The sequence below is a fragment of the Bacillus sp. SIMBA_031 genome (assembly GCF_046535225.1).
Lineage (GTDB): Bacteria > Bacillota > Bacilli > Bacillales > Bacillaceae > Bacillus > Bacillus velezensis.
The window spans coordinates 57,672-228,906 of the sequence record NZ_JAWRXC010000005.1; the positions used below are offsets into that span (position 1 = coordinate 57,672).

At 48.7% G+C, this 171,235-nt stretch carries 146 protein-coding genes and 1 pseudogene (1 of these 147 running past the window's edge); 104 read left to right on the top strand and 43 right to left on the bottom strand.

The window, feature by feature from the left end; translation table 11 throughout:
• Both lmr(B) and lmrA read right to left on the bottom strand, forming a co-directional pair.
• On the bottom strand, window positions 1-195 hold the 5' portion of the coding sequence (gene lmr(B) / locus SB724_RS14310) for a lincomycin efflux MFS transporter Lmr(B) (protein ID WP_410571644.1). The gene continues 1,245 nt to the left of window position 1, outside the view; only the first 195 of its 1,440 coding nucleotides appear in the window; its start codon is at window positions 193-195; the stop codon falls past the left edge of the window.
• A 36-nt stretch (window positions 196-231) separates the two neighbouring features.
• Window positions 232-798, bottom strand: a complete 567-nt coding sequence (gene lmrA / locus SB724_RS14315; protein ID WP_410571646.1) for a transcriptional regulator LmrA — start codon at window positions 796-798, stop codon at window positions 232-234.
• A 177-nt stretch (window positions 799-975) separates the two neighbouring features.
• On the opposite strand from lmrA, the gene SB724_RS14320 reads away from it, so the two are divergent.
• The 4 genes from SB724_RS14320 to SB724_RS14335 all read left to right on the top strand — a co-directional run bounded on the left by SB724_RS14320 (window position 976) and on the right by SB724_RS14335 (window position 5,200).
• Complete coding sequence (locus SB724_RS14320) at window positions 976-2,091, top strand: type II asparaginase (protein WP_410571648.1); 1,116 nt, start codon at window positions 976-978, stop codon at window positions 2,089-2,091.
• A gap of 195 nt (window positions 2,092-2,286) precedes the next feature.
• Complete coding sequence (gene estA, locus SB724_RS14325; protein WP_032872735.1) at window positions 2,287-2,931, top strand: lipase EstA; 645 nt, start codon at window positions 2,287-2,289, stop codon at window positions 2,929-2,931.
• 136 nt (window positions 2,932-3,067) lie between these two features.
• Complete coding sequence (locus SB724_RS14330) at window positions 3,068-4,138, top strand: helix-turn-helix domain-containing protein (protein WP_265973283.1); 1,071 nt, start codon at window positions 3,068-3,070, stop codon at window positions 4,136-4,138.
• 129 nt (window positions 4,139-4,267) lie between these two features.
• The gene (locus SB724_RS14335; RefSeq protein ID WP_007609226.1) at window positions 4,268-5,200 is read left to right on the top strand and encodes an aldo/keto reductase; all 933 of its coding nucleotides are present in this window, start codon (window positions 4,268-4,270) and stop codon (window positions 5,198-5,200) included.
• 43 nt (window positions 5,201-5,243) lie between these two features.
• On the opposite strand, the gene SB724_RS14340 is transcribed toward SB724_RS14335, so the two are convergent.
• Window positions 5,244-6,239, bottom strand: coding sequence for a DUF5105 domain-containing protein (locus SB724_RS14340; protein WP_410571651.1), 996 nt, complete (start codon window positions 6,237-6,239; stop codon window positions 5,244-5,246).
• A gap of 125 nt (window positions 6,240-6,364) precedes the next feature.
• Between SB724_RS14340 and SB724_RS14345 the strand changes: the two genes are divergently transcribed.
• Window positions 6,365-7,765 (top strand): YcdB/YcdC domain-containing protein, encoded by a 1,401-nt coding sequence (locus tag SB724_RS14345; RefSeq protein WP_410571653.1) that lies wholly within the window; start codon window positions 6,365-6,367, stop codon window positions 7,763-7,765.
• A 200-nt stretch (window positions 7,766-7,965) separates the two neighbouring features.
• Window positions 7,966-9,324: a YcdB/YcdC domain-containing protein gene (locus tag SB724_RS14350; protein ID WP_410571655.1), complete on the top strand. Its 1,359-nt coding sequence runs from the start codon at window positions 7,966-7,968 to the stop codon at window positions 9,322-9,324.
• Here SB724_RS14350 and cwlK read toward each other — a convergent pair.
• Window positions 9,321-9,824, bottom strand: coding sequence for a peptidoglycan L-alanyl-D-glutamate endopeptidase CwlK (cwlK, locus tag SB724_RS14355; RefSeq protein ID WP_032872745.1), 504 nt, complete (start codon window positions 9,822-9,824; stop codon window positions 9,321-9,323). The two genes, SB724_RS14350 and cwlK, sit on opposite strands and share 4 nt — an antisense overlap.
• A gap of 109 nt (window positions 9,825-9,933) precedes the next feature.
• On the opposite strand from cwlK, the gene SB724_RS14360 reads away from it, so the two are divergent.
• The 6 genes from SB724_RS14360 (at window position 9,934) to SB724_RS14385 (ending at window position 16,405) form a co-directional block, all read left to right on the top strand.
• Window positions 9,934-11,055 carry a response regulator aspartate phosphatase gene (locus tag SB724_RS14360; RefSeq protein ID WP_410571657.1) on the top strand — a complete coding sequence of 374 codons (1,122 nt, stop codon included), beginning with the start codon at window positions 9,934-9,936 and terminating at the stop codon, window positions 11,053-11,055.
• A 115-nt stretch (window positions 11,056-11,170) separates the two neighbouring features.
• A complete protein-coding gene (locus SB724_RS14365) occupies window positions 11,171-11,950 on the top strand; it encodes a glucose 1-dehydrogenase (protein ID WP_410571659.1) in 780 nt (259 codons plus the stop codon).
• Between the two features lie 83 nt (window positions 11,951-12,033).
• A complete protein-coding gene (locus SB724_RS14370) occupies window positions 12,034-13,713 on the top strand; it encodes a glycoside hydrolase family 13 protein (RefSeq protein ID WP_410571661.1) in 1,680 nt (559 codons plus the stop codon).
• Window positions 13,714-13,898: 185 nt separating this feature from the next.
• Complete coding sequence (locus SB724_RS14375) at window positions 13,899-14,858, top strand: metal ABC transporter substrate-binding protein (protein WP_410571663.1); 960 nt, start codon at window positions 13,899-13,901, stop codon at window positions 14,856-14,858.
• Between the two features lie 54 nt (window positions 14,859-14,912).
• Window positions 14,913-15,608: a metal ABC transporter ATP-binding protein gene (locus SB724_RS14380; protein WP_003156655.1), complete on the top strand. Its 696-nt coding sequence runs from the start codon at window positions 14,913-14,915 to the stop codon at window positions 15,606-15,608.
• On the top strand, window positions 15,566-16,405 hold the full coding sequence (locus tag SB724_RS14385) for a metal ABC transporter permease (protein ID WP_007409044.1): 840 nt from the start codon (window positions 15,566-15,568) through the stop codon (window positions 16,403-16,405). Before SB724_RS14380 ends, SB724_RS14385 begins: the two co-directional genes overlap by 43 nt.
• A gap of 45 nt (window positions 16,406-16,450) precedes the next feature.
• On the opposite strand, the gene SB724_RS14390 is transcribed toward SB724_RS14385, so the two are convergent.
• Window positions 16,451-17,446, bottom strand: a complete 996-nt coding sequence (locus SB724_RS14390) for an LLM class flavin-dependent oxidoreductase (protein ID WP_410571665.1) — start codon at window positions 17,444-17,446, stop codon at window positions 16,451-16,453.
• Window positions 17,447-17,721: 275 nt separating this feature from the next.
• On the opposite strand from SB724_RS14390, the gene SB724_RS14395 reads away from it, so the two are divergent.
• The 10 genes from SB724_RS14395 to SB724_RS14440 all read left to right on the top strand — a co-directional run bounded on the left by SB724_RS14395 (window position 17,722) and on the right by SB724_RS14440 (window position 27,822).
• Window positions 17,722-18,318, top strand: coding sequence for a TerD family protein (locus tag SB724_RS14395; RefSeq protein WP_003156649.1), 597 nt, complete (start codon window positions 17,722-17,724; stop codon window positions 18,316-18,318).
• Between the two features lie 23 nt (window positions 18,319-18,341).
• The gene (locus tag SB724_RS14400) at window positions 18,342-18,923 is read left to right on the top strand and encodes a TerD family protein (RefSeq protein WP_003156648.1); all 582 of its coding nucleotides are present in this window, start codon (window positions 18,342-18,344) and stop codon (window positions 18,921-18,923) included.
• Window positions 18,924-18,955: 32 nt separating this feature from the next.
• Window positions 18,956-19,534 (top strand): TerD family protein, encoded by a 579-nt coding sequence (locus SB724_RS14405; RefSeq protein WP_003156645.1) that lies wholly within the window; start codon window positions 18,956-18,958, stop codon window positions 19,532-19,534.
• A gap of 38 nt (window positions 19,535-19,572) precedes the next feature.
• The gene (locus SB724_RS14410; RefSeq protein ID WP_003156644.1) at window positions 19,573-20,346 is read left to right on the top strand and encodes a TerC family protein; all 774 of its coding nucleotides are present in this window, start codon (window positions 19,573-19,575) and stop codon (window positions 20,344-20,346) included.
• Window positions 20,347-20,418: 72 nt separating this feature from the next.
• Window positions 20,419-22,041, top strand: coding sequence for a YceG family protein (locus SB724_RS14415; RefSeq protein ID WP_410571667.1), 1,623 nt, complete (start codon window positions 20,419-20,421; stop codon window positions 22,039-22,041).
• Window positions 22,042-22,047: 6 nt separating this feature from the next.
• Window positions 22,048-23,136: a toxic anion resistance protein gene (locus SB724_RS14420; RefSeq protein ID WP_007609246.1), complete on the top strand. Its 1,089-nt coding sequence runs from the start codon at window positions 22,048-22,050 to the stop codon at window positions 23,134-23,136.
• Window positions 23,137-23,251: 115 nt separating this feature from the next.
• Window positions 23,252-24,454 carry an MFS transporter gene (locus SB724_RS14425; RefSeq protein ID WP_265973298.1) on the top strand — a complete coding sequence of 401 codons (1,203 nt, stop codon included), beginning with the start codon at window positions 23,252-23,254 and terminating at the stop codon, window positions 24,452-24,454.
• A gap of 381 nt (window positions 24,455-24,835) precedes the next feature.
• The gene (gene opuAA / locus SB724_RS14430; RefSeq protein ID WP_015416756.1) at window positions 24,836-26,092 is read left to right on the top strand and encodes a glycine/proline betaine ABC transporter ATP-binding protein OpuAA; all 1,257 of its coding nucleotides are present in this window, start codon (window positions 24,836-24,838) and stop codon (window positions 26,090-26,092) included.
• The gene (opuAB, locus tag SB724_RS14435; RefSeq protein WP_003156639.1) at window positions 26,093-26,941 is read left to right on the top strand and encodes a glycine/proline betaine ABC transporter permease subunit OpuAB; all 849 of its coding nucleotides are present in this window, start codon (window positions 26,093-26,095) and stop codon (window positions 26,939-26,941) included.
• The gene (locus SB724_RS14440; protein ID WP_007409051.1) at window positions 26,941-27,822 is read left to right on the top strand and encodes a glycine betaine ABC transporter substrate-binding protein; all 882 of its coding nucleotides are present in this window, start codon (window positions 26,941-26,943) and stop codon (window positions 27,820-27,822) included. The genes opuAB and SB724_RS14440 overlap by 1 nt, the downstream gene beginning before the upstream one ends.
• Before the next feature lie 35 nt (window positions 27,823-27,857).
• Here SB724_RS14440 and SB724_RS14445 read toward each other — a convergent pair whose 3' ends face one another.
• Window positions 27,858-28,979 (bottom strand): M20 peptidase aminoacylase family protein, encoded by a 1,122-nt coding sequence (locus tag SB724_RS14445; protein ID WP_410571670.1) that lies wholly within the window; start codon window positions 28,977-28,979, stop codon window positions 27,858-27,860.
• 133 nt (window positions 28,980-29,112) lie between these two features.
• Here SB724_RS14445 and SB724_RS14450 point away from each other — a divergent pair, with 133 nt between their 5' ends.
• From SB724_RS14450 to SB724_RS14465, 4 genes are all read left to right on the top strand, one after another.
• Entirely contained in the window at window positions 29,113-30,546 is a 1,434-nt protein-coding gene (locus SB724_RS14450) for a YfcC family protein (RefSeq protein WP_174737841.1), read from the top strand.
• A 91-nt stretch (window positions 30,547-30,637) separates the two neighbouring features.
• Window positions 30,638-31,126 carry a hypothetical protein gene (locus tag SB724_RS14455; RefSeq protein ID WP_410571672.1) on the top strand — a complete coding sequence of 163 codons (489 nt, stop codon included), beginning with the start codon at window positions 30,638-30,640 and terminating at the stop codon, window positions 31,124-31,126.
• Between the two features lie 233 nt (window positions 31,127-31,359).
• Complete coding sequence (gene amyE / locus SB724_RS14460) at window positions 31,360-33,339, top strand: alpha-amylase (protein ID WP_410571674.1); 1,980 nt, start codon at window positions 31,360-31,362, stop codon at window positions 33,337-33,339.
• Window positions 33,340-33,609: 270 nt separating this feature from the next.
• Window positions 33,610-34,563, top strand: a complete 954-nt coding sequence (locus SB724_RS14465; protein WP_007609256.1) for an L-lactate dehydrogenase — start codon at window positions 33,610-33,612, stop codon at window positions 34,561-34,563.
• A 41-nt stretch (window positions 34,564-34,604) separates the two neighbouring features.
• Here SB724_RS14465 and SB724_RS14470 read toward each other — a convergent pair whose 3' ends face one another.
• Entirely contained in the window at window positions 34,605-36,137 is a 1,533-nt protein-coding gene (locus SB724_RS14470) for an MDR family MFS transporter (RefSeq protein ID WP_044802729.1), read from the bottom strand.
• A 113-nt stretch (window positions 36,138-36,250) separates the two neighbouring features.
• Between SB724_RS14470 and SB724_RS14475 the strand changes: the two genes are divergently transcribed.
• On the top strand, window positions 36,251-36,712 hold the full coding sequence (locus SB724_RS14475) for a MarR family transcriptional regulator (protein WP_032872770.1): 462 nt from the start codon (window positions 36,251-36,253) through the stop codon (window positions 36,710-36,712).
• Window positions 36,713-36,769: 57 nt separating this feature from the next.
• Here SB724_RS14475 and SB724_RS14480 read toward each other — a convergent pair whose 3' ends face one another.
• Complete coding sequence (locus SB724_RS14480) at window positions 36,770-37,555, bottom strand: MerR family transcriptional regulator (RefSeq protein ID WP_410571677.1); 786 nt, start codon at window positions 37,553-37,555, stop codon at window positions 36,770-36,772.
• A 182-nt stretch (window positions 37,556-37,737) separates the two neighbouring features.
• Between SB724_RS14480 and SB724_RS14485 the strand changes: the two genes are divergently transcribed.
• Window positions 37,738-38,367 (top strand): LysE family translocator, encoded by a 630-nt coding sequence (locus SB724_RS14485; RefSeq protein WP_003156625.1) that lies wholly within the window; start codon window positions 37,738-37,740, stop codon window positions 38,365-38,367.
• A gap of 64 nt (window positions 38,368-38,431) precedes the next feature.
• On the top strand, window positions 38,432-39,193 hold the full coding sequence (locus SB724_RS14490) for a YqcI/YcgG family protein (protein ID WP_410571679.1): 762 nt from the start codon (window positions 38,432-38,434) through the stop codon (window positions 39,191-39,193).
• A gap of 1 nt (window position 39,194) precedes the next feature.
• Here SB724_RS14490 and SB724_RS14495 read toward each other — a convergent pair whose 3' ends face one another.
• Complete coding sequence (locus SB724_RS14495; protein ID WP_007609261.1) at window positions 39,195-40,523, bottom strand: amino acid permease; 1,329 nt, start codon at window positions 40,521-40,523, stop codon at window positions 39,195-39,197.
• Between the two features lie 124 nt (window positions 40,524-40,647).
• Here SB724_RS14495 and SB724_RS14500 point away from each other — a divergent pair, with 124 nt between their 5' ends.
• Window positions 40,648-41,244 carry a DUF1989 domain-containing protein gene (locus SB724_RS14500; RefSeq protein WP_011996295.1) on the top strand — a complete coding sequence of 199 codons (597 nt, stop codon included), beginning with the start codon at window positions 40,648-40,650 and terminating at the stop codon, window positions 41,242-41,244.
• Window positions 41,245-41,378: 134 nt separating this feature from the next.
• Window positions 41,379-42,197: an ammonia-dependent NAD(+) synthetase gene (nadE, locus tag SB724_RS14505; RefSeq protein ID WP_094032907.1), complete on the top strand. Its 819-nt coding sequence runs from the start codon at window positions 41,379-41,381 to the stop codon at window positions 42,195-42,197.
• Between the two features lie 49 nt (window positions 42,198-42,246).
• Here the strand turns inward: nadE and SB724_RS14510 are convergent, their stop codons facing one another.
• The 3 genes from SB724_RS14510 to SB724_RS14520 all read right to left on the bottom strand — a co-directional run bounded on the left by SB724_RS14510 (window position 42,247) and on the right by SB724_RS14520 (window position 44,141).
• The gene (locus tag SB724_RS14510; RefSeq protein WP_044802733.1) at window positions 42,247-42,525 is read right to left on the bottom strand and encodes an antimicrobial peptide LCI; all 279 of its coding nucleotides are present in this window, start codon (window positions 42,523-42,525) and stop codon (window positions 42,247-42,249) included.
• Window positions 42,526-42,704: 179 nt separating this feature from the next.
• Window positions 42,705-43,298 carry a tunicamycin resistance ATP-binding TmrB gene (tmrB, locus tag SB724_RS14515; protein ID WP_410571756.1) on the bottom strand — a complete coding sequence of 198 codons (594 nt, stop codon included), beginning with the start codon at window positions 43,296-43,298 and terminating at the stop codon, window positions 42,705-42,707.
• Between the two features lie 54 nt (window positions 43,299-43,352).
• Window positions 43,353-44,141 (bottom strand): sugar phosphate isomerase/epimerase family protein, encoded by a 789-nt coding sequence (locus tag SB724_RS14520; protein WP_410571681.1) that lies wholly within the window; start codon window positions 44,139-44,141, stop codon window positions 43,353-43,355.
• 218 nt (window positions 44,142-44,359) lie between these two features.
• Between SB724_RS14520 and SB724_RS14525 the strand changes: the two genes are divergently transcribed.
• The 9 genes from SB724_RS14525 (at window position 44,360) to SB724_RS14565 (ending at window position 55,104) form a co-directional block, all read left to right on the top strand.
• On the top strand, window positions 44,360-45,670 hold the full coding sequence (locus SB724_RS14525; protein WP_007609271.1) for an MFS transporter: 1,311 nt from the start codon (window positions 44,360-44,362) through the stop codon (window positions 45,668-45,670).
• A gap of 126 nt (window positions 45,671-45,796) precedes the next feature.
• A complete protein-coding gene (locus SB724_RS14530) occupies window positions 45,797-46,357 on the top strand; it encodes a shikimate kinase (RefSeq protein WP_032872779.1) in 561 nt (186 codons plus the stop codon).
• A 140-nt stretch (window positions 46,358-46,497) separates the two neighbouring features.
• A complete protein-coding gene (cah, locus tag SB724_RS14535; protein ID WP_007409374.1) occupies window positions 46,498-47,454 on the top strand; it encodes a cephalosporin C deacetylase in 957 nt (318 codons plus the stop codon).
• A gap of 65 nt (window positions 47,455-47,519) precedes the next feature.
• Window positions 47,520-48,290, top strand: coding sequence for a nucleotidyltransferase domain-containing protein (locus SB724_RS14540; protein ID WP_061581744.1), 771 nt, complete (start codon window positions 47,520-47,522; stop codon window positions 48,288-48,290).
• Window positions 48,291-48,491: 201 nt separating this feature from the next.
• A complete protein-coding gene (locus tag SB724_RS14545) occupies window positions 48,492-49,403 on the top strand; it encodes a proline dehydrogenase family protein (RefSeq protein ID WP_087920787.1) in 912 nt (303 codons plus the stop codon).
• A gap of 17 nt (window positions 49,404-49,420) precedes the next feature.
• A complete protein-coding gene (gene pruA / locus SB724_RS14550; RefSeq protein WP_011996302.1) occupies window positions 49,421-50,968 on the top strand; it encodes an L-glutamate gamma-semialdehyde dehydrogenase in 1,548 nt (515 codons plus the stop codon).
• A 91-nt stretch (window positions 50,969-51,059) separates the two neighbouring features.
• Window positions 51,060-52,514: a sodium/proline symporter PutP gene (gene putP / locus SB724_RS14555; RefSeq protein WP_265973313.1), complete on the top strand. Its 1,455-nt coding sequence runs from the start codon at window positions 51,060-51,062 to the stop codon at window positions 52,512-52,514.
• Window positions 52,515-52,671: 157 nt separating this feature from the next.
• Complete coding sequence (gene putR / locus SB724_RS14560; protein ID WP_003156600.1) at window positions 52,672-53,907, top strand: proline utilization transcriptional regulator PutR; 1,236 nt, start codon at window positions 52,672-52,674, stop codon at window positions 53,905-53,907.
• A 186-nt stretch (window positions 53,908-54,093) separates the two neighbouring features.
• Window positions 54,094-55,104, top strand: a complete 1,011-nt coding sequence (locus SB724_RS14565) for an NAD(P)/FAD-dependent oxidoreductase (RefSeq protein ID WP_265973314.1) — start codon at window positions 54,094-54,096, stop codon at window positions 55,102-55,104.
• A 54-nt stretch (window positions 55,105-55,158) separates the two neighbouring features.
• Here SB724_RS14565 and cobA read toward each other — a convergent pair whose 3' ends face one another.
• From cobA to nirB, 5 genes are all read right to left on the bottom strand, one after another.
• The gene (gene cobA / locus SB724_RS14570; protein WP_410571685.1) at window positions 55,159-56,598 is read right to left on the bottom strand and encodes a uroporphyrinogen-III C-methyltransferase; all 1,440 of its coding nucleotides are present in this window, start codon (window positions 56,596-56,598) and stop codon (window positions 55,159-55,161) included.
• A gap of 66 nt (window positions 56,599-56,664) precedes the next feature.
• Window positions 56,665-56,985, bottom strand: coding sequence for a nitrite reductase small subunit NirD (nirD, locus tag SB724_RS14575; RefSeq protein WP_410571687.1), 321 nt, complete (start codon window positions 56,983-56,985; stop codon window positions 56,665-56,667).
• A 20-nt stretch (window positions 56,986-57,005) separates the two neighbouring features.
• Window positions 57,006-59,423, bottom strand: a complete 2,418-nt coding sequence (gene nasD, locus SB724_RS14580; RefSeq protein ID WP_108725175.1) for an NADPH-nitrite reductase — start codon at window positions 59,421-59,423, stop codon at window positions 57,006-57,008.
• 119 nt (window positions 59,424-59,542) lie between these two features.
• Entirely contained in the window at window positions 59,543-61,675 is a 2,133-nt protein-coding gene (gene nasC / locus SB724_RS14585) for an assimilatory nitrate reductase catalytic subunit NasC (RefSeq protein WP_410571689.1), read from the bottom strand.
• Window positions 61,668-63,995, bottom strand: a complete 2,328-nt coding sequence (gene nirB / locus SB724_RS14590) for a nitrite reductase large subunit NirB (protein ID WP_410571691.1) — start codon at window positions 63,993-63,995, stop codon at window positions 61,668-61,670. Before nirB ends, nasC begins: the two co-directional genes overlap by 8 nt.
• 182 nt (window positions 63,996-64,177) lie before the next feature.
• Between nirB and SB724_RS14595 the strand changes: the two genes are divergently transcribed.
• The 7 genes and pseudogenes from SB724_RS14595 to SB724_RS14625 form a co-directional block, all read left to right on the top strand.
• Window positions 64,178-65,383, top strand: coding sequence for an MFS transporter (locus SB724_RS14595; protein ID WP_032872798.1), 1,206 nt, complete (start codon window positions 64,178-64,180; stop codon window positions 65,381-65,383).
• 188 nt (window positions 65,384-65,571) lie between these two features.
• Window positions 65,572-66,774 (top strand): GTP-binding protein, encoded by a 1,203-nt coding sequence (locus SB724_RS14600; RefSeq protein WP_410571694.1) that lies wholly within the window; start codon window positions 65,572-65,574, stop codon window positions 66,772-66,774.
• A 64-nt stretch (window positions 66,775-66,838) separates the two neighbouring features.
• A complete protein-coding gene (locus SB724_RS14605; protein WP_410571696.1) occupies window positions 66,839-67,975 on the top strand; it encodes a zinc-dependent alcohol dehydrogenase in 1,137 nt (378 codons plus the stop codon).
• Between the two features lie 14 nt (window positions 67,976-67,989).
• Window positions 67,990-68,424, top strand: coding sequence for an RDD family protein (locus SB724_RS14610; RefSeq protein ID WP_014416871.1), 435 nt, complete (start codon window positions 67,990-67,992; stop codon window positions 68,422-68,424).
• Window positions 68,425-68,541: 117 nt separating this feature from the next.
• On the top strand, window positions 68,542-68,820 hold the full coding sequence (locus SB724_RS14615) for a YckD family protein (protein ID WP_263612330.1): 279 nt from the start codon (window positions 68,542-68,544) through the stop codon (window positions 68,818-68,820).
• A 100-nt stretch (window positions 68,821-68,920) separates the two neighbouring features.
• Complete coding sequence (locus SB724_RS14620; RefSeq protein ID WP_410571698.1) at window positions 68,921-69,115, top strand: family 1 glycosylhydrolase; 195 nt, start codon at window positions 68,921-68,923, stop codon at window positions 69,113-69,115.
• Window positions 69,037-69,258 (top strand): annotated as a pseudogene (locus tag SB724_RS14625) (family 1 glycosylhydrolase); the annotation flags it as partial. The gene SB724_RS14620 and the pseudogene SB724_RS14625, both read left to right, overlap by 79 nt.
• A 40-nt stretch (window positions 69,259-69,298) precedes the next feature.
• Here the strand turns inward: SB724_RS14625 and comJ are convergent.
• The 4 genes from comJ to hxlA form a co-directional block, all read right to left on the bottom strand.
• On the bottom strand, window positions 69,299-69,697 hold the full coding sequence (gene comJ / locus SB724_RS14630; protein WP_007609299.1) for a competence protein ComJ: 399 nt from the start codon (window positions 69,695-69,697) through the stop codon (window positions 69,299-69,301).
• 21 nt (window positions 69,698-69,718) lie between these two features.
• Window positions 69,719-70,156: a NucA/NucB deoxyribonuclease domain-containing protein gene (locus SB724_RS14635; RefSeq protein ID WP_003156588.1), complete on the bottom strand. Its 438-nt coding sequence runs from the start codon at window positions 70,154-70,156 to the stop codon at window positions 69,719-69,721.
• A 358-nt stretch (window positions 70,157-70,514) separates the two neighbouring features.
• Window positions 70,515-71,072 carry a 6-phospho-3-hexuloisomerase gene (hxlB, locus tag SB724_RS14640; protein ID WP_410571700.1) on the bottom strand — a complete coding sequence of 186 codons (558 nt, stop codon included), beginning with the start codon at window positions 71,070-71,072 and terminating at the stop codon, window positions 70,515-70,517.
• Window positions 71,069-71,704, bottom strand: a complete 636-nt coding sequence (gene hxlA / locus SB724_RS14645; protein ID WP_014416875.1) for a 3-hexulose-6-phosphate synthase — start codon at window positions 71,702-71,704, stop codon at window positions 71,069-71,071. The genes hxlB and hxlA overlap by 4 nt, the downstream gene beginning before the upstream one ends.
• A 231-nt stretch (window positions 71,705-71,935) precedes the next feature.
• On the opposite strand from hxlA, the gene hxlR reads away from it, so the two are divergent.
• The 6 genes from hxlR (at window position 71,936) to SB724_RS14675 (ending at window position 100,480) form a co-directional block, all read left to right on the top strand.
• On the top strand, window positions 71,936-72,298 hold the full coding sequence (gene hxlR / locus SB724_RS14650) for a transcriptional activator HxlR (protein WP_007409352.1): 363 nt from the start codon (window positions 71,936-71,938) through the stop codon (window positions 72,296-72,298).
• A gap of 591 nt (window positions 72,299-72,889) precedes the next feature.
• Window positions 72,890-83,644, top strand: coding sequence for a surfactin non-ribosomal peptide synthetase SrfAA (gene srfAA, locus SB724_RS14655; protein ID WP_410571703.1), 10,755 nt, complete (start codon window positions 72,890-72,892; stop codon window positions 83,642-83,644).
• A gap of 21 nt (window positions 83,645-83,665) precedes the next feature.
• Window positions 83,666-94,426 carry a surfactin non-ribosomal peptide synthetase SrfAB gene (gene srfAB / locus SB724_RS14660; protein ID WP_410571705.1) on the top strand — a complete coding sequence of 3,587 codons (10,761 nt, stop codon included), beginning with the start codon at window positions 83,666-83,668 and terminating at the stop codon, window positions 94,424-94,426.
• Window positions 94,427-94,460: 34 nt separating this feature from the next.
• The gene (gene srfAC / locus SB724_RS14665) at window positions 94,461-98,297 is read left to right on the top strand and encodes a surfactin non-ribosomal peptide synthetase SrfAC (RefSeq protein ID WP_410571707.1); all 3,837 of its coding nucleotides are present in this window, start codon (window positions 94,461-94,463) and stop codon (window positions 98,295-98,297) included.
• Between the two features lie 19 nt (window positions 98,298-98,316).
• A complete protein-coding gene (srfAD, locus tag SB724_RS14670; RefSeq protein ID WP_007609310.1) occupies window positions 98,317-99,048 on the top strand; it encodes a surfactin biosynthesis thioesterase SrfAD in 732 nt (243 codons plus the stop codon).
• Between the two features lie 121 nt (window positions 99,049-99,169).
• Window positions 99,170-100,480 (top strand): aminotransferase class I/II-fold pyridoxal phosphate-dependent enzyme, encoded by a 1,311-nt coding sequence (locus SB724_RS14675; RefSeq protein ID WP_410571709.1) that lies wholly within the window; start codon window positions 99,170-99,172, stop codon window positions 100,478-100,480.
• Window positions 100,481-100,515: 35 nt separating this feature from the next.
• Here the strand turns inward: SB724_RS14675 and SB724_RS14680 are convergent, their stop codons facing one another.
• From SB724_RS14680 to bsdA, 6 genes are all read right to left on the bottom strand, one after another.
• Window positions 100,516-101,190 carry a 4'-phosphopantetheinyl transferase family protein gene (locus SB724_RS14680; RefSeq protein ID WP_410571711.1) on the bottom strand — a complete coding sequence of 225 codons (675 nt, stop codon included), beginning with the start codon at window positions 101,188-101,190 and terminating at the stop codon, window positions 100,516-100,518.
• A 98-nt stretch (window positions 101,191-101,288) separates the two neighbouring features.
• Complete coding sequence (locus SB724_RS14685; protein WP_023356699.1) at window positions 101,289-101,900, bottom strand: YczE/YyaS/YitT family protein; 612 nt, start codon at window positions 101,898-101,900, stop codon at window positions 101,289-101,291.
• Between the two features lie 117 nt (window positions 101,901-102,017).
• Window positions 102,018-102,761, bottom strand: coding sequence for a cystine ABC transporter ATP-binding protein TcyC (gene tcyC / locus SB724_RS14690; RefSeq protein WP_007609342.1), 744 nt, complete (start codon window positions 102,759-102,761; stop codon window positions 102,018-102,020).
• A gap of 12 nt (window positions 102,762-102,773) precedes the next feature.
• Window positions 102,774-103,478: an amino acid ABC transporter permease gene (locus tag SB724_RS14695; RefSeq protein ID WP_032872846.1), complete on the bottom strand. Its 705-nt coding sequence runs from the start codon at window positions 103,476-103,478 to the stop codon at window positions 102,774-102,776.
• A complete protein-coding gene (gene tcyA, locus SB724_RS14700) occupies window positions 103,465-104,262 on the bottom strand; it encodes a cystine ABC transporter substrate-binding lipoprotein TcyA (protein WP_003156373.1) in 798 nt (265 codons plus the stop codon). The genes SB724_RS14695 and tcyA overlap by 14 nt, the downstream gene beginning before the upstream one ends.
• Before the next feature lie 129 nt (window positions 104,263-104,391).
• On the bottom strand, window positions 104,392-105,264 hold the full coding sequence (gene bsdA / locus SB724_RS14705; protein WP_129091997.1) for a transcriptional regulator BsdA: 873 nt from the start codon (window positions 105,262-105,264) through the stop codon (window positions 104,392-104,394).
• Between the two features lie 93 nt (window positions 105,265-105,357).
• On the opposite strand from bsdA, the gene SB724_RS14710 reads away from it, so the two are divergent.
• Genes SB724_RS14710 through SB724_RS14725 form a run of 4 tightly spaced genes read left to right on the top strand, consistent with a single transcriptional unit; the run spans window position 105,358 to window position 108,102 of the window.
• On the top strand, window positions 105,358-105,972 hold the full coding sequence (locus SB724_RS14710) for a non-oxidative hydroxyarylic acid decarboxylases subunit B (protein WP_087920750.1): 615 nt from the start codon (window positions 105,358-105,360) through the stop codon (window positions 105,970-105,972).
• 2 nt (window positions 105,973-105,974) lie between these two features.
• Window positions 105,975-107,396: a phenolic acid decarboxylase BsdC gene (gene bsdC / locus SB724_RS14715; RefSeq protein ID WP_007609358.1), complete on the top strand. Its 1,422-nt coding sequence runs from the start codon at window positions 105,975-105,977 to the stop codon at window positions 107,394-107,396.
• Window positions 107,397-107,413: 17 nt separating this feature from the next.
• A complete protein-coding gene (locus SB724_RS14720) occupies window positions 107,414-107,641 on the top strand; it encodes a non-oxidative hydroxyarylic acid decarboxylases subunit D (protein ID WP_007410250.1) in 228 nt (75 codons plus the stop codon).
• A complete protein-coding gene (locus SB724_RS14725) occupies window positions 107,641-108,102 on the top strand; it encodes a pyridoxamine 5'-phosphate oxidase family protein (protein WP_151295773.1) in 462 nt (153 codons plus the stop codon). Before SB724_RS14720 ends, SB724_RS14725 begins: the two co-directional genes overlap by 1 nt.
• 41 nt (window positions 108,103-108,143) lie before the next feature.
• On the opposite strand, the gene SB724_RS14730 is transcribed toward SB724_RS14725, so the two are convergent.
• On the bottom strand, window positions 108,144-109,622 hold the full coding sequence (locus SB724_RS14730; RefSeq protein WP_007410252.1) for a peptide MFS transporter: 1,479 nt from the start codon (window positions 109,620-109,622) through the stop codon (window positions 108,144-108,146).
• A gap of 278 nt (window positions 109,623-109,900) precedes the next feature.
• Here SB724_RS14730 and SB724_RS14735 point away from each other — a divergent pair, with 278 nt between their 5' ends.
• Window positions 109,901-111,646: a right-handed parallel beta-helix repeat-containing protein gene (locus SB724_RS14735; protein WP_410571715.1), complete on the top strand. Its 1,746-nt coding sequence runs from the start codon at window positions 109,901-109,903 to the stop codon at window positions 111,644-111,646.
• A 92-nt stretch (window positions 111,647-111,738) separates the two neighbouring features.
• Here SB724_RS14735 and SB724_RS14740 read toward each other — a convergent pair whose 3' ends face one another.
• On the bottom strand, window positions 111,739-111,960 hold the full coding sequence (locus tag SB724_RS14740) for a YczF family membrane protein (protein ID WP_308826422.1): 222 nt from the start codon (window positions 111,958-111,960) through the stop codon (window positions 111,739-111,741).
• A gap of 121 nt (window positions 111,961-112,081) precedes the next feature.
• On the opposite strand from SB724_RS14740, the gene gerKA reads away from it, so the two are divergent.
• The 10 genes from gerKA (at window position 112,082) to SB724_RS14790 (ending at window position 122,869) form a co-directional block, all read left to right on the top strand.
• On the top strand, window positions 112,082-113,722 hold the full coding sequence (gene gerKA, locus SB724_RS14745) for a spore germination protein GerKA (RefSeq protein ID WP_410571717.1): 1,641 nt from the start codon (window positions 112,082-112,084) through the stop codon (window positions 113,720-113,722).
• Window positions 113,709-114,935, top strand: a complete 1,227-nt coding sequence (locus SB724_RS14750) for a Ger(x)C family spore germination protein (RefSeq protein ID WP_082998966.1) — start codon at window positions 113,709-113,711, stop codon at window positions 114,933-114,935. The genes gerKA and SB724_RS14750 overlap by 14 nt, the downstream gene beginning before the upstream one ends.
• Before the next feature lie 24 nt (window positions 114,936-114,959).
• On the top strand, window positions 114,960-116,078 hold the full coding sequence (gene gerKB / locus SB724_RS14755) for an endospore germination permease GerKB (protein ID WP_044802607.1): 1,119 nt from the start codon (window positions 114,960-114,962) through the stop codon (window positions 116,076-116,078).
• A gap of 168 nt (window positions 116,079-116,246) precedes the next feature.
• Window positions 116,247-117,572, top strand: a complete 1,326-nt coding sequence (locus tag SB724_RS14760) for an LLM class flavin-dependent oxidoreductase (RefSeq protein WP_410571759.1) — start codon at window positions 116,247-116,249, stop codon at window positions 117,570-117,572.
• 13 nt (window positions 117,573-117,585) lie between these two features.
• A complete protein-coding gene (locus SB724_RS14765) occupies window positions 117,586-118,077 on the top strand; it encodes a GNAT family N-acetyltransferase (protein ID WP_410571720.1) in 492 nt (163 codons plus the stop codon).
• Between the two features lie 28 nt (window positions 118,078-118,105).
• Window positions 118,106-118,897, top strand: coding sequence for an amino acid ABC transporter substrate-binding protein (locus tag SB724_RS14770; protein ID WP_265973352.1), 792 nt, complete (start codon window positions 118,106-118,108; stop codon window positions 118,895-118,897).
• A 22-nt stretch (window positions 118,898-118,919) separates the two neighbouring features.
• Window positions 118,920-119,594 (top strand): amino acid ABC transporter permease, encoded by a 675-nt coding sequence (locus SB724_RS14775; protein ID WP_007410261.1) that lies wholly within the window; start codon window positions 118,920-118,922, stop codon window positions 119,592-119,594.
• Window positions 119,595-119,607: 13 nt separating this feature from the next.
• Entirely contained in the window at window positions 119,608-120,357 is a 750-nt protein-coding gene (locus SB724_RS14780) for an amino acid ABC transporter ATP-binding protein (RefSeq protein ID WP_014416896.1), read from the top strand.
• Between the two features lie 17 nt (window positions 120,358-120,374).
• Window positions 120,375-121,526: a M20 peptidase aminoacylase family protein gene (locus SB724_RS14785; protein WP_410571722.1), complete on the top strand. Its 1,152-nt coding sequence runs from the start codon at window positions 120,375-120,377 to the stop codon at window positions 121,524-121,526.
• Window positions 121,523-122,869 carry an MmgE/PrpD family protein gene (locus SB724_RS14790; protein WP_410571724.1) on the top strand — a complete coding sequence of 449 codons (1,347 nt, stop codon included), beginning with the start codon at window positions 121,523-121,525 and terminating at the stop codon, window positions 122,867-122,869. Before SB724_RS14785 ends, SB724_RS14790 begins: the two co-directional genes overlap by 4 nt.
• A 103-nt stretch (window positions 122,870-122,972) precedes the next feature.
• Here the strand turns inward: SB724_RS14790 and SB724_RS14795 are convergent, their stop codons facing one another.
• Window positions 122,973-123,656: an ABC transporter ATP-binding protein gene (locus tag SB724_RS14795; RefSeq protein ID WP_088461437.1), complete on the bottom strand. Its 684-nt coding sequence runs from the start codon at window positions 123,654-123,656 to the stop codon at window positions 122,973-122,975.
• 14 nt (window positions 123,657-123,670) lie between these two features.
• Window positions 123,671-125,098: an ABC transporter permease gene (locus SB724_RS14800; RefSeq protein WP_410571726.1), complete on the bottom strand. Its 1,428-nt coding sequence runs from the start codon at window positions 125,096-125,098 to the stop codon at window positions 123,671-123,673.
• Window positions 125,099-125,310: 212 nt separating this feature from the next.
• On the opposite strand from SB724_RS14800, the gene yclJ reads away from it, so the two are divergent.
• The 4 genes from yclJ (at window position 125,311) to phrC (ending at window position 128,818) form a co-directional block, all read left to right on the top strand.
• Entirely contained in the window at window positions 125,311-125,994 is a 684-nt protein-coding gene (gene yclJ / locus SB724_RS14805) for a two-component system response regulator YclJ (protein ID WP_014416901.1), read from the top strand.
• Window positions 125,981-127,414 carry a two-component system sensor histidine kinase YclK gene (gene yclK / locus SB724_RS14810; RefSeq protein ID WP_265973357.1) on the top strand — a complete coding sequence of 478 codons (1,434 nt, stop codon included), beginning with the start codon at window positions 125,981-125,983 and terminating at the stop codon, window positions 127,412-127,414. Before yclJ ends, yclK begins: the two co-directional genes overlap by 14 nt.
• A gap of 152 nt (window positions 127,415-127,566) precedes the next feature.
• Window positions 127,567-128,715: a Rap family tetratricopeptide repeat protein gene (locus SB724_RS14815; protein WP_029326229.1), complete on the top strand. Its 1,149-nt coding sequence runs from the start codon at window positions 127,567-127,569 to the stop codon at window positions 128,713-128,715.
• Window positions 128,699-128,818, top strand: a complete 120-nt coding sequence (gene phrC, locus SB724_RS14820) for a phosphatase RapC inhibitor PhrC (RefSeq protein WP_003156334.1) — start codon at window positions 128,699-128,701, stop codon at window positions 128,816-128,818. Before SB724_RS14815 ends, phrC begins: the two co-directional genes overlap by 17 nt.
• Window positions 128,819-128,966: 148 nt before the next feature.
• Here phrC and SB724_RS14825 read toward each other — a convergent pair whose 3' ends face one another.
• Entirely contained in the window at window positions 128,967-129,077 is a 111-nt protein-coding gene (locus tag SB724_RS14825; protein ID WP_369719092.1) for a YjcZ family sporulation protein, read from the bottom strand.
• Between the two features lie 79 nt (window positions 129,078-129,156).
• Window positions 129,157-130,521 (bottom strand): aspartate kinase, encoded by a 1,365-nt coding sequence (locus SB724_RS14830; protein ID WP_007609394.1) that lies wholly within the window; start codon window positions 130,519-130,521, stop codon window positions 129,157-129,159.
• A gap of 413 nt (window positions 130,522-130,934) precedes the next feature.
• Between SB724_RS14830 and SB724_RS14835 the strand changes: the two genes are divergently transcribed.
• Genes SB724_RS14835 through SB724_RS14850 form a run of 4 tightly spaced genes read left to right on the top strand, consistent with a single transcriptional unit; the run spans window position 130,935 to window position 134,543 of the window.
• Window positions 130,935-131,888: an ABC transporter permease gene (locus SB724_RS14835; RefSeq protein ID WP_032872883.1), complete on the top strand. Its 954-nt coding sequence runs from the start codon at window positions 130,935-130,937 to the stop codon at window positions 131,886-131,888.
• On the top strand, window positions 131,878-132,825 hold the full coding sequence (locus SB724_RS14840) for an iron chelate uptake ABC transporter family permease subunit (protein ID WP_014416905.1): 948 nt from the start codon (window positions 131,878-131,880) through the stop codon (window positions 132,823-132,825). Before SB724_RS14835 ends, SB724_RS14840 begins: the two co-directional genes overlap by 11 nt.
• On the top strand, window positions 132,819-133,577 hold the full coding sequence (locus SB724_RS14845) for an iron ABC transporter ATP-binding protein (protein ID WP_265973359.1): 759 nt from the start codon (window positions 132,819-132,821) through the stop codon (window positions 133,575-133,577). Before SB724_RS14840 ends, SB724_RS14845 begins: the two co-directional genes overlap by 7 nt.
• A 21-nt stretch (window positions 133,578-133,598) precedes the next feature.
• Entirely contained in the window at window positions 133,599-134,543 is a 945-nt protein-coding gene (locus tag SB724_RS14850; protein WP_007609406.1) for a siderophore ABC transporter substrate-binding protein, read from the top strand.
• Window positions 134,544-134,584: 41 nt separating this feature from the next.
• Here the strand turns inward: SB724_RS14850 and SB724_RS14855 are convergent, their stop codons facing one another.
• From SB724_RS14855 to SB724_RS14870, 4 genes are all read right to left on the bottom strand, one after another.
• Complete coding sequence (locus SB724_RS14855) at window positions 134,585-136,009, bottom strand: MDR family MFS transporter (RefSeq protein WP_410564632.1); 1,425 nt, start codon at window positions 136,007-136,009, stop codon at window positions 134,585-134,587.
• Window positions 136,010-136,026: 17 nt separating this feature from the next.
• Window positions 136,027-136,902, bottom strand: a complete 876-nt coding sequence (locus SB724_RS14860) for a TetR/AcrR family transcriptional regulator (protein WP_032872887.1) — start codon at window positions 136,900-136,902, stop codon at window positions 136,027-136,029.
• A gap of 160 nt (window positions 136,903-137,062) precedes the next feature.
• On the bottom strand, window positions 137,063-137,809 hold the full coding sequence (nfsA, locus tag SB724_RS14865) for an oxygen-insensitive NADPH nitroreductase (protein WP_265973360.1): 747 nt from the start codon (window positions 137,807-137,809) through the stop codon (window positions 137,063-137,065).
• Between the two features lie 16 nt (window positions 137,810-137,825).
• Window positions 137,826-138,113: a putative quinol monooxygenase gene (locus tag SB724_RS14870; protein WP_012116809.1), complete on the bottom strand. Its 288-nt coding sequence runs from the start codon at window positions 138,111-138,113 to the stop codon at window positions 137,826-137,828.
• A 141-nt stretch (window positions 138,114-138,254) separates the two neighbouring features.
• On the opposite strand from SB724_RS14870, the gene SB724_RS14875 reads away from it, so the two are divergent.
• Entirely contained in the window at window positions 138,255-138,569 is a 315-nt protein-coding gene (locus SB724_RS14875) for an ArsR/SmtB family transcription factor (protein ID WP_224224032.1), read from the top strand.
• 27 nt (window positions 138,570-138,596) lie between these two features.
• Here SB724_RS14875 and gabR read toward each other — a convergent pair whose 3' ends face one another.
• Window positions 138,597-140,006 carry a MocR-like transcriptional regulator GabR gene (gene gabR, locus SB724_RS14880; protein ID WP_410571730.1) on the bottom strand — a complete coding sequence of 470 codons (1,410 nt, stop codon included), beginning with the start codon at window positions 140,004-140,006 and terminating at the stop codon, window positions 138,597-138,599.
• Window positions 140,007-140,113: 107 nt separating this feature from the next.
• Between gabR and gabT the strand changes: the two genes are divergently transcribed.
• The 4 genes from gabT to gdh all read left to right on the top strand — a co-directional run bounded on the left by gabT (window position 140,114) and on the right by gdh (window position 144,739).
• Window positions 140,114-141,421 (top strand): 4-aminobutyrate--2-oxoglutarate transaminase, encoded by a 1,308-nt coding sequence (gabT, locus tag SB724_RS14885; RefSeq protein WP_410564637.1) that lies wholly within the window; start codon window positions 140,114-140,116, stop codon window positions 141,419-141,421.
• A gap of 105 nt (window positions 141,422-141,526) precedes the next feature.
• Window positions 141,527-142,915 carry a succinate-semialdehyde dehydrogenase gene (gene gabD, locus SB724_RS14890; protein WP_265973363.1) on the top strand — a complete coding sequence of 463 codons (1,389 nt, stop codon included), beginning with the start codon at window positions 141,527-141,529 and terminating at the stop codon, window positions 142,913-142,915.
• Window positions 142,916-143,069: 154 nt separating this feature from the next.
• Window positions 143,070-143,933 carry a RhaT/GlcU family sugar-proton symporter gene (locus tag SB724_RS14895; RefSeq protein ID WP_003156317.1) on the top strand — a complete coding sequence of 288 codons (864 nt, stop codon included), beginning with the start codon at window positions 143,070-143,072 and terminating at the stop codon, window positions 143,931-143,933.
• Window positions 143,934-143,953: 20 nt separating this feature from the next.
• A complete protein-coding gene (gene gdh, locus SB724_RS14900) occupies window positions 143,954-144,739 on the top strand; it encodes a glucose 1-dehydrogenase (RefSeq protein ID WP_007609424.1) in 786 nt (261 codons plus the stop codon).
• A gap of 45 nt (window positions 144,740-144,784) precedes the next feature.
• Here gdh and SB724_RS14905 read toward each other — a convergent pair whose 3' ends face one another.
• Genes SB724_RS14905 through SB724_RS14915 form a run of 3 tightly spaced genes read right to left on the bottom strand, consistent with a single transcriptional unit; the run spans window position 144,785 to window position 147,642 of the window.
• Window positions 144,785-145,396 (bottom strand): YcnI family copper-binding membrane protein, encoded by a 612-nt coding sequence (locus SB724_RS14905; protein WP_410571733.1) that lies wholly within the window; start codon window positions 145,394-145,396, stop codon window positions 144,785-144,787.
• A gap of 12 nt (window positions 145,397-145,408) precedes the next feature.
• Entirely contained in the window at window positions 145,409-147,037 is a 1,629-nt protein-coding gene (locus SB724_RS14910) for a copper resistance CopC/CopD family protein (protein WP_410571735.1), read from the bottom strand.
• 32 nt (window positions 147,038-147,069) lie between these two features.
• Window positions 147,070-147,642 (bottom strand): DeoR family transcriptional regulator, encoded by a 573-nt coding sequence (locus SB724_RS14915; RefSeq protein WP_410571737.1) that lies wholly within the window; start codon window positions 147,640-147,642, stop codon window positions 147,070-147,072.
• A gap of 176 nt (window positions 147,643-147,818) precedes the next feature.
• On the opposite strand from SB724_RS14915, the gene SB724_RS14920 reads away from it, so the two are divergent.
• The 5 genes from SB724_RS14920 to SB724_RS14940 all read left to right on the top strand — a co-directional run bounded on the left by SB724_RS14920 (window position 147,819) and on the right by SB724_RS14940 (window position 151,820).
• Window positions 147,819-148,160: a hypothetical protein gene (locus SB724_RS14920; RefSeq protein ID WP_003156306.1), complete on the top strand. Its 342-nt coding sequence runs from the start codon at window positions 147,819-147,821 to the stop codon at window positions 148,158-148,160.
• Window positions 148,161-148,336: 176 nt separating this feature from the next.
• On the top strand, window positions 148,337-149,776 hold the full coding sequence (locus tag SB724_RS14925) for a PTS mannitol transporter subunit IIBC (protein ID WP_410571739.1): 1,440 nt from the start codon (window positions 148,337-148,339) through the stop codon (window positions 149,774-149,776).
• Window positions 149,777-149,801: 25 nt separating this feature from the next.
• Window positions 149,802-150,233 (top strand): PTS mannitol transporter subunit IIA, encoded by a 432-nt coding sequence (locus tag SB724_RS14930; protein WP_012116817.1) that lies wholly within the window; start codon window positions 149,802-149,804, stop codon window positions 150,231-150,233.
• 1 nt (window position 150,234) lies between these two features.
• Entirely contained in the window at window positions 150,235-151,356 is a 1,122-nt protein-coding gene (locus SB724_RS14935) for a mannitol-1-phosphate 5-dehydrogenase (protein WP_410571741.1), read from the top strand.
• A 68-nt stretch (window positions 151,357-151,424) separates the two neighbouring features.
• On the top strand, window positions 151,425-151,820 hold the full coding sequence (locus SB724_RS14940) for a 3-hydroxyacyl-ACP dehydratase FabZ family protein (RefSeq protein ID WP_410571743.1): 396 nt from the start codon (window positions 151,425-151,427) through the stop codon (window positions 151,818-151,820).
• Window positions 151,821-151,858: 38 nt separating this feature from the next.
• On the opposite strand, the gene SB724_RS14945 is transcribed toward SB724_RS14940, so the two are convergent.
• On the bottom strand, window positions 151,859-152,023 hold the full coding sequence (locus tag SB724_RS14945) for a hypothetical protein (protein ID WP_003156294.1): 165 nt from the start codon (window positions 152,021-152,023) through the stop codon (window positions 151,859-151,861).
• Window positions 152,024-152,150: 127 nt separating this feature from the next.
• Between SB724_RS14945 and SB724_RS14950 the strand changes: the two genes are divergently transcribed.
• From SB724_RS14950 to SB724_RS14990, 9 genes are all read left to right on the top strand, one after another.
• Window positions 152,151-152,900 (top strand): Cof-type HAD-IIB family hydrolase, encoded by a 750-nt coding sequence (locus tag SB724_RS14950; RefSeq protein ID WP_003156292.1) that lies wholly within the window; start codon window positions 152,151-152,153, stop codon window positions 152,898-152,900.
• Between the two features lie 207 nt (window positions 152,901-153,107).
• Window positions 153,108-153,872, top strand: a complete 765-nt coding sequence (locus tag SB724_RS14955) for a 5-oxoprolinase subunit PxpA (protein WP_007609444.1) — start codon at window positions 153,108-153,110, stop codon at window positions 153,870-153,872.
• Between the two features lie 22 nt (window positions 153,873-153,894).
• Window positions 153,895-155,109 carry an NRAMP family divalent metal transporter gene (locus SB724_RS14960; protein ID WP_029326223.1) on the top strand — a complete coding sequence of 405 codons (1,215 nt, stop codon included), beginning with the start codon at window positions 153,895-153,897 and terminating at the stop codon, window positions 155,107-155,109.
• A gap of 4 nt (window positions 155,110-155,113) precedes the next feature.
• Entirely contained in the window at window positions 155,114-155,908 is a 795-nt protein-coding gene (locus tag SB724_RS14965) for a putative hydro-lyase (RefSeq protein ID WP_410571745.1), read from the top strand.
• A 29-nt stretch (window positions 155,909-155,937) separates the two neighbouring features.
• On the top strand, window positions 155,938-156,669 hold the full coding sequence (pxpB, locus tag SB724_RS14970; protein ID WP_410571747.1) for a 5-oxoprolinase subunit PxpB: 732 nt from the start codon (window positions 155,938-155,940) through the stop codon (window positions 156,667-156,669).
• A gap of 2 nt (window positions 156,670-156,671) precedes the next feature.
• Window positions 156,672-157,679 (top strand): 5-oxoprolinase subunit C family protein, encoded by a 1,008-nt coding sequence (locus SB724_RS14975; protein WP_410571761.1) that lies wholly within the window; start codon window positions 156,672-156,674, stop codon window positions 157,677-157,679.
• A gap of 17 nt (window positions 157,680-157,696) precedes the next feature.
• Window positions 157,697-158,446, top strand: a complete 750-nt coding sequence (locus SB724_RS14980; RefSeq protein ID WP_410571749.1) for an IclR family transcriptional regulator — start codon at window positions 157,697-157,699, stop codon at window positions 158,444-158,446.
• Window positions 158,447-158,510: 64 nt separating this feature from the next.
• Complete coding sequence (gene lipC / locus SB724_RS14985; RefSeq protein WP_007609458.1) at window positions 158,511-159,152, top strand: spore germination lipase LipC; 642 nt, start codon at window positions 158,511-158,513, stop codon at window positions 159,150-159,152.
• Window positions 159,153-159,347: 195 nt separating this feature from the next.
• Window positions 159,348-159,563 (top strand): YczI family protein, encoded by a 216-nt coding sequence (locus tag SB724_RS14990; protein ID WP_369719110.1) that lies wholly within the window; start codon window positions 159,348-159,350, stop codon window positions 159,561-159,563.
• On the opposite strand, the gene SB724_RS14995 is transcribed toward SB724_RS14990, so the two are convergent.
• Window positions 159,534-159,854 carry an antibiotic biosynthesis monooxygenase family protein gene (locus tag SB724_RS14995; RefSeq protein ID WP_003156282.1) on the bottom strand — a complete coding sequence of 107 codons (321 nt, stop codon included), beginning with the start codon at window positions 159,852-159,854 and terminating at the stop codon, window positions 159,534-159,536. The genes SB724_RS14990 and SB724_RS14995 overlap by 30 nt on opposite strands.
• Before the next feature lie 156 nt (window positions 159,855-160,010).
• Between SB724_RS14995 and SB724_RS15000 the strand changes: the two genes are divergently transcribed.
• From SB724_RS15000 to amj, 9 genes are all read left to right on the top strand, one after another.
• Window positions 160,011-162,014, top strand: a complete 2,004-nt coding sequence (locus tag SB724_RS15000) for a penicillin-binding transpeptidase domain-containing protein (RefSeq protein WP_045206795.1) — start codon at window positions 160,011-160,013, stop codon at window positions 162,012-162,014.
• A gap of 113 nt (window positions 162,015-162,127) precedes the next feature.
• Window positions 162,128-163,030 carry an aldo/keto reductase gene (locus SB724_RS15005; RefSeq protein ID WP_014416927.1) on the top strand — a complete coding sequence of 301 codons (903 nt, stop codon included), beginning with the start codon at window positions 162,128-162,130 and terminating at the stop codon, window positions 163,028-163,030.
• 299 nt (window positions 163,031-163,329) lie between these two features.
• A complete protein-coding gene (locus SB724_RS15010; protein WP_410571752.1) occupies window positions 163,330-165,414 on the top strand; it encodes a BglG family transcription antiterminator in 2,085 nt (694 codons plus the stop codon).
• Between the two features lie 222 nt (window positions 165,415-165,636).
• Complete coding sequence (locus SB724_RS15015; protein WP_410571754.1) at window positions 165,637-167,148, top strand: class I adenylate-forming enzyme family protein; 1,512 nt, start codon at window positions 165,637-165,639, stop codon at window positions 167,146-167,148.
• Window positions 167,149-167,310: 162 nt separating this feature from the next.
• A complete protein-coding gene (locus tag SB724_RS15020; protein WP_023356711.1) occupies window positions 167,311-168,171 on the top strand; it encodes an SDR family oxidoreductase in 861 nt (286 codons plus the stop codon).
• Window positions 168,172-168,183: 12 nt separating this feature from the next.
• Window positions 168,184-168,687 (top strand): D-lyxose/D-mannose family sugar isomerase, encoded by a 504-nt coding sequence (locus SB724_RS15025; RefSeq protein WP_410564664.1) that lies wholly within the window; start codon window positions 168,184-168,186, stop codon window positions 168,685-168,687.
• 87 nt (window positions 168,688-168,774) lie between these two features.
• Complete coding sequence (locus SB724_RS15030) at window positions 168,775-169,398, top strand: GNAT family N-acetyltransferase (protein ID WP_410564666.1); 624 nt, start codon at window positions 168,775-168,777, stop codon at window positions 169,396-169,398.
• Between the two features lie 6 nt (window positions 169,399-169,404).
• The gene (locus SB724_RS15035) at window positions 169,405-169,827 is read left to right on the top strand and encodes a pyridoxamine 5'-phosphate oxidase family protein (RefSeq protein ID WP_003156270.1); all 423 of its coding nucleotides are present in this window, start codon (window positions 169,405-169,407) and stop codon (window positions 169,825-169,827) included.
• 496 nt (window positions 169,828-170,323) lie between these two features.
• Window positions 170,324-171,133: a lipid II flippase Amj gene (gene amj, locus SB724_RS15040; RefSeq protein ID WP_007609475.1), complete on the top strand. Its 810-nt coding sequence runs from the start codon at window positions 170,324-170,326 to the stop codon at window positions 171,131-171,133.
• Window positions 171,134-171,235 lie beyond the last annotated feature (102 nt).

A 171,235-nucleotide genomic window follows, 5' to 3' on the forward strand; every position in this document is an offset into this window, starting at 1 on the left:
ACCGAGAACGAGCAGATAGCCCGTCGTCAGCCACTGGACGGTCGCAGGAGTGATATGTAACTCCTTCATCAGGTCAGTCAGGGCGATATTCAGCGCCGTTTCACTGAACATGCCGATAAACCCTGCCGTCAGTAAAGAAATCATGATCGGCATGACTTTATATTGTTTGGAAGGCTGAGCGTTTTCCAAAATCATTCTCCTCTCTTTCTATACGTACATGTCTCTCGTATTTTATGTCTTCAGCAGGTTCGGGATTTGTTTAGAAATATGGAGGATCGGCATTTTGTCTTTTTTGGCTAAGGACACAATGATGCCGCCTTCTATCATGGCATTTAAAACAGTGCTGATTTCCGCCGCTCTCTCATCAGAAAAACCGGCTGAACTCAATTTGCCCGCGAACAGATTCTCCCATTCCTGATAAGCGCTTTGACAGGCCTGCTGGAGCTTTTCGCTCTTTAAAGCCGTCTCGGCAGCCAGTAAACCGACAGGAAACCCTTCAAAGTTCTCCGGACATGTGAATTGGCTTGATAAGTCCTGTAAAAACGCTTGAATGCTTTCCGCAGGATCAGGATGGGCATCAAGGCTTTCTTTTATTTTCATACGGATATAATGGCTCATTTCATTGACAGCCTCAATGGCGAGCTGCTCTTTGCCGTCCGGAAAATGATAGTAAAGAGAACCTTTCGGCGCACCGCTTTCTTTAATAATCTGATTCAGCCCCGTGCCGTAATACCCCTGAAGCTGAAACAGCCTGGTTGCCGCGGCGAGGATTTTTTCACGAGAATCTCCATAGCTCATAATGTTCCCACCTTACTGATTTTTGACAAATTTAAAATATAGTGACTGGTCTATTATCTTGATTTCACATGACGGTGTCAAGGTTTTTTAACGGTTATTTTCTTCGGAAGGTTGCCTGACAAGCGCGTTGACCGGTGGGAGGAAAATCTTCATAAATAAAGAAAAGGAGAGAATAGAATGAAAAAACAATTCATGCCCTTCATTACATTTATCACGGCTCTGCTCTTCATTGCGGCCGGCTGCTCCCAATCTCCTCAAGCGAAAGAAACACCGCCCCGGATGGCAGCCGCAGCCTCAGCGAAAAAAGACGGACTTCCGAATGTTAAAATTCTTGCCACCGGCGGCACAATTGCAGGCGCTGCTCCTTCAAAGACGTCCGCTACGGAGTACACGGCGGGGGCAATTGGAGTTGATGCCCTGATTCAGGCCGTTCCGGAGATAAAAGAGATCGCGCATGTGAGCGGAGAACAGGTTGTGAATATCGGCAGCCAGAATATGAATAACGAGACACTGCTGAAACTTGCAAAACGGGTAAACAAGCTGCTCAAGTCTGATGATACAGACGGCATTGTCATTACACATGGAACAGACACACTTGAGGAAACCGCCTACTTTCTCAATCTGACGGTCAAAAGTGACAAGCCCGTTGTTGTCGCCGGGTCAATGAGGCCGTCCACGGCGATCGGAGCGGACGGGCCGTCCAACTTATATAGCGCTGTAAAAACAGCGGCTGCGCCTGATGCGAAAGGCAAGGGGGCGCTTGTCGTATTAAATGACAGAATCGCTTCGGCGCGTTATGTGACAAAAACCAATACAACCGCGACCGACACTTTTAAATCGGAAGAAATGGGTTATATCGGAACAATTGCTGATGACGTCTATTTTAATAACGTCATCACCCGAAAGCATACGAAGGATACAGATTTCCAGATAGATAAACTTGATAAATTGCCGCAGGTCGATATTATATACGGCTATCAAAATGACGGAAGCTATCTCTTTGAAGCCGCCGTAAAATCAGGAGCGCAAGGCATTATTTTTGCAGGCTCGGGAAACGGCTCAATGTCTGATGAGGCGCAAAAAGGCGCCGTAAAGTCGGTCAAAAGCGGGCTGGCGGTCGTCCGCTCCACAAGGACGGGAAACGGAACGGTAACACCTAATCGAGATTATGAAAAAGACCATTTGACAGCTTCTAACTCTCTCAACCCTCAAAAAGCGCGGATTCTTCTGATGCTTGCGCTGACAAAAACGCATGACCCTAAGCGGATTCAAACCTATTTCAATGAGTACTAGGAGAAGAGAACCGGGTGTTCTCTCCTTTTTTGGTAAGCCGTATTAAAGCATAAGCGTGCTTTCGGGATAGGGGCGTCTTTCTCATTTTTCCGCTCTTTTTAAATTGTTTAAAACAGTAAAAAATACACTATTTTTTCCTTTTCTCCTCTAATAGAATGAAAACTGCAAAAATATTACATAGCAGGAGGAAAGTTCATGAAACAAATAAAAAACAAAATTCTAGTCATCCTTACAGTTTGTATGCTGTCCGTCATTTCCGTATTTGCCTTCCAGCCAACCGTATCGAAAGCCTCCTCAGGGCATAACCCTGTTGTCATGGTCCACGGAATCGGCGGGGCATCCTTTAACTTCGCGGGAATCAAAACATACTTGGCATCCCAAGGCTGGTCAAGAAAAGAGATGTACGCCATTGATTTCTTAGACAAAACCGGAAACAACAGACACAATGCGCCGAGACTATCCAATTACGTGAAAAAAGTGCTCAGCGAAACAGGTGCGAAAAAAGTCGATATCGTCGCGCACAGCATGGGCGGAGCCAACACGCTCTATTACATTAAAAATCTTGACGGCGGAGACAAAATCGCAAACGTCGTCACACTCGGCGGAGCGAACGGCCTTGTGACCAACCGGGCGCTTCCGGGGACTGATCCGAACCAAAAGATTTTATATACATCGATTTACAGCTCAGCGGACTTAATCGTCCTGAACCCGCTGTCACGACTGATCGGCGGGAAAAACGTGCAGATTCACGGTGTCGGACACATCGGACTTTTGATGAACAGCCAAGTAAACGGGCTGATTAAAGAAGGTCTGAACGGCGGCGGACAAAATACAAATTAACAGTTTCAAAGCCCCGGAGAATGAGAATATCCCGGGGTCTTTTTTTCTTCCATATTCTTTTTTCGCCGTAAACCAAGCCCTCTGAAGTTATTTTTGTTAAAATAATAAAGTTATATCAGAATTCGGAGGGTTTATTGTGGGAAAAGTGAAAAGAAATGCCCCTTGCCCATGCGGCAGCGGGAAGAAATATAAAAAATGCTGCGGAAGCAAAGAAGCTGCCATTCCGGCAGACATCGCGGCAAAAGAAGCGAAACAGATTCAGGAAAGCCTAATGGAGTACGCCTTTACAGCACATAGAGACGGCATATCATCATTTATTAACCAGCACGCATTCATTACGGAGCTGGACAGACAGACAAAAGACATCGGAGTCTTCAACCTCGGCATCTGGGGAATTTTCTTCCGTCCGCTGGCAGGCGGCAAGACGATTTTTGAAGAATATCTTCAGAAAAAAGCCGGCGGGATCAACCGCCCGAAAACACGGGAAATCGTTGAATCATGGAAAAGCATGACACCTGCCGTTATGGTTCTTGAAGATGTGAAAGAAGGAATGATTCACTTTGAAGATGTGATGACCAAGAAACAATTCAAAGTGGAAATGGACGTCAGCCAGCAGGATCTTCCGCCGGCGGGAAGCCTGATCCTCGGCTATCCGATCCACGAAGCGGAAAAAGCGGAGTTCTTCATGCAGTTTACGATCTTCCCTGTGAAGCGGACCGAAGCTTTGATCAGCAAAGTGAAAAAGGCGGCTGCCCCGGCCCTTGCGGAAGGAAAATCGCCTGAGCGCTTTATGCAGGAAAACTTCGACACTGTGCTGGCCGCTCTTTTAGGAACGGAGGAAGAGCCTGAGCAGGCTGCTGAAGAAAAACAGACAGAGTGGGCGAACGACATGGAGAAGGAAACGGCGGACGCCATTGAAAAAGGCCTGAGCGGGGATGAATACCCGGCTGAGCTGGTTCCGGCCGTAATTGATCTGTGGAAAACGTTCTGTGTCAAAAAAACCCCGACGATCAGAAAGCCTGAAGCTTTCGCAGCGGCGGTCGAATATTACGTGAACAGCATTTCTCTGAACGGCGCGTCCGTTTCTCAAGCGAAGCTGGCGAAGAAGTACGGCGTCAGCGCCTCAACGATTTCCAGCCGCTATAAGGAAATCGAGGGTGCTCTCACGGATGAAGCCGAACGCTTCGCCGCAGCTCTGACATCTTAATACACAGCAAAAAAACCTTGAAGGGCAAACGCTTTTCAAGGTTTTTTCTATAGATAGGCTCTCAGGCAGGATAATTCTTACCGGTTATCTAATACTAAACAGAGCGATAAAAGGAAGGGAGCCTGAGCCATGGATGAGACACGTACGCTGGGCAGGACGGATTTACGGGTAAAGCGTATCGGCTTTGGCGCTAATGCGGTCGGAGGACATAATCTGTTTCCGAATCTTAATGATGAAACGGGAAAAGAACTCATCCGCACAGCGTTGGACGGCGGCGTCAATTTTATTGATACGGCGTTTATATACGGTTTGGGGCGTTCCGAAGAGTTAATCGGTGAAGTTGTCGCAGAGCGCGGCGTGCGGGACAGCCTCGTGATTGCGTCAAAAGGCGCGCACAAAGAGGTCAACGGACAGATCGAGCTGGACAACAGCCGTGAATTTCTCCGGAGTGAGGCGGAAAACAGCCTGAAGCGGCTGAAAACAGACGTGATTGATTTGTATTACGTCCACTTCCCTGACGGCAAAACACCGCTCTCCGAAGTGGCGGGCACGTTAAAAGAACTGAAGGACGAAGGGAAAATCAGAGCAATCGGCGCGTCCAATCTCAGTTTCCGGCAATTGCAGGAGTTTAACGCGGACGGCTATTTAGAGGTTTTTCAATCGGAATATTCACTGATTCAGCGTGAGGCGGAGCATGATCTGCTGCCTTATTGTGAAAAGAACGGCATTTCCTTTATTCCTTATTTTCCGCTTGCTTCCGGCTTGCTGACGGGAAAGTTTACAAAAGACACAGTCTTTGAGGACAGCCGAAAGAACAGGCCGCCGTTTCAGGGAGAAGCTTTTCGCCAAAACCTGGAGCGAGTGGATAAGCTTCGGGCCGTTGCGGAGGAAAAAGGGGCGCAGACAGCGCATATCGCACTCGCATGGCTTCTGTCGCAGCCGGCGGTGGATGCGATCATTCCCGGAGCCAAACGCCCCGACCAGCTGAAACACAATCTGGACGCGCTTCATGTGCAGTTAACCGAGGATGAGGTTCAATATATCAGTGACATCTTTAAGTGAAAATAAAAAAAGGAAATAGCCTGAGCTATTTCCTTTCTTGTTGTCAGGACGTTTTCAAAAACGCTTCTGTCAATCCTTCCAGATCGGCGTCTGTATCCAGATACCACTGGCCGCGGGCGTTTTTCTTCATCTCGATTTCTCTTGTAACGGAAGAAGAAGCCGGTTTCAGGCGCATAAACTCTTCCGGATAGACAGAAAGCAGGTGGCTGACAATTTCGTTTTCATCAGCATCAGGGTGCTTTCCGGCATAGTCTTGCACGCGGTCTTGCAGCTGGCCCGCAAGCGGAGACATATCAAGCGGCGTCACTTTTGCTTCAAGGACGGCTTTTTTGCCTGACATGGATTTGGTATGCACCTTGAGCTCTGTGTTATCCCGCAGCGCTGATGACATGGCGTCAATAATAGCGGAAATGGCTTTTGGATCCGCCTGTTCTTGTGAAATGCCTGCAGAGGTGATAAAGCTGGCTTTCGCCGATTCCTGATATGCGGCGGCCGTCATTTTTTCATTTACCCCGGTCAGGCGGGTGAAATCTTTATTGTGTTTGCCGTACAGCATCACATCAATGTAGGCGGATAATGCGTCCGCCGGGTCAGGTACTGCTTTTGAGGCTGTGCCTTTGACTTTCAGTTTATAAGATAAAGGCTTCGCGTCTTTTGCCTGCGGCTGATATACCAATTCATATGATTTGCCTTCGTCAGCCGTGAAGTACAGATTGCCCGTCACTGTCTTATCCGCATGAAGCGTGCCGCTCTGCATCAAGTCTTCCTTATCGGCTTTAGCTGTTTTCGCGTCATCCTGATAAAGCGAGAAGTCGCTGCTTTTGACGGTAAGCGGGTCTTTGCCCGTATTTTTGACGGTGACCGTTACTTTCAGCGCGGCCGGATGTTGAGTATCGTCTGAAGCGGCCCATGCTGTCTCTTTTATTTTCACTTTCGCCGTGCTGCTTTCCTGGCCGCCGCTCGTTTCGCTGCTGCATGCGGCGGTAAATGCCGTGAGAAGCAGAATGAAAAACACGGCGCTCATTTTTTTGATGGACATCTGGTTTACCCCCTGTTGTTAATGGTTAATTCGATAGTCATGAAGATGGACAGGTTAATTATACTAGTTTTGTATAAAAGAGTCTTGGTAATCTCAATCTTTTTGGAAGAAAAGGAAGTGTTATGATGAAAAAAGAAGAGTTGAAACAGCTGGCTCTCCGAATCGGAAACGTACCTGCCCGCTATGAGAGTAATGTGGAAGAATACCAGGAAGATGAGGTTCTGTTTTGGTGGGAAGATAAGAATGACCCGGAAGCCGGCATCATGGTCGAATTAGACCGGGACGGAAAACTGAAATACTTATCCCGTCCGGCTTTCCAGACTGATCTGCCGGCTCTTTCGGAATCGGACATAGAAAAACGGATGCGGGCGTTTTTAGAAACCCATCGTCCTGGGGCATTGGCTGAGTTCGAATTGGAAAACTGCGGCTCCGCCAATGATGGTGATGTGAGATATTCCTATGTTCAGATGGCTGACGGTCTGCCGCTTCCGCTGACCGGGTTTTACGTCGACCTGTCTTTGGCAGGGGAAGTAACCGGTTTTTCTTACCATGGGAAGGCCGATGATCTTGTAAGGCCCGGGACAATTGCGGACAAGCGGGAAGCATTGGCTCACTTTGTCAAACATATAGAAGCAGAGCTGTTGTTCACCGTCCTGCATCAGTCCGTCTATATGCAGGGGGATGACAAGCCCCATCTCGTCTATGAAATCGTGTCTCCGAGGCGATCGATATCGGCCGACCTGAAGGAAGAGAATGCAGAATTAGACGAATATGAGGAGCTGGAAGACGACACGCGGCCGTATGTCCCGATTTCACGCCCTGCACCTGAAGCGGAAAAGATGAGCATCAATGACATGATCGGGCTGCACGACGGTTTTTATAAAGAGAGGGAAAGCGATCTTGGAGAGGGCTGTATCGGCATTGCCTGGCGTCATGAAAAAACAAAATCCGTACGGGAAGATAAAAGCTTTGAAAGTTTGTTTAAAGAACGGAATGAACACGTATTGAAAACAAGGTATGATAAAGAATCGGGCCGGCTCACCGGGGTGATGTCATTTACACATAGTGAAGGCGAACCGGTGTTTTCCGAGGAAGAATGCCATCACATGGCCATCCGCTTTTTGTTCGCCATGTTTCCGGAAGCGGATCAGTATTTCCGGGTTCAATATGATGAACCGGATGATGAAGGAGAAAACGCAGGGCTTACATATAAGGCTTGTTCGGGCGGCGTTGATTTGCGATTTGGAGAGGGGAGAATCTGTGTCAGCAAAATTACGGGTCTTGTCACTGTATATATGCCGCCGGAAATTGATCCGAAAGAGCTCGAGGAAATCGATCCCGTTCCTTCATTGACAATGGGAGAGGCGAAGGACGCGATCCGCCGGGCCATCAAAGCAGAGCTCGCTTGGGATCGTTGTTACGATGACGACAGCTCCGGAAAAGTGTACAGGCTCGTATACAAGCCGGTTTTCCCGCGGTTTATTGAGGCTCATACGGGAGAAGCGATCACGAGTTTAATAGGCTGAAGGTCATGGGCGTTCGTCCCGGGGCTTTCACGGGGAGTGTGACATTTGTATGAAAAAGAGCCGCTCTGAATACGGCTCTTTTCCCTCTTTGCTAAAAATAGACACATAAAAGGCACTTTCTTCCCTTTAAAAGGATAAGGGCGTTTTTATATAATAAAAAACAGTTCTTTTTTATACACTCTTCTGAAAGGATGACCCCATTGCTGAAAGAACATCTGAGAAAAAAAGCGCTGGAAATCGGGAACATACCGCCGCACTATGAGCTTGAAATAGAAGATTATGATGAAAAACAAAAAACGAAAGCCTATTATATTTGGAAAAATCGTAACCAGCCGGATAAAACGGTCACGATTGAGCTGGGCGACGACGGATCTTTGCTTACTTATTCACGCAACGACTGTCCGAGTTCAGACATACAGCTGTCAGAAGCCGAATTAAAGCTGACGGCTCTTCGGTTTGCGGCGAGACACCGCCCGCTTACTTTTATGAATTTCACCTTTCAGGCGAGGGAAGAACGCAATGAGTGCATCCGATTTATCTATACAAAAAAAGTGCTCGGCCGGCCGCTTCCCGATTCAGGTTTTTTCGTTGACGTAACCAGGAGCGGCTTCGTCGTGCAGTTTATCTATTACGGGGATAAGGGTGAAGCGCCCGTTCCGGAAACATTCGTCGATCGGGAAAAAGTCGTCTCGCATTATATGAGTGTGCTGACATTCAGTCTTGTCTATGATGTGGTCAATTTTGAGAAAATACCGCGTCTCGTCTATGAACCGATTCTGCCGGCTTACAGCTATCCGGCCGGTGAAGATGATATCGTGCCGGATCAGCAGCTTTGCGAAGACAGGAATGAGCCGGCAAAACCGCTTCCCGCGTTTGAACATAAACGGGAAATCAGCCTGGATGAATTAATGGGGTTTACCGCGGATATGGTTCAGACGCGCCGGCGCGATCTCGGGGATGAGATCGGAACGACATGGCGGAAAGGGTCGGTTCCGGAACGGAAAGATTTGAGTATCGAAAGCTATTTTGAAAGCAGCAACAAAAATACAATGAAGATGAAAACGGACAAAAAGACAGGGAAAATGACAGCCTTTAAATCTTTTATTGAGCATCAGGGCCCGGCCTTTTATTCTGCGGAAGAGTGTGAGGCCGTCGCGCTTCAATTTTTATACAAGCTTTATCCGAGAGCGGACGAGTTTTTTAAAATGAACCCGCTGAAAACGGACGGAAGGGGCAGGTTCCGCTTCCATTTTTCCATATGGCATCAGGATATTCCGCTGCGGTTCGGCGCTGCGAGAATTCTTGTCAGTCCCGTAACGGGGCTTGTGGAAGCTTACATGGCGCCTGACATTGACCCGGAGCAGCTGGAGAAGATCAATCCGGTGCCGGCCGTTACTCCCGAAGAAGCAAAGGCCGCTTTTTTATCCGATTTCCATCTGCGGCTGGAGTGGCAGCGCGATTTTACGCCGTCCGGCAATGAAGGATATAAGCTTGTGTACAGGCCTGTCTATCCTCCGTACATTGATGCGCAAAAGCGAAAAAAGAAAAGGTTTTATTAGCCAGGGATCATTTGTAAATGAGGATAATCTTTAAAGCCTCTCCAATCGCCTCCCCAATCAAAACCGAGCGTTTTGGCAATCGATACGACCTCAAGCCAATCGGGCGTGCCGTTTCGGTTTCCGTCGTACGTCATATCCCAAATCAGGCTTCCATCCTTTTTTTGCAGGGCGAAGTCGATCGCAAGGCCGTAATTGTGGTAAGATTCCCCTCCTTTTGCGTAGGTGACGATATTTCCTTTTTTTGAACGTCCTTGACGGTACAATTCGTTTTGTTCCTCAATTGATCTGAAACCCTCTGTGATAACGACGGTGATGCCTTTTTTCAGAGCGGCCGTCTGCAATAGCTCCGCATTCTGCCTCACGAGCGGATGAAGAGCGCTTGGAATGGCTCTATCTTGTAATGCCGTCTGCGGCCTCAATTCTTTCTGCACATAGGAAAAACATAGGTCTGCGGAAAAGAAGAGGATCAAAAGCAGCGCAATTCTGACTGGTCGTTTCATGGTGAATTCTCTCTTTCTTTAATTGATTAAAATCTTTGTTTGCTCACTGCCATAAATTTGCTATGATAAAATATAACATAATTAGTAGCCGGAGGAAGGAGGCAAATCTATGAAATCCAAGATTCCATCTGAAGAAGTGGCCGTAAAGATGAATGAATGGTATAAGCTGATCCGCGCGTTTGAAGCCGATAAAGCTGAAGCGCTGAAACGGGAGATTCAATTTGAACTCGAAGATATGGAAGAGAACCAGGATTTATTGTTGTATTTTTCATTGATGGAATTTCGGCACCGCATCATGCTGGATAAATTAAAACCCATGAAAGACGGCGACTGCCAGCCTCCGTTCTCTGAAATGCTCACTGAGATTGAGATGAACCAGCAAAAGCTGACCGGCTTACTGGAATATTATTTTTACTATTTCAGGGGAATGTATGAATTTAAGCAGAAAAACTTCATCTCAGCGATTTCTCATTATAAGCGGGCTGAGGAAAAGCTTGAATATGTGGAAGATGACATAGAGAAAGCCGAGTTTTTGTATAAAATTTCTGAGGTGTACTATCATATCAAGCAGACTTTCTTTTCGATGAATTACGCGGGACAGGCGCTTGATATTTACAAGAAATATGAATTATACGGAATGAGAAGGGTGCAGTGCAAATTTATCATTGCCGGAAATCTGATGGACGCCCAGCAGCATAAAAAAGCGCTGGAATACCTCGAATGCGCCTTGGAGCACGCGGAGCGGCTTGATGATCAATATATGATTGCTGCGGCCTATTATAATATCGGGCACTGTATGTACAGTCTGGGTGACTTTTGCAAGGCGGCGGAGGATTTTGAACGGGCGGCTGCCGGATTTGAAGCACACAGCTTCCGGCAGGTCATCCAGGCTGTTTTTTCACTCACGCATATCTACTTTAAAACGGAAAAATACAGTGAAGCCGCGGCCAGCTGCGCGCGGGGCATGAGAAGCGCGGCGGAGTGGGAAGATGAGATCTATATGACGAAATTCCGTCTGATTAAAGAGCTTTATCAGGGGGAAGGCGGACAGGATTCGCTCAAAGAGTATTTTGACATTCTGGAATCAAAAGAGCTGTTGGCTGACACAGAGGAACTGCTTCAGGACGCGGCTCATTTCTTTCATCAACGGGAGAACTACAAAGCGGCATCTTATTTTTTCAGCAGGCTTGTCGGCGTGCAAAAAAGGCTGCAAATGAACAACTACGCATAATGAAAAAAAGAACGAGGGAGCTCCGGTTTCATCGTTCTTTTTATGATCTCTTTTGTTTTCAGCTGATTAAAACCGGGTACATGCTCTGTATTAACATCAGGGAGGAAAAGAGACAATGTATCAGGATTTACAGGGGAAAACAGCAATCGTAACAGGTTCTTCGAAAGGAATCGGAAAGGCCATTGCCGAACGCTTCGGCAAGGAGCGGATGAATGTGGTTGTGAATTACCTCGGTGATTCCGCCGGAGCGGAAGAAGCGGCGGACATCATTGAGAAAGCGGGAGGCAGAGCCGTCACCGTAAAAGCCGATGTATCCTCAGAAGAAGGGATTCAGGCGCTGTTTCATGCCGCCCAGGAGCATTTCGGGGGCGTGGACGTGATGGTCAACAATTCCGGCTTTAACGGAGCCGAAGCGATGCCCCATGAAATGAGCCTGGAGGATTGGCGAAGGGTCATCGACGTCAACGTGACCGGCACCTTTTTGGGGGCGAAAGCGGCACTGAAACATATGCTCGAGCGCGGCAAAAAAGGAACGGTCTTAAACATATCGAGCGTTCATCAGCAAATACCCCGCCCTGAAAACGTGCAGTACTCGGCATCCAAAGGCGGGATCAAAATGATGACGGAAACGATGGCGCTCAATTATGCAGACAAAGGCATCCGGGTGAATGCCATCGCTCCCGGCACGATCGCCACGGAGTCCAATAAGGATCTGGAAGATGAAACACATAAACAGGCCCAGCTGAAAAAAATTCCGATGAACGCCTTCGGCAAACCGGAAGAAGTCGCCGCGGCCGCCGCATGGATGGTGTCGGAAGAAGCGAGTTACGTAACCGGAACGACACTTTTCGTCGACGGGGGCATGACGCTTTATCCGTCTCAGCTGGATAGATAAAAGAGGAGGGGAAACCTTCTCTTTTTTGTTTAGAGCAGGGTCATAAAGGAAATGGTTTTCTAAAAAAACAGGGGGATCGCAAGATGGCGAATGACTGGTGGAAAGACGCCGTTGTCTATCAAATCTACCCGCGAAGCTTTCAAGATACGAACGGCGACGGCATAGGCGACCTGCGGGGGATTATCGCGCGTCTCGATTATATAAAAGAACTTGGCGCTGATGTGATATGGATCTGCCCGATTTACCCGTCGCCAAACGTCGATAACGGCTACGATGTGACGGATCATCAAGCAATTATGGAATCTTACGGAACGATGGAGGACTTTCACGATCTGCTTACAGAATGCCGCAGCCGCGGATTAAAGCTTGTGATGGATTTCGTCTTAAATCATACCTCCACGGAGCATCCTTGGTTCAAAGAGGCGGAAATGAATCCGGACAGCAAATACCGCGATTATTATATTTGGCGGCCGGGCACCGGGGACGGCCCGCCGACCGATTGGGTGTCGGATTACGGACAATCCGTCTGGCAGTACGAAGAACATACGGGCGAATATTACCTGCATATGAACGCCGTCAAACAAGCCGATCTGAATTGGGAAAATCCCGAGGTTCGGCAATCAGTGTACGAGATGATGAGATTTTGGCTCGATAAAGGCGTGGACGGATTGCGTATAGACCAGCTCCATCTCCTGTCAAAAAAAGAATATTTGCCGCCATATGAAGATTACATCGCCCGCCGGGCCGATCCGAAGCCTTTCCGGCCAAACGGGGCACGGATACATGATTACTTAAAAGAAATGACGAAAGAGGTATTTTCCAAATATGACGTGATGTCGGTCGGCGAGGCCGGATCAGTGACGCCTGAGGAAGGGCTGGTCTACACGGGAACCGATGAGCATGAACTGAATATGATTTTTCATTTTCAGCATATGGAGCTTGATCAAAAGCCGGGCCAAGAGCATTGGGATGTAAAACCGCTTGAGCTGTCCGATTTGAAAAAAGTGCTCACAGACTGGCAGGAAAAACTGGAACATCGAGGCTGGAATACGCTGTATTGGTGCAATCATGACCAGCCCCGGATCGTATCCCGTTTCGGAGATGAAGGCACATATCGCAAAGCATCCGCCAAAATGCTTGCCGCCCTGCTTTATTTCATGAAAGGCACGCCGTACATTTACCAGGGGGAAGAAATCGGCATGACAAACGCTCCGTTTGACAGAATAGAGGATTATCAAGATATTCAGACCGTCAATATGTATCATAAAAGGGTATTTGAAATGGGCCGCACCAGGGAAGAAGTCATGGCTTCCATTATGGCGAAAAGCCGGGACCATGCCCGTACACCGATGCAGTGGGACGGCAGCAAGAATGCCGGATTTACGGAGGGCGAACCGTGGCTCACGGTCAATCCCAATTACAAAACCGTCAATGCGGCCGAGGCTCAGGATGATCCCGATTCTATATTGAACTTTTATAAAAAACTGATCCGCCTGCGAAAACAGTATGCTGATATCATAAAAGGCAGCTACACGCTGCTGCTTCCTGATGACCCGCAGCTGTTTGTGTATGAAAGACAGGCAAACGGACAAAAACTCATGTCCATCAGCAACGTATCGAAAGAAGAAGCCGCTTTTTATTGGCCGGACGGCTCCGAACCTGAAAGCGCCGAGCTGCTTCTCAGCAACTATGAAAATGACGGCGGCACGGAATCCCGCATCACATTCCGCCCTTACGAAACAAGAGTTTATCTGCTTGCCTGATATGTGATATGAAGCCCTCGTCCATACATGGCGGGGGTTTTTTAGGTAAATCGGATATCAATTTAGAAAAAAATATCTTGCAAAACGTAATTACTTCGTTTTATTATGGTATAGGTAACAAATGAACGAGAAAGTACGCTTTGGAAATCGTCATCATTCTGATTTACAGAACAGGGGGAAACGGCTTGTTTAAAAAATGGAGCGGAATCATTGTCATTGCGGCATGCTTTTTAATCGCGGCGGGCTGCGGCAATTCATCTTCAAAAGGTTCGTCAGGTTCTTCAAAAAGCGGCAAACTGCACGTCGTGACGACCTTTTATCCTATGTACGAATTCACGAAACAAATTGTCAAAGACAAAGGCGATGTAGACATTCTCATCCCGTCTTCGGTCGAACCCCATGATTGGGAGCCGACGCCGAAGGATATTGCCGGCATTCAAAACGCCGATCTTTTCGTATACAACAGCGAATATATGGAGACATGGGTTCCTTCAGCGGAAAAAAGCATGGGCTCTGATCATGCGAAGTTTGTAAAGGCGTCAAAAGGAATTGACTTACTCGAAGGTTCGGATGAAGAGGAAGAGGAACATGGACACGGCGGTCATGACCACAGCCGCAGCATGGACCCTCACGTGTGGCTCAGCCCGGTTCTTGCGCAAAAAGAGGTCAAAACCATTACGGCACAGATCGTAAAACAGGACCCGAAGAATAAAGCATACTATGAGAAAAATAGTAAAGAATATATTGCAAAACTGCAGGATCTTGATAAACTATACCGTACAACATTAAATAAAGCGGCGAAAAAAGAACTGATCACACAGCACGCGGCATTCACCTATCTCGCCAAAGAATACGGCTTAAAACAAGTCGCGATTGCAGGCCTTTCTCCTGAAGAAGAGCCGAGTGCGGCCAAACTGGCGGATCTCAAAACATTTGCCAAAAAGCATGATGTGAAGATCATCTACTTTGAAGAAGTTGCATCGCCTAAAGTTGCAGATACACTTGCCGGTGAAATCGGCGCGAAAACGGAAGTGCTCAATACACTGGAAGGTTTAAGCCAAAAAGAACGGGATAAAGGCATCGGTTATATCGACATTATGGAGAAAAACCTTGATGCACTGAAAGATTCGCTATTGGTTAAATAACATAGTGTGCGCCGCGGGGTGCACACTATTTCTATGCGGGAAAGGAAGGTCAGCATGAACCTCGTTACATTACAGGATATCGTTTTTGGTTATTCGCATACACCCGTGCTTGACGGCGTGTCGCTGGAAATCAAAAGCGGCGAATTCGTCGGTATTACAGGGCCGAACGGCGCGTCAAAATCGACGCTCATGAAAGTCATGCTCGGCATGCTCAGACCTTGGGAAGGAACGGCCGAGATCAGTAAAAAAAACGCAGCCGGAAAACGCCTGACAATCGGCTATGTTCCGCAGCAGATTTCTTCATTTAACGCAGGATTCCCAAGCACGGTTCTGGAGCTTGTGCAATCAGGCCGTTATACGAAAGGAAAATGGTTTAAACGATTGAACGAAACGGATCACCACGAGGTGGAAAACGCGCTGAAGATGGTGGAAATGTGGGATTTCCGCCACCGGAAAATCGGCGATTTATCCGGCGGACAGAAGCAGAAAATCTGCATTGCGAGAATGCTTGCGAGCAATCCGGATCTGCTGATGCTTGATGAGCCGACAACCGCGGTTGATTATGAAAGCAGACAGGGTTTCTACGAATTTATGCATCATCAGGTGAAAAATCACAACCGCACCGTCGTCATGGTGACACACGAACAAAACGAAGTACAGCAGTATCTGGATAAAGTCATACGGCTTGAGAGGGGGGAAAAAGGCGGATGGAAATGTTTGACTTGGAATTCATGCGACGAGCTTTTCTAGCGGGAAGCATGATCGGAATTATGGCGCCGATATTAGGCGTATATCTCGTGCTGAGAAGACAGGCGCTGATGGCGGATACGCTGTCTCATATTTCATTGTCGGGCGTGGCCATCGGTTTTTTTCTCAGTACCAATATTACGGCGGCGAGCATCGTTGTCGTCACGATCGGAGCGATCGGCATTGAATACATGAGGCGGGCGTACCGTACATATTCAGAGGTATCTATCGCAATTTTAATGGCGGCCGGGCTGTCGTTTGCGATGTTTCTGATCAGCCTGTCAAAAGGCGGCGCGTCGATGAGCATCGATCAATATTTATTTGGATCGCTTGTCACGGTCAGCCAGCAGCAGGTCTATATTATCGGAGGCATTACCCTGCTGATTCTGCTTTATTTCATTATATTGAACAGACCGCTCTATCTTCTTACCTTTGACGAGGCGACGGCGAAGACATCAGGCATTAACACAAACCTGCTGTCAATGTCATTCAGCATCGTGACGGGGCTGGCGATTTCGGTCATTATTCCGATTATCGGCGTGCTGCTCGTTTCCGCGCTCCTCGTACTGCCCGCGGCTTTTGCAATCCGTATCGCCAAAGGGTTTAAATGGGTGTTTGCGGCAGCCATTATTATTTCTCTTTTCAGTGTGTTCATGGGGCTGACGTCTTCGTACCAGCTCGGAACGCCTCCGGGGCCGTCAATCACTTTACTGTTAATCATTCTGCTTCTGCTCGGGTTTACGCTGCAGGGGATTTGGAATGCGTTTAAAAAAGGAAAAGAACGAAAAAATCGCCGTTAAGCGGTGCAGCAGTCTCATCTGCTGCTCCGTTTGACGGCTTTTTTTTTACAGAAATATATCAGCAAGACGCTCATATGACTCTTTTTTTGCTTCGAAATCAAAGACGTTGCACAGCACCATCATCTCTTTTGTCTGATACCGCTCGGAAAGTTCAAGCAGACGGCGTTTCACTGCGGCAGGAGAGCCGATCACCATCCGCTTCCTGTTTTCTTCTATCTGTTTACGGTCCTCCGGCGAATACGGATAAGCCTTCGCTTCTTCCACACTCGGCACGCGGCTGTCGGCGCCTTTTCCGACACGAAGAAGCCATAAATCCTGGCTTAAGGCGAGTTCTTCCGCTTTCTCATCCGTAGCCGCGCATATGACGAAAATGGCACAGAGCGAGGCGGGAGCGGAAAAGTGGGCGGAGGCCCGGAAATGGTCCCGATAGATCTGAAAGGCTTTTTCCCCGCGTTCCGGATTAATGAAATGGCCGAAGACATAGCCCGCACCTTGAAGAGCGGCGCGTCTGGCGCTGTTTTCCCCGAGGCCGAGCACCCAAAGCTGCGGGGCTGTTTCAATCAAAGGCGCTGTTTTTATTCCGGCATAAGCATGGTCCGAGGGAACCGAATCTGTCAGAAAGGATGATAAATCCTGAAGCTGCCTGTTAAACTCGGTCAAGCTTTTCTTTACCCCGTCTGTGAGGGCGAGCCGGATTTTCGTCGTGCCGCCCGGTGAGCGTCCGACCCCGAGGTCAATCCGGTTCGGGTGCAGCGCCTCAAGCTGACGGAAAGTTTCCGCGACTTTATAGGGGCTGTACTGCGGCAGCAGCACGCCGCCTGATCCGACACGGATGGATGTTGTGGCTGCGGCGGTATGAGCGATCATAATTTCCGGCGAAACGCTTGCGAGCCCTCTTGTGCCGTGATGCTCGGCAAACCAGTACCGCTTATAGCCCCATCCTTCACTGAGGCGGGCGAGCTCCGCTGAACGGCGGAGCGTCTCGTGCGGCCCGTTTCCTTTGGATACGGGCGCCTGATCAAGTATGCTTAAATCAATCACTCGTCTGCCCCTTTCCTGACATGTATTGATACAAGGATAGGAAAAATGTTCAGTCCCCGTCAATTTCTTTGTTTTCTCTATTCTCTCCGGAACGAAGGAGAATATAGGAAGTGATTTTTCGCCGTTTTTCGCCAAAAATTCTTATGTTTTATGAAACTTTGATATAATAAAAGACGTATATCTTAATAAACACCGGGATTCTTGTCCCGGAATTTAGTAAAAATGCACACTTGCGGCGTGCTTAGCGGCACCCTTACAGAATAGGAGTGAATCATATGGCGATCTCTTTACAAAAAGGACAGCGGATTGATTTAACAAAAGGAAAAGCCGGCCTGTCAAAACTGCTGGTCGGACTCGGCTGGGACCCTGTATCATCCGGGGGCTTTTTCGGAAAGCTGTTCGGCGGAGGCGGTGCCAATATCGACTGTGACGCTTCCGTACTGATGCTTGAAAATGATAAAATGACAGACAGCAAAAACGTCATCTATTTCGGCAATCTGAAAAGCCGGTGCGGCGGTGTCGTACATACGGGTGACAACCTGACGGGTGAAGGCGACGGCGATGATGAACAAATTCTCATCGATTTGGCGAAAGTGCCCGCTCAGATTAATAAACTTGTGTTTGTCGTCAATATTTACGACTGCGTCAGACGAAAACAGGACTTCGGCATGATTCAAAACGCGTTCATCCGCGTTGTTGATCAGGCTAATCGCGAAGAACTGGTGACTTACAATTTAAGAGATAACTATTCAGGCAGGACGAGCCTGATCGCGGCTGAAATCTACCGCGAGGACGGCGAGTGGAAATTCGCCGCAGTAGGAGAAGGCACAAACGATACAAAAATCGGCGATATCGTTAACCGATACGCCTAAACGATAAAAAGGAGAGTGCTCACATGGCAATTTCATTGGCAAAAGGACAAAAAGTAGATTTGACTAAAACAAATCCGGGTCTTTCTAAAGTCGTTGTCGGCCTTGGCTGGGATACAAACAAATACGACGGCGGACATGATTTTGATTTAGATTCCAGCGTCTTTCTACTAAATGAAGCAGGAAGATGCGCGTCGCCCGATGATTTCATTTTCTATAATCAGCTTGAAGGCGGAAACGGCTCTGTCGCACATTCAGGCGACAACCTGACAGGCCAGGGCGAGGGCGATGACGAAAGCGTAAGAGTCAACCTGAGCGCGGTGCCTGCGGCTATTGACAAAATTTCATTCGTCATCACGATTCATGAAGCGGAAGCGCGCGGCCAAAACTTCGGACAAGTTTCCAACGCGTTCGTGCGCATTGTCAATGAAGAGACAAATGAAGAGCTGATCCGCTACGATCTGGCTGAAGATTTCTCAATTGAAACAGCCATTATCGCAGGGGAGCTTTACAGACATAACGGCGAATGGAAGTTTTCCGCGATCGGTTCAGGCTACCAAGGCGGACTGGCCCGTATTGCGACAGATTACGGCCTGCAAATCGGCTGAACCATATCAAACACAGAAGGGAGAGACGGCACATGGCTATTCAATTGGCGAAAGGACAGCGTGTTGATCTGACAAAAACGAACCCCGGTCTTACAAAAGCGGTGATCGGCTTAGGCTGGGATACGAACAAGTACTCCGGAGGGCATGACTTTGACCTTGACGCGTCGGCTTTTCTTGTCGATGCCCATGACAACTGTGTAAATGATCTTGATTTTGTTTTCTACAATAACCTGGAACACCCAAGCGGGGGCGTCATCCATACGGGAGACAACCGGACGGGCGAGGGCGAGGGAGACGATGAACAAATTATCGTCGACTTCTCAAAAATACCCGCAAATATTGAAAAGATCGGCATCACCGTCACGATTCATGATGCGGAAGCGCGCGGCCAAAATTTCGGACAAGTGTCTAACGCGTTCGTGCGCGTCGTCGATGAAAACAGCCAGAATGAACTGCTTCGTTTCGATTTAGGGGAAGACTTCTCGATTGAAACGGCGGTTGTCGTTTGTGAGCTTTACCGCCATGGGGCTGAGTGGAAGTTTAACGCCATCGGCAGCGGGTTTTCCGGCGGTCTGGCATCACTTTGCCGGAATTACGGCTTGCAGGTGTAAGCAGGAAATTACCGTTTTACTAAATAGGAGGAAAAAACTTGGATTTTCTACATCATATTATGTCGACCTACGCTTCCTTTTTTGATTGGAAAATGTGGGGTGAGGTGCTGACTGACCCTGTATCATGGGGGCTGATCGGTTCCTTGGTTCTGCTGGAAGGGCTGCTGTCGGCCGACAATGCGTTAGTGCTTGCGGTTATGGTAAGGCATCTGCCTGAAAAACAGCGGAAGAAAGCATTAACATACGGATTGTTCGGGGCATATATTTTCCGTTTTATCTTTATCGGGATCGGAATGCTGCTCATTAAGTTCTGGTGGATCAAAGTGCTTGGCGCGCTGTACCTGGCTTGGCTCGTCATTAAGCATTTCTGGATCGGAGAAGGTGATGACGATACGGAAGGCATGAAGAAAAATTCATGGATGGTCCGTACGTTCGGAATTTTCTGGGCCACTGTCGTTTCAGTTGAGTTAATGGATCTGGCCTTCTCTGTTGACAGCATTTTGGCCGCGTTTGCGGTATCGGAAAAAGTGTGGGTGCTCTTGATCGGCGGTATGCTTGGCATTCTCATGATGCGTACAGTCGCAAAAGTATTCCTTGTTTTAATTGATAAAATCCCTGAGCTTGAAAACACGGCTTTCGTGCTGATCGGGATTATCGCCGTGAAAATGGCGGCGAGCGCCTTTGATTATGAAATGCCGCACGTTGTGTTCTTCGGAATCATCATCGCTGCGTTTGTGGTAACGTTTATTATCCACTATTTCAACAAACAAAAGCAGGTTCAGGAGCAAACGGCTGCATCTAAAGAAGAATAAAACAAAAAAGGAGGGAGAGTTCATTTCCTTCCTTTTTTGTACCGATAATCATGAAGAGAAAGGAGGAAGATGATGAGGCAGGAAGAATTGGTGATCCGAAAGGCCGAGCCGGAAAACGATGACTGGGAAACGTTTCTGATGCGGCCGCTGCCGGAACGTCCCGGTTACGAGCGGGAAAACGGGCTGGCGTTTACCCGGCTTGCCGTCCGGATTTTGGGCACTCCTTATGATGAGACGGAGTATTACAATAAGCTTTTCGAGCTGTCTTCTCATGAAAACATCCATGTGTTAAGCGAGACGCTGGATAAGACCATCGCGCCTGAAACGTTTCAGGCGCTCCAGCACATCCATTCGGTCAATCAAAAAGAGAAAGGGCTTTCGGTTTCCAGATTTGTCGCGTTTCTCGATGGGGGCAGGCTGCTTGCCAAACATGCTGAACCGCTTATGCACCGCCGGCTGAGAACCGCGTTTATGACGCTTTTGGAAACCTTTGCGGACCGGCATGAAAACGGGCTGAATCATCCCGATTTCCGGCGTGTGCTCTTGGATGTGTCAAAGTTTTCGCTGAACCACCTGAATCCATGGCTCGAACAAGCCGATATAGAGCGTGAGATGCCGAAGGTGGTGTGGTATGGAGACGCTGCCAAAAGCCAGCTCTATTTTCTCTATTATCTCATGCTGATCGGCTGTGACGTCCTATTGTTTCATCCGGCTGCGGAAGATCCGTTCAGCTTGATTGATCCGGATGAGGAACTCAGCTTTGTGATAAAGCTCCCCGCAACAGGCGGCCTTGAGCCATTCCCGAAAGAAAAGCCGGACAGAACGTCCACGACGGCCTACCGGTCAACGAAAGAAATTGAGCATGTGCTGAACCATGAGGAATCTATGATGTATAAGCCTTGGCAGTTCAGGGATCATACCCCGCAGTCCGTGACTTTAAAAACGACGTATGATGAGTTATTTCTCATTGCGAAGGAGCGGGCGTTTATCCGGCCGCAATTTAAAGCGGACAGGGAGCGGGTGGCCGTTCCGAACCTTTTTGCGAAAGTGATGGGGGTTTCCAAAGATACGAAAGAATATTGGAACAGACTCCATACCGCCGCGGACTATCAGGAGACACACATGATCCGCAGTTTTCCGTTTACGGAAGAGCTGAAAGCCAACTACCAGTATCACTACACTCAGGTTTTGAACGAAGAAGGAGCGATTGACGCGGACAGGCTGAAAAGAAGCAACATCTGGCAGTACAAGCATCTGCCTTCAGGTGTGCAGAACGCCATCGCCAATGTGATTTCTGACATGTGCAGAAACCCAGGGCTGAAGGCTTTGCCCGGGGAGCAGGCAAGGGATGCCGCAATCTATTTGTTCCGCCAGGCGACGAACCTGCCCGCTTCGCTGCTGCAATTGATTCAGACGTTTGATTACGCCCAAACCGTTCCGAAACTCGTTTTATATCATACGGAACAAAATGGCGAACTCACACGTTCGGACGCCGCCGCTCTTTTGTTTTTAAATAAATTCGGCGTCGATATCATCTTGTATAATCCGCCGGGGCATCAAGATATTGAGCACTATATAGAAGAAAGCCAATTTGATGTCCATTGGCTGGAGGACATGGTGTTTCAGCAGGAATATAAGGAGCCGTCACTCGTAAGAAAGCTGTTTAGAACCATTACGCAAAAGCAGGGAGAGTAAATAAACATGACAGAAAATCAAAATCCGCTTGTTCTTGATAAAAATGAAGAGATTTCTGAACAAAAAGCAGATGACATCAGGGTGCAGCTGCGCCAAGACCCTGAGGTGCAGCGCATTTCGCAGCAGATTGATGTGAAAAACCAAATGGAGCTGCTGGAGTACGGAAAAGAACCGGCAGTTGAAATCTCGAAGTTCTCTGACCGCATCTTAAATATGATGAAAACAACAAGTGTCACGGATTCAGGCACAATGCTGACGCAGCTCGGAAAAATCATGGACCGTTTTGACAAAAATGATTTCGATGAACCAAAAGGATTTCTCGCTAAAATGTTCAAACGCGGCAACAGCATGATTGAAAAGATTTTTCAAAAGTACCGCACCCTGGGCGGAGAAATTGAAAAAATCCACGTCGAAATTTCAAAATACAAAGATGAAATGGCAAAGACGAACCATACGCTTGAAGAGATGTATGAAAACAACATTAACTACTACATGGAGCTTGAAAAGTATGTCGTTGCCGGGCAGATGAAGCTTGAGGAAATGCAGGCGCTCATTCCTTCTTATGAAGAAAAAGCGGCCGGCGGAAACCAGCTTGCGCAAATGCAGCTTGATACGCTGCGTGACGGGCTTCAGGCGCTTGAGGAACGTGTCTATGATTTAGATATGGCGCGGATGGTGGCGCTGCAAACGGCGCCGCAGATCCGCCTCCTTCAGCGCGGAAATACGAAGCTCATCGGGAAAATCAATTCCGCTTTCGTCATTACGATTCCGATTTTCAAAAACGGCATCATTCAGGCTGTCACAGTCAAACGGCAAAAGCTTGTGGCTGATTCAATGAGCGAGCTTGACCGCCGCACGAATGAAATGCTGAAGCGCAATGCTGAAAATATTTCAAACCAAAGCGTGGAGATTGCCCGTATGGCAGGCCGTCCGAGCATTGACATTGAGACGATTGAAACGTCTTGGAATACGATTGTCAGCGGTATGCAGGAAACGAAACAGATCGAGGAAGAGAACAGACGTATCAGAGAAGACGGCGCGAAACGGATTCAACAGCTTCAGGATAATATTAAAAACGCAGTCTTAAAGAATTAACACACACCCCGCTTGCTTACGGCAAGCGGGATTTTTTTGCGAAAAAAGATAATGACAATGTGTAAAGACAGGTGTAAAATTATACGGTAATCATTTTCGATTTGAGGTGCTGCTTATGAACAAACAACCTGCCGTCACTCCGCGAAAACTTCTGGCGATTGCCGGAATGGGCTGGCTGTTTGATGCGATGGATGTCGGAATTTTGTCGTTTATTATCGCCGCGCTTCACACTGATTGGAATTTAACGCCCGATCAAATGAAATGGATCGGAAGCGTCAATTCCATCGGTATGGCAGCGGGCGCCTTTGTATTCGGAATGCTGGCCGACAGGATCGGCCGGAAAAAAGTGTTTATGATCACGCTGTTATTCTTTTCTGTCGGAAGCGGCATATCCGCTTTCGCAACGGGATTGACGGTTTTTCTCATATTGCGTTTTCTGATCGGAATGGGGCTTGGCGGGGAACTGCCTGTCGCCTCAACGCTCGTGTCAGAAGCGTCCCCTCCTGAAAAGCGGGGACGGATCATCGTGCTGCTTGAGAGCTTTTGGGCCGCGGGCTGGCTTCTTGCGGCGGTGATTTCCTACTTTGTCATACCGTCATTCGGCTGGCAGGCCGCGCTGCTCTTAACGGCGCTGGCCGCGTTTTATGCGCTGTACTTGCGGAAAAGCCTTCCGGAATCACCGGCGCATCAGGCATTGCCGCAGAAAAAAAGCATACGCGGGCAGGCGGGAAGTGTCTGGACGAAACCGTATATTCGGCCGACGGTGCTGCTGTCTGTCGTTTGGTTCTGCGTCGTCTTTTCATATTACGGCATGTTTTTATGGCTGCCGAGCGTGATGCTGATGAAAGGCTACAGCATGATTGAGAGCTTCGAATACGTCCTTCTGATGACACTTGCCCAGCTTCCCGGATATTTCTCTGCGGCGTGGCTGATCGAAAAAGCGGGGCGGAAGACCATCTTAGTCATCTATTTGCTCGGAACGGCGGGGAGCGCTTATTTCTTCGGTGCCGCGGATTCATTGGCCATGCTGCTCACAGCCGGCATGCTTCTGTCCTTCTTCAATCTCGGCGCATGGGGCGTGCTTTACGCCTATACACCGGAGCAGTATCCTGCGAAGATCCGTGCGACCGGTTCCGGCACAACGGCGGCCGTCGGCAGAATCGGCGGCATTTTCGGTCCGCTTCTCGTCGGATCGCTTGCAGCCCGGAACGTTTCGTTTACAGTGATTTTCGCCGTCTTTTGTGCGGCCATCCTGATTGCCGTCATCACCATTCTTATTCTCGGAAAAGAAACGAAACAGACAGAGCTTGCGCAATGAGCACCCTTTTGGGGTGCTTTTTTAGTGAGCTGTCTGTTGACAGACCTATATTTTTCCTTAATATTCCTTATTTTCAGGAGGCGAAAACTTCTTTTTCCGGGACAATGTCGCAAAAAAATTCTTGTATTTGTAAAAAAAGGATAGGAAATCAGTTTGCAGCACATTCGATGGAAACGTTCTCAAGCCTGATAAAAGCCCGATTTCCTTTATAATTTATCCTCAATAAGGAGGATTAGAGAGTATTTAGAAGCATACCAGAGGAAAATAAGACACAGGGATGTTTTTAAAGTGATGATACAAAATAAAAAGGGATTATGATGTTTGTTTGACTTATTACAAACGTGTTACGGTATTAAAGATTGCTTATTATGGAGGGAAAATATGAATTTGGATGAGAAACCAATTAAGATAAAAGTCGAAAATGTATCTAAGGTTTTCGGAAAACAGACAAAAAAAGCCATTCAGATGCTGTCCAGCGGAAAAAACAAAAAAGAGATCCTGAAAGCGACCGGATCAACCGTTGGTGTCAATCAAGCAAACTTTGATGTATATGATGGGGAGATATTTGTCATCATGGGTCTATCGGGGAGCGGTAAATCAACTTTAGTTCGGCTGTTAAACCGGCTTATTGAACCGACTGCCGGAAATATTTACATTGATGGTGACATGATAACAAATATGTCAAAAGACCAGCTCCGGGAAGTGCGCCGGAAAAAAATCAGCATGGTCTTTCAGAAATTTGCGCTGTTTCCGCACAGAACGATTCTTGAAAATACGGAATACGGTTTAGAGCTCCAAGGCGTCGACAAAAAAGAGCGTGAGCAAAAAGCGCTTGATTCGCTTAAACTTGTCGGTCTTGAAGGCTTTGAACACCAATTCCCAGATCAGCTCAGCGGAGGAATGCAGCAGCGTGTCGGACTTGCGCGCGCATTGACGAATGATCCTGACATTCTTCTGATGGATGAAGCTTTCAGTGCGCTTGATCCGCTGATCCGCAAAGATATGCAGGATGAACTTTTAGACCTGCATGACTCTGTCGGCAAGACGATTATCTTCATCACGCATGATCTTGATGAAGCATTGCGCATCGGCGACAGAATCGTGCTGATGAAAGACGGTAACATCGTTCAGATCGGGACGCCTGAAGAAATTCTGATGAGCCCGTCCAATGAATACGTTGAGAAATTCGTTGAGGACGTTGATTTATCCAAAGTTCTGACAGCGGGCCACATCATGAAGCGCGCTGAAACCGTGCGGATTGACAAAGGGCCTCGTGTAGCGCTGCAGCTCATGAAGAATCTCGGTATTTCTTCTATTTACGCCGTTGATAAACAGAAACAGCTTCTCGGCGTCATTCACGCGGCGGATGCGAAAAAAGCGGTGGAATCCGACTTATCGCTTCAGGATATTCTAAATACTGAATTTACGACTGTAAACGAAAGCACGTACTTGACGGAAATTTTCGATGTCGTGTCTGATGCGAATATTCCGATCGCCGTCACGGACGATAAGGACCGCATGAAAGGCATTGTCGTAAAAGGCGCATTAATCGGCGCGCTTTCAGGAAATAACGATTATATAAATGTTGAAGATTCTGCTGAACAAGCTCAGGATTCTTCTGTTCAGGGGGTGAAGTAAATGGACAGATTGCCTAGAATTCCGTTAGCAGATATCGTTGACCGGTTTGTTGACTGGCTTACCATGACGTTCGGAGGTTTCTTTGACGGAATCTCAAACGGTTTGGCCGCTTTCGTAAACGCGATTGTGAGCGGTTTGGGTTTCATCCCGTCTATTTTATTGACTGTTATTTTTGCAGCTCTCGCTTGGTGGATCAGTACGAGAGGAATTGCACTCTTTACGTTAATCGGATTCCTTGTTATTGATTATTTAGGTTATTGGTCGCCGATGCTGCAAACGTTGGCGCTTGTCGTCACATCTGTTTTGATTTCCATTATTATCGGGGTTCCGATCGGCATTTGGGCGTCTCAGAAAGAAACGGTCCGCCGCATTGTTACACCGATTCTGGATTTAATGCAGACCATGCCGGCTTTCGTATATCTGCTGCCTGCAATTTTCTTCTTTAATATCGGGGTTGTGCCAGGCGTCGTGGCATCTGTTATTTTCGCGATGCCTCCGACGATCCGCATGACGGTTCTCGGTATTAAACAGGTTCCGGCTGATCTGATTGAAGCGACGGAAGCATTCGGTTCAACGACGTCTCAGCGTCTGTTCAAGGTTCAGCTTCCGCTTGCCACAAAAACAATTCTTGCCGGTATTAACCAAAGCATCATGCTTGCTTTATCAATGGTCGTTATCGCGGCCATGGTCGGTGCACCGGGCCTCGGTTCTGAAGTATACAGCGCCGTGACACAGTTGAAAACCGGTGTCGGAGTGGAAGCGGGTATCGCGATCGTTATCGTAGCGATTACACTCGACCGTATCACGCAAAACATTAAAGTGAAGAAGAAGAGCAGGGGGAATGCCTGATGCTTAAGAAAATCATCGGTGTCGGCGTTACCGCTGCGCTGGCTCTTTCTTTGGCTGCCTGCGGTTCGCAGACTGATGGTAAGGCAACGGCTGCGGACCAGGTGAACAAAACCATTATCGGTATTGATCCGGGATCGGGGATCATGGCCCTGACGGATGAGGCCGTGAAGGATTACGGATTGAAAGACTGGAATGTCGTCACGGCGTCAAGTGCTGCCATGACGGCGACATTGAAGAAATCATATGACCGGAAAAAGCCGATCATTGTAACGGGCTGGACGCCGCACTGGATGTTCTCCAGATACAAGCTGAAGTTCCTTGATGATCCGAAAAAAACGTACGGAACTGCCGAGCAGATTCATACGATTACTAGAACCGGCTTCAGTAAGGAACAGCCTAACGCGGCCAAAGTTCTCAGCCAGTTTAAATGGACGCAGGACGATATGGGAGAAGTCATGATTGCCGTTGAGGAAGGCGAAAAGCCGGCCAAAGCCGCAGCTGAATATGTGAAAAAACACAAAGACCAAGTGGCTCAATGGACAAAAGGCGCCCATAAAGTTAAAGGTGATAAAATCAACCTGGCTTATGTGGCATGGGACAGTGAAATCGCAAGTACGAATGTAATCGGAAAAGTATTTCAAGACCTCGGCTATGACGTGAAGCTGACGCAAGTGGAGGCAGGACCGATGTGGACTGCGATTGCGACAGGCAGCGCGGATGCGTCATTGTCTGCTTGGCTTCCGAATACCCATAAGGCATATGCGTCTAAATATAAAGGCAAATATGAAGATGTAGGAACGAGTCTGACAGGCGTCAAGATGGGTCTGGTCGTTCCTCAGTACATGAAAAATGTCAATTCAATTGAAGATTTGAAGAAGTAATGAGGAAAAGCAGCTCTGTAACGGGCTGCTTTTTTTTATGCTTCAAACGATTTGAGGACGGCGGCCGTTAATATCTCAACGCCAGTAAAGATGGCGCTTCGGTCAAATGTCATTTGGGGATGGTGAAGTCCCGGCTCCAGACCGCATCCTAGGCCGAGCATCGTCGTTTTCAAGTTCGGCACCTTTACCCCGTAAAAATGAAAATCCTCTCCTCCGGTTGTCACAAGAGGTTCATCCACATGTCCTTCTCCGAGAATGCTGCTGATCGCAGATGCCATGATGGCTTCCGCCTCCTTGTTTCGCTCGGCTGCCGGGAGGCTGTGTTCTTTTTGCAGTTCGATCTTTGCGCCGAATGCGGCAGCCGCCGCCTCACAGGCTCTTTCGGTTTCGGCGGTTAATTTCTCCATGGCGGCATTGGTTTGTGCGCGGAGATCAAGGCTGAACGATGCTTTTCCCGGAATAATATTGGAACTCTCGCCGCCAGCCTGAAGCTTTGTCATCTTCACGGAATGCGGGATGCCGGGATCAAGATGAATGAAGCTGAGTTTTTGGACGAGAAGAGCGGCGATTTCGATACTGTTAAGGCCGAGATGCGGTCTCGCGCCGTGGGCTTCTTCTCCGATAATCAGGCCTTCTATATGCTGGCTTGAGCCATGCAGAATGGACGGTGCGCATCGGCCGTTTGCCGTTTCCTGTACGGGGCGCACGTGCACGCCGTATAAGAAGTCAACATCATCCATTACGCCTTTTTCAATCATTTTCAGCGCTCCGCCGCCCTTTTCTTCAGCCGGCTGAAAAATAAAGCGGATGGTGCCCTTCGGAAGTTTCGGCTGCCTCTTTAAAAGCATCATCGTGCCGAGCGCCATCGTCATATGTGAATCATGTCCGCATGAATGGTTCGCCTGAAAGACACCGTCCACTTCCTGCCACAGTGCGTCAATATCCGCCCGGACAGCCACAACGGGCGAGCCTTCTCCGGTTTCGCCGACAACCCCGGTACAATCATCAAACGTGCGGGTCCGGCAGCCGGCCTCTTTCAGTTTTTCAGTCAGATATTCAGTTGTTTGATATTCTTTCCAGCTTACTTCGGGATTGGCGTGCAGGTGGTCAAAAATATCCATAATGACTTGCTTTTCATGCGCTGTGAGTCTGTTCATGCCGTAAGTCCTCCTTCAAAAGCTGTCTGTTTTTTATTTTTGATATTGAAAACAGGCAATCGGTCTGTATATAATATAGCACATATCTGTATTTTCTGAATAGTTTATAAATTTAAAGCGGGATGGTGATGGTATGGCTGTGCCGAAGGCCGAACCTGTATTGAAAAAGAAGAAATTGTTTGTGATGCCTGATGCTTATGTGCTGCTGTTCATTGTCGCTTTACTATGCGCGATAGCGTCGTACATCGTTCCCGCGGGGGAATTTGACAGGGTGACGAAGGGCAGTGTGACGTCCGCCGTCCCGGGAAGCTATCATTCTTTAGACCAGTCTCCTGTCAGCCCGATCGCTTTTTTTACCGCGATTCAGGAAGGGATGACAAGTTCCGCGCCGATCATTTTTTTAATCCTGTTTACGGGCGGCACTATTGCGATTTTGGAGAAAACGGGCGCCATCAATGGATTGATCAGTAATGTCATCAGTACGTTCCGCACAAAACAGCTGCTGTTTATTGCGATTGTCGGATCTCTATTTTCGATCCTCGGCACAACCGGCATCGTCGTTAATTCCGTGATCGGTTTTATTCCGATCGGCCTGATCGTCGCCCGCTCGCTGAAATGGGACGCCGTGGCCGGAGCGGCCGTCATTTATATCGGCTGTTATGCCGGGTTTAACGCGACGATTTTATCACCTTCACCGCTCGGGTTATCACAAAGCATCGCGGAGCTGCCGCTGTTTTCCGGTATCGGCCTGCGGATTGCCGTCTACATTTGTTTTCTGTTATCATCTATTTTATATATTTATCGGTATACGAGAAAACTCAGAAAAGCAAAGGACGCCAGTCTGCTGGGGAACGATTGGTTTCCGGCGGCAGGTTCACTCCCGCAGGTTTCTGAGCCGGAGGACAAGCATGTCCCGTTTACCGTCCGCCATAAATTGATTCTGGCTGTCGCGGCTTTGTCGCTTGCAGGCTTTTTATACGGCGCGCTTACTCTTGATTGGTCTGATTCAGAGATGGCCGCCGTGTTCATTTTTATCTCAATCGTGTCCGGCCTGATTGCGGGAATGGCGGCAAATGATATTGCAAAAACGTTTATTACAGGCTGTCAGGGGCTCGTTTACGGCGCGCTGATCGTCGGAATGGCGAGAAGCATTTCCGTTATCCTGGAACATGGAAAGCTGCTTGATACGGTAGTCAATGGACTTGCGTCACTGCTGCACGGTTTCAGCCCGATGGCAGGCGCCATCGGAATGTATATTTCCAGCGCCCTGCTTCATTTTCTGATTTCATCAGGCTCAGGAGAGGCGGTCGTATTTATTCCGATCTTGGCGCCGCTTGCCGATCTGATGGGTATCACGAGACAGGTCGCGGTTGAAGCGGTCATGCTTGGGGAAGGCGTCGTAAACTGTGTCAATCCGACTTCCGGCGTGCTGATGGCCGTACTGGCTGCCAGCGGCATTCCGTACGTAAAGTGGCTTCGCTTCATGATTCCGCTGGCGCTGATTTGGTTTGTCATCGGCCTTGTGTTTATCTGCATAGGCGTCCTGATCAATTGGGGTCCTTATTAACATTTTTGTCAATGATATTTCGGTTTATCATTATGAATCGGCAAGATATAATGGGAGTTGTAAGCCATTCTTAATAGTACGGGAGGAAGTCATGAATCAGCGTCGGAACAGACTTTCAAACGTGAATGGAAAGAGTGAGAGTGTGAAAGAGAAAGAACGAATGATTTGGTCAGAAGTCGGAATGCTTGTGGGCACACTGTCTTTGCTTGACATCATCGTACGCGGACTTGTTCTGAACTGTCCGTTTAGGGAATGGGCCGGTAGCTTGGCGGTTTTCTTCATTATAATTGTTTATTATTGTATCAGGGCGGGAGCGTCGGGAATGCTCATGCCGAGAATAGACACCAAAGAAGAACTGCAAAAGCGGGTGAAGCAGCAGCGGATAGATTCAATTGCGGTCACTTTTGCGGCAGCGGCGCTTACGATGTACGACAGGGGGTTTCCCCATACATTCTTTGCTTGGCTGAAAATGATCTTTCTTTTTATCGTCTGCGGAGGCATTCTGTTTCTGCTTCGGTATGTCATTGTGAAGCTGTCTTACAGAAGAGCGATAAAAGAAATAAAAAAGAAATCATCTTGACAGGTGGTTTCTTTTTTTGTTTGAAAGCGGGAAGTCTTTTTAATTGATAGGAATATAGATTTGAATTCACTCTGTCACGTTGCTTTGATAGAGAGAGTGTGATAAGTTGAAATGTAAGCGTTAACAATATTATCCAGTCATCACAACAGTTGAAAGGAGGAAGCTGAAGAAAGAGTAAGAGGAATTTTTGACTCCGCAGTCAGTCTTCAAAAATGAAATAAGGAGTGTCAAAAATGTTTGAAAAACGATTCAAAACCTCTTTACTGCCGTTATTCGCCGGATTTTTATTGCTGTTTCATTTGGTTTTGTCAGGCCCGGCGGCTGCAAACGCTGAAACTGCAAACAAATCGAATGAGATGGCCGCGTCATCGGTCAAAAACGGGACCATCCTTCATGCTTGGAATTGGTCGTTCAATACGTTAACACAAAATATGAAAGAGATTCGTGATGCGGGCTATGCAGCCATTCAGACGTCTCCGATTAACCAAGTAAAGGAAGGGAACCAAGGAGATAAAAGCATGAGGAACTGGTACTGGCTGTATCAGCCGACATCGTACCAAATCGGCAACCGTTACTTAGGCACTGAACAAGAATTTAAGGACATGTGTGCAGCCGCGGAAAAATATGGCGTAAAAGTCATTGTTGATGCGGTTATCAATCATACCACCAGCGATTATGCCGCGATTTCTGACGAGATTAAGCGTATTCCAAACTGGACCCACGGAAACACACAAATTAAAAATTGGTCGGATCGATGGGACGTCACTCAAAATTCCTTGCTTGGACTGTATGATTGGAATACACAGAACACTGAGGTGCAAACCTATCTGAAACGTTTCTTGGAAAGAGCATTGAATGACGGAGCGGACGGGTTCCGCTATGATGCCGCCAAGCATATAGAGCTTCCGGATGATGGGAATTACGGCAGCCAATTTTGGCCGAATATCACAAATACATCAGCGGAGTTCCAATACGGAGAAATCCTGCAAGACAGCGCGTCCAGAGATACTGCTTATGCGAATTATATGAATGTGACGGCTTCTAACTATGGGCATTCCATCAGATCCGCTTTAAAGAACCGTAATCTGAGTGTGTCGAATATCTCCCGTTATGCATCTGACGTGTCTGCGGACAAGTTAGTCACATGGGTGGAATCACATGATACGTATGCCAATGATGATGAAGAGTCCACATGGATGAGTGATGACGATATTCGTTTAGGCTGGGCAGTGATTGGTTCCCGCTCAGGAAGCACGCCTCTTTTCTTTTCCAGACCTGAGGGCGGAGGAAATGGTGTAAGATTTCCCGGAAAAAGTCAAATAGGAGATCGCGGGAGCGCCTTATTTAAAGATCAGGCGATCACTGCGGTCAATCAATTTCACAATGAAATGGCCGGGCAGCCCGAGGAACTCTCGAATCCGAATGGGAACAATCAAATATTTATGAATCAGCGCGGCTCAAAAGGCGTTGTGCTGGCAAATGCAGGATCGTCTTCTGTCACCATCAATACTTCAACGAAATTACCTGACGGCAGGTATGATAATAGGGCCGGCGCCGGTTCATTTCAAGTAGCAAACGGCAAACTGACAGGTACGATCAATGCCAGATCCGCGGCTGTTCTTTATCCTGACGACATTGGAAATGCGCCTCATGTCTTCCTTGAGAATTACCAAACGGGGGCAGTCCATTCTTTCAATGATCAGCTGACGGTCACCCTGCGTACAAATGCGAAAACAACAAAAGCCGTTTACCAAATCAATAATGGGCAGCAGACAGCATTTAAGGATGGAGACCGATTAACGATCGGGAAAGAAGATCCAATCGGCACGACATACAACATCAAATTAACCGGAACGAACGGCGAGGGTGCAGCGAGAACCCAAGAATACACGTTTGTCAAAAAAGACCCGTCCCAAACCAACATCATTGGCTATCAAAATCCGGATCATTGGGGCCAGGTAAATGCTTATATCTATAAACATGATGGAGGCAGGGCCATAGAATTAACCGGATCGTGGCCGGGGAAAGCCATGACCAAGAATGCAGATGGAATGTACACGCTGACGCTGCCTGAGAATGCGGATACGGCCAACGCCAAAGTGATTTTTAACAATGGCAGCGCCCAAGTGCCCGGCCAGAACCAGCCCGGCTTTGATTATGTGCAGAATGGTTTGTATAACAACTCCGGTTTGAATGGTTATCTTCCGCATTAATGGATAGGGCCATCATCACATCAGCGTGCCGGCAAACCCCCGCTTCTGGGAAAGGGACAGCGCGTCTTCAATCACGCTGAAAAGATGACAACATCCTAAAACGGTTCCGTTTTAGGATGTTGTCAACAATCTGGAAACCATCACCGATATTTTTTTGTCCAAAAATCAAACTTTTCTCTTGCAAAAGTTTGTGAAGTATTGCACAATATAAATGTGAAATACTTCACAAGATAAAAACAGACACCACGAAACACTGGAGGATGAGCATACATGATGAACGAACGAGTGAACAAGGTAGCATTAATCGGAGCAGGTTTTGTTGGAAGCAGTTATGCATTTGCGTTAATTAACCAAGGGATCACAGATGAGCTTGTGATCATTGATGTAAATAGAGAAAAAGCCATGGGAGATGTCATGGATTTAAATCACGGAAAGGCATTTGCGCCTCATCCGGTCAAAACGTCTTACGGCACATATGAGGATTGCAAGGATGCCGATATCGTGTGCATCTGTGCAGGGGCCAATCAAAAACCGGGCGAAACGAGACTTGAGCTGGTCGAAAAAAATCTCGCCATTTTTAAAAGCATTGTCGGTGAAGTAATGGCAAGCGGATTTGACGGCATCTTCCTCGTTGCTACAAACCCGGTCGACATTCTCACTTATGCGACTTGGACATTCAGCGGCCTGCCGAAAGAACGCGTCATCGGCAGCGGCACGACACTGGATTCTGCGCGATTCCGTTATATGCTGAGCGAATACTTCGGAGCCGCTCCGCAAAACGTACACGCCCACATTATCGGCGAGCACGGCGATACCGAGCTTCCTGTATGGAGTCACGCCAATATCGGCGGAGTGCCGGTGCAGCAATTGCTGGAGAAAAATGCAGCTTACAAACAGGACGAGCTGGATCAGATCGTTGACGATGTGAAAAACGCGGCCTACCATATTATCGAGAAAAAAGGCGCGACATATTACGGAGTGGCGATGAGCCTCGCCCGCATCACAAAAGCGATTTTGCGTAATGAAAACAGCATTTTAACCGTCAGCACATATCTGGACGGCCAATACGGTGTAAACGACGTCTTTATCGGCGTTCCGGCCGTCGTCAATCGGAACGGCATCGCAGGTGTGACGGAACTTGAGCTGAATGAAACAGAACAGGCTCAATTCAGCCGCAGCGCAAACGTGCTGAAAGATATTCTCGCTCCGCATTTCGCTGGGTAAATAAAAAAGCAGTACATGACAAACGCCATGTACTGCTTTTTTTAATTCGCTTTTTTCGCCATTTCCTGAGAGGTTTTTACTCTCGCTTTTCCCATAAACAAAATGGTAACGGCCGCAATGACGATCGGCGCCAGCGCAAGCGTAAATACATATGTGATGCTTTGCGACATGGCGTCAATAATGCGATCCAGAATGTGCGGCGGAATATGAGCGCGCGTGCCGGCCTGGAAAATGTCCTGCGGATTTCCGATGTTCTGCATCGCGCCGCCCGCTCCTTTCATGCCGCTGAATGAATCTGTGAGCTTATTGGTAAACACATTCGTCTGGATGGTGCCGAAAATCGTCACACCGAGCGTCATACCGAATGATCTCAAAAACGAGTTTGTTGAGTTGGCGCTTCCACGATAACGCGGCTCCAGATCGTTCATGGACGCGGCCGGCAGCAGTGAGAAGTTGAAGCCGACGCCGAATCCTGAGATCAGCATGAATACCGTCAGCATCGTACGCGCCGTATCCGGTGTCATATTGGAAAGCAGCAGCATTCCGATAAAGAAAGCGACCACGGAAATCAGCATTAAATTGCGGAACCGCACTTTCGTCTGGAAAATTCCGCCGATCATACTTCCGATAACAGAACCGATCATCATCGGCGTCAAAATAAAGCCCGCGCTTGTCGCAGTGCTTCCGTACACAGCCTGAACGAAGATCGGGATAAACACCGCTAGGATGACGAACGTGGCTCCGTAAAGGAACGCCAGAATCTGTGCCGTGGCAAATAAACGGTTTTTAAACATCCAAAATGAGATAATCGGTTCTTCCGCTTTTCTTTCCACAATAAAAAAGGCGATAAAGAACACGGCGAACACAGCGAACAGACCGATGATCTGCACGGAGTTCCAATCATACGTTTTTCCGCCGAGCTCAAGAGCGAACATCAGACCGACAATGGAAACCACCAGCGTAATTGCGCCAGCCCAGTCGATTTTCTGCTTCCTGTGTTCAAGGGATTCTTTATAATAACGAAGAATGAAAAACAATGATAAAATACCGATCGGCACGTTGATGTAAAACACCCAGTGCCAGCTGATGGAGTCGGTAATGAGCGCGCCTAAAAGCGGCCCGAGAACGCTGGACAGGCCGAAAACGGCACCGAACATGCCCGACATTTTTCCGCGTTTTTCCGGCGGAAATAAATCAAAAATGATCGTGAAGGCGATCGGCATCAGCGCGCCTCCGCCGATTCCCTGAATGACGCGGTAAATAATGAGCTGATCCATTGTTTGGGCGATTCCGCATAATGCAGATCCGATTAAGAAAAGAATAAGACCGAATAAAAAGAAACGTTTGCGTCCGTACATATCGGACAGTTTTCCGTAAATCGGCATACCGGCCATAACGGCTACCATGTATGATGCCGTCACCCACGCGAACTTATCGAAACTTCCGAGGTCCGCCACGATATTTCCCATCGCAGTGGCAACGATTGTATTATCCATAGCTGACATTAAAATGCCCAGCAAAAGACCGATGACGACAAACTTCGTCGAGGCGTCCTTCGCGGCTGTTTGTTCCATGCTTTTTCCTCCCATACTTACTTTTGATCATTAAATTTGCTATGATCATATTAGATTTGCCGAAAATTATCTTGATCGTCAAGATAAATTGATTTTATAGGGAGGCCTGTCAGTTGTCAACAAGAAATACCAGAAGCGAGACGGAGGAAACCGCGATACAGTTATTCCGGAAGATGGCCACAAGGACGATCCTGTTTCATCAGGCGGCCGCTCAATCTCTCGGTCTGTTTCCGACCGATTTGAAATCAGCTGATATCTTAAATGAAGCAGGCCCGATGACCGCAGGCGAGCTTGGGAAAAAAACCGGCCTCAGCACAGGTTCGGTAACGGCGCTCATTGACCGGCTCGAAAAAGCGGGATATGTCATGAGGAAAAAAGACCCGGAAGACAAACGGCGGGTGATCATCGTGCCGCTGACAGCCGGAAAAGCGAATGTGAAGCAATTGTTCAGCTCCTTATCCCAGTCCACGATCAGCCTTTGCCGGCAATATAAAGAAGAAGAACTGCAGCTGATATTCGATTTTTTAGGAAAAGCGACGGACATGATGGAAGACGAGCTTGAGAAATTAAAATAAGAAAAGATACATTAGGAGACAACATCGTTATACAGTGTATCCTAGTGTATCTTTCGATTAGAGTAATATTTTTTTAAAAAAGCTTCTAAGGGCATTATATTCCTCTAGACTATTAAATTTATAATTAAAACCAGTCTCTTTATCTTTTAAAGATACAATATCGAGTTGTAGATCATGAAGAACAGTGCAATCATTTTTAATATTTTGGTGAATGTGGTTATTTTGATGAACATCATTTATCTTTAATCGTTTGCTAGAGCTTTTTAGTTCGGAAAACTTTGTAAGCTGCTCTCTCGAAAATAATAAATGTCCAGCTTTGTTTTTATGAGGGATAATATTGTATACTTTTGCCCACTTCCTAATATTCCATGGCTGCACATTGAGTTTTTTGCTAATTTCTTGAGTCGTGAAAAGGTCTTCAGAATTATCGGCATTTAAAGAATAGGGTTCCCGGTTTATAGAAGGAATTTCTTTCGCTAACTTTTTGAGTTTTTGTTGTGTTTCTAGTGTATTTAGTTCTTTCAGAGTACAGACATAAAGGTTGCATTGTCTATAATCGTATACATCATCTGAAATGAAGGTTACTTGCTGAGAAGTACCATCTGTTGAATTATGAAGGTTTTTTAGAAATCTTTTTAAGCATATTGGTTTACCGTCTAAGTACATAACTACTCTATAAAAACCTCTCCTTTTATCGTGTATCAGGCTCCAAGTTCCAGAGAGACTAGATACCCTAGGGAAATCATTTGTGTCTATAGAAATTTCTTTGATTATACCTGATCTTTTATTTAGGCAATAGATTATAGTTTCGCCATTTTTTGTATGGGAAAATTCATTTATCATATATCAGTTCATCCCTTTTATGGTTTTATTTAGGCATTTTCATTTTATGGTATTCGACTAAGTTTGACAATACTTTGTATGAAGTTACTCTGAAGATCGGTTAAAGTTTAACGGCATTAGGCGGCATAGTAGCCTTAATCCCTGAATAACTTGTACAAGTGACATTTATGAGGGGGAAGCCAATGAACATCTTTTTAAGCTACATCGTTCTCGGGCTGTCATTGTCAGCACCTGTCGGCCCGGTCAATGCGGCGCAAATTGACAAAGGCATCAAAAACGGCTTTTGGCATGCATGGATTTTCGGTCTTGGCGCCATGGCCGCGGACGGGCTGTATATGATTCTGATCTATTTCGGGCTGTCTCAATTTTTGACCGCTCCTTTTGTAAAAACGTTTTTGTGGCTCTTCGGTTTTTTCGTGCTGACCTATACGGGGGTCGAAACGTTAAAAAATATAAGGGAAGCCATGAATGTCAGAAGCGGAAAAGGAAAACCGGCTTTTTACAAAACATTCGGCGCGGGATTTTTTATTTCTCTTTCCAATCCGCTGAGCATTTTATTCTGGCTCGGCATATACGGGAGCATTCTCGCCAAAACCGCTGAATCCTTCGATGCAAATCAGCTTTTGATTTACAGCTCCGGCATTCTTCTCGGCATTTTGATCTGGGATTTCTGCATGGCGGTCGCTGCGAGCACTTTCAGAAATCTCCTTCATGAAACAGCGCTTCGCTGGCTCACGGGAGCGGCGGGTGTGTCTTTAATCGTTTTCGGGTTTTATTTCGGATGGCAGGGGATTCAAATGCTCATCTCATAAATAGAAGAGTCACCCATCGCCTATCTCCGTCATAACGTATCATGACGATACTGGAGGTGGGCCGATGGCGAGCGGGCTGTACACAAAAAGTTGCCTTGAGGAAAAGTTATTGGATCTGCCAAATTGGCAGAGAATCGCTTTTGAGCTTCTATCAGAAAAAATAGGCGATAAAGCGGATACGTTTCCGTGCATTCCCGGACGTCAGGGATTTTTGACAGATCAGCTCCGGATATCCTTTGCGGGTGATCCCCGCGAAGACGGAACCCCGGAGGAAGTGGGGATGCTGCTGTCCGAGTACGGAAAGATCTCAAGGGATACCGGAAGATACGCGTCGCTGCTTGTGATTTTTGATACGCCTGAGGATTTAGCTGAGCATTATTCCATTGAGGCGTATGAAGAGCTGTTCTGGTCTTTTTTAAACCGGCTGAGCGGCTGCGACCCGAATGACTGGCCGGAAGACATGCCGGAAGACCCTGAACATTATAAATGGGAGTTCTGCTTTGACGGCGAGCCGTATTTTATTCTGTGCGCGACGCCTGCGCATGAAGCGAGACAAAGCAGAAGCTTCCCGTTTTTTATGCTGGCGTTTCAGCCGAGATGGGTTTTCGAAGGATTAAATGATTCAACCGCGTTCGGACGAAACATGAGCCGGCTGATCAGAAAACGCTTAGAGGCGTATGATGAAGCCCCTCTTCATCCCCGATTGGGGTGGTACGGAGGAAAAGACAATTTAGAATGGAAGCAATATTTCCTCCGTGATGATGAGACGCAAGTGTCAAAGTGTCCCTTTTCTTATTTGAAAAGACTGTTTAAACCGACGAAATAAGCTATGATCCGGCAGGGCTGTGTCCCTGCTTTTTTTGTACGATCCATGTCACGATCGCAATGACGGCGAGAAAACAAAGGCTGACCAGAAAACCGGGCCGGCTCGATTTCTCAAACAGCGTCCCGGAGACGGCCGCGACAATCAGCACAAGGGCGATAAAAATCTGTGCGGTTCCCATCTTTGTCGTTTCGAGCAGTTTCTTGCCCGAGAACAAAATGAACAGCCACGTATAAAGAAGCATCAGACCCGCCGCGGTTGTCATGTGTTCATATATATTTTTCGGCAGCACCAATGACAGGATGATGGAGACGATGAGTCCGGCAAACGTCAATCCGAGCGCAGGCCAGCAGATTTTTTTGTTTTCCTTTAATCTGAAGCATTTCGGCGCATCCCCGTCATCGGCCATTGTACAAAGCAATGTCGTCACGGCAAACAGCGAGGCGACGAGCGTGGAAAATCCCGCAATAATAAAAATCCCGTTAAAAATATCAAGAATGATATCTAAATGAAAACCCTTCAGCGATGTAATAAACGGGCTGTCCTGCTCGGTGAATTTGCCCAGCGGCACTAACAGCAGCGCCAGGCCGAGAGAAATGACGTAAATCACCGCAAGTACGGCAAGCATCAGCCGGCCTGATTTTGAGGCTTCCTCCGGTTTTTTCAAGTGTACGGTCATCAGCCCCAAGACTTCAATTCCTCCGAAGGCGTAAAACGCATAAATCAGTCCCGTCCATAACCCCATCGCGCCGTGCGGGAACAAATCCTTTGATTCGTTCGGCACCTGCACATCCGGTTTATGAGAAAATATACCGCACAGCGCCAATATGGCGATCACGATAAACATAAAAATCGCCGCCGTCTTGACAACAGCGAGCACATTTTCCGTTTTTTGAAAAACGGACAGCCCCGTAAATATAATCAAAAGACCGAGCACCGCATAGATGGAGGCGAAAATCCACAGCGGAACATTCGGAAACCAATGCTTCGTAAACAGCGAGATCGCTGTCAGCTGGCTTCCCGTGATCAGCATCTCGGACGACCAGTACACCCATCCGTTGCTGAAACCGGCCCAAGTGCCGAAAGCCTTTCTCGCATAAGCGCAAAAAGACCCCTTTTCGGGCTGTTTAGCCGAAAGCTTCGCGAGCTGCTCAAAGACAAAATAGGTGCCAAGCCCGGCAATAAGAAATGAGATCAGCGCGGAATATCCGCTTTTGACAATAGCGATGCTGGACCCGAGAAAAAATCCCGTCCCGATTGTGCAGCCGACGCCGATTAAGGAGAGCTGCCACCAAGCGAGATTCCCTTTAGGCTGGTCCTGTGATTTACCCATGAAGTTCAACCCCTTTATCAAAGCTTAGATTGCGGCCGTCAGAAGGGGAATATACATCCAATAAATTGCTTTACATGAAACAAACGGCCGGAGTTCATAATAGAAGAAAAAAAGGAGCAGTCTGATGACACAGCAATTTATCGTACCGCCGAAAAAAGGGCTTGGTCTGAAGGTTCACAAAGGGCAGATTATAAAAGTTGTCGATGTGGAAGGACAGCAGGTGGCTGATTTTACGGCGTATCATGCCAAGGACTTTTATGAACATCTTGATCAGGGCGCGACGATCGATGCCAACCAGTCCATTCATGTAAAAACGGGTGATCATATTTATTCGAATTTATACAAGCCGATGCTGACGCTGATTGAGGATACAGTCGGCAAGCATGACCTGCTGCTTCCCGCCTGCCGTCCGGATATGAACAGGCTTTTATACGGAAAGCATAAAGACGAGCTCCAGGATACGTGCTATGACAATATGAGCGGAGCGCTTGAACCATTCGGGGTGCCGCGGCCGCATATGCATTACCCATTCGCCATTTTTATGAACACGGTGCTCGATGAGAAAGGGAACTTATCAGTCGAAACGCCTCTTTCTGACGCGGGTGATTATGTACGGCTCCGTGCGGAAATGGATCTCGTCGTGGCGTTTTCATCCTGTCCGATCGAAAAAGGAAAATGCAACGGCGACAGCATCACGGCGCTGCGGGTGGAAATCAGCTGATCCCGGTGTATTTGATTCACTTAAAATCTGCACCTGTGCTATATTTAACAGAGAGTCGTACATAGTGGTATGATTCATTTTCACCATGAACGGGAAATGGATCATAAAGAAACAATGCAGGAGGAGTGATTGGGATGAGCATCCAGAAACAAATTATGAATGATCTCCATGTAAAGCCCTCAATTGATCCGAAACAAGAAATTGAGGACAGAGTGAACTTTCTGAAACAATATTTGAAAAAAACAGGTGCCAAAGGCTTTGTGCTCGGCATCAGCGGGGGGCAGGATTCCACGCTTGCGGGACGCCTCGCCCAATTGGCGGCGGAGAGCATCAGAGAAGAAGGCGGAAATGCGGAATTTATCGCCGTCCGGCTTCCGCACGGCACACAGCAGGATGAGGATGACGCCCAATTGGCGCTCAAATTCATTAAACCTGATAAATCATGGACATTTGATATTAAGTCCGCTGTCAGCGCGTTCGCTGATCAGTACAAAAAAGACACGGGCGATCAGCTGTCTGACTTTAACAAAGGAAATGTAAAGGCCAGAATGAGAATGATCGCTCAATATGCCATCGGCGGACAAGAGGGGCTGCTTGTCATCGGAACCGACCATGCGGCCGAGGCAGTGACCGGTTTCTTCACGAAATACGGTGACGGCGGAGCTGATCTGCTGCCGCTGACCGGATTAACGAAACGCCAGGGCAGACGTTTATTAGAAGAGCTCGGTGCGCCGGAGCGCCTGTATTTGAAATTACCGACGGCCGATCTGCTTGATGAAAAACCGCAGCAGACTGATGAGACCGAACTCGGCATCACATACAATGACATTGATGATTATTTAGAAGGCAAGGACGTTTCTTCCAAAGTGATTGAGGCGCTGGAAAAACGCTACCTCAGTACGGAGCACAAGCGCCAGGTGCCGGCATCAATGTTTGATGATTGGTGGAAATAGAATGAAAAAAACCTCCCTTTTGAAAGGGAGGTTTTTGTTTATCTCATTTTTATTTATCTACACTTTCATAAATCCCTACCCAATAGCCTTTGCTGCTGTCATAGTATTTGCTTTTGAAAATCCACGTTGTTCCATCTAAAACGAAAGAAGCAGCGAAGTTGCCGTTAGGGCTTTGAACGAGCTTGATGGCATTAATGCCGGCATCTGCTTTCGTTGAGATTGGGCTATTTTCCACGGATGCTGTTGGTGATGCGGCAAAGGCAGGAGCGGCAGACATCAGTAAGGCAAGAGACAGCGCAGAACCGGTTAACACTTTTTTGAATTTCATTTCGAGCACTCCCTTTTCAAATGAAATGTATTACAGTGTTAATAATTAGATTATTATCCATAAAATCCCTTCTATGTTTCTAAAATTTTTTTCTTAATTTGAAAAAACATCCCTTCAGAGGGGCTTTTTATTTATTGATCCATTTGCATGGATCAGGGACATGTTTTCAAAACGTTTTTTTATTTGATACGGATATGATTCAGCTTCACCATCAATCTGTCGGTGAATCTTCGAAGGCTGCCTCTCGAATCAGGCTCAAAAGGCAGATTTGCTTGGGCAGCGATCGTTTCTGCGACCTGCTGAATAGACATTTGGTCTGTATGGAGATGTTCTGTGAAGAGGCTATCAGACAGGCTGTTGATGCAGCGGTCGATTTGTTTTGCGGCCCAGGAGTTTTTTCCTTCCGCTCTGGTGCGCAGGCGTTTCAGCAATGTTTCCTTTGAAGCCAGCAGGGTAAAGTGGTGAATGGTCCGGCCATCCTGTCTCAGCCTGCTGATAATGTCATGGAAGTATTGATCGTTCGTAATGGTCATGGGCACAATGATGATGCCCTGATATGTATCTGACAAATAGGAAAGCATGCTGTAATTGAATTCCCGCCACAGAGGGTAGCTTTGAAAGTCATCTTCAGCGATATCCGGCGGTATCATCGAACGCATCGCAAACCCCATCTTTTCAGGATCATATACGTAAGACGATTTCAGCCTTCTGTGCAGTTCAAACGCTGTTTGTGTTTTTCCGGAACCGAAAGCCCCATTTATCCAAATGATCATCATGATATCCCCCTTTTTGTTTATGATACAAAAAAAGACCCTTCGATCGAAGAGTCAGCGGGAAAAAACGGACGTATATTCGCGGAGCGATTCCTTTATATGCGTAAAGGCATGTTCTCCAAAATACTCAAGAGAAACATAACCGTCATATTGTCTGTTCATCAGCTCTTTTAAAAATGCTTTTTGATCGAGATCTCCTTGAAAAATCGGAGTTGGCTTGCTGAGATACCAGTTGTCAAAATTCCAGTGATAGTTTTTCAGATGAATGTGGCTGACGGTATGATACAGTTTTTCTAAAGCGGACATTTGGTCAACGTGATTGACGTGTAGGTTGGAGCCGTCAAAAATGGTGCGGACCCGCGGATGTCCGACATCCTCCAAAAATGCCAGCGCCGCCTCCGGTGTATCCGCGTACGTATCGTAATGAATCTCAAGCCCGATATCGACTTCATAGTCATCTGCGAGCCGTGCCGCCTGCTGAAATTGATCAACCGCACGCTGCCACTTTTCCGGTGATGTCCGATGCGAAGGAAGATTGCCGGCAAAGACTCTGATCAAGGGACTGCGCAGCTGTCGTGCCGCGCTTAATGCCCTTTGAACATCCTTTAACGCCTGCCTTTCATCCTGAGTGGCGAAGTCAGTGTACAAACTGACGGCAGGCACCCCGATTCCTTCCTCCTGAAGCTGCTGATCAAGCCTGTCGAGCGGGCCGATTTCCTCTATATATTGTTTAGCGTGTCCGTACCACAGTTCGATTCCCTCAAAGGAGTGCTCCTTCGCGAAAGAAATGACGTCGAAAATATGCTTTTTTTTAAATCCTGTCGTGCAAAAACTCAGTTTCATCGGTAATCCTCCCGTAACTGTCTATCATATGTGTACTTTTTCCCCGGGTGCGATACGGATAAACAGATGAAAAGGGCAGACACTTTTTTATAAGCGGGGTGTGTCTGCATCAGGTCAGTGCGACACACAAATTGTTTAGCGCTTTTTTGCGTCAAAGTATTAAATAATTGACCGAAGTGTTGTACAATTAATTTCATTCGAGTAAGGGGGAGAAGCCATTGAAAAATGAAACGGAGCTGACGGACTTCAGTCCCGTCCGCAATAAACCGACTCGCGCTCGTTATGTGATACTGATTCTTTTGTTTTTTATCACTGCGATTAATTATATAGACCGTGCCAGTGTATCCATCGCCGCCCCGTCCATTCAGACATCGCTGAACATAAGCCCCGCGCTTTTGGGCGTCGTCTTTTCCGCATTCAGCTGGACCTATACGGGAATGCAGATTCCCGGCGGGCTCATTTTGGACAAATTCGGGTCAAAACGAACGTACGGCGTTTCTTTATTGATCTGGTCTGTTTTCACCGGAGTGCAGGCTTTTGCGGCCAGTTTCGGATTTTTATTCGGCTGCCGCCTGATTATCGGGCTGGCTGAATCGCCTGCGTTTCCGGCAAACAACCGGATTGTCACGACATGGTTTCCAAGGCGGGAACGCGCCTTTGCGACGGGTGCTTATACGGCGGGGGAATATGTGGGGCTGGCGTTCGCCACACCGGTTTTATTCTGGGTGTTAACGGCATTTGACTGGCGCGCCGTCTTTATTTCCTCAGGGGTGCTCGGGCTTGTTTTCTCCATTTTCTGGTTCAAAATGTATCACGAGCCGAATCGGTGCCGGAAAGTGAACCGGGAGGAGCTTGATTATATTAGAGAAGGCGGCGGACTGACAGAGGTGTCAGAATCAGCCGGCAGGATCACGTGGCCGGATTTCGTCCAGCTTCTTAAATACCGCAAGCTTGTCGGCTTGTATATCGGCCAATTCGCCGTAGCCTCCACGCTGTTCTTCTTTTTGACATGGTTTCCGACTTATCTGGCGGAGGCAAAGCACATGGCTTTCTTAAAAGTCGGCTTCGCCGCATCAATTCCGTATATCGCCGCCTTTTTCGGCGTATTGTTCGGCGGATATTGGTCTGACGGAATGATGAAACGGGGCGTGTCGGTGAACGTTGCCCGGAAAACGCCCGTCATCCTCGGTCTTCTGCTGACAGGCTCCATCGTGCTCGCGAATGTTACGGATTCTGCTCCTGCGGTTTTGACGATCTTATCCATTGCTTCTTTTGCGCAGGGCATGTCCAATATATCCTGGACGATGCTGAGTGAGGTGGCGCCAAGCGAGACAATCGGATTGGCTGGAGGCGTGTTTAACTTTTTCGCCAATATGGCCGGTATTATCACCCCGCTTATCATCGGGTTTATCGTTTCTGCGACCGGTTCATATAACGGAGCGATTCTGTTTGTCGGCGCTGTCGCATTTATCGGGGCATTTTCTTATATTTTCATTGTCGGAAAGGTGGAACGCATTACGCTCCGATAGAAAGAAAAACTCATCTCTTCTTAATAAAGGATGGGTTTTCTTTCATTGCATTATCTCTATATTTCAATATTGAGTTATCATATAATAAACATAACTTTTTCATTTCTTAGGAGGATTTCGCCGAAGATGAACGCAAAACGTGCCATTCCCGTAAGAGAAAGAAATATCGTACTGATCGGATTCATGGGTGTCGGAAAGACAACAATCGGCCAGCTGGTCGCTAAGAAATTATACAGAGACTTCATTGATATTGACCTGCAGATTGAGAAAGATTTCAAGATGTCCATCCCGGAAATGTTTGAGAAAAAAGGTGAAGCCTTTTTCCGTCAGACTGAAAAGGACTATATATTAGATATCTGCCGCAATACAAAATTCAAGATCGTGTCACTTGGGGGCGGTTCGTTTAAACAAGAGGAAATCAGACAGTGCTGCCTTGAAAACTGTCTCGTGCTCCATCTTGATCTATCATGGGAGAATTGGAAGCAGCGGGCTGATCTGCTGATTGAAAGCCGTCCCGTTCTGCATAACCGTTCCATGGATGAAATGCAGCAGCTCTTTAACGAGCGCCAAAGCATCTATGATAAACATAATTCAAAAGTGGCGACGGATAATCTGGAACCAGAAGAAATAGCCGATTATATCGTAGAAACGTTAAAAATCGGCTGGGACCTGTATCAGCCGATGTAAAAAGAGCCGTGACGCTGTGAGCGCACGGCTTTTTTGTTTTTAAACAAACGTTTATTAAAATGTTTAGAAAATGAGTGCAAAATCGTGTTAAGATAGAGTCAGAAAATTAAATCTTATAAAACAAAGGAGAATAATCGGATATGCAATTATACGACTTGCCGCTCGACCAACTGCAAACCTATAAACCAAATAAAACCGCTCCTCATGACTTTTCGGATTTTTGGGCATCATCATTACATGAGCTTGCAAAGGAAGAGGCAAAGCCTGAATTGAAGGCTGAAAGCTACCCGGCTGACGGTGTGAAAGTATTCCGGCTGACATACCGAAGCTTCGGCAAGGCGGAAATTGAGGGATGGTACGCCGTTCCCGACCGGCAAGGACCGCATCCGGCCATCGTGAAATATCACGGCTATAACGCGAGCTATGACGGGGATATACATGACATCGTAAATTGGGCGCTTCACGGATATGCCGCGTTCGGCATGCTTGTCCGCGGTCAGCACAGCAGCACAGATACAAGCGTCTCACCGCACGGACACGTTCCCGGCTGGATGACGAAAGGGATTTTAGATAAAGATACATATTATTACCGAGGCGTGTACTTAGACGCCGTCCGGGCTTTGGAAGTCATCAGCGGCTTTGATGAAGTGGACGAAACGAGGATCGCCGTCATCGGCGGGAGCCAGGGAGGCGGACTTTCAATCGCCGCGGCGGCACTATCTGACATTCCGAGAGCGGTTGCGGCCGATTATCCTTATTTAAGCAATTTTGAGCGGGCCATTGATGTCGCTCTTGATGAGCCGTATCTTGAGATTAACTCCTTTTTCAGAAAGAACGGCAGCCCTGAAACGGAAAAGGCCGCGATGAATACACTGGCCTATTTTGATATCATGAATCTGGCGGACCGCGTAAAAGTTCCGGTGCTCATGTCCATCGGGCTGATTGACCGTGTGACTCCGCCGTCGACGGTGTTTGCCGCTTACAATCATCTGGAAACGGAAAAAGAATTGAAGGTTTACCGGTATTTCGGACATGAATACATACCTTCTTTCCATACGGAAAAGCTGGCCTTTCTGAAAGCGCATCTGAAAGGCTGACGACAGCGAAAAGCCCAAGTACTTGGGCTTTTTTCAGGAATGATCACGGAAAAGGACGGATACAGATGGAACAAAAGATCATCGAAGAATTAAAACGAATTGAAGCACAGCACGGCGTCAAGGTGCTTTATGCCGTAGAATCAGGGAGCCGCGCATGGGGATTTCCGTCAAGCGACAGCGACTACGATGTGCGGTTTCTCTATGTGCCGAAAAAAGAATGGTACTTTTCGATCGAACCGCATAGGGATGTCATAGAAGAGCCGATTCATGACATGCTTGACATCAGCGGCTGGGAACTGAGAAAAGCGCTTAGGCTTTTTAAAAAATCAAATCCGCCTCTTTTGGAATGGCTCTCTTCTGAGATGATCTATTATGAAGCTTTCTCAGCGGCTGAAAAGCTTCGAAAACTGAAAAACCGCGCCTTTTCGCCTGAAGCCGGCATCTATCATTATCTCAATATGGCAAAACGGAATGAAAAAACGGAATTGCGAGGCAGGGAAGTGAAGATTAAAAAGTATTTTTATGTACTGCGTCCTCTCCTTGCCTGCAGATGGATTGAAACGTTCGGCTCCGTACCGCCGATGTCATTTCCCGTACTGGCCGATGCCTTATTGACGGATGAAGCGCTCATTTCTGAAATCAATACACTGCTTACAAGGAAAAAAAGCGGTCAGGAGCTGGCTCCGGAACCGAGAAATACGATGATTCATGCGTTTATAGAAGAAGAAATAGAACGAATCGGGCACTATGTCAAAACGATCAAAACGCCGAAACCTGACATAACGGAGGAACTGAATCAGCTATTGATTCAGACCGTCGAAGAGGCGTGGGGGTAAAAAGGCGGAAATTGACGATTGCCGTCATTTCCGTCCGCCATTTTTCGGCATAATCGCCTGCTATCTAAGAAGCTGATTGTGGTAAAACCACAAAAATTTATCAGAATCTTTGTATTTTTAGAATATTGTGAGAGGATGTTTTGTCCATTTACAATAGACTCATACAAATACTTCTTAGATTGCGGGGTGTTAAGGTTGGAAGTGATTACAAGAGATTTTTTCTTATTTTTATCCAAGAGCAGCTTTCTCAATAAGATGGCGCGAAGCTGGGGAAGCCGTGTGGCAGCCGGCAAAATCATCGGAGGAATGGATTTCCGCAGTTCTATCCCGACAATCCGACATTTGAACAGCCAAGGGCTGTCAGTTACTGTCGATCATTTGGGGGAATTTGTCAACAGCGGTGATGTCGCGAAAGAACGCACCGAGGAGTGCATGCAGACCATCGCCTTAATCGCTGATGAACAGCTGAATTCCCAAGTGTCATTAAAAATGACGTCTTTAGGTCTTGATATAGATCTCGATCTTGTCTATGAAAATATGACGAAAATCCTCCAGACGGCTGAAAAACATAAAGTCATGGTGACGATTGACATGGAAGATGAAACGAGATGCCAGAAGACGCTGGATATCTTTAAAGACTTCCGGAGCCGGTATGAATATGTAAGCACCGTGGTGCAGGCTTATCTGTACAGAACGGAGAAGGATCTTGATGACCTCAGCCCGCTGAATCCGTTTCTGCGGCTTGTCAAAGGGGCCTATAAAGAATCGGAAAAGGTGGCCTATCCTGAAAAAAGCGATGTCGATGAAAATTATAAAAGACTCATCCGCAAACAGCTTTTAAAAGGACATTATACGGCAGTTGCCACGCATGATGACAAAATGATCGAGTTTACAAAACAGCTTGCCAAAGAGCACGGCATTCCAAACGACCGTTTTGAGTTTCAGATGCTGTACGGCATGCGCTCGCAAACCCAGCTCAGCCTGGTGGAAGAAGGTTACCGCATGAGAGTCTACCTGCCCTACGGGGATGACTGGTACGGCTATTTCATGAGACGGCTCGCCGAACGCCCCTCAAACATCGCATTCGCCTTTAAAGGGATGACTAAGAAGTAAAAAAGGGAGAGATGACAATGACTACACCTTATAAACACGAACCATTCACGAATTTCCAAGATCAATCGAACGTTGAAGAATTTAAGAAAGCGCTTGCGACGGTAAATGAATATCTGGGAAAAGATTATCCGCTCGTCATCAACGGTGAAAAGGTAGAGACGGAAGCGAAAATCGTTTCAATCAATCCGGCTGATAAAGAAGAAGTCGTCGGAAAAGTGTCAAAGGCGTCTCAGGAGCACGCGGAGCAGGCGATTGAAGCAGCTGCGAAAGCGTTCGAAGAGTGGAGATACACATCCCCTGAAGAAAGAGCGGCCGTTTTGTTCCGCGCAGCTGCCAAAGTCCGCCGCAGAAAGCACGAATTCTCCGCCCTGCTTGTCAAGGAAGCGGGAAAACCTTGGAACGAAGCTGATGCAGATACGGCTGAAGCGATTGACTTCATGGAGTATTATGCACGCCAAATGATCGAACTGGCAAAAGGCAAACCGGTCAACAGCCGTGAAGGCGAGAAAAACCAATATGTATACACGCCGACTGGAGTGACAGTTGTTATTCCGCCGTGGAACTTCTTGTTTGCGATCATGGCAGGAACAACAGTGGCGCCGATCGTTACTGGAAACACAGTGGTTCTAAAACCTGCGAGTGCTACACCTGTTATTGCAGCAAAATTTGTTGAAGTGCTTGAAGAGTCCGGATTGCCAAAAGGCGTAGTCAACTTTGTGCCGGGAAGCGGAGCAGAAGTAGGCGATTATCTTGTTGACCATCCGAAAACAAGCCTTATCACATTTACAGGATCACGTGAAGTCGGTACGAGAATTTTTGAACGCGCGGCAAAAGTGCAGCCGGGCCAGCAGCACTTAAAGCGTGTCATTGCTGAAATGGGCGGTAAAGATACGGTTGTTGTCGACGAGGACGCGGACATTGAATTAGCGGCTCAATCCATCTTTACATCAGCATTCGGCTTTGCCGGACAAAAATGTTCTGCAGGTTCACGTGCAGTTGTTCATGAAAAAGTGTATGATCAAGTATTAGAGCGTGTCATTGAAATTACGGAATCAAAAGTAACTGCTAAACCTGACAGTGCAGATGTTTATATGGGGCCTGTCATCGACCAAGGTTCTTACGACAAGATCATGAGCTACATTGAAATCGGAAAAGAAGAAGGCCGTTTAGTAAGCGGCGGCACCGGAGATGATTCAAAAGGCTACTTTATTAAGCCGACGATCTTCGCTGACCTTGATCCGAAAGCCAGACTCATGCAGGAAGAAATTTTCGGGCCTGTCGTGGCGTTTTCTAAAGTATCAAACTTTGATGAAGCTTTAGAAGTGGCCAACAATACTGAATATGGTTTGACAGGCGCGGTCATTACAAATAACCGCAAACATATTGAACGGGCGAAACAGGAATTCCATGTCGGCAACCTGTACTTCAACCGCAATTGTACGGGAGCGATTGTCGGCTACCATCCGTTCGGAGGCTTCAAAATGTCCGGCACTGATTCAAAAGCGGGCGGCCCGGATTACCTGGCTCTCCACATGCAGGCGAAAACAATCAGTGAAATGTTTTAAGAGGGACTGAATGGGCATCCTCCTCGCGGGGGGTGTCCATTTCACCATAAACATATAAAGCGGAGGAGGAAATGCCATAGCAAACATTCAGTTGATTATTTCCATTTGTATTTATATGTCGGGCATGCTGTTTATCGGCTATTACGCCTACAGACGGACGTCAAATCTGACGGATTACATGCTCGGGGGGCGTTCTTTAGGCCCTGCCGTCACAGCGCTCAGCGCGGGAGCGGCGGATATGAGCGGATGGCTCTTGATGGGGCTTCCGGGCGCCATGTTCTCGACGGGGTTAAGCGGCGCTTGGATTGTGTTCGGACTTGTTCTCGGAGCGTGGGCGAACTGGCTTTTCGTGGCGCCGAGGCTGAGAACGTATACCGAAAAAGCGGGGAATTCCATCACCATTCCGGGTTTCCTTGAAAATCGTTTCGGTGATCATACGAAGCTTCTCAGACTGTTTTCAGGTCTTGTTATTCTTATCTTTTTCACTTTTTACGTATCATCCGGCATGGTGTCCGGAGGCGTCTTATTCAACAGCATTTTAGGGTTGAAGTACCACACGGGGCTGTGGGTCGTCACAGGCGTCGTTGTCGCCTACACCTTGTTCGGGGGCTTTTTGGCGGTAAGCTGGACGGACTTTGTCCAAGGGATCATTATGTTTGCGGCGCTTATTCTCGTGCCGATTGTGACGATTTTTCATACGGGCGGACCGGGGGAAACCGTTGCCGATATCCGTTCCGTCAACCCGGAACTGTTTAATATGTTCAAAGGGACCACCGTCCTTGGCATTATTTCTTTATTTGCGTGGGGGCTCGGCTATTTCGGGCAGCCGCATATTATTGTGCGCTTTATGGCGATCACATCTGTGAAAGAAATCAAACGCGCCAGACGGATCGGAATGGGATGGATGATTTTGTCTGCACTAGGCGCGCTGTTTACGGGTCTTGCGGGAATCGCGTATTACCACCAGCACGGACTGAAGCTGGCTGATCCGGAAACCATTTTTATTCAGCTCGGCAACATTCTGTTCCACCCGATTATTACGGGATTTCTCATTTCTGCGATTTTAGCGGCCATTATGAGTACGATTTCGTCTCAGCTGCTCGTTACGTCCAGTTCTTTAGTAGAGGATTTGTATAAGTCCATGTTCAGGCGTTCGGCTTCTGATAAGGAACTCGTATTTCTGGGGAGAATGGCAGTGCTTGCGGTGTCAATCATCGCTTTGGTGCTCGCTTGGGAGAAAAACAACACGATACTTGGTCTTGTCAGCTATGCATGGGCGGGATTCGGCGCGTCATTCGGGCCGGTCGTACTGCTCAGTTTATTTTGGAAACGGATGACGAAATGGGGGGCACTCGCCGGCATGATTGCGGGAGCAATTACCGTAATCATTTGGGCGAATGCCGGTCTTTCAGACTTTTTGTACGAAATCATTCCGGGCTTTGCTGTAAGCCTTGCCGCTGTATTTGTCGTCAGCTTATTGACACAGGCTCCGTCAAAAGATGTCACAGATCAGTTTCATGATTACCGTGATACACTTTCTCAATAAAAGCAAGGAACGAGAGGAAGAAGGGACCGCCCTTTTTCCTCTTTTCACGATACAGGCTTTCGGATCATGCCGTTTTGGGAATATGTGAATTTTTTTCTATACAAAAAGTCACCCCGCAGAGTATGATAAAGATAAAAAGAGCATAGGAGAAATAGGTATGGAAGAGCTTTTAGAGAGAGTTTTTTCATTTACGGACATTGATAAATTAATTGATTTCATCAGTTATGAATTGCAGAAGCCCGTTATTCTGGAAAGCGCGGATTTCTTTTTGCTTGCCTATAATTCTTATTACATTAATCACTTCGACTCCGCCAACCAGCAGACGATATTTTCAAAAAAATGCCCCGTGCAGATTTTTGAAAGGTTTCTGAAGGACGGGGTGATCGAAAAGCTGAAAACCGTTCCTGAACCGTTCCGTGTCGAAAAAATAGACAGTATCGGACTGAATCAGAGAGTGGTTGTAAGCGCAAAACATAAAGGGGAAGTGATGGGTTACATCTGGATTCAGGAGCTCGACCGAAACTTGACGGACGAGGAGCTCGACTTTTTATATGAAACTTCATTCCATGTCGGAAAAATCATCTATAAAACGAACCGACTGAAACAGGAAAAAGAAGAAAGAGCGGAAGACCTGGTGAAACGGGCGATCTTTCAGCAATTCTCCTCTGAAAAGGAGTTCAGGCGGGAAGCGGAAAAGATGAACGCCGTGCTGCCGTCGGTTTTTTCAGTAGTCGTCCTGCACGCCGCAAATGGGGATGGGGAGGCAGTCGAAGATGTGAAGGAAAATATCAAATCGTACTTGAATTTGCGGGATAAAGTCAGTCACGTCTTAACCATTGATTCCAATATTGTCATCGTCGTCGCAAGCTTCTCGCAAAAAAGCTCCGGCACTTCGGCAGCATCTGAATTTATCCACAAACTGCTGACTCATTTTCACTTTCAGAAGATCCCTACTCCCATCTATATCGGAATCGGCAATGAATACAGCAGCATCCTGAAGCTTGGCAAAAGTTATATAGAGGCCCTTGAAGTCATAAAGGCCGCCGAAATTACCGGAAACCAGGAAAATATCCCGTACGAATACAGTAAGCTCGGGATTTACCGCTATCTTGAAAGCATCGAAGAAAAAAACGCCTCACTGGAATATGTAAACGATGATTTAGCGTTATTAAAAGCCAAAGACAGAGAAAGCAGTACCGAACTGCTGAAAACGTTAGAAATCTATCTCCTCAATAACTGCAAAACAAAACCAGCCGCAGAACAGCTTTTTATTCATCAAAACACATTGAACTACCGTATCAAACAGATTCTTGACATGACATCAATTAATTTAAACGACTTCAGGACAAGGTGCCAGCTGTATCTCGATATCATGCTGATGAAAAAGAGATAAAAAAGAAACCAGTCGTTGTACTGGTTTCAGTTTTAATACCTTCCCGCTTAACCTCACTTCTGAATCACTCCTTTTCCGCAAGATGAGAAATGAATAAACACTGCTCCACAATATGTGTTATACTTTCATTGATATTGATTCTCAATTAAAAATGTTGAAGTATAGATATAAACGGGAGGCAGAACGATGGCGGAAAATCATGAGGTGTATGACGTCACGATTATAGGCGGTGGCCCGATCGGCCTGTTTGCGGCTTTTTATTGCGGGATGCGTGAGCTGAAAACGAAAGTGATCGAGTTTTTGCCGCGGCTCGGAGGGAAAGTGTCTATGTTTTTCCCTGAAAAAATCATCCGTGATATCGGCGGAATACCTGGGATTGTCGGAGAACAGCTGATTAAGCAGCTGAAGGAACAGGCTGCGACATTTAAGCCGGATATCGTGTTGAATCAGCGGGTGACCGGATTTGAACGGCTGGAAGACGGAACCATTGTGCTGGAAAGTTCCAAAGGGGAAAAGCACTATACACGCACGGTGATTTTGGCCGTCGGCATGGGAACGCTTGAGGTCAATGAACTTGACAGCGCGGATGCGAGCCGTTATTCGGGAAAGAACCTTCATTATAAGGTGGAGAAGCTTGATTCGTTTCGAGATAAGCATGTCGTGATTTCCGGAGGAGGAGATACCGCGGTTGACTGGGCGAATGAGCTGGAACCGATTGCGGCGTCTGTTACCGTCTTGCACCGCAGGGAGGAGTTCGGCGGTTTGGAAAGCAGCGTGGCGAAAATGAAGCGGTCTTCCGTGCGGGTGCTTGCGCCGTATCGACTGAAGCATCTCAACGGCACCGGAGAACGGATCGAGAGCGTCACCATTTGCCGAACTGAGTCCGGACTTTCTGAAGTCATCAAGCTTGATGAGCTCATTATCAACCACGGGTTTAAAATTGATCTCGGTCCGATGAAGGACTGGGGGCTTGAGATAGAAGAAGGCAGAATTAAAGCTGACAGACATATGCGGACGAATCTTCCGGGCGTGTTTGTCGCCGGTGACGCCGCCCATTATGAAAGTAAGCTCAGATTGATTGCCGGCGGTTTCACGGAGGGGCCGACCGCCGTGAACAGCGCCAAAGCCTATTTGGACCCGCAGGCGGATCAGATGGCGATGTATTCGACTCACCATAAAAAATTGGTGACACAATAAAAAAGGGCTGACCCCCGATGTTGAGCCTGGGGGTCAGAAAAGCATTCCGGCGTATCAGCTGTGAACCAGCATGTCTTTCATTTCATTTCGTATAAACGCAAATAACTGTTCCTGATTTTTCACGGCGGTAAACCCGCAGCCGGCGGGGACGTCTTCGCCCATGCAGATGACGGGAGGGCGGTTTGCTGACGGATCCGGTGATATGCCGATTTGTTTTCCGGCGCTGATCAAATGCTGAGCGGATTCTTTGCCCGTACAGATAATCATTTGCAGAGGAGACTCACTGATCGTGCGTTCGATCATGGAAGTGAACCGCTCATCCGCGATATGTTCATGGGTGATATAAAAAGAGCATGATTTTGAGTCTGACAAGTTTTCTGCTGCTTGACGGCTTCCTACAATGAGTGAATGCGGAGAATCAATTTGACATTCGGATAGGAGAAAGCCCCGTTTTGTCAGTTCCGTCTTTGCGGCCTCAGTCGCCGCATTCAGGGTTGCGGTCACCCGGCGGATGTCGATCTGCTTGAAAGCCAGTGTGTCAAAGAATTCGCATACCGCAAGGCGCGATGTGAAAGATATATGTTCAAAGGTGCTGATCTGTTTCAGGATGTTTTCGTTTGCGGGCATTTTTTTAACGATCCGCTTCGGCCATTCAATAACATCGGCGCCATACTCGCGCAGCTTGTCTGTCAATGTATGTTCTTCATCGCCATGAGTGACAACCATGATATGCCGCCCGATGAACGGTTTGCTTTCAAACCAGCTGTGTGTTTGAAAATTGACAATATCACCGATGACGATAATGGCAGGGTTGGTGATGTTTTGGCTTTGAACTTTTTCATGGATATCCTGAAGCGTTCCTTTAACGCTTCGCTGCCGCCCCCACGTCCCCCATTGAATGACGAGTACGGGAACGGAAGGGGATTTTCCGTACTCCATAAGCTGCCGGCATATAAACGACAGATTTTTAACGCCCATGTAAAACACAAGCGTTTGAACGCTTCGGGCAAGCCCTTCCCAGTCGAGATTCGGCCTGCCTTGCAATGATGTATCATGAGCGGTGATCATCGCGAAGGACGAAGCGAAATCACGATGGGTGACGGGGACTCCCGCATACAGCGGCGCTGCGATTCCCGAGGTGATGCCGGGCACCATTTCGTAGCGGATGCCGTGCTGATGAAGCGCCTCCGCTTCTTCGCCGACTCTGCCGAACACACTTGGGTCTCCGCCTTTCAAGCGGACGACGGTGCAGCCCTCCGCCGCTTTTTCAATCAGCAGGGCATTTATCTCAGACTGTTTCATAAAATGACGGTCGGGCAGCTTTCCGCAATAAATGAACCGGCAGTCCGGTGAGGCATATTCAAGAAACTTTGGGTTTGCGAGCCGGTCATACAAAATGATATCCGCTTTCTCCAGAGCCTGTTTTCCTTTTACGGTGATCAGCCCCGGGTCTCCTGGTCCCGCACCGACAAAATATACGATTCCGTTTTTCATGATGGCGTCATCCCTTCAGCAATTTAAAAAATGAAGGACCACTTGAAAAAGTGATCCGGTCTTTGCTCAATACAGGAGGTATACATTCTCTCCTTCAATCAGTGTTTCGTATGTTTTGACACAGCCATGATCCGGCTCTTGGACTTTTCCGTCTTCTAAGGAGATTTTCCAGTCATGCATCGGGCAGAAGACGTATTCTCCGCTGACGATGCCTTCAGCCAGGACGCCCCCTTTATGGGGACAGCGGTTTTCGATGGCGCGGACGCTCCCGTCAGAAAGCTTAAATACGGCAAGCTCTTTATCTTCTATATATACGGTTTTTCCTAACTCTTCGGGTAATTCGTTTACTTTGCCTATGCAAACCTTTGTCATATCTTTATTAACCATGTCCGTTCCCCCTTACTGTTTTATGAAGTCGTGACGACATTTTCGAATAGATCTTTAGAAGCTTTTTTATCTTTAAGGAAGTATTGCCACGGATCTTTGTGGACAGAGAGTGTCTCATTCATTCTGTCGTTGAGCTCCTGCCGTTTTTCCGGATCGTTTAATACGGATTGGACATGAGATAAACCGACGCGCTCAAGCCATGCGGATGTCCGCTCCAGATAGTTTGCCGTTTCTCTGTAGTACTGAAGGTAAGCCCCCGCATATTCTAAGACTTCTTCATTCGTTTTTACTTTCATCAGCAAATCACCGGCGCGCAAATGGGTTCCGCCGTTTCCGCCGACATAAAGCTCCCAGCCTCCGTCGATGCCGACAACGCCAAGGTCCTTAATACCTGATTCCGCACAGTTCCGAGGGCAGGCGGACACGGCCATTTTGACCTTGTGAGGCGTATTGAGCCCTTCGAATTTTTTCTCAAGCGCAATGCCCAGTGCCATGGAGTCTTGCGTGCCGAAGCGGCAGAATTGTTCGCCCACGCACGTTTTTACCGTGCGGAGTGTTTTTCCGTACGCGTAGCCTGACGGCATATCAAGCTCGGCCCATACTTTCGGCAGGTCTTCTTTTTTGACGCCGATGAGATCAATCCGCTGGCCGCCGGTCATTTTAACGAGCGGGATCTCATATTTGTCGACGACATCGGCGATCTTGCGGAGATCCTGAGAGTTGGTCACGCCGCCGTACATCCGCGGCACGACTGAGTATGTTCCGTCTTTTTGAATATTGGCGTGCATCCGTTCGTTCACAAAACGGGATGTTCTGTCATCCTCGTATGTAGCCGGATTAATCATGCCTAAGTAGTAGTTGAGGGCAGGACGGCATTTGGAGCAGCCCTCCGGCGTTTTCCAGCCGAGCACGTTCATGATTTCTCTTGTATGCGACAGCCCTTTGGCTTTGATTTCTTCTACGACTTCATCTCTCGATAGTGATGTGCATCCGCAAATCGCTTCTTTTTGCGCGGACGCGTCAAATTCTGAGCCCAGTGTATATTGAAGAATGTCTTCCACGAGCGGTTTACAGCCTCCGCAGGAACGGGATGCCCCGGTGCATGCTTTGATTTCGTCCGTTGATGTGCAGCCTTTTTCCTGAATGGCTTGAATAATCGCACCTTTTGAAACGCCGTTGCAGCCGCAGATGATTTCATCGTCGCTCATCGCCGCGGTCATGCTTGCGCCTGCTTCCTGATCAAGAGGCTGTAAGATTGATATTTTGGAAGTTTCGGAGATATCGGCTTCTTTTTGAATCATAGAAAACAGGCGGCCGCCCTCGCTGCTGTCGCCGAACAAAACAGCACCGACAATTTGATTGCCCCTCAGGACGATTTTTTTATAAATGCCGTCCTGTTCATCGAACACTTTAATCGCTTTTTTGTCCTCTGATTCGTTAAAGTCACCGGCAGAGAAGACTTCGACGCCTGATACCTTTAATTGAGTGGAGAGAACGGAGCCTTCATACGGTTTTGTTTCAATGCCGCAAATATGTTTGGCCAGCACTTTCGCCTGTTCATAGAGCGGCGCCACAAGACCGTATGCGATTCCGCGGTGCTCGGCACATTCACCGACCGCGTAAATGTGCGGAATGTCAGTCTGCATATAATCATTGACAATGATTCCGCGGTTTACCGGAATGCCGCTTTCTGTGCCAAGCTGTGTATTCGGGCGGATGCCGACCGCCATGACGACCAGGTCAGCTTCGATGCTTGTGCCGTCTTTGAAGCGTACGCCTTCGACACGGTCAGTACCGAGAATTTCTTCGGTTTGCTTTTCAAGGAAAAAGGTCATGCCTTGTTTTTCTAATTCGTTTTGCAGCAGGCGTCCCGCCGCTGCGTCAAGCTGGCGCTCCATCAGGAATGGGGCGAGGTGGATGACAGACACGTCCATTCCGAGATTCAGCAGTCCGCGTGCGGCTTCCAAACCCAGCAGTCCTCCGCCGATGACGGCTGCTTTTTTATATTGTTTTGACGCGGCGAGCATCGTGTCTGTATCTTTTATGTCCCGGAATGCCGTGACGCCTTGTTTGTCTGCGCCCGGAATCGGAAGGATAAAAGGGACAGAGCCCGTCGCCAGGATGAGTTCATCGTAAGGCTGGATTCTGTCTGCATCGGTGATGACGGTTTTGTTTTCCGTGTCGACTTTGATGACTGTTTCACCGGTATACAGCTGGATGTTGTTTTCTTTGTACCAGTTCCAATCGTTTAACGTAATGTCTTGAATGTCGGTATCGCCTTGCAGCACTTTTGACAGAAGGATTCGGTTATAGTTGGGATGAGGTTCGGCCCCGAATATTGTAATCTCGAATTCGTCTTTTGAAACACGCAGTATTTCTTCAATCGCTCTTACCCCGGCCATTCCATTTCCAACAAGGACTAGCTGTTTTTTTCCCATCAGATGATCCGCTCCTTATCTATGTTTTCTTTAGCGTAGCACAGCAAAAACAAATATTTAAGGTGCATGTTATGAAATGTAACAAAAAATACTAAAAAATCTAAAAATTTTATGAAAAATTATATAGGGCTGATTCGTACCGCGCACATCTTAAAACCGGGCATTTTACAGTCCGGATCCAAGGCTTCACCAATTAAATCGTTGACGTTTTGCGTGTCAGACCAATGGATGGGGACAAACAACGTGTCTTTTCGTACGTTCTCCGACCATCTGCTCCGGACGGTGATGCTGCCCCGGGGGGATTCTACTTTCACGAGAACACGGTCTTCGATATGATAGGCGGCTGCCGTTTTTGGGTGGATTTCCACAAAGGATTCGAAATGTCTTGCAGCCAGGGCGGAGCTTTTTCTCGTTTGGACACCCGTTAAGTAGTGAGACATCACCCTTCCCGTGGTTAAATAAAGCGGATAGCCGGCGCTCGGCTTCTCTTTCGGGACGGCCGGTTCATTTGGAATCACGCTTAATTCAGCTCTGTGATCGGGATGGGCAAATGAGTGCTCAAACAATCGCCCGGTTCCGGGGTGATCCGCTTCAGGACATGGCCACTGAATGCCGCCTTCCCTCCTGAGCCTGTCATAGGTGATGCCAGCGTAATCAGCAATTCCGCCGCGGCTCGCTTCTCTCAGTTCGTTAAAGATTTCCTCCGCTGACGTATAGGGAAAATAATGCCCTTTACCAAGAGCCGAGGCAATGTCACAGATAATCTGCCAATCATGTTTCGCTTCTCCGGGGCAGGTGCGGCTCGCTTCTCTTAATGTCACGCGGCCTTCTACATTTGTCATCGTGCCTTCGTCTTCCAAATAAGAGGAGGCGGGTAAAATCACATCTGCGAATGCCGCGGTCTCAGAAATAAATAAATCAACTGCGACAAAGAATCTCAGTTTCTTGATTGCTTGTTTGACGAAATTCGCATTTGGGCCGGAAACAGCCGGATTGGAACACATGAGAAACAGTCCTTTGATGTCGCCGCTATCTATTTTTTCTATCATTTCATAGGCTGAGACGCCTTTTCGCGGCAGCTCATCCTGATGAATCCCCCACACCTTCGCAATATACGCCCGGTGTTCTTCAATTTCGATAGAACGGTAGCCCGGAAGCTGATCCGCTTTTTGGCCGTGTTCTCTCGCGCCTTGTCCGTTGCCTTGACCGGTAATCGCCCCGTAACCTGAGAAGGGCTTGCCGATTTTTCCAGTGATCAGCACCATATTTAAGAAAGCTTTCACCGCCGCGGTACCGTCAGTCTGCTGTTCGATCCCCCGCGCTGTAAACAGCATGCCGGATGTTTCCTTGGCAAACTTCACGGCGGCCTTTCGCATATGCTCCAAAGGAACACTTGTCTGCTCGGAGATCTCTTCCAGATCCAAAGCGTCGGTATGCCGTTTGAGCTTATCGAATCCGTTTGTGCGTGTGCGGATAAAGTCTTTGTCTGTAAGCTGTTCGTCAATGCAGATTTTGACGAGTCCGTTTGCCAGGGCGGCGTCTGTGCCGGGCTTGATTTTCAGGTGAAGATCGGCTATTTTGGTCGTCGCCGTTTCCCGGGGGTCAATAGCGATAATGTAAGCCCCGTTTTCTTTCGCTTTATCAAAATACGGCATGATCGTCGGCTGGCATTCGGCGATATTTGTGCCTGCCAGGATGATGACACGTGTATGCGGAATGGCCGATAATGGATTCGTCAGGCCCCTGTCCGCGCCGAATGTCTGGCCGGCCGCTGTTGCTGCGGCAGACATACAGAGCCGCCCGTTGTAATCGATGTATTTCGTCTGTAAGCCGACCCGTGCGAACTTTCCAAGCAGATAGGCTTCTTCATTTGTAATGGAGGCGCTCCCGTAGACGGCCATCGCATCATTGCCGTGTTCGGTTTGGATCAGATTGATTTGTTCCTTTATGCGATTCAGCGCTTCAGCCCAAGAGACAGGCACAAATTCACCGTTTTTTTTAAGCAGGGGGCGTGTAATGCGGGATGAGTGCACGGCATGCTGATGGGCATTCATGCCTTTTGTACATAAACGGCCATGTGTCGTCGGATTATCAATGCCGATTGCAGTGTATTTCTTTCGTGCCGCGAAGGTTTGTTCCGTAAGCTGCATTTTGCATTGCATGCTGCAGAACGGGCATTGCGTCTCATATGTTTTTTCCGATTGGATATCTTGCAGTTTGTCACGGAAATAACGGAGCATCGGTTCAGTCAAAAAGCTTCATCCTTTCGTATGGCGTTTTCCCGGCAGGCAGGTTTTGCAGCAGGGATATGTCTGAACTGAGATTTTTCAGAAGCTGTGTCCGCATATCTTCTTCAAACAGCATTTCTCTGATATGGACGAGGCCGAGTCTGTCAACCCATTGATAAATCGCTTCGTTGTAGTGAGCCGTTTCGCGATAATACTGAATAAGGCCTTTCATCATAGCGGCGGTACTGTCTTCGTTATTCGTCACACAAAAAAGGCTGCCGGCGCGGGCTTGTTTTCCGCGGACGCCCCCGATATAAATCTCCCAGCAAGTTTGTGTCTGAAGCGCGCCGATATCCTGAATGTAAGCATCGGTGCAATTGTTTTCACATGACAAACTGACGGATACATAAGCGGGGACGGCAAGCATGTCGGTATCTCGTTCAATCCTGCTTGCCAGTTCTTGAAAGGAGCGATGCTGTCCGCACGTACATGCTTTGATTTGAATCGTCCAGCGGTGCCGGGGGGAGAAAACCGGCATGTTCAGTGCTTTTCTGATGCTTGCAAGGTCATTTGGCCTGATTCCGGAAAGCCTCAGCCGGTGACTGTCAGTCATCGAAACGCCGGGGATGCCGTATTCTTCGATGACGTCTGCGATGTTTTTGAGCTCTGCCGCACTTGTCAGTCCGCCGTACATTTGCGGAATCAGGGTGCATGTCTCTTCTGCCGATATTTCATTGAACTGCATAAAATCAGGCCGCGTCCTTTCCAGGTAATAGTGAAGCGCCGGAATACAAATGCGGCAGCCGTTTTCTGTTTTCCAGCCGATCTCTTTCATTACCTCGGCGGCATCAGTGAACGGACGGCGCCGAAGTTCCACGATGACTTCTTCTTCCGTCAAATCGGTGCAGCCGCAAAACGAAGGCTGGCGGGAGGGTTTTGTGTAATCATCGCTCGCCATATACTTCAGCAAGTCTTCAACGAGCGGCCTGCATCCTCCGCAAGACCCGGACGCTTTTGTCATGTGCTTCACTTCCTCCGCGGTTTTTAAGCCATATTTGTTTACCGCTTCTTCAATGGAGCCCTTGGTCACTGAGCTGCATTGGCAAATGGTTTCATGGGGAGGCATGGATTCAAAGGATATACCGCCTTGATCCGGTTCCATGAGCTGTTTTTTCACGATGGAAATATCTCTTTGCTTCACAAGACTGTCGAGAAGCCGCTGTTTACCGCGCGTGTCCCCGAATAAAATAAAGCCGGCCGGTTTATCGTCCTCAAAGAGCGCTTTTTTGTAGATGCCTGCATGCTCATCATGGAACAATATGCCGGCTGTGTGCTCATCCTCGTGCACCTTTCCTGCCGACCATACATCAATACCAGCTATTTTTAAGGCTGCAGATTGTGCAAAGCCTTGAAACCCTTCGCACGGGACGCCGCATAGATGTTGCGCGAGCACTTTTCCCTGTTCATAAAGCGGCGCCGCCAATCCGTATACAATCCCGTCATGCTCCGCGCATTCACCGACGGCATACACATTCGGTTTGTTCGTCTCCATGAATTGATTGACGATGATTCCTCGGTTCACTGAAAGTCCGGCAGATGTAGCCAATCGGATATTGGGCCTCACACCGGCGGCCATGACAATCAGGTCTGCTTCTATGGAAGAACCGTCTTTGAAACGGATGCCTTCCGCCCGTGAGTTTCCTGTAATGGATGCCGTGTCTTTCTCTAAAAGAAAGACTAAGCCTTTTCGCTCCAGTTCTTTCTGCAGCAGATGGGATGCCGTTTGATCAAGCTGTTTTTGCATAATGGCGGAAGAGTGGTGAATGACGCTGACGTCCATGCCGAGCTGCCGTAAGCCGACGGCCGCTTCAAGACCTAATAAACCGGCGCCGATGACCGCCGCCTTTTGATACCGGCCGGCCGCATTGATAAGGGATTGGCAGTCCTCTATTGTCCGAAAGCCGTACACACCTTCCTTATCTGCTCCGGGTATGGGGAGAATATAAGGAGAGGAGCCAGTTGCCGTGATGAAATGATCGTAAGTCATGCTGCGCTTTCGATCCGTTGTGACAACCTGCCGTTCTGTATCAATGTCTACAACCGTTTCTCCCGTGTAAAGCGTAATTCCGTTTTTTTCGTACCATTCGCGGCTATTCAGCGTAATGTCATCAAGCGAAACCTCACCTTGTAAAACGGAGGATAAGAGAATGCGATTGTAATTGGGATGAGGTTCGCTTCCGAAAATGACAATCTCAAACATGTCACGGTTCATCTTTAAAATGTGTTCAATACAGCGGATTCCGGCCATTCCGTTCCCTGCTGCAATTAATCGTTGTTTCTTCATTCGCCAAACCTCCTTTGCAGCAGCCTGTAAGTTTTGCTTCTCCTATGAGAAATTATGGCACATTGCCTGATTAACGCATTAAATGTGTCGCATTATCTTACACATGTCTTTTCCGGTGAATGCCGGTCATATATTCTTGATTCAGCAATTTGAAATGATAGAAGACCGGAAAGGAGAATGTTATGAAGCTGTCGGAATTAAAAACAAGCGGCCATCCGCTCACTCTGCTCTGTTCCTTCTTATATTTTGATGTGAGTTTTATGATTTGGGTCATGCTGGGGGCGCTCGGCGTTTATATTTCTCAGGATTTCGGGTTATCTTCTTTTGAAAAAGGATTTGTCGTGGCTCTGCCGATCTTATCAGGATCTGTGTTTCGGATCATTTTAGGTGTGTTAACGGACAGGATCGGGCCGAAGAAAACAGCCGTGATCGGGATGCTGATCACGATGATCCCGCTGCTTTGGGGGGCATTCGGCGGCCGTTCTTTGACTGAGCTGTATGCGATCGGCATTCTGCTGGGCGTTGCGGGCGCAAGTTTTGCTGTTGCGCTTCCGATGGCGAGCCGGTGGTATCCGCCTCACTTGCAGGGGCTTGCGATGGGGATAGCAGGTGCCGGCAACAGCGGCACTTTGTTTGCGACATTGTTCGGTCCCCGCCTTGCAGAACAGTTTGGGTGGCACAGTGTAATGGGAATTGCGCTTCTTCCGTTGATGATCGTTTTTATTCTGTTTATCGTCATGGCGAAGGACTCTCCTGCACAGCCTGCACCCCAGCCGCTTAAAAACTACCTTCACGTTTTCAGGCAGAAGGAGACATGGTGTTTCTGTCTTTTGTACGGCGTCACTTTCGGAGGTTTTGTGGGATTATCAAGTTTTTTGGCGATTTTTTTCGTTGATCAATATCAATTGTCAAAAATCCATGCCGGTGATTTCGTCACAATATGTGTCGCAGCGGGCAGTTTTTTTCGCCCTGCAGGAGGCTGGATTTCAGACCGTGCGGGAGGTGCGAAAGTTCTCGCTGTACTGTTTGTCATCGCGGCTCTGTGTATGGCGGGAGTCAGCAGCCTGCCTCCGCTTTCAACGGTTGTCGTTCTGCTGTTTATCGGAATGATGGCGCTCGGTATGGGCAACGGAGCGGTATTTCAGCTTGTCCCTCAGCACTTTGCAAAAGAAATCGGAATGGTGACGGGGATCGTCGGAGCGGCCGGCGGCATAGGAGGTTTTTTCCTTCCGAATATTTTGGGATCATTGAAGCAGATGACGGGAACTTATGCGATCGGTTTTATCTCTTTTTCATGTATCGCATTGCTCGCATTTGTGCTTGTTCTGGCCGCAGGCTATTTTTGGAGAAAAAGCTATGGCACTGAAAACAGTCCTGCGGATGTTTAAGTTTGGGCGGAAGACACGTATGACAGCGTGTCTTTTTTATGATTTATCATTTTCACTTGATTTTAAACGGAGAATATATCAGAATAAATAGTAACGATTGCGATTTATAACCATGTACATCATGATGAAAATAAGGCAGGTGCAGTATGTAAATCGTAATCATTCTATTTTGATAGGGGGCTATTTATATGAAAAAAATTCCGGTTACAGTATTGAGCGGCTATCTTGGTTCCGGAAAGACGACCGTTTTGAATCATATTTTACAAAACCGCAACGGTTTAAAAATTGCCGTCATCGTCAATGACATGAGCGAAGTAAATATAGACGCGGGCTTGGTGAAGCAGGGAGGCGGCTTGTCAAGGACGGATGAGAAACTCGTAGAATTATCCAATGGCTGTATCTGCTGCACGCTGCGTGAAGATTTATTAGTCGAAGTTGAGAAACTCGCGAAAGACGGCAGATTTGATTATATAGTGATTGAATCAACAGGGATCAGCGAACCGATTCCCGTTGCCCAGACATTTTCTTATATAGATGAAGAGATGGGTATTGATCTGACAACATTCTGCAGGCTGGACACAATGGTGACCGTGGTGGATGCAAACCGCTTCTGGCATGATTTCCAGTCCGGTGACAGCCTACTTGACCGGAAGGAAGCGGCGGGAGAAGAGGATGAACGGGTGATTGCCGATTTATTAATTGACCAAATCGAGTTTTGTGATGTGCTCATTTTAAATAAATGCGACATGGTGGGCGAAAAAGAGCTTGAACAGCTGGAAACAGTCCTTCGCGCATTACAGCCCCGTGCCAGACTGATCCGGTCCGTCCGCGGAGAAGTGCCCGCCGAATACATATTGAATACCGGTTTATTTGAGTTTGAGGAAGCGAGTTCATCAGCAGGATGGATAAAGGAACTGACGGCAGGTCATGAAGCGCACACTCCCGAAACGGAAGAGTACGGCATCACTTCGTTTGTGTACTCGCGGCGTCTGCCGTTTCATACCGTTCGTTTTGACAGCTGGCTGCATCAATCAATGCCTGACAACATTGTGCGCGCAAAAGGAATTGCTTGGTGCGCAACCCGCAACAGCCTTGCGCTGCTGATGTCTCAGGCGGGTCCGGCGGTTTCGATTGAGCCTGTTTCTTATTGGGTGGCGGCAATGCCGAAACTTGAGCAGGAGCAGATCAAACAGCAGGAACCGGAGATTCTGGAAGATTGGGACGGCCAATTCGGAGATCGTCATACGAACCTGGTGTTTATCGGAACAGATTTAGATGAAGCAGCCATTACAAAGGAATTGGATCAGTGCCTGCTCACGCCGTCTGAGTTCGATTCCGACTGGTCGCAGCTTGAAGATCCTTTTCAATGGGATATTCAGCGGGCCGAATAACATACCGGCCAAGTTTAGAAGCAGGTGAAAAGGGAAGGAGTGATGAAAAAGGAGCTGACCAAGTGTGAAAGCACTGACATACCAAGGAAAAGAACATATGGAAGTGAAAGAAGTCCCGGCACCCGCCATTCAAGAAGAGAGAGATGTCATCGTTCGAATCACCGCAACCGGGATATGCGGTTCAGACCTTCATTTATATAAAAACGGGATACCCGCCGATCCGGGTTATATCGTCGGGCATGAGCCGATGGGAATCGTTGAAGAAACGGGCAGTCAAGTCAAAAAGCTGAAAAAAGGCGACCGGGTCGTGATTCCTTTTAATATCGGATGCGGAGAATGTCATTATTGCAAGCACCAGATGGAAAGCCAGTGTGATGAATCTAATCCAAATCCTCATACAGATGCCGGCGGCTTATTCGGTTTTTCGGAGTTTAACGGTAATTATCCCGGCGGGCAGGCTGAATATTTACGTGTTCCTTATGCTGATTTCTCTTCTTTTCTGGTTCCGGCAGACAGTGAGCTTGAAGATGAGCAGGTGCTGCTTCTGTCAGATGTCATGCCGACCGCCTTTTGGAGCGTCCAGCACAGCGGAGTGAAAAAAGGGGATACAGTCGTGATTCTGGGATCAGGTCCGATCGGCTTAATGGCGCAAAAATTCGCGTGGAAAAAAGGAGCAAAGCGGGTTATCGCAGTCGATCAAGTCCCGCATCGCCTTGAACATGCGAGACGCATAAACGGAGCAGAGACCTTCAATTTTTCAGAACATGATGAGATCGGGAAACTGCTGCATGAACAAACGTCAGGGGGCGCGGATGTAGTGATTGATTGTGTCGGAATGGACGGCACGCCGCTTTCAAAAGAAAAAACAGAGCAAAAACCGAATCAGTTCGGAACGATCAGTCCGATTCTTACAGCATCAGAAGCCGTTAAGAAGTTCGGAACCGTGCAGCTCACGGGCGCATACATTTCTGAAGCGGACGGCTTTCCGCTCGGTGATTTTTTCACACGCAACGTTTCTTTAAAAATGGGCCAGGCACCCGTTATTCATCTGATGCCGATGCTGTATCAAATGATCGAACAAAATGAAATTGATCCGACGGATATCATTACACACAAAATGAGTCTTGCGGAAGCTCCTGCTGCATATGATATATTTGACAAAAAAGAAGATGGCAACATTAAAGTGATTTTAAAGCCATAGCGAGGAGAAACACGATGAATATTTACAGACCGGCGGGATTTTGGATCAGATTGGGAGCTGTGGTACTCGACTATTTAATTACTTCAGTGCCTTTGGCGATTATTTTTATGCTGGCAACAGGAAAAGATCCGAATGAGAGCGCAATGATCAGCATTATTTTGACTCTTTACGGTATTTTGCTCCCTGTATACTGGAACGGTTATGTTATCGGCAAAAAGATCTGCGGTATCCGTATCGTCAAAAAAGACGGAACTCAGGTAGGCTTTCTCACTATGATTTTGAGAGTGCTTGTGGGCGGCCTGATATATGGCGTGACGTTTGGAATCGGTGTGATCGTGAGCGCATTCATGGTCGGAATGAGAGAAGACAGACGGTCAATCCACGATTTTGTAGCGGGAACGTATGTCACGTACGCGCTGCCGGACGAATCGATTGAAAAGAGCGAATAATTTCGCTCTTTTTTTTGCATAAAAAATGGATGAGGGAGAAACATATAACAAACGTTAAAGGAGGAAAGAATCATGAAAAAAGCTGCATTGTCTTTAGCTGCGTTTTTCATTACAGCAATGGTTTTCACAATGCCGGCACATGCAGCCGGAACAAAAATGCCTTCAACAATGTCACTCACGGAACAGCAGAAAAAAGAAATTGAATCACTTGAAAAAGAAGTGCTCGAAAAACGAAAACATGTCATATCCAAATATGTTGAGTACGGGGTCCTGCCGAAAGAAAAAGCAGAACATATTAAACAGCATATGGACAGGCGCTTTAACATGATGAAACAAAATGGATTTGTCCCGAAGCCTCCGCCTCATAAATTGGAAAAGCGGCATCATCATTCTTAAGCATCCGGCAAGCCGGATGCTTTTTTGTTTTTATCGGGATTGCTCTGAAACGCGTTTCATAACGTATATCAATATCATAGGCATCAGGAGGATGAAACACATGATACATAAAAAACAGGGCCTGTTCCCTGATACATTTCTATGGGGGGCAGCCTCGTCTGCCTATCAGGCTGAAGGAGCCTGGGATAAAGACGGTAAAGGACCTTCAGTATGGGTGAACAGTGCAGAGTGGCTATTAGTGACGGAGGAGTTCATCTCATCGGCTACTGCAGCTGGTCATTCACGGATCTGTTAAGCTGGCTGAACGGCTATCAAAAACGCTACGGTTTTGTGTATATCAATCGAGATGAAGAAGATGAAAGGGATTTGAAACGGATCAGGAAAAAAAGTTTTTATTGGTACCGGAATGTAATTGAAACAAACGGTAAAAGTTTATAAAAGTTCCCTGAGAGAAATATGATTCTCTCAGGGGTTTCTTTTACATTGCGGCTGCATCAATAATATACGTATCCGCATGAAGATCGGATATTTCGGCAGGCACTGAATAACAGGTAAGGCTGTATCGGCCTTTCGGAATATGAAAGAAAAGCCGCTTTGACATCACGCTTTCAATCTCAATTCCATCTTTTACAGCCTCAAAGGGAACAGTCGCTTTTTTCTCATAGGATGGTACCGGTTCACTTGTGTTAAGCCTGAGAACGATAAATGCCCTCGTATTTCTCCTTGCCTCAAATGAAACAGCTCCGTCAGCTTCCGCATATCCTTTTTCAATGGCTTCATCGGTCCAATCGATAACAGGCGGTTCTGAATCTTTTTGGAAGATTGTAAATTGATGATAAGAAATGGCCAGTTCTTGCGGTTTCCATGATTTAATCAATGCGCTGTTCCTCCTGTTTTTTTACTTGATTTTAAATAATACTCTCGTTCCGTCGGGATCATTGGTAAGCTGGTGTCCGACCCATGAGCCGGCTCCGCGGTTGTCTGCCGGAGAAATATATTCTACGGAGGCGTTGTTTCCGCCCTGTTTACAAACAGCCATCGGCCATTCATCCCTATCGTATCCCGTTTTTACAGGTACATGTTTAAGAGATTGCTCACGACGCTTATGTACTCCGTCTCTGTCAATGGTGCATATGCTGGAATGCCCTTCTTTTATCGCGTCCTTAATATGCTTTGCTGTTTCCGGATATCGATCGGACGGAAATAGGATTACCTTGTCGTAATCACTCTTCTGAACGGTTTGCTCGTTATCTGAGAAAAGATCACCCTTGATCAGGGCCGCGACTGCTCCGGCAATGATGATAAGAACAAGCAGCAGTGCTTTTAATGTTTTCAAGAGTATCAATCACCTCCAGTTATAAATTGCTGTTAAGCTGGTCCAAGAATAATGCAGAATCGGCCGGCTGTAAAGCTGTTAAAATATATTTCTCAGCCGCAATTCAGCTGAATATCTGTAAAACCATCCGCACAAATCAACTTTATTCATTAAAAATTCGATCAGAAAGTGTTTTTTGCCGTTTCCCTATTCAGAAATGAACGGTTGCGGCCGCATCGTCAATTGACTTATTATAGCGATAAGCTCACCGGCAGGATATCTTCGTCTGCGAGTGTCCAACCCGAAAACCTTAGCCTGCATGACCGTGCGCAACAAGACGATAAAAAGACGGCCATCTGATAAGAAGGCCGTCAGCAAATCATTCCAGATTCGCATGCTTTGTAAACATGTCTGCTGAATTCAATTCTTTTTTCTCCATGATTTTTAAAATAACCGCATCGTAAAACAGCAGAAGAGTTTGTTCGAATAAAGAACCCATCGGCTGAATCGTCTTTCTGTCTCCGCCGGTCTCTTCCTTAGGAGAGCCGGGAATCGTTATTGTAAGATCCGCAAGTTTGCCGAGACTTGAGCCGGGGTTAATCGTTAATGCAGTGACGATACCGTTAAGACTTTTGGCTTTTCCAGCTGTATGAAGCAGACTTTTTGTTTCGCCTGAGCCTGAGCCGATGATGACGAGACCGCCTTCTTGGAGGGGAGGGGTAAGCGTCTCACCGACGATGTAAGCGTTCAGGCCGATGTGCATCATCCTCATGGCGAACGCTTTAGCCATAAAGCCGGAACGCCCCGCTCCGGACGTGAAGATTTGATCTGCCGATAAAATCTGATCCGCAAGCTTGTCAGCTTCACTGTCGGATATTAATGCTGCGGTGCGGGATATATCATTTAGTATTTCATGTAAGTATTCAGTCGTTTTCATGATCCTTGTGTGATCAGCTGTTTCATTTTAGCAGCAGCATCCGCTTTATTGTCAGCTCCCGTAATGCCTCCGCCGACAATGATTAAATCTGGGTTTTGTTTGATGGCTTCAGGAAGCGTATCAAGTTTAATGCCTCCGGCAATTGCGGTTTTAGCGCTCTTGACCGCTTTTTTAATCGCCGTCAGCTCCTCAAATGAATTTTTTCCTTCTGCTTGAAGATCATAACCCGTGTGAACACAAATATAATCAACACCGAGTTGGTCAATTTCTTTTGCCCGTGTTTCAAGGTTTTTTACGTTAATCATGTCGACGAGGATTTTTTTCTGCTGTTTTTTTGCTTCGGCAACCGCCCCTTTGATTGTTGAGTCGTCTGTCGCTCCTAAAACGGTGATGATGTCGGCTCCCGCTTCTGCCGCTTTCATAATCTCGTAACCGCCTGCATCCATGATTTTAAGATCGGCAAGCACTTTCAAGTGAGGAAAGGCTGTTTTCATTTCCTGCACGGCTTTCAGTCCTTCATTAATGACAACGGGAGTGCCGATTTCTACAACATCTATATATTGTTCGACCTCTTTCACAAGTTCAATTGCTTCCGGGATATTTACTAAGTCTAATGCCAGCTGTAATTCCACTTTATATTCACTCCTCTTTTTCATGTATTTCCATTCTATAGAGTGCCCCGCATGTTGAGAAGTACGCACTTTGAAGTCTAATAGTTACTTTGAGGATACTGTCCCCGCAGGCAATGCGCTTTGTTTCAGCAAAACTGCGTGGTAGTATAAACTGATGAAAGTTGTGTGAAAAAGTAAGCGTGTATGAATAGATGATGACCGTACAAAAAGTAAGAGGAAGGAGAATTGTCCGTGAGCCGAATGGATGAGAAAACGTTTAATTGCGAAAAGGAATTGACGCTTGCCGTGATAGGCGGGAAGTGGAAAATGCTGATTATGTGGCACTTGGGAAAAGAAGGGACGAAGCGGTTTAATGAGCTGAAAGCTTTAATTCCGGATATTACGCACAAAATTCTTGTGAATCAGCTCAGGGAGCTGGAGCAGGATCTGATCGTTCACAGGGAAGTTTACCCTGTCGTCCCTCCGAAAGTGGAGTATTCTTTAACGGCGCAAGGAGAAAGCCTTATGCCGATTCTGGACGCCATGTATAAGTGGGGAAAAGATTATATGGAATTAATCAACATTGATAAAACTGCAATAAAGGAATCTTTTTGAAGTGCTCTATATAAAATAGAGTGCTTTTTTTGCGGTTTAATGAAATCATATTGAGAACATTCGGACTGTCTGTTTCGGTTCTTGCGCTGTTTTTTCCGGGTCAGCTTACGTACGTAAATTTTTTTCATTCTGCCATAACTGGATATTCGACAGGTTTTCATTATAGTTTAAAGATTTTTAATTTTACGTAAATAATATTTTTGAAAATAAATTGCGGGATGCCGCAAAATACCCTCTGGATTTGTCGGATTTTTTTTCGGTGTGCCGCATGAAACTTTTCACCCATTTTTCGGTGATAAAAACAATATTTTCATATAAAGTGAACGTAAGTAGATATATAGAAATACATGCAGAAATAGGTAAACCTTTCGTGCTTACAATCAATGGCTTTTTGTCTTGATTTCTCATAAATTTGATGCCGCATTTCGGACTGCGCGGGTGAACGGATGACGGATTTCGGCGGTGATTGAATCGGGATCGTTTTTGGAGGTAAGTGGTTCTTTTGGCTTGAGAATGAGTTAGGGACATAGAGGGAGGCTGTTTCTAAGGGAGAATTGACAACTTTATCTTAAAAAGGGGAGGCGCACACATATGGAAATAACTTTTTATCCGTTAACAAATGCTCAAAAACGTATCTGGTATACAGAAAAATTCTATCCGAAGACAAGTATTTCAAATCTAGCCGGGTTCGGGAAACTCATTTCTGAAGACGGCGTACAGGCTCATTACGTTGAGAAAGCGATACAGGAATTCGTCCGGCGGTATGAGTCGATGAGAATCCGTCTGCGGCTTGATGATGAGGGGGAGCCCGTTCAATATGTGAGCGAATACCGTCCGCTCTCTATCGGGCACACGGATATCAGGCAAGCCGGCTGCTCTGCGGACGAGCTGTCAAAATGGGGGCGTGAAGAAGCTGGCAAGCCTCTGGCGTTATATGATCAGGATTTATTCCGTTTTTCCGTGCACACGATCAGTGAAAATGAGGTCTGGTTTTACGCTAATGTGCATCACATTATTTCAGACGGGATTTCCATGACGATTCTGGGCAATGCGATTACTGATATTTATTTGGAGCTTTCAGGCGGGACAAGTGGGGAACAGACGGAGATTCCTTCTTTTATCGAGCACGTGCTGACAGAGCAGGAATATGTGCAGTCGAAGCGGTTTAAGAAGGATCGGGACTTTTGGAACGGGCAGTTTGAGACCGTGCCGGAGCTTGTGTCCCTGAAACGGAGCCGGGCAGATGCGGGTCTTGATGCGAAACGGTTTTCTCAAGAAATTCCTCACGACTTATATTGCCGCATTCATTCATTCTGCGAGGAGCATAAAGTCAGCGTACTGTCTCTGTTCCAGTCAGCTCTGATCACTTATCTCTACAAAGTGACCGGCCGGGATGACGTTGTCACGGGTACGTTTATGGGAAACCGGACGAATGCGAAAGAAAAGCAGATGCTCGGGATGTTCGTATCTACGGTGCCTGTGCGGACAAGCGTTGACGGAGGACAGTCATTCTTGGAATTCGTTAAAGGCCGGATGAAGGATCTGATGAAAATTCTCCGCCACCAAAAGTATCCGTATAACCTGCTTGTCAATGATTTGCGCGCTTCGAAAAGTTCGCTGAGCAGATTGTTTACGGTGGCTCTGGAGTACCAGGTGATGCAGTGGCAGAAAAAAGAGAATCTGTCCTTCCTGACAGACCCTATTTTCAGCGGAAGCGGTACAAATGATATTTCGATTCATGTGAAGGAACGATGGGACACCGGGAAATTGACGATTGATTTTGACTATCGCAGCGACATTTTCAAGGGGGAAGAGATTGAATCTGTTTCTGAACGTTTGATCACGCTGATTGAAGATGCGATTTCATCTCCTGATCGCATAATTGATGAACTTACTCTTCTTTCTGAATCCGAGAAAGAGCGGCTGCTGAAACGAGCCTCCGGCAATCCGGTGAATTACCGCAAGGAGATGACGATACCGGGGCTGTTTGAAGAGAAAGTGAAGTCACTGTCTGACAAACCCGCGGTTGTGTATGAAGGCCGAACATTGTCCTATCGCACATTGCATGAACAATCAGGCCGTATTGCCGGACGCCTTCTTCAAGCCGGGATATCAGCCGATTCTCCTGTCGCGGTGGTGCTTGGCCGTTCTGAGCGTATCATTGCGGCAATATTGGGAATTTTGAAAGCGGGCGGCGCCTATGTGCCGATAGATCCTGATTTTCCGGCGGATCGGATTCAGTACATTTTGGAGGACAGCGGAGCGAAGGCTGTTCTGACGGAGGCCGGAATACAGGCGCCTGCAACGGATGCCGAACGGATTGATTTTGACGAGGCTGTTCAGTATGAGACGGCTGCGGACGGTGTCAGCACACAATCAGACCGGCTGGCTTACATCATCTACACGTCAGGTACAACGGGGCGTCCGAAAGGCGTGATGATTGAGCACCGGCAAGTTCATCATTTGGTGCAATCACTGCAGCAGGAGATTTATCAATGCGGTGAGCAGACGTTAAGAATGGCGCTTTTGGCTCCGTTTCATTTTGATGCGTCCGTCAAACAGATTTTTGCCTCGCTTCTTTTGGGACAGACGCTTTATATCGTGCCGAAAACGACTGTGACGAATGGCTCGGCACTGCTGGACTATTATCGTCAAAACCGGATTGAAGCCACTGACGGAACGCCTGCGCATCTGCAGATGATGGTTGCGGCGGGAGATGTCAGCGGAATTGAATTGCGCCACATGCTCATTGGGGGAGAGGGCCTGTCCGCGGCTGTTGCCGAGCAGCTGATGACGCTCTTTCATCAATCGGGCAGGGCGCCGCGTCTGACGAATGTCTACGGGCCGACAGAAACGTGCGTAGATGCGTCCGTGCATCAGGTGTCAGCCGATAACGGAATGAATCAACAGGCGGCATACGTTCCGATCGGAAAACCGCTCGGCAACGCCCGTCTGTATATATTGGATAAGCACCAGCGGCTTCAGCCCGACGGCACGGCCGGTGAGCTGTATATCGCGGGTGACGGTGTAGGCCGCGGCTATTTAAATCTGCCGGATTTGACCGCAGAGAAGTTTTTGCAGGATCCGTTTAACGGAAGCGGCCGCATGTACCGCACGGGTGATATGGCGCGCTGGCTGCCGGACGGGACGATCGAATATATCGGCCGTGAAGATGATCAGGTGAAAGTCCGCGGCTACCGCATTGAGCTGGGAGAAATTGAAACGGTGCTCAGAAAAGCTCCGGGCGCGGCGCAGGCCGTCGTGCTGGCACGGCCGGATCAGCAGGGCAGCTTAGATGTCTGCGCATATATCGTTCAGGAAAAAGGAACCGAGTTTCACCCTGCCGAGTACAGAGAGTATGTGTCAAAGCACCTTCCTGATTACATGGTGCCCGCTTACTTTACAAAAACGGACGAAATCCCGCTCACGCCGAGCGGGAAGGCGGACCGCAAAAAGCTGTTTGCGCTTGATGTGCAGGCTGTCAGCTCGTCCGAATATGCCGCGCCGAGAAATGAAACGGAGGAAATGCTCACCGTCATCTGGCAGGAAGTCCTCGGAATGGACAAGGCGGGCATTTATGATCATTTCTTCGAGTCAGGCGGTCATTCATTAAAGGCCATGACGCTTCTGACGAAAATTCATAAGCAAATGGGCGTTGAAATTCCGCTGCAATACTTGTTTGAGCATCCGACGATTGCAGCGCTTGCCGATTATGCGGAAAACCGAAACGAAGGACCGGCATTCAGTGCGATTGAGCCGGCTGAGAAGCAGGCGAGCTATCCGCTTTCGCTCGCTCAGCAGCGGACTTATATCGCGAGCCAATTTGAAGACGCGGGAGTCGGATATAACATGCCGGCTGCGGCCATGATTGAGGGCGCTTTAGACCGTGAAAAGCTTGAGCGTGCATTTTCTGCCTTAATCAGCAGGCATGAAGCGCTCAGAACATCGTTTCAATCAGAGGACGGCACGCCGAGACAGGTGATTCACGAACATGTTCCGTTTCATATTGAAATGATCGAAGCGCGCGGAAGAACGAATGAACAGGTCATGAAGGACTTTGTGCGCCGTTTTGATTTATCTGAGGCGCCGCTGTTCAGAATCGGCCTGCAAACGCTCGGTCACAATTGCCATATGCTGCTGTTTGATATGCATCACCTGATTTCTGACGGAGTGTCTATTTCCATCATGCTGAAGGAACTGGCTGACATCTACGGCGGAAATCAGCTGCCTGAATTGCGCATTCAATATAAAGATTATGCCGTATGGCAGGCGGAACGGGCGAAAGAAGGCTACAAGAAGGAGCGGGCGTACTGGAAAGAAGTCTTCAGCGGCGAACTGCCGGTGCTTCAGCTGCTCCCTGATTATCCGCGGCCGCAGGTGCAAAGCTTTGAAGGTGACCGCGTGTCCGCCAAGCTGCCGAAAATGCTGCGGGAACGGCTGCAGAAGCTTGCCGAGAAAAACGGAGCCACCCTTTACATGGTGCTGTTATCAGCATACTACACGCTGCTTTCTAATTATTCGGGACAGGAAGACATCATCGTGGGAACACCGTCAGCGGGAAGAAATCACTCTGATACCGAGGGGCTTATCGGGATGTTTGTCAACACGCTCGCGCTGCGAAGCTCCGTAAAGCAGGATCAGACATTTGCCGGCTTGTTAGGTCATGTGCGCAAGCAGGTGCTGGATGCGTTTTCTCATCAGGATTATCCGTTTGAGTGGCTGACCGAGGAGCTGAACGTGCCCCGGGATATGAGCAGGCATCCGATATTTGACACGATGTTCAGTCTGCAAAATGCTTCGGACGGTATTCCGGAGATCGGTAATCTGACGCTGTCTCTTCATGAAACAAACTTCAATATCGCCAAATTCGACCTGACCATGCAGGCTCGGGAAACAGCGGAAGGCCTTGCGCTTGATTTGGATTATTGCACGAAGCTGTTTAAGCGCTCAACTGCGGATCGCATGCTTGCGCACTATGTCCGTCTGCTGGAGAGCGCGGCAGCTCAGCCGGATGTGAAAATCAGCGAATATGATCTGCTTTCTGAACGGGAGGCTTTGACTCAATTACAGCAGTTCAACCCGGAACGCACGGTATACCCGAAAGAGCAAACGATCGTGCAGATCTTTGAAGAACAGGCCCGAAAGAACCCTGACCGGACGGCTCTTCAGTTCGAAGGGGAAACCCTGTCGTATCAGCAGCTGAATGAACGCGCCAACAGGCTTGCGCGGCATATTCTTTCAGTCGGAGGCGGCGGGAAAACCGCGGCTGTTCTGTGTGAACGGTCAATGGATATGATTGTTTCCATTATGGCTGTGTTAAAAGCGGGGGCCGCCTATGTGCCGATTGATCCTGAGCATCCGGTTCAGCGGATTCAGCATTTCTTCCGCGACAGCGGGGCGAATGTGCTCCTGACTCAGCAAAGCCTCAAGCTGCTTGCGGAAAAGGCCGGTTTTCAAGGCGTCATTGTGCTTGCTGATGATGAGGCGAACTATGAAAAGGACTCTTGCAATCCAGCATTGCCGTTTGATTCCAAAACGATTGCCAATCTCACTTATACATCGGGCACGACGGGAACGCCGAAAGGAAACATCGTCACACATGCCAACATTTTGCGGACGGTAAAAAACACGAACTATTTGACCGTTTCTGAAGAGGACACAGTGCTCGGTCTGTCAAACTACGTCTTTGACGCTTTTATGTTTGATATGTTCGGTTCGCTGTTAAACGGTGCAAAGCTTGTAATCGTCCCGAAAGATACGGTGCTGGATATGTCACGTCTGTCCCGTGTGATCAAACGGGAGAACGTCAGCATTCTGATGATTACGACGGCCCTGTTCCACCTGCTTGTTGATATGGAGCCGTCCTGTCTGACGACGCTTCGGAAAATCATGTTCGGGGGCGAAAGAGCGTCTGTAGAACATGTCAAAAAGGCGCTTGCGGCAGTCGGAAAAGGAAGACTGCTTCATATGTACGGCCCGTCGGAAAGCACGGTGTTTGCGACATACCATCCGGTGGATGTCATTGAAGAGGATACGCTCTCCGTTCCGATCGGGAAACCGGTCAGCAATACGGAAGTCTTTATCATGAACTCAGCCGGACGCATTCAGCCGGCGGGTATCGCGGGAGAGCTGTGCGTCAGCGGGGAAGGTCTCGTAGAAGGCTACTACAACCGCCCTGAACTGACGGAAGAAAAATTTGTAAAGCATCCGTTTAAGGAAGGTGAACGGATGTATAAAACGGGCGACTTGGCCAGATGGCTTCCGAATGGCGATATCGAGTTTATCGGACGTATCGACCATCAGGTGAAAATTCGCGGTCAGCGGATTGAGCTTGGCGAAATTGAGCATCAGCTTCAAAGTCATGACCAGATTCAGGAATGCATTGTGCTCGCTGTGGATCAGGGCGCGGGTGACAAACTTCTTTGCGCGTATGTTGTCGGCCTCAGGGAAATCTCTTCCCGGGAGCTGAGGGAGCATACGGAGAAGGATCTTCCGGCTTATATGATTCCGTCCGTCTTTATTCAATTGGATGAACTGCCTCTTACAGGGAACGGAAAAATCGACAGGCGGGCGCTGCCGATGCCGGATGTGACCGCAGCGAATGACGTGTCATATACGGCGCCGCGCAATGAAACAGAACAAAAACTGGCGGATATTTGGGCTGAGGTGCTGCAAATGGAGCGGGTCGGCGTCCATGATCAGTTCTTTGAGATCGGGGGCCACTCGTTAGCAGGGATGAAACTGCTGGCCCTTATCCAGAAGACATTCGGCGTGCAGCTTACCTTAAAGGATCTGTTCACTTCTCCGACGGCTGCGGGGCTGGCGCAGCTGATTGAAGGGGCTGAGCGGAAAACGGCAGAGAGCATCGCACCGGCTGCCGAGCGGGAAACGTATCCGGTTTCTTCACCGCAGAAGCGGATGTTTGTGCTTCAGCAGCTGGAAGGCGCTGAAACAAGCTATAACATGCCGTCTGTGCTCCGCTTAAAAGGAAAGCTTGATGCAGAAAAGCTGAAATCCGTCATGAAACAGCTGACAGAACGTCATGAAGCCTTCAGAACGACATTTGACATAAAGGATGGAGAAACGGTTCAGCGCATATGGGCGGAAGCTGATATCGACATGGAATATTATGAAGCCTCTGAAGAAGATGCTGAACGGATTATTCAGAGCTTTATCCGGCCGTTCCGCCTGGATCAGCTTCCTCTCGTCAGAACGGGACTGGTCAAGCTGGCTGAACATGACCACCTGCTGCTGTTTGATATGCACCATATCATTTCGGACGGCGCTTCAGTCGGCGTGCTGATAGATGAACTGTCCCGCTTGTATGGCGGCGAAACGCTTGAGCCGCTCCGGATTCATTATAAAGACTATGCGGTATGGCAGCAGAAATTTATTCAATCAGAGCAGTACCGCAAGCAGGAGGAGCATTGGCTTCGGGAGCTTGACGGCGAGCTTCCGGTATTGACGCTGCCGGCTGATTACAGCCGTCCGGCCGTGCAAACCTTTGAAGGAGACAAGCTGGTCTTTTCTCTGACTGGGGAACAGACGTCGGCTCTTCGCAGTCTTGCGAAACAAACGGATTCTACCATGTACATGGTGCTGCTGGCGTCATACAGCGCTTTTCTCTCAAAATTGAGCGGACAGCATGACATTATTGTCGGCTCTCCGGTTGCGGGACGGTCACATGCGGATCTCGCTAACGTCATCGGTGTGTTTGTGAATACACTCGCGCTTCGGTCGTATCCGGAAGCGGACAAAACGTTCACAGATTATCTTGAAGAAGTAAAACAAACCGCTTTACGTGCATTTGATGCGCAGGATTATCCGCTTGAGGACCTTCTGCAAAAGATTGAGGTGCAGCGTGATACGAGCCGAAATCCGCTGTTCGATGCGGTATTCTCAATGCAAAACGCAAATGCTGAAGATCTGGTCATGGAAGGAATTGAGCTGAAGCACCATCCGTTTGACAGAAAAACAGCCAAGTTTGACCTGACAATGACGGCTGAGGACACAGACGAAGGCTTAACGTTTGTGCTTGAATATAACACCGGGCTGTTTAAACCGGAAACGGCAGAGACATGGAAGCATTACTGGCTTCAACTGTTAGAAGCCGCAGCGGAAAATCCGGCTGCGAAGCTTTCTGAGCTTTCATTGGTGAATAAAACAGAAAAACAAGCTCTCCTCAACGCATGGAAAGGAAAAACAATTTCTGTGCCGAGGGACAAAACGGTTCACCGTCTCTTTGAAGAAACGGCCGCCCGCCACGCGAACCGGCCGGCCGCGGCATACAACGGCGCGAAATGGACGTACGGCGAGCTGAACGCAAGGGCGAACCGCATCGCGCGTATCCTCATGGACTGCGGCGTCACGGCTGACGAACGTGTCGGCATTTTGACGAAACCGTCCTTGGAAATGACCGCGGGCGTACTCGGCGTCCTGAAAGCGGGCGCGGCATTTGTGCCGATTGATCCCGAATACCCGGAAGAGCGGATCAGCTACATTCTGCAGGACAGCGGCGCCAAGCTTCTTCTCACACAGGAAGCGCTGGACGTGCCGGAAAGCTACAAAGGAGAAACGATCCTGCTTGACGGCGGCCGCTCCATTCTGAGCCTGCCGCTTGATGAAAACGATGAAGCGAACCCGCAGACGGAAACAACGGCGGATCATCTCGCTTATATGATTTACACGTCAGGAACGACCGGACAGCCGAAGGGTGTCATGGTCGAACACCATGCGCTGGTGAACCTGTGCTTCTGGCATCACGACGCATTCGCCATGACGGCGGATGATAAAAGCGCCAAATACGCGGGCTTCGGTTTTGACGCCTCCATCTGGGAAATGTTCCCGACATGGACCATCGGCGCGGAGCTTCACGTCATTGACGAAGCGATCCGGCTGGATATCACCCGCTTAAATCACTATTTCGAGGAGAACGGCGTGACCATCACCTTCCTGCCGACGCAGCTGGCCGAACAATTTATGGAGCTGGAAAATACCTCTCTCCGCATGCTTCTCGTCGGCGGCGACAAGCTGAAGCGGGCGGTGAAACAGCCGTACACGATCGTCAACAACTACGGCCCGACGGAAAACACCGTCGTCGCGACCAGCGGCGTCATCAATCCGGAGGAAGGATCGCTTTCGATCGGACGGGCGATTGCCAATACGAGAGTTTATATTCTCGGCGACGGCGATCAGGTACAGCCGGAAGGCATTGCCGGTGAATTGTGTGTGGCCGGCCGCGGTCTTGCGCGCGGATACCTGAACCGTGAAGAAGAAACGGCGAAGCGGTTTACCGCAGATCCGTTCGTGCCCGGCGAGCGCATGTACCGGACCGGCGACCTCGTCAAATGGAACGCGCAGTGCGGCATCGAATACATCGGCCGTATCGACCAGCAGGTCAAAGTGCGGGGCTACCGGATCGAACTTTCAGAAATCGAAGTCCGCCTCGCCCAGCTTGCGGACGTTCATGACGCAGCGGTGACGGCGGTGGAAGACAAAGCGGGCAATACCGCGCTTTGCGCCTATGTCGCGCCTCGGCAGGACGATATTGAAGCGCTCAAAGCCGCGCTGAAAGACACGCTGCCTGACTACATGGTGCCGGCGTTCTGGGTGGAGATGGACGAGCTTCCGGTCACCGCAAACGGAAAGATTGACAAAAAAGCCCTGCCGGCGCCTGACATTGAAGCGGGAAGCGCCGTATATAAAGCGCCGGAAACGGAGATGGAGACGCTGCTTTCAGACATTTGGCAGGAAGTGCTCGGTCTTGACCAGATCGGCGTAAGCGATAATTTCTTCACGCTCGGCGGCGACTCGATCAAAGGCATCCAAATGGCGAGCCGTCTGAACCAGCACGGCTACAAGCTGGAGATGAAGGATCTCTTCCAGCATCCGACCATCGAAGAGCTTGTCTCTTATGTGGAGCGGACGGAAGGCAAGCAGGCCGACCAGGGCCCTGTCGAAGGCGAAGCGGAGTTAACGCCGATCCAGCGCTGGTTCTTTGAACGAAACTTCACGGACAAACACCACTGGAACCAATCCGTCATGCTTCACGCGAAAGACGGCTTTGATCCGGAGATAACAGAAAAAACATTACATGTCCTGACGGTGCACCATGATGCGCTCCGGATGATTTATCGTGAACAAAAACCGTATTACAGAGGGCTTGAGGATGCGTCTGCTGAACTGAACGTCTTTGAGCTGAACGGACCTGCTGAAGACCATGAGGACCGTATCGAAAGGGAAGCAGACCGTCTTCAAAGCAGTATTTCACTGGAAACAGGACATCTCTTGAAGGCCGGGCTCTTCCGGGCTGAAGATGGAGACCACCTTCTTCTCGCAATCCATCACTTAGTCGTGGATGGTGTATCTTGGCGGATTTTACTGGAGGATTTCACGTCCGTTTATACGCAGCTGAAGCAAGGCAATGAACCGGCGCTGCCGCCGAAAACACATTCATTCGCCGAATTTGCTGAGAGAATCAAAGAATACGCAAATACGAAGGCGTTTCTGAAAGAAGCGGATTACTGGAGAGAGCTTGAGGAAAAAGAGGTATGCACTCAGCTTCCGAAAGACAGGCAGTCTGGTGATCAGCGCATGAGACATACGAGAACAGTCAGCTTCTCTCTGACGCCTGAACAAACTGAACAGCTGACGACAAACGTACATGAAGCCTATCACACCGAAATGAACGACATCCTGCTCACGGCGCTCGGACTGGCGCTGAAAGAGTGGACGGGGGAAGACACGATCGGCGTTCATTTGGAAGGCCACGGGCGCGAAGACATTCTTGACGGCTTGAATATCACCCGGACGGTCGGATGGTTTACGAGCATGTATCCGATGATCCTTGAGATGAAGCACGCCGACGATCTTTCATATCAGCTGAAACAAATGAAAGAAGACATCAGACACATCCCGAACAAAGGAGTCGGCTACGGCATTCTGCGTTATGTAACGGCGCCTGAGCATAAAGAGAATCTTTCATTTGAGATTGATCCGGATATCAGCTTTAACTACTTAGGCCAGTTTAATGAGATGTCGGATTCCGGTTTATTTACAAGATCCGGGATGCCGTCAGGGCAATCGCTGAGCCCTGACACAGAGAAGCCGAATGCGCTTGATATTGTCGGATTTATAGAAAATGGGCAGATGACGATGACGTTTGCCTATCATTCTCTCGAATTTCATGAAAAAACCATTCAATCGTTCAGTGACAGCTTTAAAGGGTACCTCCTGAAAATCATAGATCACTGCTTGGCCCAAGACGGATCTGAGCTTACGCCTAGTGATCTTGGCGATGATGATCTGACGCTTGATGAACTTGATAAATTAATGGAAATTCTCTAACAGAAAAGACAGAGGTGACATATGAGCAAAAAATCAATTCAAAAGGTGTATGCACTCACACCGATGCAGGAGGGAATGCTGTATCATGCGCTGCTTGATCCGCATTCTTCCTCCTACTTCACACAATTAGAGCTTAGGATTCACGGAAGCTTTCAGCTTGAGCTGTTTGAAAAAAGCGTCAATGAGCTGATCCGGACATATGACATCCTGCGTACGGTATTCGTGCACCAGCAGCTTCAAAAACCGCGCCAAGTCGTATTAGCGGAGCGGAAGACGAAGGTGCACTATGAAGATATCAGTCAATTAGATGAAGCGCGCCAAACTGAGTATATCGAACGCTATAAACGCGGCGTGCAGCAGCAGGGCTTTCATCTGGCGAAGGATATTCTTTTTAAAGCGGCGGTGTTCAGACTCAGTGAGAAGGAGCTGTATCTCGTCTGGAGCAATCATCATATCGTCATGGACGGCTGGAGTATGGGCGTTTTGATGAAAAGCCTGTTTCAAAACTATGAAGCGCTTCGTGCCGGCCGGCCCGCCGGGGGAAGCCAGGGCAAACCTTACTCTGACTATATCAAATGGCTCGGAGGCCGGGATTATGAGGAGGCGGAACAATATTGGAGCAGCCGCCTGGCGGATTTCGAACAGCCGAGCCTGCTCCCGGGCCGTCTGGCAGCAGAAAAGAAAGACTACCAAAATGAAGAATATTCTTTTGTCTGGGATGAGGAGCTGGTCGCGCAGATTCAGCAGACCGCCAACCGGCATCAAGTCACGGGGCCTAACCTGTTTCAGGCCGTTTGGGGTGCGGTGCTCAGCAAATACAACTATACAGACGATGTGGTGTTCGGCACCGTCGTATCAGGCCGTCCTTCAGAAATCAACGGAATAGAAACGATGGCGGGGCTGTTCATCAATACAATTCCCGTCAGAATCAAGATTGACAAAGATGCAGCCTTTTCGGACGTGATGGCGGCAGTTCAGAAAAACGCCGTGGAAGCCGAGCGCTATGATTATGTGCCGCTCTATGACATTCAAAAGCGCTCCGCCCTGGACGGCAGCCTCTTAAATCATTTGGTCGCGTTTGAAAACTATCCGCTGGACAAAGAGCTGGAAAACGGGGGCATGGAGGAAAGACTCGGCTTTTCCATTAAAGTTGAACATGCTTTTGAGCAGACGAGCTTTGATTTCAATCTCATCGTGTATCCGGGAAAAACGTGGACTGTCAAAATCAAATACAACGGAGCGGCTTTCGCTCATGATGCCATCGAACGAACGGCGCACCATCTGACCCGCATGATGAAAGCCGCGGTCGGAACGCCTGACGCGCCCGTGCGGGAACTCGGCCTTGTTTCAGGCGAAGAAGAGCGGCAGATTGTTGAGGTATTCAATGATACGAAAACGGCGCTTCCGGAAGAGGAGGCCGTTCACCGTTTGTTTGAAGCACAGGCAAACCGGACGCCTGCAAGCATCGCGATAAAAGAAGCGGGACGCGAATGGACCTACCGTGAAGTGAACGAAGCGGCCAACCGCCTGGCGAGACACCTTGTGAAGAGCGGGCTGGAAAAAGGCCGGACCGCCGCTATTATGAACGACCGGTCTGCGGAAACCGTTGTCGGAATGCTTGCCGTCCTAAAAGCAGGCGGCGCATATGTGCCGATTGATCCGGCTTTTCCGGAGGACCGTCTCCGCTTTATGGCGGAAGACAGCTCAATTCGGCTCGTGCTGACAGTTCAGGACTATCAAGAACAAGCGGGCGCATTGCAAGTCCCGGTCGTCATGCTGGATGAAAGCGCGGATGAAACGGTAAGCGGAACAGACTTGAATCTTCCGGCCGGCGGCAACGACTTGGCGTATATCATGTATACATCCGGATCGACCGGCAAACCGAAAGGCGTCATGATTGAACACAGAAATATCATCAGGCTCGTCAAACATTCGAATTACGTGCCGGTTCATGAAGAAGACCGGATGGCGCAAACGGGAGCCGTCAGCTTCGATGCCGGAACCTTCGAAGTCTTCGGCGCATTGCTGAACGGAGCGTCATTGCACCCGGTGAAAAAAGAGACGCTGCTTGACGCCGGACAATTTGCCCAATTTCTGAAAGAGCAGCGGATCACGACCATGTGGCTGACGTCTCCGCTGTTTAATCAGCTTGCCCAAAAGGATGCCGGCATGTTTAACACGCTCCGGCACCTCATCATCGGCGGTGATGCGCTTGTGCCGCATATCGTCAGCAAAGTGAGGAAGGCATCACCGGAGCTGTCGCTTTGGAACGGCTACGGGCCGACGGAGAATACGACGTTTTCGACGAGTTTTCTCATTGATCAGGACTACGACGGCTCGATCCCGATCGGGAAGCCGATCGGAAATTCCACTGCGTACATTATGGATGAAAACCGCAACCTCCAGCCGATCGGCGCGCCCGGTGAGCTGTGCGTCGGCGGAAGCGGAGTGGCAAGGGGCTATGTGAATCTGCCTGAATTAACGGAGAAGCAGTTTGTCCGCGATCCGTTCAGACCGGATGAAATGATATACCGGACGGGGGACTTGGCGAAGTGGCTTCCGGACGGCACGATCGAGTTTCTCGGCAGAATTGACAACCAAGTAAAGGTCCGCGGTTTCAGAATCGAGCTCGGCGAAATCGAGGCGAAAATCAGCCAGGCGGAGAATGTGACGGAATCTGCGGCTGTGATCCGGAAAAATAAAGCGGATGAAAATGAAATCTGCGCTTACTTTACCGCAGACCAAGCCCTTTCGCCGGAAGACCTGCGCAAAACGCTTTCGGAATCACTTCCGGAATATATGATTCCCGCGCACTTCATCCAGATGAATCAGTTTCCGCTGACGGCGAACGGAAAGATTGATAGAAAAGCGCTGCCTGAGCCTCAGGCTGAAGCCGTTCAAAAAGAATACGAAGCGCCGAAAACGGAAGCGGAGCAGAAACTCGCGGACATTTGGGAAGGCATTCTCGGTGTAAAAGCGGGTGTGACTGACAATTTCTTCACGATTGGCGGACATTCTTTAAAAGCCATGATGATGACCGCTAAAATCCAGGAGCACTTTCAAAAAGAAGTGCCGATTAAAGTGTTATTTGAAAAGCCGACCATTCAGGAGCTTGCGCATTATTTGCAGCATGAGAGCGAGGAGGAACAGCAGTTTGAACCGATCCGACAAGCGCCTTATCAGAAGCTTTATCCTGTTTCCTCAGCACAGCGCAGGATGTATATCCTTAATCAGCTCGGACAGGCCAGCACGAGCTACAACGTCCCTGCTGTACTTTTGCTGGAAGGATCAGTAGACAAAAAGCGTCTTGAGGAGGCCATGCAGGCATTAATCAACCGTCATGAGACACTGCGTACGTCGTTTGACATGGCAGATGGAGAAGTTGTGCAGACCATTCATAAAAATGTGTCGTTTGAGCTTGAAACCGCCGAGGGCCGGGAAGAAGATGCAGAAGAGCTGACAAAAGCCTTTATCAGGCCGTTTGCGCTCAACCGCGCGCCGCTTGTCCGTTCGAAGCTGATCCGGCTTGAAGAAGACCGGCATCTTCTGCTGATTGACATGCACCACATTATTACGGACGGAAGCTCAATGGGCATTTTCATCGGTGATCTTGCGAAGCTTTATCAAGGCACGGAGCTTGCGCTGCCAAAGATTCATTATAAGGATTTTTCAATCTGGCAGCGTGAAAAAGCAAATCTCGAACAGCGCGAAGCCTACTGGCTTGATACGTTCAAAGGCGATCTGCCGGTGCTGGATCTGCCGCTTGATTTCCCGCGTCCTGCCGAGCGCAGTTTTGAAGGGGAACGCGTCATCTTCGGGCTTGATAAACAGGTGACGGCGCAGATTAAGAAGCTGCTGGCTGATACGGATACGACGATGTACATGTTCTTGTTAGCCGCTTTTCAAGTGCTGCTGTCCAAATATTCGGGTCAGGAAGACATCATAGTCGGGTCTCCGGCGGCAGGAAGACAGCATCCTGATCTCCAAGACGTGCCGGGCATGTTTGTCAACACAGTTGCGCTCCGATCGCATCCTGCCGGCAAAAAAACGTTCAAACAATTTCTGGATGAGGTGAAAACGGCGAGCCTTCAAGCTTTTGAGCATCAAAGCTATCCGCTTGAAGAATTAATTGAAAAACTGCCGTTAACGAGGGACACAAGCCGGAGTCCGCTGTTCAGCGTGTTATTTAATATGCAGAACATGGAGATCCCGGCCCTGCGGCTCGGAGATTTGGAGATTTCTTCATACTCTATGCATCATCATGTCGCTAAATTTGATCTTTCCTTAGAAGCGGCTGAACGCGGAGAAGAGGTCGGATTGAGCTTTGATTATGCGAAAGCCTTATTTGCGGACGAAACCATCCGCCGCTGGAGCGCTCATTTTGTCAATCTGATTAAAGCCTGCGCTGAAAATCCGGATATTCAGCTGGCTGATGCAAGCCTGCTGTCCGCTCCTGAACGGGAAGCGCTCCTTTCTGATGAAAAACGTACGGAAGCGGATCTGCCTGAGGGCACTTTTGTTTCGCTGTTTGAACGGCAAGCGCAAAAAACGCCTGATCTCACGGCGGTTGCGGGCGGAACAAGTCTGACATATCGTGAGCTTGATGAACGCTCGAACCGGTTTGCCCGCCACCTTCAGGCTTGCGGAACGGCCAGTGAGGACATCGTGGCCATTATGATGGATCGTTCGGCCGACTTGATTACCGCGATTCTCGGCATCATGAAAGCCGGAGCGGCATTTCTCCCGATTGATCCGGAGACTCCTGAAGAGAGAATCCGCTACTCTCTTGAAGACAGCGGAACGAAGCTTCTGGTCGTCAATGAGAGAAACATGACCGCGGCCGCCGTTTATAAAGGAAAAACGGTCGTAATGGAAGACGGAGAATGGCAGAACGAAAGCGCCGGCCGGCTTGAAACGAATCCCGGCGCCGACCAGCTTGCCTATATCATTTATACCTCGGGAACAACGGGCAAACCGAAAGGCGTCCAGCTGGAGCACCGCAATCTAATCAATTATGTCACATGGTTCAGCCGTGAAGCCGGTTTGACCGAAGCTGACAAATCTGTGCTGCTGTCTTCTTACGCATTTGATCTCGGCTATACGGCTATATTCCCTATTCTTCAGGCGGGCGGCGAGCTGCACATTGTGCCGAAAGAGACGTACACCGCGCCTGATCAGCTTGGTGAGTATATACAGAAAAACGGCATTACGTATATGAAACTGACGCCGTCATTGTTCCATATGATCGTCAATACAGCCCGTTTTGCGGCAGAACGCCGTTTCAGCCCGCTTCGTTTAGTGGTGCTCGGCGGAGAAAAGATCATCACGTCCGATGTCCGCAAGTTTCATGACGTATACGCCCATACCGACTTCATCAATCACTACGGGCCGACGGAAACGACGATCGGCGCCATTGCCGGACGGATCAATATGGAGCGCCTTGATCAATATGAGCAGTGTCCCGTCATCGGCCGCCCGATCGCGAATACCGGCGCGCTTGTATTGGACGGAGCAATGCAGCTCGTTCCTCCGGGCGCAAGCGGCGAGCTTTATATTACCGGGAAGGGGCTTGCCAGAGGATATCTTCACCGTCCGCAGCTGACGGCGGAGAAATTTCTCTCAAATCCTTTTTCACCGGACAGCCTCATGTACAAAACGGGAGATGTCGTCCGCAGGCTTCCTGACGGGACGATTGAATTTATCGGCCGTGCGGATGATCAGGTGAAAATCCGGGGCTACCGCATCGAATTAAAAGAGGTTGAAACCGTGCTGTTAAGCGTAAACGGCATTCAGGAGGCGGTCGTTCTCGCAGTCAGCGAAGGCGGGCTGCCGGAACTGTGCGCGTACTATAAAGCCGGCAGCGAGCTGAAAGGCTCTGAGCTTCGCAAACAGCTTTCCGAAACATTGCCGTCTCATATGCTTCCGGCTTATTTCGTGCAAGTAGACCGCATTCCGCTCACAGCAAACGGAAAAACCGATAAAAACGCCCTTCCGAAACCGGGCGTCAGCCAAACGGCGCAAACAGCTTCAGCCTTGCCGGAAACGGAATTGGAGGAAAAGTTGTGCCGCATTTGGAAACAGACACTCGGTATAGATACGCTCGGCATCGACGATAATTTCTTCGATTATGGCGGGCACTCTTTAAAAGGCATGATGCTCCTCGCCAATATTCAGGCAGAACTGGACAAAACGGTTCCGTTAAAAGCGCTGTTCGAACAGCCGACTGTCCGCCTGCTTGCCGCATATATCGAAAAATCGGCGTTATCTGAGGGATATCGGATGATCACGCCGGCCGACAGTGCAGACGCGTACCCGTTATCATCCGCCCAAAAACGGATGTACGTCCTGAACCAGCTTGACCGGGAGACAATCAGCTATAATATGCCGTCCGTTCTTCTGATGGAAGGAGAAGTCAATATTTCAAGGCTTCAGGAAGCCCTCAATCAGATGATCAATCGCCACGAATCTTTGCGGACGTCCTTTATCGATCAAAACGGCCGCCCGATGCAGCAGATCGCAGAACAGGCTGACATTGACCTGCATATCTTTGAAGCAGCGGACGAGGAGAAAGCAAATCTAATCATTCAGGCATTCATTAAGCCGTTTGATCTGAGCGCTGCTCCGCTCATTCGGGCCGCTCTTGTCAGACTGAATGAAAAGAAACACCTGCTGCTGCTGGATATGCATCATATTATTGCCGACGGCGTGTCCAGAAGCATGCTGGTCAAAGAGCTCGCTCACCTTTATAAAGGGGGAAGTCTGCCGTCGCCGAACCTGCACTATAAAGACTTCGCCGTCTGGCAGAATGAACCTGAGCAGGCCGAACGGATGAAAGACCATGAGCGTTATTGGCTCTCCGCATTTTCCGGCGAGCTTCCTGAATTGAATCTGCCGACTGATTTTCCCCGTCCGCCGGTCCAAAGTTTTAAAGGACAATCCGTCCGTTTCAGAGCGGGGCGTGAAACGGAAAAAGCGGTGCGTGAATTAATGGAATCATCGGGAGCGACTCTTCATATGGTGCTTCACGCCGCGTTCCATGTCTTTTTGAGCAAAATCACGGGGCAGCGCGATATCATTATCGGCTCGGTGACAGCCGGAAGAACGAGCGCCGAAGTTCAGGAAATGCCGGGGATGTTTGTCAATACGCTTGCGCTTCGCAATGAAACGCGCAAAGAGCAGACCTTCGCCGGGCTGCTCGAACGGGTGAAACAAACCAATCTCGACGCGCTGGCGCATCAGGATTATCCGTTTGAGGATCTGATCGGGAAGCTTGACCTGCCGAGAGATATGAGCCGAAATCCGTTGTTCCAAGTCATGGTGACGACAGAAGATCCGGATAAAGAAACACTGGAACTGGAGAACCTGCGCATCACTCCGTATGAGTCGAACCAAGGCACGGCGAAATTCGATCTGACACTCGGCGGCTTTACGGATCAAGAAGGCCTCGGCCTTCAGTTTGAATATGCGGCTGATCTGTTTAAAAAAGAAACAATTAAAAAGTGGAGCGCCGGGTTCCTGCGGATTCTGAAGCAAGCGGCAGAAAGTCCGGACAGAAAGCTGCCTGAGATTTCACTGATCAGCGATGCTGAAAAACAAGCTCTCCTCAACGCATGGAAAGGAAAAACAATTTCTGTGCCGCGGGACAAAACGGTTCACCGTCTCTTTGAAGAAACGGCCGCCCGCTACGCGAACCGGCCGGCCGCGGCATACAACGGCGCGAAATGGACGTACGGCGAGCTGAACGCAAGGGCGAACCGCATCGCGCGTATTCTCTTGGACTGCGGCGTCACGGCTGACGAACGTGTCGGCATTTTGACGAAACCGTCCTTGGAAATGGCCGCGGGCGTACTCGGCGTCCTGAAAGCGGGCGCGGCATTTGTGCCGATTGACCCCGAATACCCGGAAGAGCGGATCAGCTACATTCTGCAGGACAGCGGAGCCAAGCTTCTTCTCACACAGGAAGCGCTGGACGTGCCGGACAGCTACAAAGGAGAAACGATTCTGCTTGACGGCGGACGCTCCATTCTGAGCCTGCCGCTTGATGAAAACGATGAAGCGAACCCGCAGACGGAAACAACGGCGGATCATCTCGCTTATATGATTTACACGTCAGGAACGACCGGACAGCCGAAGGGTGTCATGGTCGAACACCATGCGCTGGTAAACCTGTGCTTCTGGCATCACGACGCATTCGCCATGACGGCGGATGATAAAAGCGCCAAATACGCGGGCTTCGGTTTTGACGCCTCCATCTGGGAAATGTTCCCGACATGGACCATCGGCGCGGAGCTTCACGTCATTGACGAAGCGATCCGGCTGGATATCACCCGCTTAAATCACTATTTCGAGGAGAACGGCGTGACCATCACCTTCCTGCCGACGCAGCTGGCCGAACAATTTATGGAGCTGGAAAATACCTCTCTCCGCATGCTTCTCGTCGGCGGCGACAAGCTGAAGCGGGCGGTGAAACAGCCGTACACGATCGTCAACAACTACGGCCCGACGGAAAACACCGTCGTCGCGACAAGCGGCGTCATCAATCCGGGGGAAGGATCGCTTTCGATCGGACGGGCGATTGCCAATACGAGAGTTTATATTCTCGGCGACGGCGATCAGGTGCAGCCGGAAGGCATTGCCGGTGAATTGTGTGTGGCCGGCCGCGGTCTGGCGCGCGGATACCTGAACCGTGAAGAAGAAACGGCGAAGCGGTTTACCGCAGATCCGTTCGTGCCCGGCGAGCGCATGTACCGGACCGGCGACCTCGTCAAATGGAACGCGCAGTGCGGCATTGAATACATCGGCCGTATCGACCAGCAGGTCAAAGTGCGGGGCTACCGAATCGAGCTTTCAGAAATCGAAGTCCGCCTCGCCCAGCTTGCGGACGTTCATGACGCAGCGGTGACGGCGGTGGAAGACAAAGCGGGCAATACCGCGCTTTGCGCCTATGTCGCGCCTCAGCAGGACGATATTGAAGCGCTCAAATCCGCGCTGAAAGACACGCTGCCTGACTACATGGTGCCGGCGTTCTGGGTGGAGATGGACGAGCTTCCGGTCACCGCAAACGGAAAGATTGACAAAAAAGCCCTGCCGGAACCGGACATTGAAGCGGGAAGCGCCGTATATAAAGCGCCGGAAACGGAGATGGAGACGCTGCTTTCCGACATTTGGCAGGAAGTGCTCGGTCTTGATCAGATCGGCGTAAGCGACAATTTCTTCACGCTCGGCGGCGATTCGATCAAAGGCATCCAAATGGCGAGCCGCCTGAACCAGCATGGCTACAAGCTGGAGATGAAGGATCTCTTCCAGCATCCGACCATCGAAGAGCTCGTCTCTTATGTGGAGCGGACGGAAGGCAAGCAGGCCGACCAGGGACCTGTCGAAGGCGAAGCGGAGTTAACGCCGATCCAGCGCTGGTTCTTTGAACGAAACTTTACCGACAAACACCACTGGAACCAATCCGTCATGCTTCACGCGAAAGACGGCTTTGATCCGGACCTGGTGGAAAAAACCCTGCAAGCATTGATTGAACACCATGATGCGCTCCGCATGGTTTACCGTGAAGAAAGGGAAGGCATCATTCAGACATACCTCCCTGTCACAGAATGCAAGGCAAGCTTTGACATCGTTGATCTGTACGGAACTGACGAGGACATGCTGAAAAGCCAGATTCAGCGGCTTGCCGATCATCTTCAGGGAAGTCTGGATCTGGAGAACGGCCCGCTGTTAAAAGCGGAGCAATACCGGACAGAACAAGGCGATCATCTGTTAATCGCGATTCACCATCTCGTCGTGGACGGGGTTTCATGGAGAATTCTGCTTGAGGATTTCGCTTCAGGTTATAAACAGGCGCAGCAGCAAAACAGCATCGTCCTCCCGCAGAAAACCCACTCCTTTAAAGATTGGGCGGAGGCGCTGAACACATTTGCGCAATCAGAAGAGCTGAAAAAGCAGGCGGATTATTGGGCGCAGGCAGATGCGGAAGAACTCCAGCCGCTGCCGAAAGATCATGATCCGAACAAACGGCTCGTCAAACATACGGCGGCCGTGAAATGTGAATTGACTGAGGAAGAAACGGCGCAGCTGCTCACAGATGTTCATCATCCGTATGGAACGGAAATCAACGACATTCTGCTCAGCGCGCTCGGCTTAACGATCGGTGAATGGACAGAAAACGGCAAAGTCGGCATCAACTTAGAAGGACACGGCCGGGAAGAAATCATACCGAATGTCAATATTTCACGGACGGTCGGCTGGTTTACGGCCCAATATCCGTTGATTCTGCAGATCAGCAAGGAAGACGGCGTCTCTTCCGTCATTAAAACGGTAAAAGAGACGGTGCGGCGCGTTCCTGATAAAGGTGTAGGATGCGGGATTCTCCGGTATCTGTCATCCGATGAAACAGAACAAGGCGTCACGCCTGAAATCAGTTTTAACTACTTGGGGCAGTTTGACAATGAAGTGAAAACGGAATGGTTTGAGCCGTCTCCATATGATATGGGACGTCAAGTCAGCGAAGAGTCAGAGGCGTTATACGCACTGAGCTTCAGCGGGATGGTTACAGGCGGCCGCTTCGTCATTTCCTGCTCATACAATCAGGAAGAATATGAAAGAAGCACCGTCGAAACACAGATGCAGCGGTTTAAAGACAATCTCTTAATGATCATCCGCCATTGCACGGCCAAAGAGGAGAAAGAATTTACGCCGAGCGATTTCAGCGCGCAGGATCTTGAGATGGATGAAATGGGAGACATCTTTGACATGCTTGAGGAGAATTTAACGTGACAAAAACAGATCACAGAAGGGGGGAGCGGAGCAGATGAGCCAGTTCAAAAAAGATCAAGTTCAGGACATGTATTATTTGTCGCCGATGCAGGAGGGAATGCTGTTTCATACTCTCCTGAATCCCGGCCAAAGTTTTTACATCGAACAAATGACAATGAAAGTAAAAGGCAGATTGAATATCAAATGCCTCGAAGAAAGCATGAATGTGATCATGGACCGGTACGATGTATTTCGTACCGTGTTCATTCACGAAAAAGTAAAAAGGCCGGTCCAAGTCGTATTGAAAAAACGGCAGTTTCAGATAGAAGAAATCGATCTGACACATGTAACGGACAGCGAGCAAACAGCCAAAATCAATGAATACAAAGAACAGGATAAGATCAAGGGCTTTGATTTGACGCGGGATATTCCGATGCGGGCAGCCATTTTTAAAAAATCGGAAGAAAGCTTTGAATGGGTGTGGAGCTACCACCACATCATTTTGGACGGCTGGTGCTTCGGCATCGTCGTGCAGGATCTGTTTAAGGTATACAATGCCCTGCGCGAACAAAAGCCGTACAGCCTGCCGCCGGTCAAACCGTATAAAGACTATATCAAGTGGCTTGAAAAGCAGGATAAACAAGCATCACTGCATTACTGGCGCGGGTACTTAGAAGATTTTGAAGGACAAACGACATTTGCGGAGCAAAGAAAGAAACAAAAGGACGGCTATGAGCCGAATGAGCTGCTCTTCTCACTGCCGGAGGAGGAAACAAAAGCATTTACCGAGCTTGCAAAATCGCAGCATACCACTTTGAGTACGGCGCTGCAGGCGGTTTGGAGTGTATTAATCAGCCGCTACCAGCAGTCCGGCGATTTGATCTTCGGCACAGTCGTTTCCGGGCGTCCCGCAGAAATCAAAGGCGTTGAACATATGGTCGGGCTGTTTATCAATGCTGTTCCGAGGCGGGTGAAGCTGTCTGGGGATACCACATTTAACGGCTTGCTCAAGCAGCTGCAGGAGCTATCGCTGCAGTCTGAGCCGCATCAATATGTGCCGCTCTATGACATCCAAAGCCAAGCCGATCAGCCAAAGCTGATTGACCACATCATTGTGTTTGAAAATTATCCGCTTCAGGATGCAAAAAATGAAGAGAACAGTGAAAACGGCTTTGATATGGAGGATGTACACGTTTTTGAGAAATCGAATTATGATCTCAACCTGATGGCTTCTCCAGGTGATGAGATGCTGATTAAGCTTGCCTATAACGGGAATGTGTTTGATGAGGCGTTTATCCTGCGCTTAAAATCTCAGCTTCTCACTGCGATTCAGCAGCTCATCCAGAAGCCGGATCATCCTGTCAATACGATCAGACTTGTTGATGAAAAGGAAAGAGAGCTTCTGCTTACCGGCTTAAACCCGCCGGCTCAGACTCATCAGGCGAAGCCTCTGACGGATTGGTTCAAGGAAGCGGTGAATGTAAATCCTGATGCGCCGGCGCTTACGTATTCCGGCCAGACTCTTTCCTACCGTGAATTAGATGAGGAAGCGAACCGTCTTGCGCGCCGTTTGCAAAAGCAAGGTGCGGGCAAAGGCTCCGTTGTCGCGTTATACACGAAGCGCTCGCTTGAACTGGTGATCGGCATTCTCGGCGTATTAAAAGCGGGAGCGGCTTATCTGCCGGTTGATCCGAAGCTGCCGGAAGACCGAATCTCGTATATGCTGGCTGACAGTGCGGCAGCCTGTCTGCTGACACATCAGGAGATGAAAGAAAAAGCGGCTCAGCTGCCGTATACAGGAACAACACTCATCATCGATGATCAAGCACGGTTTGAGGAACAGGCAAGCGATCCTGCAACCGCAATTGATCCCGATGATCCCGCGTATATTATGTATACGTCCGGCACAACCGGAAAGCCGAAGGGCAATATCACCACTCATGCCAATATTCAAGGATTGGTCAAGCATGTAGATTACATGGCATTTTCTGAAAAAGATACGTTCTTATCTGTTTCCAATTACGCCTTTGACGCATTTACCTTTGATTTCTACGCGTCAATACTGAATGCGGCACGGCTCATTATCGCAGATGAACAGACACTGCTTGATACAGAACGGCTCACTGACCTGATCCGGCAGGAGAATGTCAATGTCATGTTTGCGACGACTGCACTTTTCAACCTTCTCACCGATGCGGGAGAGGATTGGCTGAGGGGGCTTCGCTGCGTGTTATTCGGAGGTGAGCGCGCGTCAGTGCCTCACGTCAGAAAGGCGCTTGAGATCATGGGGCCTGGCAAGCTGATTAATTGCTACGGGCCGACTGAGGGAACGGTGTTTGCGACAGCTCACGTCGTGCACGATATCCCGGATTCCCTTTCCTCATTACCGATCGGAAAGCCGATCAGCAATGCAAGTGTTTATATTCTTAACGGGCAAAATCAGCTTCAGCCATTTGGGGCTGTCGGTGAACTGTGCATCAGCGGAATGGGTGTATCAAAAGGGTATCTGAACCGTCATGACCTGACGAAGCAAACGTTTATTCCAAATCCGTTCAAGCCGGGAGAAACGCTTTACCGCACAGGGGATTTAGCACGCTGGCTGCCGGATGGAACAATTGAATACGCCGGGCGTATTGATGACCAGGTCAAAATACGCGGACACCGGATTGAGCTTGAAGAAATCGAAAAGCAGCTGCAGGAATACCCGGGTGTGAAAGATGCGGTCGTTGTTGCGGACCGCCATGAGTCCGGAGATGCATCAATCAACGCCTACCTCGTGAACCGGACGCCGCTTTCAGCTGAAGACGTAAAGAGGCACTTGAAAAAACAGCTTCCTGCTTACATGGTGCCGCAAACCTTTACTTTCTTAGAGGAGCTTCCGTTAACGACAAACGGGAAGGTCAATAAACGGCAGCTGCCGAAACCGGATCAGACTCAGCTGGCGAAAGAATGGATCGGGCCTCGAAACGCGACGGAAGAAACAATTGCGCACATCTGGTCCGAAATTCTCGGCAGACAGCAGATCGGGATTCATGATGATTTCTTCGCGCTCGGAGGCCATTCCTTAAAAGCGATGACGGCAGCGTCGCGCATTAAAAAAGAGCTCGGTACGGACATTCCGGTGCAGCTGTTATTCGAAGCGACGACAATCGCAGACATTGCCGGTTATCTGCTTCACGGTGAAGAAAAAGGTATGAAAAATCTCACCATCATGAATAAAAAACAGTCTGACACACTGTTTGCGTTCCCGCCGGTTCTCGGTTACGGGCTGATGTACCAGCCGCTTGCAAAACAGCTGTCCGGCTATCGAATCTGTGCGTTTGATTTTATCGAGGAAGACAACCGCATCGAACGCTACACAGAGCTGATCAATCAGCTCCAGCCGGAAGGACCGGTCAAGATGTTCGGATACTCGGCAGGCTGCACGCTCGCCTTTGAAACGGCCAAACGGCTTGAAGCCGAAGGACGTAAAGTGGAGCGGCTGATCATGGTTGATTCTTATAAAAAACAAGGCATCAGCGACTTAGAAGGCCGCACCGTAGAAAGTGATGTCCAGGCGCTGATGAAGGTAAACCGGGACAATGAAGCGCTGAATAACGAAGCCGTCAAAGAAGGTCTCGCCAAAAAAACAAACGCGTTTTATTCTTATTTCGTGCATACCGTCAGCACCGGCACGGTCAAAGCAGATATAGATCTATTAACGTCAGAACCGGACTTTGCGATGCCGCCGTGGCTCGCTTCGTGGGAGGAAGCCACGACAGGTGAATACCGTGTGAAAAAAGGCTGCGGTACTCACGCAGAAATGCTTCAGGGAGAATGTCTCGAAAGGAATGCGGCATATTTGCTCGAATTCCTAAGGAAGGAACATCTGAAGCTGACAACTTCACGATAGAAAAGGAGGAAGCCCGCCAATGGTCCAGCTCTTTAAATCGTTCGATACCACGGAAAAAACGCAGCTTATCTGTTTTCCGTTCGCAGGAGGCTATTCCGCATCATTCCGCCCGCTCCACACCTATCTTCAAGGTGAGTGTGAGATGCTTGCCGCGGAACCGCCGGGACACGGAACAAATCAAATGTCCCCCGTTGAGGATTTTGAACAGCTTGTCAGTTTATACAAGCAGGAGTTGAATCTCCATCCTGACCGCCCGTTTGTGCTGTTCGGCCACAGTATGGGAGGCATGGTCGCTTTCAGGCTGGCGCAAAAGCTGGAGCGGGAGGGCATTTACCCGCAGGCCGTGATCATCTCAGCCATTCAGCCGCCGCATGTGGAAAGGAAAAAAGTGTCTCATCTTGATGATGAAAAATTTCTCGCCCATATTATCGAGCTTGGCGGAATGCCGCAGGAGTTAGTGGAGAATAAGGAGGTCATGTCATTTTTCCTGCCTTCTTTCAGATCCGACTACCGCGCGCTTGAAAGCTTCCGTCCGTCTGATTCTCACATGATTCAATCACCCGTCCATATTTTTAACGGGCGGAAAGATAAAAAATGTATCAAAGATGCGGACGGATGGAAAAAATGGGCCGACAATCCCGTATTTCATGAGTTTTCGGACGGCCACATGTTCATATTAAGTGAAACTGAAAAAGTGGCGGAACGAATCTATGAGATTATTAACAGGAGCACGGCAGGCCAATTGTTATAGGATATGACAGACAGCATTCGCTGTCTGTTTTTTGTAACAAAATCCGCCCGCGCGTTTTCTCATTTATCAAAAATTTTATGTTATGATTTGATGGAATATAATTTTGAAGGGATTGTCGTACATGAATGATGCAGCAAAAGAGCTGAACAGAACATTATCTGAAGAAAACCCGCACGTGCTTCATATGCTTTCTGATTTGGGCAGAGAGTTGTTTTATCCGAAAGGGGTGCTGACACAATCGGCGGAAGCGAAAGCCAAGGCCGGAAAGTATAATGCCACGATCGGGATTGCCACCTCACAAGGCGAGTCCATGCACTTTTCCCATATTCAAGAGACACTGTCCGCCTATAACCCCGATGATATCTACGATTATGCTCCGCCGCAGGGAAAAGAGCCGCTCAGACAGGAATGGCTGAAAAAAATGCGTCTCGAAAATCCTTCATTAGCCGGCAAAGACATCAGCACGCCGATCGTGACAAACGCTTTAACACACGGGCTGAGCATCGCCGCCGACTTGTTCGTCAATGAAGGGGATACACTGCTTCTGCCTGATAAATATTGGGGAAATTACAATTTCATTTTCGGTGTCCGGCGCAAGGCATCCATTGAGACGTACCCGCTTTTTCAGCAGGATGGGCGTTTTAATGCGGCGGGGCTGTCCGAGCTGCTGAAAAAGCAGGAAGAAAAGGCGATTGTTGTACTGAATTTCCCGAATAATCCGACAGGCTATACGCCGGGAGAAGAGGAAGCGTCAGAAATCGTCAGCGTGATCCTGGAGGCGGCGGAGGCCGGCAAAGAGATTGTCGTGCTCGTAGACGATGCGTATTACAATCTGTTTTACGATGAAACGGCCATTCAGGAATCCATCTTCAGCAAACTCGCCCAAGTGCACGACCGGGTGCTTTGCGTGAAAATAGACGGCGCGACGAAGGAAAATTACGCGTGGGGCTTCCGCGTCGGTTTTATTACGTACAGCACAAAAAGCGAAAAAGCGCTGCGCGTGCTCGAGGAAAAAACAAAAGGGATTATCAGGGGAACGATTTCAAGCGCCCCGCACCCGTCCCAAACGTTTATGCTGCGGGCGATGCAGTCACCGGAATACGAGAAAGAAAAATCGCTGAAATATAACATCATGAAAAAACGGGCTGACAAAGTGAAAGCCGTTCTTGCAGAAAACAAGCACTATGAAGACGTATGGACGCCTTATCCGTTTAACTCGGGCTATTTCATGTGTGTCCGGCTGAAAGACATAAACGCCGGCGAATTGAGAGTGTCGTTGCTTGAAAAGAGAGGAATCGGAACGATATCCATTAATGAAACCGATTTGCGAATCGCATTTTCATGTGTTGAAGAAGAACACATCGCGGATCTGTTCGAAGAAATTTATCAAGAAGCAAAGCAGCTGCGGAAACAGGCGGAAATATCAGGCTGACAAAAAAGGAGGGGGACACCCTCCTTTTTCTATGATTACAGCAGCTCTTCATACGTTTTCATCTCAATCTCGTCACAAAAATCGGGATGCGCCGCACAAACGGCCAGCTTATACTCCTCGTCCGCATCATATGTGCGGATGAAACAAGGTTCATGTCCGTCCGGGAGCTCAATGGACACATGGCCGTCGTCTTTGAGGCGGACGCTGAATGAATCAAGCGGCAGGGAAAGCCCTTTTCCGGCCTGTTTGATAAAGCTTTCTTTCATCGACCACAGGTGGTAAAAATAATCGGTCTGCTGATCGGGGTGTTTCGCTTGCAGATCACTGTATTCTGTCGGCGAAAAAAACCGTTTGGCGATATCAATCGTGCCGGGCTTCATTTTTTCAATATCAATGCCGATCGGTTTTGAATCAACGGCGCACACGATCCAGCGACCGGAGTGGGAAATATTAAAGTGCATGTCCGGAAGCGCGGGGATGTACGGCTTTCCGTATTCCTGAACGCTGAATGAAATCCCGGCCGGATCAAGTCCATAAGCCTTCGCCGCAGCGGTGCGGATCAGCATATCGCCGATCAAGGTGCGGTGAGCATCCTCCTGATGGTAAAAGCGCCGGCATTTTTCCCGCTTTTCGGCGGACACGGCCGCCATCATCCGATCCTCTTCCCCTGCAGAAAGCGGGCGGTCCATATATACTCCGTAAATCTTCATGTCCAGATCCTCCGTCTGAAAATATTGTCAAAACCATCCTATCATATCAGACGAAAGCTGTCCGAAAATAAAAAAACAAAACCGTTTCGGCTTTGTTTTTAATGAACGGACGTTGCCCGCCCGGAGATCGCGTATGTTAACAGTTTAGAGGACTGCGGCAAAGAAAAACGCAGAATCAGCCCCGTCAAAACAGCCGTAATAATGGTTCCGGCGCCGATCGGTCCGCCCATCATCCAGGCTGCGGCAAGAATCGTCAGCTCAATGCCGTTCCGCACCCATTGCACGTTCCAGCCCGTTTTTTCAGATATCAGCATCATCAGAGAGTCCCGGGGGCCCGCGCCGAGCCCTGCTGATACGTAAATACCGACGCCGCAGCCGATCAGCAGCAATCCGATAGAAAAACACACGGCCGCTAAGGAAAAAGCGTGCGTCTCAGGAAGCAGAAACGAAAAGAAATCAATAAACATTCCCATCAGCACCATGTTTAAGATAGCGCCGATTTTCGGGAGTGTCCTCGTGAACAGGCAGGTTAAAGCCACAATGACCGCGCCGACCACGATGGACCATTGGCCGACAGAAAGCCCGAAATGCTGAAAAAGCCCATAATGAAAGGCATCCCAAGGGCTGATGCCGAGAGCTTTTCCTTTAATGGTTAACGATACCCCGAAAGACAAAATTAACAGACCGGCAAAATAAAACGTCCAGCGCATCAAGAATTCCCGCTTCAAAGAGGTCCCTTCTTTCATAAAATTTCATTAATTGTCATTGTAGCATAACCGCCAAAAAAAAGAAGAAGCGAAATCATTGTTTCGCTTCTTCTCCCGCTCCTACAAAGGATTCAGTATACGATTTAAAAACCGCTGCGTGCGTTCTTCTTTCGGCGCGGAAAAAATGTGGGCCGGCGGTCCTTGTTCCACAATGACGCCGCCGTCAATGAAGATGACTTCATCGGCCACTTCCTGCGCGAATTTGATTTCATGGGTGACGACGACCATCGTCCAGCCTTCGTTCGCCAGATCCTTAATCACTTTGAGCACCTCGCCGACCAGCTCCGGATCGAGCGCTGACGTCGGTTCGTCAAACAGCATCAGCTCGGGCTGAATCGCAAGCGCGCGGGCGATGCCGACCCGCTGCTGCTGACCGCCGGAAAGCTGGAACGGATATAAATCCATTTTGTCTTTCAGTCCGACTTTTTCCAGAAGCTCTATCGCTTCTTTTCTGACTTGCTCCTTGTCGCGCTTTTGCACTTGAACGGGTCCTTCCATGACGTTTTCAAGCGCCGTGCGGTGAGGAAACAGATGATACGCCTGAAAGACCATGCCTGATTTGCGGCGGAGGCGAAGAATATCAGCCTGCTTCACTTTTTTGGAGAAATCTATTGAAAAATCGGAGAATGCCAGCTCGCCGCGATTGGGGATCTCAAGCGCGTTCAGACAGCGCAGAAGCGTCGTTTTTCCTGAACCGGACGGCCCCAGAATGGCGATGACTTTCCCTTTTTCTATCTCCATATCTATCTTTTTTAAAATTTCATTCTGTCCGAATGATTTATTTAATCCTTTGACGGAAAGCATATCGAAACCTCCTTATTTGGCCACATAACGGTCGAGACGCCGTTCGATCACGTGCTGTACGATTGACAGCAAGAAGCAGATGATCCAATAAATAAAGGCGGCTTCAATATAGATGACCAAGATTTGATCAAGGTTTTGCGCGCCGATTTCCTGCGCTTTTCTGAACAGCTCCGCGACGAGAATCTGTGACGCGAGAGATGTATCCTTGATCAGGCTGATAAATGTATTTGATAATGGCGGAATGGACACGCGAAACGCCTGCGGCAGGATCACGCGGAACAATGTCTTGCGATAGGTCATGCCGATCGTATAACCGGCTTCCCATTGCCCTTTCGGCACGGATGAAATAGATGCCCGGATGATTTCAGAAGCGTAGGCGCCGACGTTTAATGAAAACGCGATGACTGCGCTTGGGAAAGGGTCCAGCGTAATATTAAATGTCGGGAACAGATAAAAAATGATGAACAATTGAACGAGAAGAGGAGTGCCGCGCACCGCTGATACGTATACGCTGAACACCCATCTCAATGGTTTCATATTTGACATTCTGGCGAGCGCCGTCATCAGCGCGATGATCATTCCGAAAATAAAGGAAAGAATGGTAAGGGGAATCGAGTAATAGATTCCCCCGGAAAGAATCGGCCAGAATGACTGCTGCACCAAATCCCATGGAATGGCTGTTGCAATCACGGGCTCCGGCAAGTTACTTAGAAACATCTTCGCCGAACCATTTTTTCGCTATTTTAGAAAGAGTCCCGTCCTCTTTCATTTCTTTTAACGCCTTGTTGACGTGAGTCACAAGTTCGCCGCTTCCTTTTCGGAATGCGAAATACGTCTGCTGCGGCTGGCCTGCTTCAAACGCGATTTTCACGTTTTTATTGCCGGACGTTTTTAAGTAGTTCAGTACGGCAAGCTTATCGTTGTAAGTCAAATCAGCGCGGCCCTGCTGAATGAGCTGAAGGGATTGCGCCATGCCTTCAACGCCTTCAATTTTCGCGCCGGCTTCTTTCGCTAATTTATTGTAATTGCTTGTTAATGACTGAGCCGCTGTTTTTCCTTTGACATCAGCCTCTTTCGCAATCGTGCTGTCTTTTTTCGTCACGACGACTGCATTTGACGTTGTGTATTTATCAGAAAAATCATATTGGTTCTCACGGCCTGTTTTGCCGACTTGGTTGGCGACGACGTCAAACCGTTTCGCGTTTAAACCGGCAAACATGCTGTCCCATTGTGTTTCTTTAAAGTCAGCTTTCAGACCGAGGCGTTTCGCCACTTCTTGAATCACTTCAACATCATATCCGGTCAGTTTGTCAGTCTTTTTATCATGGAAGGTAAACGGTTCGTACGTTCCTTCTGTGCCGACGGTCAGTACGCCTTTTTTCTTGACAGAAGCCCAAAGATCGCCGTCTTTTGACTTAGATCCGCTGTCCTGTGAGTTTCCGCAGGCTGCAAGCATTGCGATGCTGACCATCATGAACAAAGCGAATAATGCTTTTTTCATCTTCTTTATTCCCCACTTTTCTGAGTAGTTTTATTGAGAAAAAATAGCTCCCAATTGTAAAGGATAACTTTTTTTTAGTATGAGTCAAGTAATTGGTTTTCATGAGCGGGAATTCTTCGTGTTCCGGGATCAAAATAATTCCAAAAACTGTCTGACAGGCTTCGGCAGGTAGCTGTCTTTCCTCCAGATGACGGCCGGTGTCATGACAAACGGGTTGTCTTCGATGATAACCGTTTTGACATGCGAACGCATATGGACGGGAATCATCGTCAAAGGCAGAATTGTGGCGCCGAACCCTGATGATACGAGGCTCAAGAGCGTCGCGGAGTCATGGCACTCACAGACAACCTGAAGGTCGAGACCATACTGTTCACAAACATGGAGGACTTGGTCATACACACCTCTTCCATTGACGGTGCGCAAAAGGATCAGAGGCAAAGAGGCGATGTCATTCAGTTTAATCGTTTCTCCGCACAGTCGTTTTGAATGCTCGGACAGCACCAATACACACGGAATGTCTTCAAGCTCCTTCGATTCAATGCCGTCGTTTTTAATCAAGGTGGTGGTGACGGCGGCGTCAATCTGCCGGGTTTCCAGAAGCTCAAGCAGTGAGACGGGTTCATCTTCCCAAATGTTAAAGGTGAGATGCGGAAACCGCTCTTTCATCTGTGACACTTTCTCAAGCATGAGCGCTGCGCAGTAAATGGTTGACCCGACGGCAAGTGTCCCGGCCACCTCTTCCTTCAGCTCTTGTACCTCGATAATGGCATCCTCAAACTTATGAAGAATCTCTTTCGCTCTTTTCAAAAAGACATTTCCTTCATATGTAAGGGTCATTTGTTTCTTTTTATTGCGGTCAAACAGAATGACGCCCAATTCTTCTTCGAGCTGTTTCAGCTGTCTGCTTAAAGGCGGCTGTGCCATATGGAGCTTTTTGGCGGCCGTCGTGATTTTCTGCTCTTGGGCAATGGTGATGAAATAACGCAATTGCCGGATATCCATGAGAACGCTCGCTCCTTTCTTTTATACCTTTAAGGTATGATACATAGATTTAACGAATATTTTCCATATGGATATATCAGGAGTATGATGGTTTTGACACCACATTTCAAGCGTAAAGGAGGGGTCAATATGAAGCTCGTCATCGGAATGACCGGGGCAACGGGAGCCATATTCGGGATCAGGCTTTTAGAATATTTAAAAGCCGCGGAGATCGAAACCCATCTTGTCGTTTCTCCTTGGGCAAATGTCACCATTACACATGAAACCGATTATACGTTAAAAGATGTCGAGAAACTCGCATCCTATACGTATTCTCACAAAGACCAGGCAGCGGCGATTTCAAGCGGTTCGTTTGAAACGGACGGGATGATCATCGCTCCGTGCAGCATGAAATCACTGGCAAGCATCCGCACCGGAATGGCTGACAATCTGCTGACAAGGTCGGCTGACGTCATCCTGAAGGAGCGGAAAAAACTTGTGCTGCTGACTAGAGAAACGCCGCTCAGCCAAATCCATTTAGAAAATATGCTAGCGCTTACAAAAATGGGTTCCGTCATTCTTCCGCCGATGCCGGCATTTTATAACAAGCCGGCTGACATGGATGAATTGATCGACCATATTGTGTTCCGGACGCTCGATCAGTTCGGCATCCGTCTGCCGGAAGCGAAACGGTGGTACGGAATTGAAAAACAAAAAGGAGGAATCTGATAATGGCCTATCAGGATTTTAGGGAATTTCTCGCCGCTCTTGAAAAAGAAGGGCAGCTCTTAACAGTCAACGAAGAGGTGAAACCGGAGCCGGATCTGGGCGCCGCCGCGCGTGCAGCCAGCAATCTCGGGGATAAAACCCCTGCGCTTTTGTTTAACAATATTTACGGACATCACCATGCGCAGGTGGCTCTGAATGTCATCGGCTCGTGGCCGAATCACGCGATGATGCTCGGCATGCCGAAAGATACGCCTGTTAAAGAACAATTCTTTGAGTTCGCCAAACGGTACGATGCATTTCCGGTGCCGGTCAAACGGGAAGAAACCGCGCCGTTTCATGAAAATGAAATAACGGAAGATATCAATCTATTTGACATTCTCCCGCTATTCAGAATCAACCAGGGGGACGGCGGCTACTATCTGGATAAAGCGTGCGTCATTTCCCGCGATCTTGAAGATCCGGACAATTTCGGCAAGCAGAATGTCGGCATTTACAGAATGCAGGTAAAGGGAAAAGACCGCCTCGGCATTCAGCCCGTGCCTCAGCATGATATTGCGATTCATCTTCGCCAAGCTGAAGAACGCGGCGTGAATCTTCCCGTTACGATAGCGCTTGGTTGTGAGCCGGTGATTACGACGGCTGCGTCAACTCCGCTGTTATACGATCAATCCGAGTATGAAATGGCCGGCGCGATTCAAGGGGAGCCCTACAGAATCGTCAAATCTAAATTGTCTGATTTAGACATCCCTTGGGGCGCTGAAGTCGTTCTGGAAGGAGAGATCCTTGCGGGAAAACGGGAATACGAAGGACCTTTCGGTGAGTTCACGGGCCATTATTCAGGCGGCCGCAGCATGCCGGTGATCAAAATCAAACGGGTATATCATAGAAACAATCCGATTTTTGAACATTTATACTTAGGCATGCCGTGGACGGAGTGCGATTATATGATCGGCATTAATACGTGCGTGCCGCTTTACCAGCAGCTCAAGGAAGCTTATCCGAACGAAATTGTCGCCGTGAATGCGATGTATACGCACGGGCTGATCGCCATTATTTCCACGAAAACGCGCTACGGCGGATTTGCCAAGGCGGTCGGCATGCGCGCCCTGACCACGCCGCACGGACTCGGCTACTGCAAAATGGTCATTGTCGTGGATGAAGATGTCGATCCGTTTAACCTGCCGCAAGTCATGTGGGCGCTCTCAACGAAAATGCATCCGAAACACGATGCAGTCATCATTCCTGACCTGTCCGTCCTTCCGCTTGACCCGGGGTCTGATCCGGCAGGGATGACACACAAAATGATTCTTGACGCCACAACGCCTGTCGCGCCGGAAACAAGAGGCCATTATTCGCAGCCGCTTGATTCTCCGCTGACAACGAAAGAGTGGGAACAAAAACTGATGGACTTAATGAATCAATAAGAAAGGATGAGGTTGCAATGAAAACATGCCCGCGCTGTGAATCGAAAAAAGGAGAAACCGTCAGCCAATCGCCGGTCAAAGGCGCTTGGGAAATTTACCAATGCCAAACCTGCTTTTTCACATGGAGATCCTGTGAACCGGAAAGCATCACGAATCCGGCGGCATTCAATCCGGCATTTAAAATTGATCCGAAAGAAACGGAGACGGCCGCACATGTTCCCGCTGTTCCGGAAAGAAAAGCGTAATGCTGACGGAGCACTTGCCGGAGGCGCTTTACACGCTTTTAGATGGGACGGAGCTAGAAAAAAAGCAGCACGACGCGTTTGTGCTGCAATCTGTGACAAAAGAAGGCCGTCCGCACGCGGCCATGATCAGCGCCGGTGAAATCGTGGCCGTGAGCAGAACAAATCTCCGGCTCGCCTTATGGAAAAACACGACGACCGTAAGCAGCCTGCTGCATTCGGGACAAGCTCTTTTCATCGCCTGGCACGGAGGAGCCGCATATTACGTCACATTGGAATGTGAGGCGCTTCCGCCGCTGAAAGAGGCAAAACACGAGCGGGAACGGTTCAGCTGCCGCGTGATCACCGTCAAGGAAGATCGGGCGAAATACGCGGATCTGACATCCGGACCGGCCATCCAGCTTCACGAACCGGAAGATGTCTTGAAGAGATGGAGAGAAACACTTGAGGAGTTAAAACGATAGACGCATAAAAAAGCCTGCGGACGATTCCGCAGGCTTTTCTTTTATTGTACGCCTTTCATCGCCCGTTTAATAACGGGAGATAGAAGAATCAAAATAATACCGAGAATGATCGAAACAAGACCGATTGAGCCGAAGTAGGCCGCTTCAGAAATCTTATCAAACAAACCGACTACTTTTGCGTTCAGGGCTTGACCGCAGGCGTTTGTTAAAAACCACATGCTCATCGTCTGCGCTGAGAAAGCGGCAGGCGCAAGTTTTGTTGTGACGGATAAACCGACCGGTGAAAGGCAAAGCTCACCAAGCACAACCAAAAGGAAGCTGAGCACAAGCCAAAGCGGGCTCACAAGCTCGCCGCTTCCGCCCATAACCGGAAGCACCATGACTAAAAATGATAATCCGGCAAGGATAATGCCGATCGCGAATTTAATCGGTGTTGAAGGCTGGCGTTTGCCGAGCTTCATCCAGATCCACGCGAACACCGGCGCGAAAATAACGATGAATAACGGGTTCAGAGACTGGAACCATGAAGACTCAAGATGCATGCCCGCAAAGGAAAGTCTCGTGCGCTGATCCGCATATAAAGCAAGAATCGTCGCGCCCTGCTCCTGAATCGCCCAGAACATTGCGGCTGCAATAAACAGCGGAACATAAGCCGCAAGCCGTGATTTTTCCGTTTTCGTCGCTTTTTTGCTCGTGAACATCACGATAAAGTAAATAACCGGAATGACAATGCCGAGGATACTGACGGTGTCAATCACACGCTGGATCGTCAGCCAGCCGGTTTGAATCAGAACGATGATAACGGCTGCTGCGATGACCACTCCGATTCCCGTGCCGATCACTGATGATTTAGAAATCGGATTCGGTACATTGGAGCCTGCTTTGCCAAGGTATTTCTTTCTCGTAAGAGCGAAAACAATCAGTCCGAGGAACATACCGGCCGCGGCGCATCCGAAGCCTAAGTGGTAGTTGTACTTCTGTCCGAGTGTTCCGACAATTAGCGGCGCAAGCAATCCGCCGAGGTTGATCCCCATGTAAAAGATGCTGAAACCTGAGTCGCGGCGCTCGTCTTCCTTCGTATATAAATCTCCGACAACGCTGGATACGTTTGGTTTAAGCAGGCCGGTTCCGATAATGATCAGAGCCATGCTGGTAAAAAACGCCGCCGTGCTGCCAGGGAAGGCAAGAGCGATGTGCCCGAACATAATTAAAATTCCGCCGTAAAATACGGTGTTTGCCGTGCCGAATACCCGGTCGGCCAGCCATCCGCCGATGACGCTCGACATGTATACGAGAGACCCGTATATGGACATGATGGCAACTGCGGTCGTTTTATCAAAGCCGAGACCGCCATGAGCGACTTCCGTGTATAAATAGTAAAGCAATATGGCTCTCATACCATAGTAGGAGAAACGCTCCCAAAATTCGGTGAAAAACAGTGTGAACAAGCCGCGGGGATGACCGAAAAAGCCTCGTTGCGGCACAGTTTCTGTTATAGAGTCCTTATCAATAGATGCCACCTGAGCCAACCCTTTCTTAAAAAAGTGTATTACAAAAATCATATTCTTATATAATACTTGTGTCAATATAATTTATACTGAATTCAAAAAATTCCAGAATGAAAAGATATTAAAACGTTGAATATAGACGAATCTTCCTAATTCTAATGACTTATTTTGTTATATTATCTGACGAAACTATCTTTATAAACTTTTTTAATAAAATTTAAAGTATGTACAGGCGGAGCGGGATAGAGCGGAATAAGATGACAATAAGAGAGGAAGGAGGAGATTATTACTTGCCGAATCGTATATTGGATATTACGGATTGCGGTGTGGCGGCAGACGGAAAAACCGACGTGACGGGCGCCATCAATCAATGCTTGGCCAGGGCCGTAAGCGAAGGCTGTCATACGGTGTTTTTTCCGCCCGGAACGTATAAAATCAACGGCACGCTTGGCGGGGACAGAAGCCAGCCGTTTCGGAACGCCGGGATTAACGTGCCGAGCCATCTCACCATCGTTTTAGATCCGGAATGCACGATTAAAGTGGCGCCGAACAGCTCCTGGGGCTACTCGGCTTTCTATATAGGCAGGCGTGAAAATGTCACCATCACCGGCGGCCGGATCATCGGGGAACGGGATGAACACACGTATACCAATGTCCCTTTGCGGTCGACCCATGAATGGGGGTTTGGAATCTGTATTGAAGGCAGCAGCAATGTGCTGATCGAAAATGTGAAGATTTCGGATTTTACGGGAGACGGCATAATTGTCAGTCCGCTCGGGTTAAAAACAAACAGTGATTACGAAACTTCAGAACAGGTGACCATCCGCCGCTGTGAGATCAGGCAGTCAAGGCGGAACAACATTTCAATCACCGGCTGCCATACCGTTACGGTGGAAGAATGCGTGATTGAAGACGCCGGGCAAGGGAACGGAACGGCTCCGAAATTCGGAATCGATATTGAATCGTACGGAGAAGGCGATATTGATTATGAAGAAGCTCTTCATATTACGGTCCGCAACAACTTCTTTTCCGGAAACGCCGCAAGCTCAGTCACCAACTTTAACGGATATAATGTGTTAATTGAAGGAAATCATTCCGATAACACAATCAGCTACGGGTATGGGGCACATACCGTCATTTCGGGGAATGTCTTCTTTCGGTCAGACGGCGGCTCAAGGACCGCAGTCGCCGGACAAGGTGTGTCACAAGGACAGGACAGCAGCAATGCCGTCATTTCCAACAATCTGATTACCGGGTTTTCCACCGGAATAGATGTAAGGGGAAAAAGCGTCCTCGTCACCCACAACAAAATCAATCAATTTGAAAATACGGGCATTTCCGTCTATCAGGCAGAAGATGTGACCGTTGACGGCAATGTCATTGAAAACGGACGTTCCGAAACGAGACGAAGCACGGGGATGCGGGCGACGCTGTCGGAAAACGCCGTCTTTATGAATAACACTCTGAATCAGGTAACGGACGGAATCAGTATGTCGGCCGGCAATATGACCGTAAAACAAAATGTGCTGAAATCGTTCAGCCGGGGCATATGGGTTACAGGCGGAAATGCCGTTATTGAAGGAAATACGCTCATTCCGAATGCGTATCAGGGCGCCGCGGAGTCCTATGCCGTATCTGTGACAAATGACGCCAGGGCTGTCATCAAGGGAAATCTCTTCAAAAGCTACAAAAACTATCCCATTTTCAGTTCAACATCCTCGGGAACCTCTGTCATCAGCAACCGCTTTGAATCATCACCGCTTATCGTTACCGTGTATCTGAACTCCGGCACGCATGAAGTCATAGACAATACGCTTACGATCAACCGAACGGCGGGCAGCCCGATCGGCATCTATCTGAACGGAGCCTCCAATTCCCTCGTGTCGGGCAATACCATCAACAACCTTTCCGCCGCTTCTGCTTCCGCCATCCAAACCAATTCCTCCGCAAGCACCAAAATCATCGGCAACCGCATAATCAGAGGCGTCATTGTGAAACACACGACAGATACGGAAAGCGGAAATATCGTCATCTGAAAACAATCTGCATCGGAAAAATAAAAAGAACACATGAACTCCGAAAGAAGGAGGGATGTGTTCTTTTTTGACACAATACAGCCGTGCGCCTGTCAGGCATCTTTTTTACCTGATTTATATAAAACGATCATTTCTCTGATTAAAAAGAGGGCGAATAAAAACAGCATCAGCCATTCTGAGAAGGTGGTCAATTTAAAAGCGGACAGGTTGTTTTGGACCGCTCCATAGAAACTGAAACCTTGCAGCATATCCATCGCGATTGAAATCACCAGCAAGGCAGCCAGCAAAAAAAATGAAACTCCCAATATTTTCATGAGCAACACTCTCCCTTTTTATCCTTTTCGATTACGCAAAACTTATACAGACTTTCCGCCGTGCATAATCTTTTGCCGTACAGGAAGAATATGAAAAAAACGAGGAAAGGTTTTTTGCGATATGCCGCCATTTTTTAAGCAGAAGAAACAAAAAAAAGCCGATCGAAACGACCGTGACAATGAAGACAGAAAAGAAGCGGACAGCCAGCCGGACAAAGAGCGGGATGAGCCGATCTCCCTCAGCTTAAAGCAAAATATGAAGAAGCTGTCTGAGAGGTTCGGCAACAGTGCCGATGTCGTCATCCGCCGGCTGAAAATCGGAAAAGAAGAGCTTCCGGCCGCAATTGTGTATATCGCCGGTTTGGTAGACGAACAGCTTGTCAGCCAATCCCTTCTGGAGGATTTAATCGACATCCCGTCCGTTCAGCCGGAACAAGCGGTCTGCCTGATATACGATAAAACGCTTGCGATCGGCGGGGTGAAAGAGGAAGAAAAATGGAAAAGTCTTTATGCCGGGCTGGTGGCGGGCAGTACGCTCATTTTTGTCGACGGGGCTGACAAGGCGCTGATCGCCAGCACGGAAGGGGGAGAGCACCGGTCCATTCAAGAGCCGAGCACTCAGGTCTCTTTCCGCGGCCCGCGGCAGGGATTCACTGAATCTCTGCAAACCAATATTTCCATGATCCGCAGGTATGTAAAAACGCCTGATGTATGGGTTGAAAAAATGGAGATCGGACACGAAACGAATACGGATGTCGCGCTGATGTATATTAACGGAATTTGCGATAAAAAGCTGATTAAGGAAGTCCGCAAGCGGCTGAAGCACATTGACATCGACAGCATTCTGGAATCCGGCTACATTGAACAGCTCATTGAAGACGCGCCGTTTTCTGTGTTTCCCACCGTATATCATACGGAGCGGCCGGACGTTGTGGCGGGGAATCTGCTGGAAGGACGATTTGCGATTATCGTGGACGGAACGCCGTTCGTTCTCATCGCGCCGGCCTTATTTATTCAATTTTTTCAATCGGTTGAGGATTATTATTCACGATTTGATATCGCCACCAGCATCAGGATGCTGCGGGTTTTGATCTTCTTCATTTCACTGGTGGCGCCGGGGATTTATGTGGCGGCGACGACCTTTCACCAGGAAATGATTCCGACGCAGCTGCTGATTGTCATCGCGGCCCAGCGGGAGACGGTGCCGTTCCCGGCCGTGATTGAAGCGCTGACGATGGAAGTGGCCTTTGAGATTCTCAGGGAGGCGGGTGTCCGGCTTCCGAGAGTTGTCGGCTCCGCCGTTTCCATAGTCGGAGCGCTTGTCATCGGCCAGGCCGCCGTACAGGCCGGCATCGTTTCCCCGGCCATGGTTATCGTCGTCGCGCTGACGGCGATTGCCAGCTTTGCGACCCCGGCTTTTGACATGGCGATATCTGCGCGGCTGATCCGGTTTCTCTTTATTCTGTCGGCGGCGGTCATGGGATTTTACGGGCTGATTCTGGGCATTATCATGATGTTTGTCCATCTGTGCGGCCTGCGTTCATTCGGATTTCCGTATATGTCCCCGCTCGCTCCTTTAACCCCGGGCGGACTGAAGGATTCCCTCCTCCGCGCTCCGTTATGGGCGGATGAAAAAAGGCCGGGACTGCTCGTGCAGGAAAACAACAGGCGCCAAGGGGAACATCAAAGACCGAAACCGGAGACATCCAGAGGAATGGTTAATAAAGATGTAGAAGAGGGCGACGGTAATGAAAAGACGTAAATGGATGCTTATCCTTTGTACGATGGTTTCCCTTATGTTTGTATCCGGATGCTGGGATAAAAGGGAGCTGACCGATTTAGCGGTGATTTCCGCCATCGGTATTGACCGGACCGAAACGGGAAAATACGTCCTTCACTTTCAAATTATCAATCCGGGAAACGTGGCCGGCGGTCTGCAGGGCGGCGGAGCGGGAGACCGGCCTCCGGTTTCCGTCTATTCGGTGTCCGGAGACAATTTGACGGAAGCTTTGAGAAAAGGCTCGATGAAAGTGTCCAGAAGGCTCTATTTTGCGCATACGAATCTCGTGGTGTTCAGTGAAAAACTGGCGAAAGAGGAAGGGCTCAGTTTTATTCTGGACAATCTTGACCGCGACACCGAATTCAGGACGACCGCAACCGTTGTGATCGCGCATAATTGTAAGGCTGAAGACATTATTAAAGTGCTGACGCCGATTGATAAAATCCCTTCCAATAAAGTGAACAAGACGCTCAGCTTCACGCAGGAACAATACGGCAGAGTCATTAAAACCAGCCTTCAGGACGTTCTGATTGATCTCGCTTCTCCGACCGGGTCGCCGTTTATTCCTGGTTATGAAATGCACGGAGACGATAAAGCCGGTCCTACGATGGAAAATACGCAGACAACTGAACCGAAAGCAGTGCTGTCAGCGGACGGACTGGCGGTGTTCAAAAAGGATGGGAGGCTGGATTACTGGATTGAGGATGACGACAGTGTGGGGGCTGTATGGCTTCTCAATAGGATCAAGCATACGTTCATCAATGCGGATTGGAAGAACGTGAAGCACGCAATCAGTCTGCAGGTCACCCGCCAGAATACAAAGGTGACGGCCACTTTTCCGAACGGAAAACCGCATATTCACGTGCATGCTCAGGTCGAGGGGCTGGTGGACGCTGTCAGATACCCTTTCCATCTGTCTGATCCGCAAGTGCTGATGACGATGCAAAAGGCGCTCAGCGTACAGCTTGAGAAAGATATCACCAAATCGATTGAAGATATAAAAGCCCATAAGAATGACTTCGTCGGCTTCGGAGACCTGATCTATCGGAAGCATCCAGACAAATGGAAAAAGTTCAAAGGGAAGTGGGATGAAGAATATTTCCCCAATCTCCCCGTAGATGTCAAAACGGAAGTCATTATCAGAAGAACGGGCTTGCGGAATAATCCTCTCTCAGACAAGCTTGAGCATGATTGATTTGAGGAGAAAGGAGCGAAGCGTATGGAAAATGCGAAAATCGGCACGCGTCAGCTGTTTATTATGATCATTTTGTTTGAATTGGGCAGTTCGTTATTGATCCCGCCGGGCACGATGGCCGGGCGGGATGCATGGCTGTCCGTGCTTCTCGGGTGCGTTATCGGTCTCGGGCTTTTCTACGTTTATCAGGCGCTGTATCAATTTTTTCCTGAGTCTTCTCCGAGAGATTACATGAACGAACTGATCGGCAGACATCTGAGCTGGGCGGTCTCCCTTCTTTATATTCTCTATTTTGCTTATATCGCCGCCCGCGTATTGCGGGATTTTGGCGAAATGCTTGTCACCTTCGCCTATCAGGACACGCCGATTTTAATTGTGAATGCCATGCTGATGATCGCCGCGATATTTGCGGTCAGAAAGGGAATTGAAGTGATAGCGAGAGCCGGCGAGCTGCTGTTTGGCATTATGTATTTCCTGACAGCCGTCGGGCTGATCCTCATTATCAGCTCAGGCACGATAAACCTCAGATTTCTCCAGCCCGTTTTAGCGGAGGGGGCAGGAACGGTCATTTATTCCGTGTTTAAACAGACGATGTTCATCCCGTTCGGTGAATTAATCGTGTTTGTCATGATTTTCCCTTATTTAAAAGATCGGAAAAAGGTGAAGAAAACCGGATTTATGGCGATTATCATCAGCGGGCTGTTTTTGGCAATGTCAGTGGCGATTAATATTTGTGTGCTGGACGTCAACTTAATGCTCCGCTCTCAATTTCCGCTGCTGAGCACCATACAGACAATTAAAGTGGAAGAGTTTTTAGACCGGCTGGATGTCTTTTTCATGCTCGTGCTCGTCATCGGCGGTTTTTTCAAAGTCAGCCTTTTTACATATGCGGTTGTCGTGGGCGTGTCCACGCTGTTTAAAGAAAAAAATCCGTCCCAGCTGGCCTTCCCGGTCGGATTGGGGGTGCTGATTCTCTCCATCAGCATCGCAAGCAATTTTTCGGAACACATGAATGAAGGCTTAAACATTGTGCCGATCTATATTCATCTTCCGTTTCAAGTGCTGTTCCCCGTTTTGCTGCTTATCATTGCCGTTATTAAGAAAAAGGTCAAAGGGACCGTCTATACAGTTTCGAAGAAATAACCCGGCCGGTGCGCCGGGTTTTTTTAAAAATCATGATTTTTGTCTTAATGCATTGACAAACTTGCCTGACAATTGTACATTTTGATTTATTCTTATAAAATTACTAGGAAATATAGGTTTAGTGGTGTTAATATTTTCCGAACCGTATTTCAGAATAGAAGGAGATCCATCATGACAAAGAAAAAAGAAATCAAACTCGGTGTGTTTCTTGCGGGCACCGGCCATCATGTCGCTTCTTGGAGACATCCTCAGGCACCGGCGGACGCGAGCATGAATTTGGATTATTTCAAAGAACTGGCAAAAACGGCTGAGCGGGGGAAATTGGACATGCTGTTTTTGGCGGACAGTTTATCAATAGACGGCAAATCACATCCGAATGTGCTGACGCGCTTTGAGCCGTTTACGCTGCTGTCGGCGCTCGCTCAGGTCACATCCCGCATCGGTCTGACGGCGACCGCATCTACCACATACAGCGAACCGTTCCATATCGCGAGACAATTTGCATCGCTTGATCATCTTTCCAACGGCCGCGCGGGCTGGAATGTCGTCACATCTTCGATTGAATCGACCGCGCTTAATTTCAGCGGCGAAAAGCATCTTGAGCACCATCTCAGATATCAGCGCGCGGAAGAATTCGTTGAAGTCGTCAAAGGATTATGGGATTCGTGGGAGGAAGACGCCTTTATCCGTGACAAAGAATCAGGAGCATTTTTCGATAAAGACAAAATGCATGAATTGAACCATAAAGGAACATATTTCTCGGTGAGAGGGCCGTTAAATGTCGCCCGCACACCACAAGGGCGCCCGGTCATTATTCAGGCCGGATCATCAGGAGACGGAAAAGCGCTGGCCGCCAAAACGGCGGAAGTCATTTTCACCGCGCAAAATCATTTGGAGTCCGCGCAGGAATTCTATCAATCTATTAAAGAACAAGCGGCTTCTTTCGGCCGTGATCCTGAAAAAATCGCGATCATGCCGGGAATTTTTCCCGTTATTGCCGATACCGAAGAAGAAGCGCAGGCAAAATATGAAGAGCTCCAAGACCTCATCATCCCGTCTGTCGGCCTGAACATTCTGCAAAACTATCTGGGCGGCGTCGACCTTTCCGCCTGCCCGCTTGACGGCCCGCTGCCTGAATTGGATGCGGATGCGTCGAATGCCGTTAAAAGCCGGTTCAAGCTCGTTCAGGAGATGGCCAAACGCGATAACATGACCATCCGCGAACTTTACAAATATGTGGCGGGTTCAAGAGGCCATCATATCTTTGTCGGAACGCCAGAACAGCTTGCCGATAAGATGGAAGAATGGGTCGGAAAACAAGCTTGTGACGGTTTCAACATCATGCCGCCGCTTTTGCCTGAAGGTCTCACTCTTTTTGTAGACAAAGTGATTCCGATTTTACAAGAACGGGGCGTGTTCAGAAAAGAGTATAAAGGAACGACGCTCAGAGAACATTTCGGACTGGAAAAACCAGCAAACCGATATGCCGACTAAAGGAGGGCTCATCATGTCAAGACAATACCGGCTCGCAACGGAGGCAGACGCTGATGAGCTGCTTTCACTGACACTGCGGGCGTATGAACCGATCCGCAAGCTCGGCATCAACTTTGCCGCTGCCACGGCGGATAAAGAACTCGTTTTAAATAACATACAAAAAAACGCCTGTTACGTTTTGGAGGAAGACGGACGGATTCTGGCGACGATTTCTCTGCGGATGCCGTGGGGGCCGAATCCCGGGCCGTACGGTGTCCCTCATATTTGGTGGTTCGCCGTCGATCCTGAAACCGGAAAAAAAGGGACGGGCTCAGACGTGCTGGAGTGGCTGGAGAATACAGTGCTCCGCGATACATTAAAAGCGCCTTTCGTGTCACTGGGCACAGCGGACAAGCATCCGTGGCTGATCGGCATGTACGAGCGGAAAGGCTACGTTCGTGCAGGCGAAAAGGATTTAGGAAAAGGGCACATCACCATTTATTTAAAAAAACAATTGCAGGATTAACATTTTAATAGGAAAAGGCGGGATTTCAATGAAGAAGAAAACATGGGCTTTGCTGCTGTCTGCCGCGCTTTTGGCGGTTTTATCAGCATGCGGAAACGGAAAAGAAAACGAAGGCGGCGATAACGTACTGCATGTAGGCGCCACGGGACAAAGCTATCCGTTTGCATATAAAGAAAATGGCAAGCTGACCGGCTTTGACGTGGATGTCATGGAAGCCGTCGCGAAAAAAATCAACATGAAACTGGACTGGAAGCTGCTTGAATTCAGCGGTCTGATGGGAGAGCTCCAGACCGGCAAACTCGACACCATCTCTAACCAGGTCGCTGTCACGGACGAACGCAAGAAAACGTATAACTTCACAGAACCGTATTCGTATGCGGGCACTCAAATCGTCGTCAAAAACGATAACAAAGACATCAAATCAGTCAACGATCTAAAAGGAAAAACAGTGGCGGCCGTTCTGGGCTCAAACCACGCGAAAAACCTTGAGAGCAAGGACCCGGATAAAAAAATCAACATTAAAACGTATGAAACACAAGAAGGTACGCTGAAAGACGTGGCTTACGGACGGGTTGACGCTTATGTGAACAGCCGCAGCGTCCTGATCGCCCAGATCAAAAAGACAGGTCTGCCTCTGAAATTAGCAGGAGACCCGATTGTCTATGAAAAAGTCGCTTTCCCGTTTGCGAAAGATGCGGCTCACGATAAAATCCGCAAAAAAGTAAACAAAGCCATTGAAGACCTGCGAAAAGACGGCACGCTGAAAAAGCTGTCTGAAAAGTACTTTAAAGAAGACATCACAACAGAAACAAAGCATTAAGAAACGGCGGTGAAAATCGAGAATGAACAGCATTGATTGGGGATTTATGTTTTCAGCTTTTCCCGCGTTAATCGAAGCCTTGCCGATCACATTACTAATGGCCGTCGCGGCCATGGTATTTGCCGTGATCGGCGGCCTTATATTAGCGCTTATCACAAAAAATCGTGTTCCTGTGCTTCACCAGCTGTCAAAGGTGTATATTTCATTTTTCCGGGGCGTTCCGACGCTCGTGCAGCTTTTCTTAATTTATTACGGCCTGCCCCAGCTCTTTCCCGGAATGAGCAAGATGACGGCGTTAACTGCGGCGATTATCGGGTTAAGCCTGAAGAATGCCGCCTACTTGGCTGAAATCTTCCGCGCGGCGCTCAACTCAGTCGATGAGGGGCAGCTTGAAGCCTGTCTGTCTGTCGGAATGACAAAATCCCAGGCGTACAGACGGATCATTTTCCCGCAAGCCGTCAGAAACGCGCTTCCCGCGACAGGAAATACGTTTATCGGCCTGTTAAAAGAAACATCGCTCGCCTTTACATTAGGAGTGATGGAAATGTTCGCCCAAGGAAAAATGTACGCATCAGGCAACCTCAAATATTTTGAGACGTATTTAGCCGTCGCGGTCATGTACTGGATTCTTACGATTATTTACAGTGTGCTGCAGGATCTGCTCGAACGGGCGATCAGCAAGCCTTATCGCACATAGGAGGAGGCTCAGGATGATACAAGTCAGACATATTCGAAAAGCATTTAAAGACCTTACCGTACTTGACGGGATCGATCTTGAGATCAAAAGCGGCGAAGTCACGGCCATCATCGGCCCGTCAGGCTCGGGAAAATCAACGCTCCTCCGTTGTTTGAATCTGCTGGAGCGCCCGGATGACGGAATCATTGAAATCGGTGATGCAAAACTGAATGCATCGTCCTATTCGCGCAAAGACGTTCATAAGCTTCGCCAGCAGACGGCGATGGTGTTTCAGAATTACAACCTGTTCAAAAACAAAACCGCCCTGCAAAATGTGACAGAGGCGCTGATCACCGCGCAAAAGAAACCGAAAAAAGAAGCGGAACAGATCGGTATGGATCTGCTGCGGCAAGTCGGTTTAGAACACAAAGCGGACAGCTACCCGATTACGATGTCGGGCGGGCAGCAGCAGCGGATCGGGATTGCGCGCGCCTTGGCCGTTGATCCTCACGCGATTTTACTGGATGAACCGACTTCGGCCCTTGACCCTGAGCTTGTAGCCGGGGTGCTCCAAGTCATCAAATCAATTGCCGAAAAACAGACAACCATGATCATCGTCACGCATGAGATGGCCTTTGCTCGTGAAGTGGCCGACAAAGTTATTTTTATGGCAGACGGACGCATCATCGAACAGGGAACGCCGGAAGAGCTGTTTGACAATCCGCAGAACGAACGGACGAAAAAATTCATTAAGCAAGTGGGAGAGCCCGCCGAACTTGTCTAAGAAGGGAAGAAGAAGAAATGGCAAATGAAACGTATGAATCATTAAACAAACGTTTAATCAATATCCGCCGCGACCTTCATGAACACCCTGAGCTGTCAGGCGAGGAATTCGAAACGACGAATAAAATCCGCCGCTGGCTGGAGGAAGAAGGAATCACGGTTCTTGATATGCCGAAACTTCAAACCGGAGTGATCGCTGAAATCAAAGGAGACAAAAGCGGCCCCGTCATCGCCGTCAGAGCAGACATCGACGCATTGCCGATCGAAGAGAAAACAAACCTTCCGTTTGCTTCGCGCAACAGCGGCGTGATGCACGCCTGCGGCCATGATTTCCATACGGCATCTATCCTCGGCACGGCTTTTTTATTAAATGAGAGAAAGCATGAGCTGAAAGGAACGGTGCGGTTTATTTTTCAGCCCGCGGAAGAAATCGCCGCCGGAGCAAGACAGGTCATTGAAGCCGGCGTGCTTGACGGTGTATCGGCGATATTCGGCATGCATAACAAACCTGACCTCCCCGTCGGCACGGTCGGTCTGAAAGAAGGCCCGCTGATGGCGAGTGTCGACCGCTTTGAAATCACCGTTAAAGGAAAAGGCGGCCACGCCGGAATCCCTGATAACAGCATTGATCCGATTCAGGCGGCAGGGCAGATTATCGGCGGCCTGCAATCGGTTGTCAGCAGAAATATCAGCTCGCTTCATAATGCCGTCGTCAGTATCACAAGAGTTCAAGGCGGCAGCTCTTGGAATGTCATCCCGGACCATGTTGAAATGGAAGGCACCGTCCGGACGTTTCAAAAAGAAGCGCGTGACGCTGTTCCGAAACATATGAAGCGGGTTGCCGAAGGAATCGCAGCCGGGTTCGGGGCAGAAGCCGAATTCCGCTGGTATCCTTACCTTCCGTCAGTGATGAACGACGCCCGTTTCATACAGGCGGCGGAACAAACGGCTGAAGATCTTGGGCTTCAGACCGTTCGGGCAGAACAGTCGCCCGGCGGCGAAGACTTCGCGTTATATCAAGAAAAAATCCCCGGCTTCTTCGTCTGGATGGGAACAAACGGAACGGAAGAATGGCACCATCCCGCCTTCACACTCGACGAAAAAGCGCTCCCGGCAGCGGCTGAGTTTTTCGCCCGGCTTGCCGTCAACGTATTGGAGCAGACGGAATGAATACGGAAAATCTGACGGCCGGGCTTGCTCAGGCCGTCATGTCGTCTGTGCCGGAAACATCCGCTGAAGCGATGAAAGAAGCGCGCAAAGGACTGCTTGATTTTACAGCGGCAGCTTTTGCGGGGAGACGGGATAAAGGAGTTGAAAAGCTGGTAAAACTGGCCGAAGAAGAAGGCGGGGCGCCGATAGCGCCGCTTATCGGCAGAAATCAAAAAACCACGCCGTCCCAATCCGCGCTCATTAACGGATTCATCGCACATGCGCTTGATTTTGACGATGTTCATTCTGATGTAAGAGGACATCCGAGCGCAGTCATCCTTCCGGCTTTGATTGCAGCCGCATCAGCCGGCCGGATAGACAAGAGCCGCTTTCTCGGTGCTTATGTGACGGGAATCGAAGTGATGGCGCGGCTCGGCGAGTCAGCTGGAAGGCATCATTACGAGAAAGGCTGGCACAATACAGGAACGTTAGGTGCCATTGCGGCCGCATGCGCCGTCGGATTCGCGGAGAATCTGAATCAAACCCAATTGCAGAAAGCAATCGGGTTTGCGGCTGCCCGTTCCGGAGGCATGAGAGTGCAATTCGGGACAGAAATGAAGCCGCTCCACGCCGGACTGGCCGCTCAAGCCGGATTGTTCGCCGTAAAGCTTGCAAAGGCCGGTTTCGGCGGCTCAGTTCATGCGCTCGACGGGGAGAAAGGTTTTTTCGGACTGTACGGCGATCTTGAACGGGCAGAAACCCTGCTTGTAAACGGGTGGGGAAACCCTTGGCGGATTGTGAGCCCGGGACTTTGGTTTAAGGTTTATCCGTTTTGCTCGGCGGCTCATCATGCAGCGGACGCCATTCTGAAGCTGAAGGCCGAACATGGTCTCACTTTCGGCCAAACGGAACGGATCGACGTGATTTTTCCGCCGGGCGGGGACGCCGCATTGACAGAACGGCGTCCGAAAACAGGCGAAGCGGGAAGATTCAGCGTGGAATATGTGATCACCTTAGCTTTGCACGGTAAGGATTTTTCAGTTGAACATTTCACATCTGAGCCGATTCCGGAATCCCTTCAAAAAGGATTTGAGCGGATTCACCGCAGCTGTGATGACCAAATTCAGCCGGCTGACAACGCCGTTCCGAAGGGCCGTTTTACAATTGTACGGGTCACGGCTTCCGGCGGTCATGTCTATGAAACACGTATCGACTGTCCGAAGGGAGCGCCGGGAAACGGTCTTTCTGAAAAAGACATTAAAGACAAACTCCGGCTCGCTTTGCCGGGGGAAGAGGAAAAGGCGGAAGAATTGATCAAAGCAGCCGGACAATCAAATATTGACCGTTATTTACAGCTGATATAAATAAAAAGAGCGAGGGGATGCAGCCCTCGCTCTTTTTACGTTCACTTCTATTGAATAGGGGGATATAGGGTGCGCCCCTGTCTGCGCTGGCAGGGGCGCGGTATCAGGAAACGGCCGTGCCGTTTTCTTTGACCGTGAAACTTCCTCTTGATAAGCGGATGTTGATATCCGAAACTTTGGCGATTTGTTCGTCGTGCGTCACCATGATGACGCATTTGCCGCCTTTATGCGCCAGATCCTGAAAGAGCCGGACGATTTCCTTTGACGTATCCTCGTCGAGATTTCCCGTCGGCTCGTCCGCGCAAATCAAATCCGTGTCACAGCAGAAAGCCCGCGCAATTGAAACGCGCTGCTGCTGTCCGCCGCTTAATGTCAGCACCCGCTGACGGGCCTGCTGTTCGGTGATGCCGACTTTTTTCAGCATGCTGAGCGCGAACGCATCTTTGTTGTTCTCCTTAGAGCCGGTGATCTCCATCGCCGTTGTGACATTCTGGAGCGCTGTCATATACGGGATCAGATGATAAGATTGAAAGACGATAGAGACATATTGATTTCTGAATTTGGTTAATCCGATTTTGGAGATGTCTTCTCCGTTATAAAGGATGCTTCCCTCTTTAGGTGTATCAAGGCCGCCCGCCAGAGACAGAAACGTTGTTTTCCCCGTCCCGGAGGCGCCGACAATTGTATAAAACTTCCCTTTTTCAAAGCTGATCGTTATATTCTGAAACAGCGGCTGTGATTTGTCTTGGTACCAGTAGCCGGTCTGTTGAAAGGTTAATAGGCTCATTATGCTGCCTCCTCTTATTCCTGCTTGGTCAGGATCGTTTTAGGGTGAAGCCGCATGACTGATACAGACGGCAGTAATGTGGCGATGACGGCAATTGCGACGCCGATCCCGCCAAGAATCAGAAGGTCATTCAGCGAGACGTTTACCTGCATTGTACTGATGACATCCGCGCCGGATGAATGCTGACCGAACATGCCGCCTCCCCGCGGCATTTCTCCTCCGCCCCAGCCGCTTGTTTGCTGTGAATCATCGGCTGAGCTGACCTGCTGGGAAAGAAGTTGATTTCCGAGCTGATTCGCCACAAGGCTGCCCGTGACGGATGCGATCCCGATGGCAATAACGGCGACAACCAGAATTTCCGTTAAGAATTGTCCGATGAGCTTCCAGCGCTTTTCGCCGATCGCCATCAAGACACCCATTTCATACTTACGTTCCCTGATCGACATCATCACGATCAACCCGAGAATGACTGCACCCGCGATGGATACAAGGTATACCACGTTTTTAGAAAATGACGCGACATTTTCAATCGGGCCGGCCATTTGCTGATACACCTGATCATTTGTCGTCAGCGTGTAGGTTTTATCATCTATGGATGTTTTTTTCGCAGCCGCAACGAATGAGTCAATATATTTTGCATCATCCATATAATAAACGGCTGAGCTGATTTTGTTTTTGTAATCAGACCCTTTTAACGCCGCCGCGGCGGTGTAAGGCGTATAGATTTTATTGTCAGGATTTAAGAATGAAAAATGCTGTGCCTGATCGTCTCCTGATGATGTTGTTTTATAGATTCCCACAATTTTAAGCTTCGTTTTCACAGAATCATCCGCTGCTGAGGAAACGGTAATGGAGCCGCCGACTTTCAGCTTATTTTGATCTGCCAGCGTTTCATTAATCACGGCGACTTTTGCGTCCGCATCTGTTTTTGTGATGGCGCGGCCGTCAGTGATTTTTGAACTCCCGCCTGTGAAATCATCAAGCAATGCCGTAGAGAGCACGCCTTCGATCGAGATATCCGCTGAAATCATCTGTCTTCCGCCGCCTTGAAAACGGCCGGCGCCGGAACTGGCTGATTCGCCTGAGCTTTTTATCGCATCAAAGGTTTCTGCATTTGCTGACGCTGTCGTGAGGAAGTTGTAATTTTTAACATGCTGTAAAGATGTAAGCTTCTTGGCATCTGAGACGGAAATCGGCGTTGATTCAAACGTCCTCTTTTCACCGTCTTTTTGCTGCTGCGCCATTTGCTTTTGGCGGTCAGCCTGGAGTGTGACGCTCCCGCCGAGCTGCTGCCTTGCCAGTTCGCTTGATTTCTTTGCCGCTGACTGGATCGTAAGACCGGACAGGACAAAAATGCAAATCACTGAAAACACAACCAGCTGCAAAAATGTTTTTCCCTTTTTTTCCTTCATGCTCCAAAAGGCTCTTTTTATAAAGTTCATGTCTGTTCCTCCGTGTGGGTGTCAGATCTTGTAAAACCGGCCTTCTTTAGCACCGGTCATCCGATATGTATATAGTAGGAGAAATGTATGAAAAAAATATGAACAAACTATTTCCGGGTGATGAAATAAAAACTAACAATTGTGAAACCCGAAAACATCCGAGTAAAATGGTGCTATTATAAGAAAAAGCGTCAAGATAAGCGGAGGAACCAATGAAGATATTAATGATAGAAGACAATATAAGCGTATGCACCATGACGGAAATGTTCTTTTTTAAAGAAGGGTTTGAAGCCGAATTTGTCCATGACGGAGTGGAAGGCTATCAGCGGTTCACGGAAGAGGACTGGGATTTGGTCATTCTGGACATTATGCTTCCATCCATGGACGGAGTGACGATCTGCCGGAAAATAAGAGAGACGAGCAGTGTGCCGATTATTATGCTGACCGCAAAGGACACGGAGTCTGATCAGGTGATCGGATTTGAAATGGGGGCCGACGATTATGTCACCAAGCCGTTCAGCCCGCTGACACTAGTAGCGCGGATTAAAGCGGTGATCAGAAGATACCGGGCGACGGGGCAGGCCGTAAAAAGCGACGACTTGATCGAAACGGCGTGTTTTTCAATCAATAAGAAGACGCGGGAAGTGTTTCTGCACGGAAAACCTGTCGAGAATCTGACGCCGAAAGAATTCGATCTGCTCTTTTATCTCGCACAAAATCCGCGCCAGGTCTTTTCGAGAGAGCAGCTGCTTGAGCAGGTGTGGGGCTATCAATTTTACGGCGATGAACGTACGGTTGATGTTCATATTAAACGGCTGCGCAAAAAACTGTCCAGTGACGAAAAACCGTTTTTATACACGGTGTGGGGGGTAGGATACAAATTTGATGAGGATTAAATACTTATATCAGCTGCTGTTAAGCCATGTCAGCATTTTGATTTTGGCCTTTTTCATCATCATTTCCCTGTTTTCGCACTTTGTGAAAGATTTTGCGTATCAAAATAAAGTGGATGAGCTGTCTTCTTACGCGCAGCAGATCACAAGTGAGCTGAACGGCCGCGATCTTGATCTGCGCCGCCTGTATCCGTATCAGGACATGTTAAAAACGCGCGAGACCAGGTTTATTATTTTTGATGAACATCAGCGGCCTTACTTTTTTCCTGACGATATGCCGCCGCGCGAGAAGCTGAAAAGTAAAGAGTGGCACATGCTGAAGCAAGGGAAAACCGTTCAGATCAGAGCGGAGATGAACCGTTTTAATACGGAAGGCTTGGAAGTATCGCTTGTCGCAAAACCGCTTTTTATCAACGATCAATTTAAAGGCGCGGTGCTGCTCGTGTCTCCAGTCAGAGGAGTCGAGCAGATGATCAGCCAGGTCAACCGCTATATGATTTACGCGATCATCAGCACCCTTATCATCACGATTCTGCTGAGCTGGCTTTTATCTAAATTTCACGTCAAGCGGATTCAGACATTGCGGGATGCGACCGGAAAAGTGGCATCCGGTGATTACGATATTTCGCTCAAGAACAGCGGCGGCGATGAAATCGGCATGCTGGCGTCCGATTTCAACACCATGGCCAAAAATCTGAAGCAATCGAGAGAGCAGATTGACCGCCTGGAAAAACGGAGGCGCCAATTTATCGCCGATGTCTCCCATGAGCTGAGAACGCCTTTGACGACCATTAACGGACTTGTGGAGGGGCTTAACAGCAACACCATCCCGGAAAAAGATAAAGAGAAATGCTTCTCGCTGATCAGCGAAGAAACGAAGCGGATGCTCAGGCTCGTGAAAGAAAATCTGGATTATGAAAAAATCAGATCCCAGCAAATCAAACTGGACAAGCTCAGTCTGCCGCTCATCGAGGTGTTTGAAATTATTAAAGAGCATCTCAATCAGCAGGCGGAGAAAAAACAAAATCAGCTGCGGATTCAAGTGGAGGACGGCGTCAAAGTGTTCGCCGATTATGACAGGCTGATCCAGATTCTCGTCAACATCACGAAAAACAGCATTCAATTTACGCAAAAGGGAGACATCACGCTGCGCGGGTATGAAGGCTATAAAGAAACGGTGATTGAAATCGAAGACACCGGGATCGGCATCTCCAAAGAGGAAATTGAGCATATATGGGAGCGGTTTTATAAGGCGGATGTGTCCCGGACGAATACGGCATACGGCGAATACGGACTCGGCCTTTCCATCGTCAGGCAGCTCGTCGAAATGCACAAAGGCACGATAGATATTGACAGCGAAAAAGGGAAAGGCACGACCTTTACAATCCGCCTTCCGCTGAATACGAAAAATGAATCATCTTGAAACCGGCGGTCCCGTCTGGCCGCCGTCTGTTTTAACTCCACTCGGAAAATTGCGCTCTGCCGAAACAAAGTTTGCGTGTTTTTCGGGATGGAAAGAGACGGAAACGTGATAAAATAACTGGTAAACAGGTCTTGGATGGGGAGGGTGAAGGAATGAAGAGCGGGTTAATTCCTTCTTCAGCAGTCGGGCAGAAAATTAACGAGTGGTATCGATACATCAGAACATTCAGCGTGCCGGATGCGGAGATCTTGAAGGCCGAGATCAAACAAGAGCTTGACCATATGGAGCCTGATTCGAACTTAGTGCTTTATTATTCCCTCATGGAATTTCGCCATCAGCTGATGCTGGACTACTTGGAGCCGCTGGAAAAACTGAAGATAGAAGACCAGCCGACCCTGTCGGAAATTCTTGATAACATTGATAACAGCCAGGCCGGCCTCAAAGGGCTTCTCGATTATTACGTCAACTTTTTCAAAGGCATGTTTGAATTTGATAAAAGAGAATTTATCTCAGCGATTACATATTATAAACAAGCTGAGAAAAAACTGGCCTTCGTATCGGACCATGTGGAACGGGCGGAGTTTTATTTTAAAGTGGCCGAAGCTTATTATCATATGAAACAAACGTATTTTTCTTTGATACATATAAAAAACGCTTATGAAATTTACGTAGAGCAGGACACATACAACGTCCGGATCATTCAATGCCATTTTGTATTCGGCGTCAATTTAATGGATGAAAGGCGCTTTGAACAGGCGGCCAAACATTTTCAGCACGCTCTGCAAATGGCCGAAAAAGAACAAAAAGCGCAGCTTGTCGGGAGGGCGCTGTATAACCTCGGACTGTGCTACTACAATCAGGACCGCATCGGCGAAGCGATTCCGTACTTTGAACGGGCGGTTGATACATTTGAATCACAAAGAATCGTCAATTCTCTTCCTCAAGCATATTTTCTAATCACACTCATTTACTTTAAACTCGGAAAAAAAGAAAAAGCGTCGGAATATCACAAGCGGGGATATGAATATGCTAAAGAAACAGACGATCCCGTTTACACGGTAAAATTCGAATGGCTGCAGGCTCTGTATCAGGCGAAACCGGATGAGGAAACAATCAGCGCGTGTTTCAGTTACCTGGAAGATAAAAATTTATACGCCGATATAGAGGATTTAGCACTAGAAGCAGCTAAATATTACTATGAACAAAATTGCTTTAAGATTTCTTCTGACTATTTTCTGAAAGTCGAAGAGGCAAGGAAACAAATACAAAGGAGTGAGGGTTTGTATGAAATTGAAATCTAAATGGTTTGTTATTTGTTTAGCAGCCGCCGCGATTTTTACAGTGACAGGAGCAGGCCAGACAGATCAGGCTGAATTCCATGTAGCTGAAAGAGGAATGACGTGAGAAGAAAATAGCCTGAACAAAGGAAAAGACTGCATGGGAATGTTCCCGGCAGTCTTTTTTTGCGCGTCCGGACTCGGACAGCGGCGGAAAATAAAAGAAAACGCCGCAGGTCAAAACCCGCAGCGTCCTCATATAGACGGAGCGATGCTTAGAAACCGCCAACATAGGCAGTACCTACAATAACCAACAGGATAAATAAAACAACGATCAAAGCGAAAGAGCTGATTCCAGAATATCCTGACATGAGCTTCACCTCCATATTGTCTATACCATACAATATGTAAAAGAAGCTGCTTTGTAAGGGATATTAGTGGACAAGAGAAAAAAGAGGCGGTGTCCTATGAGAGTAAGACTCCGGCGAAAAATTCGTCATACAGTGCCCGCACCGCGTGTCTTTCCTGTTCTTCTTTCACTCCGAACATCATGCTGACTTCCGATGACCCTTGATTAATCATCTCGATGTTGACGCCGGCTTCCGACAGTGCTTTGGATGCCCTGGCGGTTGTGCCGACATTATGGCGCATCGCTTCTCCGACGACCATAATCAGCGCCAGATTGTGCCTGACTGTGACTTCATCTGCTTGAAGTTCCTGCTTCAGACGGGTGACGAGCCTGTGTTCCAGTTCTGAGTCCATCTGATTGTGCCGGAGGATGATCGTGATGTCGTCAATACCGGATGGAACGTGTTCATACGTCAATCCTTCTTCCTCCAAAATGTGAAGGGCTTTGCGGCCGAAACCGATTTCCCGGTTCATTAAATATTTGCTTATGTAAATGCTGCAAAAGCCCGTGTCGCTTGCGATGCCGATGACTGGCCCGTTCGTATTGTCACGGCTGCTGACGACGCGTGTTCCTTTCGCATCCGGATTATTCGTATTCTTAATCTGAACGGGGATGCCGGCCCGAAATGCGGGAATCAGCGCTTCATCATGAAAAACGGAAAATCCGGCATAGGAGAGCTCACGCATTTCCCGATACGTCAGTTCGTTAATTTCTTTCGGATGCCGCACGATTGACGGGTTGACGGAATAGACGGCGTCCACATCAGTAAAGTTTTCGTACAAGTCGGCTTTTAAGCCGCTGGCGAGAATGGAGCCGGTAATATCAGAACCGCTCCGGGAAAACGTCACAATCTCATGCTCCTTCGTGTAACCGAAGAATCCCGGAAAAATGATCAAGCCTTCACGGTTTCTCAGGCGGTACAAATGATCATAAGACTCAGGGAGCACCTGCGCGCTTCCGGGTTCATTCGTCACAAACAGCCCCGCTTCTTTCGGACTTACGTATTCCGCTTTCACGCCCTGCCGTCGGAAGTAGGCTGCGATCAGCTTCGCGTTGTTGTCCTCGCCGCTCGCTTTCACCGCATCCATATATTGTTCGGGATTGGTTTTACAGCTGTTTAAGAGAGCGAATAGGTCACTGCGGATTCTCTCTATAATAGAGAAATCCAGGTTCAGCTCACGCGCGATGGCTGCGTACCGTTCAATGACCGTTTCGGCAAGCTCGGGCGCTGCACCTTTTTGCAAATAATGCTCCGCACAGCGGATTAACAGATCCGTCACTTTTGTATCGTCCGAGAAGCGTTTTCCCGGTGCCGATACGACGACGGCTTTCCGCGCGGGATCAGCCGTCACGATTTGAAACACTTTCTCAAGCTGGGCTCCTGACGCAAGAGAGCTGCCTCCGAATTTTACAACTTTCATGATTTACATCCCCTAATATTTAAATTTTCTCACAAATTTAATTTTTATTATCTCTCTTTCAAACATGTAAATCAAGGATTTTTTCTACGTGGAGAGAACATTTGTATTTTCATGAAGGAATTTTGCCGCTGTTTGTCAGATTTGTTTCCCTCAAGCGTGTCATCATGTGCAAAAAATGATAAGCAGCCAAATGAAGGTTATAGAAAATCCTGCAAATTCTTGATAGACTGATTGTAAGACAATTTAGTGTACGGCCCGCGGATGACCGCTTTTGAAAGCAAAACTGTATTGACTGCGCTTGGAAAGATGATAAGATTATAATTGTCGTTGATAATGATAATCATTACGAGTGGGGTATATGGGAGTTGTTTGGCAATCAGTCATACCGTTTGTGATGGGTGCAGGGAGGCAGCATGAAGCTACGTTACTTACTTTTGCTACTGGCGGTTTTGGCGTGTACTTCTATATTTATCGGTGTAGAAGATTTGTCGCCGCTGGATATTTTTCATTTAAATAAAGAACAGGCAGGTACATTGTTTGACAGCCGGCTGCCGCGTTTGGTGAGCATTATCATCGCCGGCATGAGCCTGAGCATCTGCGGATTAATCATGCAGCAGATCAGCCGGAATAAATTTGTATCGCCGACGACTGCGGGAACGATGGACTGGGCAAGGCTCGGAATTTTGATTTCATTAATGCTTTTTACGTCAGCCAGTCCGCTTGTGAAAATGTCTATCGCTTTCGTTTTCGCGTTGGCGGGAAATTTCCTGTTCATGAAAATCCTCGAGAGAATCAAGTTTAATGATGCGATTTTTATTCCTCTCGTCGGTTTAATGCTTGGGAACATCGTCAGTTCAGTCGCCACGTTTATCGCATATAAATACGACCTGATCCAAAACCTGTCGTCCTGGCTGCAGGGGGATTTCTCACTGGTCGTCAAAGGCCGGTATGAGCTTTTATATCTGAGTATCCCGCTGGTGATCATCGCTTATGTGTATGCGGATAAATTTACGGTGGCGGGAATGGGAGAGAGCTTTTCCGTCAATCTCGGCCTGAAATACAAACGCGTCGTTAATATCGGTCTGATTATCGTGTCGCTCATCGCTTCACTGGTGATCCTGACCGTCGGGATGCTGCCGTTTCTCGGTTTGATCATTCCCAATATGGTGTCGATTTACAAAGGGGACAACCTGAGGAGCAGCCTGCCTCACACCGCTCTGCTGGGCGCTGTTTTTGTGCTGTTTTGCGACATTTTGGGAAGGGTGATCATCTTCCCGTACGAAATTTCCATCGGCCTGATGGTCGGTGTTATCGGCAGCGGCATCTTCCTGTATATGCTGTTAAGGAGAAAAGCATATGAGTCATAATAAAAAAATTACGCTGCTGGCGGCGCTCGCCATGATATGTATCGGATTCTTTCTGTTCTACGGACTGGGCAATTGGGAATACTCCCTGCCGAGACGATGCTTCAAAGTGCTTGCGATGATGCTCACCGGAGGAGCGATCGCGTTTTCAACGGTCATCTTCCAGACGATTACAAATAACCGCATACTGACACCGGGTATTTTAGGCCTCGATTCCCTGTATATGCTCATTCAGACCGTCATCGTGTTCCTGTTCGGTTCAATGAATATCGTCATGATGAACAAAAATCTTAATTTCGTCATCTCCGTCGGGCTGATGGTGCTCTTGTCACTCGTTTTGTATCAGCTCATGTTTAAAGGCGAGGGGCGGAACGTGTTTTTCCTTCTGCTTGTCGGCGTCGTGTTCGGCACGCTGTTCAACAGTCTGTCATCCTTTATGCAGATGCTGATTGATCCAAATGAGTTCCAGGTTGTTCAGGACAAAATGTTTGCCAGCTTTAACAATATCAACACCGATCTTTTATGGTTTGCCGGTGCTGTCTTTCTTCTGACAGGCATTTATGTCTGGCGGTTCACGCGGTTTTTTGACGTGCTGTCGCTCGGCAGGGAGCACGCCGTCAACCTGGGGATTGATTACGATAAGCTTGTGAAACAGATGCTCATTGTCGTCGCCATTCTTGTGTCTGTCTCTACGGCTCTTGTCGGGCCGATTATGTTTTTAGGACTGCTTGTCGTCAATCTGGCGAGAGAGTTTTTAAAAACCTACAGGCACACGTATTTAATCGCGGGTTCTGTCCTGATCAGCATCGTCGCGCTCGTCGGGGGCCAGTTCGTCGTGGAGAAAGTGTTCACGTTTTCCACGACGCTGAGCGTCATCATTAATTTTGCCGGCGGGATTTATTTTATCTATCTGCTGTTAAAGGAGAATAAATCATGGTAGAGGTCAGAAATGTAAGCAAACAATACGGAGGGAAAACCGTCCTTGAGAAAACGTCTCTATCCATTCAAAAGGGCAGGCTCACCTCATTTATCGGTCCGAACGGCGCGGGAAAAAGCACGCTGCTGTCTATCATGAGCCGGCTGATTAAGACGGATTCCGGGGAAATCACGGTCGACGGGCAAGAGATCGGGGCCTGCAAAAGCAACGATCTGGCAAAAAAAATCAGCATCTTGAAGCAGACGAACCAAATCAATATCAGGCTGACGATTAAAGACCTGGTCAGCTTCGGCAGATTTCCGTATTCCCAAGGGAAACTGACGGATGAAGATTGGGTGCATATCAACCAGGCCCTCAGTTATATGAAGCTGGATGAATTAAAGGATAAATACCTTGATCAGCTCAGCGGAGGCCAGTGCCAGAGGGCATTTATCGCGATGATCATCGCTCAGGATACGGACTATATTTTTCTCGATGAGCCGCTGAACAATTTAGATATGAAGCATTCCGTTGAAATGATGAAGCTGTTGAAGCGGCTTGTGGAAGACTTCGGAAAAACGGTCGTCGTAGTGATTCACGATATCAACTTCGCATCCGTATATTCAGACCATATCGTCGCACTGAAAAACGGACGGATCGTCAAAGAAGGGCCGGCGGAGGAGATCATTGAAACCTCCGTGCTTGAAGATATTTATGATATGACCATCCCGATTCAAGAGATTGACAGTCAGCGGATCGGTGTGTACTTTTCTTAAAAACCAGATGAGGTGAAAATCATGAAAAAATTCGCATTGCTATTCATTGCGCTCGTTACGATTTTTGTTGTTTCTGCATGCGGAAACGGGGACAAAACATCAGGCAAATCAAAAGAAACAATCACAATCAAAGATGATCTGAACAAAGAAGGAGTCAAAGTGCCGAAGAATCCGAAAAAAGTCGTCGTATTCAACTTCGGAATGCTGGACACGATGGATGAACTCGGTTTACAGGATCACGTGGCGGGACTTCCGAAACAAAACCTTCCAAAATACTTATCTTCATATAAAAGTGATAAATACGCCAATACCGGCGGTTTAAAAGAACCGGATTTTGAAAAAGTCGCGGATATTGATCCGGATTTAATCATTATCGCCCACAGACAATCTGATTCTTATAAAGAGTTCTCAAAAATCGCGCCGACGATTTATCTTGATGATGACTATACAAACTACGTTGACAGATTCAAGCAAAACACCGAAGTGATCGGCAAAATCTTCAACAAAGAAAATGAAGTGAAAGATAAGCTTGCGAAAATTGACAAATCCATTGCCGATCTGAAGAAAAAGACAAGCAGCACGGATAAAAACGGGTTAGTGGTGATGGCGAACGACGGCAAAATCAGCGCGTTCGGATCTAAATCAAGATACGGCTTCATTCATGATGTGTTCGGCGTCAAACCGGCTGACAAAAACATCGAAGCCTCACTGCACGGACAAAGCATTTCCTATGAATATATCGCCAAAACAAACCCTGATTACATGTTTGTCGTTGACCGCGGAACAGCGATCGGCACAAAATCTTCAACAAAACAAGTGGTTGAAAATGATTATGTAAAATCGGTGAAAGCCGTGAAAAACAACCATGTTGTCTACCTTGATTCAGCTACATGGTATTTATCAGGAGGCGGCCTGGAATCCATGGCTCAGATGGTGAAAGAAGTAAAAGACGGAATCGAGAAGTAAAAAAAGAACCCGGTCACATACGTGATCGGGTTCTTTTTGGTTTACCGCGTAACGGCCTGCTGCTGCTCGGGCTGACGCGGTTTTTTCTTTAATGTAAAAGATAAGAGGAAGCCGGCCAGCGCGATGCAGGCGGCTACGACAAATGCCGCATTCATACCGTGCAGGGCGGCGTTTCCCGGAGTTGACGCATTGGCGTGTGCGGCCTGGCTGCTCATTACGGAAACTAAAAGCGCCGTACCGATAGAACCGCCGACTTGGCGGACGGTATTGTTCATGGCTGTGCCGTGCGGAATTAAGTGGCGCGGCAGGGCGTTGATTCCCGCTGTCGTCACCGGCATCATAATCATGGCTGTACCCAAAAGCCGCGCGGTATAAACGACGACAATCCAAATGAGAGACGTCGAGTTTGTCAGATTCATAAACGGCAGGGACGTGAGCAGGATGATGAAGAATCCGGTCATCGCAAGGCCTTTTCCGCCGATTCTGTCAAACACCCGGCCGATAAACGGAGACATCATTCCCATCACAATCGCGCCCGGCAAAAGCATTAATCCGGTATCAAACGCGGATACGCCTCGGACTTTTTGCGTGTAAAGCGGAAGAATGGTTTCCGTTCCGATCAGCAGCGCGAAGACAAGCGTTCCGAGCAGGGTGGTCAGGCTGAAAATCCCGAAAGAAAACACGCGGAATTCCAGCATCGGTTTTTTGAGCTTCATCTGTCTTGCGATAAAGAAAATCAGCGCGGCCGCTCCGACAAGCAGCGAAGTCAGCACTTCAGCACTGGTCCACCCTGATGAACCGGCGCTTGAGAAGCCGTAAAGCAGGCCGCCGAATCCGAGGGTCGATAAGATCACGGATAAAATATCAATCTGTGTTTCTCGTAATGTCGTGACGTTTTTCATCAGAATAATCGCTAAAAGCAAATCGATGACCGCGATCGGGAAGATGATATAAAACAAAGACCGCCAAGAGAATGCTTCGACCGCCCATCCGGAAAGCGTCGGGCCGATCGCCGGCGCGAACGAAATAACCAAGCCGACCATACCCATGGCGCGGCCGCGCTTTTCCATCGGGAAAATCGTGAGAAATACCGTCTGCATGAGCGGCAGCATAATTCCGGCGCCGGCCGCCTGAATAATCCGGGCCGTTAAGAGCACCGGAAAGTTCGGGGCGAATGCGCCGACAATGGTGCCCGCCGTGAAAATACTCATGGCGGAAATCAAGAGGGTGCGGCTCGTAAATTTCTCTATTAAAAATGCGGTAATCGGAATCAAAATCCCGTTCGTCAGCATAAACGATGTTGTCAGCCATTGTGCTTTGTTGGCGTCTATATTGAAGTCATTCATAATGTGCGGCAGCGCCGTGATAAGCAGTGTCTGGTTCAAAATGGCGACGAACGCTCCCGCCAAAAGAATCCCGACAATGACAGAGCGTTTGTATGGTGCAGTTTCAATACTCTTATTCAAGCTGATTCCTTCTTTCTTTATAGTTTGAGCAATGTTTTAACGGCTGCAAGCGGCTGGTGCAGCGGTCCGGCCTGCTCCAAATAACCGATGAGCGCTTTTATAAGAAAATCCCGCGGCTGTTTGTCCGCTGATTCTTTCTCCAGCATAGCCGCCGCGGAAGCGAGTCCTGCGACGTCATATTTTTCCTCCGGAAGGACTGAGACCGCTTCTTTCAGTTCCTTCAGGCTTTCAGCCAGCAATACGGTTTTGTCTTTCGGCTCAAATGAGGAAGCGGAGGCGATATAAAGGTCAATCATCTCCTGAGGCAAAGCGGTTTCGGTTGTCCTGTTTTCGACGATGAGATTGAGATGGCGGATGATAAACTCCGTGAGCGGCTCCAGGGCGAGCGGTTCTTTTTCCAGCTTAATCAGCGTGATGCATTCTCTCAGGAGCCCCTGCAGGACGATCACCAGCTCCCATACATAAGGAATAATGTCTTCGCCGTACGTCTGAATCAGTGAATCGCGATGCCAGCAGATAAAGGTGGAGCGGGCCCTGTGAATATGCCGTTTTACCCGCTCATTAATGGAAGAGGGGCTTCCGTACATCAGCATATTAAAAAACTGCTGATTGCGCCTGAAGCCTTCAAGCTCAGCCATCAGTTTTTTGGCAAACCGTTCCTCAGGGGAGAGGCTTGTTTCTTCATTCAATAATGAAGCGGCGGCTACCATCTGTTTCTGGTTAAAATCGAGCAGCTCCAGGAGCAGGTCTTCCTTTGATTCAAACAGTTTGTATAAAGACGCTTTGGAGACTTTGCACTCCTCTGCGATCGCCTGCATCGAAACCGACGAAAAGCTTTTCCCGGAAAAAAGCTTCCTTGCCGCCAGCAGAATATCCGTTTTCTTATCATTCATAAGCCCAGATTCCTTCTTTCGTCACAATAGAAAACCCATCGGTTCACAGGAAACCAATGAGTATATGATGAAAATATTAACAAAAATTTTTACATAGTGTCAACGCTTTTGTTTGAGAAATAGAAAAAACCTGCCGGAGTGTTCCGGCAGGCTGATCCGCTTATTTATCCGTCTTAAACCCTTGTTTTTCAAGCATTTCACGAATGTGAGGATAATAAAGCTGCTTATAGTAGGAGGTGATGCCTTGTGACCAGTTTCTCGTTTCCTGTCCGTCGGTGCGTTTTTTCATGTATTCGGACATCTGCTTGTCATAGGCCTCGATATGTGTTCTTAAATCTTCTTCTTGATACGTTTCATGATGCAGAACGGCTGCTTGCGGCAGACGCGGTTTTTTCGCGGAGCGGTCTGCCGGATGGCCGATGACGAGACCGGAAACCGGGAAAACGTATTTCGGAAGTTTCAGCAATTCAATGAGTTCGTCCGGCTTGCCGCGCACGGCGCCGATCGGCACAGTGCCGAGTCCCATTGATTCAGCCGCAGCCGTTGCCGTACCCAGCGCAATCCCGACATCTACGGCTCCGACTAGAACGGATTCTAAACCGTTCGTGATCTCAAGCTGTGTATCATTATATTCTTCAAGCGCAATTTTGGCGCGGTTAAAATCAGCGCAGAATAAAAGGAAAACCGGCGCTTGGTCAATCCACGGCTGGCCGCCCGCCAATTCGGATATTTTTTTCTTCCGCTCCTTATCTTTCACCGCAATAACGGTAAATTGCTGGCCGTTAATGGAAGTCGGCGCTGCCTGAGCGGCTTGGATGATAAGATCCAGCTGTTCATCCGATACGGGTTCATCTGTGTAGCTGCGGATGGAACGGTGGTCTGTTAATAATTGAAGGACTTCGTTCATGTCATTCATCCTTTCGTTACTCTGACAGTTCTGTGCGGACGACGTCAAGCGGCGCACTCAGCACTTCTTTCGCTTTTGCCACGAATCCTTGGAAATGGTCAGTTGCGTTGTGGGATTTCATCGCTTCTTCATCTTTCCATTGTTCAAGCATGACGAATGTATTTTCCTCACCGACTTTTTCGAAAAGATCGTATTGCACATTTCCTTCTTCCGCGCGTGAATGCTGAACAAGTGATTGCGCTTCTCCTAAAAATTCCTCGCGTTTATCCGCTTTTACTTTCATGTAAGCCTGTAAGACGATCATTGTTATTCCTCCTGATTGGGTTAATTTGTTATAGTTCGAATATTATCGAACTAACTGTAACATGTTTCATTGCGAAAGGTAAAGGAAAAACCCTCACCACCTAAATTGTCACCCGCCGCTTTTATGTGTTACATTTGACTCATGAACATTCCAAACCATCCTGAAACCGAACGCTTACAGCTGACAAAGGTTCTTCATGCTCTGAGTGATCCGCTCCGCTTAGAGCTGGTCAAACAATTGGCGGAAACAACAGAAAAAACGTGCGGAACCTGCGCTGATGTCCGGGTCGCTAAATCAACGCTGTCCCATCACTTCAAAGTGCTGCGGGAAGCGGGGATCGCCCAAGTGCGCATAGACGGGAAGCACCGTTATTATTCCCTGCGCAAAGATGATTTACAAACGGCGTTTCCCGGCCTGCTGGAGGCGATTTTGCAGACAGAACCGGACCGCTGGTAAATAAGTCCCCGAATTCCGGGGGTTTTTTTATGCGCCGAAAACCGCCCTGTAAAGCCTGTAGACGCCTTCTTGAATATCGCTCTCCTTCAGGCGGGCAAACCCCAGGATAAGCTGCGGTTTGTTTGAATCGCCTCCCGCTTTCAGACGGAACCGGCTCATCGCAAACAGATCGAGCTGTTCTGCATCCGCCCGTGCCAATATCTCTTTTTCTGAACGGGCGCAGTCAAACTCAGTGACAAAATGAAGCCCCGCATTGGCGCCCTTTACACTTATTCTTTCTCCGAATGTTTCTTCCAAAGCAGAAATGAGGCGTTCCCGCATGTTCTTATAATGCTGCTTCATCTTTTTAATATGTTTCTGATATTCACCTGAATCGATAAATTCTTTCAGCGCGAGCTGGGCAAGTGTACTGCACGTATGCAGGTCATACGTTCTCTCTTTGAACGTTCGCAAAAGCCCGGGCGGCAGAACCATATAGCTGATGCGCAGACCTGGGAAAAGGGATTTTGAAAAGGTCCCCATGTAGATGACATTTTGAAACCGGTCAAGGCTTTGAAGCGCCGGTATCGTATCGGCGTCATATTTAAATTCACTGTCATAATCATCTTCAATGATGAAGCGGCCGTTCTGTTCGGCGGCCCAGTTTAAAAGCTGAATCCGCCGGGAAGCCGGCATGATCACGCCTGAGGGGAATTGATGGGAAGGCGTGGTGATCAATACAGAGGGCCGGCGTTTTTCGATTTCGTCCATGGACATGCCTTTTTCATCAATGCTGATCGTCGCAACCTTTTTCCCGAGGTTTTGCAGCAGCCGGTACATCCTCATATATCCCGGGTTCTCCATGGCGTAGAGCGCGTCTTCTGGCAGCAGTTCCGTCAGCAACTGCACCAGCATTTGCGTGCCCGCTCCGAGCACGATTTGTTCCGGGCGGCATGTAACGCCCCTTGTCAGGGAAATAAGCCGCGAAATTGTTTCACGGACTTCATATAAACCTTGCGGATGGACGAGTTCTCCGAGTGTATGAAATGAACGGGCGGCTGCTTTATGCTCACAGCGGAACCAGCTTTTCAGGGGGAAATGCGCCGTATCCACGCTCATATGAGAAAACGAAATCCAGCCGCTTTTATCCGTCTCCCGCTCTTTCAAATCATCAGGCAATAGGAGCGAAGGCGCTTCTTCATGATAAACCGTATCAATTTCCTCCACGAAAAAGCCTTTTCTTTCGACCGCATATAAATAACCTTCCGAAAGCAGCTGCTGATAAGCTGAATTCACTGAATTCACGCTGACCTTCAGCGTCTCGGCAAGCTCCCGTTTAGACGGCACCTTTGTATGAGGCATCAGGCTGCGCTTCAAAACGGCCGCTTTTATATGCTGATAGATCTGCTGATAGATATAATCCGCCGTTTCCGAATGATCAATGGAAATCGTCAGCATCCAGACCCTGCTCCTTTCTGATACCATGGATAAATTGATTTTGGTACTTTTCATCATACCAAAAAGAAGTCAGAATGATAAGAAAACAATGCAGGGGGATGGAATCTATGAGTCGAACAGCATCATCGGAAGTGACAACTGCCCAGTGGCAGCAAAAACGGGATCAATTCGTTTCCAAGGGGGTCGGCAACGGAAACCGCGGCATGGCGGTAAAAGGGGAAGGGGCGCTTTTGTACGATTTGGACGGCAGACGATTCATTGATTTTGCCGGAGCGATCGGAACGCTGAATGTCGGCCATTCCCATCCGAAAGTGGTGGAGGCCGTGAAGAAACAGGCGGAGGATCTGATTCACCCGGGTTTTAACGTTATGATGTATCCGTCTTATATTGAGCTGGCCGAAAAACTTTGCGCCCTTGCGCCGGGAGATCATGCGAAAAAAGCGATTTTTCTCAATTCGGGGGCGGAAGCGGTGGAAAACGCCGTGAAAATCGCCAGAAAATATACGAAGCGCCAGGCTGTCGTGTCATTTACAAGAGGGTTCCACGGCCGTACGAACATGACGATGAGCATGACGAGCAAGGTGAAGCCTTATAAATTCGGTTTCGGCCCATTTGCCTCAGAGGTGTATCAGGCGCCGTTTCCTTACTATTATCAAAAGCCGGCCGGCATGAGCGACGAGCAGTATGACGACTTTATCATCAGCGCTTTTGAGGATTTCTTTATCGCCGCAGTTGCGCCGGAAACCGTCGCCTGTGTCGTAATGGAGCCGGTTCAGGGAGAAGGCGGCTTCATCATTCCGTCAAAACGTTTCGTCCAGCACGTCGCCGCTTTTTGTAAAAAACACGGCATCGTTTTTGTAGCGGATGAGATTCAGACCGGTTTTGCCAGAACGGGAACGTATTTTGCGATTGAGCATTTCGGAGCCGTTCCTGATTTGATCACCGTATCCAAATCACTTGCGGCCGGATTGCCGCTGAGCGGCGTCATCGGCCGGGCGGAAATGCTTGATGCCGCCGCGCCGGGGGAACTCGGGGGCACATATGCGGGAAGCCCGCTCGGCTGTGCGGCTGCGCTTGCGGTCTTGGATATTATTGAAGAAGAAGGGCTGAATCAGCGTTCCGAGGAGATCGGCCGGATCATTGAGCATCAAGCGCTCGAGTGGAAAAAAGAGCATGCCTGCATCGGAGAAGTGCGCAGACTCGGCGCGATGGCGGCCATCGAAATTGTCAAAGATCCGGACACGCGGGAATCGGACAAAGCAAAAGCCGCGGCGATCGCTAAAACGGCGAACGAGAACGGACTGCTGCTGCTGACGGCCGGCATAAACGGCAACATTATCAGATTCCTGACGCCGCTTGTCGTGACGGATGAGCAGCTCAAAGAAGGCCTTTCCATTATCGAAGCAGCTCTGTGAGTTCAATTATTGGAATGCCGGCGGATGTGTCTGCTATCATAAAAGTATAAGATACATCAACAAGCATTCAATGGCTTTACTATAGCAGAGAAAGGAATGTTCAATATGCCAGAACAATTAACAGTGTACAATCCGGCAACGGGAGAGGCGATCCAAAGCATCCCTCAGCAGACGGCCGAAGATGTTGAAAAAGCGATTGAACGTTCACATCAAGCGTTTCAATCATGGTCCAAAACATCAGCAGGAGAACGTGCCTCACTTTTAAGAAAATGGTATGAGCTGATTGTTGAACATAAAGAAGAACTTGCGGAATTAATTACGAAAGAAAACGGCAAACCGTATGAAGAAGCGGTCGGAGAAGTTTTATACGGCGCCGGCTATATTGAATGGTTCGCCGAAGAAGCAAAACGGATTTACGGCAGAACCGTACCTGCGCCGACAACGGGCAAACGGATTGTCGTCACCCGTCAGGCGGTCGGCCCGGTAGCCGCGATCACGCCGTGGAATTTCCCGAATGCGATGATTACAAGAAAAGCCGCGCCCGCTTTGGCGGCAGGCTGTACGTTCATCATCAAACCGGCGGAGGATACGCCGCTTTCCGCTTACGCCCTTGCGCGTCTCGCATATGAAGCGGGAATTCCGAAGGACGTGCTGCAAGTGGTGATCGGTGACGGAGCCGAAATCGGAAACGTCTTTACCAGCAGCCCGAAAATCCGCAAAATTACTTTCACCGGCTCAACGCCTGTCGGAAAAATCCTGATGAAAAACAGCGCCGACACCGTAAAACATATGTCAATGGAGCTTGGCGGACATGCGCCGCTGATCGTGGATGAAGACGCTGATCTTGATCTGGCGGTAGCCCAAACAATGGCCTCTAAATTCAGAAACGCCGGCCAAACCTGCGTCTGTGCGAACCGGCTGATCGTACACGAATCCGTAAAAGACGAGTTTGCGAAAAAACTGAGTGAAGAAGCTGCGAAACTCAAAGTCGGAAACGGCCTTGAAAAAGGCGTAAACGTCGGCCCTGTCATCAACAAAAAAGGCTTCGATAAAATCGTCGGCCAAATTAATGACGCCGTGGAAAAAGGCGCAAAAGTGCTGACGGGCGGAACGTATGACCAAAACGATGAAAAAGGATGCTATTTCGTAACGCCGACCGTGCTTTCAAATGTAGATACATCCATGAACATCATGCATGAAGAAACATTCGGCCCGGTTGCGCCGATCGTTACGTTCTCAGATATTGATGAAGCGATCAAGCTTGCGAACGATACGCCGTTCGGGCTTGCGGCTTATTTCTTCACAGAAAACTACCGCCGCGGCATCTATATTTCTGAACAGCTTGAATACGGCATCATCGGCTGGAATGACGGCGGTCCGTCCGCGGTTCAAGCGCCGTTCGGAGGAATGAAAGAAAGCGGCATCGGCCGTGAAGGCGGTACGGAAGGCATTGAACCGTACCTGGAAACCAAATACATGTCTATCGGACTTTAATGAGCCGAAAAGAAAGCCCCGCTTCTAAGCGGGGCTGTTTTTATTGAGCGGTCTGCCGGTGAATATCGCCGGCAGGCTTTTTTGATCTTGCGGGAATAATCGGTTCGATTCCAGACAAAATAACAGCAAATACGATTGAAAGAAGGTCGCCATCATGGATATATTACTGGCTCTTCTCCCGGCTTTATTTTGGGGGAGCATCGTGTTATTTAACGTCAAATTAGGCGGCGGGCCTTACAGCCAGACGCTGGGAACGACAATCGGGGCGCTCATCGTTTCGTTTGTGCTGTATCTGTTTGTCCACCCGGTGCTGTCTGGGCGCATTTTTATTGTCGGCATCATCTCGGGGCTGTTTTGGTCGCTCGGCCAAAGCAATCAGCTTAAAAGCATACAGCTGATGGGTGTTTCAAAAACGATGCCGATATCAACGGGAATGCAGCTCGTCTCGACTTCTTTGTTCGGTGTGATCGTATTCAAAGAATGGTCAACCCCGATCGCGATTACGCTGGGTATTCTCGCCCTTATTTTTATCATCATCGGGATTGTGCTCACATCTTTAGAAGATAAAAAGGGGCGGGCGGACGGAGAACCGGGAAACTTAAAAAAAGGCATTGTCATCCTGCTGATCTCCACGCTCGGTTATTTGGTCTATGTCGTTGTGGCCCGGCTGTTCGGCGTATCCGGATGGTCAGCGCTTCTGCCGCAGGCGATCGGGATGGTCATCGGCGGACTGCTCCTGACGTACAAGCATAAACCGTTTAATAAGTACGCCCTCAAGAACATTCTGCCGGGAATCATCTGGGCGCTCGGGAATATGTTTCTGTTCATCTCACAGCCGCGCGTCGGAGTTGCGACAAGTTTTTCCCTCTCTCAAATGGGGATCGTCATCAGCACGCTCGGCGGAATCTTCATTCTCCGTGAGAGCAAAACGAAGCGTCAGCTGGTCGCCATTGCCATCGGGATTATCCTGATCATTGTGGCCGCGGTATTCTTAGGCGTTGCGAAATCAAATTCATAACATATGCAGGAGGTTTGAACATGTACACGGATTTAAAGGGAAAAGTCGTTGCCATTACGGGAGCTTCATCAGGATTAGGAAAAGCGATGGCGATCCGCTTCGGACAGGAGCAGGCGAAAGTCGTGGTTAACTACTATAGTAATGAAAAAGACGCCCAAACCGTTAAAGAAGAGATTCAAAAAGCGGGAGGCGAAGCGGTCATCGTTCAAGGAGACGTCACAAAAGAAGAAGATGTCAAAAACATCGTGCAGACCGCGGTGAAGGAATTCGGCACACTGGATGTCATGATCAATAACGCCGGCATGGAAAATCCGGTTCAGTCGCATGAAATGCCGCTTAAAGACTGGAACAAAGTCATCAATACCAATCTGACCGGCGCTTTCTTAGGAAGCCGCGAAGCCATTAAATATTACGTAGAGAATGATATTCAAGGAAATGTCATTAACATGTCGAGCGTACATGAAATGATTCCATGGCCGCTGTTTGTTCACTACGCGGCGAGTAAAGGCGGCATCAAATTGATGACGGAAACGCTGGCGCTTGAGTACGCGCCGAAGCGCATCCGTGTTAACAATATCGGACCGGGAGCCATCAATACGCCGATCAACGCGGAAAAATTTGCGGATCCCGTTCAGAGAAAAGATGTGGAAAGCATGATTCCGATGGGATATATCGGTGAGCCGGAAGAAATCGCGGCTGTCGCCGTCTGGCTTGCGTCGAAGGAATCAAGCTACGTGACCGGCATTACGCTGTTTGCTGACGGAGGAATGACCAAATATCCGTCATTCCAGGCAGGCCGCGGATAAGAAAAAAAGCGATCGCAGGCTCTTTAGAGCCGGATCGCTTTTTGCTTACGCGCGTTTTTTCTTTACAAGCGCCGCGATGGAAAGGATAATCGCAGCACCTGACAGAACGATGGCCGCAATATCAAGCGCTGATACGCCGGATTTGCTTTCTTCGTTTGACTGTTCAGCTCCGTGCGCATCCGTCACGCTGGCCGATTTCGTGATTTTCGTAATCGAGTGGGGCGTGTCGGCTTTCTCATCACCCGTCCATTCTACAATGCTGCCGTCTTTGTAATATTGGTAAGCGTCCCAAGCGGCATCTCCGCTCTTTTCAGGATTTTTCGCAACGAACGTGAATTGCTGGAATTGGCCGGGCTGAATGCCGCCGTCCTTTGCTTCCCAAGTGACGGAGACCGCTTTGTCATCATGTTTGGATACGGATGTTTTCCAGCCCGGAATCGGCTGATACTGCTGAAATTCAACGCCGGCGGGCATTTTCAGCACGACTTTCGTTGTCGGCTCATTCTTTTCCACAGGCACTTTCATCGTGTACGTTTCCCAAGAACCGGCCGCGGATTCCGCGGGTTTGACTGAGACGTGGGCGCTTGCTGTCGCCGTAAAACCGACGAGTGACAGGGTCACGGCGGATATGAATAATAAAGCCTTTTTTTTCAACATGAGATACACTCCTTAGTTTGTCGTTGAGAATATTTGGTTGATTTCATTAAAATCGTTTGTCAGCCCGTGGACTTTGATCTTCCAGTTTCCCTTTTCGGTGATGGACAGGTTGGCGGCTTCAAATGTGCCTTCCTTCGTCTTCTTCAAATCAAAGGTGCTTTCATGCTGTTTGCCGCTGAAGCCCGTCTGGTAAACAGTGACCGTAAATTGCTGAATGTCTTTTACCAAGCTGCCGTTGTGATCGGTGACAATGACTTGAAATTCATTTTTACCCGGCTGGTTCGGCGTAATGTGCAAGGACAGGGTTTCCCCGTTTCCGATCGTTTCTGAGCCGTTAAAAGGCAATGGCGCAGGCGGCGGCGGGCTGGGCAGGCTTGTGAAGACGGCGGTTGTAAATAACACCGCAATGCCTAGTGCCCATTCGGCCTTTATCGTTGCGCTGATGCTCCTTTTTCTGCTGAACTTCGTCATCCATACGTGAACGGCGCCGAGCACAAGCATGATGACAAACAGTCCGATTTTCAAAAGGAGCGTCTTACCGTAAGCGGTGTGAAAGAGTGAATCAAACGTGCGGATAATGAAAAATCCGTTCAGCACGCCTGAAAATAACAGCACACCGACAGAGGCGAACGCCCAAGGAGAAAACCGTCTGACCGTTTCCCAAGCGATGGTTTTATCGGGTTTTCTCCACTCTGATGAAAGAAGCAGCACAAGCGCGGCGATACCGCCCATCCATACAGACGCGGCCGATAAATGGAGAAAGTCCATCGCGATGCCGACCGCTTTTTCGTCGATAACCGCCGCATGCCCGGCAAATGCTTTTGCCAAAAGCGAAGCGAAGAAGAACAACAGCGGTGCCGTCCAGTACGCAAATGACCGGAATGCTTTCTTCTTCAACAGCGGGATCATGGACAGGGCGAGCAGGATAAATAAGCTGATCTGGATCATCCAGACGTACCCGCCTGCCGTTTTCAGAAGCGTTTCTTTTACATAGTCCGGCTGAAACGCGGCGCTCCAAGCGCCGCCCGCGTTTTCTTTCGTCTGGATCGGGAGCTGGCAGATAAGCGCGAGCCCCGTTAAACATAAAAAAATCACGAGCAGCTTTACAGTTCGTTTTGCTTTTGATGAATCTTTATTATTTCTGTACCAAAACAGATGGAAAAAAGCAGTGCCGATAAACAGGGAGAGAGCGGTGTACAAAATACCGCGGTCGATGGCCGCTTCGGGATGAAGCGCCGCTTGCGATGATGTCTGCTCCTGAAGTTCTCCGCCGGCTTTTCCGATACTGAAAGGGATGACGCCGGATACCGGATGTCCGTCGGCCGATACCGCGTTCCATTCCGCTCTGTAAATATCATGCGGCAGATTTTTTTTCAATGCCGCGGTCATGATGCGGGCATCATTTTTTTGAATCACCGTTTTGCCCGCGTCGACCCGTTCGCCGGATGAATTATAGACCTTAATGGAGTGGAATCCTTCTTCAATCTGTTCATTAAACTCAATTTCAATCTGCTTCGGCGCTTGTTTTAATTCGCTGTTCTCACCCGGATTTGAGTTTGTGATGTAGGCGTGGGCGAAGCTTGTTTTCGGAATCAAAACAAGGAACAGCAAAAAGATGAGCCAGCGTTTGTTCTGTCTCATGGATGATGACACCGCCTTCCGGTTGGTTGTTGTTATGTCTTGCTGCAGGTGCATCCCTTCTGCCTGTCGTGTAAGATGATGTCCGCCGCCTCGTCAAAGGTGCAAATGACCCCGCCGAATCCTTTTTGAAACCGTTCTGCGTAATCAAGCGTTGAGAAGGGAATCGCCTGAGGCCGGCAGCAGTGAAGGTCAATATCGGCATGGACTAAAAAGTATGCGGAAGCGGCCGTCAGCGTCGTCTGGAGAAGAAAATCTTTACAAATGACGTGGGACACTTCTTCCTTTTTATCCTCATACCGCAAAATCGCGCAATGAATGCAGCACATCTGCTCAACGGCTTGTGAAATGGTAATAAGCTGAACAGAATACGAATGCTGAATCGGCCGCAGGCAATAGCCGCATTGATTGGCGCTTCGTTCTGAAGCGGGAGGGAGCGTAATGCCGCCGGGTGTCCGGATAATCCGGTTTGCATCCGCCAGCTGATTGACGTCTCTGTACACGGTCATCTCGGAGACGCCGAATCTCTCGCTTATGTCAGAGATTTTCAGCGCGCCCTCTTCTTTCAGCCATTCAAGCAAGGTTTGCTGTCTGTGAATCGGAAGCAATTCTGCATCCTCCTTTTTATGCGAATGAGTGATGAACCTCCCTCTAAGAGTAGATGTTTTCACAAATGCACACAAGAGCCTGATGATAAAATATGTGAAAAAATGTTGAACAATCACAAATGTAAAAGACGTAGTCAGACTCTGTTATAATAGAAGAGTTGAATGGAGGAATAAACATGAAAGAAACGACCTGCCCGAACTGCGGCAAGCCGATTACAGGCGACATGGTCAGATCATCCATGATCCCGTGCCAGTTTCAGTGCGGGCATTGCCATGTGAAATTGCGTGAATATAAAGTATCAGCTCCGATTATGGCTGCGGCCATTGCGATTACGGTGCTTTTGATTTATCTTGTGCAGATGGCCAGAACCGCCGTCATGCCGATGTTTCCGGCAGCGCGGTATGTGCCGGCCGCCATTTTCGCGCTCGTATGTGCGTATCCGGTGTTTATTGTCAGTGAGCGGCTCATTGCCAAACTCGTCGTCACAAAAGGACACATTATATACAGAAAGCGGTAAGACACCTTTGATGAGGTGTCTTTTTTTGTTAAGGAGTTGTCACAGTCTCTGTGCCAAACTCCTCTTTACTTTTCATTGAATGGGGATTGTAAGCGTTTTATGATGAAGACACAGGGGGGAGAGAGAAACCCCGTGTCTTATTTATTTTCATCTGAAGGCAAGCAAACAGGGAGGGAATGAACATGCAGCAAGAACAGCAAGCTGGCATGAAAGTGAAGATACAGCGGTTCGGCAGTTATTTAAGCGGTATGATCATGCCGAATATCGGCGCATTTATCGCATGGGGAATTATCACCGCGCTGTTTATTCCAGCGGGATGGTTTCCGAATCCGCAGCTGAATACATTGGTAAGCCCGATGATTACGTATCTACTGCCGCTTTTAATCGCATATACGGGCGGAAAAATGATTTACGATCACCGCGGGGGAGTCGTCGGAGCGACGGCGGCCATCGGAGTCATTGTCGGAGCGGACATTCCGATGTTCTTAGGGGCAATGATTATGGGGCCTTTGGGCGGTTATCTCATTAAACAATTAGACCGTGTGTTTAAAGATAAAGTCAGACAGGGTTTTGAAATGCTGATCAACAACTTCACGGCGGGAATTATCGGCGCGGTGCTGACGATTATCGCGTTTTATGCGATCGGCCCGGTCGTCCTGTCTCTTAACAAATTGCTGGCGGCGGGTGTGGAAGTCATTGTCCACGCGAATTTGCTGCCGATTGCAAGCGTTTTCGTAGAACCGGCGAAAGTCCTGTTCCTGAATAACGCGATCAACCACGGCATTTTAAGTCCGATCGGAATCGAGCAGGCCGCCAAAGCGGGTAAATCCATTCTGTTCTTAGTGGAAGCGAACCCCGGGCCGGGACTCGGTATTTTACTGGCATATATGTTCTTTGGGAAAGGCTCTTCAAGATCGACGGCTCCGGGAGCGGCGATCATTCATTTCTTCGGAGGGATACATGAAATCTATTTCCCTTACATTTTAATGAAACCGATGCTGATCCTCGCGGCGATCGCCGGGGGAGCGAGCGGACTGCTTACATTCTCGATCTTTAACGCAGGTCTTGTCGCCGCATCATCTCCGGGAAGCATCATCGCCATTTTGGCGCTGACGCCGAAAGGGAGCTATCTCGGCGTGCTGGCGGGCGTCATCGTTGCCGCGGCCGTATCGTTTATCGTTTCGGCGCTTATTCTGAAATCGTCTAAAGCGGGCGAAGAAGATTTGACAGCCGCGGCGGAAAAAATGCAGGAAATGAAAGGCAGGAAAAGTGATGCGGCGGCCGCGTTGGCAGACAAAGAGGAAGAGCCGGAAAACAGCGCCGCTGATATTTCCGCCGACCAAGTCAGCCGCATTATCTTCGCGTGTGACGCGGGTATGGGATCGAGCGCAATGGGCGCCTCCATTTTAAGAAACAAAGTGAAAAAAGCAGACCTGGATATTGATGTGACAAATACGTCGATCAATAATCTGCCGAATGACGCGGATATCGTCATTACGCATAAGGACCTGACTGACCGCGCGAAAGCGAAGCTGCCGCAGGCGGTGCACATTTCGGTTGATAATTTCTTGAACAGCCCGAAATACGATGAACTGATTGAAAAGCTTAAAAACTAATCAAACAGAAAGAGGGATCTTCATCATGGAAGTATTGGCTAAAGCGAACATCAAACTGAACCAGACGGTGAACTCAAAAGAGGATGCCATCCGCCTCGCGGGACAGACATTGATTGATAACGGCTACGTGAAGAACGGCTATGTGGAAAAAATGTTCGAACGTGAAGAAACATCATCGACGTTTATGGGGAATTTCATCGCGATCCCGCACGGCACGGAAGATGCGAAGGATGAGGTGCTTCATTCAGGCATTTCCGTCATCCAGATTCCGGACGGTGTAGAATACGGTGAAGGCAATACGGCAAAGGTCGTTTTCGGTATCGCCGGAAAAAACAATGAACACTTAGACATCCTGTCAAACATCGCCATCATCTGCTCAGAGGAAGAAAACATCGAACGGCTGATCAGTGCAAAGACGGAAGAAGAACTGGCCGCTATTTTCAGCGAGGTGAACTGACATGATTGCCCTTCATTTCGGAGCGGGAAACATCGGGCGGGGCTTTATCGGCGCCCTGCTCCATCATTCCGGCTATGAGGTAGTTTTCGCTGATGTGAATGAAACGATGGTCAGCCTTCTCAATGAAAAGAAGGAATATACCGTGGAGCTTGCCGACGGCGGCCGGCAGACCGAAATCATCGGCCCCGTTTCAGCCATCAACAGCGCGGTGCAAGAACAAGAACTGTACGGGCTGATCAATGAAGCGGCGATCATTACGACGGCGGTGGGCCCGAACGTTCTCAGACTCATCGCCCCGTCCATCGCGGAAGGGCTGAAGCGCAGAACGTCCTCTGAGCCTCTCAATATCATTGCCTGTGAAAATATGATCGGAGGCAGCAGTTTTCTGAAAAAAGAAGTTTTCGGACATTTGACGGAAGTGGAACGGGAACTCGTGAACCGGACGGTCGGCTTCCCGGATTCTGCGGTGGATCGGATCGTGCCGATTCAGCACCATGAAGGTCCGCTGAAAGTATCCGTAGAACCGTTTTTTGAATGGGTCATAGACAGAACCGGCTTTGCCGGCGGCCAGCCGGTACTGGAAGGCGCGTTATTTACGGATGACCTTACGCCGTTCATTGAACGGAAACTGTTTACCGTCAATACCGGTCATGCCGTTACGGCGTACGTCGGCTATCAGCGCGGATTAAAAACCGTCAAAGAGGCCATCGGCCATCCGGAAATCCGGCGTGTCGTGTACGATGCACTTTCAGAAACGGGCGAGTACTTGGTGAAAGCGTACGGCTTTAAGCAAGCCGAACACGAGCAGTACATGAAAAAAATCATCAGCCGCTTTGAAAATGAATACATCACGGATGATGTGACAAGAGTCGCCAGATCACCGCTCAGAAAACTCGGAGCGAATGATAGATTAGTAGGGCCGGCCAAAAAAATAAAAGAACCGAACGCGCTGGCAGAAGGCATCGCCGCCGCCCTGCGCTTTGACTATCAGGATGATCCGGAAGCGGTTGAGCTGCAAAAGCTTATCGCGGAAAAAGGCACGAGCCGCGTTCTTCAAGACATTTGCGGTATTCAGCCGCATGAACCGCTGCACGGCATCGTGCTCAAAAAGCTCAATCAATAAAAATGAACCCGCGTCGGGGGACGCGGGTTTTTTCTTGCGTTATAATGAGAGGGAAGGGAGGCTGCGTGATGAATCAGAAGCTATTGCCCCATCGTTTTCCGTTTCTTTTGATTGACGGCACGACGAACAGTGAAGCCGGAAAATGGGCGGCTGCTTACAAAAACATCAGTGAAAATGAATGGTTTATAACTGAATCCCAAAGAGAGATGCCATTTTCGCTAGTCGTTGAAGCAATGGCCCAAACGGCGGCTTGCGCGGGAATTACCGGCGGTGACGGCCTCGGTCTTTTATCCGCGGTGAAGAAAGCGGAAAGGTTAGGTGCCGCTTTGCCGGGAGATCGTCTGGATCTTTTGTTTGAGGTCACGCGAATCAGGCGCGGTTTTGTGTTCGGCCGGGCGAAAGCGTCCGTTGCCGGGAAGCCTGTGGCGGAAGCTGAGCTCAGCATATTTATCCAGCCATCATAAAAAAAGCCGCCTCCATCGGCGGCTTTCGGACAAGCGTGTTATTTTGTATCATAATCTCTTTCACTTTGTGAATTGTCCCTTTGGTCATGTTTGTGTTTTTCGTCATTGGCGTTTTCCTTCAGCTCTTCCAGCGGAATCGGATCGGTTAAATCATGATGTTCAGGATTTTCATTCGGTTTGTTCTTTTGTTTTCTTTCTTTCATCCTCCATCACCTCAATATTTCTTTTCCTCAACGTTCTCCCCGCCAAACGCAGGAAGCGGTTTTTTGTTCCTGTGGGTCATATGTATTAAAATAGAGACGACTACATTATAAAAAGTGAGGTACATATATGCCGATACAAAGAGAAGACGCAGATATTAAACTGATCGCGATTGATATGGACGGAACCCTGCTCAATGACGAGCAGCTCATCCCGGAGGAAAACCGGCGGGCGATCAAGGAAGCGGAGGCGAAGGGAATTCACGTCGTCATCAGCACAGGACGCACGCTGATGACCTGCCGCGAACTGGCTGAGTCTCTCGAGCTGTCATCCTTTTTAATCACGGCAAACGGCAGCGAAATCTGGGATTCCAACTTTGAGCTGGTTGAGCGCAAGCTTCTTCATACCGATCATATTCAAAAATTATGGGATCTGAGGAATAAGCACAACACGAATTTCTGGGCCTCTACCGTCGATAGAGTGTGGAGAGGGGAATTCCCGGAAACGATTACGGATCATCAGTGGCTCAAGTTCGGATTCGAAATCGAGGATGACGAAGTGCGGAATGAGGTGCTGAAAGAGCTCAAGGAATACAAGGAGCTCGAGATCACAAACTCCAGTCCGATCAACATCGAAGTCAATGCCCTCGGTATCAACAAAGCGGCTGCGCTGGCGAAGGTATCGGAAAAACTCGGCTTCACGATGGAAAATGTGATGGCCATGGGTGACAGTCTGAATGACATTGCCATGATTGAAAAAGCGGGTGTCGGCGTCGCCATGGGGAATGCGCAGGACATTGTGAAAGAAACAGCTGACTGGGTGACTGATGTCAACACGGAAAACGGGGTTGCCAAAGCGATCCGCCACTGGGTGTTATAATAGAAAAAAGAGAGAGTCTCAGTATGAGGCTCTCTTTTTTTTTGTTTTGTCAGATTTATGACTAGGTCCATGGTAGGTTTTCTGACAAAAGGATGTTCAAACCTGTCAGAATTAAATATAATGAAGAGAAATTCAACAATTCGGAATAGTCATTCCGAATAGCGGAATGATAATAATATAAAACGTTTACAATACAGGAGGGATCTTATGTTTCAGATTGACATCAATTGTGATTTAGGAGAGAGTTTCGGTGCTTATAAAATCGGACTGGATGAAGAGATTTTGGATTATGTGACATCTGCAAACATCGCCTGCGGCTTTCATGCGGGTGATCCCAGCGTGATGCGCAAAACGGTTGCGCTTGCGGCGGAAAAAGGCGTGAAAATCGGCGCTCATCCCGGGCTGTTCGATCTGCAGGGATTCGGGCGGCGGCAGATCGCGATTACACCCGAGGAAGCGTATGATCTGACGCTGTACCAAATCGGCGCGCTGTCAGGGTTTTTAAAAGCAGAAGGTGTCGAGATGCAGCATGTGAAGCCGCACGGCGCTTTATATAATATGGCCGCCGTCAATCCCGGCCTGTCAGAAGCCATCGCTCAGGCGGTCTGTCATTTTGATCCCGGGCTTATTCTTTTCGGGCTTTCCGGTAGCGAGCTGATTAAAGCGGGAGATCGAATCGGACTGAGGACGGCAAGCGAAGTGTTTGCGGACCGCACCTATCAGGAAGACGGCACGCTGACGCCGCGTTCAGAGCCGGATGCGCTGATTCAGGATGACAAAAAAGCGGTCGGTCAAGTGATTCAAATGGTGAAAGACAGCACGGTGACATCACGTAAGGGACAAGCTGTAAGCCTGAAAGCGGACACGGTCTGCATTCACGGAGACGGAGCCCACGCCCTCACATTCGCAAAAACAATCAAAAAAGAATTAAAAGCGGCAGACATTCAAATCAGCGCGCTTGCAAAAGACTGAGCAGCAGAGGGAGGAAGACAGCATGGAGCAAAAGAAAAAAACAGCCGGAAAGGCTTCCGGCAAATGGTCGATTCTTTTAGGCGCGACATTTTTGATGGCGACATCATCAATCGGGCCCGGCTTTCTGACGCAAACGGCCACGTTTACCAATACATTGGCGGCAAGCTTCGGCTTTATCATTTTAATTTCTATTATTTTGGACATTTTCGCGCAAACCAATGTATGGCGGATTATCGCGGTTTCCGGAAAGCGCGGCCAAGAGATTGCCAATATGGTGCTTCCGGGCGCCGGTTATGCCATTGCTTTTCTGGTCATGCTCGGCGGACTTGCGTTTAATATCGGAAACATCGGCGGCGCGGGTCTCGGTCTTCAAGTATTATTTGGGATCAAACCGGAGATCGGCGCTTTAATCAGCGCAGCGGTCGCGGTGCTGATTTTTGTCATAAAGGAAGCCGGAAAAGTCATGGACCGTTTTATGCAGATCGCCGGAATCGTCATGATCGTATTGACGGTGTATGTTGCCGTAACGACGGCTCCGCCGGTCGGACACGCCGTTGTGAAAACTTTTATGCCTGATCATATCAGTGTGCTGGCGATCGTGACGCTTGTCGGCGGCACGGTCGGCGGATACATTACATTTGCCGGCGGTCACCGTTTGCTTGATTCAGGCATCCAAGGGAAAGAAGTCATCCCTCAGGTTACGAAAAGCTCCATCACAGGCGTTCTGATTACATCGATTATGCGGATTGCCCTGTTTCTCGCCGTGCTCGGCGTCGTCTCAAAGGGCCTGAGCATTGATCCTGATAATCCGGCGGCTTCTGTATTCCGGCTTGCGGCGGGAAATGTAGGCTATAAAATTTTCGGCGTCATCATGTGGTCTGCCGCTATCACGTCTGTCATCGGCGCCGCCTATACATCGGTATCATTTTTCAAATCATTTTCAACAAAAATCGAAAAGCACTCACATGGCGTAATTATCGGTTTTATCATCGTATCCACTCTTATATTTGTCACGATCGGCCAGCCTGCCAAAATTCTGGTCGCGGTCGGTTCGCTTAACGGCTTAATTCTGCCGCTTGCATTAGCGATGATTCTGTTGGGCGCTTATAAGAAAAAAATCGTCGGCGATTACAAGCATCCGATCTGGCTCACGATTGCAGGGGCGATCGTAGTGGTTGTCATGGCGGTTATGGGCATCTATACATTATTCACGCAAATGCCGCAGCTATGGAGCTGATGATATGAAAAACAATATGAGTGACATGAGCCCCGAAGAAGTCAGACAGCTGATCAGGAAGGGGCAGATGACCGGGCCGACGGCGGGGATGGCCGCTTCTTACGCACAAGCCAATCTCGTCGTTTTGCAAAAGGATCTTGCCTTTGATTTTCTCTTATTCTGCCAGCGCAATCAAAAGCCTTGTCCGGTGCTTGACGTGACGGATGCGGGTTCACCCGTTCCGGCAATAGCTGCGCAGGGAGCTGATATCCGGACGGACTTTCCGAAATACAGGATTTATCGGCATGGCGTGCTTACTGAAGAGGTAACGGATATTACGCCGTATTGGAAGGATGATGATGTCGGGTTTTTGATCGGCTGCAGTTTTTCATTCGAGCAAGCTCTTATCAATCAGCACATTCCAATCAGGCATATTGATGAAGGCGTGAACGTTCCCATGTATAAAACAAATATTGACTGTGTTCCGGCGGGCCCATTTTCAGGAAAGATGGTCGTCAGCATGAGACCGATTCCGGAAAGGCTTACAGTCCGCGCGGCGCAGGTCACGTCACGTTTTCCCGCCGTGCACGGCGCCCCCGTCCGCATCGGAAATCCGCAAAGCATCGGTATCAGCGATTTGCATCAGCCGGATTTCGGAGATGCCGTAACGGTGCGGGAAGGTGAAGTTCCCGTATTCTGGGCCTGCGGCGTTACACCCCAGGCGGTGATCATGGAAGCAAAGCCTGATATCGTAATAACACATTCACCGGGGCACATGCTGATCACCGATATACGAAATGAATCGCTTGCTGTCCTGTAAGTGAGAAAGAATACAAAGAGGTGATGACAATGATGCAGTATAGCGGAAATACAGCGCTTGATATACAGCCGTACGGTGATTCCGCCGTTATCATCCGCTTTGGCGGGCACATCAGCGAAGAGGTCAACAGCCGGGTGCATGCGGCGGCAGCCTGTATGGAAGAACGGCCGTTCCCGGGCTTCGTTGAATGTATTCCGGCATTCACAAGCCTAACGATCTTTTATGATATGTATGCCGTCTCAAACATAAAAAAAGGCGTCTCTCCTTTTGCCCTGGTCAAGAAAGAAGTGACAGAACGTCTCAGCCATATAATGACCGACCGCCAGGAAGAGCGCCGGGTGATGGAAATCCCCGTTTGCTACGGCGGTGATTTCGGTCCCGATTTAGAAGAGGTCGCTGAGATGAACGATCTGACCCCGGAAGACGTCATCCGTATTCATACTGAAGGCGAATATCTCGTTTATATGCTCGGATTTGCGCCGGGATTTCCGTTTTTAGGAGGAATGTCTGAGCGGATCAGAGCGCCGAGAAAGGCGTCACCAAGGCCGTCCATCCCGGCCGGTTCAGTAGGAATCGCGGGAATGCAGACCGGTGTGTATCCGATATCCACTCCCGGCGGCTGGCAGCTGATCGGCAGCACCCCGCTCAGGCTTTTCAGGCCGGAAGAACATCCGCCGAGTCTTTTGAGAGCGGGCGATACGGTGAAATTCGTCCGGGTCACGGCAGAGGAATACAGCCGCATCAAGGAGGGAGCCGAATGAGTATGAAAGTGGTAAAGCCCGGTCTCTTGACGACGGTTCAGGACACGGGACGCACGGGGTATCAGAAATACGGTGTGCTGGGAAGCGGCGCAATGGATACGATCTCTCTGCGCATCGCCAATCTTCTTGCCGGAAATCAAGAAAAAGAGGCGGGGCTTGAAATTACGCTCATGGGTCCCGGGCCTTCCTTTGAATTTTCAGAACCTGCGGTTATTGCCGTCACGGGAGCTGATTTCGCCCTTCATATTAATGGGGAGCCCGCCCCTCTGTGGAAACCGGTTTTGATAAAGGAAAACAGCGTCGTCTCATTCGGGCCGTGCAAGATGGGGAGCCGCGCATATCTCGCCGTCGCGGGGGGATTTGACGTGCCCGCCGTCATGGAAAGCAAAAGCACGTATGTCAGAGCGGGGATCGGCGGTTTTTGCGGAAGAGCGCTGCAAAAAGATGATGAGCTGCCGCTCGGCCGTATGACGCCATGTTCGGAATCAATCGCGTACCGTCTGAGCGATTCTTTCGGACAGCATGGTTTCTCAGCGCCTGATTGGTCTGTCAGCAGCAGAGGGTTTCTGCCGCTGAAAAAAAATCCGGTCATACGAGTGCTTGAAGGCGCTCAATTTCACGCTTTTACAGAAGAAGCAAAATTGCGTTTTTATCAAGAGTCATATGCGGTCACGCCTCAATCCGACCGAATGGGCTACCGGCTGAAGGGCGCTCCGCTTGAATTGCGGGAGCCGCTGGAGATGGTATCTGAGGCCGTGACGTTCGGAACGGTGCAGGTGCCTCCGGACGGCAATCCGATTATTCTGCTGGCTGACAGACAGACGACGGGGGGCTATCCGCGGATGGCGCATATCATATCCGCCGATCTTCCTCTCGCCGCCCAAACGATGCCGGGGGAACATATCACGTTCCGGGCCGTTTCGCTGGAGGAAGCGGAAATGCTGCTTTTGAAGAAGGAACAACAGCTGAAGGAGCTGAAAGCAAGGCTCAAAATGGAATGGCTGATCTGACAAAGGGGCTAAAGACCATGGAAAACAAAAACAAAACCGTCATCAAATCAATGGAACTGCTTCATTTGTTTCTGACTGAACCGAGCCTGAGCTTAAATGAGCTGGTTTCTCTATCGGAGATGCCGAAGACCTCGGTTCATCGGATGGCAAGCTCACTTGAGGAAACGGGGTTTCTCACCCGGGCGGCAGACGGCCGTTATCAGCTTGGTCTGATCTTTTTACAATTCGGCCAGCTCGTCTCTGAACGTCTGGATATCAGAAAAATAGCCAAGCCGATTATGGAAGAGCTGTGCGGCGAAGTGGATGAGGCCGTTCAGCTGATCATGAGGGACGGGGATGAAGCCATTTACGTCGAAAAAATTGAAGGCACCCAAACCGTCCGCCTGTATACGGCAATCGGCCGCCGGTCGCCGCTGTACGCGGGAGCGTGCGCCAGAAGCATTCTATCGTTTCTGCTAAAAGAGGAGATTGACACATACATTCAGAAGACAAAGCTTGCCGCAATCGCCTCAGGCACGATGACGGATCGGGCTGAACTGCTTCAATCTATTGAAAGATCCTTACAATCAGGTTATACGATCAGCTATTCGGAATTAGAAGATTACACGGCGGCGATCGGGGCGCCGATTTTCAATCACGAAGGTAAGGTGGCTGCCGGAATCAGCATCGCCGGCTTCGAAGCCCGGTTTTCAGAGGACAGGCTGCCGTATTTAACCGAAAAGGTCAAAAACGCCGCACAGCATATTTCTGAGAAATTGGGTTATTGACCGAGCCAATTTTTCTTCACTCGCGTACATTACAATATCGATAGTAACGAGTGGAGGAAAGTAAATGGGACTTGTTTATACGGCGCTGGGGGATTCTTTGACGACGGGAAGGGGATCCGGGCCGTTTTCCGCCGGTTTTGTCCAGCGGTTCGGGCGCATGATGGCAGAAGATTTACAGACAAGAACCGACGTATCCATCTTTGCCAAATCAGGCCTTGAGACGGGAGAAATTCTTGGGCTTATGTCCTTGCCGTACATTCAGAGGCGGATTCAGGCTGCTGATATGATTACGATTACAGGCTGCGGCAACGATTTGATCGATTCGGTTCAGGCATATCAGCAAACATCGGACGCTTCGGTGTTCACCAGCGTGTCCAGTCACTGCCATGAGAACTTTGAAAAGATGATAGCCAAGATCGCTGCCTTAAAAGGGCCGCACCCGTCTCCTTATGAGATCCGCGTCTTTAATTTATACAATCCTTTCCCGGGCATCTCCATTGCAGAAAAATGGATATCCTCTTATAATGCGCACCTCAGCACACTCGCATCGGCGCCGCACGTCAAAATCGCCGACGTCCACAGCGCTTTCAAAGGAAAAATGAATGAATATCTCTCTCATGACCGCGTACACCCCAACAGTAAGGGATATGAAGTCATGGCATGCGTCCTGCGGGGGCTCGGATACGGAAGCCTCGCCCGCTCATAACCGCGCGCTCCTTTTCATCGGGAGCGCGCTTTTCGTGCTCCTTAAAACAAACTTAAAATTGTCCGACTTTCGTTCTATCCGCGCAAAAAATACGCTAGAATAATGGAGGATAAAGACAGAAATAGAATTGTGTTCAAAAAATGATAACAGAAAGGATGGATTGCTTTGCTGCGCGCCTTAAAACTGTCACTCGCGATGCTGATTATTATACTTGCGGCCGCCGCATTTACGTATGCGGAACATACCTCTGTCATACAGCCGGTTATGCTCGTGTTTCTCGGTGCGGTCATGTTCATTCAGGGGCTGGAGGAAAAACGGAAAGAAAACGACGGCTCCGGGAAATTCAATATCTATACCGCCGTTTTTGTATGGTCAATCTCCTTAATCGGTTTTACGCTTCACGCGATCTGAGTCTGATAGATCCTGAAAATGCTCCACAACGGGAAATGGTGAATAAAAACGGTGCAGTAAGGCTTTCCATTCCTGATATTCCGGCGATCCGCGAAAGCCTTTTGTATGATCTTCTAATGTCTCCCATTCCACAAGCAGCAAATATTTATGCGTCTTTTCCATACATTTGGACAAGGAATGGGACAGATAACCTTTCATACCCGCGATAATCGGCTCCGCCCGGCGGAATGCCTCTTCGAATTCCCCCTCAAGACCTTCTTTTACATAAAGCATGGCTGCTTCTCTGATCATCTGAAATTCCCCCTTTTTTTAATAGATACATTGTATAAGAATATGGCCCGTGACGGCCGGGAAAACAAAAAAATTTTAAACACTATGAGAAAAAAATCCTTGCCAGCCTGATTTGGTTTAGGAGAAAATAACAGTTGGAAGGCAGGGGAATAGACAGTGAAAAAAGGGTTATACCTATTACTTTTACTTGCAGGAATCATAGGTTTGATCGGCTGCTCGAAAACGGAATCGGCCGAAGACAGAATGAAAGATTTCGTAAAAGACTGGAACGGCGGTCATTACGATAAGATGTACCAAAGCCTCACCCAGGATGAAAAGAAAAAACTATCCAAAAAGGATTTTGTAAAACGATATGAAACCATTTATGAACAAGCAGGGGTCAAAAATCTGAAAGTCACTGCCGAAAAACAGGACGAAGACGATAAGAAAAAAGATGACCTCCAGCACATCGATTATAAGGTCAGCATGGATACAAAAGCAGGGAAGGTCGCTTTTGAAAACACGGCCGTCCTGAAAAAAGAAAAAACAGATGATGGAGAATCATGGAACATCGACTGGAATCCTTCTTTTATTTTCAAACAGCTTTCCGATGACAAAACCGTGCAGATCGCAAATGAAGAACCGAAGCGCGGACAAATTTACGACAAAGACGGAAAAGGTCTCGCCGTGAATACCGAGGTGCCGGAAATCGGCATTATCCCTGGAAAACTCGGCAAGGATAAAGACAGCGTGATCAAAAAACTGTCTGAAAAACTGGACCTTTCTGAAGACGATATCAAAAGCAAACTGAACCAGGGCTGGGTAAAAGACGACTCCTATGTCCCGATTCAAAAAATCAGACCGGATGATGAAAGCAAGGTCAAAAGCTTGCTCGCATTAGACGGCGTGACGAAAACGAAAGTCAGCTCCCGCTACTATCCGTACGGCGAAAAAGCGGCCCATCTGACCGGCTATATTAAAACCATCACAGCGGAGCAGCTGAAAAAAGCGAAAGACGGCCAATACAGCGATACTTCCAAAATCGGCATCGCCGGCCTTGAGAATGTATATGAAGACAAACTGCGCGGCACGGCCGGCTGGAAAATTTACGTCCCGCAAACAGGTGAGGTCATTGCTGAAAAGAAAGCCGAAAGCGGGCAGGATATTCATGTAACGATTGACATGAAAACGCAGACGAAGCTGTATGATTCTATGAAAGATGACAGCGGAGCGGCAGTCGCCCTCGAACCGCAAACGGGAGAGACACTCGCGCTCGTCAGCGCACCGTCTTATGACCCGAACGGCTTTATTTTCGGCTGGAGCGGAAAAGAATGGAAAAAGCTGAATGAAGATAAAAACAATCCGTTTTCAGCGAAATTCAACAAACTCTATGCGCCGGGATCAACGATTAAACCGATTGCCGCGGCAGTCGGCCTGACAAACGGCACATTGAAAGCGTCGGAAAAGAAAAAAATCACCGGAAAAGAGTGGCAGAAAGATTCAAGCTGGGGCGGTTACCATGTCACACGCGTATCAGAGCGCCTGAATGAAGTGGATCTCGAAAACGCGCTGATCACATCGGACAACATCTACTTTGCGCAAAATGCCATAGATGCCGGAGCGGACGCGTTTACAAAAGGATTAAAAACATTTGGCTTTGATGAAGAGATTCCGTACCAATTTCCGATTGAAAAGTCTTCAATCGCTAACGGCAAGCTTGATTCCGAGATCCTTCTCGGAGATACGGGCTACGGCCAGGGGCAGATGATGATGTCTCCGCTGCACTTAGCGGCTGACTATACCGCATTTGTAACAGACGGAAATCTCGTCAAACCGACATTGATCAAAGACGGAGAAAAAACACCGCAAATCTGGCATAAGCAGGTGGTGTCGAAAGCCAATGCCGAAGAAATCACGAAAGGGCTGAGAGGCGTCGTTGAAGATCCGCGCGGCTCTGCATATCAGCCGGCCGTAAGCGGCATTACCGTAGCCGGAAAAACCGGTACAGCCGAGCTGAAAACGTCTAAAGAAGACAAAGACGGCAAAGAAAACGGCTGGTTTGTCGGTTACGATTATAAAAAGAAAGACCTCTTGATCGCAATGATGATTCAAGACGTCAAAAAACGCGGCGGAAGCCATTACGTCGTTGAAAAAGCGAAAAAGCAGTTTCAGAATCATTAAATGACGATTTTTGCGGGCTGAAAGGAAAATCGGCTGCCGAAGCAGAATGAAACAGCATGGGCAATTCCTGAAAACAGAGATACAAGAGGCTCTAAGAAAAAGGGGGATTTCACATGCAGCGCATTCAATTGGCTGAAGACCTGGAATTTTCAAGAGTGATACACGGGCTTTGGCGTCTGAACGAATGGAATGTTTCAGACGGAGAGCTGCTGAATCTGATTGAATGGTGCATCAGCCAAGGCATCACCACCTTCGACCATGCCGATATATACGGCGGTTATACGTGTGAAAAGCTGTTCGGCGGCGCTTTGTCCCTTTCGCCTTCAATAAGGGAGCGAATCGAAATCGTCACAAAATGCGGGATTGTCATTGAATCACCGGAACGGCCCGGAAACAAGTCGCATCATTATAATACGTCGAAGTCTCACATTTTAGCGTCGGCGGAGCAGTCGCTTTTGAATCTGAATACGGATTATCTGGACGTGCTGCTCATTCACAGACCGGACCCGCTTATGGACCCGGAGGCTGTGGCTGAAGCGTTTCACGCGCTGAAAAGCTCGGGAAAGGTCAGATATTTCGGGGTGTCGAACTTTAAAGCGCACCAGTACAGAATGCTCGAATCCTATTTGGATGATCCGCTTATCACAAACCAAATTGAAATTTCGGCGTACGAGCTTGAAAATATTCATGACGGCACGCTGGATTTCTGTCAGGAAAAACGCATTCCGCCGATGGCGTGGTCACCGCTTGCGGGCGGGAGCGTCTTTACCGGACAATCAGATAAGGACGTCCGAATCCGTGCCGCGCTTCGTTCCGTACAGGAAGAAATCGGCGCCGCTTCCATTGACGAAGTCATGTACGCATGGCTGTTCACCCACCCGGCAGACATCATGCCGATTGTCGGCAGCGGAAAAGAGAACCGCATTTCCGCCGCGGTGCGTGCATCCGCGTACAAACTCAGCCATGATCAGTGGTTCCGGATTTATACCGGTGTCCAAGGCTGCGATATTCCATAAACAGAACAAACGCCCGGAAGCTATCTTCCGGGCGTTTGTTTATGTGGTGTGCAATGTCTAAAAACAAGTAAGGTCACTTTGAAGTATAGCCGTGCGGATCAAGGGTAACAAGCGTCATGGCATATTATCTGACACATTTTTCTTTTTCAATACTGTCACACGGCCCAGTGCCAAATTGCCATTTGAAAATGGTTGAATAATCATTGAAAGCGTTTTATATTATAACTTACACCACTTTCCCCGGCAGCACTCCCCATATGCCATACTTCTCACAACTAGAAAATCTGGAGGCGCGTTTCATGTATATGACAGCGAGAGAACAAAAATTAATGAAACATCTTTTATTGCAGAACCGGTACGAGACAGTGCATGAACTGGCGGAAGCTTTACAAGTCAGCACAAGAACCGTTCACCGCGAGTTAAAAACAATCAAACCGATGATGGAATCATTCGGTCTGGCACTTGATAAACAGCCCGGCAAAGGACTGAAAGCGGCAGGAAACCCGGAGGACAAACAAAAACTCCTGTCAGACCTGTCCTATGAACAGTATGAATACAGCGCTGAGGAGCGGAAACTTTTAATTCTATGTTCACTATTAGAGTCTCAAGAGCCGATTAAGCTCTACAGTCTGGCGAACGAACTGCAAGTGACAAACGCGACGATCAGCTATGACCTGGATGAGCTGGAGACTTGGATTGCGCCCTTCGGCTTGACGCTGATCCGAAAAAGGGGCTTCGGCATTCAGCTGACGGGGCCGGAAAATGCGAAACGGAAAATCGTCGGCAATCTCATCGTCAACCGCCTTGATATTCAAAGCTTTTTGGAAGCGGTTGAATTGAATATTAAAGGAAAACCGGACGATGCTGAAAAAATGTTCGGCGTCGTAAATAAAGCGGAACTTTTGAAAATGGACCGGCTCTTAATACAGCTCAAGGAAAAAATCGCGATCGCCTTATCTGACAGCTCATACATGGCGCTTGCGGTTCATTTAACCTTTGCGATGGACCGGATCAGGCTCGGAGAAACCATCACGATGGAGGATTCGGAACTAAAAGCGCTGCAGCAGACGAAGGAGTACGGCTCTGCGCTGGAAATGGCAAAAGAGCTTGAAAAAGCGTTCGGCGTTTCAATTCCGGAAGCTGAGATCGGTTATATCACCATTCATTTGCGGAGCGCCAACCGCAAATACAAAACGGAATTCAAACCGGAAGACATAGAGGTTGAAACGGCCTTGCAAACGAAGCAGCTGATCGGCTTCATTTCTGAAAAAATTAAAATTGATCTGACGGAAAACGGTTCTTTATACGACGGTTTAATCGCCCATCTGGAGCCTGCGATCAACCGGGTAAAAGAAAATATCGACATGTACAATCCGATGACCGAGCAAATTAAACGCGACTACTTTCTGCTGTACATGGCCGTAGAAGAAGGAATGGAAAAATTCTTTCCGGGGCTTCTTTTCTCTGATGATGAGATCGCTTTCATCGTTCTTCACTTCGGCTCCGCTCTGGAAATCAAACGGGAAGAAGCGAAGATCAAAGCGCTGATCGTCTGTTCAAGCGGCATCGGATCGTCCAAAATGCTCGCATCCAGGCTGAAAAAAGAGCTTCCGGAAATCCGTTCCTTTGATATGTCTTCCCTCATCGAACTGAAGGATCGAGACATCACCGCGTATGACATGATCGTATCCACCGTTCCGATCCCGTATGAAAACATTGATTACGTCATGGTGAGTCCGCTTTTAAACGAAGAAGACGCTGATCAGGTCAAGCAGTACATCAAAAGAAAGATTCCGCTGATTCTTGACAAAAAAAGAAACGGTAAAAGAGAAGAGAAGCAGCCGGAGACGCCTGATATGCTGGAAGCGGCCGGCCGTATGGCGCATTACGCGGCGGTTATCCAAAGCGTGCTGCGGAACTTTTCGATCAAATCGATTGATTCAAACACGGAGTACGAACTGTTTTTAGATCATTTGTTTGCCATGCTGGAGCAAGAAGGATTGGTTCATAATGCCCGAAAAACCGCACAGTGCCTTGCTGAGCGTGAACGACAGGGCGGACTCGGCATTCCGGGAACGGCGATGGCCCTGTACCATCTCAAAAATGAAGAAATTGTCACGCCTTTTTTCAAAATTTATGATTTGACAGCTCCATGCAGTGTCAAAGGCATGGACGGAAATTCCCTGACCGTCGACCGCGCTTTGGTGATGATGGCGCCGGCTGATATGCCCGCTGAAGGGTCGGAAATACTAAGTGCGGTCAGCTCGGCCATCATCGAGTCCGAAGACAGTATAAAAGCCTTCCAGACTGAGGCTGAGGCCGATTTATACAAACGTTTAAACAAGCTGTTTTATCATTTCATTCAGGAGAAAGGACAGCGGTAAACAGGAAGCGCACACCTCATGTGGGGTGTGTTTTTTTGTGCATGTATGAGGGTAAGGGGAAGGGAAGAAACTAAAAACACGGGACTATTGTATCATTCACCGATGGAATAGTTCTAAAACAAAATAGTTTTACAAGTTATATTTTTTGGTTTAAAATGGGTTGCGTGAGAAAGAAAATCTGACAGAGTTTTTTTGTGATTTATCATTATGGGAGATGAAAATATGGAGACATTACAGCATCTGATTCTGCATGACATTTCAAATAGCGAAGAGATCGAAGCTGTAAAAAGCGGTGCGCATACCCTGACCTACGCGGAATATCGAAAACGAATCAACCAGCTTGCACAAGCGCTTCTTGATAAAGGAATAAAAAAAGGCGACAGAGTGGCGATGCTTTGCAAAAACGGCCACGCGGCATCCATTGTCATGTTTGCGGCACTCGAAATCGGCGCGGTGGTTGTGCCGGTCAGCTGGCAATTAACACCTTACGAAATGAAAGGCATTTTAGAAGCCTGTGAACCGAAAGCTGTTTTTTACAGCACTGAATTTAAAGAGATCATGGAAGAAGTGCTTCCTGCGCTTACATCTTCTCTTAAACTGAAGGTCGTAACAGGAACAGCTGCGGAGACAACGCCTCAGTTTGACGCTTTATTGACAGGCTCCGGTGAAACACCGGACGTCGAAACGGTGTCTGAAAACGATACGGCATTGCTGATGTTTACCTCAGGTACAACCGGCAATCCGAAACGCTGCATGATCACTCACGGCGGCATATACAACTACGTAAACGCGACATTGGCATACACGGGGAGAATGCAGCATGTCCGCTTCTTAGCATGCCATCCGAATTACCATACGAGCGCGATTATCTGCCAGATGGTCGGCACGATGAGCGGAACGACATTCATTATGACAGACAATCAGGACCCTGTGGAAAACTTGAAGCTCATCGAAAAAGAAAAAATTCAAACCATCATGGCGCTGCCAGTCTATTTCACATACCTGCTGAAAGCATGGGAAACGTATCAGACTGACATGTCTTCTATCGTTTATATGATGACGGGAGGAACAAAGGTGCCAAGCAGTCTGATCCAGCAGTATCTCGACATCGGCATTCCGCTCATGCACGGATACGGAAGCACGGAAGCGTGGGGCATCAGCTCTTGGAATCCGCAAATGGGAATGGATAAAGCCGCTTCCGCGGGTAAACCGATGGAAGAAGTGGACGTCCGCGTTGTAGATCCGGAAACAGGTGAATTCCTTCCGCAAGGTTCAATCGGAGAAGTCGCTGTGAGAAGTCCGTTTTTATTCAAAGGCTACGAAGGTAACGAAGAAGCGACACGAAAAGTGCTGAAAGACGGCTGGTTCCATACGGGCGATTCCGGCTATGTGGATGAAGACGGATTTATCTTTATCACCGGACGTTATAAAGATGTCATCATCTACGGCGGCGACAATATTTATCCCGACCAGATTGAAGAAGTCATTCAGCAAGTGCCGGGCATTCTCGAAACGGCGGTTGTCGGTATCCCTGATCCGCTCTACGGCGAAAAGCCGAAAGCATTCATCGTGACAAACGGCAGAGAAGGCCTGACAGAAGAAAAAGTGACCCGATTCCTTCAAGAACGTCTTGCCGCTTTTAAAATTCCGGACATTGAGTTCGTCAGCGAACTTCCGAAAAACAACCTTGGAAAAGTGAGAAAAGACGTGCTCCGCAAACAAGCGGTCCGTTAAATAATTGAAAACAAAAACCCGGCTGCCAGCCGGGTTTTTTTCTTGCGTTCCATGTGAAACATTTTTCTCCGAAAACGTTTTGAACTGTCTCAATCATGTTTATCCGGAAGACTGACGAGGTAGACAAGAAATATGAGATCGAACAAGAAGGAGGAACTTGACATGGAAAACTATCCGAAGGAATTCCCGGCGGAATCACAAAATCGCCAGCCGGGCATTGAGAACGAAATGAATCCGGCGCCTGTTTATGAATACAAAGAATATAAAGGCGCTGATAAATTAAAAGGGAAAACCGCACTTATCACAGGGGGCGACAGCGGTATCGGACGCGCCGTAGCGGTTGCTTACGCGAAGGAAGGCGCAAATGTCGCGATCGTCTATTTTGATGAACACGGTGATGCGGAAGATACAAAAAAACGAGTGGAAGAAGAAGGCGTAAAATGTCTGTTAATCCCCGGCGATGTCGGTGAGGAAGACTTTTGCAATGAAGCCGTTGAAAAAACGGTTGAAGAATTCGGGCGTCTTGATATTCTCGTGAATAACGCCGCGGAACAGCATCCGAAAGAAAGCATTAAAGACATCACAAGCGAGCAGCTTCACAGAACCTTTAAAACAAACTTTTACTCACAATTTTATTTGACTAAAAAAGCGATTGATTACATGAAGCCGGGCAGCGCGATCATCAATACGACATCCATTAATCCTTACACAGGCAATCCGCAGCTGATTGACTACACGGCTACGAAAGGCGCGATTAACGGTTTTACGAGATCTATGGCGCAAGCGCTCGTCAACGATGGTATCCGTGTCAACGCCGTGGCGCCGGGACCGATCTGGACACCGCTTATTCCGGCGACATTCTCAGAAGAAACAGTCGCTTCCTTCGGTCAGACTACGCCGATGGGCCGGGCAGGCCAGCCTGTTGAGCATGTCGGCTGCTATGTACTCTTGGCCTCAGACGAATCATCTTATATGACCGGACAGACGCTGCATGTCAACGGCGGCAAATTTGTGACCACATAAGGGGGCTGAAGCATGACGATATCGAAACATGACGTAAATGCATACTATCAAAAAGCGGGAATCGTTCTGACTGATGATGAAGTCGAAGACATTCAAATCATGGATTACGGCTTAGGCAAGCTTGAGGAAACCGGGCTTCAGCTGTTTATTTACGTGAATACCGACCGCTACTGTTCGAAAGAATTGGTGCTCTTCCCGCGCCAGACGTGTCCCGAACACCGCCATCCGCCGGTCGGCAGCGAGAAGGGAAAACAAGAGACATTCCGCTGCCGCTGGGGGAAGGTGTATCTCTACGTGGAAGGCGAAAAGACAGAGAACCCAAGCGTCCTCCCGCCGGAAGAAGACAAGGAATACTACACCGTCTGGCATGAGATTGTGCTTGAGCCGGGCGGACAATACACCATACCGCCGGATACGAAGCATTGGTTTCAAGCGGGAGAAGAAGGGGCGGTCGTCACGGAAATGTCATCGACAAGCACGGATGATCACGATGTTTTCACCGACCCGCGCATTTAAGGATGAGGCTGCACGCCTCATCTTTTTTTGTATGGAAAAAAGTGAATTTACCTGTATAATGGCTAATAAAGGAAAGAAGGTGCGGTCGTGTTTTCCTGTCAAATCCGGGAACATCTGACGATCAGATTGCTTGCCAAAGAAGATACGGACGAATTGTATTCTGTTATGAAGCGAAATCAAAACCATCTCAGCGAATGGCTCAGCTGGGCTGAAGAACTGGCTGATATCGATACGTACCGCGATGTGATCATTCCGGAATGGCGCTATAAATACGCGGAAGAGAATGGGTTCGACGCCGGAATTTTTGTGAAGGGCCGGTTTTGCGGCATGATCAGCATCCATAATGTTGATACAGCCAATCAAAAAGCCGAAATCGGCTACTGGCTGGATCGAGAGCATGAAGGATTCGGCATCATCACCGCAAGCTGCCGGGCGGTCATCACCCATGCATTTCAGGATCTCGGGCTGAACCGCATCATGATCAGCGCGGCTGAAAAAAACACGAAAAGCAGGGCGGTGGCGGAACGGCTCGGATTTCAGAAAGAAGGACTGACGAGAGAGGGCATTTTCGTACAGGGCGCCTATCATGATACGGTGAACTACAGCATGCTGGAGCGGGAATGGAGCGAAGATCGGCAGAAGAGCACATTTCTTGGTTTAAATGTCTCCCCAATGTGGAAAAGTAATAGCGGAGACGTTAAAAAGGAGTGATTCTTCATGAATCAAAATGAAATCAAAGAAAAAGTGCTTGAAGTACTGGATCATCATAAAGTCGGTTCGCTTGCGACGGTAGAGCAAGGCAAACCGCATTCACGCTACATGACATTTTTCCATGACGGCTTAACGATTTACACGCCGACGAGCAAAGACACTCATAAAGCGGAAGAAATTGAAAACAATCCGAATGTTCATATCTTGTTAGGGTATGACTGTGAAGGATTCGGTGACGCTTATGTGGAAGTGGCCGGAACCGCCAAACTGAACAACTCAGCCGATTTAAAAGAAAAGCTGTGGGATCCGAAACTGGAACGCTGGTTTGACGGAAAAGATGATCCGAATCTGGTGATTCTTGAAATTGAACCGAAGCAGATCAAGCTCATGAACGCGGGTGAAAAAACGCCGGCCGAGCTGGAACTTTAATAAATCATTTGATTATTCAGGGGCAATCTGTTATAATTAATTGTTAAGTGACAACATGCAAATAAAAAAGAAAGTAAACTTCTTTTTTCTGTTTTGATATAGAAGCTTCAGGCTTCAACGGACAGCTTGAAAAAAAGCTGAGCTTATTCTTTTCCTTCTGACATTCGCCCCTAACGAAGAGATGGAAAAAAGACTTTTTGTTTTACAATTCACACCGGCGCGGCTTCGGAGCCGCAGTGACGATTGAGAGGTAGGGCTTTCGTTGTCTTGTGTTCAAGAACTTCCATGGTGTTTACTTTCGAAGAATGATTCTGTCGGAACTGTTTATACGAATCACCCGCGGGCTAAGGCGGGCAACATATATTATTTATTTGCGTAAGAAAAGAATAAGACAAAACCGCACCGGGCATCCGGGCGGTTTTTTTATGTAACAGGCCGAAACCTCGCCGCAGTCTGCAGAGTCTAATCAGTAGAAAAGATTTGGAGGAATCATACATTGCACGTTATTACTTCACAAGTACTGTTTATCTTCTGTTTTCTGCTGCTGATACATTCGATTGAAACGCTTGCCTATGCAACACGGCTTTCCGGCGCGAGAGTCGGATTTATCGCGTCCGCGCTGTCATTATTTAATGTCATGGTCATCGTGTCGCGCATGTCAAACATGGTTCAGCAGCCGTTTACCGGACATCTGATTGATGCCGCCGGATCAAACGCCCTGTCTCTTGTGGGCGCCCAGTTTCGATTTTTAATATTCGGCTCCACGGTCGGAACGATACTCGGTATCTGTCTTTTGCCGACATTCGTCGCGTTATTCACCCGGGCGATTATACACTTGGCGGACGGAGGAGGCTCCGTCATGCAGGTATTTAAAAAAGGATTTTCACTGAACGGGCTGAAGCATGCGCGTTCTTATATCAGACGGCCGTCAGTCTCCTATTTAAAAGGGCTTCAATTCCGAATGATCCCGAAACGCTTGTTTGTCATTAATATGGTCATTACGTCTATTTACACGATCGGTGTTCTGTCCGCTCTGTACGCCGGCCTTTTGGCGCCTGAGCACAGCACGACGGCCGTGATGGCATCAGGTTTAATCAACGGAGTTGCGACTATGCTGTTGGCTGTATTTGTTGACCCGAAAGTATCCGTACTGGCAGACGATGTGGCGAAGGGCAAGCGCAGCTACGTCTCCTTAAAATGGACATCATTGACGATGGTGACATCAAGGGTGGCGGGCACGCTTCTCGCCCAGCTCGTGTTCATCCCCGGCGCTTATTATATCGCCTGGGTGACGAAATGGATGTAACGCAATAAAAAAGCTCCTCTTCTGCGGGACTGCCCCCCGTTTTTGAGACAGGGGTCAAAACACCTTTTAAACAGCCAATTGCCGATAGTTTATCGGTGATTG

Coding starts and splice junctions, on each gene's coding strand:
- cwlK (WP_032872745.1), bottom strand. CDS start 9,824: ATGAAACGACCAGTCAGAATTGCGCTGCTTTTGATCCTCTTCTTTTCC.
- SB724_RS14795 (WP_088461437.1), bottom strand. CDS start 123,656: ATGAGCCTATTAACCTTTCAACAGACCGGCTACTGGTACCAAGACAAA.
- SB724_RS14775 (WP_007410261.1), top strand. CDS start 118,920: ATGAACAGCATTGATTGGGGATTTATGTTTTCAGCTTTTCCCGCGTTA.
- gabR (WP_410571730.1), bottom strand. CDS start 140,006: ATGCTGACGATTTCCATTGATCATTCGGAAACGGCGGATTATATCTAT.
- SB724_RS14825 (WP_369719092.1), bottom strand. CDS start 129,077: ATGGAGGTGAAGCTCATGTCAGGATATTCTGGAATCAGCTCTTTCGCT.
- SB724_RS14530 (WP_032872779.1), top strand. CDS start 45,797: ATGAACGCAAAACGTGCCATTCCCGTAAGAGAAAGAAATATCGTACTG.
- putR (WP_003156600.1), top strand. CDS start 52,672: ATGGAAGAGCTTTTAGAGAGAGTTTTTTCATTTACGGACATTGATAAA.
- pxpB (WP_410571747.1), top strand. CDS start 155,938: ATGATGCAGTATAGCGGAAATACAGCGCTTGATATACAGCCGTACGGT.
- SB724_RS14910 (WP_410571735.1), bottom strand. CDS start 147,037: ATGAGACAGAACAAACGCTGGCTCATCTTTTTGCTGTTCCTTGTTTTG.
- SB724_RS14600 (WP_410571694.1), top strand. CDS start 65,572: ATGAAAAAAATTCCGGTTACAGTATTGAGCGGCTATCTTGGTTCCGGA.
- SB724_RS15015 (WP_410571754.1), top strand. CDS start 165,637: ATGGAGACATTACAGCATCTGATTCTGCATGACATTTCAAATAGCGAA.
- SB724_RS14905 (WP_410571733.1), bottom strand. CDS start 145,396: ATGTTGAAAAAAAAGGCTTTATTATTCATATCCGCCGTGACCCTGTCA.
- gabT (WP_410564637.1), top strand. CDS start 140,114: ATGAGTCGAACAGCATCATCGGAAGTGACAACTGCCCAGTGGCAGCAA.
- SB724_RS14440 (WP_007409051.1), top strand. CDS start 26,941: ATGCTTAAGAAAATCATCGGTGTCGGCGTTACCGCTGCGCTGGCTCTT.
- SB724_RS14835 (WP_032872883.1), top strand. CDS start 130,935: ATGAAGCTACGTTACTTACTTTTGCTACTGGCGGTTTTGGCGTGTACT.
- SB724_RS14740 (WP_308826422.1), bottom strand. CDS start 111,960: ATGAAAATATTGGGAGTTTCATTTTTTTTGCTGGCTGCCTTGCTGGTG.
- SB724_RS14480 (WP_410571677.1), bottom strand. CDS start 37,555: ATGATAAATGAATTTTCCCATACAAAAAATGGCGAAACTATAATCTAT.
- SB724_RS14750 (WP_082998966.1), top strand. CDS start 113,709: ATGAAAAGACGTAAATGGATGCTTATCCTTTGTACGATGGTTTCCCTT.
- SB724_RS14695 (WP_032872846.1), bottom strand. CDS start 103,478: ATGTTTCTAAGTAACTTGCCGGAGCCCGTGATTGCAACAGCCATTCCA.
- SB724_RS14950 (WP_003156292.1), top strand. CDS start 152,151: ATGCCGATACAAAGAGAAGACGCAGATATTAAACTGATCGCGATTGAT.
- gerKB (WP_044802607.1), top strand. CDS start 114,960: ATGGAAAATGCGAAAATCGGCACGCGTCAGCTGTTTATTATGATCATT.
- SB724_RS14425 (WP_265973298.1), top strand. CDS start 23,252: ATGAACAAACAACCTGCCGTCACTCCGCGAAAACTTCTGGCGATTGCC.
- srfAC (WP_410571707.1), top strand. CDS start 94,461: ATGAGCCAGTTCAAAAAAGATCAAGTTCAGGACATGTATTATTTGTCG.
- SB724_RS14415 (WP_410571667.1), top strand. CDS start 20,419: ATGAGGCAGGAAGAATTGGTGATCCGAAAGGCCGAGCCGGAAAACGAT.
- SB724_RS14380 (WP_003156655.1), top strand. CDS start 14,913: ATGAACCTCGTTACATTACAGGATATCGTTTTTGGTTATTCGCATACA.
- SB724_RS14830 (WP_007609394.1), bottom strand. CDS start 130,521: ATGAAAGTTGTAAAATTCGGAGGCAGCTCTCTTGCGTCAGGAGCCCAG.
- SB724_RS14840 (WP_014416905.1), top strand. CDS start 131,878: ATGAGTCATAATAAAAAAATTACGCTGCTGGCGGCGCTCGCCATGATA.
- SB724_RS14780 (WP_014416896.1), top strand. CDS start 119,608: ATGATACAAGTCAGACATATTCGAAAAGCATTTAAAGACCTTACCGTA.
- SB724_RS14500 (WP_011996295.1), top strand. CDS start 40,648: ATGACACAGCAATTTATCGTACCGCCGAAAAAAGGGCTTGGTCTGAAG.
- SB724_RS14990 (WP_369719110.1), top strand. CDS start 159,348: ATGCTGATTATTATACTTGCGGCCGCCGCATTTACGTATGCGGAACAT.
- SB724_RS14995 (WP_003156282.1), bottom strand. CDS start 159,854: ATGATCAGAGAAGCAGCCATGCTTTATGTAAAAGAAGGTCTTGAGGGG.
- lipC (WP_007609458.1), top strand. CDS start 158,511: ATGGGACTTGTTTATACGGCGCTGGGGGATTCTTTGACGACGGGAAGG.
- SB724_RS14565 (WP_265973314.1), top strand. CDS start 54,094: ATGGCGGAAAATCATGAGGTGTATGACGTCACGATTATAGGCGGTGGC.
- opuAB (WP_003156639.1), top strand. CDS start 26,093: ATGGACAGATTGCCTAGAATTCCGTTAGCAGATATCGTTGACCGGTTT.
- nasD (WP_108725175.1), bottom strand. CDS start 59,423: ATGGGAAAAAAACAGCTAGTCCTTGTTGGAAATGGAATGGCCGGGGTA.
- SB724_RS14400 (WP_003156648.1), top strand. CDS start 18,342: ATGGCAATTTCATTGGCAAAAGGACAAAAAGTAGATTTGACTAAAACA.
- SB724_RS14975 (WP_410571761.1), top strand. CDS start 156,672: ATGAAAGTGGTAAAGCCCGGTCTCTTGACGACGGTTCAGGACACGGGA.
- SB724_RS14960 (WP_029326223.1), top strand. CDS start 153,895: ATGGAGCAAAAGAAAAAAACAGCCGGAAAGGCTTCCGGCAAATGGTCG.
- SB724_RS14930 (WP_012116817.1), top strand. CDS start 149,802: ATGGAAGTATTGGCTAAAGCGAACATCAAACTGAACCAGACGGTGAAC.
- cah (WP_007409374.1), top strand. CDS start 46,498: ATGCAATTATACGACTTGCCGCTCGACCAACTGCAAACCTATAAACCA.
- SB724_RS14935 (WP_410571741.1), top strand. CDS start 150,235: ATGATTGCCCTTCATTTCGGAGCGGGAAACATCGGGCGGGGCTTTATC.
- nirB (WP_410571691.1), bottom strand. CDS start 63,995: ATGAAGAAACAACGATTAATTGCAGCAGGGAACGGAATGGCCGGAATC.
- SB724_RS14945 (WP_003156294.1), bottom strand. CDS start 152,023: ATGAAAGAAAGAAAACAAAAGAACAAACCGAATGAAAATCCTGAACAT.
- gerKA (WP_410571717.1), top strand. CDS start 112,082: ATGCCGCCATTTTTTAAGCAGAAGAAACAAAAAAAAGCCGATCGAAAC.
- SB724_RS14420 (WP_007609246.1), top strand. CDS start 22,048: ATGACAGAAAATCAAAATCCGCTTGTTCTTGATAAAAATGAAGAGATT.
- SB724_RS14955 (WP_007609444.1), top strand. CDS start 153,108: ATGTTTCAGATTGACATCAATTGTGATTTAGGAGAGAGTTTCGGTGCT.
- SB724_RS14340 (WP_410571651.1), bottom strand. CDS start 6,239: ATGTCCATCAAAAAAATGAGCGCCGTGTTTTTCATTCTGCTTCTCACG.
- SB724_RS14450 (WP_174737841.1), top strand. CDS start 29,113: ATGGCTGTGCCGAAGGCCGAACCTGTATTGAAAAAGAAGAAATTGTTT.
- gabD (WP_265973363.1), top strand. CDS start 141,527: ATGCCAGAACAATTAACAGTGTACAATCCGGCAACGGGAGAGGCGATC.
- SB724_RS14790 (WP_410571724.1), top strand. CDS start 121,523: ATGAATACGGAAAATCTGACGGCCGGGCTTGCTCAGGCCGTCATGTCG.
- SB724_RS14815 (WP_029326229.1), top strand. CDS start 127,567: ATGAAGAGCGGGTTAATTCCTTCTTCAGCAGTCGGGCAGAAAATTAAC.
- SB724_RS14455 (WP_410571672.1), top strand. CDS start 30,638: ATGAATCAGCGTCGGAACAGACTTTCAAACGTGAATGGAAAGAGTGAG.
- SB724_RS14725 (WP_151295773.1), top strand. CDS start 107,641: ATGCTGACGGAGCACTTGCCGGAGGCGCTTTACACGCTTTTAGATGGG.
- tcyC (WP_007609342.1), bottom strand. CDS start 102,761: ATGCTTTCCGTCAAAGGATTAAATAAATCATTCGGACAGAATGAAATT.
- SB724_RS14495 (WP_007609261.1), bottom strand. CDS start 40,523: ATGGGTAAATCACAGGACCAGCCTAAAGGGAATCTCGCTTGGTGGCAG.
- SB724_RS14940 (WP_410571743.1), top strand. CDS start 151,425: ATGAATCAGAAGCTATTGCCCCATCGTTTTCCGTTTCTTTTGATTGAC.
- SB724_RS14595 (WP_032872798.1), top strand. CDS start 64,178: ATGAAGCTGTCGGAATTAAAAACAAGCGGCCATCCGCTCACTCTGCTC.
- cobA (WP_410571685.1), bottom strand. CDS start 56,598: ATGAAAAACGGAATCGTATATTTTGTCGGTGCGGGACCAGGAGACCCG.
- SB724_RS14925 (WP_410571739.1), top strand. CDS start 148,337: ATGAACATGCAGCAAGAACAGCAAGCTGGCATGAAAGTGAAGATACAG.
- nfsA (WP_265973360.1), bottom strand. CDS start 137,809: ATGAACGAAGTCCTTCAATTATTAACAGACCACCGTTCCATCCGCAGC.
- SB724_RS14485 (WP_003156625.1), top strand. CDS start 37,738: ATGAACATCTTTTTAAGCTACATCGTTCTCGGGCTGTCATTGTCAGCA.
- SB724_RS14920 (WP_003156306.1), top strand. CDS start 147,819: ATGAAAGAAACGACCTGCCCGAACTGCGGCAAGCCGATTACAGGCGAC.
- srfAD (WP_007609310.1), top strand. CDS start 98,317: ATGGTCCAGCTCTTTAAATCGTTCGATACCACGGAAAAAACGCAGCTT.
- SB724_RS14720 (WP_007410250.1), top strand. CDS start 107,414: ATGAAAACATGCCCGCGCTGTGAATCGAAAAAAGGAGAAACCGTCAGC.
- gdh (WP_007609424.1), top strand. CDS start 143,954: ATGTACACGGATTTAAAGGGAAAAGTCGTTGCCATTACGGGAGCTTCA.
- SB724_RS14395 (WP_003156649.1), top strand. CDS start 17,722: ATGGCGATCTCTTTACAAAAAGGACAGCGGATTGATTTAACAAAAGGA.
- SB724_RS14770 (WP_265973352.1), top strand. CDS start 118,106: ATGAAGAAGAAAACATGGGCTTTGCTGCTGTCTGCCGCGCTTTTGGCG.
- SB724_RS14520 (WP_410571681.1), bottom strand. CDS start 44,141: ATGAAACTGAGTTTTTGCACGACAGGATTTAAAAAAAAGCATATTTTC.
- estA (WP_032872735.1), top strand. CDS start 2,287: ATGAAACAAATAAAAAACAAAATTCTAGTCATCCTTACAGTTTGTATG.
- bsdC (WP_007609358.1), top strand. CDS start 105,975: ATGGCCTATCAGGATTTTAGGGAATTTCTCGCCGCTCTTGAAAAAGAA.
- SB724_RS14610 (WP_014416871.1), top strand. CDS start 67,990: ATGAATATTTACAGACCGGCGGGATTTTGGATCAGATTGGGAGCTGTG.
- SB724_RS14335 (WP_007609226.1), top strand. CDS start 4,268: ATGGATGAGACACGTACGCTGGGCAGGACGGATTTACGGGTAAAGCGT.
- SB724_RS15010 (WP_410571752.1), top strand. CDS start 163,330: ATGTATATGACAGCGAGAGAACAAAAATTAATGAAACATCTTTTATTG.
- SB724_RS14875 (WP_224224032.1), top strand. CDS start 138,255: ATGAACATTCCAAACCATCCTGAAACCGAACGCTTACAGCTGACAAAG.
- amyE (WP_410571674.1), top strand. CDS start 31,360: ATGTTTGAAAAACGATTCAAAACCTCTTTACTGCCGTTATTCGCCGGA.
- SB724_RS14365 (WP_410571659.1), top strand. CDS start 11,171: ATGTATCAGGATTTACAGGGGAAAACAGCAATCGTAACAGGTTCTTCG.
- SB724_RS15005 (WP_014416927.1), top strand. CDS start 162,128: ATGCAGCGCATTCAATTGGCTGAAGACCTGGAATTTTCAAGAGTGATA.
- yclJ (WP_014416901.1), top strand. CDS start 125,311: ATGAAGATATTAATGATAGAAGACAATATAAGCGTATGCACCATGACG.
- SB724_RS14895 (WP_003156317.1), top strand. CDS start 143,070: ATGGATATATTACTGGCTCTTCTCCCGGCTTTATTTTGGGGGAGCATC.
- SB724_RS14510 (WP_044802733.1), bottom strand. CDS start 42,525: ATGAAATTCAAAAAAGTGTTAACCGGTTCTGCGCTGTCTCTTGCCTTA.
- SB724_RS14620 (WP_410571698.1), top strand. CDS start 68,921: ATGATACATAAAAAACAGGGCCTGTTCCCTGATACATTTCTATGGGGG.
- lmrA (WP_410571646.1), bottom strand. CDS start 798: ATGAGCTATGGAGATTCTCGTGAAAAAATCCTCGCCGCGGCAACCAGG.
- SB724_RS14965 (WP_410571745.1), top strand. CDS start 155,114: ATGAAAAACAATATGAGTGACATGAGCCCCGAAGAAGTCAGACAGCTG.
- SB724_RS14870 (WP_012116809.1), bottom strand. CDS start 138,113: ATGATCGTCTTACAGGCTTACATGAAAGTAAAAGCGGATAAACGCGAG.
- phrC (WP_003156334.1), top strand. CDS start 128,699: ATGAAATTGAAATCTAAATGGTTTGTTATTTGTTTAGCAGCCGCCGCG.
- pruA (WP_011996302.1), top strand. CDS start 49,421: ATGACTACACCTTATAAACACGAACCATTCACGAATTTCCAAGATCAA.
- SB724_RS14860 (WP_032872887.1), bottom strand. CDS start 136,902: ATGAATGATAAGAAAACGGATATTCTGCTGGCGGCAAGGAAGCTTTTT.
- tcyA (WP_003156373.1), bottom strand. CDS start 104,262: ATGAAAAAAGCATTATTCGCTTTGTTCATGATGGTCAGCATCGCAATG.
- srfAB (WP_410571705.1), top strand. CDS start 83,666: ATGAGCAAAAAATCAATTCAAAAGGTGTATGCACTCACACCGATGCAG.
- SB724_RS14675 (WP_410571709.1), top strand. CDS start 99,170: ATGAATGATGCAGCAAAAGAGCTGAACAGAACATTATCTGAAGAAAAC.
- SB724_RS14785 (WP_410571722.1), top strand. CDS start 120,375: ATGGCAAATGAAACGTATGAATCATTAAACAAACGTTTAATCAATATC.
- SB724_RS14845 (WP_265973359.1), top strand. CDS start 132,819: ATGGTAGAGGTCAGAAATGTAAGCAAACAATACGGAGGGAAAACCGTC.
- SB724_RS14765 (WP_410571720.1), top strand. CDS start 117,586: ATGTCAAGACAATACCGGCTCGCAACGGAGGCAGACGCTGATGAGCTG.
- SB724_RS15025 (WP_410564664.1), top strand. CDS start 168,184: ATGACGATATCGAAACATGACGTAAATGCATACTATCAAAAAGCGGGA.
- SB724_RS14540 (WP_061581744.1), top strand. CDS start 47,520: ATGGAACAAAAGATCATCGAAGAATTAAAACGAATTGAAGCACAGCAC.
- SB724_RS14370 (WP_410571661.1), top strand. CDS start 12,034: ATGGCGAATGACTGGTGGAAAGACGCCGTTGTCTATCAAATCTACCCG.
- SB724_RS14470 (WP_044802729.1), bottom strand. CDS start 36,137: ATGGAACAAACAGCCGCGAAGGACGCCTCGACGAAGTTTGTCGTCATC.
- SB724_RS14360 (WP_410571657.1), top strand. CDS start 9,934: ATGAAATCCAAGATTCCATCTGAAGAAGTGGCCGTAAAGATGAATGAA.
- SB724_RS14615 (WP_263612330.1), top strand. CDS start 68,542: ATGGTTTTCACAATGCCGGCACATGCAGCCGGAACAAAAATGCCTTCA.
- SB724_RS14685 (WP_023356699.1), bottom strand. CDS start 101,900: ATGCGCTGGACGTTTTATTTTGCCGGTCTGTTAATTTTGTCTTTCGGG.
- SB724_RS14445 (WP_410571670.1), bottom strand. CDS start 28,979: ATGAACAGACTCACAGCGCATGAAAAGCAAGTCATTATGGATATTTTT.
- srfAA (WP_410571703.1), top strand. CDS start 72,890: ATGGAAATAACTTTTTATCCGTTAACAAATGCTCAAAAACGTATCTGG.
- hxlB (WP_410571700.1), bottom strand. CDS start 71,072: ATGAAAACGACTGAATACTTACATGAAATACTAAATGATATATCCCGC.
- nirD (WP_410571687.1), bottom strand. CDS start 56,985: ATGGTTAATAAAGATATGACAAAGGTTTGCATAGGCAAAGTAAACGAA.
- SB724_RS14850 (WP_007609406.1), top strand. CDS start 133,599: ATGAAAAAATTCGCATTGCTATTCATTGCGCTCGTTACGATTTTTGTT.
- SB724_RS14345 (WP_410571653.1), top strand. CDS start 6,365: ATGAAAAAAGAAGAGTTGAAACAGCTGGCTCTCCGAATCGGAAACGTA.
- SB724_RS14385 (WP_007409044.1), top strand. CDS start 15,566: ATGGAAATGTTTGACTTGGAATTCATGCGACGAGCTTTTCTAGCGGGA.
- SB724_RS14320 (WP_410571648.1), top strand. CDS start 976: ATGAAAAAACAATTCATGCCCTTCATTACATTTATCACGGCTCTGCTC.
- SB724_RS14405 (WP_003156645.1), top strand. CDS start 18,956: ATGGCTATTCAATTGGCGAAAGGACAGCGTGTTGATCTGACAAAAACG.
- SB724_RS14980 (WP_410571749.1), top strand. CDS start 157,697: ATGGAAAACAAAAACAAAACCGTCATCAAATCAATGGAACTGCTTCAT.
- SB724_RS14465 (WP_007609256.1), top strand. CDS start 33,610: ATGATGAACGAACGAGTGAACAAGGTAGCATTAATCGGAGCAGGTTTT.
- SB724_RS14680 (WP_410571711.1), bottom strand. CDS start 101,190: ATGAAGATTTACGGAGTATATATGGACCGCCCGCTTTCTGCAGGGGAA.
- SB724_RS14800 (WP_410571726.1), bottom strand. CDS start 125,098: ATGAACTTTATAAAAAGAGCCTTTTGGAGCATGAAGGAAAAAAAGGGA.
- SB724_RS15020 (WP_023356711.1), top strand. CDS start 167,311: ATGGAAAACTATCCGAAGGAATTCCCGGCGGAATCACAAAATCGCCAG.
- bsdA (WP_129091997.1), bottom strand. CDS start 105,264: ATGGATATCCGGCAATTGCGTTATTTCATCACCATTGCCCAAGAGCAG.
- nadE (WP_094032907.1), top strand. CDS start 41,379: ATGAGCATCCAGAAACAAATTATGAATGATCTCCATGTAAAGCCCTCA.
- SB724_RS15035 (WP_003156270.1), top strand. CDS start 169,405: ATGAATCAAAATGAAATCAAAGAAAAAGTGCTTGAAGTACTGGATCAT.
- tmrB (WP_410571756.1), bottom strand. CDS start 43,298: ATGATCATTTGGATAAATGGGGCTTTCGGTTCCGGAAAAACACAAACA.
- opuAA (WP_015416756.1), top strand. CDS start 24,836: ATGAATTTGGATGAGAAACCAATTAAGATAAAAGTCGAAAATGTATCT.
- SB724_RS14490 (WP_410571679.1), top strand. CDS start 38,432: ATGGCGAGCGGGCTGTACACAAAAAGTTGCCTTGAGGAAAAGTTATTG.